We start from the raw sequence: 207,235 nt of genomic DNA, 5'->3' as shown, positions 1-207,235 counted from the left end.
AATGTTTTTTGTTCCGTTTAAACGCCTGTGTAGCACGGCGATTGGGAACCTAAACAGGTTTTAGCGCCGTTAATAAATGGAAAATTGCACAACGAATGTGAAACTGAACACTTATTTAAAATCCAGTGAAAACCAAGATTTAACACCGAAACTGAAACACTTTGAATGTTACTTTAAAACCACAAGGCAAAACACATTCAATTGAAAACAGCCCTTCCAAATACGACCAAACTCACAACAACCCAAAAGCTATTTACGTAAGCCTGATAACGCCCACTTAAGCGGACAAAAATTGTTGGCTATAATGTGGAGCGAAGCGAAACAAAGCCAACTGTTTTTGTTCCGTTTAAAGTGCTTGTTAGTTGTGTTTGGCAGTATTAATTACCTTAAGAAACACGATAACCAAAATAAGAAAAACTATCTAGTAACATATTGAAAAACTTGGATTCAATTCAACTAAACATCACTCTCGTGGTTACACCTTGAAAACTAGAAACCAGAATGACGCCATTATAAAATAAGCGGAGCTAATGGAGCCGAGAGTTATGAATAAACCACGAATTAAACTTTGCACCAGACGACTATTAGCGACTGCATATTTTGGCGGAATGAGCGAGTTACAAACGAAAACTAAAAGGCAACGGCTTTGAAGATTACCAAGCTCAAACCTTAGCCTGAAATACTTCGTAGAAAGAATTACCAACCACGATTTTAAAAACCAACTAACAGCTTATTAGACGGATAAAATCACAATCTACGGAAGAAAGGTGGGATCCATCGCTATAAAATAATTCAAATATTTTACAGGCTGTATCATTTATAACAATAACTTAACTAAATAAATCAACGATAAGTCACTGAGTACACCTAAAAATAGTTGTGTTTCATACTAAAAGGTGGAAAAACAACTATACTGTATATAAATACATGTGTTTTTAATTGGGAGTTGCTAAATGAAGTCGCCTTTTATCAAAGCTGTTGCTGAAAATATGAAGATGCGTCGTTATGCAAAGCGTACCATTGAAAGTTATGTGCACTGGATAAAAGCCTTTATTCTTTTCAATCAAAAGAAACATCCCACACAGTGCCATGATAAAGAGGTCGAGCAGTTTCTTTCTCACTTAGCGAACAATCGGAATGTTGCTCCAAAAACTCAGGCTTTGGCCCTTAATGCGATTGTTTATTTATATAAAGAGTTTTTAGATAATCCGCTTACCTTGGATTTAAAATATAACAGAACCTCAGCACAGCCCAAATTACCGGTTGTTTTAACACCGGAAGAAACCGCTTTATTATTAAAAAATATTCCTGCACCTGTCTCCCTGCCTATTCAATTACTCTATGCCAGTGGTTTGCGTTTAATGGAGGTAGTGAGGTTACGGGTGCAAGATATCGATCTAGATTATTTATCTATTCAAATATGGCATGGTAAAGGTGGCAAACATCGACGTGTTACTTTGGCTAAGGAATTGGTCGAGCCACTTAAAAAGCAGGTAGCCGCAGCGCAGTTGTATTATCAACAAGACATTCATAGCACACAATATGCTGGTGTATATTTACCCTATGCGATGGCACTTAAATTCCCTAATGCTGAGAAGGAATTTAATTGGCACTATCTTTTTCCCTCTGCAAGGTTATCGATGGATCCTAGTGTACAGTTATATCGACGTCATCATGTACATGAATCAAATTTACAAAAAGCGGTACGGGAAACTTCTAAAGCTGTCGCGATTAATAAGCCAGTGACTTGCCACACGTTGCGCCATTCATTTGCAACTCATCTTTTACAGCGTGGGGCTGATATTCGCACGGTACAAGAGCAATTAGGACACTCTGACTTACGCACAACACAAATATACACACATGTTTTACAGGCCGGAGCTAACTGTGTGCGAAGTCCATATTCAGATCTTTAATGACTTAAGATCAACATACTGCCCAAGGTTATGATGCTCCGCTTGAGGCAGATGGGGGATCTCAGCTAACAGTGGCGCGTCTATCTTGGCATTTAATAATGCTAAATTTTGTGCGTAATAAGGCATTTCAGTTTGCGTCTGATTTGCAATCCACCCTGCCACTTTTAATCCAGCACTTTTGATAGTTTGGTAAGTTAGTAGTGCATGATTGAGGCAACCTAGCTTCATACCGACGACGATAATCACTGATAATTGTTGCGCTTCAACCCAATCAGAAAGCAGTTGTTTATTATTTAACGGTAAAGACCAGCCACCAGCTCCCTCTACGAATAAAACATCGGGATGATAGCTTTGTAGTTTTTCAAGCCCTAGGGTAATATTGTCGATACTGATTGACCTGTTTTCCAATTCGGCAGCAATATGTGGTGCAATCGGTTGTTCAAAAGCAATAGGATTAATGAGATCGTAGTCAGCTTCAATATTACTGTATTGTTGCAACGTCAATGCATCATCATTTCGCAAGCCTGCACTCGTTTTCTCGCAACCTGCAGCTATGGGTTTATAAGCAAGGGTTTTCAATCCTTGCTGATTTGCAGCTTGTAATAAAGCCGCGCAACATACGGTTTTACCAACATCGGTGTCAGTACCGGTAATGAAAAAGGTCTGTGTCATTTTAGTACCTCAATGTAACAAACTTGATAAGTTAAATTTAGCTTTCCCTGTGCGTTTTTAAAGGGGGCGTATCCCATATCGAGCTTGATTAAGCGATCTTTTCCTGTGGGCTTTATATTTTGGTTGTCATCTCTGTGGACATGATTGGCGCCGATACCTTTTAGCGCTCGCATCACTTCGATTACGCTATCATATTGCAAAGTTCGTGTTTCAGTTTTTATTTGAACTTTACTGAAGTTAAGCTCAGATAAAATCAAGTTGACTTCCTCTAACGCGAGAAATCGATTGGTATGCACAGCGTCATCAACCTGTTTCCATGCTTCTGTAAGCTCAAATAATGTACCTGATAATAAAGTGGATATGTAAGCCTTACCGTCTTGTGAGAGCGCTTTTTTTATTTGTTGTAAACAGTGCTTTAAATTTTCACTCCACTGCACAACGAGGTTAGAGTAGATGATATCGACACTCTCGTTAGCAAAGGGTAATTGGTCAATATCCCCTTGTTCAAAGGTGACATTTTTTAATGACCGTTGTTGTGTTTGTTTTAACATCGCCTCGGAGAGATCAAAACAGGTTAACTCTGCATCGACAAAGGCTTGATTTAGTTTTTCACTAAAATATCCGGTGCCACAACCAAGGTCGACTATCTTGCTCGCTAATGGCATAGGTGTTGCGGTCGCTGTGTTATCATTTACGACGTTATGCAGTAATTGCTCACCAATATCGCGTTGTAATTGTGCAAATTGATCATAATGAGGTGCTGCTTTTGAAAACGAGCTTTGAACTGCTTTTTTATCGATATTAAGGCGCATTAGTGCTCACTTAATATCGTTGAGATTGTACTGACCAACTCTTTGATATCCTGTTGTTCATGACGCGTAGTAAGGGTTATTCGTAGGCGAGCACTATTGACAGGGACTGTCGGTGGACGAATAGCGGTTACCCAAAAACCAAATTTCTTTAATTGTTCTGCAACAATGAGCGTTTTTTTACTATCGCCAATGATGATAGGTTGAATCGCAGTTTGTGATTCCTGTAAATTGGTCGCAGATAAAACAATCCCGTGCAAGGTTGCTTGTTGGCGAAAGTAGTGAATAAGCGAGTGTAATTTATCACGTCGCCATTGCTCTTGTTCAGCCATTTGGGCGGCTATCATAATGGCATGCGCCATCGCTGGCGGTAGTCCCGTTGTATAGATATAGGGCTTGCTGAAGTTGGTCAGGTAATCAATAAATGATTGGCTACCTGCGACAAAAGCACCACCAACACCGAGTGCTTTACCAAATGTTGCCATATATATTTGTAAGTCTTGATTCTTAAAACCAGCTTCTACGACGCTGCCTCGTCCATTTTCACCTAATACCCCAAGTCCGTGGGCATCGTCTATCATCAACCAGTTGTTATGTTGTTGGCTCGATTGCAGTAATGAAGCGATGGGCGCTTGATCACCATCCATACTGAAAACCCCTTCACTAATGATGAGCGTATTTGGATTTTGTTGTTTTTCTAGCAAACTGCAGAGATGAGCGCTGTCATTATGTTTAAAACGTAACATTTTACAATGAGCTAAACTGCCCGCTTCCATCAATGAGGCATGGTTTAATTTGTCTTGCAGTAATAACGCATTTTTATCAAGTAACAGTTTGATAATGGCTTGATTCGCGGAGTAGCCAGAGCTAAATAGCGCTAAGGCTTCTACACCTAGCCATGCTTTGAGTTGTTCGGTTAATTCGAGGTGTGCTTGGTTATAACCGGTGACAAGATACGAACCGCCACTGCCGACACCATATCGATCAGCCCCTTCCTGCCAGGCAGTGATAACCGCTGGATCAGAGGCAAGCCCAAGATAATCATTACTTGAAAAATTTAAATAACGCTGGCCATTAACCGTGATATAACGGCCCTGTGGCGTTTGCGCTGTCTGCGTTTGACGGTATAAACCGTCATTTTTTCGCGTGTCTAACTGTTGTGATATAAAATCAAAGGCCACTATTATAGCTTCGCTGTTGCATCGTAGAACAATTCATCTTTTTCAGCATGGCGAATGATTGCAGCATCAACAGTTTGTTCTTTTTCAAAGGGGGACAGATTCACCGCTTCTTTATTGATGCCTAATTTCTTAAACAGTTGCATATCTGAATTTTCATCGGGATTGTCAGTTGTGAGTAGTTTACAGCCATAGAAAATTGAGTTTGCCCCTGCCATAAAACACAGTGCTTGTGTTTGTTCGGACATAGCATCGCGTCCTGCAGATAAACGCACGTGTGACTTAGGCATCATGATTCTTGCAATGGCAATAGTTTTGATAAAGGTAAACTCATCAAGATCATCCACATTGTCTAGTGGTGTACCTTGCACTTTTACCAATTTATTAATAGGCACGCTTTCTGGCTGTTGTGGCATATTGGCTAATTGTACTAATAAGCCTGAACGATCTTTTCCCTGCTCGCCTAAACCAACAATACCACCGCTACACACTTTCATTCCCGCACTTCGCACGTTATCAAGCGTATCTAATCGATCTTGATAGCTACGCGTAGTAATAATTTTATCGTAATACTCAGGAGAGGTATCTAGATTATGATTATAATAATCCAGACCGGCATCAGCTAGTTGTGTTGCTTGATCGTTATCGAGCATACCTAATGTCATACAAGACTCTAAACCTAACGATTTAACCTCTTTGATCATTTCAACTAAATATGGCATGTCACGTTGTTTGGGGTTTTTCCAAGCAGCGCCCATGCAAAAACGCGTTGAGCCTGTCGCTTTTGCATCTTTAGCAGCCTTTATTACTTTGTTAACTTCCATTAACGTCTCTTTTTCAAGGCCTGTATCGTAACGCGCACTTTGCGGGCAATATTTACAATCTTCAGGACAAGCACCCGTTTTAATAGACAATAGTGTACTAACCTGTACTTGATTTTTTGGAAAGTTAGCACGATGAATTGTCTGCGCTTCAAAAAGTAAATCCATAAAGGGTAATGCGAACATCGCCTCAACTTCATCGACGGTCCAATTATTACGCACTGTGGTATGACTCATTTGGCTTTCCCTTGAAATAATGACTTTAAAAATATTTTCACATTTTAAAGTTCATCGTTACACTGTCAACTTTTCTTGGTATATTTCTTTACATCTGTATAAATAACGAGCAATTATGAGTTTAGATCATCAGTTTGACAAAAAGCACCTCTGGCATCCTTACACATCAATGAGCGAACCATTGCCCTGTTATGGTGTTGAATCAGCCGAACAATGTTTGCTGACGCTTGAAAGTGGCGAAAAATTAATCGACGGGATGTCATCTTGGTGGGCCTGTTTGTTTGGCTATAATGTGCCTGAACTTAACGCAGCTGCTAAAAATCAAATCGATAAAATGGCACATGTGATGTTTGGCGGTTTAACCCATCAACCTGCTATTGAGTTAGGCAAAAAGTTAGTATCGATGACGCCTAAACATCTTGAAAAGGTTTTCTTATGTGATTCCGGCAGTGTCGCTGTCGAGGTATCACTAAAGATGGCGTTGCAATATTGGCATGCCAAAGGAACGCCTAAAAGTCAGTTTCTCACTATTCGTAATGGTTACCATGGTGATACTTTTGGGGCGATGAGTGTCACTGATCCCGAGGGTGCGATGCATGATCTTTATCATCGTTTTTTACCTGAGCAAATTTTCGCGCCTCAACCTAGTATCTGTTTTCATGAGCAATGGAATAGTGACTCATTACTCGAGATAACAGAACTGGTTATAAATAATAAAAGCAATATCGCGGCCATTATTTTAGAGCCGATTGTACAAGGTGCAGGCGGGATGTATTTCTATCATCCTGAATATTTAAAGGGTGTACGCGCATTATGCGATGAATATGATCTACTGCTTATCGCCGATGAAATAGCAACTGGCTTTGGCCGTACCGGTAAACTATTTGCCTGTGAACATGCCGATATCAACCCCGATATTATCTGTGTGGGTAAATCATTAACGGGGGGCTATATGAGTTTAGCCGCTACACTCACAACAGAGCATATCGCACGAACTATCAGTGATGGCAAAGCGGGCGTATTCATGCACGGCCCCACTTTTATGGGCAATCCATTAGCCTGCGCCGTTGCAAATGCAAGTCTTGATAAATTGATGAACATGAACTGGCAACAATCCGTAAAACAGATTGAACAATGGTTACAACAATATTTATCGCCCTGTCACACATTATCAACGGTGAAGTCTGTGCGTGTATTAGGGGCCATCGGGGTTGTACAGTTAAATGAAGCGGTAGATGTCGCCGTAGTGCAGAAGAAGTTTGTTGAACTTGGCGTGTGGATACGCCCTTTTGGCAAGCTAGTGTATGTTATGCCTCCCTACATTATTACGGAGGCACAACTTAAACAATTATGTGATGCGATTTATCAAGTTGTCACACCTTCATAAATTACTCACCAAATAGATTGGCTAACATTGAAAGTTGGCCATTGAGATAATTGAGGTCGGTTTTCGCATAATAAAAAGCAAATAAAACAGTGGCAGACATGATCACAATTAAAAATTTATCAGGTGTATTGTCTCCAGGCCGGCGTTTCTTGCCCCAGGTGTTTACTATCGCTAGTACAGAAACAATACAACAGGACCATAATAGGTACATAAACAGTTGTATTTCTACAAATTGGTAATTAGAGGCAGAAGTAATCTCGAAGTGATTCATGATAATCGGTTCGAACATTTCACGTTGGTAATGAAACAACAGCATATACGCCAGAAATGCTCCCCATAATATGACAGTAAGCCATAACATAAAAAATCGACGCCACTCATGTGCGTTATGAAAGCGTTGTCGTTCAAATTGTTGTTGCATGGTAAACCCCAATAAAGCTAAACATGGTGAAAAATCACGTATTATCAAATCATAGACTTGTATCTCGCTACCGCCAAGGTAAGATATGCCTCTATTAAATTTTTTACAAAAAAACAGTGAAAACTGTGATTATGGAGCATTAATTCAGATGTCAAAAACAGCAATTGTTGAAATATTCAACGACAAATTCCCAATTGGCGAAACAGTGACAGTTAACGGATGGATACGTACGCGTCGTGATTCTAAAGCGGGGATCTCTTTTTTAGCGATTTACGACGGTTCATGTTTTGATCCGATTCAAGCTGTTGTTCCTTCAGATCTAGAAAATTATACCTCTGATGTTTTAAATCTCACTGCAGGTTGCTCTGTTAGTGTTACGGGTGAATTAGTTGAAAGCCCAGGAAAAGGTCAAAGCTTTGAAATTCAGGCAACGGCTGTAAAAGTACACGGTTTTGTTCAAGACCCTGATACTTACCCAATGTCAGCGAAACGCCACAGCATCGAATATTTACGTGAGCACGCGCATTTACGTCCACGTACTAACATTATTGGTGCGGTTACACGTGTGCGTAACTGTTTATCACATGCTATCCATAACTTCTTCTATGAAAAAGGCTTTAACTGGATCAGTACACCTATCATCACAGGATCTGACTGTGAAGGTGCAGGTGAAATGTTCCGTGTAAGTACACTTGATTTAGAAAACTTGCCAAAAACAGAAGCGGGTAAAGTGGACTATAAACAAGACTTCTTTGGTAAAGAGACGTTCATGACGGTATCAGGTCAGTTAAATGCTGAAACTTATGCCTGTGCATTAAGCAACGTATACACCTTCGGTCCAACGTTCCGTGCTGAAAACTCTCACACAACTCGTCACCTTGCAGAGTTCTGGATGGTTGAGCCTGAAATTGCCTTTGCCGATTTAGCAGATGCAGCACAACTTGCCGAAGATATGCTTAAATATGTATTCAACGCAGTGCTAACTGAGCGTGCTGATGATATGGCCTTCTTTGCACAACGTGTCGATAAAGAAGCCATTACACGTTTAGAAAAAATGGTTAGCTCTGAGTTTGTACGTATGGATTACACGGAAGCGATCGAAATCTTACAAAATTGTGATAAAGCCTTTGAATACCCGGTTGAATGGGGTGTCGATTTACAATCTGAGCATGAGCGTTACCTTGCTGAAGAGCATATCGGTGCACCGATTATTCTGCAAAATTATCCGAAAGACATTAAAGCGTTCTACATGAAACTTAATGAAGATGGTAAGACTGTTGCGGCGATGGATGTTTTAGCTCCAGGAATTGGCGAAATCATCGGTGGTAGTCAACGTGAAGAAGATCTTGAAGCGTTAGATAAACGTCTTGCAGAGATGGATCTTGATATGAGCGATTACAGCTGGTACCGCGATTTACGCAAATACGGAACAGTGCCACACGCAGGTTTCGGTCTTGGTTTCGAGCGTTTAGTTTCTTACGTAACTGGTGTGCAAAACATCCGTGACGTAATTGCTTTCCCACGCTCACCAGGCAGTGCAGATTTTTAATCTCTGATCAAATAAATCATAAATAATAAGCCAACTTTAAGTTGGCTTTTTTATATCTGACAGTCCCACACTTTGACGCTTGGTGAACTGACACGCGATCAGTCAGCGTTTCCTACTTTGTTACAGGCATAAAAAAAACCAGATCGATTGATCTGGTTTTTTACTAAAAGCTTAAAGCAAATAGCTGCCAGCTTAATGTCACTTAGTCTTCGTTATGCATTTCAAGACTTGCAATCTCTTCTTTCTGCTCTTGGATCTGTTTAGCATCTTCGCTGCGTAGGCTTGCTAGGTAATCGAAGTAACCTTTATCTACATCACCAGTAACATATACACCATCAAAGACAGAACATTCAAAACCATCAATTGCAGGGTTTTGTTTATGTACAGCATCTTTAAGATCTTGTAGGTCTTGGAAGATTAATTTATCACTGCCGATACAATCACTGATCTGTTCATCGCTACGGTTATAAGCGATTAACTCTTCAGCCGTTGGCATATCGATTCCGTAAACATTAGGATGACAAACTTGTGGTGCAGCAGATGCAAAGTAAACATTTTTTGCGCCAGCATCACGAACCATCTCAACGATCTGCTCAGAAGTGGTACCACGAACAATAGAATCATCAACCAGTAATACTGATTTACCTTTAAACTCAGCGTTAATGGCATTAAGTTTACGACGAACTGATTTACGACGTTGTGTTTGACCTGGCATGATGAAGGTACGACCGATGTAACGGTTTTTTACAAAACCTTGACGGTAAGGAATACCTAATTCAACAGAGATCTCTAACGCAATATCATTTGAAGTTTCTGGAATTGGAATAACCGCATCAATCTCAATATCAGCCCATTCACGTTTAATTTTCGCACCAAGTTTACGACCCATTTCAAGACGTGCTTCATAAACAGATACACCGCTTAATGTTGAGTCAGGACGTGCAAGGTAAACATATTCGAAGATACATGGGTGCAGCGTTGTTTTCGACGCACACTGTTTACTGAACAGTTGGCGATCTTCGGTGATATAAATTGCTTCACCCGGTTCAACATCACGCATCACTTGGAAACCGATAGTGTCTAAGCCGACACTTTCAGAGGCAACGATATATTCCATATCGCCCTCTTCTGTTTTACGAGAGCCCAGTACTAAAGGACGAATACCATCAGGATCACGGAAGGCAACCATACCGTGTCCAATAATTAATGAAACAACACCGTAAGCACCGCTGACTTGTTCATGAACAGCAGAAACAGCATCGAAGATATCATTTTCTGTTAATCGATCATTTTCAACTTTATTTAATTCAGCAGCAAAAACATTTAGTAACACTTCGGAGTCAGAAGTAGTATTAATATGACGACGAGACTTTGCTACGGCTTTACGTAAATCAGTTGCATTCGTTAAGTTACCGTTATGAGCAAGTGCCATTCCCCAAGGAGAGTTTACGTAGAAAGGCTGTGCTTCAGCAGCACTGGAGCTACCCGCGGTTGGGTAACGTACGTGACCAATACCAATATCACCTTTAAGGCGTTGCATGTGTTTAGATTCAAATACATCTTTCACTAAACCATTTGCTTTACGCTGTTTAAAATTACCATCAGCAATAGTGATGATACCAGCTGCATCTTGTCCTCGATGTTGTAATACTGTTAACGCATCATAGATACTTTGATTAACAGGTGTTGCCCCAACGATGCCAACGATTCCACACATAAATTCACGCCTTTATTTAATAATTAATATGTTTCACTTACCAAAATAAGTGGTTGATGTTGCTTATATAAATTTAACTGGAAAGATTTTGTAAGAAACTAGAGGAGTTCTCCAAGTGACTAAAAAACCATTCAATGATAATGCCAAACTCTGGGATGAGGGATGACTCTTTCCACCAATTTGCTTCGTTAAATGAGGTGAATGAGTCAATAAAAAATAGTAATGCACTGACAATTAGTACACCACGTATAGCGCCAAATAAAACGCCAAGTAATCTATCTGTTCCTGAAAGTCCTGTTACTGCGACAAGACGATTAACAATGTAGTTAATCACTGCACCGAGTAATAAAACAGAGATAAATAGGATCGCGATAGCGACAGAGTTACGGATAAGTTGGTCGTCAAGCTGGGTAAGGAATCCAGCAACTTCTGGATAAAAGTTACTGGCAATAAAAAATGCACAGAACCAAGTAACGAGAGAAATTGCTTCTTTGGTAAAGCCACGAATTAGGCTAATCAGGGCAGAAAAAGCGATAATACCTAATATAGTAAGATCAAACCAGCTCATTGCGGTCCTTATAATTTGAACGTTTTAAACGATGCGGATTCTATCAGAAAAATAGCCACAATGCTGTAATAATTTAAGGATTAACAGCGTCAAAGGGCAGTAATTTACCCTCTAGTTGAGTCAGTCTTTTTAAGCGTGGAAGTTGTTTCTGTAATTTTTCTTTTGATACATCAGGGCCAACGAATAGACGAGTTAGTTCACCGTCGATTACATCTCTAGGGACTGTATGTGCTTGAAAGCCAGCTTTATGTAGGGTTTTGAGTAATGAGTTGATATTGGCAGCATTTTGGAATGCACCAAGTTGAATAGTCCAAGCAGCTTTTAGCATTGGCTTTTGGGTCGGCTTTGCAACCGGCTGCGTATTGCTGGCTGTTTTTATTTCTGTTTTAACTTCTGCAATTATACTCTCTTTTGGAGCTTCGATAGTGACGGGCGTTGTCATTTCTTCAACTTGCCATTCATCATCTGCAATAGTGTCATTTTCCACGTTTGCTGTCTTAGGCTCCTTCTGTTCCGACAATGGACTAGTAGATGAGTTAGTATCAAGTTGCTGTGTGTGCGCTTTAAACTCAGGATTGATTGGTGTTGCCACAAATTCATCTTCATAGGCCATTTTTTTACCATCAATAATGGAAGGTAAAAAAATCACTACACACGCTACTAAAATACTAATACCAACTAATCTATTTTGAAACTGAGAAGCCACGAGTTACCCTTGTGAAAGTGTTAAGAAATCAGAGACGGTATAGAAAGAGCCAAAAACAATGATTGTGTCTGAGTCACTCAAATGTTCTTGTACGCTACTATATGCAGACGCTATATTATCGAAACATTTTACCTTTGCAATAGCGTGTTCACTAGATTGATAGTGACTAAGCAAAGTTTGTGAAGATGCTCCTCGATAACAGTTAAGCGAAATAAAGTGATAGTGGTCTATACATTCATTAATGACTGAAAAGGTACCGGCGATATCTTTATCTTCAAGCATGCCCACTATAGCAAAAATTTTTCCATCAGGTTTACGTAATTTTTTTAGTTGGCTTGCAAGATAATTGGCTGATTGCGGGTTATGTGCTACATCAAGATAAATCTCAATGGATGCATCCATTTCTACTTTTTGTAGGCGCCCTGCTAGTTTAGCCTCTCCAATAGCTTTTCGTAATAAAGTTTCAGGAAGTGTTAAACCTAAGGCTTCAATAACGGCAAGTGCGGTTGATGCATTTTGCAGAGGCATTAAAGTTAATGGTAAATTAGACAGCGTGGTTTTACCTGCCCAAGACCATCCTTTATCGTTTACTGAAGCTGTAAAATCGATGTTTGCATAACGGATATCACATTCAAGTGTTTGGGCATGATTTATTAATGATTGTGGTACATCAATTTCTCCACATACAACCGGTTTTAAAGCACGAAAAACCCCCGCTTTCTCGAAGCCAATCTTTTCTCGATCATCCCCTAACCAGTCAATATGGTCAATTCCTATTGTGGTTACCACGCTAACATCAGACTCAACTACATTAGTTGCATCTAAACGTCCACCGAGACCAACTTCTAACAATATAAAGTCACATTGCTGATCTTTTAATATTGATAAACAACCAAGAGTTACATACTCAAAATAGCTAAGTGATATACCGGCACGAGCTTTTTCAACTTGGCGAAAAGCCTGACAATGAAGATGCTCTGGCATCTCTTGTTTATTAATGCGCAAACGCTCAGTGTAACGTTGAATATGAGGAGAGCTATATACACCAACTTTGTAACCCGCTTGCACTAAAATTTCTTCTAAAAAGGCACACGTTGTCCCTTTACCATTAGTGCCTGCAACGGTGATCACCTTCGCATCAAAATTGATCAGGTTTAACGTGTCTGCAACCTGACCGATTCGTGTTAAGCCAAGTTCTATTTCTGTTGGGTGTAATTGCTCAAGATAAGTTAACCATTCATTTAAATTTTTTTCGTTCATGTGACTCTCAACACCTTTGTAAATTCACTTTCAAAACCGATAGCGATATAGACGCAATTACTCGTCTAAAAATAGCGGACCTATAGCGGGTTTAGGTAACTCGAACTCACTTGGATAGTCTACTTCAACAAGATATAAGCCCCCCGGCTTTGCCGTTGCAGCCGCTTTGGCACGATCTTTTAATGCTAATAGTGTATTTAACCAATCAACGGGCTGATTGCCTCGACCGACTTCAATTAAACTACCAGCTATATTTCGTACCATATGATGTAAAAAGGCATTGGCTTTGATATCGATAATGATGAAATTTACACGTCGAGTAATGGTTAAATATTCTATACATCGAATGGGGCTGTTAGCTTGGCAATGCAATGCACGAAAAGAAGTAAAATCATGCTCTCCGACAATATATTGTCCTGCTTGCTGCATTAAAGCTTCATTAAGTGGGTAATGATAATGACTTAAGCCCGCATTAAGAATACCGGGTCTAAAGGGAGCATTGTAGATAATATAACGGTAGCGTCGTGCCGTTGCGCTAAAACGCGCATGAAATGTATCATCAACACGCTTTACCCAACGTACTGCGATATCTTTAGGGAGATTGGCATTAACACCGAGTGTCCAAGCAACATCTTTGCGATCAGCAGTGGTTTCAAAATGCACGACTTGCCCTGTGCCATGAACACCTGCATCCGTTCTTCCGGCACAGTTAACAATTACGTTATGATTAGCGATGATCGAAAGCGCTTCTTCTAGCTTTTGTTGTACCGAAACAACCTCTTTTTGACGCTGCCAACCATAATAGTTCGCTCCATCATATTCAATCCCTAAAGCAATCCGCATCCATCTTCACCCAAAATTTCAAAAAATGAAGTATACCGTTTTTGAATCTAACCTCCATGCTCAATTTTCAAAAAGTTATCAATCATCTGTTGATTGACTAAAATGACTCCACTTTCAGATATTTCATAAAAGTTTTTATCACTTTCATAATCATGTCCGATGCAAAAGTCATCAGGAATAATACAATCTTCAATAACCAATACATTATATAATTTGCAACGTTTACCTATAGAGACATTAGGTAAAATAACACATTGTTCAACGACACTATGACGTTCTACGGTCACGCGTGTTGATAACAATGATTTCTTCACCAATGCACCAGAGATGATACAACCCGCAGTGATAACACTATCGATCGCTTGTCCTCTACAATCATCTTGATCAAAAATAAACTTTGCACCGGGAAGCTGTTCTTGAAATGAATAGATAGGCCAATGCGAATCATATAAATTTAATTCAGGCTCTATTTGTACCAAATCTAAATTTGCTCGAAAATATTGATCAACCGTACCGACATCTTTCCAATAAGCCTGAACATCTGCACATCCTTCATCATCAAAGATATATGCATAAACAGATTCTGATTCAATCGCTTTTGGAATAATACTGTAGCCAAAATCATGTTTAGAAGCTGAAAGACATGCATCTTCCATCAACAGTTTTTCTAACGTATCGAAGTTAAAGATATAAACACCCATTGATACTAATGATTTACCTGGGTTATCAGGTATCTCTGGTGGATGCTCCGGTTTTTCAACAAATTCATGTACCCGCATGTCACTGTCCACATTAAGTACGCCAAATGCTGAAGCATTAGTCGATTTTACAGGGATAGAAGCAATAGATATTTCTGCCCCCTTTTGGGCATGGCGGCGTAACATCCGGCTATAATCCATTTTATAGATATGATCGCCACCAAGGATTAATACATATTTACAATGTTGTTTACGCAGTTGTTTGAGGTTTTGGAAAACAGCATCTGCGGTACCGCGATACCAGAGATCGCCTATTTGTTGTTGCGCGGGTACGATGTTGACGTATTCACCGAGTTCCCATGGCATTCGACTCCATGCCTTTTGAATATGTGATAACAACTCAGCTGATTTATATTGTGTCAACACATCAATACGGCGAATACCAGAGTTCATGCAATTGGAGAGTGTAAAATCGATAATCTTATACTTACCACCAAAGGGTAATCCGGGCTTCGCACGATCTTCTGTCAATTGCTTTAGTCGACTTCCTTTACCACCGGCTAAAATAAGTGCAATTGTATCACGCGTTAACAAACCAATATGTTCAGACATCAATAACCTCTTAGTTAGTCAATTAAAGCTTTACCGTTTTTAGGATCACTTATTGGCGCTACTTTTAATAATTCAGCACTTTCATTATCGATTATTTGTAACGCTGAATGTATGGAACGATTATTATTGGCAATGATGTTGATATCATAACTGTGACCGTGATATTCAAAGCATACTTTTAGTATTCCATGTTCAAGTTGCCAAACACCAATACAGTGTTCATCATCAAACAAACTTGAAACAGATAATTGATTGTTTTTTTTGAAATCAAAAACTAAGGATATGTTATTAGCAGAGGTTACTAACCAAGCATGGGCTACAACCTCAGCCTCAGTGAGTTTGCGCTTTTCCAACTCCCAAAGTATATATTCTCCTTCGGTGACAATAAATGCTCTAAACTCCTCATTTAAGGCGCCATTAGGAATGGGTTTCTTATCGCGTTGACGTTTTTCATGAGTGAACAAGATGACCTTACGGTCTAATTCACTCAATAGGGAATATATCGGCATCTGCTATCTCAATTTATATAATCACCTTTTAAATTAGGCTAATTAAATATTTGCATTGAATAGCAATTATAAAAGTTTGAGAATGGTCAAATAATAATCGCTAGGAAGGTTCATTCTATGCGATGGCTCACATGCAATTGCCATTAACATGAAACTAGCGTGTTTGTGAGCTGAAATGGGATTTTACCTACAGAGCACACGGGCATCGGGGAAATTAGGAAACAAAAAAGGTAGCCTTAGCTACCTTTCTAATAAACAAAATTTTAGTTCACATACTTCATATAATTTGAATTATGTTGCTTTTACCAATCGAAATCAGGCTTTCTTTTTCTTAACAGCCCTTTTCTTGGTTTGCTCTTCTACCCACTTGCCACCTGTTAACACGTCATCGACCAACTTGGCATCAACATATTTAGCAGTCCAGCCCGTCGCTTTTTTATCTATCTCAGTCATTACATATTGTTCTTTATTTTTACGACTATATCGCACAACAGCTGGATTTCCATTAGGATCCGTTTGCGGAGCTTGCGCTAAATAATGAAACTTAGGTGAAATTCGATCTTTAAATTTAGCTAATTCAGCAACTTTGGGGGCACGGGTTTCACGAGAGCGTGGGAAGGTACTGGCAGCTAAAAACAAACCAGAAGCCCCATCACGCAAAATGAAGTATGCATCGCTTTGCTCACAAGGTAACTCTTGTAAATGAACAGGATCTTCTTTTGGTGGTGCAACTTCACCATTGCGCAGAATTTTACGTGTGTTTTTACACTCTTCGTTAGTACAGCCCATGTACTTACCAAAGCGACCATCTTTAAGCTGCATATCGTTACCACATTTGTCACATTCAACAACAGGTCCATCGTAGCCTTTGATTTTGAATTCACCCTGCTCGACAATATGCCCATCACAGATAGGATTATTACCACAAACATGTAACTTACGTTTTTCATCAATAAGGTAACTGTCCATTGCCATATCACATTTAGGGCAACGCTTCTTGGCCATCAAAGCTGCAGTTTCAAGGTCTTCACTACTTAAAATATCTTCAACTTCTTCGCCATCAACTAAGTTAATCGTTGTTTTGCAACGCTCTTTCGGTGGTAAAGCGTAACCGGAACATCCTAAAAATACGCCAGTTGAAGCAGTACGAATTCCCATTTCACGTTCACAGGTTGGACAACGCACCTCTTTAATAGCAACAGGCTCGTTTAGGCGCATTCCTCCTTCATCTTCAGGCAATTCTGCTTTTTCTAAAAGTGAAGTTAAGTCTTTATAGAAACGGTCTAATTCTTCAATCCAGTCAGCTTTACCTTCAGCAATTGCATCGAGATTAGCTTCCATTTCTGCGGTAAAATCATAGCTCATTAAATCAACGAAATTTTCACTCAAACGATCACTGACTATTTCCCCCATTTTGACCGCATAAAAACGACGTTTATCTACTTTTACATAACCACGATCTTGAATGGTTGAAATAATACTTGCATAGGTAGAAGGTCGACCAATACCCTGCTTTTCCAGTTCTTTTACTAAAGCAGCTTCAGTAAAACGAGCAGGAGGTTTGGTAAAGTGTTGTCTTGGTTCTAGCTCAACAAGCTCAATTTTTTCTCCGATTGCCAGATCCGGTAATTGCACTTCATCAACTTTACTTTTTGCAACAGGTTGCGCTTTTGTCCAACCGGCAAAACGCATTGTGCGACCTTTAGCACGAAGCAAGTAATTATCTGCTTCTACAACTAAAGTAGTAGCGTCATATAGTGCAGGTAACATTTGACAAGCCAAGAACTGACGCCAAATTAGTTCATATAAGCGCATCGCGTCACGATCAACACCAACCAATAAGGCAGCTAATTGAGTTACATCAGAAGGTCGAATTGCTTCATGGGCTTCTTGTGCACCAGATTTACTGCTATAAGTAACCGGATCTTTTGGTAAATAGTTACTTCCGAACTCTGCATTAATATAATCACGTGCCGAAGCCACTGCATCTTTGCTTAGATTGGTAGAATCTGTACGCATATAAGTAATGTAGCCGGCTTCATAAAGGCGTTGCGCTAACATCATTGTTTTCTTAACACCAAAACTTAGTCGTGTACTGGCAGCCTGTTGTAGTGTTGAGGTAATAAAAGGTGCACTGGCTTTACTTTTAGTCGGTTTATCTTCACGAGAAAGTAATTTAAAAGATGCATTTTGTAGCACTGAAACCGCTTTGTTGGTCTCTTTCTCAGTAGTTGGTTTAAAGCTAACACCGTCCTCTTTAAATACTTCAAGGCGAAGTTCATTGTTATCTTTACTTTTTGTCTGAGCGTGTAAATCCCAGTATTCATCTGGATTAAAAGCCTTAATTAAACGTTCACGTTCAACTAGTAGCCTTACTGCTACCGATTGAACACGTCCAGCAGATAAACCTCGTGCAACTTTTTTCCAAAGTAGTGGTGAAACCATGAACCCTACTACACGATCTAAGAAGCGACGTGTTTGCTGGGCCTTAACGCTATTTAAATTAAGTTCGGTGGGATTATTGAATGCTTCTTGTATTGCAGACTCAGTGATCTCATTAAACACAACACGTTGAAACTTACTGTCATCACCACCTAAAATTTCTTTCAGATGCCAAGCAATCGCTTCACCTTCTCTATCCAAATCCGATGCAAGGTAAATTGTAGGTGCATCTATAGCAAGTTTTTGAAGTTCACTAACCACTTTCTCTTTACCGGGAAGAATTTCGTAGTGTGCCTTCCAATTATTATTGGGGTCGATCCCCATTCTTGTCACAAGCGCTTCCTGTGCGCGTTTTGCTTTTTCTTTCTCTTTTTTAGCAGCCGTCATGCCCGCTAATGACTTTTTACTCTTGGCATCTATCTTTTTCTTAGCGCTGCCACTCGTTGGAAGATCGCGAATATGACCGACACTTGATTTGACAATAAAGTCTTTGCCAAGGTATTTGTTGATGGTTTTTGCTTTTGCAGGTGATTCCACAATAACAAGAGATTTGCTCATAATTCTTCTAGCCCTAAAGTAGTCATGATTGAGAGGTGCGACACTAATATTTGATTCATCCGCTGAATTCCCTTTTTATATAAGCCAAAGTAACGGCGAATAGCAACTTATATTTTCAAATACAATGTAAAATGAGATAAAAAAGCCAACTTGATGATAGTTGGCTCACTAATATGCTTATAATTCGCGCAATTTACTTAAACAGACGGCTAAGATTCACTTGCATGAGTGTTAATAGACTATTCTCGACTGCTTTTGATGCACTATGTCCAAATTTTTCTGCTAGTTTTTTACGTTGCGTATACTTAATCTGCACAATATGTCGATTGTCTAGTTGCGACAATAAATAGTCATCACTGGTTGAGATGGCATCGATAAGTTTAAGTTTAATGGCTTGCAAGCCATACCAATGTTCACCCGTTGCAACTTCTTCTATATCAATAACTGGACGATGTTCACTCACAAAATGTTTGAACAAATCATGCGTTTCTTGTAATTCTTGTTTGAATTTGTTGCGACCTTGTTCATCGTTCTCGCCAAACATTGTTAGTGTACGTTTATATTCACCCGCAGTTAACTGTTCAAATTCGATATCATGTTTTTTAAGAACTTTATTAAAGTTCGGGATTTGTGCAATAACACCAATTGAACCTAGTATAGCAAAAGGCGCCGCAATGATTTTATCTGCGATACAAGTCATCATGTAACCACCGCTCGCAGCCACTTTATCAACTGAAATAGTTAGCGGTATTTTTTTATCTTTTATGCGTTGTAACTGTGATGCAGCCAAACCATAGCCATGTACCATACCACCACCACTTTCAAGACGTACAAACACTTCATCTTGCTCAGTCGCAACCGAAAGAATTGCGGTTATCTCTTCACGTAGTGAACTCACTTCCTTTGCATCAATACTGCCTTTAAAGTCGATTACATATAGTTGTGCAAGGGAGCTATTGTCATCTCCTTCTTTAGCTAATTTTTTATCTAGCTTTTGCTTCTCTTTAGCGGCTTTCTTCTCTTTTTTATGACGTTCTTTTAATTGTGGTGCTGACAGTAGTTGCTCTTCGATTGATTTTTTAGTTTCTTTTAATTGCTCAGAAAGATCGGTTAACTCAACCTCGCCTTTTTTATTTTTTTGCTTACTAGTCAATGCAATAACGATGATCAATAACGCAGCCACGGTGACTACAAAAGTAACCGCTTTAGCAAGAAATAGCCCATATTCAAATAAAAATTCCACCGTAATATTCCTTATCAATAGATTAATGTGGCATATCATGACAAAAACTAAGCTCAGGTACAAAAAGTTTGAGTCTTTTAGCTAAAAAAAGTTACTATTTGCATAATTTAAGTTCAACGAGAAATAATATGAAAGAATATCAAGCAAAAGCTGACTGTTTAGCAAACAAAACTATCTTAATCACTGGTGCTGGTGACGGTATTGGTAAGACATTAGCAATTGAGTGTGCAGAAAAAGGAGCATCAGTCATATTGCTTGGCAAAACGGTTAAAAAATTAGAAGCCGTTTACGATGAAATCGAAAAATTAGGGCAACAACAAGCATCAATAGTACCTCTTGATTTAAGTGGAGCAACTGAAGAGCATTACACCGATTTAGCAGATACGATAAAACGGGAATATGGAAAACTAGATGGACTTGTTCATAACGCTTCACAACTTGGTGTATTGGGTCAATTTGCTCAAATTGAAAAAAGTACTTGGGATGAGGTATTGCAAATTAATGTCACAGCACAGTATTTGTTAACTAAAGCTTTAATTCCTGTTTTAGCTTTGGCGCCAAACAGCACAACAGTTTTTACTACATCAGGAGTAGGTAATAAAGGCCGAGCATACTGGGGCATATATAGTATCTCAAAGTTTGCTACGGAAGGTATGATGCAAACGCTAGCTGATGAGTTTGAAAACAGTACCCTACGCTTTAATGCGATTAATCCAGGTGCAACACGTACAGGTATGCGTGCAAACGCTTTCCCCGCAGAAGATGCTTCATTATTAAAAACACCGTTGGAGATTATGCCAACTTATTTATACCTTTTAAGTGATGACAGTAAATCAATAACAGGGCAACGCTTAAACGCTCAGTAAATTAGTTTTCATTAAAGCAAAAAGCCGTTTATTAATCTAAACGGCTTTTATTATTCAGTTAGTTGCAATTAAGTTTAATAGATCCGCTCTGCTTCATCTGGTCTTGTTTTAAGTAATTTTAAGGTCCACATATATTGACTTGGTTCGATATCAATTAGCTTTTCGATGGCTTGATTCATCATTAATGTGTCCTGTACTTCATCACCACTAGGAATATCGTTTAAAGGGGCATGAAAAGTGACATCGTATTGAGCAGATTGCTCGTTGTAGACAGTGTAAAATGGTATCACAACCGCACGACCAAGTTTTGCTAATCGTCCAATGATCGGCAATGTAGCTTTCTGAGTTGCATAAAAATCAGTAAAAACACTCTCATCACGACCATGATCTTCATCAGGAAGGTAATAAAAATGTACCTTATCACGCAAACTTTTGATAGCAGGTTTGAGTCCCTCGCTACGATGATAGAGAGTACCTTTACCAATTTCATGCGTAAATCGAGTACGATAGCTGGTAACAAACCAGTCAAATATAGGATTCCTGTAATCGTTAAACATACTCGATAAAGAATGACCGCGTGCATTAATTCCTGCAACGCCACCAAAATCTAACCCATAACAGTGTGGCCCCAGAAATATGATTGATTTACCCTGCTGCTCAGCCTGTTTAATATATTCCGCACCAATGACATTAGTTCGCTTGAGTACATGCTTTTTACTTCGGAAATATAGCTCCCCCAGAGATAGTGCAATCTGAGCAAGTGCACGTACATTTTTACGCATCAGTATATCTTTTTGTTGCTCACTATATTCAGGGAAACATAAACCAAGATTTGTGAAAGCAATTTTTTTACGCTTGTTGAGAAACTTCTTGTTATAAATAGTTTTGGCGACTAGTCCGGCAAAACGATCACGCAGACGAATAGGGCAATAACTAAATAGAAATAGAATAAAAAGAAGAAACCATGTTCCCCAATACTTAGGTGAGAAATGCGATATTTTTAGGGAGGTGTCGAAATTTGATTTGTAGCCAGACTTGTTCATTGCTAGGCCTTTGAAAGCTTGAAATGATAGTTGTGGGTGGCAGACTCCCCAGCAAACCCTCGGCACTTGAATCACCTACTATGGCTGCTGCCTTCCGGCTCTGACCAGGTTAATAAGTTATCAATGCGAGGAACCAAGAAGCCTACCATTGTCACTGTTATCAAGTTGTTCTTAACGACTTGATGCGATGAATTATACGTATCTAAAAACTGATATCAACAGCTAATTGCGCTTTATAATTTGAATGCTTAATTAAACAACGATTAATTAAAAAAACAGCTTGATAGCGCCGACTAATAAAACAATTGCAAATGCTTTTTTGAGTTTTTCCGCAGGGAGTGTATGTACCAACTTAGCACCCACCTTTGAAAATATTGTACTACTCATTATGATACCTATGGTAGCTGGTAGATATACGTAACCAAAGCTATAAATTGGTAGATCTGCATTATTATACCCCATCAGCATATAACCAACGGTTCCTGATAGTGCAATCGGGAAGCCGGTTACCGCCGCCGTTGTTATCGCTTCGGTAATCTTTACTTTATAAAGAACAAGGATTGGTACCACTAGCGAACCGCCCGCAATACCAAATAAGCCCGATAATATACCAATTCCCCCACCAATCGCTTTTAATGCAATCCCTTTGGGTAAATTAAAGTTTCCTTTGGGTTGCCATCCAAACCACATTTGGGCGGCAACTGTTAAGCTATAAAGTGCAAATATACGTTGCAACAGTTGCCCTGAAAATTGGTCTGCAAAATAGGCTCCAACAAAGCCACCTATCAATAAACCAATCCCAAGTTTATACGCAAGTTGCCAATTAATCTTACTGTGTTGATGATGCGTGTAAATTGCGCTGAGAGAAGTAAAAAGTATGGTAGAAAGTGACGTCCCAACTGCAAGATGGGTCAATATCTCAGTTGGGAAGTTAAGGTAAGTAAAGGTAAATATAAGTGTAGGGACAATGATAATCCCCCCACCTAAGCCAAAAACTCCAGCTATTAGCCCAGCTATCGCTCCTAACAGCAGATAACTTAATATAAGAAGCAATTAAATAATACCTTTAACTATTTTATCTGCTTTAATTCGGCGTAATCGAACTAATATTTTTTTCACTTTTTCGGGGTATTCAGAAACATCTTGAATCTGCTCTGGACTGGTAATTAATTGTGTATTTTCGAAAACCTGTTGTGATTCTTTATCAATTAAGTTCTTGATCTGTTGGTTAGGATCATCAATTAATAAACCATTTTCAACATCTAACCTCCAGGCTCGGGGGTTTAAATTATGTCCAGTGAGTAATATATATCTATTATCAATATATAACCCTTTTAAATGAAAACTGTTGTTATCGTGAAGCCAAAGCTTCAAATTAAGTTGACCGGTGTTAAGGCGAGCTTGATGTTTTTTTGCAAATCGCTTTAAATTTGTTTCATACAGATAAGGCAGTGCGCCAATGGTACGAAATGGCTTATCTTCAGGAATATAAAAATCATTAGCAGTTTTGTCTCCCACCACTAATGTTAATTTCACTCCACGTTTAAGCAAACCACTTATGTCACGTGATATTGCAGTTGGAAGATTAAAATATGGAGTAAATATTAGGACTTCATGTTGTGCGCTTTGTAACAGTTTACGGATTGATTGATTTAACTTATTCTGTCGTGATCCAAAACCACTTAAAGGGGTTACAGCTAAACAATCAGATGTACGCTCACCTTCAAATTCAAAGCGAGCTTGCTTTAAAGTACGTGTTAATTTCTTATGCGCGGTCTTAAGTTCACTCATTGGTGTTATCACTTCACTATTTAATGAAGCAACTGCCCCACTACCGATCAGTTCTTTATTTAAAAATGACACCAGAGAATCTGCAAGCTTAGCATTATGGATAAGCCAATAGCGATCATAACGGTAACGATCATGTTGATGTAGATAAATGTTATTCATGCTCGCACCGCTGTATAAGACCTGCGTATCAAATACAAATCCTTTTAAGTGCTGTACACCAAAGAGCTCTTTTCGTTTTACTGGAATGCCAATAATTTTAACACCAAGTTTCTGTGCTTTTTCAACCTCTTGATACCACGTTGCATTAGTTGCTGTAGATTTTTTTTGGCCAATCAAGCCACGTTGCGCTCGGTGATAATCGATACAAACAACAACATTTATCGCTGGGTTAGCTTTTTTAGCCTCATATAGTGCAAGTAATATTTCAATACCCGCTTCATCATGCTCTAGATATAACGCAGTGAGATAAATGCGATACTTTGCATTTTTTATCTGGCTAAGCAACGCTTCTTTAAAAGATTTTGAAGAATACAAACAATCTATTGATGCAGGATCAAGAGGAATTTTTCGTAGATTATTTAAGTAAGCAAGGCTTTGATTAATTCGATTAGTCATGGCACTCTTTTTATAGAAAAGGGTTACCTCACTCTACAAAAGTAAGATAACCCTAATTTTATTATTAATCTAAATTTAGATCACTTTTGCAATCGCATCACAAAGTGGTTGCATATTTTCTTTGGTCATTCCTGCAACAGAAATTCGACCGGAGCCAACAATATAAACTGCAAATTCATCTTTAAGTTGGTTTACTTGTTCAACACTCAATCCTGAAAATGAAAACATGCCGTTTTGGCGACTGATAAAGCTGTAGTCACCATCAACGCCTTTTTCTTTTAGTGTTGCCACAAATAGATCACGCATCTCTTGAATACGATCTCGCATATCTGCAACTTCTTTATCCCATTGCGCATAAAGTTGTTCATCTTCAAGAATCGTTGTTACAACAGCAGCACCATGAGCAGGCGGGTTTGAATAATTCGAGCGTATGCCGGATTTAATTTGGCTAAATGCTGAGTCTGCGATATCACTGTCTTCAGCAACAAGTGTAATACCACCAACACGCTCATTATATAAACCAAAGTTTTTTGAGAATGAGTTAGCAACTAACAACTCTTTGTTATATTTAGTGAATATGCGAAGCCCTTGTGCATCTTCTTCGATTCCTTTTGCAAAACCTTGGTAAGCGAAATCAAAAAATGGTACTGCACCTAAGTCAGCAATTAATTTTGCTAGCACTTCCCACTGTTCAAGTGTTGGGTCAATACCTGTTGGGTTATGACAACAACCGTGGAATAAAACGAGATCGCCAGCTTCAACATTTTGTAATGATGCGAGCATGGCTTCAAAGTCAAGATCTCGGGTTTCAGCATTGTAATAATCATAAGCTGCTACTTTTAGGCCAGCAGTCGTAAATACATTGCCATGATTTGCCCAAGTTGGGTTGCTTACCCAAATTTTTCTGATACCTAACTTTTTAAGCGCAAAATCTGCCCCTGTTCTTAATGCACCAGTACCACCAGGAACTTGAGCTGTACGAGCACGATTAGCACTAATAATTTCAGAATCCGCACCAAACAACAACTTTTGGACAGCAGTCCCGTAAGCGGCAATACCTTCAATAGTGAGGTAGCTTTTAGTCTGTTCAGTAGCAAGTAGGCGCTTTTCTGCTTCTTTTACAGTTGCTAGAATAGGTGTTTGACCACTTTCATCTTTGTAGATACCAACACCTAGGTTAATTTTGTGGCTGCGTGTATCTTTTTTAAATGCATCCGTTAACCCCAGAATTGGATCAGCAGGCGCCATACTTACTTGTTCAAACATAACTTTTCCTTATTAAGTCGCTATGATTTCACATGACTGATTTGCTTTAATTAGTACTACAACAGCTAATGCAATACATATTGTAAGTAAAGAAGTCACATGAGTATTAGATTCAAATGTTGTTATACCATCCGAACACTTTATCAAGCAATTTATTCTGACATTTTCTTATCTAAATCAGCAATTTTGGCCTTCCAAATAGCAGGGCCCTGTGAATGTACATTATTTCCTTTACTATCAACGGCAACTGTCACAGGCATATCTTCCACTTCAAATTCATAAATAGCTTCCATACCAAGATCTTCAAAAGCGACAACACGTGATTTTTTAATTGCTTTCGAAACAAGATAAGCGGCACCACCCACTGCCATCAGATATACAGATTGATGTTTAGCAATAGAGTCAACTGTCGCCTGGCCACGTTCTGATTTACCAATCATACCGAGTAAGCCTGTCTCTTCGAGCATAAAGTCAGTGAACTTATCCATACGTGTTGCTGTGGTTGGGCCTGCAGGACCCACAACTTCATCGCGGACAGCGTCAACAGGGCCAACGTAGTAGATAAAGCGCCCTTTAAAGTCAACACCATCAGGTAAACCTTTTCCTGAAGTGATCAATTCATGGATACGTTTATGAGCAGCATCTCGGCCTGTTAAAATTTTACCAGATAACAATAGTGTGTCACCACTCTTCCAAGTAGACATATCAGCTTTGCTAAGATCATCAACATTAACACGATGTGTGTTTTCGCCGACTTCACGTGTAATTTCAGGCCAGTCTGATAACTTCGGAGTATGTAGTTGTGCTTCACCACTACCATCAAGTGTAAAATGTGTGTGTCGGGTTGCTGCACAGTTTGGAATCATGACGACTGGTTTAGAAGCTGCATGGGTTGGGCAACTCTTAATTTTAATGTCTAACACTGTTGTTAATCCGCCTAACCCTTGAGCGCCTATTCCTAGACCATTAACACGATCCATAATATTCAAACGCAACTTTTCATCAGTGGTTAGCGATGAAGTTCCCTGTTTTGCTTTTTCATGTAGTTCAAAAATATCAATAGGCTCCATCAAAGACTCTTTTGCCATAACAGCGGCTTTTTCAGCGGTGCCACCAATACCTATTCCTAACATACCGGGAGGGCACCAACCAGCCCCCATGCTAGGAACTGTTTTTTCTACCCAATCTTCAATCGAGTCAGATGGGTTCAACATTGCCATTTTTGCTTTGTTTTCAGAACCGCCCCCTTTTGCCGCAATCATCACTTCAACCGTATTACCTTGCACCATCTCTACATGAACAACCGAAGGTGTATTATCCTTGGTATTTTTTCGAGTACCAGCAGGGTCGCTTACGATAGAAGCGCGTAGCGGATTACTTGGATCTAAATATGCTTGACGCACACCTGCATCAACTAATTCTTGTACGGTCATCTCTGTTTCAAAGCGAACATTCATACCAATTTTAACAAAGGTAGTGACAATACCTGTATCTTGACAAATGGGACGTTTTCCCTCTGCTGACATACGAGAGTTGATAAGGATTTGCGCAATTGCATCTTTAGCTGCCGGGTTTTCTTCTATTTGATAGGCTTTATCTAACGCATCGATAAAATCGATGGGATGATAATATGAGATAAACTGTAATGCGTTGGCAACGCTATTAATAAAATCTTGCTGTTTAATGACGGTCATATAAATCTCCAGAAAGTAGCTGATATCTAATCGATTGAATGGTAATCTGCCTCACAAAAACCACAACCCATTTGTTACAAAACTGTTGCCTAAATTCGAATAAATATGACTAATTGCCCCACAAATATACAAATACGCCCTATTTCTTTAACAATGACACAATTTGAACGTTTAAAGAGTGCTCTCAGTAAACACACATGGAGTGTATTTTTAGAATCAGCAGATAGTTCACATGTTGATAGCAAGTGGAGCATTGTTTCTGCGTTGCCAGTTGCCACATTACAATCCACATCAGGCAGTTTTACCTATCAACAAGGCGAGTTTGTTAAACAAGAAAATGAAGATCCGTTTGCCTTTATACATCAACAACGAATGCAACTCTTTCCAATCGCACAAACGCAACACAATATTCCCTTTATTGGTGGTGTATTAGGCGCAATAGATTACGAACTTGGTTATCAATTTGAAAAAATCGATAATGCTACAACACCCAATTCTTTATCTCTTCCAGAATTAAGTGTGGGCTTTTACGATTGGGCACTTTTATATGATCATAAAAATGATCAGTTTCAATTAGTAAGCCACCATTGCACATTGTCAACTTTTAACTCGAACAATCACTGGCAAGATCGTTATAACTGGTTAATGAAACAAATTACTTTTCAAGAAAATACTAACCCATTTCAATTGACCAGTAACTGGCAATCCAATATGGATATAAAACAATATCGAGATAAGTTTGCTAAAGTTCAGGCGTATATTCTAAGTGGTGATTGCTATCAGGTAAATTTGGCACAACGTTTCAATGCAAATTATCAAGGTGACGAATACCTTGCTTATAAAAAGCTATTATCGCAAAACAAACCGCCGTTTGCAGCTTTCGTGAGACTTCCGGAGCAGGTCATTTTATCTCTTTCTCCTGAGCGGTTTTTAAAATTTAATGATGGAACTGTCGAGAGTAAACCGATTAAAGGGACACGCCCGCGATATAAAGAAAAGGATAAAGACTTAATAAGTCAAAATGCATTACAACATTCTGAAAAAGATCGTAGCGAGAACTTGATGATTGTCGATCTATTACGAAATGATATTGGCCGAGTTTGCATTCCAGGCAGTGTCAAAGTACCGGCACTGTTTGAAATTGAAAGTTTTCCTGCAGTACATCACCTTGTAAGCACAGTTATCGGTAAACTCAATTCAAAATTTAATGTTGAAGATTTACTGCGAGTGAGTTTTCCCGGAGGCTCAATCACCGGAGCACCGAAAATACGTGCAATGGAAATTATTGCAGAACTTGAGCCAGACAGTCGCCATAGTTACTGTGGCAGTATTGGTTATATAAGTGCAGATGGAACTATGGATATGAATATCGCGATCCGAACATTAATATGTGTTGAAGGTAAAATTTATTGCGCTGCTGGCGGTGGCTTAGTCGCGGACTCAAAGGCCGATGATGAGTACCAAGAATGTTTAGACAAGGTCAGTAAGATACTGCCTTGCCTGAATGATGAATTATCTTAAAAATATTAACGAGTTGGTAACTCGATATCTTTGAACAATTTATTTACCTCGTCGGTATATTTTAATTGAATGGCTTTTTCAACCAAAGGACGTGTTAAGTGTGGTGCAAAACGCACCATAAATTCATACATGTAATCACGTAAGAAAGTACCTTTCCTAAACCCGATGCTCGTTGTACTAGATTTAAAAATATGGCTCGCATCAATAACACAAAATTCATCTTCTTCATTGACCGCCATTGTCGCCACAACACCTACACCGAGACCTAACCTTACATAGGTTTTAATCACATCTGCATCAGTAGCTGTAAAAACAACATTTGGGGTGTAACCTGCCGCATTAAAAGCCTCATCAAGCTCTGAACGGCCGGTAAAGCCAAATAAATACGTCACTATTGGATGCTCTGCAATATCTGCAACGCTGATTTTATCTAATTGAGCTAATGGATGGTCTTTAAGCACAATGACGCTTCGATTCCAGTGATAGCATGGGAGCATGATCAAGTCTTGATATAAGTGCATCGCTTCGGTTGCAATCGCAAAGTCGGTTTTTCCTTTGACCACAGACTCACTGATTTGTGTTGGTGTACCTTGATGCATATGTAGCGAAACATGAGGGTAACGTTTGATAAAACCTTGAATGACTTCTGGTAACGCATATCGAGCCTGGGTATGTGTCGTGGCTATATTTAGTGTACCTTGGTCTGGCTGTGTATATTGTCTTGCTACAGATTTAATACTTTCAACTTTACCCAAAATTTCGGATGCATAACGAATGATATCTTTTCCGGCTGGCGTCACTTGGGTAAGGTGTTTACCACTTCGCTCAAATATTTGAATACCAAGCTCATCCTCCAACATACGCACCTGCTTACTGATGCCAGGCTGAGATGTAAATAAACTCTCAGCAGTCGCTGAAACATTTAGGTTATGGTTTAACACTTCAACGATATAACGTAATTGTTGTAATTTCATATATTTGCCAATAGTTATGCTATTTTTATAGGGTGTTTTGAAGTTTATCAGAGTTCTATTCAATGCGCAGTTGTTGTTTACGACTCTGCTAGTTTGATATCGGTGTATACCATTAAGAGTAAGCTTCAGCTGCAACTTTAGAAAGGCAACTTCAAAAATACTTATTAAATGGAGAGCTTCAAAATGAATCAACTAAACAATATTACCCTGTGAGATAGCTATGAATAATGAAGAAACGCTCGATTTTAGTACGATTTTAGCGACGAGTGCTCACGATATGAAAAATTCGCTATTTATGTTGTTACAATCGATAGAAAATTTAGCACAATCGAATAACCTCAATGCGTCCCAACATAAAGCTTTTGCGGATCTCCATTATCAAACCTCGCGCATAAATGGTACATTAATGCAGCTATTAGCTTTATATCGAGACGAAAATAAAAAGTTACCCGTTTACATTGAAGAGCATTATGTGGCTGAAGTTTTGCAAGAAGTCATAGAAAAAAATAGACTCTATCTTAACAGTCATCATTTCAAAATAAATTTAGAGGTAGACGATTCATTATTTGGCTACTTTGATCAAGATTTAATCACCTACTTAATTGGCGATGTTTTTGTGAATGCCTTACGCCATACAACCACAGAGATCACCTTACGTGCTTTCTATCAGGATAAGTTTCTTAATATACAGGTCGAAGATGACGGCGAAGGATACCCTTCACATATGTTAGCAGTTAGTGAGCAGACTCAATCCGAATTCAATGCCAATAAAGGCCGAAGCGGCCTTGGCCTGTTATTTGCTAAGCGAATAGCAGCCGAACACAAAACAAAGCAGTTACAAGGTCACATTTTATTAGAAAATAAACAACATTCGCAAGGCAGTATATTTACCTTGCGTTTGCCTTGATGCACACTAAGTAATTTATACTTTAACGTATTTTTGCCTAATTTTTAGTTAATGAGAGTTTATGTTATTTCCCATCATATTATCGCTAGTTGGACTATTGCTGTTCGTCTTAATCGGATACAACATTGTTCAGCAATATAAACAGAAGATAGAAGCTGAACGACGTGTTGCAGTTAGTAAACAACGCGCAGTTATTTCTGAGGTAGACGAGCTACTACTCAACGCAACACGTATGCCATTTAGTAAATCGCTATTGCTTATCCTACAAAATAGGATCAGAAATGCACTGATTATAATGAAAACGAGTATGCCAAACAACGCGGCAATTCGTGACCACCTCAAAAATACCGATGCGCAAATTCAACAGGTTCGCACTAATTACACCCCACCAGATGAAAGTGTCTTTAGAACCCCTGAAAATGATAAAGAGGCCCTTGCGTTATTACAGGTGACAAAAAAAATTCGTGCAGTATTAAGATCAGAGCATGCAAAGGGTAAAATTACCACGGAAATATTTGTTGCAGAAGATCGCCGTCTTGAAATAATGCAGCTGAAAATTAATATTGAAAATGGCTTAAAAAGAATCTTAGACGCTAAGCTAGCTAAACAGTTTGGAAGTGCGAATCAAATGATTAATAAATTGATCGCGATACTCAATAATATTACCGACAAAGATAGCTACTTAGATAAAAAACAACAACAACTTCTAGCGATTAAAAATGAGATTAAATCTTATCTTGTAAAACATAGTGATAAAGAGTTAGCAGCGATTAAGGCAAAAGAGGAAGAGAAGAAAAACGACCTTGACGTACTTTTCCAAGATAAAAAGAAATGGTAATGCTCTTTCTATCCTGATCCATATCAAATGAGTTGGATAAACTATCCAACTCATAAAAAACATTGACTTAAGTCATGTTGAAAATTAACCACCTCATTAATATATCAACATTATTATTAACGAGCCTGGTAACCATATGCACCACCTGAATGAAACACAACTTGCGCAGCTGAAACTTCAGCTTAATAGCGATCTAATTAAAATACGTGCCTCGATTAATACAATATTCTTAAAATCAGATCATGCGAGTCATCACCTTGCGGTTAAAAATTTAGCGCGTTTATCTGCTGACGAATTAATTGAATTTACTTCAAAAGTAGAAAATAATGAGCTGAAAGACAATGTCGAACAACTTAAGAAGTTAGATGCTTCCTTAGTCAGTATTGAGCAAGGCATGTATGGTCTATGCTCTGACTGTGAAAGTGAGTTACTTGTCGCTTCATTATTTGAAAACCCAACAAGGCAGCGTTGCCCAGACTGCGAACAAAAATATCAAAAGCACAGCTATAATAAATATCGACTCTAGATAAGTTTATGCTCTGTGAGAATATAAAACCTTAAGTTGAGACTAATATTTTGGTCTGTGCCCCCTCATATATTCGTTGCACTGATTAAGCACCTTGAATAAGGTGCTTCTCTATTATAGTAGCAAAGCCCTTATAACCGCCTTAACTCTATTTTTCCCTCACTATACAGTATATAATTGAAGGTCTTTTCACCATTAATCACTTAGAGTCTGCACTTTGGCAAATAATAATTCAGTTTCAATGACGACGGAAATAACCTGTTTAACCGCAACACAATGTACTACTGATTTTAGCGCACTGTTAAATAAGTCTTCTACATCGACCAACAAGTTACATACTTTGTTTCCTATCGCAACTGAAGTCATTAATAACTTTATACAGCTTTCGCCACCCTTACTATTTTTAAACGCCCCCTATTGGCAAGCGGCAACTGCGGTTATTAATGAGACTCTTAATGAGAAAGCCTCAATCCTAACGCTACAAAACTATGATCAAGAAAAGCTCTTTGGTCGTATTAATGTCACTAAACAAGAAGATATTTCACTACAAAAAGGGGCGATAGCTGATCTTAATGGTGGACTTTTAATTCTTCATATCAGTCCTCTTTTGGTTAACCCGCACCTGTGGTTCTTATTAAAAGCATTTTTAATCAGTCATAATATTCCAATGAGCGCTGCAATTAACGGAGAAAAGATTCGTGGAGAGCTTCCAGCCAATCAGGACGAGACAATCTCTACGAAAATCATTTTGATTGCCAACCGTTATCAATTAGATGAGTTAAACCAAATCGATCCCGACTATTCACAAATTAATTCACAATTTGTTGAAATTTCGGGAGAAATTAAATGCACTGATGAAAACATTCATGCATTACATCAATATTGCCAGCACTTGATTAAGCAATTATCTCTAACTTCACTTGATAACACAGCTTTTAGCCTTCTCTTCACTTATTTAACACGACTGTGTGAACATCAAAAAAATATTCGCTTCTCACCGCAAGTCATCACATCTTTATTGCAATATGCGCAACTTATTTATCAACAAGATGCATGTAAGGGACAAGAAATAGAAGCGAAACACTTTCAACAGGCACTCTCTCTTCAACAAAAAGCACAATCTAATGCGCAAAATTTTAGCGACCAAGCGTTAGTTGAAAAACAATTGAAAATCCAACTTCAAGGGAAATCGGTGGGGCAAATAAATGGCCTATCAGTAGTTGAATTAATGGGGTACCCGACTGAATTTGGAGAGGTATTTAGGATTTCGGCCAGTGATATGGTAGGCGACGGTGAAATTATTGATGTTGAAAGAAAAGTCGAATTGGCAGGTAATGTACATGCTAAGAGTACCCTTATCGTTCAAGGATATTTAAACCATTTTTTCACACATATCAATAATTTTCCACTTTCATGTAATGTTGTTTTTGAACAGTCCTATCAAGAGAGTGACGGTGACAGTGCTTCGTTAGCTATTTTATTAGCGGTCACATCTTGTTATTCGACAACCCCTATTTTTCAAAATTTGTTTGTTACTGGTGCATTAGACCAACAGGGTAATGTACTGGCTATTGGTGGTATCAATCAGAAAATTGAATCTATTACACGCTTATTCAAACTTGGTTTACTGGAAGATTCAGTTACCATATTGATGCCACAAGCTAATCAAATAAACTTAGTGCTCAGTCAAGAAACACTAGATCTCATTCAAGATAAAAAAATTAATATCTTCCCTATTCAGCACTGCCTGCAAGCCTTCCCTTTTGCAATGGATAAAAGCTTTGAATCGATAATAGAAGATATTAATAAACGCATCCATTTTTTACACAAAGAGGAAGAAGATGAGCCAATTAGCTTCTTTACTAAATGTGTAAATTTGTTGCGGTAAACTGGATAGTTAGCTAAAGTAACGCACATTATATGTCTGCATAAAATTCGCAAACACTGCATTTCCATTCAAACAAGAAAGTGACTATGACTAAAACTGTATCCCAAAAAGAGTTGGGTAAAAACTCTTACACTAAAGAAGAACTTATCCAATGTGGTAATGGCGAATTATTCGGCGAAGGAAACTGTCAATTACCAGTCGATAAAATGCTCATGCTAGATCGCATTATTACCATCACTGAAGATGGTGGTGAACATGGAAAAGGTGAATTAGTGGCAGAGCTTGATATCGACAAAGCACTTTGGTTCTTTGAGTGTCACTTCCCTGGAGACCCTGTTATGCCAGGTTGTTTAGGGCTTGACGCAATGTGGCAATTAGTTGGCTTCTTTCTTGGATGGAGTGGAGGACCAGGTAAAGGTCGTGCACTAGGTGTGGGCAATGTTAAATTTACAGGACAGGTGCTACCAACAGCTAAAAAAGTAACTTACCGTATCACGATGAAGCGCCTGATCATGCGTCGACTTGTTATGGGTATTGCCGATGGCGTTGTAGAAGTAGATGGTAAAGTTATCTACACAGCAGAAGACCTAAAAGTTGGCTTATTTATTGATACTGCAAGCTTCTAAATACCTGAACTGTTAGCTACTATTTGTATTTAACTCATAAGCACTCTCTACTTTGTGGACAGTGCTTTATTTTTATATTAGCCAGTAAAATATACGTTCAATTACGATTACCTGCTCTCTAAACAAGGAATGAAGATGAAAGCACTCATGACGCTATTTAAATCCTTCGCTAAATTAATCAACGTAACTCGACTTATCGTTATTAATGGCCTTTTTTTAGCAATCCTATTTATTTTTGTTATCGCGATAACCCGTCAAGATGAACCTGTTTATATTGCAGATAACTCTGTTTTACAATTAAACTTTAACGGTAATATTGTTGAGCAAAAACAACAGCTTGATTTCTCATCTGAGATATCAAAACAGTTAATTGATGAAAATGAACAGTTGAGTGAGTATCCTATAGAAGAAATTTTACAGGTAATTAACCATGCAGAGCAAGATCCAAGAATCAATACCATACTTCTCGATTTATCTGGCTTACAAAGTGCAAGCTTAAATCATATTAAAAGTATTGGTAATGCGCTTAATGAATTCAAATTAAATGATAAAAAGGTACTTGCTACCTCTGATAGTTATACACAAATACAATATTTACTTTCTAGTTATGCAGATAAGATCTATCTTGACCCACAGGGTATGGTAACTTTGCAGGGTTTTTCGGTGTATCGCCTTTATTTCAAAGAGCTACTCGATAACTTGCTAATCACTCCTCATATTTTTAAGGTCGGCACTTTTAAATCATTTGTTGAACCTTTTACCGAAACAGAAATGTCTGACGCGAGCAAAACAGCCAACTCTCATTGGTTAAATCAATTATGGCAAGACTATATTGATACAGTGTTACTTCAGCGTAAATCAACTAATATTAGCAGCGATTCTATCTCACCTTCCCTGGAACAGATGCATAGCGCTTTATTAGAGAGCAAAGGCGATACCGCACTTTATGCAAAACAAGTTGGATTAATTGATGAACTGTTACCGCGCTTTAATGTCATCAAAAATTTCGAATCAACCGGTTCAAAATGGATTAGCTATACCCAGTACCAAAGTACCATGCCAAGTTTATATCCCTCTGAAACGAGTGAAGACCTTATCGCACTAATTTATGGCCAAGGCGAAATTGTTACTGGTACACAAAGTGGCAATACGATTGGAGGTGATAGTTTTTCAAAACTACTTGAAAAAGCACTTAACAATCAGCGAGTTAAAGCGGTGGTTTTACGACTTGACACACCAGGTGGGAGCGCCTTCGCGTCAGAGAAAATTAGACAGCACATTTTAGCCTTAAAAGCTGCTGATAAAACAGTGGTCGTTTCGATGGGTAGCATGGCAGCCTCTGGTGGATATTGGATCTCTTCTGGTGCAGATCATATTGTTGCTAGCCCTTCTACTTTAACTGGATCAATTGGGATATTCGGAATGTATGCAAGTGCCGATAAAGCCCTTAATAAAATCGGTATTTATAATGACGGAGTGGGTACGACACCTCTCTCTTCGTTAGATCTGACTCGTCCGCTTGATCCACAAATGGCCGATATTTTACAACTTGGTATAGAACACGGTTATCAGCAATTTTTAAGTGTCGTGAGTGAAGGTCGCGGAATGACGCTTAATGAAGTTGATAGAGTTGCACAAGGTCGTGTTTGGACTGGACGTGATGCCAAAGAATTAGGGCTTGTGGATCAATTAGGCACCTTACAAGATGCAATCAATCAGGCTGCCGAAATCGCACAATTAACTGACTATGATGTGCAACCTTTCCTTAAAACGGTATCGGCAAAACAACAACTAATTAATGAAATTATGTCTAGCAGTGTATCTTTGTTACCTGAAAGTTTACGAGCTAATACTCCGCTTGGTAAAACATTATCAACACTTCAACAACAAAGCTCATTATTAACCACATTAAATGATCCAAAAGGTCATTACGCCTACTGTCCTATGTGTTACGTTAATCAATAGCACTTTCACAAGCTGCCACCTGCTGGCAGCTTAATCCAAATTAATGATTTAACTTTATGTCGAAAAAAATTTACGCGATAAGATTTTATACCCAATCAGGGGATCTTAAGCCACCGACCTATTTCTATTATGGTTTACTGTTTTTAGCACGTACTTGGGCGTTATTAATAATTTCAGTCGCTTCTCGTGAAACTGGTAACAAATTACTGGGAATCTTCTACCCAGATAAAAGCCACTTTTATCTGGGGCTAGCATCAGGTTTAATCGCGATTATTCTTTTTTTACTTTCTGGGAGAGATCATGATAAGCACCCTTTTATCTGTAAATTATGGCAAAAAGGCTACCCATTTTTGCTATTAAGTATTCTCTTTGATTTAGGGTTACAGGTTTATTATCTGTATCTTGATAAGTTTCAATATTCACTAGAAGCGTCAGTTCAGTTGGTGTTGGTTCTGTGGTTATTATTACTCTGTACTCGCAGCAACCATTTAAAAGCGAGTTTCAAAGGGACAAGTGATTAAATGAAGGGCGAAAATTTATGTGGGTAGATAGAACAGCGTAGAGAGCATTTTCTCTACGCTTGATTAACACCTAGTGTAATTTTAGGCGTGGGCGTAAAACGCGGTTAATGCGCTCTACAATTGTCATCAGAGCGGTCTTCACATATCCATGAAGCGCAACTTGATGCATGCGGTATAATGATATGTAAACAATACGTGCCAAACGCCCTTCAATCTTCATTGAGCCTTTCATTAAATTGCCCATCAGGCTCCCCACCGTGCTGTAATTACTTAAGGAAACTAATGAGCCATAATCCGTATATTTATAATCATTGAGTGGCTTTTGTTTGCTGGTTGCAATGATATTTTTTGCAACTAATGACGCCATTTGATGTGCAGATTGTGCACGTGGTGGCACGAAGCCACCGCCAGGTAATGCACAACTTGCACAATCACCAATTGCATATATCGTTTCATCTAAAGTTGTTTGCAACGTCGCTTTAACCACTAATTGATTAATGCGATTAGTTTCTAAACCTGCGATCTCTTTTAAAAAGTTTGGTGCCTTAATACCTGCAGCCCAAACAATCAGATCCGCTTCAATCAATTCACCAGACTTAGTAAGTAGTCCCTTTTCAGTCGCTTCTGTGACCATGGTTTTGGTGCGTACATCAACACCTAACTTAAGTAACTCTTGATGTGCAGATCCAGAAATACGTTCAGGTAACGCTGGCAGAATTTTATCACCGGCTTCAACTAGGCTCACTTTCAAATCAGTACTATTAATATGTTCGAAGCCATAGCTAGAAACCTGTTCAAGTGAGTTGTATAACTCAGCCGAAAGTTCAACACCTGTTGCACCGGCGCCAACAATAGCAACACTTACCTGCTTAGTTTCCTGTACACCTAGTTGTAAATATTTGTTCAGCATTAGGTGATGGAATTTTTTAGCCTGCTGTGGGCTATCTAAGAAAATACAGTGTTCGCTCACGCCTTTTGTATTAAAGTCGTTACTTACACTACCCAATGCCATTACCAGAATATCGTAATTCAATTCACTCGCAGGTAAGATTTCAGTGCCATCGTTATCAATCAACTTATCTAGCTTAATAGATTTATTTTCGCGGTCGATATCAATCAATGCACCGAGTTTAAAATTAAAAGAGTGGTTTTTTGCATGGGCGCGATAACTTAATGAATCAATGCCATGATCTAATGAGCCAGCAGCTACCTCATGTAATAGTGGTTTCCAAAGGTGAGTACGGTTTTTGTCAACTAAAGTGACGTGTGCTTTCCCTTTTCGCCCTAACTTATTACCTAGTTCAGTCGCCAGCTCTAAGCCACCTGCACCACCGCCCACAATAACGATTTTTTTCATGATATTTCCTCTAAGATTTAGTTTCATTATTACTCTCAGAGAAAGTAATCATGAAACGAAACATAGGAACAATAACTGGGATCACAAAATAGTGTAATGCAATTACAAATGCAACTTTTTTGTTTAGTAAAATACGAGGTTATAATGAGGAATGGTAATTAAGTTACAACTTGATAACAAGGCAGTCACATTGCTGCCTTGTATAACATTTACGACTTTTCTTTGAATTGTTTAATCGTTTTGAGGTGATGTGAAATATCTCTAAATTTGTGCCCCTGTTTTTCATCAAAAATAATCGGATAATAATCAGACAACTCATGGTCACTTTTTAAAGAATCAAGCATTTCATCGGTAGTTGAAAGAATGCATAGGCAGTTATCGCTATTTCGCTTGCGGAAATCACTAATACACTTAGTGTCAATATCTAGGTATTCTTCTGGCCACTCTATTTTACCAACCATATTATCTTCTGGGTGAAGATTAGGATTAAACATCACTTGTTTAATCCCGCATAAAAAACCAATACGCTCACTCCAGTAACCACCTAAACCCACACCACAAATAAGTGGCGATTTGTCTTCGCTACTCTGAATGTGTTTATGTACTTCTTTTAAAATATGGCTCATATCATGTTTCGGATGAATGGTGCTGTAATGTACAAAACGTACATCATCGTCAATAAATTTTAATTGCATCACTTTTTCATGGTTTCCTGGACTTGTAGCATCAAAACCGTGTAGATAAATGATCATTAATTATTCCGCCTTTATTATTATAATCGACTTTAAGCGATTTTATTCTTAGCCAAATTAAAGTTATTAGGGTCTATTGTATAATGCAATTTAAGTTTTGATCAGCACGATGGAGTTAAATCGAGTCGAACAACGCACGGTTTATTATAGTAACCCAATTTCGTTAAACAAAATTCAGCTGTACGAAAATACACTTAAAAGGACAACAGATATATGCAGTTTATTGAAATACCGACTAAGTGCAAGTATTGCTATTAACTTATTAGAGCCGCTCAGCAAACTGTTGCAATATATGACTATTTTCTAGCCAAATTTTGTTTTTATCTAGGGCAGAATAGTCTCCCATAGTACGATGTTGCATTTTCAATATTGCACGACTATCTTGAACCTTTTCAATGGGTAACGCATCTAAGATTGAAATAGCCGCATCACTATCATTGCAAGCTAATATCAAATCACAACCCGCGTTTAAAGCACTGTGTGCTCTTGTAACATGGTTTCCAACGAAGCTTGCACCATGCATTGAAAGATCATCACTAATAATAACGCCCTCAAAACCAATTTGCTGCCGTAATACTTTTTGTAACCAATATTCCGAGAAACCAGCCGGCTGATCATCACATTGTTCATAAACCACGTGAGAAGGCATAACAGCGCTTAAACCAACCTTTTCGATAATCATTTGAAAAGGTTTAATATCAAACTCGAAAATTTCATTTTTACTTCGAATATCAACTGGTAATGCGATATGTGAATCAGCTTTCACACTACCATGACCAGGAAAATGTTTACCAGTGGTGGCCATTCCTGCTGCTTGCATTCCATTAATATAAGCCGTTGCTAGCTCAATTACCTCTGCTGGCGTTGAAGAAAATGCCCTTGTACCAATAACATCAGATACCCTATTGATATCTAATACCGGAGCGAAGCTAAAATCAATATCACAGGCAATTAGCTCTGCTGACATTACCCAGCCACTGGCGTAGGCTAATCGTTTTGCTTGATCAATTTTATTGTAGGCAATTAAATCTCCAGCGGCAGGTAATGTAGTAAAGCCTTCTTTAAAGCGCTGAACACGCCCACCTTCATGATCCACCGCGATTACAATTTCCCGATTAGCATATCGACGAATTTGCTGTACGAGATGTTTCAATTGTTCAATATCGTGATAATTACGTGTAAACAAAATTACACCAGCAACTAATGGATGGGCAAGTACTTCTTTTTCCTGTGCCGTAAGTTCGTAACCCAGCACATCTAATATCACAGGTCTCATATTGTTCCTTTTGGGCTTTATTATTATCAAAAAATCTATTAGTTCAAACGACTGAGCAATTTATTGATTTCATCACGCTGTTTACCATTACTTCCCTCTAACACAGATTGAAGGATCTCTTTGGCACCGGCCTTATCATCAATTTCAAGATAAGCACGAGCTAAATCTAATTGCGCACCAATGCCATTTTCATCATCATCAATATCAACACTACTTTGTAGATCAACTACATCAGGAAACTCCTCTAAGCCGAGTTCTAGATTCAGTTCTGAATATGGTTCATCACTATCTGTGCTACCGCTACCCTCAAGTAAAGTTTCAATATCGATAAAGTCATCCTGATCTGCATCACCCACTTTTGGAAGTGGCACATCATTATTAAATGCAACGTCACTAATTTGTTGTGCCAAAAGGTCATTTTCATCAACAACCTCTGTGTTGTCAGCATCATTTTTCTCCTCTTCTGATATCAAAGCTTGTGCATCTGATTCATCAAGGTCTTGTTCTAAATCGGTTAAATCTAAATCTGCTAGCCCGTCGAGATCAGGTAACACATCTTCATTGGCATCGTCTTCACTTAAATCGAATGTCGAATCTTTCTCCAATTCTGTTGATGACAAGCTATTTTCAAGATCGGCTAAATCTAGCTCTGCTAACATTTCTTCATTTTCAGTGTCATCAGCGGGAAGAACATCTTGCAAGTCTGTAACAGCATCATCAGACGCTACATCAGTTTCTTTTGCTTGGTCGCTATCTAGCGCAGTGATATCATCTTCGAGTTCAGCTAATTGGTCTAACGTTTGCTCTGGTACTGTCTCTAACTGACTAATATCTTTTTCTAGCTCAGACAGGTCAAGTTCGGCTAATTCCTCACTTGGTACATCACTAGTTTCTTCTTCAAACACGTCAGGCTGAGAAGCCTCTGCAATGACCTCACTCTCTTTATCAATTTCTTCAGCTTGTGCGATTTCATCATCAATGTCAGATACAATGGCATCAACATCAAGTGAGACACCCTCTTCAAGACTGTCGAGATCTGATAATTCAGTTTCAGAAAGTGCTGAATCAATATCTAGTTCATCTAAAGTAGTTTGTTCCGATGTTGCAGCTAAATCCTCAATAGATTCACTCTCATCTACAACATCATCGCTCTTTAGCAGATCATTGTCTGATTCAGCAGCGACCTGTGACTCCCATTCAGCCGCTAAATCTAAATCGGCTTGTTCAGCTTCAGAAATAGCTGGCTCTTGAGTCTCACTTTCATCTTCTTCACTGAGCGCGCCAATACCAAAGGGATCATCTTCTGGCTCTATTTCGCTTTCATCCAAATCTACAGCACCACTAAATACTTCATCTTCCTCTTCAGTTAAGGCACCAATACCAAAGGGATCATCTTCACTGGTCTGTAACTCTTCATCATCCAAATCAACCGATGAAATTAATTCATCATCTTCTGTAAGTGATCCAATACCAAAGGGATCATCTTCACTGGTCGTAATATCGTCGTCTTCCGTAAGGTCTACAACAGATGCGTCATCATCACTTAAGTCAATCGTTGGCTCCTCTACAGGAAGCGTTAACTCTTCATCATTAGTTTCAACAGGCTCACTCTGTGCTTCTGAATCATCAACGGTAAAATCAACTTCAGGCTCTTCTTGGGCATCAAAATCGTCTGTTAATAAAGCATCAAACTGACCAGACTCTTCCATTAAGGTTGCAGTGGATTCTGCTAACTCTTGTTCTTGTAATGCGATCTCTCGTTTAGTGCGAATACGTGAGATAACCACAAAGGTTAAAAGTAATAATAGCAGTGGGGATATTATTACAATCAGTAAGTTAGTAAGCGAAGAGGTGATCGTACTCAATACTTCATTAAGGAAACCTTCACCACTGAAAGGCGCTGGCTCAATAGCATCAAGTTGCGTCCGGTAATCATCGATAATCGCTTGCAGTTTTTCTTGAACGGCTGTTTCTTGTTCTAATTGTTCATTTAATAATACGATTTCATCATTTAGTGGTTGTAGTTTTAGTTTAAGTGCTTGTGTAGCTTCGGTTGCAACAATAAATTGTTCATTGAGTAATGCTAGTTCGGCCTCTAATTCACTAAGTTTAGCCTGTGCGCTTGCTGCTTTTTCTTTATTTAGTTCATTTTCAGCAATAATAGCAGGATCAACGTTAACAGAGGCAGGTTCAACTGGTTTGGTTTCAACAGTTTTCTCAACCTCATTCACAACAGGAGTGGGGTTAGTTTTCGTTACTGCAGTTTTTTTAGCTGGACTATATTTTTTGATCAATGCCATCGCTTCACGATCGGTTTGTTGGGCAACAAACTCTAATGAAGGTACCTTCAGAATAGACTCAGGAATGATTTTATTGATATTGCCTTCATAAAAGGCATAAGGATTAGATTTATAAAGCGCAACCATGGTTTGTTGCACACTAACAGAATTATCAGGTCTTAATTTTGATGAAATTGCCCAAAGTGTTTCAACAGGGCTGACTGGTCCATATTGCTCAAAGGAAAGAAATGTTTCATCACTCGGGCCTGTGAGATCAACAGCGAAACTAATGCTTTGATTAAATAATAACGGGGTACAGCAGACAAGAGAGAGAAGAAAACGCTTCATATTCATTCCTTGGAAATTAGTATAACGAGAAGTTTTATTGAATCATAAACTAGCTCAATTAGATCTGTAAAAGAAATGAATAAGTAAGGCTAGAATTGAGATCTAGCCCACTATAAATCAAGCTTTTAAAAAACTAAAGATAACTAGCAATTAATTTTTCTGCCACTTTGATAGCAGTAGTTGCCACACCAAAGTGATAATTATCAGCACAAATCCACATGTTGATGCCACTTGCATCACACAGATCTTTACGTAAACGCCCTACTTGGACTTCACAGCTATTGACCACTTCAGTGATCATATTCGGATAATCACATACTGTTTTAGCAAGTAGCACACCTTCACTATGATGCAAATATTGCGCCACTTCATCCAGATCTACAGGGTAATGTGTTTGCAGATGAACTGACTGTGCACAACCATAAAAAAGTGGTACGACAACTTGCGTGCTAGCGATCAATATTGATGGATCATTTAATAATCGACGAATTTCATTCACTAAGCGTAATTCGCTAAAGCTAATCCCGTCGTCATTGAAATCTCCAATTTGTGGGAAAACATTGAACGCAGTTTGCTGAGGAAACAAATCCCCCTTAAGTTCTTTCGCATTTAATAGGCGTGCAGTTTCACCCGCTAAGGTAGTAACTCCAGCTTTTCCCGCAATGGAAACTGACTGATAACTTGAAACATTCACTCTCACTAAGCCAACTTCTTGATGCAGCTGTGAAATAGCTAATGCAAGTTGCGCCGTTTCACTACTAGGTAGTGCAATTTTATTACATTGATTGAAATTAATAAGTTCTTCTTCATTAACATCAATTTGTACAAGTGGTACCTGCGCATCCTGCATAAATGCACCGCTGTTATCAATAACTACACAATGCTCACTGGCGATATTTGCCCACGCATTTGTAGTTTCAATATCGCTAAAGAAGAATGCAATATCAACGCTTTGCCAATCAAAACCATTAATGTCGATAACATCAACAGGCTTTCCAGAAAACATGACACTTCGAATAGCTTCCTCTTCATCGTCGTCTATTTCTGATTCGTTATGAAGTGGAAATAATTTTCCGATTGGGAATTCACGCTTTGCTAACACTTCAAGTGTGGCTTCAACGCAACCACTTAAGTCGCCGATAATGGCGATATTATATTCTGATTTCATGTTATCTCTCTTGTACATCGTTACAATTAAACCCTAACGATTTTAATAATTGGGATTGTGAAGCTGGCGCGTTTACAGTCAATGTCGATAGCTCTCGCCTTTCACTGTAATTTTTGCGCATGATATCAAAACCATCATCTTGATCAATCATTTGTCGAAATAGTGCATCGTCGCGACGCACATCAAAAATAAGGTGCATCAAACATTTCAGAATCGGCTGACTTATAGGTTTTGTGATACTGACATTAGTTATCGCAGGTTGTACCACAAAATGCGACGCTTCATGCTCAATGTTGCAAGATAATAACTTACACAATGCTTGATATAACATTTCTGTACCTCGGGCCTTACCATCTAAGCTATAACCTGCGATGTGGGGCGTTGCAATTTCAACAAAAGGTATCAGTGCTTTCTCTATATTCGGTTCATTTTCCCAAACATCTAACACTAATGTTGGGCATTTTCCCTGTTTCGCAATAGCAAGTAATGCTTGGTTATCGATTACCTCGCCTCTCGAAGCGTTGATGAGTATTTGATTATCACTTAGTTTTTGCAGTGTTTGCTCATCAAACATATGGAAAGTAGGGAAGTCACCATCCATTATTTTGGGTACATGCAAACTAATAATATCGGATTTTAAAACATCATCAAAATCACAAAATTCACGTTTATCGTTACTTAGTTGTAAGGGAGGATCATACAGTTTACAGCGCATGCCTAGCGCCGTTAATCGTTCATAGACTGCACTTCCTGTATTTCCTGCACCTACAATCGCAACGCTTTTTTCAGCCAACTGGCACTGAAATTTTTCAGCTAACACCAATAAACAACTTAGAATATATTCAGCAACAGAAATTTTATTGCAACCTGGTGCACTAGAAAATGCGATATGACGACGCGATAAATAATCTTTATCAATGTGATCAGTGCCAATGGTTGCCGTACCAACAAACTTTAAGTGCTTATTTAGGTGTAACAGATTTTCGTCGACTTTTGTAATCGAGCGAACTAGTAAAATATCAGCATCTCTTAGTTGCTCAGCAGTGACGGTTCTGCCAGAAAATAAATGTAGCTCACCAAATGCGCTAAAGAACTGCTTTGCATAGGGGATATTTTCATCTATGTAGAGTTTCATGTTGCTTTAATTTCTCATTCTTGAAAATAAAAAAGGAGCATGAAGCTCCTTAAAAATGCATTATTATCAGATAAGAGTATCTGAAATAGCGTGCTTTATTTAGTAAAACGCTTAAACACCAAAGTGGCGTTTGTTCCACCAAAACCAAAACTATTAGACATGACAATGTTTAATTTAGTGTCTTGTGCTTGGTTTGCAACAATAGGGAGTTCCGCGGCTAAGTCATCAATTTCTGAGATATTGATGGAAGGAGAAATAAAGTCATTTTCCATCATTAACATGCTGTAAATTGCTTCGTGAACACCTGCAGCACCTAGCGCGTGGCCAGTTTGCGATTTAGTTGCACTAATTTTTGGCGCTTTATCTGCAAACACTTCGTTAATAGCACCAAGTTCTTTAGTATCGCCAACAGGTGTTGATGTACCGTGAGTATTTAGATAATCAACATCACCTTCAACAGTTGCTAGTGCCTGTTTCATACAACGAACCGCACCTTCACCAGATGGCGCTACCATGTCAAAGCCATCAGATGTTGCGCCGTAACCTACGATTTCAGCATAGATTTTTGCGCCACGTGCTAATGCATGTTCAAGCTCTTCAACAACAACAATACCGCCACCACCAGAGATAACAAAACCATCGCGGTTAGCATCATAAGTACGTGAAGCCAACTCAGGCGTTTCGTTGTATTTACTTGATAAAGCACCCATTGCGTCAAATTCACAAGCCATTGTCCAGTCTAGCTCTTCACCGCCACCAGCAAAAACAATATCTTGTTTTCCAAGTTGAATTTGTTCCCATGCATGACCAATACAATGTGCACTAGTTGCACAAGCACTGCTCATTGAATAGTTAATACCTTTAATTTTAAACGGTGTCGCTAAACATGCAGATGTAGTACTCGCCATCGTACGAGGTACCATGTAAGGACCAACACGTCTTACGCCTTTAGTGCGCATTATTTCTGCAGCAGCAACTTGGTTAATTGAAGAACCGCCACCAGAGCCGGCAACGATACCCGTTCGCTCATTAGAGACTTGATCTTCAGGTAAGCCAGCATCTGCAATTGCTTGTTCCATTGCAATGTAAGTATATGCGGCAGCATCACCCATGAAACGCATAATTTTACGATCGATATGATCTTTAGGTTCAATTTTCAGATCACCCCAAACGTGGCTTCGCATTTTCATCTCTTCGAACTGCTCAGAGAAAGTGATGCCTGATTTACCACTTTTAAGTGATGCTAGAACTTCTTCTTGATTGTTACCAATACTAGAAACAATACCAATACCTGTAATTACTGCTCTTTTCATTATTAAGCCTTTATTGCTTGGGGGACTAATCATACAATGGGGATCAAGTGGTTACATTCAACCCCAATTGATTTAAACCAAAATAGTTTCGCATAGAAAGGAGAATATAACTTGTCTGAAAGCAAATACAATCAAATTATGCATGCACAAATACACTGGTCTGATCAGTCAGAGCCATTTTCCCCGCTATTTGATGATCTCTATTTCAATACAGATCAAGGTATTGAAGAGTCACGTTATGTTTTTTTACAAGGTAATCATTTAACACAACGCTGGCTTGATTGGCACAATGAATCATTTTGTATTGCAGAAACGGGATTTGGTACTGGGCTTAATTTCTTATTAACCAGTTTATATTTTGACCAGTTTTTAAAAGACAATCCAGACAGTTCTCTCAAACATCTTTTTTTTACAAGTTTTGAGAAATACCCATTAACATTTTCAGACTTACAAAAAGCATTAACGAGGTGGCCAACGTTAGCTCCATATATAGCGCCATTATTAGCACAATACCCTTTATCCTTAGTAGGTTGTCATCGTATACACCTGCCTAATATTACTTTAGATCTTTGGTTTGGCGACGTACATAAAAATTTGCCGAATGTTTATATTTATGAGCAAGGGTTATTTGATTGTTGGTACTTGGATGGTTTTGCGCCCAGTAAAAATCCTGATATGTGGAATGAACAGCTTTTTAACCTAATGGCCAACAGTAGCAAACTCAATGCCACTCTGGCCACATTCACGGCCGCGGGCTTTGTTAAAAGAGGCTTACAATCCGCGGGTTTTGAGATGACTAAACGTAAAGGTTACGGTAAAAAGCGTGAAATGCTCATTGGTACTTTAACGAAACCAAAACGTAATCAACACTACGCACATCATTTCCGCGATTCAAAGATAACAGAAGATAAAGAGGTTGCAATTATTGGTGGTGGCATTAGTAGTGCTTGCTTGAGTTTAGCGTTAATTGCTCGCGGCTATAAAGTCACCTTATATTGTAAAGATAAGCAACTTGCAATTGGCGCGTCAGGTAATCAGCAGGGAGCATTATACCCATTGCTTAATGAGCAACACGATCCATTAAGCCAGTTATTTGCTAATAGTTTTCTATATGCCAGAAATTACGTTGAGGCTCTCAACAAGACTCATCCCTTTGATTATGATTTTTCAGGCTTATTGCAACTTTATTATGATAATCATGCTTCTAAAAAATTAGACAAAATTATACGTGCGGGGCTACCAAAGCAACTAGTCACAAAAGTAGATAGTCAATGCACCGATGAGTTAGCTAATATCGACATTGGTCAATCTGCTCTTTTTTACCCCTTAGGTGGTTGGCTTAGTCCGGTACAAATGGTTCGCGCACTATTTGAAAAAGCAACGCTTTCAACATCGTTGAGCATAAAGTACGAACATGAGTTGCTTGGATTTGACCAAAAACAGGGAAAATGGGTATGTGATTTTGGTAATCACTTCAAAACTCACTCCATACTGGTACTTACGACCGCAATGCATAGTTTAGATTTTAAACAATGTGAGGCATTACCTCTTTCGGCGGCCCGTGGACAAGTTACCCACATTGATAGTAACCCGTCATTACAACATCTTAAAATGACGCTCTGCCACGAAGGTTACCTGACACCGTTAAATAATAATAAACATTGTATGGGTGCTAGCTTTGTAAGGCACACTATGGAAGATTCATTCTCACCTAAGGAACAGCTGGAGAATAAAAATAAGTTAGCAAAATGTATCAAAGATAAAAGGTGGATAGATGAGATTAAAACTGACCATCAAGATGCTAACATCGGTATCCGATGCACAACAAGAGACCACTTTCCTTATATGGGTGCCCTACCCGATTATGAAAAAACGAAACAGCAATATGCATCGCTTAATCAAAAACCATGCAACTTAGACGCACCGAGTCATCAAAACTTATTTATTTTAACCGGATTGGGTTCAAGGGGGTTAAATACAGGACCATTGTTAGCTGAATCATTAGCAAGTCAAATTAACAAAGAGCCTTTACCACTAAGTATTCCAATACTGAATGCCCTACAATGTAACCGTCAATGGATCAATTACCTAAAAAAAGGCAAACCATTAAAGTTGTAAATAATTGATACCTGACAATTAATGTAAATATTAAAAAATAACAACCCCAAAGTAGACAAACTTTATTAAAGTTAGCGAAAGCCACGATTCTTTCGCCTTAGTCCTTTGTTAAAATAAAGAATTAAGTTAATCTACGCGCTCGATTTATGGGCATGGTTAACTGGGCGTTTATGAGCCATTAATCCCCTTTGCAAAAATAATAATGAGAAACAGTACTGCTTAATGAAATATTCCCGCGTTTTTATCAACAGCTTTGCTTATGAGCTAGCTCCAGAGATTATCTCTAGCCGTGACTTAGAATCACGCCTCGCGCCGCTATATCAAAAATTACGTATCCCAATGGGCCAATTAGCAGCCCTGACAGGGATAGAACAACGCCGTTGGTGGCCCAAAGACCACCGTTTATCAGATGGTGCAATAGAAGCGGCACAAAAAAGTTTAGCGGAAACCGATATCAATGTAGATGATATCGGTGCGGTGGTTTACACCGGTGTTTGCCGTGACCAACACGAGCCTGCAACAGCTTGCCGCATTGCGGCTGAGTTAGGTGTTAATAAAAGTACTGCGATTTACGACATTAGTAACGCATGTTTGGGCGTGTTATCAGGTATGTTAGACGTAGCGAACCGCATTGAACTTGGGCAAATTAAAGCAGGGTTAGTGGTTTCTTGTGAATCAGCACGCCATATTGTCGATATTACCGTTGATAACATGCTTGAAAATCAAACCATCCAAAACTTCTCACAATCGTTAGCAACACTAACCGGTGGATCAGGTGCAGTTGCAGTACTGCTAACGGATGGAAGCTTACCTCTTAAAAATACACGCCAACATAAATTACTCGGAGCAAGCCATTTAAGTGCGCCTGAGCACCATGATTTATGCAAATGGGGCTTGCAAGAAGTCGGTCTTAAACTTCATCGTGAATTTATGCGCACTAACGCCGTGCCGCTTCTAAAGGAAGGTGTCGCGCTCGCCCATGATACTTGGAAACATTTTCTATCTCAGCGAAATTGGCTCGGCGAACAGGTAGACAAAGTCATCTGTCACCAAGTTGGCTCCGCTAATCAAAAACAAGTATTAAGTGCACTTGAAATTCCGGCCCATAAAGAGTTTCCAACCTACCAAACCTTAGGCAATATGGGCACAGTGTCTTTGCCGGTCACAGCAGCAATGGCCCATGATCAAGGTTTCTTAAAAGCAGGTGATAAAGTGAGTTTCTTAGGCATAGGTAGTGGCCTTAATTGTATGATGTTAGGGCTTGAGTGGTAATTAATATGAATTTAGAAACTTTATTTCCTTTTAAACGTAATTATTTAGATCGTAACGGACAGCAATACCACTACCTTAATGAAGGTCAAGGTGAGCCTGTTGTGATGGTGCATGGTAATCCAAGTTGGTCTTTTTATTACCGTAACCTAGTGCTTTCATTAAGTAAAAACCATCAATGTATCGTGCCTGATCATATCGGTTGTGGCCTTTCGGACAAACCAGGTGATGAGCAGTACGAATATACTTTAAAAAGTCGTATTGATGATTTAGAAGCGCTACTTGATAGCCTAAATATCAAAGAAAATATCACCCTTGTTGTTCATGATTGGGGTGGCATGATAGGTATGGGATACGCGACGCGATATCCAGAGCGTATTAAACGTTTAGTGATATTAAATACCGGTGCCTTTCACTTGCCTAAAACTAAACCGCTGCCTTTGGGTCTTTGGATTTGTCGCAATACATTATTGGGCACACTATTAGTTCGTGGTTTAAACGCTTTCTCTTCAGCAGCCTCTTATGTAGGAGTGAAACGTAAACCGATGCCTAAAGAGATACGTAAAGCTTACGTGATGCCGTTTAATTCATGGCAAAACCGTATTTCAACATTACGTTTTGTCCAAGATATCCCGCTTTATGAAACAGATAAAAACTATCAACTAGTTTCTGATATCAGTGATAGCCTTGAACAATTTAAAACAGTGCCTACGCTTATCTGCTGGGGACTTCAAGACTTCGTTTTTGATAAGCATTTCTTAGATGTCTGGAAGGATAAAATGCCTCAAGCACAAGTTCATGAGTTTGCAGACTGTGGTCATTACATCCTAGAAGATGCAAGTGATGACGTTATTCCTTTAGTTGAACAGTTTATGGACGCAAACAAATAATAATGAGCGATACAAAACAAGCTAATCTATGCCGTCATCTTGTAGATGCGGCGTCTCAATTCCCGACCTCTCTTGCCGTAGCCGTACAAAAAAAACAGTTCTCAAAGTTAACCTACCAAGAGATGGATTTTGCACAATTACATCAAAACAGCGATAACATTGCTTATGCATTAAACCAATATGGTTTAAAAGCTGGCGACAAAGCCGTGCTCATGGTGACACCTAGCCTTGATTTTTTTAGTCTTACATTTGCGCTTTTTAAAGCGGGTATCATCCCTATTTTAGTTGACCCTGGTATGGGGACTAAAAACCTTAAACAGTGTTTTATTGAAGCTAAACCCGATGCGTTTATTGGTATACCCAAGGCACACCTTGCAAGACGCCTATTTTCATGGGGTAGTGAAACAATAAAGCATAATATTACCGTGGCGGGATCAGGTCTTTGGGGGGGGGCAAGTTTAAACAGCCTGTTAAAAAAATACCCAACAACTGAAAGCTTTGAAATGATCATGTCGTCAGAAAATCAACTGGCTGCGATACTGTTTACCAGTGGAAGCACCGGCTCGCCTAAAGGGGTCGCCTATAGCCATGCAATGTTTGAAGCGCAAATTTCAGTGCTCAAGAATGACTATCAAATCCAACATGGTGAGCGAGATTTAGCGACCTTTCCTTTATTTTCACTGTTTGGTCCAGCACTTGGTATGGCATCAATTGTCCCTGAGATGGATGCCAGCAAACCGATCACTGCAAATCCTGATTATTTGTTTGCAGCGATAAAGAAATATCAATGTTCTAACCTTTTTGCCAATCCCGCGCTTATTGAAGTGTTAGGCGATGCAGGTAATAAAAAAGGCATCAAGTTAAATACACTTCAACGGGTTATTTCAGCAGGGGCACCGGCTACGTTGCCTTCCCTTAAGAAGTTTTCCAAACTGTTAAATAAAGGCGTCGATATTCTCAACTCCTATGGCGCAACAGAATCATTACCAATCAGTAAAATCGCCAGTTCAGACCTGCTAAAAACAGAGACTATTACCGATACTGGCGGTGGCATCTGTGTCGGGCAAGCCGTTGAAAATACAGATATTGCCATTATTGAGATCAATGAAGAAACAATCAGTAAATGGCATCAAGAGCTTGCTATTCCAGCCTATCAGATAGGTGAAATCGTGGTAAAAGGGCCTCAAGTTAGCCAGCGATATTACGAACGCGATAACGCAACGTTAGCCGCTAAAATTCATCATGGCGATACCGTACATCACCGTATGGGAGATCTTGGCTACCTAGATGAACATAACCGTTTATGGATGTGTGGTCGAAAGGCGCACCGTGTTGAAACCCTATATCAAGGTAAACCAACCACCTATTTTTCGATTTGCAGCGAACGAATTTTTAATACTCATCCAGCGGTTAAACGCAGTGCATTAGTCGGGGTTGATTTAGCACAGGAACGAACTGCTATTATCTGTATTGAATTAAATGAAAAACAGACGGAAAGTAGTTTAAAACTGTTTAATGAATTACGTTTTATAGCTGACAAGCATGAGCATACTCAAGGTATTAAGCATTTCCTTATCCATGAGGGTTTCCCAATGGATATCAGGCATAATGCAAAAATATACCGTGAAAAATTAGCGGATTGGGCGCAAAAAGAGATTCGCAAAGAGTGTAATCAATAATATGACCGTACATACAAATACTTTTTATCAGGCATTATCATCAAAACAACAAAATGCCTTAACCAAGTTCAAAGCAACGACGCAACGGGTTTTTATCACTGGTGCAGGTGGTTTTCTTGGTAAAGCATTATGCCAATGGCTACGTAGTTGTGATGTCGAGGTAGTCGGTTACGCACGCGGACATTATCCTGAATTAACCGCGATGGGCGTCAGCATGATACAGGGAGATCTAGCTGATAAAAAAGCGCTATTTGAAGCAATGACCGGCTGCGATGTGGTCTTTCATGTCGCATCGAAGGCTGGAGTTTGGGGCAGTAAAGAGAGTTACTTTATGCCTAATGTTGAAGGTACTGAACATATTATTAATGCCTGTATCGCACACAATATCAACCGATTAATATACACCAGTACACCAAGTGTGACTTTTTCCGGTAAAGATGAATCTGGCATTGATGAATCCGCTCCCTACGCATCGCAGTTTTTAAACTTTTATGGTTTATCTAAAGCGATTGCTGAGCAACATATTCTGCGCAGTAATAGCGAATCTTTAAAAACCGTTGCACTACGCCCGCATTTAATTTGGGGGCCTGGCGATAGACATCTTATTCCACGTGTATTAGAGCGTGCAAAAGCAGGTAAACTAAAGCTTGTCGGTAAAGAAGATAAACTCGTCGACACGATATATATCGATAACGCCGTTTACGCTCATTTGTTAGCAGCAATCGAGCTTAATCGCGCACAGCCTAAATGTGCAGGAAAAGCATACTTTTTAAGTAACGATGAGCCAATATTGATGGCAGACATGCTCAACAAAATCTTGGCTTGTAAAGAGCTTCCACCGGTAACAAAACGTGTCCCCGCTAAATTAGCTTATGCAGTAGGCACATTACTTGAGTGGCTATATCTGGGCTTAAGAAAACAAGAAGAGCCTATTATGACCCGTTTTGTGGCAAAACAGCTCTCAACCTCGCACTATTTCGATATTAGTGCGGCAAAAAGTGATTTTGATTATTGTGCCCTGATCAGCATCGGTCAAGGTATGCAAGCATTAAAGAAAGCACTCAACTAGGCATCTTATCAAGTTGCTGTACTAAAACGTTGCTCAGCAGCTTGATAGCCTAAGTCAATCATCTCTCTTGCACGATCAAACTCTAATGTTCCACATGCGTTACGTGCAATCTCAATAACAATATCAGCGGGATAAGCGGCTAATTTCTGACGTGCAATGGTACTTTGCATCGCATCAAATGCTTGATTGGCAATATCATAAGCCCCCCAGTCTTTACTAGTTAAATCCACTTTTTCTTCTTTAAAGCTACTGATAAATTGTAATACTTTCATATGAAAGCCTGTTGTTTCTATCTTCTTTTTCTCTTTTTCAATAGGATTAATTGTTTTGGCCACAACACCACCAAGGTTAACCGCGACCGATAGATCATTATTGTCATTAAAGATGGGGGCAATAGGGACTGGATTAAGTACCCCTCCATCTATCAACAGCACCCCATTTCTAAGTACAGGTGTAAAAAATAGTGGTAGTGAAATTGATGCACGAATCGCTTCAAACAATGATCCCCTGTTAATCCAAACCTCTTTTTCTTTTTCAATGTCTGCAGCAACTGCCGTATATCGAATAGGTAAGTCTTGAATTTGTTGATCGCCAAGTAATTTTACTAATGTATTGATAATCTTGTCCCCTTGGACTAATCCATTTGACTTCCAAGCAAGATCTAACAATGACAGTATCTCAAAGCGGTCAATTTCACATATCCATTGTTCAAATTCATCCAATTTACCAGCAGCATACACGCCACCAATTAAGGCACCGATCGAGCAACCAGAGATAGCGTTTATCTGATAGTCGTGTTCAATGAGCCATCTAATAACTCCAATATGGCTAAGGCCTCTAGCACCTCCGCTACCTAACACCAAAGAGATCGTTTTTTTCTTTTTAGCGGTTTTCATATAGGTTTCCAAATATATTTTCGTGTATCAAAAAAAGGCGGGTATCTAATTCGAGTTGGTGGTAATCTGGCAGCATATAACAACACAGCTTATAAAAGGCTTTATTGTGTTCCTTCTCCTTAAGGTGTGCTAATTCATGCACCACTATCATATCTAACATAGCTTGTGGCGCTTGTTTAAAAAGGCTTGCGATACGTATCTCTTGTTTTGCTTTAAGTTTATTTCCCTGAACGCGTGAAACAAAAGAGTGCGTTCCTAAAGCATGTTTTACCAGTTGTATTTTGTCATCAAAATTGACTTTACTAATTGGGTTTGATTGTTTTATATAGCGTTTCTTATAAGCCTGAACATAATTATAAAGTGCCTTCTCTCCATTAATATCATGTACTACCGGATAACGGCCAAGCAAATATTTACCTAAACGATTGTTATTTATTAGCGACTCAACCTGCTCTTGAATATGTGCAGGATAATGCTGAATTGGTTCAAGTGTTTTATTCATATATGTTCAATTAAAAATAAGGTATGTTACCCATTTTTACTGTTAGGAATCAACATGATTGAAAGACAACAAACAAAACAGCGTATGAGCCGCATCGTAAAACATAATGGTACTATTTATCTGTGTGGGCAAGTTTGCGCTGATGCAACAAAAGATATCACCGAACAAACACAAACCATGCTCGACAAAGTCGATGAATTACTGATTGAAGCAGGTAGCTCACGCACCTCAATTTTGTCAGCGACTATCTACGTAAAAAGCATGGCAGAACATTTTGCTGCCATGAATGCAGTTTGGGACGCTTGGATCCCTGAAGGTCATGCACCTGCTCGCGCTTGTGTTGAAGCAAGCATGGCACGTGAAGCGTTACTCGTTGAAATTTCAGTCATTGCTGCCGAGAACTAATCCTCGCATATTAGCAAATACCTGAGTAAAATACTAAGCTATTATCTATTTTACTCAGGTAGGCGTTATGTCATTAAATACTCTCCAATTTACCGATCGATTAACTGCTCAATTACCCGCGGATCCACTCACAGAAAATAGCTGTCGTAGTGTTGAAAATGCGGTTTACTCATGGGTACTTCCAACGTCAACAAGCCAACCATCAATGGTTAATATTAATGAATCCTTTGCGCTTGAATTGGGTCTAGATACCGATACACAGAATGATCCACTATTTACCGATTTGATGAGTGGTAATGCAATACTTGAAGGAATGAAACCCTATGCATTATGTTATGGAGGGCATCAGTTTGGTCAATGGGCTGGTCAACTTGGTGATGGGCGAGCCATTAATTTAGGCGAAATAAACACACAAAAACTTGGCTTTCAGACACTACAGCTCAAAGGTGCCGGTAAAACGCCCTACTCACGTCGCGGTGATGGTTTAGCTGTATTACGCTCTTCAATTAGAGAATACCTGTGTTCAGAAGCAATGTATAACCTTGGTATTCCAACCACACGTGCATTAAGTTTAGCCCTAACGGGTGATCAAGTCATACGTGATAAAATGTATGATGGTAATGCTGATTTTGAGCCCTGTGCTGTTGTCTGCCGCGTTTCCCCCTCTTTTTTACGCTTTGGTTCAATCCAATTACCAGCTTCTCGAGGCGATGAGGCACTGGTTAAACAACTTGTAGAGTTCAGTATTAATAACGATTACCCACACCTTGCACCTGTTGATGGTCAATTTACTATTGAAACTTATCTTAACTGGTTCAAAAACGTTTGTGATAATACATCAACAATGATTGTCCATTGGATGCGTGTTGGATTTGTTCACGGCGTAATGAATACCGATAACATGTCGCTCTTAGGTGAAACTATCGATTATGGCCCCTACGGTTGGATTGATAATTTTGACCTTGGATGGACTCCAAATACAACAGATGAAAGCCAAAAGCGTTATCGTTTTGGTGGACAGTTTCAGGTGAGTCAATGGAATCTATTTCAACTTGCAAATGCTATCTTTCCACTTATCGGTGAGGTTGAACCACTGCAGAGTATCATGAGTGATTACGCAATTATTTATGAGCAAAAATGGCAAAAAATGATGGCCTCTAAACTGGGTTTTGTAGATTATCAAGGCACAACTGATTCAGCGATATTCAGTGATCTTGAAAACTTACTAGCGCGCGTTGAAACTGACATGACTCTATTTTATCGCTTACTAAGCAGTTATTCTTCAAGCAAGGATGCTTTACAACATTTTAAAGACTGTTATTACAACCCAGAGCAACTCAGTAGTGATTATCTTCAGCAACTAACACAATGGTTAACACGCTATCAAGCACGCCTTAATTTTGATCGCTTAGAAAGCACTACTCGACAAAAAAATATGAACAGTGTTAACCCCAAATATGTATTACGAAATTATTTAGCTCAACAGGCGATAGAATTAGCAGAAAAAGGTGATTTTAGTGAGATTGAAACGCTAAAATCACTATTAGCATTCCCCTATGACGAACAACCTGAATATCAACGTTATGCACAAAAAAGACCCGATTGGGCACGTGATAAGGTCGGCTGTTCAATGCTTTCGTGCAGTTCATAACAAAAATCAAATCAGCAGACTGTTAATTCACTAAATAGTCTGCAAATTATTGTTTTAATAACTACTATTTATAGATAACATTTATCTTATATGTGGTATTTATGGAAAACAAACAACCGCTCACCAGCAATTTATTACGCCTATCGGCAGATAAAAGTGAATTATTACTGTTAGTCACTGCTGTACAGGATGAGGTGACGGTACAGAGTTTAACAACTCTATTTCAACATTCCGATTACACTAACCTTAAATTAAATGTAGCGGGATTACATGAAGCGGTTCAAAGCTTCACGCGTTTAGAAACCCAGACTGAACGCCATGCCGAATTAGAATCTGTTGCCATTGCAGAACGATTAGATGCCGAGCTATCAATTACCTTTGATTCGTTGAAAATGGTTGCAAAAGCGTTGATTAAAACCGCTTATGGTGGCCACCCTATCACATTGCAACAATTCCAAGAGACATTACAAGAAAATGAAATCGTATTTGGAATTATCGATAAAAATATACAGCTTCTACTGGAAAAATCTCAACAAGCAAAGCCCGGAAGTAGTTTTCAGGCAACGGTTGCTAAAGGAACAAAGCCAGTACATGGTATTGATGCAACATTCAAACGTTTAGTTGAAACACCGAAAGAGCGCTTGTTAAAACCACAAAAGAATAAAGATGGCACCGTTGATATGCGCAATCTTGGGCAGTTAATCACCGTAAAACCGGGTACCAAACTACTGCAAAAAATACCATATCAAGCAGGTGTTGATGGTATTAACATCATGGGTGAAACCATTGAACACAAACAAGGAAAGGACTTTATCCTTGAAGCTGGTGAAAACAGTGAAATATCTCCTGACGATGAAAATTTGTTAGTTGCTACACTATCAGGCATACCAAAAGTCATCAGCCATAATGCTATGAAAGTAGATGATGTCTTAGTGATCAATAATGTCGATGTTGGTTATGGCCACGTCAGCTATGAAGGAAGTATTATTATTGAAGGTGACGTATGTGAAGGCATGAAGGTTAATGCAACAGGAGATATTACTATTTCCGGTTTCGTAGAATCTGCAAAAATTGAATGTAAAGGCGATCTTATTGTTGGAAAAGGAGTTATTGGCCATAAGGTTGAAGAGGGAAGTAATGATTATTCATGCATGGTTAAGGTCGATGGGAGTGTGACGGCACACTTTAGCCAATACTCAAAAATAGAAGCCGGTGAAGCAGTAAATATTAAAAAACAATTACTTCATTGTGACGTCACCTGTCAAGGTGATATAAATGTGTTAGATGAAGCGGGCAGTAAAGGTACAATATTAGGTGGCACACTTTGTACAAAAGGGACAATAAATACTGTTACATTAGGCGCAAGCGCTGGCGCCAAAACACAGATAGATCTTGTTGGTAACTACCCTAACCTCATTCAAGATAAAAAGCAGATTAATCGAACCATTCAAGATGAACAACAAAAGTTAGAAAATTTAATTGAAGCGCAACGAAAGGTCGATGTATTACCAAACTCCGAAAAGAAACAGTCACTTGATGCACGTTTAATGCTCACTAAAGAGGAAGTTAAGCACCATCTCGCTGATTTAAAAAACGAACTAGCGCAGAATCAAGGTGACTTGCAACATTACTTTGAAACTGCAATTGTTGTCACACAAAAAGAGATGTTTAATGATGTGTTTGTTAAAATAGGCCCTGAAAAATTTCGTTCAACCAGAAACTACGGTCCAACCAAGATTAGTGTTAAAGAGTATAAGCTTGTCGCAGAGCCCTATAAAAAGTAACCGCGTTATCTTTGCTAACCTCCCCTAGTTTTTCGTAGTAGTTGATAGATTGTTTTTAACTGCTTAATATTCTTCCTATACGATATTTTATCTGCTTGTGGCGCATATTTAATATTGTTATAGCAACTCGCAAACTTGTTAAATAAAGTCGAATTCAACGCTTCATTTTGGCTTAATTGCTTGCAATAATCACTGATACTCTGCCCCGTTTTCCTAATCCCTCGTTCACCATATCTATTTTTGTAATGCTGTTGTAATCTATTATAAATAACATCTTCTGGTGCAAACTTAATCTTTTGCCAAGGTTTAAAGATACTAAGCAACAGAGCAATAAAAATAATCCCCATTACAGCAAGAACACTATAAGCAATATTTAACCATGGGATTAGGTTAAGCCAACGTTGCAACAGTTTTTGCTGTTTCTGATTATCAAAATTAACCACATAACGAGCCCACAAATAATCTAGTTGTGCTAACCGCGCTCGTAATGTATCGAGTAAGGGAACAGACTGCCATCGTTGCAATGAAAAATATTCGTCAGCAAGAAACTCATTGCTATCAGTTAAACTCTGTTCAAGTCCTGATTCAACTCGCTCAGGGGCAACATAAGCGGTTGGGTCTACTCGCTGCCATGCATCATTTTTCCATATTTCTACCCAAGCATGAGCATCATATTGACGAACAGTAAAAAAGCCTTCGGATGCTTGCCATTGACCACCTAGATATCCGGTTACCATACGTGCAGGAAAACCTAGCTTACGTGCGACATAAAGATAACTACTGGCATAGTGAACACAAAAACCAGCCTGTCTATTAAACAGAAAATCATCAACTTGCTGTTCAGCCAATAAAGGGGGTTGTAAAGTATAAGTAAATCGTTGTGTAAACCCAGTCAATAACTGAGTTAACAAATTCTCTCTACTTACCCCATTATTCAAGTTTTCCGAAATCCAATTGTCGGTTTTTGGATTAGTAGACTCAGGTAATTGGGTGTACTGTTGCAGTTCAAATGTTGTTAAAGGCGAAGGTTGTACTGACGATAATGAAGAGATAGTAAAGCCTTTTCGGGTAATAATAGGTTTATCACTTCGCAGTGAATAATCGCTTAAACTAACTAATTGTTGTGGCGTTTTTGCATAGTCTAATACCGGAATCCAATAATTATAATGTGGTTCAATAATCAGTTCATAATCATTATTAACATTATCACTCGCATTGTTTGCACTAAAACGTTGCCCAACACCTCGCTTAGCTTCCATTTCCTGTGCTTTTAGCGTTCCACTTTGCGACCATGTTCTGCCATCAAAACTATCCAATGTAAGTGCACGCCAATATCGCTCACTTTCGATAGGAGGCATTGCTGTAAACGTGGCTCGAAATGCAAGAGCACTAGAGCGACTTAAATTAGCGATTTCACCCGGTGTGACACTATCACTTAATCCAGTAGTTGCTTGTTTTTGGATTGGCATTTTCCACAGTGTCGGTAAACGTGGCATCACAAGAAAAAGTAAAATCGCAAGTGGCAGGCTAATAACACAGCTTTTAAGTAGTAATTTAACAAACTCACTTTTGAGTAAGGCTTGCGCATGCAAGCTTAATAATACCGAAAGTAACAATAAAATTAATAGCGTTGCTATAAACGCACTGTAAATTGAGGTATTAAAAATAAAGAATAATGCGATTAATACTAAGCCGGTATTAACAAAAAAATACACATCTCTTACTGAACGTAATTCCAAAAATTTTAAACTAAACCCAAGAAAAACAAGGTGTATGAGAATGTTAAATAACCCTTGTTTGTACAGTAAAAGCACTGTAAATACAGCACATATAATGGAAACAATAGCCAGCATGATGATATTCAATAGCGGTACTTTGCCAAAGTAATGGCCTAGTCGCCATGATGCAGCACCTAAGCCAATCAGCAAAATAATAGCATGAAGCTGGTCATATAAAGTAAAGACCAATGCGAGGTAACTGCAGATGATAAGGGTTAAATTAAAGCGACTTAAGAAATCTTTCATATTAACTTCGCTTATATAGCGCTAAGGCAGTTAAACATTGTTGTTTGTGACGACTACCAATTCCAACCTCAATCATTTTATTGGGTAATGCAAGCGCATATCGTTGTTGTTTTTTATCAAGCTCAATAATCTGAAACGTAATATAACTTAATGCCATTTCTAAGGGATACTGTGACATTGTGCTTACATCCAGCTGTATGTCGCCACCAGCTGTTTGTTCGAATTGTTTACTTAACCAGCCCCTTCCCTGTGCTAATTGCTTCCATGCGACTGATTTCAAGGACTCCCCTACCTGATAAGTTTTTAAGGTTGAAAACTCATCAACACCAAGTTTGCTGCTATTACCGTATTGAGCACGATTATCTGCTTCTAGCAATGCTAACGGTAGTGCGTTATGTAATACCTTAGGATAAACCAACACGTTGAAATCGAAATCTACATGTGTCCATACTTTATATAGGCCAAAGGGAAAACCTGACTGAATGGTAACGCGACCGGGTCGAAAGTAACCTCGCTTCTGAGCAAAGGCATAAAGGGTTACGCCGTTATCATCGATGATAGATTTTAGATCTGATGTCTGATGTTGAAATGAAAAATTAATATCTTGTACTGGTTGCTTTGCATCTTTCATCCGCAAATGAAAAGCACAATCTTGACCTGCAAATTGTGGATCAGTATCGATTGCAGTTACCGTTAAATGCGACATATTTCGAAAACTCAACAGCAAGCAACTAACCATAAAACTGCACAGAAAAAAGACCATAAATAAAATTAAGTTGTTTTGGTAATTAGTTCCTATCAAAAACAGGATAAAACAACTAAATAAAAAATGCAGGCCATTCTTGGAAGGTAAAATAAATAGATTTCCACTGTTCAACTGTATCGTATTGGTCGCCGGCATTCGCCGAGTTAACCACTTATCAAAACGCTTATTGATTAATTTTTTTAGCATTAACGAGCAACTGATGGGGTTAATGGGTCGATACGCTCAAGTAACGTTTTACTTAGCGCACCACTGCTCTGACTTTCATGATTAACGCCTAGCAAACGGTGCTCCGTAACAGCCACAAATACTGCTTGTACATCTTCAGGGATAACGTAATTTCGTTGATGAATAAAAGCCATCGCTTTGGAAGCTTGCAACAATATTTTGCTACAACGTGGAGAAAGAGGATTCACTGCTAGACCACCATAACGACTTTCATCGACTAGACGTAATAGGTAATCTAATAACGCATCATTCGCCTCCACCTTATCAACAGCGCGTTGCATTTCTTGTAATTCCGGGACCGATATGACCGCTTTTTCGACGGTTGCATGTTTGCTATTTTTTAACATTGCCATTTCAGCTGCATGGTTTGGAAACCCAAGTTCAATGCGCATCATGAAACGATCAAGTTGAGACTCAGGTAGGGGGAAAGTGCCCGCTTGATCCAATGGATTTTGTGTTGCGATGACAAAAAATGGTTTCGCTAATGGGTAAGTTTTGCCATCGACTGAAATCTGTTTTTCTTCCATCGCTTCTAATAAAGCACTTTGTGTTTTGGGACTTGCTCGATTAATCTCATCCGCTAGTAATACCTGACTAAATATAGGCCCTTGATGAAAATGGAACTGTTGAGCTTGGGGATCAAAAATAGAAACACCCAGAATATCTGCAGGCAACATATCACTAGTAAACTGAACACGTTTATATTCTAACCCAAGTGTTCTTGATAGAGTTGAAGCAAGCGTGGTTTTGCCCATACCAGGCAAGTCTTCGATTAATAGATGTCCATCAGCAAGTAAACAAACGAGTGCTAACTGTGTTTGTGTTTTTTTTCCCAGAAGGACCGAATTTAGTTGGTTTAAAATCTGTTCTACTTTATTGTGCATTTTTTATCCTTTTGAACAATAAAGGTTCCGAAAAGTGGTAATACCTTTATCTAGCTCAATATTTATCGTTACTACACTAGCGTACAAGTGCCCTAAGGGGTAGAATTTGCTTCGAAATTTTTAACCAACTTACAAAAAAGAGTTTGAACCGATGGGAAGAGCATATCAAAACCGTAAAGAGTCTATGGCTAAAACTGCGGGCGCAAAAACAAAAGTTTATTCTAAATATTCAAAAGAGATCTATGTCTGTGCAAAAAATGGTGGCATTGATCCAGATGGTAATTTAGCACTTCGTCGATTAATTGATGGGGCTAAAAAAGATCAAGTACCTAGCCATGTAATTGATCGTGCTTTAGACAAAGCAAAAAGTGGTGCTGGTGAAGATTACGAGCGTGCAACTTATGAAGGGTTTGGTCCAGGCGGATGTAGCGTTATTGTTGATTGTCTAACAGATAATAATAAGCGTACATGGACTGAAGTACGTAACTGTTTCGTAAAAACAGATGCTAAAATTGGCTCTACTGGAACTGTTGCTCATATGTTTGAGCATCAAGCTGTATTCGTTTTTTCTGGTGAAGATGATGAGGCAGTGCTTGAAGATTTGATGATGGCAGATGTTGATGTGACTGATGTTGAAGCTGAAGATGGAAAAATCACCGTCTTTTGTCCGCACACTGAATTTAACAAAGCTAAAACGGCAATCCACGAATGTTATCCGGATTTAGAGTTAGATGTTGAGGAGATTACTTTCGTGCCTCAAACAGATACAGATATTAGCGAAGAACACTTGCCAAAATTTGAAAAATTTATGGCAATGCTTGATGATTGTGATGATGTACAAAATGTCTACCACAACGCGGTTGTACCAGATTAGTCTTTAAATTATCGTTACAAATTGCAAAACTAAAAAGCCACGTTAATTTACGTGGCTTTTTAGTTTTTATTGGCTGTTAGTGCGATAATAAATATCATAGAGTTCACTATAACTATATGAAGTTGTATATTTATCACCATCGGAGAGAGTAATATTCAATGTCACTGCACTAACATCCATTGTTAATAACATTTGTGTATCTTGATCAGCTTTAATTAAAACCTGACCGCTAACATATTCATGTTTTATATAGCGATCCGCTAAAATGATGGGGGCATCCTTTACTGTATTAATTGTTAAACTACCACCACGCCCGTTAAACTCACTGTATAATTTTACATTACCATAGTGTAATGCAAACTGATCTCCTGATATCATCATGTTGGTATTAATTTCATCAAAGCGTACTTCATTACGCTCACCATAATTAATAAACAGATGTGGATACTGCTCAGGAACATCCACGGGTGAAGGCGCTGTTGAAGGATGTGCGGTCTTAACCACGCCGTTGAAATTAACCAACTCGCCACTCATTCCTTTTACCCATTGCGCGGTGAACCAAATAGCGCCTGTAATTTTGGCTAAGTTTTGATTTCCTGTTTCACCTGTAATTCGGTCACAATGGTTTGCGATAAACCAGTAAGATAAGATAGCCTGTTGAGAGTTATCAGCAATTCCATCAACAATGTTATGACTCTCTTTACTCACAGCATAGCTAGGCTGGTTATTATACTGTTCACCATTAGCACACAATTGCAATGCATTATCATTGCCATCGAAAACAAATTCACCTTTATATTTTGTATTTACTGCAAGCTCTTCCGTACGCGCCATATTAGGTAAGGTTATCTTAGGGGCAATGTAGGGGTCATTAAGCATATCTAAGGGTGCACGGGCAAAGTCTTCTAAATCAAAGATCACCGATGCAACAACAGCCGCATTATCAACGTTGATAGCAAGTTGCTTTTTCTCAAGCACATGCACTGCCTCGCTAGGAAGCAATCCATTAGTCAATCCACTATCGCCAGATCCACCACCACAGGCAGTTAATAACGCTGTGGCGATGAACGTTATTGCAAAGTTACATTTCATTGTTAATCCTTTAACAAACTTAAATTAGCTTATTATCCCTAATAATAATCTATAAACCAAGTAGTTAAGCTCATAAATCAATGATTTAATTGCTATATATAATGAGCCTAACGCAATAAATTGAAATTTTTACTATTAAGATAGATTTAATGCCAACGAAATAAATAGCTAAGACATTTTTCCTGCGCAAAATTTAAATCACATATCCAATTTGGTGGGTATAATTTGCTTGCGATTCTTTCCCGTGTAACTCGTACATACCACCATGCTATTAAGCAAGCCTCCTGATCATGGCTAGAGTGTTAAGTAACCAATCCCATATTTGTTGCGAGAATATATTATCAAAAACAACAGTTGCTAATAATGACATTTTCAAGACTTCTTTATCGATATTGCTTAATCTATAATTGAGCATTACTCATTTAAATTAGGGGATTCTTGTGATTATCTTCAAAAAACTTTTCAGTAAATATTACTATCGCTCCCCAATTTTTTGGTTGCTCAGCCTTCTTTCACTCTATAGTGCCTTCGGTTTTTTAATACTTCCTAAACTGATACACAATGGCATTAATGAACAAATACAAATTCAACTTGGCTGGAAGACAGAGATTGCAGAGGTTAAAATCAACCCTTTCTTATTGACGATGACCATCAATGAGTTACAGATAATAGAAAATGCTACTCCAGTATTTAATTTTTCACGTTTTCATGCAGATATAGAGCTACGTTCACTGGTTGAAGGGGCTTATACCTTTAAAAATATAGAGCTTATTAAACCCAATATTAACCTTAGCATCGCACCAAATGGGATGAGTAATATCCAACAAGCTTATCTCAACCAACAGCTATCGGAACCACCTCTCGTTGTATCAGAAGAGCAATCAGCGCCGTCAATACCAAAATTATTGTTTGATCAAATTAATGTCGAAGCAGGCTCAATCCGAATCAATGATTTTAGCCAAGGTGAAAAAATTGTACACCAATTAAACCCGATAAGTTTCAATATACGTACATTTTCAACGTATATAGAACAGGGTGGCGATTACCAATTAAACATATTACTTGATAATGATCAGTCCCTTTATTGGAAAGGTAATTTATCACTTGCCCCTATTTCGTCTACCGGTTCTTTTCAAATAAAAGGTATCCGCGCTCATCGCTTGTGGGCTTACCTTGCAAAAGTTTCTCCCTATGACGTGCGCAACAGTGAAGTCGATTTTAGTTCAAATTACTCCGTTAGTTATACAGATAGTCAATTACAATTAATACTAAACGAAGCTTATGTTAGCCTTAAAAACACTAATATTGCCGATCCACAAAAAACGGACGAGTTTGTAAACATCAAACAGATTAATATAGGTCCGAGTTATTTTGATTTAGCCAAACAGTCCGTTGCGATTAAACAAGTTGAGTTAGACACTGTAGATTTAGACTTAACCATCCTTGAAAATGGGGAGCTGCAACTCCTGCAGCCACTCAATACATTAACTAAGCAGGATGAGCAGATAAAAAAAACTAATACAGAAAACTCTAATTTTCTGTGGTCAATCGATAACATTAAGTTAAATAACAGTATTATTCACATAAATGATCGGTCAGTGGCGAATAATGCAAATATTCGTGTACGTAACATCAATGCCGAACTCAGCCAACTAAACCAAAGCCTTGCTAACTCACAGCCTTTTTCACTCTCTTTTACTTTAGATGAATCACTCACAAACGAGATTTCTGGTGACATCACCTTGCAACCTTTAGCATTGCAAAGCGACATAAAATTGTCACAAATTCCGGTTAAGATTGCGCAACCTTATCTTGAGCCATTCGCTAATATTGCTATCAATAAAGGGCTATTTTCACTTTTGGGTAAAACACAATTAACTAACAGTGAAACACACGGAATGAATGGAAGTTTTCAGGGTGATATCACTGTAGATGATTTTGATAGTCAAGATACGATTAAGGGACGTCGTTTACTAGGCTGGGAACAAATTGATATTTCCCCGCTGCAAGTCAGTTTTTCACCACTGCGGGTTGATATCGATAAAATTTTACTAAAAAAACCCTACTCACGTTTTATCATCAATGAAGACAGAAGCATTAATTTTTCACAGTTGACAAAAAACAATAGTAAAAACAAATCTATCACCTCCCCCACGCCTAAAAGTGCAGAGTCAACCGTTATTAACATTAATGAAATACGCATTAATGAAGGTAGCACCTATTTTGCTGATCTTTCATTAACGCCAGAATTTGCAACGAGTATTCAACACTTAGATGGGACAATTAAAGGACTGTCATCTCATAATGATGCGCCTGCTGAGATCGACATAAAAGGGAGTGTCGATGAATATGGTATGGCCTCTATCAACGGCGAAATTAAACCATTAGTTGACCCCTTATATACCAACATTAATGTTAATTTCGATAAAGTAGAATTAACGACCTTAACGCCATACTCAGGTCGATATGCGGGTTATGTTATTGATAAAGGGAAATTGAGTCTTGCGCTTAACTATAAAATTGCTGATGGTTTCCTCGATGGTTCAAACCGGCTTATTTTGGACCAATTTGAATTAGGTGAAACGGTACAAAGTGAAGAATCATTAGATCTTCCTATTAAACTTGCACTGGCACTTTTTAAAGACAGCGATGGTATTATCGATATTAGCCTGCCAACTAAAGGAGATATGAACTCACCTGATTTTGAAATCGGTGGATTAGTGATGAAAGCATTATTAAATGTCATGACCAAAGCCGTCAGCTCCCCTTTCACCCTGTTGGCAAATTTAGCCGATGGTGATGAAACATCATTAAACTCAGTTTCCTTCGCGTTAGGAAGTAGCGAGCTAAGTGCAGAGCAAAAACAAAACCTTGCTACCTTAGCTTCGCTACTTATTAAACGTCCTCAACTGATTTTAGAAATGCGCATTAACGTTGACAGCGAAAAAGAAGCTGTAAAGCTAAAACAGATGGCATTGCAGAGCCAATTACAATTAATAAACAAAGATATTTGGCAACAGCAAGAAGCATTGGAGAAATTTTTTATTGAGCAACAAGGTGAACAAGAGTTCAATGATTTCAAGCTTGCACAATTAACAGTAAAAGAGTCAGAGCCAGAGGTTGATCAGGATGAGCTAATGCAGCAATATCAACAGGCACTTTTTAATCATCTTGTTTCTATACAACCATTTTCTAACTTGCAATTAACAGAACTAGCACAGCAAAGAATTAGTAGTATTAAAAATGAACTCATTAAGGTAAATAAAGTACAAAACAAACAAGTTTTTGCTCTGCATCCAACATTAGATGCTCTTGCAGAAAAACAAACGATCGATTCAATTTTCACTCTCACAAGTAAATAAACCAGGAAATATTATGAAAAAAATAACAGCCATTTTGGCCTTAGTACTCGTACAAAACAGCTACGCATTACAACTCGAAGGCATTAACGGTGTTGATATTTTAGCGGTGAACGGAAAAAAAGTTAACAGCAGTTTATTTTCAACAAGTCAAAGTGAACTAGATCCAGGTAAACATCAAATTGTTGTACGTTATTCAACCCAAACAAATGATGACCAATTACTTGAAAGTCGCCCCGCAATTTTTACCATCGACCTGCAACAAGATACTAAAATTTCAGTGTCAGGTATGAACAATAAACAACAAATTAAACGTGCTATGAAAAAGGGAATCACTTGGCAAGTCATTAGCGATGATAATCAATACCCGATTGAAGATAGTGATACTTTGGTCGGTAAAGGTTTTATGCCTTATAGCGATATTGAAGGTTTAGTTGCACAATATAATCAAAGTAACAACATCACGTTGAAAACGGTTGAAGCAACGACAGTCGCTACAATAGCCGAAGAAAGTAAAAGTAACGCTAACATAGCCGGTGAAGCTCTTATTCAGCTTTATGAAAAAGCATCTATTGAAGATAAAAAAGCGTTTCGTTTATGGTTAGTTGAACAAGATATGAAATAATGTCCTAAAAGAGCGCTAACTGTGATTAAACAGTTAGCGTTTTTATCAATCTTGATAAAGTTTATTAAACTTAGCGATTGAGAAGCCGTTGAGATAGTTCTCACCGACTCTGATTATTGGTACTGCTCTAAATCCCGTTTTAGCAAACTCTTTCTGCCCTGCTGGGCTTTTAATGTTTACCAAACGAAACTTAATATTTTTTGACTCAAAGTATTGCTTTGCACTGTCACAATGTGGGCATTGACTCATCGAAAATAGGGTCACTTTTTTCATCGCAACAAACCTTAATGATCGTGACCACAGCCACCAGCAGCATGAACATGCCCATGTGAGATCTCTTCAGCGGTTCCTTCACGTACATTCACTACTTGAATGGTAAAGGTCAATGTTTTACCTGCAAATGGATGGTTTAAATCGCAATCGGCATTAAATTTACCAAGCTTAACAATCGTCACTTCTTGACGACCTTGATTAGACTCAACTAATGCGGTTGCACCAACTTGTAATTTTCCTGCAACTTGTAAATGTTTGATAGGAATACGTTGAATGCTACCTTCTCGTGGGTAACCGTAACTTTGCTCAGGTGTTAATGTAACTTCCAATTTTTCACCCGCACCTTTGCCTTCGAGCGCTTCTTCTAATGCCGGAAAAATACCACCATGCCCATGCAAATAAACCAAGGGTTTATCATCAAAACTTGACTCAATCTCTTTTCCTGCTTCACTTAAAATGTAATGAAATTGAACCGCACTGTCTTTAGTAATTAACATATTCTTCTCTTGTATTGTTCGTTATTAGCTATTAACTGTATCATATTTAGTATGTAATTCCGCGATCGTTTTAAAAACTTCAATGCTAGTTTTATAACCCATTCCATGCGCAGGTAAGTAATCTTGCTCATCTTTTGCTTCTTGATCATAAGCCCAAAAACTCGCCCCATCGTTAACACGTCCATATTGACAAATATAATGATAAATCGTCTTAAGCCTAGTCAAAGTATGAGAGTAACGAGGGAATGCCTCTTGTCCGATGTGAGAGCCATGCATAATAACAAAGCCCTCTTGCCCACTTAGTTGTGTAAGCTCCTGAGACAATGCGCGGTGGCTTTCGTAGCAAAGTATTCGACCTAATAAATTTGCACTGCCCATGTTGTAAGCTTGATAAATAACGATATCAACCATATTACCAATATAGTCATAATCAGGATTGCTACTTAGTTTTAAAAACACCTCGACCATTTTTCCTGATGACGGAAAGTTAAAGATACTTAACGCACTACTCAAGGCATCAGCGGGATCATCATTAATATCGCCAACATATAAAGCCTGTTGTTGCTCATCAATATCGATCAATGCTTGTAAACGTTCATCGATTTTCGAGATGAACGCGGTATCTTGCTGTGCCTCGGTTAGTACACCAACACCGGTTGGCGCACAGCTTAGTAAATAATGAATGCCCATTTGTTTTCCAAGCAAATCGAGTGCTTCACGTGCATCAGTAATAATATCTTGATAGGTTTCGATTTGTGCTTGAGTTTCTGTCATTCCACCTGCAGGTTCATAATCAAGATCTAAGCCATCTAATCCCAGATCAGTCATTAGTAATGCTAAAGATTTAAAGTCTGCATCGATAAACTCACCGCCAATTTCACCACCCGCCGATAACAAAACTTTGCGTCCATCAAGATTTTTTTTACAGTGTTCGATTGCTTGCTTTAAGTGTTGCAGTGAGGCAACCTCTTGCAGGGCTTTACCCTCCCCTTCAAAAAAATAGTCACAGATAGGCGCCGTTAAGTCACCATTATACTGTTTACTAGGGTCAACAAAGGAGAGAATGACCACATTCACAGATCTATCAACATTGGCTAAACGAGACATTTCAGGTTGTAACCATTGCTGATTTTCATGCCACATGGGGAAATAAGCGGTAACGGGACGGTGTTTGAAATTAACAGACATTATTTACTCACAGAAAAGTTTAAAGAGGCACTTTAAAACAAAAATTCAATATATTAAATAGATGTAAATCATAGATATAGTGGGATTTAAGCAAATAGCGGATAAATTTTCAATTTGAGATAGTGCGCAACCATGTGCTCTTGTTTTAAGGTTTTCTGGCTCTGTTTCATCGCGTCAAACAACCTATTTAATGGCGGACTCATTAATAGATTGTTATTAAGATAACTGATCGCGTTTTGCTGTTTAAACCACTGTTGTTCTTCACCTTGCAAGCTGACTTTAAGCTCGCACTCATCGCCAATACTGAGGAACTGTGAAGCACCTGATGTCATTGCAATTTGTAAACCGCTTGGATCTAAATCGCTAAAACAGATCAGTTGATGGGTTTCTTTAAAGGCTTTAAAAAACTGATAGGCGCGACTGGTTTGCTGTTGTGCTTTGATATCACCACGATATAACCACAACGCATTTTTTAAACAATCAGGAATCGCTAATCTGGATAGATTAGCCATGACGATGAGATTCTCAACTAGTATAATTTGTGGGTGTTGAATGGTTTTTATCTCATCAGCACACACATATTGACCCAATGTAGTGAGCGAATTGAGTGCTATCTCCTGGTTATTAATGCGCAGTGAATTAAGGCTATTAACCAGTACAAAAGCTTCCGTCACATTTAAAGCATGTTGTTTCTCATTGCGTTGCCAAGTCGCTGCAACGATACGTGACTGAGCTTGAGGATAATGATCGCGAAACAGATGTATGCCATTGTGCTCTAGCGCAACCATCTCAATCAGGTGTTGCTTGTCTTTTGCAGTAAAATAGAAACGGCCATTATCGATATAACCCACGTTATAATCATCAGCTAGCTTTTTTAGGGAAGGCGTCGATTTTAATTGCCCAAAGGGCAAATCACGCAGGTGTTTTTGACAATACTCAAACAGCTTTTTATTCATCTTTGCCCCCTAATACTCTTCCCTATCGCAATAACACCACAACATCACTATAGGTATAGTTGTCGGTCGTCCCAGAGACTAACGCGCCCTTTGGTTTTATATCAATCGCATCCTGTTGATCATTGGTCAATTTACAATAACTACTAAACACCAGTTCCACCCAATCGGTAGGCTCAATTAATTGTTCTTCATTTATCCAACTTTTAAGAGCATTCTCCCAAAACTGCAGCGCAGAGATAGGCATGCCATGCTTAATAACCTGCTCAAACAGGTGCTCAGTTTGCTCCTCAAAATAATCATGGTCGATAACAAATTCTTGTAACGCTGTGACGTCTAAATCACTTACTTCACGCTCAACAATGCGTGAGCTCTGTGCAGGTTTGCGCAAGGCTTGAACCAGCGCCACAAGTGGTGTTTCAATTTCACTATTACGCGTATCGACATAACTTTTTAGTGGCATGGGCGGTGCAAACTTTAAAGCTTGCGGTAACTGTTCATCTTCGAACAATGAATCACTGATCTCAAATTCAGGATGCTGGTGCAGATAACGCGCCATATTACGTAATAAGCTGGCCTGCTTTTCATCTCTTCGCAGTCTAAATAAGCTTAAGCGCATATTATCGATGATAAAGCGCAACCTTGGCAGGGTTTGATTAAACCAATAAACAAAACCACTTATTTTACGTGCAAAGTCACTGGGACAAGCCCAATCTGCCCACTCATAACAGGTCTCAGGATCGACCTGTTGTAATTCGGTTAATAATTTTTGCGCATAGGCCAAGGCACGTTCATTTTCGCGTACCTTAGCGCTCAGTGTGCTGACAAAACCAAACTGACTTGAGATAGCATGATGCATATTCTCAAGGCTAACATTCAAGTTATCCTTGGCTTCATAAAGCAGATCATCAAGCTGATCTAAATAATACTCTGCATCGTCCTGCTGATTACTCTGCACCGATAAACGGTAATCTTTAACCATATCATCAAGGGTATCGATCACCTTTCCCATATCACTGAGTTGCCGATAACTGCTTTGTTTACGCATTAAGCGATTGAGCATCCGTTTTAGCTCTGCGGTAATGCGATAATCTCCCAACTCATCATCGGGTCGTAACAAACCACTTTTATGCAAACTGGCAATTTTACGCGACTCACTTTGTAACTCGGTCACCGTGCCATAGACGTAAGCATCGGCAAGCAGTTGATCATGAGCACCAATTTGACGCAGTAAATCGGCCACATCAGAAGCGTTATAGGCAGCCATTAAAAGAGTAACTCCTCTTGGGTTTGCACAATAGTTTCCGGTAACTCTACCCGTTCAGAATCATTTAAAAACTCAATTAATAGATAGATTAAATCAAAACGCGCGGTTGCATAATAACGGCTACTACCACTATTTTTACGCACGAAATAGCCCATCTCTTCTAACTTTTGAAAAATAGTCACTAACTGTTCGCGTGAGGCTAATTTATTAGTTTTAAAAGGTTTAATGGTGGTTAAGCGATGCAGTTGCTCACGTAAGGTTTGATCATGTTCAAAGGGGTCAAACAGGCTGTTAATATTGACCATCGATTTAGCACGTAATGGCAGATCCGTTTGCGTTGCCGTTAATAGTAGCTCTAAAAACTCCACTAACGGACGAAATGATGATCGGACTTCTAAAAACAGTTGTGTTAACTCGTGGCTGTTTTCCTGCTCCACCTGTTGAAAGGTTGCATAATATGCGTCAGCACTGTCAAGGTAGGTTAAATTTCTGTCTAAGTTAGCTAAAAAGTCTTCCACCCGTTCGCGGTTTTCAGTTCCGTTTAGGTATTCAAACTGCTCAGCAAAGGCGGTTTCACAGATGATTTCACCAGTTAATAACTTTTGTACGGTTTGCTTAAACATGGCTAGCCTCCGCTTGTTGATTCTGCTGCTGTTTTAAACGAAGCGCAAGGAGTTCATCGATACGTGACTGGGGTATCTGCGCATGGAAAATTTTATTGTCTTTAATTTTATAATGGCGCTTATAAAGCGAAAGAATATGGCGATCCGTTGATGGTGATGCACTCAACATGCTGATGTGGTTATCGGAAAACATCTTCAATAACAGATCAACATTTTCAGCTGCTAACTCACCCAATTCATCAACCGGTAAAATGATATTTGAAGGCGATTCAGTTTGCCCGCGTAACATGCCCAAAATGCCGGCAAAAAGCGATAGCATCGCAAGGTATGAAAGCCCCGTAGAGCTAATCTTTTTCAGCTGTCGAGCATTACGCGCATATTTAAGCTGCCCTTTTTCACTAATTGAAAATTCAATATCAAATAAGTTATGGTGCGCTAATACAAAACCATCACTCGGCAAATAGCTAGAAAGCTTCTGCATTGCATAAACAAGATCATCGGGTATATCCCCCATCCCTTCTCGTAAATCATCACGATATTGCTCAAACAATTTAGCAAACTGTTGTAATGGTCCCCAATATTCTAGCTCTTCTTGCTTCATCACTGTGTAAACATTGATATCGGCAAGCGCTTCAAAGTGCGCCAAAGAGGTCACGTTTTTAGAGAGCTGTTTACCGATACTTTTAATACGACGACCAAAGTTCTCAATATGTTGATAAAACTCGTTGATCATATTGGCATTGACGGTCACCAGTTGATAAGTATTCTTCTGTTTTTGCTCTGCGCTACTGAGTAGATCGCTAATAGGATCGCGATATTTAAACAGACTGCGCGCACCTTGATAAGTATCATTATCTGCCACCAATTTTTGCCAGTTTTCAAACAGTTCACTGCTAGCATGGTTCTTTTTAAAGGTTTCATTAAAGCGTTGTAACTGACCCGTTAAACGTTTTTCTACTACTTCAAACTGCTTCAACCAATCAAAACAGAAACTCACCGTTAAATCAGCTTCATTATTAGGCTCTGTCACACATTCAACCGCACTAATACCCGCCTTTTCACACAGTTGTTTACTATCGTTAAGCTGCGTTAGTAGCTCACTATTAGCACGAAGTTGTGTGTTTAATCTTTTCAGCGTTTTTTGATTTTCACGGATCGCATTGCCCTTTTCAGACTGTAAATCCTCTAAGCTATTTTCAAAACCACGCTTTTCAATTTCACGGTTTTGATTCACTTCAACCAACTTGTCACGATGAATGTATCGTTCATTCATAAACTGTGAATATTCACGCGCTTTGCGTGCCCAAACCGCACATTCATCTAAACCTTTTTCCAGTTCGATACGTTGTTTAGTACGTTTATCAACCTCACCATCAGGGTCAAGTTCACTGAGTGCACTGCTATGTTGCTTTTTATAATCACGAAGACGTTCTGCTGCGCTACTTTCGATTTTTTGTAATTGGCTATCTAATTCATCAAGTTGACTATCACGATCAGATTCAACCACCATACGTTGCTCAAGCATTACGTTATGAAGTGCTAAACGTTCATCCTGTTGTTGCTCTTGAAAAGCCTCGATTTTTAGACGATTTTCTTTTTGCTCTGCCTGCAGCTGTTTAAGTTGCACTTCACAGCTTTGTTGATGTGCTTTAATGGCCCGTGTTTTTTTATCACCAAGATGTTGTTGCTGTGTTTTTAATTGCTCAAGTTTTAACTCGTTTTGTTGGCCACTTTGCTTTGCCTCAGCAATTGTAACCTGCAACGATTGGATCTGTTTATTACACTCTTTAAGTTGTAGCTCGAATGCGCTGATACTGTCACTAATCTGTACCGCTTTATCATCTAATAATGATGCTTTTTCTCGCAGTTGATCTTCACTTAACTGCAGATCGCTCTCTTGTAGCTGTAACAGATCAAGCTGCAAGCCATATATTGTGTCCGATGCACCACACCATTTAGGTGAAAGATCAGCACGACTTAGTTGCTCTGTCGATAACAAACGGCCGATGTTGTCTTTCCATGCACTAGCCTCAGGTTCATTCGCTAAAAAATGCTGCAGCGAGCCCTCTTTGGGAATGAGTTGACATTCGATTTCATGGCGCTGTGCTTTTATGGTCTCTAAATGACGCCCTTGTTGTTTGTGTTTCTCAAGTAATTGCAACCGTTGTGTTTCAAGTACGCTTAGTTGATGATTAAACTGATTTTGCTGCGCGAGGACTAAAGACTGTGACTCATGGGTTTGCCCAAGTTGTAATTGATTCTCTTCAATCGCCGTGAGTAGATCGCTATCAAGCGTCGGATTATTTTGTTGCTGTTGACACTGTTTGACCTCGTTCTCAAGTGCTTGCTTGCGCATATTGAGCTTCAAATTGGTTGCATTAAGTTGCTCGTTCAGTGTAGCGAGTTGTGCTTGCTGCGTTTCTGATATTACTGCTAACTGCACAGAAGCAGCTTCTTTGGCAGTAAACCGTTGCTCTTTATTAGCGGTCATATCGACCATTTTTTGTTGCTTAACTTGATTGATTAGCTTTTCAAATTTATTTTGAATTTTACTTAGGTTACCTTCGAAGGCTGCGATGATCTCATTAACTTCGTTGAGCTCATGCTGAATACGTGGTGCTTGGTCAGCTTGAAGTTGAAAACTAGCAGCATCATTATCTTCATAATTCAATTTGTCTTCATCAAGCAGGTCAATTCGGCTTTGATCCGCTTCAATTTTCGCCGTTAGCTCACTAATATCTTTTCTAAAAGCGTAGGAAGACAGTTTTAACTCTGCTTCTAATATATCCAACTCAGTAATGGTTTTGTCTTTCTCGGCCTGTTGATTTTGCTGTTTTAACTGTAGTTGTTCTTGATGTTTCAGCATCTCAAAATGTAGGTGTTGCAACTTGTTTAACAGGCTATCTAAGCTACTAAAATCAGTTTGCCAAAGGGCAATTTTATCGGCTACTTTTTGAATCGCACGGCTGGCTTGAATATCAGCAAGCCAATGACTGATATCCTCTTTGTTTAAGCTAATTTTCTCTTTTTCTTCAATATCATGTCGGGCAAGATGATCACTGGCGATTTCCACCAGCATCCGTTTTACCGCTTCAAAATCGAGGTTTTTTTCAATCGTGCCATTAACTACTTTATCAATATGCGGTGACGCACTATCTGTAAAAGAGAAACGATTTTGTAATTCACGCACATCTTTTATTTTACGTCCACTACGTAACTTTTGAATCACTTGGCGATATTTATCAACGCCGAGAAAACTAGAACAAAAAGCTCCAGCACTACGGTAATTTCGTTCAATTTCATTAATGGTTAAGCGTTGCTTGTCACGGATAAACAGGCTGCTATCGTAAGCGGCATCAACCAATTTATAATGGACTGCACGGCCATCACTACTAGCGAGTACCATACAAGTTTGTCCATAGGGACGTTGGTACTCATAAACCAGTAAACTGGTATCGCGAGGTAAATAATAATCAGCAAAGTTTTTCGCTTGATCAACCTTACTGACGATATCACTTGGGCGCATACCATAAAACAGAGGCAACAAGCGCATTAAAGACGTTTTACCCGCACCATTGGTGCCTTCAAGTTGAGTATGGCCTGTTAAATCAAGTTCATTAACCTGCTTTTTCCAAAAGCTATCGATAAGAATAATACGCAGTAATTGATAGGCTTGCTGAGCCATAGGAAGATCCTTTATGAACAATTTATAAACAAAAGCGAGAAAAAACAGTTAGCGGGCTAATTTATAAGGATTGTATGGCTTTGTCGACCTATTTAAGAGAATTAAGCACGCTATTTTGTAGGATGTTATTACGATCAAAAAAGGCGATAAACATTACCTGTCCATCGCCTTTTGAATTGAATTATTTTAGTCTTTATTTTTTATAGTTAAGCAGTGCTGCACCACGTACGCCGCCTTCGCCACCAAATTTAGCAGTAACGACAATTGGTAATTTTACATCATTTAACAGGTGTGCCGGTAAACGTTTTGTAAATTCATCAACTAGGATTTCAAACTTAGATAAACCACCACCAAATACAATAGCATCAGCATCAAGTACCATCATTGCTGTCGCGACACCAGCGGAAAGGATATCAAAATATACATCAACTACTTTTTGAGCCGTTTTGTCGCCAGCACGGAATTTCTCTAAAATTTGAGGTCCTTTCAATGGTTTTTTAGCATAGTGCTTGTATAGGTTACCAAGTCCAGTGCCAGATACATAGGTCTCTAAGCACATTTGACGACCACAACCACAAGTTAAATCCGGAAGCTCAGGATGTTTCTTTAACACAGTCGCAGGTAATGGGTAATGTCCAATTTCGCCGGCAAATGAGTTTTGACCCGTTAATATTTCACCATTAACAAAAATAGCACCACCAACACCCGTACCTAGCGTAACGCCTAATACTGTTGTACAACCATCTGCACTGCCACCAAAACACTCTGATAATAAGAAACAGTTTGCATCATTTTCGAGCTTAATATCACGATCTAATGAAACTGAAAGATCATGAATTAAAGGACGCCCTTTGATAGCCGGTACATTTGCACAATTTAGGGTCATATCTTCTGGATTAATCGCACCAGGAAAACCTAAACCTACTTGCCCTTTTACCCCAAACTTAGTATCTGCTTGGCGAACCATATCACTGATAGTGGTAATAAAAGAGGCGTAATCTAGCGGGGTTGGTGTCTGATCTTCAAACAAGCAATTTAATTCTTGGTCATAAACAGCAAACGCAATTTTGGTACCACCCACATCAAATCCATACAACATAACTATTCCTTTTTATTACAGAGACTTATTTAAAATTTTTGCAATTTTACACTGACTAGCCCCTGACATGTAGGATCTAAATCAAATGCGCGATGATAAAATGATTGATTTGTTACAATCATTTTCTGCTAATTAATAAATTTGAGCAGGAATATATCACAAAGTTTATGCTTCAGCGTTTTATCGCCACGATTTATTGTTTGTTTGTATAATTAATCAACAACAAGCGTGAACATGGAAGATACTGTATCTAATTTAGGTTTAATAAATAAATTTATTGAAATAAAGATAGGGTCAGGATTAAGACCCTATCTTTTAATAGTCAATTGGACTGATGGTTTTCTATTTATGTACTATTTCTATTTATGTACTATCTCTCTTTAGCACCTTTTTCTAATTCAGCGGATAACATCGCCTCAACATAACCCGGAGAGTGGGTATGTCCGGAAATAAGACGGTACATTGCCGGAATTACAAATAAAGTAACAAAGCTCGCAAACGCCATACCAAAAAAGATAACCGTTCCCACTGCAATTCGACTTTCAGCACCTGCACCCGATGACAACAATAACGGAATTGCGCCAGCTAGTGTCGTAAATGCCGTCATTAATATGGGACGTAATCGGCGCGCAGAGGCATTAATGATTGCCTGTTCAAGTTCAAGCCCTTGATCTCGCAGCTGATTAGCAAACTCAACGATTAAGATACCATTTTTGGTCACCATGCCAATTAACATGATCATGCCTATCTGGCTGTAGATATTTAACCCTTGTTGCATGAAGTATAAACCTATAAAACCACCAAAAACGCCCATCGGCACGGTAAACATGACTACCAGCGGATTAATGAAACTCTCAAATTGAGCGGCTAATACTAAATATGCGACTAATAGCGCAAGGCCAAAGACTATCAACACACTGCTACTGTTCTCTTTATACTCCTTTGATTCACCCGAATAGGAGATTGAGATATCATCTGGCAATGTTTCAATTGCCAGTTTATCTAAATAATCTAAGACTTCTCCTAAGGTGTAACCTTCGCCAATGTTGCCAGCAAGTGTGATCGACTTTTGCTTATTATAGTGAGATAGCTTACTTGCCGAAGCAACCTCTTCAACCTCAGTGATTGTATCTAAAGTGATCAGGGCTCCTTTGTTACTACGCATGTAAATTTGGCTTAAATCGGCTGCGTTATTGAAGCTATTTTCGTCTCCACGCAGATAAACATCGTACTCTTCGCCACGATCTATATAACTGGTTTCTGTTCGTCCGCCAAGCATGACCTCCAGTGTGGTTGAAATATCATCCACGCTTATTCCTAAATCAGCAGCCAGTTGTTTATTCATGGTCACCACCAGCTCAGGTGTTTTCTCTGAGTAATCAATATCGCCAGCAGTCAATACCCCCGCTTCTTCGGCTTTAGCTTTAAGCACTTCAGCCCATTGGTTGAGCTCGGGATACTCTGATCCCCCCAATACAAATTGTACAGGATCACTTGATCCTCCCCTAAAGCCCGGCAACATACCGCGAACGCGCACATCAGGAATGTCTTTTAACGCTGCATTAATCATCGCTAATGCTTGGTTGGCATTGACCGTTCTTGTTTCCCAATCTTCTAAGATCATGATAACAAAGCCAGTCTGATCGCCTGCATTACCGCCAAATGCAGGGGCTTGCGTGCTGAATGATTTGATAACTCCTTGACCTACTAAAGGCAATATTCGCGCTTCGACAATGTCCATATTCACATTCATACGATTATAACTTGTCCCTTCAGCCCCTTTAACAAATGCGAATATCACCCCTCTATCTTCCTGCGGTGCAAGTTGTGATGGAACCTGTTGCATTAAGAAAAAACTACCAACGATACAACCAAGTATTATAAAGGGGGCAATGAAGCGTTTTTTTACCGCTTGGCAAACCAGTTTTTTATAGCCTGATTCTAAACGAGAAAATAATGCTTCTACTTTTTTATTAAGCCGACTTTGTTGGGTCTTATTTTTTAAAAGCTTACTACCTAATACTGGCGTTAACGTCAGTGCAATCAACGATGAAAATATCACCGACATTGCTAATAACACAGAAAACTCGGTAAACAATAAACCGACCATACCTTCCATGAATGAGATCGGTAAAAATACCATAACCAACACCAACGTGGTGGCAACAACTGCAAAGCCAACCTCACGCGCGCCTTTGTAGGCAGCCATTAACGGAGGCTCTCCCCGCTCTAAATGGTGGAATATATTCTCCACCACCACTATCGCATCATCGACAACCAGCCCAATCGATAAAATCAGGGCCATTAAGGTGATTAAGTTTATAGAGAAACCAAAATATTGAGCTGCAATAAAGGAGGAGATAAGCGACACTGGTACGGTGATGGCAGGAATAATCGTTGCTCGAGCTTGTCCAATAAAGATATACAACACCAAAATCACAAGTGCCCCAGTAATAAAGAGAGTGTTGTAAACTTCTTTAATCGACTTTTCTATAAATACAGTAGAGTCATAATCAACATATAAAGAAGTCCCTTCAGGTAAAAAAGCTTGAATCTTTTCAACCTCTTCACGTACCTTTGATGCGACATCAAGCGGGTTAGCATCGGATTGTGGAATAATGCCTAAACTTAAATTAACCTCACCATTACTTTTAAACGAAGAGTTTTCATTCTCAGCGCCGATAGTGACCTGCGCAACATCCTTAAGATAGATAGGAGAACCATCATTACTTCGACGCACGACAAGGTAATCAAAATCATCAGGGGCATTATACAAACGCGCGGTTCTCACAGACATCACGGTCGTATCGTTACGCACTTCTCCCCCCGGACTTTCAACATTTTCTGCTTTTAATGCATTGGTAATATCAGTACTGGTGACTCCTCTTCCTGCCATAAGATCAGGAAACAATTTGACGTACATCACCTTATATAGGCCACCACTGATACTCACCGAGCTGACGCCGGTGATCAAGCTAAAGCGATCTTCTAATACGCGCTGCGCATAATCGGTAAGTTGCACCCTGTCCATCGAATTAGAGTTCAAATTAATATATAACGAGGGTTCACCAGTACCATTGTTCTTGGAAACAGTAGAATCATCGGCTTGATCAGGTAAGTTTCGTTTCGCTTTTTCAACCGCATCACGAATATCGCTGACACCTTCCGTCAGGTTCCAACCTAAATCAAAGGTTACTGTAATACGTGACATGCCATTTCGCGTCACCGATTTAATTTCATCAATTCCGCTAATACCGGTGATTTGATCTTCAATCACCGAGGTAACTTGGCTTTCCATAATGGCAGCTGCCGCACCATCGTAACGTGTCATTACTGTAACAACAGGGCTTTCGATGTCAGGCATTTCACGCACAGATAATTTTTCAAAGGAAACTAAACCAAATACACACAGTAACAAGCTCAGAACGATAGCAACAACCGGCCGTTTTACCGCCGTATCAGAAAGCCACATTATTTAGCCTCCTTTGTATCTAGCACACTCAGATCTTTAATCGTTAATCCGTCTGACATATTGACAAGCCCCTGCACCACAATACGCTCGCCAACCTCAATGCCTGACTCAATTAACACATTGTCTTTAATTCGTCCGCCAAGTATCACCTCTGTGCGTTGTACTTTATTGTCTGAGGTAACGCGATAAACAAACCGTTTAGTGCCTGCATATTCAATAGCTTGAACGGGGATGATAGGTTCGTTAATTGCAGCAAAGGCGATATTCGCTGACATCATCATGCCCGGTTTTAGGCGCCCCTCTTTATTGTCAAACTGAACACGAATTCGAAGATTTAAAGTATCCTCATTAATACGTGAATCAATCGCGACTATTTCGCCATTAAAAAGGCTATTTGGCCATGCTCGATTTGTTGCTGCCACTTGCATCCCTATTGAGAGTTGTGACAAATATTGCTCTGGTACTTGTAGGTCAAGCTGCATTATGGACAGATCATCAAGGGTCATCAATTCACTGCCAAGTGATACCATTTGACCTCGACTAAAGTCTATAAGACCAATGGTGCCAGCAAAAGGTGCTTTTACATAATGATCGTTCAATTCAGTTTGGCGTGCAGATAAACGCGCTTTGCCAATATCGACCTGTACCATTTGAGCATCAAGTGCTGATTGCGTTACTGTATTGCTCTTAACTAAGCGTTCGTGTTCGCTCAATTTCCGCTGCTCATCGACTAAAAAAGCCTTTGCTTCTAACAAGGTAGCTTGCGCTTTTTTATCATCAAGCTTAAACAACACTTGTCCCTCTTTTACCTGCTGGTTGGCATTTACGTTGATACTACTTACTTTACCCGTTACTTCAGTTGCGATACTCACATGCTGTACGGACTGAAGCTTGCCGATCAATGAAAGCTGTTGCGATACTTCATGATAATCTACTAACTCACTATAAATTGGTACCACAGTCGCCCCTTTACTCTGTGTATTCGGCCTGGCGACAGAGTTTAAGCTGATTAAAGTAGTGAAAATAATAATGGTTACAGTCAATATTGCAGGTCTATTCATTGTCATTGCGTGTTTCTTCTAATTGAATGATTTATAGGTTCGCAGAACGATTATGTGATGCTATAAGATATTAAATCAAAATGTTATGTCTAGAGTTTGTCGACAATGAATTGCTTTGTGACAATTTGTGTCAAGGTTCATTATTGACACACTTTGACATATGCGTGCTTAAATAAAAGGCAATAATATTCAGGCATTAAAAAGCCAGTATAAATACTGGCTTAAATCATTACTGATAGACATTAATGTAGCTTAAGAGCGACTAGTCAGTGGTCAATGCAAGGGTGTCATTAGCGATAACCCACTCTTCGTTCGTTGCAATAACCATAGCAGGGGTACTTTCAGGTGTAGTAATAATCCCCTCTTTACCAAAACGATTGGTTAAGTTTGCTTCAGTATCGATAGTCAAACCCAGTAAGCTTAAGCGATTTAACGTTAATTCACGTATTGGCGCAGAGTTTTCACCAATACCACCTGTAAACACAACAGCATCTAAACGCCCATCTAGTGCAGCAGTGTAACCAGCAATCGATTTTGCAAGACGGTAGCAGTAAAGCTCCATTGCACGTTTAGCAGCGTCATCTGTTAGGTAATTATCTTCAACATAGCGACAATCACTGGTCACTTCTGTCAGGCCTAATAAGCCAGATTCTTTTGTCAGCATGTTATCAATTTCAGCCATCGTGTAACCTAACTGATCATGAAGATGGAAGATAATAGCAGGATCGATATCACCACAACGCGTGCCCATTACCAGGCCTTCTAGCGGTGTCATACCCATCGATGTATCTACTGATTTACCATTTTTGATTGCACAAACACTACCACCATTGCCTAAGTGACAATTGATAATGTTTAATTCATCAATAGGTTTGTTAAGTCTTTTTGCAGCTTCAAGACTAATAAAGTAATGACTTGTTCCGTGCATACCATAGCGACGTACACCATGTTCTTTGTAAAGCTTGTAAGGTAGTGCGTAGAGGTAGGCTTCTTCTGTCATCGTTTGGTGGAAGGCAGTATCAAACACAGCAACATTTTGCAATGTTGGGAAAGCAAGCTGTGCAGCTTCGATACCTTCAATATGTGCTGGTGTATGCAAAGGTGCCAACGTGATCGTTTTTAAATCTCGCATAAATTCATCATCAATCACTGCCGATGAAGTAAATTTCTCTCCGCCATGAACAACACGATGTCCGATAGCGTGAATGTTATCTTTTAGTTCCGATTTACCCGCTAGAATTTCTTCTACAATATACGCAAGGGCTTCTTTATGTGCAGCTTTGCCTAGCTCAGCTTTTCCTTTTACACCTTCTAAATTCCATTTAATTGAAGCATTTTCTAAATGTAGACATTCAGCAAGGCCGGTTAATTTTTCATCGCCAGTAACAGTATCAATGATGGCAAATTTAAGTGAAGAACTACCGCAGTTAAGTACAAGGATTAGCTTATTGCTCATATCCAGATATCCTCTATATGAAAAAATAGTTTAAAAAAGCAAGATCATGAAAATCATCATCCAATTATGGAAACAGACTACACAGGAAGGAGATTGATCACAACATTTGAATTAAAAAATCATACAATTTATATATTTTTAAGTTAGATCACGTTTTTATATCGATATTTAAGTACTCGTATTTGATGTAAAACAAAAATACAACTACTTTTTTAGAAAACAACGAGCAAGTAGATCGGCAAAAAATGGATTGCCTTTCTTATTAGCAAAAGCGATATTTCGATCAGGTATCGCATCAACATCAGGGTGATTGTTGATTGCTAACTCCATACTTTCTTCACGAATAATATGCAATGTAGGATACGGTGAGCGATTTGTATAGTTTGAAGGCTCACTTTGCACTTCTCCAGCAAAACAGTAATCTGGATGAAAATTGGCTAATTGATAAACACCTTCATAATTTTCCATCTCTAATAGATCATTGGCAAGCTCCACTAAATCGAGAAAATCATAGAAGCCTTCCAATCCGACAGGCATAATCAATAAGGTAGTCTCTATTTCAGGATGCTTATCTAATTTTTGGCATTGCACCATCAAGTCACTCAGCAACAATGCCTTATCGGTGTGCTTGCTAACCGCATAATGAATCGTACCACTTTCAACTTCTTTACGTGCAAAGGGACAAATATTATATTTTACAATCACATCTTTTACCCAACATTGGGTGTGTAATATTATTTCATCGTTGTTCATTTTTATTCCGATTATCTTTTTAAAGCAATTCCATACTTAACTTTTTTAGAAAGGTTAGGAGCAATTTCAACTGATTTAAATGCAAACCATCAAGCTTTGCTTTCCATTTAACGGCTTCTAATCTGCTGTTGAGAATGAATAGCCATTTTTACCTTTATTTTTAACGTCATACATCGCCTTATCAGCTAACTTAACGAGGTTTTCAGGCGTTGTTGCATGATCAGGATATAGTGTAATTCCCACACTAGCACTGATTTCTATCTCAACATCATCAATAAAATATGGCTCATTTAAAGCAAACAACACCTTGTTAGCTACTTTTTCAACACATCGTTTTGTCTTGAAATTAGTTAAAATGATCCAAAATTCATCGCCACCAACCCGCGCAACGGTGTCAACCTCACGTACCGTATCACAAAGACGTTTGGCCGTTTCTTGTAATACCGTATCACCAGCTTCATGGCCTAATGAATCATTAACGGCCTTAAAGCCATCCAAATCAACAAACATCATTGCAGTTTTAGATTTATCACGTTTTGCAATAGCTAGAGCTTTGGTTAATCTATCCGTCGCTAAACGCCTTGTTGGCAATCCAGTTAATGCATCATGGTTTGCTAAATAAGTTATTCGTGCCTTAGCATCTTTGAGTTCAGTAATATCTTCTTTTACCGCCACATAGTGACTAATGGTGCCATTTCGTTGCTTAACCGGTGCAATGGACGCTATCTCCCAAAACAGATCTCCATTCTTTTTACGATTATGAAATTCACCCCGCCAGGTTTTTCCTTCTGAAAGTTGTTGCCACAACTCTTCATACTGTTCCTGTTCGGTTTCTTTAGATCTTAAAATACGAGGGTTTTTACCGATGACTTCATTTTCTTGATAACCGGTTTTTTCGCTAAAAGCAGGGTTTACATATTCAATATTGCCAGCAGTATTAGTAATAACAACCGAAGAAGCGGATTGATTAACTGCAAGTGAGATATTACGAAGCTCAGACTCTAGGGCCGCATAGGTTAAAAGGATCAAGGTAATGGATGTCCCCCCAATAACAAATATACTGCTTAAGAAGACCAAGGTAGAGGCTAAACTAGGATCCATAAAGGGTTGCTGATTTGCATAAAACAAAGCGTTTCCACCGCGAATGGCATGCGCTAAGCCAAACACTACAAAGACCAATCCGGTAGCAAAACCAGCGTTACGCCATGGCGCTGTTTTATCTCTTAATAAGGCATAGATAACATTAGTGCTGACAATTACAAAGGCAAATGAAATGATCACCACACGCGCATTTAAATCTTGTTCGATGTAGTTGTAATAATAAAAACCTACCATGGAAGCAAGGGGTAAGAATATATCTAAACGTATTAATGGTTTATGACCACAAAATATTCGTACTCCCCTTGCTATCAATATAAAACCCAAAACATATAATGTATTCGCAAGTACTAACGTTATAATATCTGACAGAGTACCACGCGCAGAAATGAATAAACTTGCGATGGCAACAAAAGACATACCGATTGCCCAGAAGCCGGCACCATTTTGTCGAGTTTGTGCTCGCCAGACTGCTACTAAGGCGATTGCTGAACCAATGGAAATTAGTGAGGTAACGAGCAGCAATGTACGTGTATCTAAGATTAACATCTATAATCCATTTATTATTTTTAGAATATTGATTTGCATTATTGGCCAAAGAGCCATCAACTCATGCTGTAAGAAATAAAAAATCACACTTACATCATAAATAAGTAGTGGTCATCTCGGTTAGTATAGTGCACTAGATTATTTCTTTTTCAATCTGTAATTAGATTTAACTTGATATGGATTACGATGAAGCTTTAAATGCGTTGAAGTGAGTGTTTTTAACTGTTCATTTTACTAATAGGTGGTAAATATGCCGGTGAAGTGCGCTTCAATGACTAGCTTTCAAGTTTATTTTACAACAAACGTTGGCCTTTAAATTCAACACAACATGCTCTTACTCTATTTGACTACGTCAAACAGTACGCAATACAAAACGAAACTTGCTTAGAATGACTAAGCGACATTCCGCCTGCCTTGCTCAAAACACCTCGTGTTGAACAAAATTAAAACGGCAAAGAGCAACACCCCCTAAGCAACACGCCGCCCACTTCGATTAAAACCCCTTGTGCTTAACAAAGTTTAAATTGCAAGAAGCATTAGGACTCATACTCCATCGATGCCAGAAATACCTGCGAGGCATCGACTAATAGTCTATCGCCAATCGCTTCTCGTCCGAATAACATCAGATAATTCATATCAGCACGATCCGTTAAGGTTATCTCGATGGGCCAAGTTTCGTCGCCAAGCACCATCGGAGTTTTAATAACATAGCGTTGTTCGGCAGCACCATTTGATGATTTAATATTTCTAATATCACTAATAACCGCTTTGCATGAAATCAAACGCGATACATTATGAATATCTGGATGAATATCAAACTTAACGCTTGGTTTACCTTTATGTAAATATTTAACAATATTATCTACATGTAACGATGAAGTTTTAGCACCTGTATCCACCCTGACTTCTAATTCACTGATGCCTAATTCAGGTAATGCAATCGACTCTAATCTGCCAATAATTTTTTTATCGTTAGGTTTCATATTATAAATCTCTCAACATATTTGGATCTGAATATTGATCTTCGGGTATTAATGACTCTTGTACATTTTCAATATGCTCAGCAATGCTTTCATCATCTTCTTTAAAGTAAGCGATATGAAACATCGCTTCGCCCTCTTGCACTAAAGGAATATTTTGCTTACCAATTAAAATACCAGAACGACTCGCGGTAACAATACCTAAAACTTCCCCATAGGGACTACCAATTTCCGCTAAGGTATCCCCCTTCGTGACTTGGTCACCCAATTTGACTAGGTGATTAACCACCCCACTCGCATTCGCACGCAACCAGCCACTACTATTCGCAATATAGGGCTCTTTCAATTTTTTCTTGGAACGTTTTTGTGGCATCATTTTCAAATGTCGCAATACATTTTCAATGCCTTTAATACCCGCATTAATAGAAAAATCATCAAAACGTAATGCTTCACCGGCTTCATACAGCAATACCTTGGTCTTATTTTTAACCGCGGACTCACGTAATGAACCATCTAATAAATTAGAGTGCAAAATAACTGGCACAGCAAATACCTGCGCCAACAATTTAGTTTCTTCATCGTTCATATCTCCTCTAATTTGAGGCAAATTAGAGCGATGAATAGCACCAGTATGTAAATCAATGCCATAGTCACAGTGCTGTACAATTTGCGTTAAAAAAATATGTGCAACACGCGCAGCTAATGAACCTTTGGGCGATCCAGGAAAACATCTATTGAGGTCGCGTCTATCAGGCATGTATCGGCTCTGATTAACAACACCATAAACATTTACCATAGGCACAGCAATTACTGTTCCTCTAATCACTTTAAAGTTAGGTTTATTAATTAACCGACGAATTATTTCAATTCCATTAAGTTCATCCCCATGGACGGCTGCACTTATAAAAATGGTAGGGCCGTCCTTTTTTGCACGAATGATATGTACAGGTAAAGAAACATTTGCATCGGTATATAGTTTCGCTACAGGCAACTCAATTTTTCTTTGAGTGCCCGGTAAAATATCAAAATCACCTATACGTAATGCTTTCATCGTTTATCCTTTACCTCGAGTTTTGTTATGGTGGTCTTTAGCATTTTTTTCAATAAAATCGAACACTAAGGCAGCCACATCTTTACCTGTTGCCTTTTCAATACCTTCTAGACCAGGAGATGAGTTTACTTCCATGACCATTGGCCCATTTTGAGAGCGCAGTAAATCAACACCACAGATATTCAAGCCCATCACTTTAGCTGCATTAACAGCAGTTTGGCGTTCTTCTTTGCTTAACTTAACAACTTCAGCTGAGCCACCGCGGTGAAGATTAGAACGAAACTCACCTTCAGCACCTTGGCGTTTCATCGCGGCCACTACTTTACCACCAATGACTAAACAACGAATATCTGCACCACCCGCTTCTTTAATAAACTCTTGCACTAATATATTAGCTTTAAGGCCCATGAACGCTTCGATAATGCTTTCTGCAGCTTTAGCTGTATCTGCGAGTACTACCCCTATCCCTTGCGTCCCCTCAAGCAACTTGATCACAACCGGTGCACCACCCACATTTTTGATCAAATCTTTAATATTATCAGGCTTACAAGCAAATCCAGTACGTGGCATACCAATCCCTTTGCGCGAAAGTAGTTGCATCGAACGTAATTTGTCACGAGAGCGACTAATTGCAACTGATTCATTAACATTAAATGTCCCCATCATTTCGAATTGTCGCGCAACCGCTGTTCCATAAAATGTAACAGAAGCACCAATACGGGGAATAATCGCATCGTATTTTGGTAACTCTTCACCATGATAGCGCACCGTAGGACGGCTACTCGTAATGTCCATGTAACAGTGTAATGTATCGATAATATCTACTTCATGGCCCATTGCTTCGCCCGCTTCTTTTAGGCGTCGCGTCGAGTACAGATTTTTGTTTCTTGATAAAATAGCTACTTTCATTTGATTTACCTTTTCTTTAATGAGTACTTATGTTTTGTATTTATCAATAGAGTGTATAAACAAAAACCAATATAATAAAATTAATTATTTAGTGTTTTGTAATCAATTTTTTTGATTAAAGGACGATAGAAGAATATGAAAATAGATCTATTAAAAACGTTTCTAGAAGTAAGTCGTACCCTGCACTTTCGCATTGCCTCGGAAAATCTGTTTATTACTCAGTCAGCTGTAAGCGCACGTATAAAGTTATTAGAAGATGAGCTTGGAGTATTACTTTTTGATCGCACCAAAAAACATTTAAAATTGACACCTGAAGGGCACCGCTTAATCAAACATGCTAATGAGCTTATTTTCATGTGGCAGAAAACTAAGCAAGATGTTGGCATTACATCACAACACTCAACACAGCTAGTTATTGGTTCAATGAGTACTATATGGGATATTGTGTTACAAAATTGGTTACAAAAGATTCATCGAAATTATGAAGATATTAGCTTATTAACAAACACTTACAGCCCAACTGAATTGCGAAAAAAACTGTTAAATCGAGTCATTGATATTGCTTTTATGTTTGAGCCAATTTTTTCAGAGCAACTATTAACTGAAAAAGTAACCAGCGTCCCCTTACACTTAGTAACAACTGATCCTGAACAAGCAACCAACCTTGACGATATTAGCGATTTTGTATTCGTAGATTATGGAGATTCGGTAAATGCGCAGTATCTGAGAGAGTTTGATGATGCTCCTGAAGCGAGGCATTATATGAGCCAGCCAATGCTAGCACTTAACTTTATTCTTAACGTAGGAGGCGCGGCTTATCTACCACGACAGATCTGTTTCAGCCACATACAAAATAATAACCTTTATTTAGTACAAGATGCGCCAATATTTAGTCGTGAAATTTTCGTAAATTATTTAGCGAAGAGTCAAAAAGTAGATGTTATCGAACAAACGATTAACCTGTTTCCACAGATTGAGGTTTAAATTCGAATGACTGACTTGAAAAAAGAAACAAAGCACCTGATAAAGATGCTTTGATTGAAGGGAGCTGATTTATAGTAGTAGCACACTGCCTAAACCTAAAAATACAATAAAGCCAAAAATATCAGTTACTGTAGTTAATACCACGGAGCCTGATAATGCAGGGTCTATTTTAAACTTGGTTAAAATCCATGGCACCCAAACACCAGATAGTGATGCAATGACAATGTTACCCAATATCGCAATAAAAATGGTCACCGATAATAAGAAGGTATCAAACCATAGATAGGTGATTAACCCTATAACAACAGCCCATAGCACACCATTGATAGCACCTACTTTTAACTCTTTAATAACAATATCTTTTTTATTTGCGTCGGTTATTTGCCCAAGTGCTAAACCGCGAATAATTAAAGTTATCGTCTGGCTACCCGATATCCCTCCCATCGATGCTACTACCGGCATTAATACTGCAAGTGCAACAACCTGTTGAATGGTTGCTTCAAACAAACCGATAAACCAAGATGCTAAAAATGCAGTCACTAAATTAATGCCTAACCAGACAGCACGGTTTTTAGAACTTAACCAAACATTACTAAATAGATCTTCCTCTTCAACTAAACCTGCCGATTGAATTAATTGGCTTTCTACTACCTGCTCTTTGTATTTGTAAGCTGTTGGTAAGTCCAAACGTCCTGTTAAACAGTTATTTTCATCAATAACTGGTAATGCAGACTTTGCAGATGCAATCACTTTTTCACAAGCCACATTAATATTATCGGTACTATTAATAACCTCAGCTGACGGGGTGATTAATGCTCTGTACTCCTCATCAGAGGTTAATTTTAATAGGCTATTTAGCGCAATTTCGCCTACTAAAGCACCGACATCATTAACAACATAAACCACATCGGTAAATGCAGGTAAACTTTTCGCACAGACTTTTTTTACCGCTGAGAGCTTTAAACGCTGAGGAATTTGGATTTCAGTAAAATTTTGCCAGTGACCAACTTCAATAAGCGCATAGTCGCATGACTTTTTATATAAACTGCGTTGTTTTGCGGTCATATTACTAACAGCAAAATCAATAAAGCGATCATTTAGATTTTCAGATAATTCTAAAAGATTAAATGCGTCTAATTTAGTAAATAGCGGAAAACAATCAACATCATCTAATGCATAAAGTAATAACTGGCGTGACTCATTTTTCATCGCAATAAACACATTTTGTTGTGTTTCTTCGCCAATTAGCTTCCATACCAAGATTCTTAATTTAATCGGGAATGATTCTAACAAGTTTGAAATTTGTTCCGCAGAGAACCCTTGTTCAATTTCCTTCATTAACTCTGTTAGATCTTGTTCTTTCTCAAAGTGAATGTTTATTTTGTCAATGTAATCGAGAATTTCTAACGACATTGGCGTTCCTTTTTCCATGAAATGATAAATAAAGCAGAGAGTTATTCCCTTGTTAGCGCAACAAACTGATGCTTAAAAATATACAACCTTTATACTCTGGCTAGCGTGTAAACTGAATTTACGCCAATCTCATTATGTATGTGATCTCTTTTTTTTGCACAGGAAAACTTACTTAATAAAGTGCAATGTAAAAAATATTATTCTTACGAAATTATCAACAAAGAAGTTAATGGCTTTACCTGTGAAATAGAGTAGTAGTTTATATCGTTTACAATTACTACCCAATACTGTGAACAAACATCGTTCCAAACTGGAGGGAGCGTTGAAAAAAATAAGTAAGTTAGCGTCGCAATGCAAACTATCACTTTCATTTAACAAAAGCTATGTTCAACACCTTAAAAACAATTCGTTTTACGGTTAATTGTTTCAATATGCCAATCAAATTAAGTCTGCGATCTAAATTCCCCATAAAAATGGCTTAGCTAAAGGCAAAAATTTACGTAACTGATTGCTTCTATGTCAAAAACTCAACGAAGTGATCAGTCATTGTAACCAGTAAAATAGATCTGCTATTCGCTTCCTTCGATATTACTGTTGAATGTACATCACAAGTGGCCGACTTTAACTAATATCAGTGTTTCTTGTTCAACATAGGGAGTATGCTCACTAAGGTGTGGGCTTCTGATCCAACTGCCTTCAGGGTATCGACCATGTTCATCAATAAACTCCCCACTGATTACAAAGATCTCTTCACCACCAAAATGACGATGCCCCTGAAAACGTTCACCAGCCGGCCATTTTACTAATGCTGTCGACTCCCCTTCAAATTGATGTAATGGCATCACTTGCAAGCCACCAATACCTGGTTGCCATGCCCTGCTTTGAGTTTCAATCGTCACATGCGCGTTATCGCCAGTTTGAAACTGATGTAACTTCACTAAGATCGTACAACCTTCACGACTAAATGGAGCATGAATAAAGCCCTTTGGGTTTCTAAAATAGGTCCCTGCGTGATAATCCCCAGTATGGTCAGAGAAAACACCGGATAACACCAGAATCTCTTCGCCAAGTGGATGATCATGCTCACTAAACTCTGCTCCAGGTTCAAATTTAACAATACTTGTAGCATGTCCCTGCTCAGCCTCTTGTCGCGCCAAAGGTTTGCGCCATACGCCTTTTTTAGGACTAGCAATCCATTTTTGTTTAGCGGTATCGATAACCACCCTTTCTGCAAAATTCATGTTTAACATGCTCGGTTTGCCTCCAATTTGTCGTAAATGTGCCCTTTAAAGCAGATAATACCCTCTATTGAAGTAAATAGATCACCGATAATCAAATCTAAAGGCTATCAATTTAAATGTATCTATGACTTCGCATCAGTTAAAATAGCCGAAACCAACAAAAACAACTCATTGAAGCTCATATTTAAGTACCCCCATGAGCCAGTGATAGAAATATAAAAGGCAGTAAATAAAATGGCTAGCACAAGTATTCAGTGGTTTCCCGGGCATATGCACAAGGCTCATAAAGAGATTAAAGAGGTATTACCGCAGGTTGATATTATCATCGAAGTGGTTGATGCGCGTATTCCTTATAGTAGTGAAAATCCATTGATAGCTTCTATTCGTGAAAAAACCCCCTGTATCAAGGTACTAAATAAATCTGATTTAGCGGATCCTGAAATAACAGCCCTTTGGATTGACTACCTCGAGCAGGAAGAAGGTATCAAAGCACTGGCTATTACCACGACAAAAACAGAGCAAGTACATCAGATAACCAAGTTATGCCAACAGATGTTGCCTAGTAGACTCAGTCAAGACAAGCAGATCCGCGCGATGATCATGGGCATTCCAAATGTTGGTAAATCAACCATTATCAATATTCTAGCCGATCGCATTATCGCTAAAACAGGTAATGAGCCAGCGGTGACTAAAAACCAGCAGCGAATTCGTTTACCTAGTGGCATCATGCTCAGTGATACACCGGGATTTTTGTGGCCTAAAATAGAAAATCAAAATTCAGGTTATCGCTTAGCAGTGACAGGTGCCATTAAAGACACGGCCATTGAATATGAAGATATCGCCTACTATGCAGCGGAATACCTAATTAAACATTATCCTGAACGTTTAAAGGCACGTTACGAACTTGAAGAAGTACCTCAAACGGATCACGAATTAATGGAAGCGATTGCACAACGACGTGGTTGTTTACGTGCAGGAGGCCATTTTGATATTTATAAAGTATCAACGATTTTATTAAATGAGCTACGCTCTGGTGCATTAGGTCCGCTGAGTGTTGAAACGCCTGAAATGGCTGAAATCGAAAAAGTAGAAGTGGTGAAGTTAATGGCACAACAGGCTGAAGAAAAAATAGCGAAAAAAGAAGCTCGCCGTCGCCGTAGCCGTCGAAATCGTAAATAATTTTCCAAAATAACTTTCAGCTCACTTTATTGTTCAAAGAAGTGAGCTGTTATTGACACTTTACGCTTAACTAACCTCAATTCTGGTTAATGGAAGCGTTAAAGTTTTTAAAATCATGATGTTGCTAGTTTAATAATACAGTGCCGTTAGTTTTGCGTAATTCAAAGCAAATTATCGTCGCAATAACCGCTTATTGGTAGATGATTTAACGCCGAAATTCGCGCAAATTGCGGTATTGTATCGCTTTGCTTGTCTAGAACTAAGGTTAACTAGGTAAACGGTGCTTACTGTTTTGTAACAGGCTAACATTCGCCTCCCTCGCTTTTTCTGCGTTTCCAGACATAATCGCCGTATAGATTGCACGATGCTCTTTCAGACAAGTCCCGCCTTCTTCAGAAGAGTGAGCAATAAAGCGTTTAAACATGGTTGCTAATATATTGGCGAAAGGCAGGTAAAAACCGTTCCCAGTTGAAAGAAAAACTAAACGATGAAACTGTGTATCAACCTCAGTCCAACGAACTGCATCAAACTCCTCGGCGAGTTTTTCCATCTCTTGAAAGGTTTCCGACAATAAAATTCGTTGCTCTGCAGTCGCATTCACAGCAGCTAATGCAGCGGCGGCCGGCTCAATGGCACGACGTAATGCTAAGAACTCATGATATACGGCTTCATTATCTCCCATGTCTGCAATCCAATCTAACAATTGCGGATCTAAAAAGTTCCATCTATCGCGATTAGTAATACGCGTACCAACTTTCGGCTTTGATTCTAACAACCCTTTTGAGGTTAACAATTTAATCGCTTCACGTAGTGCTGTCCGGCTAACATTAAATTGCTGACAAAGTATAACTTCTGAAGCGATCAATTCACCTTGCTGAATCTCAGCAGATAAGATTTTACGCGCAATATCACGTGCAATCTGTACGTGTAAGCTTCTTGAGCCACTTGTGATTTGCGAAAATGGGTTATTCATAAAAGTCCTTTAAAAAAACACGCTAAACTCGCTGAATAGTAATATAAATCATCGTATTTGCCTATAATTGCTTAATAATACCGGAAAATTAGTCGCCCCCCGCAACGTTACTCCAATAGCCAACATCTAGATAAAGGGTCAGTTTGTTAAAATAAGCAACTACCATTAAATTTTAAGCAAAACAGGTGCTCAACGAATATCGTCCTAAATATTAAGGTTTTTTATACATATGCCTTATTTAGCCAAACATTATCGTTAGTTCCAGCAGCCTTTTAGTCGTCAGCAGCTAAATAAAATAGGATTGATACTGTTTTGGCGTTACCGCTAAACGTTTTTTAAAGTTTCGTTGTAAGTGACTTTGATCTGCAAAGCCTAACTGATGGCTAGTATCAATTAATGAATGCCCATTTTTAAGCAATGTTTTGGCTGCTTTGATTCGCTCATCAAGCTGAAAAGCATGGGGAGATAAACCATAACGTTGTTTAAAACTACGAATTAAATGATATCGACTTAACCCTGCGGTTTTTGCTAGCTCCGTTAAGGAATGGTTTATATCAAGTTGATCTGCAATTTGTGCTTTTACCTGAGATAGCTGCGATAAATCTGTCTTTTTATCGACGTCACTAAAAAAGCACCTCTGAAGGTAGTTAATCAATTCAGTTTCAACGTTTAACGGGTTTTGTTCATATTGTAAGGCGTTAAATAAACGTTGGAATTGTTGATAAGCATCGGGAGAGCGATGAAAAACAGCCGCAAAGGACAAGTAATCACAACTTAATTTCTCGTCTATTTCAGACTGTAAACGACCTACCCAATCTGCTTTAATAAACAACATTCGATATGACCAGTCACCTTCATGTGGATTACAAGCGTGCACATCAGCAGGGTTAATTGTTACGGTATCACCCGCACCAATTCGCAAGCGTTGATTGAGGTTTTGATAATCGGCTACCCCTGAGTCAATAACTCCAAATGAGAACTCATCGTGTGAATGAGCGTGATAACAAGCCGTCGAAGCGGATGCCTGACGCATTTCGACAAATGGTAGCTGTTCACTTTGCCTGAAAAAAACAGTTTTATCTTGTTTCATAGAACACTCCAACGGATTTAATCCCTTATACCAATGGAATTTAGAAAGTGATTTAGTCTTATTGCAACAGTATTGTAAATACCAACATCGATAACATCAATGCCATTAAAATATTGAAGCTAATTTGTCTTTTGTGAGTGGATAAGAAGCCTCGAATCGAATGCCCCATAACAGCCCATGTAGAAATCCCCAATAGACACAAAGTAAAAGAGACGACACAAAAAATGAATAAATAAAAGAATGGTTGAGAATGTGTGGTAACAAATATACTCACACCAGAGCTAGAGACTAACCACGCTTTCGGATTTAAGCCTTGTGATAAAGCGCCCTGCCATGCAGAAGGAGGTTGACTGATAACGTTAATTTTAGGTGTGTTCACTGCGACAGCTGTCGCTATTTTAAAAGCCATATACAATAAAAAAGCACTTCCTATATAGCGTAACCATTCAGTGATCACCGGGAGAGCCACCGTGGTTGCGCTTAGCCCAAGCCCCACCACAAATACAATTAATGTATAAGCGATTGTCGCACCTAATACATGTGGTAATGTTCGCTTAAAGCCAAATGAAGCACCAGAGCTTGTTGCGATTATATTCACAGGTCCTGGTGATATCGCGCCAATAAACGCAAAGACAAACATCGACATTAATACAGATATCATAAAACCTCTTTAATTCCCTTAAATTTCTAGGTTTACTATATCGCCAATTTACATCACATGATTGAACGAAATTGCGCAGTGACAATATTTATTAATGGGAAAAAAACAGGATGTGTAAGGAGTTATGTTTTCACAGGGGTAATTCGTTATCGTGCAAAGTTGAGAAAATAAGCGATAACACATTGATGTGTTATCGCGTTACAGCAACTATTAACCTAAGGTTAAAACACGTTGATAAGCATCGCGTTGCTGCACTTTTTTAAGATAAGTGAGCGTGTATGGACGTCCCTGTAAAATACCGAGTTTATTTGCAATTTCGAGCATAAAAGTCATCATAATATCGGCAGCAGTAAACATCTCTCCGGCGAAATATGCACGTTGGCTTAATACTGACTCAATGTAATCGAAATCCAGAGCAATCTCTTTAGCCACGTACCCATCCATCGGTAGCTCTCCCTCTCGCCTTTCCATACCCATGAATAATAATGTGATCAATGGCAAGCTTAGCGAACCTTCGGCAAAGTGCATCCACTCAAGGTAAGCATAATAATTTGCATCGTTAATAGCAGGTCGTAAACGCCCCTGTGCATACTTATTCAAAATGTATTCTACTACTGCACCCGACTCACACAATGTTAATGCACCATCAACAATAACTGGTGCTTTAGCGAGCGGATGTATCGCTTTTAGGCTTTCTGGCGCTAATTGCGTTTTCGGGTCACGCTGATGGTTAACTAACTCATAGGCAATATCTAACTCTGCGAGTAACCATAATACACGTTGAGAACGAGATGCATTCAAATGATGAACGGTTATCATAACTTATCCTTGCGTTAAACTGTCGGGCCCAACACGCACCACTAATTTACCAAAGTTTTTACCCTCAAGTAGCCCAATAAAAGCAGGTATCGATTCTTCAAAGCCTTCAACTAAATGTTCACGATACTTTATTTTACCTTCCATTAACCACTGCGTCATTGCACTAGCAAACTCAGAATAACGGTGCCCATAATCATCAAAAACGATAAAACCTTGCATACGGACGCGTTTTACTAATAATGCGCCCATTAATGCAGACATTCTGTCTGGCCCACTCGGTAACTCAGTTGCATTGTATTGTGAAATAAGCCCACACAATGGAATGCGTGAAGCAGGGTTTAATAAAGGCAATACTGCATCAAATACTTTCCCACCGACATTCTCAAAATAGACATCAATCCCTTCACGACAAGCCTGCGAGAGTTGTGTCACTAAATCATCAGAGTAATGATCTAAACAAGCATCAAAGCCTAGCGTTTCAACAGCATAGTTACATTTTTTTTCGCCACCAGCGATACCAACGACTTTACAGCCCTTAATTTTCGCGATTTGTCCGACTAAACTGCCAACAGCGCCAGTAGCTGCAGCAACCACAACGGTTTCACCCGCTTTAGGGGCTCCAATATCTAACAGCCCCATATAGGCGGTCAAACCAGGCATCCCTAAAACACCTAATGCATAGGAAGGATTACCCATATTTGGATCTAATTTAAGTAAGTTAACACCATCAGATATACAGTAATCTTGCCATCCACCAAAGGCAACGACCCAATCTCCAACGTTAAAATCAGCGTTATTTGTTTGCTCTACACGGCAAACACTGCCCCCGACCATGACGCCATCAATAGCGACTGGCTCAGCATAGGATGCAGCATCACTCATACGGCCACGCATATAAGGGTCAAGCGATAAGTAAACGGTACGTAATAAAACTTCACCCTTTTTTGGCGTTGGAATATCAGATTGAACTGTTTTAAAGTTTTCTTGAGTTGGCGCGCCAAAAGGGCGAGATGCCAAACGTATTTGTCGATTAGTTTGTTGATTTTGGCTCATGCTTTACTCTCTCTTTATCTTATAAATAGCGTAAAAAAACGATCTCAATAAAGAGTTCGCTTTAATAACGGATAAACTACAACGCAAGTCTTAATATTTCACGGCTTACATCAAGTGAAATATCACCATGCTCACCTAATGCAACCATGCCATGTTGCTCTAATTTTTCAATCAGACCATCGATATCTTCAGCATTAAGATCGACATCAGAAAGACGTGTTGGCACCCCCATCTCTTGGAAAAACGTTTCAGTTAATACAATTGCCTGATCAACTTTATGATCGTCACTACCTTCGTTGATATGCCATACACGTTCAGCAAATTGTACGAGTTTTTCATGCTTCTCTTTACGCTTTACCTTCATCACAGCAGGTAATACAATCGATAAAGTACGCGCATGATCAATCCCAAAACTGCCCGTTAACTCATGACCAATCATATGGGTCGACCAATCTTGTGGTACGCCTGCACCAATCAATCCATTTAATGCCATCGTAGCCGACCACATAATATTCGCACGTACCACTAAATCTTCTTTTGTGTCAGTAGCGAGTGCTTTCGGGCCCTCTTCAATCAACGTTTGCAATAACCCTTCTGCAAAGCGATCTTGTACTTTTCCGTTTACACTATAAGTCAGGTATTGTTCCATCACATGGATGAAAGCATCAATGACACCATTACTGATTTGACGATCCGATAGGGATAAAGTCACTTTAGGATCTAGTACCGCAAACTGTGGGCGTACTAATGCACTTGAAAACGGTAATTTATTTCCATCGCGCGTCACTACCGAATTACCGTTACTTTCAGAGCCCGTCGCTGGCAACGTTAATACTGCACCAATGGGTAATGCTTGTTGAACAGGCTCTTGTTTAGCCAAAATGTTCCACGCATCTTCACCTTCATATAAAGCAGCCGCCGCAATAAATTTAGCGCCATCAACGACAGAGCCACCGCCTACTGCAAGAATGTAATCAATGTTATGCGCTTTAATTAACGCCTGTGATTTCATCAAGGTATCGTAGCGAGGGTTTGGCTCAATGCCAGAAAACTCAAACCAAGTATGTTTTGACAGTGCAGCTTTAACTTGATCGTAGACACCATTACTTTTGATTGAACCACCGCCATAAACCATTAATACTTTTGCATCCGCCGGGATCTCACTTTCAATCAGATGAATTTGATCTTCACCAAAGTGAATTTTTGTTGGGTTCTGAAAACTAAAATTTAACAAAATAAATACCTCACAATAAAAAATAATTAAGCGTTAAGTTGGTTTAATAATTTTTGTGCAACCAATATTGAGCTTGCTGGGTTTTGCCCGGTAATAATCAAAGCATCTTGTACTGCAAAGGGATGCCAATCATCGATTTTTTGATAATCTGCTCCTCGTTTAATTAATGCATCTTCTAATAAAAACGGCACGATATCAGTTAACTGAACCGCCGCTTCTTCACTATTTGTAAAGCCAGAGATGGCTTTACCTTTTACAGCAAACTCACCATCACGGTCTTTGACATTTAACAAAGCAGCGGTGGCATGACAAACCGTTGCAACCGGCTTATCGTTGTTTAAAAAAGATTCGATTAAAGTGATCGAATCACTATTTTCTGTTAAATCCCATAATGGACCATGTCCACCAGGATAAAAAACTGCATCGAAGTCATCAGCATTGAGCTTAGATAAAACATCTGTTTGCGCAAGAAGTTGCTGTGTTTCATCATCTTTATAGAATTTTTCAGTAGCCGGTGTTTGAAAGTCATTCAATTCACTTTTCGGGTCAATCGGCGGGTGTCCACCCAATGGTGATGCGAGTGTTATCTCAACACCCGCTTCCTTGAAAGCATAATAAGGGGCAGCAAATTCTTCTACCCAAAAGCCAGTTTTTTCACCGCTATTACCTAACTCATCATGTGAAGTTAACACCATTAATATTTTCTTAGTACTCATCGCTATCCTCGCTTATTTAAGTTAATAACCAACGTTTTTAAGATGCAATCAGTCTACACAGCCAATTTCATTGTAACAATGCAGATGAAATGAATGTCTTTGTATCAATAAATGATACAATAAACTAAAACAGATCAGGAGACTAACAGTGGATATTTCATTTGATCAATTAAAAAGTATGGTGGTTTTTGCTCAGGTCATTGAACAGGGAACACTCACCGGTGCAGCCAAACGTATCGGCTTGTCACGTGCGGTGGTGAGTTATCACATAAAAAAATTGGAAGCACACCTCGGTATTAAGCTGATTAATCGTTCCACACGTACACTCTCGCTCACCGAAGCGGGCAGTGAATATTATCAGCACTGTCGAAGCATTGCAGAGTCAGCCTCAGCGGCCAACCAGCAAATTGAAAATTTGAAACATGATCCCGTCGGTACACTGAAAATAACTTGTCCTGTGAATGTAGGTCTACAAACTATCGTCCCTGCATTAAATGAGTTTCGAAAAATCTATCCAAAAATAGAGTTAGATTTACTGCTTACCGATGAAGTGATTAACATCATGAAAGAAGGAATTGATTTAGCAATTCGTGGCGCCCCACTACCAGATAGTGGATTGCAAGCCACCAAGCTTTCTACCCTTTCAACTTGCCTGTGTGCAGCCCCCAGCTATTTTGAAAGAAATCTGATACCAAAACACCCGACTGACTTAATCAATCATCAATGGGTTATTTATAAACTCACCTCCACGACCCTTGAGTTATTTAAAGGCAGTCGTTCATTTAGCATCGAGATGAAAGGCACCATTAAAACTAACAACGCAGCAGCTAGAACAGCCTTTGTAGAAGGAGGACATGGTTTAGCACGTATTCCAAGTTACGATGCAATCCCTAAGATTCAGCAAGGGACGTTGGTATCGGTATTAGATGATTACAGCATGAACGATATCAATGTTTATGGTGTTTTTCCGCCGGGGAGTACCGACTCTAAAAAGCTACGATTATTACTCGATTATTTAAAAGGGTATTTTGTAAAGTCGGCATTAGTAATTACTTAACTTACTGCCAAATTCAATAATGGTTAATAAACAGCCCCACTTGCCTTTAATAATTAAATACGCACCATCTACAGCAAAAAAACAACAATTAATTGATTAATATTTTTCTAAAGGGTTGTTTTTTAATTGGTTATTCAATCGGTTAAAATCATCGCAATAAGAAGCACAACATAGAATAGATAGCGAATAGACAATTAAATATACTTAAAAATAAGCTTTATTTATTAGTCTAATCATGACCCTTTTATAAACTTTTTTTATACCCACTCAGCCCTTTGATAAATATCAATAATCCCCCCTTCATGCTAGGTAAAGTCTATCAACGGAAGTCAAAGGATGACGACAATAGCTCAGTTCGTGCTTTGATATGGATTGTATTTATTAAAAGGAATTAATATGAAAAACCGTTGGCTCATTGCAGCTTCAGCTGTTGGTATTCACGGCTCAATCGGATCAGTATACGCTTGGAGTGTGTTTAACCTTCCACTAGAACAAACCTTCGGCTGGGATAAATCTTCTGTCGCAAGTACGTTCAGTTTAGCTATCTTCTTTCTTGGTTTATCTGCTGCTATTATGGGGCACTTCGTTGAACGTCACGGCCCACGAAAAGCAGGATTAATCGCAGCCACTTTTTGGGGTGTCGGCTTGTTAGTCGCAGGTGTCGGAACATCCATTGGTAATATATATCTACTTTGGTTAGGTTATGGCGTGTTAGGTGGTATTGGTCTTGGCGTAGGTTACATTACCCCCGTTTCAACATTAGTGAAATGGTTCCCGGATCGTCGAGGGTTTGCAACCGGACTTGCTATCATGGGCTTTGGTTTTGGTGCAATGATCGCAGGACCAGTCTTTGGCTATATGATGGAGCAGTACTCTATCCCGACCACCTTTTTCACGGCTGGCGTGGTTTATATGATTGTCATGTATTTATCAGCACTGTATCTAGAACGCCCACCAGAGGGTTGGATGCCTGAAGGCATGAAAGCGGCGGTTGAATCAGGTACAACAAAAGTAACGCAAGATTTAACACAACAAACGGCTAATGAAGCAATTAAAACCGCACCTTTTTATTGGTTATGGATCATGATGTTTATCAACATCTCCTGTGGTATCGGCGTTATTTACTCCGCGTCACCTTTAGCACAAGAAACGATCGGAATTAGTCCAACAGAGGCAGCAGCTGTCGTTGGCCTTATGGCAGTATTTAATGGCATTGGCCGCTTAGGCTGGGCAACATTCTCAGATACATTAGGACGTCCAAACACCTATATTGCTTTCTTCATTTTACAAATTGCACTGTTCTTGATTCTGCCAAATATTGCCAGTGTTCTTTTATTCCAAGTCGTATTGTTTACCATCATGACCTGTTACGGTGGCGGTTTTGCAACATTACCTGCTTTTATAGGCGATCTGTTTGGTACGAAGCAATTAGGTGCGATCCACGGTTATATTCTCACTGCATGGGCGCTAGCAGGTTTGGTTGGCCCTCAAATAGCTGCATACCTTCGCTCTGCAACAGGAAGCTATGAGCTGACGCTCTATATTTTCAGTGGCGCGTTCATTGTGGCACTTGCGGTATCAATATTAATGAAAAACTATATTAGTAAAGCAAGAGCGAAATTAGAGTCAGTAAGCGCATAAAAACGATGTAATACTGACTATTGGCAATAAATAGAATGCGGCTCTCGTTAAAAGAGCCGTATTTTTTATGGGGTTAAAAACTAATATCTCACTACTACCAACCCCACTAAATAACTGATCAATCTTACTGGTTAAAAGAAGCTATTCCAGCGTTAAAAATTTCGTAAAGGGAATAACCATTTTCATCAATTTTCGCCTTGAACTAACTGCTTTTTCCTGCGTAATATTTGATCACTATATTAGCGGAATTGGTATAATTTTTTCATCATCTGAGTTTATTACTCACTCTTCAGTGATAAATTGTCAAGGATGTACAGTTGACTGCTATCGATAACCTGTCGCGCTTTATCTAAATACTTTTGTGTTAATTTTCCCTTTTTAGACCAAGTTGCAAAGTCATCATCATTGACCACCGCCAAAGAGTGAGGGCCTCTTAACCACATCCCTTCGAGCTTATCATGCGGATAATTAACCGCTTTCACCAAATCCACGACTAATGTCTTCGACACAGGTTTAATATCATGCGCTTCCAATATTTTCCAACCGTGCTCAAAAACAGCTTGCTCGAGCGTTTGTCCATTAATTAACAGCCCTAATTTATCATCCTGTTTCAGTGCACTGTTATTTGCAATCGATTCTAAATCGGTTGCTTCACTGATATCAATGCGATAAATGTGCTTCATCGCACCTTGTGTATCACGTAAAAAACGCCCATCACGTTCAATCACCAAAAAAGTGCTATCTGAGAGCGTGGCAATACCCGAATTGGCATTTTGATTTTTCTCTTGCTGATAAATAAATTGCTGGATTTTTTGCGTTTTTAAATTGACCGTAACAAGTCTCACCAAATTAAGTTTCTTAACTTTTTTATTGGGATTAAACATGGTCGATTGCATCGTCCCGATTAACGTCGCTTGATCTTGTGTAACCGCAAGCCCTTCCATACCGCGATTAGGACGACGATTAGCAAACTCAGCCGGTAAATTCAATTTAGCTCTGCTATCAGTTACGAATGGGTTAATACGACCAATTTCAATACCTTGGCTATCAAAATGAACAAGGTGTGGACCATATTCATCACTTACCCAAAAACTACCATCTTTTAATGCAACCAGTCCTTCGCCATCCAAGCCAAAATCATCAAGCTTAATCGGATTTTTCTCAGCATCAAAGGGTAACGCCATATCTTCAACAATCGGCTTACCTGTCGCTGTGTAAGGTGTTTCGCCTGTACCTCCAAATGCACTACTGTTTGGTAAACCAGTGATTGGTGTGCCATCAGGGCGTTTAAGCAAAATGGTTTTCAACTGTTTAATACTGCCATTACCCTGTAACTCAAAAAGGCCAATACGTGGCGTATAATCAGCAACGGGGAATATCTTACCTTTACCCAATGCCCCTTTTTTGTAGGTTGCATTTGGGCCTCGGTCAGTTAACGCATAAAACTGATTTTTAATATGCGGATGTGCGGTCATATCTGAGCCATAACCACCATTACGAATCTCAAGCCTACTATCTTCAATACCTTTAGCGTGATTTTTAAGATCATCGCGCAATACCGTGTAGGGCAACATAGCCCCAGAGGTGGCCTGTGTATTGTGTTCATTAGCAACATTATTAGCCATTGCACACGCTGAACAAGCAAGCGCTAAATAAAGTGCAGAAAAAATTTTAGTTACATTCATCAATTTAACCTATCAAAATTTATATAAAACAAAAGCATATACAAACTTAATTAAGATTTTATGACTGTAGATGATTGAGACTAATACTTTGAGGCTTACCTATTTATAGCGAGAACGCTTAATGCTAGGTTGTAACTTTTGTTAATGTACGATGTAGAGGTCTCCCTCAATTAATCAACAGCCCCTAAAAATGTAGAAGGCCAAAAAATGAATAAAAAAGCAAAGGAGGCTAAGCAGGTGGAAAGATAAATTAAGCACCTTCTATGAAATTTTCAGGCTGTATGGCAAGTTTTTTTATAATTGCCTGTAAACAGGTTTCGTTGTCTATCACCCATAAACCGTAACTAATTGGCAGAACTTCAACACCCGCCCTTTTAAACAATTTATAAGTATTTAATTCAAAAAAATCAGACCAAGGGCCAGGATAACCGATGAGATCAAGTGCTAAATATTTGCCTTGATAACAACACAGCATATCCACCTCGGTACCAGCCATGGAGTAGCCCGGCCAACAGCTTATTTTAAGGTTTTTTAGCGCCGCGATAACACTATTTTGAAATTCATCGCGTTGCGAGGTCACTGAATGTTGCGCTTCAAACTGATACACCGAGTGTAAATAACGCCTTAGTAAATTGTCCGTTGGAAGTTGTGTTTCATCGATTGAAATAAACAACAACTGTCGCAGACGCGCTCTGGTAATAGTAACGTTGAATACATCCGCCTTATTAAGATAAATAGCCGCCCTTTTACTGTTATTGTCCACAGAAAATGAAATAAGCATAATATCTCTTTCCTCCCCTTGAAAACCAAATGGTGTAGCGACACGAATATTATGCAAAGTAATTTCTGATTCACTGAAATGGGCGTGAATCTCTTTATTGATATGCTCTGCTTGGTGCCTAAAGGGCGAAATAATGCCAATGCTGTGCGTAATACCACAAGTAGCATCTTCGTCGATCGTTTCTCGTAATGACTTTATCACTTTTGCAGTTTCGAGTTTATTAACGCCTGATTTATCACGTAAACCATCCACTCGATGGACATGCAGATGACCAGAGGTTGTGCAGGGGCGATGTTGCATTACTTTTAATTTATTTTGATAAAAATGCACATTACTAAAATGAATCAGCTCCGGTTTGCATCTAAAGTGTTCATCTAAAAAAGCCAATTGCTGATGACTACTCAGTGCATGTAAAGTTAAATCGAGTATTGAGTTATCACGGTAACTGAGCACGCCTTGTGTTTCCGCGTTGAGATTGTGTCGAGACAATAATTCACGCTCTTTGCTTTTCGCCAAAAATGAGTAATGCCTTAACTGCTTAGTATCGCCTACTACCATGGCACGCTTTGCACGATAAAAAGCAGGTAAACAACTGCTTATATTACATTGTGTTGCTTCATCAATTATCACTAAATCAAACATTTCTGCTTTTAACGGTAATACACGATGTAATGTATTTAAACTCACTAACCAAACAGGAAAGGCGCTCAACAGCGCAGCATATTCAATATCATCAAATAATTCAAACTGACGTTGGGAGGTGCGACTTCGTATTGCTTTATTAAAGGCCTGCAGTGATTTCCGTTTTGTTTCAACTAAGGTTTTAAGGTTTTTACTTTTGAGCGCACTCAAGTAATCACTCGCTAATTTTTCTCGCTTCATATGAAGCGAATTAATGTCGTTTAACGCCTGCCACTGTTGGCTTAATTGCAAAATACCTCTACGAGCAATGCTCAAGTAAAGTCCTTTTATCCACTTTGACTCCTTTTCTTCTACCCACTTTAGCCTTTGCCCCCTGACTATTGCTTTACGACAGAATTTAATAAAACGCGCCTCTAAATGATGCAGTGAACCATTAATATTGTTTAATTCTGATTCGCATAACAGCGGGTCTCTTTCAAGTTCATCATTGAAAAAACCCGACAATAAGTCAGCAATATAACTTTTTAACTGCTTTAAAAACGCTTTTTGTCCAGCACGAATGGAGATATCGCTGAGACCAAAATTAACATCGAGTTTATTGGCAATCACCTCTAACGCAGTCTCGTTATTAGCAACAATCAGTACAGACTCTCCTCTTGCCATGTGTTCCGCGGCAATGGCTGCAATCGTGTAACTTTTTCCGGTTCCGGGTGGCCCATAAGCGCAACCGAGCTTGGCATTAGCGGCAATAGAAATAATCTTTTTTTGAGGCGTGGATAATAAGCCAGGTAAATAATCATATTTGACTACTTTATTATGCTCTTGAGGTTCACAGGGGTTGAATAAGTTAGTCAGGGGAGCAGATAACTGTTTTGCGGCAATCACCTCTTCGAGCTCGTGTAAAACACCACGACTACTCGTTGAGCGTTCAACAAAGACCAACATAGAAGCTGGCAATAATACCGGTTTAGTTGCCTTTAACGCTTTTTTAATCTCAGCACCGGTTGCCAAAGTCGGGAAGTTGAGTAACCCGAATAAATCTATCTCACAGGGGCTATCTTTAAGCCATGCCGTCCATAATGCAGGTGATTGAATATTGCCAGTACCCTTTAAATTTGGACGGCCACTGCTCTCCGGCATCAATAACTGCGTTAATGACTCATTAATTTCAGGTGACGGCTCATTAACGGAAAAGAAATAATTGGACTGATCATGTTCGATCACCGCTTCGTTGTACAACAGTGGCGAGACGATTTGTTTCATCTCCCCTTTTACATTCACTTTTCCGACCAAAATGAAACTTACATAAAGTAAAACACGTTCGCGTTGATATGCCTTAACGCGTTTACTCATTGGCACAGCAAATTCAGCAGGGATAGGCAAACGAGAAAGGAAACCAGAGCCTAAATCATCTTGGCCTTCTAAAATGAGACAGTCTTCTTTTTTAAACTTATTTAGATTCCATAGATTAAGATCGGCACTATCTTCTTTGTAACAATCTCTATAGTAGGAGAGAATCTCTTGGCTGCTCAATGTCGAAACCCATTTAATGATGCTGTTCGTCTGGCGAGAATATCACCCAGATAGCTCAACTTAAAGCGTTCTACTATTAATCTTTGAATAACGTTATGAAATTAATGACTTAATAATTTTCGTAGCGCATGTGTATATTTCTTAATACCCCCTGTTCAGTAAGCTCATCAATCGCGATGTTCATTTTTTTCAAAAAGTGCTTATCAATCGTTTTTTTACTTAGCATCAGATGCGTTATATTCACTTGTAAATCAGGTAAGTTTAACGAGACTAAATTTTCTTGGTTAAAAGCCATGTCCGCAACATGATCATTAAAAATGATCACATCAATACGCCGACGAAGTAATAATTTATCCAACTGACCTTTATTAAAATACATCACCTCTTGGTCTTCTAATTGCGCCATTAATGTTTCACCATATTCCACTTTATGACGTAAACCAATGCGTAACTTTTGCGCTAAAAGAGCATCCAGAGTGTTAATATGAGTCAAACGGGGATCATCTTTTCGACCAAAAAACTGAAGCGATTCAGAATCGGTGACATGTGAAAACCATGCAAATTTAGCGCGTTCATCAGAAAAAGTCACCCCTGCGATAATATCAATATTACCAACTTCCAACTCACGCATTAAACGTACCCATGGCGTTTCAATAAACGTGTATTGACAGCCCATTTTACCAAGCACTGTTTTTATTATATCGGTGCTTTTACCACGCAATTCCCCCTCCTCCATGTAATGAAGAGGCGCCCACTCTGTCCAGCCAATACGAAGTTTAGTTGGACAAGCGAATGCAGAAGCACTCAACCAAAAAAGAATCAGAACCAAACTTGCTTTCAATATAATTTTGCTCCTAAATGGCGATAAAAGGTGCTCTTAATGATAGCTCACATCTCATCGCATGAGCAGTTTCACGCTCACCGAATTTACACCACCATTCGTGCAAAAAGAACTGCCAAGTGACTGGCATTATTAAATATGAATGGTGGCCACAATGTACATTTTTGTTTACGATTTCTCTAAAAGCCATATTCCGTCCGCCTTACTCAAAACGCGTAGTGTTGAACAAAATTAGACAGCAAAGATCAACAGTCCCTTATTTGAGCAATACCAAATAATAGGAATATATATAAATCATCGTTTTAGTTTGTAACCATTGCTTAGTGAATGCGTATCACTCCCTTTACTTTTGCATAAATATGTTAATATAATCGCATAACTATTCAGAGTTCTTTAGAGGACTCAACATTATTAAAGAGATCTTGTTATGCCTGTGAATTTACCTGTTATTGATCCTGCTAGTCTTCATCCAGTTACTGGTGTTCGTTTAGGCTGGGCAAAAGGTGAAATAAAATACGTCGACAGAAAAGATACCCTCATCGTAGAAATTGCAGAAAATAGCGCAGTTTCAGGTGTTTTTACATTGAACCGATATTGCGCAGCCCCCGTCACCCTATGCAGAAGCCACTTAAAATCAGCTAAAGGGATTCGCGCTTTGGTAGTGAATACCGGTAATGCAAATGCAGGCACAGGTGAACAAGGCATGAATGACGCGATAAAAACCTGTAATACCGTGGCGGAAATTATGGAGATAACTCCGGAGCAAGTATTACCCTTTTCAACAGGCGTTATTTTAGAAACACTGCCCATGGATAAGTTATTGCCAGCCTTACCCCTTGCAAAAGATAACTTAACTGCTGATAACTGGGCCGATGCAGCCGAAGCGATTATGACCACGGATGTTGCACCTAAAGCCACCTCTACAAAAATAATGGTGAATGGGGAAGAAATTACCATCACAGGGATGAGTAAAGGCGCGGGTATGATCCACCCGAATATGGCTACCATGCTAAGTTACATGGCAACCGATGCAAATATCAGCCAAGGTTTACTCGATGAAATAACCCAAGAGATTGCCGACAAATCTTTCAACTGTATTTCAGTAGATGGTGATACGTCGACCAACGATTCGTTTATTATTATTGCCACAGGTAAAGGCCAACAACAGCAAATAAGTACGCGTGAAGACAGTGGTTTTACTGCTATTTATGAAACGTTACTTGAAACCGCACAATTCTTAGCGAAAGCAATCGTACGTGATGGTGAAGGGGCAACTAAATTTATTAGCGTTGATGTACAAGGTGCCAAATCACTCGAAGAGGCGAAGGCGCTTGGTTATGCAATTGCCAAAAGCCCACTGGTTAAAACCGCATTTTTTGCCTCAGATCCTAATTTAGGTCGCTTATTAGCTGCCATTGGTTATGCCAACCGAGAATGCAGCAGCTTAGACGATTTAGATACTGAAACCATTAGCTTGTATTTAGGTGATGTAAAGGTTGCTGAAAATGGCGGGTTTGCGAAAGGTTATACGGAAGAAAAAGGCCAAGCGGTGATGAACCAAGCTGAAATAACGGTAACGTTGAAATTAGATCGCGGTGAAGCGAGCACCACCATTTGGACCTGCGACTTTAGTTACGACTACGTGAAAATTAATGCGGAATACCGTACTTAACATATTGATTGTTCGTGGATGAAATTCGTTATTGAATTTCATCCACGGCTAGAAAATTAATTAGATTAAGGGGTCAAGACTTGAGTTAAATTAGATTAAGGGGTCAAGACTTGAGTTAATAGCTTTAATTTTTCTTTTAGGTCGTTATCTGAATCTAAACGAGCCTTCAACTTTTTTATTACTTGATTAATACCGCTAACATGACCCATATTAAAGGCGCTTGCTATTGCATTTAGTGGATGATCACCGATTTCCCGAGCAAGATAAATGGCACACCATCGAGGAAGATTTTCTGTCCCTCGCCCTCTCCGTGCAAAGGCGATTGATTTAGTTCCTACCAAAAATAATTTTGCTGTTTGCGCTATTACAGTTTCAATTTCCGGTAAACTATTTTGTAATTTATTAATACGATTGACTGTGACAGAATTTTTCTGCTCTGCTTTTATCTGCTCAACAAAGCATTGAGAACCTAAAATGGCAGGCCATCTTGTTTTATCTAAAATATCTTTTACTTCATGATCGGTGTCATTATGTACAAAATGGTTATACCGTTGCTGATTATCGTCAAACTGAGCTAACGTAAAATCCCGTTGCAACCATTCAACAAAAATATCCTTGTCTACATAAGCTGGAAAGCTTGACCATTTAAATGTATCTAATTGGTCAACTAAAGGGATCGCGCAATCGATGGGGTTGCGATGTATATAACGGGACACTTGAAGAAAGTAGTTATCGACATCCACAATCAGAGCTTTATAACGTCCACGAAACAAAGGGCCATCTGTTTTACGTAATCGATTAAACCTTTGAGTATAAACACCGTTAATGTGTCGCATGCAACGACTTAAATTCGCTCTGGGAGTTTGAACTAAAAGATGATAGTGATTGGGCATAAGACAATAAGCGTGTATCACCAAACCGAATCTCTCATGTGCTTCTTTTAATGACTCTATAAATGCCAGATAACAACTATCATCATAAAAAATTCTCTGTCTACCACGACCACGATTCATAACATGATAACAGGCATTTTCATATTCCAATCGTAATGGCCGAGGCATCGCGGTTTCCTTTTAACTTAACCTTTAAAGCTAAAGATAGTAGAAAAAGCTATTGGATCAAATCTTGACCCCTTCTTCCTTCTTCCGAGACTTAGGTTAAAGCACACTATGACTGGCTAAATTGCGCAACTAACCGCTGTAAGCTTTCCAAGCTATCCACCAAATTTTCAGTTCTTTCTAGTGAATTACCTGAAAGTTTTCGATTAGATTGATTTGCTTCTTTCATACGCAAGACATGTTCAGCCATTGCTTTAGTGACTTGCTCCTGCTCTGTTACAACTGCTAAAGTTTCTGCGCTTTGCGATCCAATGTTCGCTAAATCATTTACGATAGTCTTAAAAGCTTCTTTGCCTTCTTGGGATTTTTCTATGCTCGATTTAGAGGACTCAATGCCTTTTTCCACCAGCGCGCCGGTTTTATTGACGGCTAATTGTAGCGCTTCAATGTTTAAACGAATCTCTTCAACTGATGAGCTAGTTTTTCCTGATAATGACCGAACTTCATCGGCCACCACGGCAAATCCTCTCCCTTGTTCCCCAGCTCTAGCGGCTTCGATTGCCGCATTTAGCGCTAATAAATTAGTCTGATCTGCAATCCCCTGTATTAGAGTAAGAATAGATTTTATACCATCAACGTCAGAATAAAGCTGACTAAGGGCAACTTTAGACTCTTCCAATTGCTGACTAACGGCCTGTACGGTGTCTACGGCATCTTCAATTGTCGATACCGCCTCCGTGGCGGTATTTTTGGTATTACCCGCAAAATTAGAACTATGCTCAGCCTGCTGAACCACTTCGTTAATAGAGATGAGCATCTGATCCGCAGACTCCGCCATCGCATCGATTGCAACTTCCTGCTCATGTAATTCAACATCAATCGCTTGGCTGTTAACAAACTCTTCGCTTGCTGAAGCAATTAACTCACCCGATGTTTCACTTGCCCTAGCTGTTACTGCCCTTAACTCAGCGCGCTTCATCATCATCGCTAACTCTATTTTTGAAATGTCATCACAATGTCCCGTATAAGGCTTTTCCATCAATGGGTTATCATAATGCTTTTCAGCCATTTTATTGATCGAAGAAAGCCTACTTTTAATTTTAAATATTCCTATCATTTGTAAGCCACCCAACGCCATTATGAATACACTCGACAGTAATGCGGGCGCGACACCCGATATTGACAAAGCCACGATGATTAATTGAATAGCACCGATAATAACCATTGAATTTAGCCACTGCATTCTACGAACAGAAACGTTACCTTTTTTCAAACTTTCGTAAAGTGAACCTGCGCGAGAGATTTGTTCATCACTCGGCTGTGTTCTGACAGATTGATATTCATGAATTTTGCCATCTTTTCCTTTAATAGGCGTAACAAAGGCAGAAACCCAGTAATGGCCAGATCCCTTGCATCTGTTTTTTACAATCCCCATCCAGCTTTTGCCCGATTGGATATAATCCCATAACTGCCCAAATGCAGCTTTAGGCATATCATCATGTCGAATAACGTTATGAGGTTTGCCAAGTAGTTCTTTTTCTTCATAACCCGCAATTCGACAAAAATCTTCATTGCACGATGTAATATGGCTATCAGCAGTAGTTGTGGATATCAGGCTATCCTTATCTGAATATTTCACTCTTTGATCTGTCATTGATATTTACCTTTTATCGAATAAAACTACGCATTAATTCGCCGATTAATTGCAAGTTTCACGTTTTGTTGAATAATCTATTAATCCTAGTTAGGGTTTTAGATCATAACCAGTCCAAAAGTTTGCTATTACGTGAGGTTCAACTTGATGTTTTAAATAGTGTGATGCAGGGTATTGTTTACTTATCGTACTTATCCAAGAATACTGTCAACTAAGGGCAATATAACGAAGTCGCACCATTAATTTGATGTTTTAAACTTATCTTTGTGATTGTACTTTCTGAGACTCACATCTATTGATCTGCAATAGCGGAGATTAAGGGGTCAAGACTTGAGTTAGGTCTTAAGGGGTCAGGTCTTAAGGGGTCAAGATTTGAGTTAATAACTTTAATTTTTCTTTTAATTCGTTATTTGAATCTAAACGAGCCTTCAACTTATTTATTAACTGATTGATACCGCTTACATGACCCATATTAAAGGCGATTGCTATTACAGTTTCAATATCCGGTAAACTATTTTGTAATTTATTAATATGATTGACTGTGACAGAATTTTTCTGCTCAACACAACATTGAGAACCTAAAATGGCAGGCCATCTTGTTTTATCTAAAATATCTTTTACTTCATGACTGGTGTCATTATGCACAAAATGGTTATACCGTTGCCACTTATCGTCAAACTGCGCTAACGTAAAATCCCGTTGCAACCATTCAACAAAAATATCCTTGACTACATAAGCTGGAAAGCTTGACCATTTAAATGTATCTAATTGGTCAACTAAAGGGATAGCGCAATCGATGGGATTACGATGTATATAACGGAACACTTGAAGAAAGTAGTTATCGACATCCATAATCAGAGCTTTATAACGTCCACGAAACAAAGGGCCATCGGTTTTACCTAATCGATTAAACCTTTGAGTATAAACGCCGTTGATGTGTCGCATGCAACGACTTAAATTCGCTCTGGGGCTTTGAACTAAAAGATGATAGTGATTGGGCATAAGACAAACAGCGTGGCTCACCAAACCAAATCTCTCATGTGCTTCTTTTAATGACTCTATAAATGCCAGATAACAACTACCATCATAAAAAACCTCTTTCTATCACGGCCACGATTCATAACATGAAAACAGGGATTTTCATATTCCAATCGTAATGGCCGAGGCATCGCGGTTTCCTTTTAACTTAGCCTTTAAAAGCTAAAGATAGTAGAAAAAGCTATTGGATCAAATCATGACCCCTTGCTACTCCAGAGCAAAATTACCTACAAAGCAGATATAAGCGACATAACAGCCGGAAACAACTCACCGCGCCAGAGCCAGTTGATTCACGACTCTTAAATAAAAACAAAGCCAAACTGCTTATTACCCGGAATCAAGAACTATATAACGACTTTTGGCAAAGCTGTTTACAGCTTGGGCGTGTGCCAGCGAATGAAGAGTTTATACAAGCAGAAAAGGTTAAAGCATTAACGGGTTCGTTCAAAAAGACCTTCTCACTGCTTGAAGAGTTATATGATACGGCTGAATTTGAACAGGCGCAGAGGAAACGCCAAGAGGATCTTTTAGCCTACTTTGCCATGAGCCTATTTGAAAAACGTAAACCCTACACCCAACAACCAGAAAACTTAAAACGCGATATCAAAGCGCTGTTTGGCGAATACAAAACAGCGCTAAACCTAGCAACCGATTTACTGTTTGCTATCTCTGATGTTGAGTTGATTGAACAGCAATGTATCAAAGCACACCAAAGCCTACCAGCAAGCGTTTTAAACAAAGGCCACTCGCTATTACTGCACAAGCATTTCTCAGGCGAATTACCACTGCTATTACGGATTTATGTCGATGCGGCATTACAAATGTACGGTGAAATAGACGACGATATCGATTTAGTTAAAATCCACATCACCTCAGGCAAAGTAACCCTCACAGGTTATGACGACTTTGAAAACAAAGCATTACCCTTCCTAAAAGAACGTATCAAAATAAAAATGGCCGATAAAGATATCGACTTCTTTGATTACATCAATGAAAACAGAAGACCACCACTGCTTAACAAAGGTGCTTATATAGATGAAAGATTTACTAACTACAAAAAACAGGTGAGCTTTGATAAACGTTTAGGTAAGTTATTAGGATTTAATTTGAATGAGGATGTAATAATGGCAAGAAATGAATTTGAGGCACAACTAGTACAATTAAATAAAAAAGTATGTGGGTTACATATCCGAACGATGTAACCGATAGTATTAAACCAAATCAATCTCAAAATCATAGATTGGAATATTTTTAACCGAAACGCCAATCCCTCTATCAATCATGATCTCAGCTAGCGTTTCACCATCAATTAAAACAATTGGCACACAGCCACGTTTAAACGCATTATCTTTTGCTTCTTTGGTGAAAGAGCTTGTTGTTATGAATATGCCCTGCTGAAATTCACCTTGTATCGCCCCTCTAAATTGGTCAATATCAGGCCGAGATACTTTATTACTTTTCTTGTAACGCTTACATTGTGCAGCAACATGAAGCTGGGATATACCCACTTCTAAAGTACCAAATACATCGATACCACCATCACGACCACGTTTGGTAACTTCCATATCATCAAAGCCATAGCGATCTAGAAAACGACGACAGAATGATTCAAACTCATCAGGATCAAGTGCATACAAATGATCAACGATTCTTAAAATAGTATCTTGCTTTAGTTTGTTTGCTAACTCATTCACCATAGATAAATTGTCAGTTGGCTTATCCTCTTTTTTTGCTTTCTTTTTAGTCATATCTAGAGGGCTAAATTTCCCATCATCGTCTTTAGTTAATACTTTAACTTTAGCCTGAGAGCACCATGCAGAAGCATCACTGTGGCGCTCCATTTGTATACGTAAGACGGCAATAGGATCTTTCGCACCAAATTTATAGAGTTGTCTTTCCATTATCTTGGCATAAGTCTGGTTAACAGAAGCAGGCACACCAATTAAGTGCAACGCTTCAACAGCGGCTTCAACAATAGTTAGCTTTTTACTCATAGCAATTGCTCAATTTTTTCAGATAGTTGAATGAATGGTATCGCTTCTGTTTGATGGCTCCAAGACATTCGTATTGCACCATTGATGCGGTTCTCATTTAACCCCATAGAAACTAAAACATGACTTGGTGTATAGCTATTAGAAGTACAGGCAGAGCCATTTGAAACAGCAACAACATCTTTAAACATCACAATAGCGGCTTCAGAATTAACTTCAGGTATAGAGAAGTTAACAACATAATCTGAAGTGTTTTGACCGTTAATTTCTGCATCATATTTTGCTAAGAAATCCAACACTTCAACTTTTAGATTTTTAGCATTTTCCAAGCGGTTCGGACTGTTTTTTACCGCTAGTTCACAGGCTAAACCAAAACCAGCAATTAACGGAACCGCAAGTGTTCCAGGTCGTAAACTACGCTCTTGCCCACCACCAAATAGAATGGGCTTAAGTGGTACTTTAATAAAACCACGTTTACGCTGAATTAATGCCCCAATGCCTTTTGGCGCATATAATTTATGACCACTCGCACTAATTAAATCGATTCGTTCGTTTTTTAACACTTCACTGTACTTACCAAAGCTCTGCGCTGCATCAACATGAAAATAGGCATCGTGACCTTCTAAAGCAGAGCAGAATTCACCGATAGGTTGAATAGAGCCAGTTTCATTATTGATATGCATAATGGAAACTAAAAACGTGTCATCTCTTAACGCATTTTTTAAAGTAACAGCATCAATTAATCCATCTGCATTAGCAGGAAGATAAGTCACTTCAAAGCCACGTTTTTGTAACTCTTGGATCGGCTCTAATACAGACTTATGCTCAATTTCAGTGGTAATAATGTGTTTTTTGTTTTGCTTTTTGGCGTAGTTTTCTAAGCCTAACAAAGCAATGTTATTGCTTTCAGTTGCACCGCTGGTAAATATCACAGTAGATTTATCATCATCTGTCACAGCTGCAACTTGAGTTCTTGCCTGTTCGACGTACTTCTTAGCACTTGCCCCAAATGCATGAGTTCTGCTACCCGCATTGCCATATTCTTCACGCATTAATTTGAACACTAAATCAGCAACCTCTTGGTCAACTTGAGTTGTTGCGTTGCAATCTAAATAAACAGGCATGAATTGCTCCAAAATGAGAAATAAATAAAGACATTTAACGTCATGTCACGTACATTACGCACTCTTGTTCTTACGAACAAGCATATATTTCGTAAGAACATGGATGATAAGTATTTTGAGGTTTTAAGTATGCAAACAATAGTATCGGGTACTTCGTTTCCTGCAATTAAAGGTACTCAGGCTGGTAATGAATATTACACGGTTATGTGCCCTCTAAAAAGGTTAATGAAAGTTTTTACTTTAGATGAAAGCATATTGCCTGTAGAGAAACGAGCGCAACGTGTTATTAATGAAGATCGAATTCCTGAAATTACTAACTACATCTTAGATAACCGCTATGGTTATGTGTTTTCTGCATTAACTGCTTGTATCGATGGTAAAAGTGAATTCATTGGCATAGGCGAATCTAAACACGAACAAAAAATTGGTACTCTTTTAATTGATGAAGATGCAGAAATCTATATCACTGATGGTCAACATCGAAATGCTGCAATATTAGAAGCATTAAAAGAGGATCCTTCATTAGCAAATGAAACTATATCTATTGTTTTTTTTGCAAATAAAACCCTTGCAGAGAGGCAGCGAATATTTAAAGATCTAAATCTATACCCTGTTAAAACAGATACTTCATTAAGCATTACTTACGACGATAAGCCTCATGCTATTTTGTCAAAAACAATCATATATCAAAGTAAAAACCTATCGAAACTTGTGCATATGGAAAAAAGCAACTTAGGCTCTCGATCCAAAAAATTAATCAGCCATAGTGCTGTAAATAAAGCAACAAAGCAGTTAGTTGGCAAAATCGATAAAGATAATTATCAGAGCCTAATTCCAATTGCATCTGAATACTGGGAAGAAGTAATTAAGAACATGCCAGCTTGGTTATTAGTATGCCGAGATGAAGTTTCGAGCAAAGAACTAAGAGAAGAGGGCATTCATGCTCATTCAGTTACTTTTCAAGCCCTCGGTATCGTCGGTTCATATTTATTGAAAAATGATAAAAATTGGAAGCAAACATTAATAAGGTTAAAACAAATTAATTGGGATAAATCTAACCAGGCAGACTGGGAGAGTCGATGTGTAGTGAATGGTGGTATGAATAATAATTCCCAATCAGCAAAGCTAACAGCCAATAAAATAAAGCATTATCTCGAAATACCGCTTAATGAAAAAGAACAAGCCGACGAAGAAAAATTACAAAGGGCAAGAAATGTCTAGCACAAAAAACCAATCTGCATTTACGAAAGTAGGCTTGAAAGAAACGATCAGAGATTCTATTGATCACGTAAAAACACTTTATAAAAGTGATCAGATACCATGGGTAATTGGTTACAGTGGCGGTAAAGATTCAACTGCAATTTTGCAACTTATCTGGTATGCCTTACAAGAGTTAAAAGAAGAAGGCGCGTGTAAGAAAAAAGTACATGTTATCAGTACCGATACTCTGGTTGAAAACCCCATCGTTGCAATGTGGGTAGGTAAATCTTTAAGTAAAATGAAAGAACAAGCTGATGAGCAAGGTTTACCGATTACCCCACACAGATTAACCCCTGCAGTCAAAGACCGATTTTGGGTTAATCTAATTGGTAAAGGTTACCCTGCCCCACGTTACAAATTTCGTTGGTGTACAGATCGCCTGAAAATATCACCTTCGAATACCTTCATCCAAAATATGGCCAACAAAAGTGGCGAAGCTATTTTAGTGTTAGGTACACGTAAAGCAGAAAGCACTGCACGTGCAGCGAGTATGGAGCGTTTTGAGAGTTCTGAAACTAATACTCGTAAAGCACAAGGTTTAACTGAAAATGACTCTCTCGAACGTGTTTGGGTTTATACGCCTATTGCAAGTTGGACTAATGATGATGTGTGGGTCTATCTCAACAGTATTAAAAATCCTTGGGGTTTTCCAAACCATGATTTAATGGGCATGTATCAAGGCGCAACTGAAGGTGGTGAATGCCCTTTAGTAGTTGATAAAAGCACGCAAAGTTGTGGCGATAGCCGCTTTGGTTGTTACGTTTGTACTATGGTATCTGAAGATAAATCCATGAATGCCATGATAGCCAATGATGAAGAAAAAGAGTGGATGTATCCATTGGTTGCACTGCGAAATGAAATTGAAGTCAATGATGCCAACCGCCATAAAAAAATAGAAAAGCTAAAGCGGGATAAAGCCAATCGAGACTTTAGACGAATGAAAGGCAATTTAACCGTGCATGTTTCAAAGCATGGTGCAGATTTAGTACCAGGACCTTACATTCAATCGTTTCGTGAACACCTGTTAGCTAAGGTTTTAGAAGCGCAAGTTGCAGTGCAACAATTAGGGCCAGAAGAAGTCAAAGACATAGAGCTATTAACGATAGAAGATTTAGAAGAGATCCGCCGTATTTGGCTAGAAGATAAACATGAAGCGGAAGACAGCGTACCTCGCATTTATGAGCAAGCAATTAAACAAAGCTACCCGGGTAAACAACGCGCGCATCACCCTATTTTAAATTTGGACGTGCTTGATAAGTTAAAGCAACACTGTAAAGAGCAAGGTGATGAAGATGGCCTGCTTTACCAACAAATGCGCTCTGTGATGTCGATTGCCAATAAGCACCGTAATCAACTGCGTCGTGCAAATTTATCAGAAGAATTAAACAAAAGCTTAGATAAAGGTGCATTTAATAGCTTGTTTGAAGCAAAGCAATTTGCCTTAGAGCGCGAGCGCCATCGTTTACAAATACATTTAAATAACTCTCCTAATCTCGATGAAGAAGATAAGAGAGCAATTGAAGAAAAAATTATAATGGTAACAAGATCTATTAAAGAACAAGGCTATAGCTCCTTAATTATTGAGACTGAGGAGTCAACCGATGATTATTAAACAGCTCACCATTGAAAATTTTGGTATCTATAAAGGTTTTCATGAAATCGATTTAAGCGTCACTAAAACTAAACCTGTTATATTGTTTGGTGGCTTAAACGGTGGAGGTAAGACGACCTTCTTAGATGCACTGCAACTCGTTTTATATGGTAAACATGCTAAATGCTCAAACCGTGGCGTAGAGGCCTTTAGCACCTATTTAGCTAATACTAAAAATCGTTATGCCGAGGCTAATGAAAAAGTAGAATTATCAATTACTTTTACTCACTCATCAGATACTGAGACAAAAGAGTTTAAAGTCGTGCGTTACTGGAAAGTTGCTGTGGAAACCCGCGATAAAGTTAAAGTGTTCTGTGATGGTGAAGAAGATCGCCATTTAAGCCAATACTGGGATGAATTCGTGAATGAGTTTATTCCCCTTTCATTATCAGATCTGTTTTTCTTTGATGGTGAAAAAATTGAAAACTTAGCACACCCAGACAGAAGCTCTGAACTTATCCGTACAGGCATTGAAAATCTATTAGGCTTAGATCTACTTAGCCAATTGCAAATAGATTTAGGCAATGTAGAGCGAAAACGTAAAAGCGCAAACCTTGATGACAGTGTCATGCAAAAAGTGAGTCTCTGTGAAGCCGAAATTGGCGAGCAAGGCATCGTGGTGCATGATCTACGTACCGATCTTGCCAATCTTGAACAACAAGCAAGTCAATATAATCTCAGCATTAATAAATCTCGTCAAAAAGTACGTAATGCAGGTGCACATTTAATCGAAGAGCGCGATAGCATTAAATTTGAACTTGGGGCCATTGAGCAAAAATTAAAAACCAATCAACACAATCGCGTAAAATTAGATGCTGGTTGTGGACCACTTTCGTTAGTCTCAAAGTTAATCAAGCAAACTAAAAAACAGATTAACCTTGAACAAAAAGCCACGCAGGCAAAAGTGATCGAGAGTGCTATTTATGAGTATGAGCAAACTATAAAAACGTCACTCACAGAAGCTGGTGTTGATCAAAAAGCCTTTGCCAAAGTAGCAGAAACCATGCAAGCACTGGCGAATGAACGCCAAAAAGTGGTTGGTACAGAGTGTTACCTTCATTCAGATATTGCGATATTTAATGGGCTAGATGACAAATTAGCAAACGATGCCATTGAGCGACAACAGTTTGCAGAAGAGCGAGCAGAGTTATTAGAAGCACAGGCCTTATTTGATAAAAAGCTAGAAAGTGTGCCTGATTATGAAACCGTACAACATCTGTTAAATGAGCTTGCTGAACATGAAGCGATGTTCAAAAATACACAAACTATTAAGAAGCAAAAAGAAGTCTTATTAGATCAGGCAATAGCCAAGTTAGATGTGTTGAATCAACGTTACTCAAATCTACTGACACAACAAAGTAAAGATACCTTTGAGCAGAAACGTGCAGGACAAGTTGCAGAGCATATTGGCAAGCTTAAAAACACAATGCAAAGCTTTGCTGAAAAGTTAGTGGCTGAAAACGTTGAGTACCTTCAATCTCATATCAGTGAAAAGTTTCATGCGTTATCGCGTAAAGAAAAACTCATAAATGGTATAACAGTTTGTCCTACTAGCTTTGAACTAACCCTGCTTGATAATAAAAACCAAGCGATGTCACCAAGCCGTTTATCAGCAGGTGAGCGACAATTATTGGCGATTGCTGTTTTATGGGGATTAGCAGAAGCATCAGGTAAAGAGATCCCAACAGTGATTGATACACCATTAGGTCGTTTAGATGGTAAACACCGTAATAAGTTGATTAACAACTACTTCCCAAATGCGAGTCAGCAAGTGATCTTGTTATCAACGGATGAAGAGATAAACGGACAGTATTATAAGCAACTCAGTCCAGCTATTTGCCGTGAATACCACATTCAATATAACGAACAACAACAAAGCTCAGCGTTCACAAAGGGGTACTTTTAATGGAACATACAATTGATACTATTCGCCTTTCTGAAAAGCAAAAGCAACAACTAACCACCTTAAAACGTAAAACAGGAATCGAAAACTGGAATGTACTTTGTCGGTGGGCACTTTGTATGTCGCTCGCTGAAGATTCAATCCCCCCTGTTGAAGATATTCCATCAGACAGCAACGTGGAAATGAGCTGGAAAGTGTTTGCCGGTGAATATGCCGATGTTTATTTAGCCGTGCTGCGTGAAGCGTATCAAAAACAAACTGCACACCTAGGAGGTGTGCAGTTTGGAGATTTTGTTAAGTTGCATTTGAATCGTGGGATTAGTTTTTATAATAAAAGAGATTAAACCCGCGTTCTTTACTTATAACTGACAGCCTATGGGAACTGTCAGTTTATATTTAAGCAAGTAACCCAACTTTGTTAAATTTAAAAAGTACTTTAGTCACACCCTTAATAGCCCTTTTTCAATGAGTTTGTGTAACTGTGTAACATTCGCTTCATTTGAGCCAAAGTGTTCCGATGTCAGGCTAATATTCTCCTCACTTAGAACAGTTTTGAAATTAGCGAACACTTCACGGAAGTAACTTTCAGAAAGATCTCCTTTTGATTTACCTTTCTTAAAGATAGCTGGAAATGCTCTTATAATAGCCCCAAAACCTATACCTTTCGAAAGGATTGATTCACTCGGGTTGCCCCATTCATCTCTAAACTCATGCCTTACAGCTGAAAATAAATTCAAGACCACTTTGAAAATTACGTCATCCTTATTTTCTCGGAAATACTCATTGAAAGGTAGATCTTCTATCGGAAGTTCTTCATCATTTTTTATTTTTATCAGATAATCATCTGGTTTCTTAGTGATTAGAGTAACAAGCCTTTTCACAAATGTTCCTTGTGACAATGAGGCATTTTCCCCTCCACCTTTTCCCAACATTTTCAAACGCCCGAAAAATGGTGATGATTCCATTTTATTCAAGCTGCGAGCAATTTCATGACATGTTTTTTGAGGGCTTCTCTTTTTCATGACCGCGAATAAATCATAAATTAGAGAGGGTGATACTCTAGTTTGCTTACTATTAATAATAGAAAATATATAAGCTTTTTGTTCTTCTGTTGCATCTTTTACAAATACTACCGGTAATTCAAATGCATCAATATTATTTGATGCTCTAAGACCTTTCAGCCTGTGTTGCCCATCTAAAACATCAGCTATTCCTGCTTCATCAGCTATTGTAACTGTATTATCTTTGTTAAATGTCAAATTTTCTGAATCAATTGCCATTATTACGGGGGTTGGGAATGTAGCATCAGGATCATTACAATAACTCTTTATTTCATCAATCCTTGGTTTAGAGTCCCCTCTTTGCATCCCACTCCCGTCTTCATCTCGTTCGTTTACGACCATTATTTTAGTAACGAATTTAGCAGGTAAGCTCAGCATATAAAATACCCCCGCTGGCTGAGTAAACTGAATGTAGTTATAGTTACTCATAGCTTTACTCCTGTCCCATCATGACTCAAAACATTTGCCGATTTACTTAAATTGCCAATTTCATAATTTTCTTTATACAAATAATCATCATTAACATAGTTTCTGTCTACTATAGTTCTAACTCTCAATTTACTCGCATAATTACCTGTATTTTCAAGAACAAGTCTCCATTGTTTCTCTAATGCTCTTTTCGGTGTTGCTACTAAAGCAATTTTTCCGTCAGCCTGTAGATCTGTAATAACTCCTAAACCAAACTCAATATCACCTTGTTTTTCGTCACATAGTATTATTGTTACTACGGCATCTTTTTGAATTGATATATCTTTATTTGGGTGAAGAATGATTTTCGCATTTTCGTCGTCATTAATCCCTGCAATACTCAATACAGGTGGTAATTCACCAATATTGAACTTTGAATTTACAAAGACGTTTAGATCCTTGAGTGCTAAATCTAGCGCAATTATGACAAGTATTATTAATGCGACGAAAAGCCACACCATAGCCCAGAAATTTGAAGCATTGAAAGTCCCCTCCATAGATACGCCGAATGTAGACATAGTTGTAAGTGCTAAACCTACAATGCCTATAGGTATTGAATAGCGTTTAATAAATGCTTCACTAAGATACTTTCTTTTATTATACATTTTAACCTCGTTTTAGTTTTGCTGGACTCTTGCACACTGTATTCTAACCAACTTACCTTCTGATTTAAGATAAGCATCCCCTTTACCATTAAGTACTTCCGCGCCTTGTTCATCAAGAATAACACGACTTTCAGTACCATTTTTAACTCGTAGTGCAAGTTGTGCTGGCAGGTTAGAACGTAAATTTGTGCTTATTACATCGCCACTTGGTTTTTGCGTGGCAATAATTAAATGGATACCGGCAGCACGGGCTTTTTGCGCTAAGCGCTTTAGCTCAGATTCAATATCCTTTTTCATGTCTTTATCTGATGTTAAATCGGCGTATTCATCAAGCACCAATACCCACCAAGGTATACGCTCTTCAGGTGTTACTTTGGCGTTGTAGTCTGGCAGTGAGCGTACACCCTGTGCTTTAAATTGTGCATAGCGCGATTGCATTTCAGCTACTGCTTGAGTTAACAGTTCTAGTGCGTCTTCATCATCAAACCCAATGCGCCCTATTAAGTGCGGATAGCGTTCAAAATCGTTAAGCTCGGTCCCTTTAGGGTCAATTAACATCAACTTTAATTCACTTGGTGTGTAATGCTCAACCATGCCATATAAAATAGTATTTAGCGCTTCTGACTTACCGCTACCGGTTGTACCACCAATAAGCAAATGTGGGCAATTTGAGGATGAAAAATTAAGTTTAATTACTTCGCCGAAGCGGTCTTCACCTAGTGGTACTTCAAGAGCGTTTTGTGGACGTTGCCAATTTGGCCAAATGTCGTTTTGGTCTACAAAGTAACGTTGCTCTTGGCTTTTAGGCACATCAATAGTGATACAGCCTTTATCGATACCAAAACCAATCTCTTGTTCTTGTTCTAGCTTTAACGCTAATTTAAGTGATTGGGACTTCGCAAATACATTCTCTGGTTTATCACCGAGACTGAGCCCGACTCTAAATAGAATAGAGGCTGGTCCCTCAATATAAGGTTCAACATTATCAGCTTTGAGCAAGTTAACTTTATGGCTGTAATAACAATCAATGATTGTTTGGTACATTGCTTGTAAATCTTCAACAGGCATTTTTTTACGTATTGAATCAGTGGCTACAACGTCTGCTTCATCAGTAGTCTTAGACGCGCTTTCTGAGTTATCTGTAGAATCTGATTGTTCGCTAATAGTGGTTTGTGTTGTGCTACCTAAGCTAACTAACGTAGTTAAATCTTCACTGTTTGTTGTAGAAGGCTCAGAATCCGTTACAACAAGATTTACCACAGGCTCCCTTTTTAAAATATATTGCTCATCGATATGATGTAACTTAGCAGGCGTTAAATCACCAAGTAACTTTTGCATTGGTGTTTTAATCCAATAACCCAAGTTATCTGCTGGTAGCTCTATCTTCAGAATATTTTGTATTTTCAAGAAAGAAGCTTTGGTAAAGTCAGTGTCTTCAACATTTACAAACAAAATACCTTCAGGATAATCTGTCAGTTCAACAAGTTGGTAATCACCTTGTAACCACTGCGCGCTATTATTCTCGATTCTATTAAAATATCCATCAGCATACACTTTATAGAGCTTGTACTTATCTATTTGCATCAGCACTTGGCGCATAAACAAACCACGGTACAAATGTCCCGCTAAATTTTGTTGCCCTAACAGCGCTTCAAAATAGCGTTTAAGCTCTTTAGTTTGCTCCACCCCTTTGTTATGCGTCTGGCGTTTACCCGTTTTTACCTCAACGGGTAAAAATATAATTTGCTGTTCTTTAAAACCAACAAAAAGAATATCGTCTGAAATAGCCCCTTTTTTGAAACCTTGTGAATGACGTGATAAATCACTGTCTTTCATATTTAAACCAAGGTTACCCGCCACTCTGACTATTTCGGCAATTGATAACGGCACCCAAGTAATGTTGGAATCTGCAACAAGGCAGTTAACATATTTATACGCACCAATAATACCGCGCTTTTCTTTTCGTTCATTGGCCTCTGCAGTTACTAAATTAAGCAACCATTCGCCATTGAATGCATTAAATTCTTCTATGATGCCACCTTGATCACTTTCAAGTACTTTATGATAAAGATCTGTCTGCTTGGTCACCGTTATTGCATCGTAGTTAACTGAGTTGGTGTAGTTATCTGAATAGTGGATCAGCACCATATTTTTTTGGTTTTCAAAAAACTCTAGCGTCACCTTTGGGTCGATAATGGTGGTCCAAATTGAGTTTTCGTAAGAGCGCTCAAGTAAGGTTTTGAAACTATCCTTGACTACTAATGCTTGCGATTTAGAGGCACTATATTCTTCATGCCTAAGCTTAGCGGGTTTTATCAACCCACTGTATTTAGCAATCAGTTTTAAATGTGGTGCACTTTCGATATCGACGCCTTGCAAACCAAAAGAGGTATAGTAACGACCATTTTTATTAGATGCTGATTCGCCCGGCATTAAACCATGACATACCACGCCACTTTCCTGTTTTAAGACATCTACGTCCGTCGCTTGAACACGTTCATTATTTTTGAAAAAAGACATGTGCGCATACGCTTGTTCTTTGTCGCCCTTACCATGCTCATACTTACTGTAGGTTAAACGTGTTCGTAGCAAGTCAACAATGCTATCGGCTTGCTCTCGAATAGCCCCTTTATTTAATTCACAGAGTACTTTAATTTCATCGTAGCTGGCCATATCTGCAAACTTATCAAACCAGCTATAGCACTCTGACTCATCATATAGATTGACATGAATATTGGTAACTTTGTCTTTTTTAAGCTTGATGTAATCTATTAAACCTAGGAACAACTCTTCATTTTTCTGATTATTAACCGAGTTAATGATCAGGGTTGTTTTACTGCCCGCTAAAAATAACTGTTTGAAGGCGGTTGTAAATTTCCCCACTTTGTCTTTAACAAGCGAGCGGACAAAGTCATAACTACTTTCTTGTTGCGGGATAAGCTTCGACCAAAAGACATTTTCTTTTTCAGCATGGTTGTATGAGAAGTCATGCTGAGGGTGATAAACAAACGGTAATAAGCCTTGGGCCGTTAAACGCTGGATAGTAACTGGTGGCAATTTTTTATAGCTGCCTGTTTCCAATTTATCGTTGGCGAGACTATTCGCTAAGTTGGCATTGTAAGCTAATACCATTGGATGGTAAGGGCTTATGTACTCCTGCTCTTCAAATTCAGCGAAACCAATATTAACCAGTAAGCTATGTTGATCTAGTAGCGGTGCATGATAGGGAATGTCTTCGATAGCGATTTGATAAACAGTAACTATTTGTTCAATCAAACCTCTTAGCTTGGGCCCCCATCCCGATAGACTTAAGAGTGTTTTATGAAATGCGAGATAATCGTATAAATCACGGTAAGCATTAAAAAGGTCTGGGTAATAAACTTCTATATCATGGAGTTTTATATCATTTTCAAGTGAATGTTTTGCAAGCAATTGGCTGTCGAGTAGCTCGGCTTCATTTTGCAATAATGTGAGTCGCTTGCCTTTCGGTGCAACTTCTTTACCGTCTAATAATACTTTGCTTTTACGGCGGTTATATTGACCAAAATATTCATCGTTAAATAGATGATTAAAGCGCCCTTGGTCTAACATAAGCGGAAAAGCCAGCGAGTCGGTTGCAACCTCACCTTCCACATTAAATGTTAATTGGCTTGTAGTGCCCTTTACCGTGAAGCAAACTTCGTCGGATTCACTGGCTAATTTTTTAAAATCAACAAAGCCCACGTCACTCGCATCAAACACTTGCTGGTTGGTGTTTAATACGCTGGTATTGGTTAAATCACTCACTTGTAAAGACTGATCATCCGTTTGCAGTGTTAACCACTGTTTAGAGGGTTCAACCAAGTAGGTATGCTTGAAACCTTCTATATAAAAATCAGTTTTACCAATCACCAATACTTTAAACTTATGCGTTTCTTTTGGCTTGTCCGTTTTAACCTGAAATGTAAAGTAACGTGCATTACCATCAAAGCTACTGGTTAACACTGCACGACTTCTTATACCGCCGGGATTCTTTATTTCTATATTGACATCTTGCTGGTTTTTATTGTGTTGTATCTTACAGTAACTGTCTTTTAATTTTTGATTCAAAAAGCACAACTCTAACTCGAAGGTATGCTGTTCAGGCTCAAGTAGAAGTATTAAATGACGTTCTCTTGCACCCGCCCCTTTTTCTGACTTCGCTTTACTTAATAAATCAATATAAGGCGCTTTTTCACTTTCAAGTTCAAGTAGATTTGTTCTGTTTTTTTGTTGTTCTGCAAAACACAGACCAAGATCAAGCTTACCTTTATACTGCTCTACATCTTCACTTGGAAAGTTTTCTTTTATAAATTTTTCACTGAAATCAAGCGAGGCTAATTTATCTTCTAATTCATTGGGGAAATGATGTGTTATAAAATCAAGTTTTTCACTTAGTTCTTTATTGTCTTTTAAACGATCATTAATTTGCTCTCCATCCCAGCCCCCTTCTGTAAGTTGATCATCGTTTAAAAGACCTAATTCATGAAACTGTAAATCACCATCCGCAATTGCATAATACAGTTTTTCAAAACCAAACATGGTTGCGCCGTCATCAACAATATCGTCGAAATAAAAATCGAGTAAACATTCAGAGATTTTTGCATTTTGATCTTCCTGCTTAATCTCAGCAAAAAGCAACTGCTTGATATTTTTAGGGTGCCAAACAAATTTAGGCTGCGCGACATCCTCTGTAGAATTTATTAACGTATCAAGCATTGAATTATGAATAATTAATAACGCAGTGCCTTTAAATTCCCCCTGTTGAGAAGATATTTCATCGCGTAGATGCGATATAAAGTTTTCAGTAAAGCCATTTTCAGAGTCGCCATGATAGACAGGTAAAAGCTTCGTACTACCATATTGAAGTATCTTTAACTCAACACCTTTAATTGAAATGCTGCTAGTAGAAGAATCAACAAAAGCATTATAAAGCGCTTGCCCTTTATCACTATCCGATGTTTTAAATTGGTAACGATAACCTGCTTTTAAATTTGTCTCAGCCCAAGTATTAAAGTGTGTTACTAAAAACTCTTCAAACTGTTTTTCTAACATATACTGCATCCCCACTATCACTCATTCTTTCAACATTGCCCATACGCTCATAAAAATCGATCAAACATTGCTGACTTTGTTTATCGAAAAAGATACCTCTTGCTTCAAACTCATCAAGCAGCTCATGAAGGCGTAATTTTTCCTTTTCACCAATTGCTAAATTGGTTAGTAATACAATGTAATCTTGATTGAAGGTGAGCACTTGCCCTGCACGACCACGACGTTGAATAAAAGGGTCGCAAATATTGCCTAAAAGACCTTTTCTCACCGTATCGTTGAATGTGGTTAAACCACCTTTACCTTTCTCAAATTGTGCATGTGCTATATCGAGTAATTGTGCTAACAGTTCATTATTATCGTTGGTGTTAGTCCAGTTGAGCGGTTTTTTATACCATTTACGTTGATGGCGATCTTCTACGAAATCTTTACCGAAATCATTTAACTTACTAATATGATCGTCTGTTAAACCTTCAAATAGTTGCCAAATAGGCTTAATATCACCTTTTTCTTGTAACGTTTCATTCATCACTAGGTATGGAAACAGGTACTCAAGGTACTCGTTTAGTTGACCATAACCATAATTTTTAACTTGTGAACGCTCATCACTGGCTTTTTCATTATCGATGATGAAATAGCAGGGTTTACTTGTTGGCGCTCCATTGCTCCAATTTTTTATATTAAGGGCCATTTGAGAAACATATAAAAAACCATATAAGCGAATAAAGGCATTAAAATTATTTAATAGGTATTGTGGCCTCTTGCTAAGGAAGAGTAAGTCTTGCTGAAAGAGTTCCGTCAGGAAAGGTAGATAAGGTGTTTCTTCATTCTCCCTCGCTTTACCTTTTCCTGTCTCATAAAAATTATCAAATTCGGATTTAATTTCTTTTTCTAAAAAATTAAGGTTATTTTCGGCTGAGCTAGGTACATTAAAACCATTTAGCAAACCGAGGTACATATCACCTAACTTTTTACTGTTTGTATCTATCTCACCTTTTACTGCTTTAAAAATTAATAACTCAGGAGAAATTTTGAAAATTTGTTCATGTTCAAAGTACATTTTTTCTAGTACAAGCCAAAAATCAGGTTCTTCTTCTATTTTTGGAGATAACCTCTTTTTACATAGCTCTTTAAAATCATCAACAGTAATTTTTTTTACTTCTTTTCCATAAAATACGCGTACAAAGTAACCCAGTACCGTATCCCAACAAAACTTGTAATGAAGGCTTTTAGTTCTTAAAGGTAGGTATGTACTCAGTTTATTATTTGCTGGTATATCTAGTTGCTCTTTTATCATTTTACATCCCACTTACTTTAAGTTCGTCTTCATCTACTTTTTTCACTGTAATATGTTGATTGGATTTGAAAATATGAAGCGTGTTTAACTTATTAGCCACTTTCACTATTCCAGCGATTAACTCATCCAATAGTACGACTGTATTTTTGTCATGCTTATTGGGTCTATAACCATCAACTATTTTTTGCATCAGATTTAATAAATTGATATTGACAGGAATTGATAACAATTCATTTTCTACTTTTATACATGCAGTAAAACTGGCTGGAGATTGGGTCGAAAATTGAGTAATTCTTTTAATATCCGCAGTGATGTCTAACTCAGCAGCTAGTTGATAACCATTTAATTCAGAGATTAAATAATGGCTCTTACCCAAGTTAGGGGCATTACGGTTATTATACTTTCTAATAGCTGTACTCAAGCTGTTCTTATAAAAGTCTTTTAATGCCTTCCTTTGAATAGAACTACCATCATAACTTCTATGTAACTGATAAATATTGATATATTTCTCTATCAGTGATTCATTAAAGTCCTGAATAAATTTACTAGGGTAAGTATTTTTAAAGTCACCATTTTTTAGCACATAAAACAATCTTAAGTAAGAGTGGCTACCTGTTAAGTTTTCAATGCCAATAGATTCGATATGTGCCTTGAATTCATCAAATTCGTTATCTGGTAAAGCGAGGTCATTTGCTAAGATAAAACGATCAATTTTCTGTGTTCTTAAATGGGCAGGATCAAAATCAGTAATTTTGCTTAAAAGTTCATTGTCCCCACCCGCAAATAAATTATCAAACAAGTAACCAGGTCCCGCTAAAAGCGTAAAAATAAAATCTAATAAAGAACGAGCAGTCAAAAACTGATCGTGCATTAAACGCGCTTTAAACAATAATTCAACAATTGTTTTTTGAACTGCAGGTTGACTCAACAACTCATAATTGGCATGTAACCGCTTGCTACTTTTATCTTTATTTACAGACCTATTTCTCTCATAAATTTCTCGAATTAAGTTACCTTCGGCTTGTGTAATTTTATTAAGCAATTTATGTGTAAAATCTGCTTCATAGCCATCATCAGTTATTTTAAACTTAGGGTAGCTTTCAAAATCTAGGAATATGTGATTGTCAGGTGTTGACTCCTTATCTAAAAAAGCCAATGCAGACTTTTTAATTTCAGATACAGCCCCCTCTTTCGCATAGTTACCTAACATACCGGTATTGATACCCACAACCAATGGTTTTGAGTTTTCCGAGAATTCCAAAAATAATTTATCCAGCGTCTGTATTGCTGAATCATTTGGATGGAAACTATGTGTTGCATCGAGGTGGAAATTTACCTTAGATAGGAAATTTTTCTTTGCTCTAGTTAAAATTTCAGACTTTCCATCTCCACTACTACCACAAAGGAAAATTATCTTTTTATCGTTAAATGACAGACTATTTAGTACCTTTTTAAAATCAGTCTCAATATCAGAGTCTTCAATATAAAGGTATTTTTTTACAGCATCCAAGTCAGTTGATAATACAGTGCTTCGTTCTGTAGAAACAGCGTATGGTGATGATTTTGACATCACACTAAGGGCGGTTCGAAAGTCAATCAAATGATTAATTCCTGTAGGCTTAATTGTGTAGTGATTATATATTTAGATGATTTTATTGATGGTAACAGATTGAAATATTGAATAGTAATGTCGAGTTCAAATAAATGAACACATCATATTTTAAATGTGCATTATACCAATTCCAGTAAATAGCTGATCTATTTAACTGGTTAAAATAACTTATTTCCACGTTGTAAGTTTCGTAAAGGGAACAACCATTTACATCAACTTACGCCTTGAATTAAGCCATTTTCCCTGCGTTAAATTTAGATCACATACTTAATGGAATTGGTATTACTACTTCAGTTATGTTTCCCCTCTATTCCTCAGCACCGAATTAATAATTAATATACCTAAACAGGCCACTGTAACGCTTCTTTGTTAATGCCATTTTTGCAGCTTAAAGGTTCATTGCCTTTGAAGTTTCGACATCCCCAGAATTCGCCCTTAGGGCCTTTTCTTAGCACCATTTCTGCGCCACATTTATCACATAGAGGCACGATTTCTAAACAGCTAGGGTTTAAACAAGTTTTAAAACCTTGGTGTTTTTGTTTGCTCATGGCGCTTTCACATTGCTTGCATCCTCGCTCTTTGTGATCGCAACGCGGAAAATGGGTACAACCATAAAACTGGCCAAAGCGACTGTTTCGTGGCGTTAATGTGCCCGTTTCACAGACTAAACAGTTAAGCTGTTTCACAAAGGCTTGGTTCATGGTGATAGCAAATTCGTTCAGTTCGATATCATAGTTTTCAATTAATTCGCTAACAAATTCACTGTTATTGCTCATATCGGCAATCAAGTAAGCGCGATGTTTAGCGCGGGTTAATGCGACATAGAATAATCGTCGCTCTTCGGCATGTACAAACGATTCCTGTTTTGCCAATAAGGCATCAATAATTGCAGGGGTTGCTTTGTTGGAAGGGAAACCCTGTTTGCCTTTTTTAAGGCCAACAATCACCACAAAATCTGCCTCTTTACCTTTAGATGAATGAAAAGATTGGTTTTCAATGTTAAGCAAGGGGTATTGTTGATTCAACTGTGCAAGCGCTTTTTTATTGGGCAGTTGAAACCAGTTTCTCGCTAATAGGTAGACACTCGCCGTTTGCGTTACCTGTTGACTGATAGCCTTTAATACTTGATCGAGTGCGCCATTCACCATTTCATCAATTGCGTCATCGTCATGACTTTTAGCCTGTGTTACTGCGCCTTTACGTAGCAGTGACACGGCGGGTTTACTCACTTTACTATGTGAGTTGATGATTTTTTTAATTTGCGTTGGATTTTGACAGACAAACTGTGTCGCAACTTGTCCAATTCGATCATTAAAACGAAAGGTGGTATCAAGCTGCGTTTGTGTTGTCGCACCAAAGTAGTCGCTAAATTGTGTCGTTAGTGAAACATCTGCACCACTAAATCGATAGATTGCTTGCCAATCGTCACCGACAGCAAATAGCGAGCTACCTCGATGGTTATCACGTAAGGCTTTAACGAGTCTGGCACGGGGCTCGGAGATATCTTGAAATTCATCTACCATAATGTAACGCCATGGCGATGTGAATTGCCCCTTTTGCACATATTCAATCGCCTTGCTTATCATGTCTTCGAAATCTATTTCATGACGACTACTCAGTAAGGTTTGATATGCGCTTAATATTGGCTTGAGTAACTCAAAGGCTTTTTCTGTTTGTTTGCTATCTAACGCTTGCTCGATAATGTTTTGCGCTAGGGCCTCTGTTAAACAGGCACCTTTATACAAACCCAATAGGGTTGAAAATATCTGTGCTAACTCTGTAATTCGCCCCGTTTCTTTTAGGTTTGCTAGCATCACCTCATCGGGCAATTTGTTGTATTTTATGCCTTTTTTATTCAGCAATTTCTCAAGTGTTGCTAATAACTTTCCCTGCTTAAGCTCTGCATAACTTAGCTCGATGCATTCACTACCATGTTGTTGGTGTGTTTCTCGTTTCCAGTTTATCGCATCATGGTATTGCTGTTTGTCGATATAAGGCGCGCTATCGCCATTTTCATCGATGCCATAATATTCAATATAAATATTGAACTCAGGTATAAAGAAGTCTGGCTGATACTGTTTTCGCTCAAGTGTATTTAAGGCAACGTGATACTTGGCCTCATACTGATATGCGATGCCATGGTTAAACAGCCAATTGGCAATATGTAGTTCACCAAAGCTTTTTACCTTTTCTCCTTTGAGGGTACGAATATCATTATCACTAAGGTATTGGTAATAATCACCAAGTGTGGGAAATGCAAAAGGACTTTTTTCAACGTAATAGTATTGGCTGAAATAGGTTAATACTGATTGGCGATAAGCTTTATCGCTGGAAATTAACTGTTCAAAGCATTGTTGCACCCATTTGGCTTTGGCCTTTTCATCTTCAACAAAGGGGCTAAGGCTGGGCATTGCGCCTTCGACCTGGGCAATAATTCGTAAACCAAGACTATGAAAGGTACTCGCTTTTATTTTATCGGTGGCAAGCTTTTCTTTAATGCGTTGATCCATCTCTTTGGCCGCTTTTTTGCCATAGGCAAGCAGCAATATATTGCTGTGCGTTGCTTGCTCGCTATTAAGCAGATAAGCGGTGCGCCCGACCATCACACTGGTTTTACCGGTGCCCGCTCCCGCTAATAACAGGTTGTTATCGTCATCTATAATGCAGGCTCTTCGCTGTGCTTGTGTTAAGGGGTTGGACTCAACATTATCGAAAAATGCTTGATGTAATTTAAGCTGGGATTGAATATAAGTTTCTCGACAATGCGTTATATCATCTGCGTTCCAGTGCTGATAAATTGTAAGTTGCATCAATAACTGTTGCGTTTTATCGCTTAATGCAGGAGCCGATTCTGACCAAGGAAACCACTGCTGATAAAGTCGATTGATGTTGCCTTTAATCGCATTGAGGGTCGATTCTCTCAGATAACGTTTGCTAATCAGTGGCTTTATTTTACCAAGCAATAATTGCAATTTATGTTGATGGACCGCTATCCAATAGGTTTGACATTGTTGTTTGAACTCTTTTATTCCACGCGCACTCAGTTTACTCAGCTGCACGGTATTATCGTCTGTATCAAAACTAATGTGATGACCAAGCAAGGTAGATAAGAACACAGGTGGTGTGCTGAGCGATTGCCATGGGATGGTTTGTTGCTCTTTCCCAATGGTCACCTTGATCGCCTGAGAATCAATATTAATGCGGGTTGGATTGCCAAATAGCTGACCCAAAATATTTGATTTAACTGAAAACATATTTTACTTGCGACCTAAATTAAGCGGGAGCGTTAATGACTCGATTTGCATTACGTGAAAGGAAGAGGTGCAAATGATGCCATAAAAACCGTTGCAGGTGTGTTTTTATGAGGTTATTTAGGATATAAAAAAGCTCGGACAATACCGAGCTTTTTTGGGGGAGTTTCTAAAAACGAATTAGCTTTTTTAACCTTTCTTTAACCTTTCTTTAGGTCTGAAAGCTCATCGCTGTGCCAAATTTTACGTTGAAAACGTGGGTTTTTAGATGACATATCAATTTTGTACGGGTTAGTTTCCGCTTGGTGTGGTAAATCAAGAATATTCGATAGCTCCTGTGCAAGCCATTTCTCTACTTTTAATACCACCAGCTTTTTACGTAAACGTCCCTGTTCATCTCGGTTTAGAATCGTTGGCAGTGTATTAAGTGTTAAAATTTCACCGATTGCAGGGTGGATCATACGCTCACGACCTTCGTCACTTGCATAGAAGTGAGATACTGCAAATACCATGCGCTCAGGGTTGATTTTTTGTAGGAACTGACAAGACATTACCACGGTAGAGCCAGTGCGTACCATATCGTCGAATAATACAATACTGCTTCCATCTAGTCCTTCAAAGGTATGCTCGCTCTCTTTGTGTAATGTGATTTCAACTTTACGCTCACTGGTACGCTCTTTATCTAACATGATAAATTTCGCTTTCGATAAACCAAGTGCGTTGTACATCTCTTTTACAAAATCACGTGCGCCTTTGTCGGGTGCACATAATACAAGCCCTTCGCCTTCTGGCCCGTAATTTAGGATGTTGCTGTTTAATAAGTAGTGCGCGTAAATCTCATAAGGAATCAGGTTATGAAAATCACCTTCAAAGATGTCTGCAAAGACACGTTGAACAGAATAAGAGTGATTATGGATTGTTAATACTGTATCAACACCCGAGAACTTTAATAGCTGTGCGTATAATTTCGCTGTAAATGCCTGTCCATCAAACTTTTTAATATCGTTAATATCACGTTCAAAATTAGTTTCGCCAAGGTCGGCATGTGCACCACGATCCTGAGCGCTGTAAAACAGATCTGGTTCAACTAATACGACACGTGTAGCCCCATTTTCTTTTGCGGTACGAGCGATCACTAAGTTAGCCATTGCTAATTCTTGACGTGATTTAGTATGGCTACTGGTACTAACAATCACGACTGTCTTGCCTTCTAAGCTTTGACCAATGGCATCCATATCGAGTTCGTCGGAGATAAAACGAGGGCAGAACTCAGAGTTCATAAAGGTTTTCATGCTGATTAAATCAGCAATATCTTCATGTTGTCCCATCGCATACGCGATATCAATGGCAAAAGGATTGTCAGAAGTATTACTTACAACGACAAGGTTACTAGACTGATTAGCAGAAAAACGCATGAACGGTTCCTTTTCAAAATCGTTTGGATAGAGGGCAAATTTAAGGTGCCCATTCTAATGATATCGTGGTGCATTCGATACTGTTTATCCATACAATTTTTCATTTTATTAACAATTTTTCGTGTCAAGGCGATGAACATGCACTCAGTTTCAGCGATTAAAATTAGTTATCTTTATCAACTTAAATCAATCGGCAATCAACTGAGCTTAGACAAAATGTATTACCGCTAACAGTTCTCGCTTCTTTCGCTCACCTAACTTCATTACTATTCTATACTTAATTGACTTTTAACTGAGAAGGCATACAACATGCGCATGACCATAACGCTAATAATATTAATCGTGGTGGTGCTAACCATTAGGGCTTTTAGTGGTGCCAACGATGTCAACTCTCCGCAAATTCAATCAGCAATTACTATCGCTGTTTCTACAACACCGCTTTCAGCCCCTTTTTACATCGCAGAATCAGAGGGATATTTCCAAGAGTATTGTGGCGAAGTCATTATTAAGGATGTCATTGGCGGCAAAAAAAGCTTCCAACAGGTTGTTAACGGTAAGGCCGATATGGGCACAAGCTCAGGCTCTGTTATTGTATTTCAAGGTATGAAGCGCCGTGATTTTGTTAGCTTGGCGACCTTCACTCAATCTGATAATGATGTAAAAATTATTGGGCGTAAATTGAATAATATGCGTCAAACTATTAATATTTCCGGTAAAAAAGTAGGCGTTACAAAAGGCGCTTCAGGGGAATACTTATTAAGCACCTATCTTGCATTATCAGGTTTAACGACAGAGGATGTTATTGTTCGCTATTTTTCACCAGATAAATTACCACAAGCACTGATTGATAATGAAGTAGACTATATTGTTGCTTGGGAACCCTACGCTTTTGAAACTAATCATCGCTTAAATGATCAGGTAACAACCCTCAATACCAAGAATTTAAATACCCTCATGTTTAATTTAATTACAGCCCCATTAAATAACTCACATAAATTAGCGCGTGCAACCTGCGTCTTAAAATCGTTAAATGCAGCCATCGAGTTTATCGCAACACATCCTGATGATGCCAAAGCGACCATCATAAAAAGAATTGACGCAAATGATCATTTTATCGACTGGGTATGGCCCGATTACATTTTTAAATTAACCCTAAATAAATCTTTATTAATGCATTTAAAATCTCAGGCAAAATGGATGGTCAAATCAGAATTAGTGGAAGATGGAGAAGTACCTGATTATAAATTATTGTTAGATCATAGGCCTTTAGCACTTGTAGATAATAACGCAGTACAGCTTTGAACAAATCAGTGTATAACTATGTTCAGTGAATTCATTACACTGTGCGAAAAATAATTACTTAACAACAGTGACAGGAAGTATAAATGGGGTTTACGCAACGCTTATATCTATTTAGTTTCGCAGGTTTTGGTCTGATGGTGATTATTTTATCTATCTTGGCAGGCTCTTGGAACTCTTTAAATATTGCAATGGAAAAAGTTGATTATACACAACGTGTAAGTGGTGCAGTGAACGACCTTCAGCTCAATATTTTTACTGATCAAGCTAACCGAACACCACAAAAAGCAGCCGATTGGTTCGCCGGACAGCGACATTTTACTAACATTATCTCATCCGTTCCCACATTAACTCCCCGTCAACAAACCTTACAAAATGCAATCATAAATCAACACAGTAGCATCATCATTTTATTCAGACAGGTTGAGTATTTAGTAACCGATGCCAACAAGGCTGAGATATCAGATCATCTTTATGCTCGATTACTGACACAAATAGAATTGATCCGTGAAGATTGCGCCCAATTAGCCGAAAATGCTGAAGCAGAATTACGCTACACGGTACTCAAGTTATTTTATATATTAGCCGTGGTATTGATAACTACGGTTGTTGGCCTTGCATGGGGCGCGCTAAATATTAGCCAAGTGTTTAAATCATCTATCAAGGAGATTGAATATGGTATTAATAATTTATCACATGGTGAATATAAAGAGATCACTCTTTCGCAACGCAGTACTGAGTTTAATGAATTCGTAGAACAGTTTAATAAAATGAGTAAACAACTTGCAGAAACAACCATTTCACGCGATTCATTACAAGCTTTAGTAGATGAACGAACGGCAGCTTTAGAAGCACTTTCTAATACCGATCCGCTAACCAATGTTGCCAACCGCCGTGCATTATACAAGCGCGGTGAGACTGAATTTTTACGCAGTAAACGTTATCCTTCTCCATTGGCATTATTAATGATTGATTGTGATTTTTTTAAAAAAATTAATGATACTCACGGGCATTTAGTAGGAGATCATGTTTTAAAGCAACTTTGTCGTACTTTTGAAAAAGAGATTCGCGATGTTGACTTTTTAGCGCGATATGGCGGTGAAGAATTCGTCATTTTATTACCACATTGCGAAACGCAGGGGGCAATTGAATTAGCAAAACGCTTACAACAGGCACTCAATAGCACCACAATAGAAACCGATAACATATCATTAACTGTCACTGTCAGCATAGGTATCGCCCTCAGTGATGATGACGATAAAACCTTTGAGGGCCTTTTAAATAGAGCCGATGAAAGCATGTTTTTAGCAAAAGAAAATGGCCGTAATCGCTATGAAATAAATTCAAAAGTGGCTTGATATTGCGGCGAACACTAACCGAATAATATATGATATTTAAATTTTTCCAGAAAACGTGACTTAACTAAAGGCGAAAACACAGTAAATTGTGTCAACAAACGTTGCCCTAAGGTTCAACACAATGCCCACTCGTTTTTTAACCCAATAACCTGCTATTGCTCAATCAAACACCTTATTCATATTGATTTTTCCTACAAAATGTTAGACCACTTATTTATCCTGATTAGTATAAGGTATTTCAATGAGTTGAATCTCCATAATGGATAGGTATAGTTACTATTATTCCTCCAAATTGAGAACCTTTATGCAATATTTATCCTGTGTTGAAGTTGAGCCAACTCATGAAGCAAGCGCTTCGGTAATTTGGCTACATGGTCTAGGCGCTGATGGGCATGATTTTGAGCCCATAGTCAAAGAGTTACAGCTCCCAGAACAATTCGCAATTCGTTTTATTTTTCCGCACTCCCCTTCTATTCCCGTCACGGTCAATGGGGGCATGACCATGCCTGCTTGGTACGATATTTTAGATATGAGTATTGACCGTAAAGTCGATGTGGCACAACTAACGCAATCTGCTAACGCGGTACAAGCACTAATTGAGCGTGAAATACAGCGCGGTATTCCTGCTAACCGGATTATTCTGGCTGGTTTTTCACAAGGAGGCGCGGTGGCTTATCAAGCGGCTTTATCCTTTGGTCAATCTTTAGCTGGACTGTTAGCAATGTCGACCTACTTTGCGACTAAAGACAGCATCGAAATAGATGCTAATAATAAGCAACTTGATATCAATATTATGCATGGCAGTTACGATAATGTGGTATTACCGCAACTTGGCGAAAAGGCATTGCAGACTTTGCAGTCACTTGGTTTTACACCGAGTTATTCACAATATCCGATGGAACATAGTGTGTGTGCAGCACAAATAGCAGATATTTCTAGTTGGTTGCAACAACGTTTACGCTAAAACTATATATTCAATGCGATGTGGCCGAATGAATCAAAGGCCACTATTGCTGTATTCACCAGCAATAACATTCTCATGCACCGATTAGTATTAAGACACTGTCACGTGCCGATATACTTTTCAACTAGAGGAGATTAAACAATGAAAATGAGCTACACGGTACTAGGAACAAACAACATGCAAGCGGCCGTTGAGTTTTACAATGCATTGTTTGACCATACTACTCCCTATCAAACTTCCCAAACAGAGAGAATGACTTTCTGGTTATTTGAAGACTTCGCATTTGCAATCGCTATCCCCTTTGATAAAGAGCCAGCAAGCAACGGAAATGGAACAATGATTGGTTTTAACGTTGAATCACGTGAAGAGGTTATACGCCTTCACCAAAAGGCGATTGATTTGGGGGGAACATGTGAGGGTGAACCACATGAAAAAGGGATTCATTATTCTGCTTATGTCAGAGATTTAGATAACAACAAACTGTGCTTCTTTGAATCATAACAAATACTAAAAAGTAAAAAACACGTAGTTTGAAATTCACGTGGTTAATATTTTTGGCTTACATGCCTTTAAACAAACTCTGACCACTACGACTCACCGGTAATTTATGAGTTTGAATATGCACTTTCATGTGACCCAGTAGATCCTTTTTCACTTTGTCAATTTTGCTAACATTAACAATACATGAACGATGAATCTGCCAAAACTGTTCGCTATCGAGTTTTTGTTGAAGCTCTTTTAAAGAGCTACGAATAATGTATTCATTTAACGTGCCCTGCGATTGAGCAAATACGGAGATATATTTGTCTTCTGCTTTAAAGAATAATACGTCGTTAATCGCGATCAAGTGCAGATCTTCCCCTTTAAACGCTTTTACCCAAACTAAGTAGTCTGGCTGTGCATTGCTCGATAACTGCTGAATTTGTTGTAAAAGATCGGTTAATACTGCCCCGCTATTATCATTCGTTGGTGTTTGCTTCTTTTGTAATTTAAGTTTGTCGCAGGTTTTGATTAATCGATTTTCAGAAATCGGTTTAAGTAAATAATCAACCGCATTATTTTCAAAGGCTTTAACAGCAAACTCATCATAGGCGGTGATAAATGCGATTAGCGGTGCTTGCTTCATGCTCGCTAACTTTTTAGCGACCTCCATTCCATCTAACTCTGGCATTTTAATATCTAAAAATAAAAAATCAGGATTAAGTTCATCAATCGCCTGTAGTGCTTGCTGACCATTTTCACAATGTGCAACAATCTCAATATCATGGCAAATGTCGGTCAGCATTTTTTGTAGATGAAAGCGTAATAAAGGTTCATCATCTGCAATGATTGCGGTGTATTTAGCCATTATTTATGTTCCTGATGAAGTTGTTGTAGCTGCGCCAAAGGAATGCTTACGATAGAGCTGACTCCACTTACTTTATTTTGTTGAATGGAGAGAAAAGCTGTTGATTCAAAGAGGCTTGCCAAACGATCTTGGATGTTTTGTAAGCTTATCCCGTTGCCTTTGCTTGTGGGATTTTCTTGTAAGCCTAAGCCGTTGTCTGAAATAGTGATCAACAACTTATCTTGCTGTATTTCAAAGCAAATAACAACTTCACCTCCCTCTGCTTTTGGTTCAATACCATGTTGAAGTGCATTTTCGACTAATGGCTGAATAAGGAACGGTGGGATGCTTAGCGTTTCTTCAATTTTATCGATAATACGGTAACTTAAACGGTCACCCAAGCGAATTTTTTGAATGTCTAAATAAGCGCTCAGTAATTGTGTTTCTTGCTTTAAATTGGTTAAGGCAGCGCGATTGCTCGTTAAGGTACTGCGCATTAAATCAGTGAGTTTATCAAGTACGGTGGTTGCCTTTTTGGGATCTAATTCAATCAGTGCACGTAAATTGGCAAGGGTATTAAATAAAAAATGCGGTTCAATTTGACTCTGTAATTGATTTAGTTGGCTTAATATCAGCGCTTTTTCTTGTTCAGATTCTTTGCGCTTGGCTTTTTCTAATGCTTGAATGGCGAGTGCTTTTTGTTCATGAGTATGAAAAAAGTAATAACAGATAGCGGTAAAAATAAGGCCAAGGAAAATAACAGGTTTTAATGAATCTAAAGACGCATATTTATCATACTGCTGTAACCATAAAAAAGCATTGATACTACCTATTATGATTGCCATAAACAGTGCCATAAAGTTCAACATTAAATATTTCAAACAGGGAAAGAAACGTTGCAAGATACGTTCACAAAGGATGGTGCTATACCCGTAGCCAAAACTGATCACCAGATGGATATATAAGGGATCTCCCCATAATGTATAAGTTAACCCTGCGACTATTAAGCAAAATAGGCTGGTAAATGTGAAAGTATTAAAAAGCCCTTTTTTGCTATTTTCTGTTGCGGTCATCAGAAACGTCCTTTTAAATTGGCGAGAAAGGTGTGTTGATCAGGTAAATTGGCATAGGCTGCATCATGCTTTCCGGTGAAAAAGCGCGCGGCTAGTTGGATTTCGATTTTACTTCGTCCCGAGTCATGAAGTAAATAACTTATCCATTGCGTGACAATCAAACCATTATCTTGCGGTGAATATAATAAATCCATGCTCGGTACAACGTCTTTCAATATACTGTTATCAAAAGCCCAGTGTAGCATTAGGTTATGCGCAACAATATTGCTATGGGTGTAACCTTGTTGATAATATTGATCCCCATCATTGATAGCTTGTTGCCATTGTTGCTTATTCCAAGCCCGATTGTCATACCAGTATTCAAAAATGATGGTGTGGCCAGTACTATGTGCCCATGTTAACCCAGCTAACGCTTGATAACCGTTATTTTGTTTTTCTAAGTGGACAGCACCATACTGTTTTTGTTGATATCCAAGAAATTTGTTTTGATATAAAGCCGTGCCATGAAATTCCCATGCCTCATCAAATACCGTCACCAAGCTGGTGGCTATTAAGCCATGGCGAACGTCATCATAATATGCAACAAATTGATACTCGGTATCATCAATTAACCCATAGCGCCGAATGCCAATACCTTGTTGTGTAGCTTGTTCATCTAATTGGTTACCAAGTTGTTGATTCCATGAAGAGTCGCTGTAAATGAGCGTCCACTCTCCCAACGCATCGAAATATGAAAGGGATGCGATACCCGCACCTTCTTCAACTTGAATACCAACGGGATTTCTCCGGTATGGCGTAAAAATGTCTAAAGGTCGATATCCGTAACCCACTCCCCAATCCACACGAACCTTCCCTATTTGTAGGTCTATCGCATTACTAATACTACCTTGCCAAAATAGCTCACTGAGAATAAATGTTGTTTTGTACTCATAGTCGTTATTGGAGTGGTAAATATTATCTGCTTTGAGCGCAACCGATGCACTAAACCCTTGATAATCAAGTTGTGCATCAAATAATCCATTCACTGACTGTAACGCGGTAGGCGATGCTATAACTGGATTGAAAACAGTCGATTGTTGTTTACTGGTTTGTGCGCTGAGAGTCCAGTCCCATTGCATTGCCAACTCACTTGCATAGGTTGAATTGGCAATTAATGAAATGCTAAACAGCATAGTTTTAATCGAGATACTCATAGCGCTAAGCTTTTAGTACGCGATAAATATGATGGGTTATAATATTTATCGGCAATTTCAACGGGCTCAACTAATAAATATTCAATCACTGTTTGCTGTTGGTTTTGGATTTGATCATCAAGTTGCATTGAGATAACTTTTTCTTCTCCGTCTCTCATCCCTTTGGTAAACCAAGCTTGTTTAGCCATTTTTCCTGATTGTAAAAAGAGATCTGCCTTGACCGGAAAACCTGTTTCTTTCTCTAACCAAAGCGTGATAGCGGTATAACTCGCGCCCTTTGTTTTAGCCTCTAGCCTTAGTTTATGTGTATCAGTGCGTTGCTTACTCCCATCGAGATCAACAAAACTCAATTGTGCTTCGCTTAACCAGTGGCCTTGGTAGTCTTCACTCCAAGTAAGCGTTGATATATCACCAATTGAAGCTTCGCCTAATAACTTTTGCATCGGTGTTATGCGAATAGGACGGCGACTTTTAGGCATTAATAACCAATAGTTATCACCTAACATCAGCATTTTTTGCCCTGCTTCTACTTGTGCATTAAATATCACCAGCGACTCTCTATTCGCTCGCGTATAGACGGTGTATTGACGAGTTTTATCTTGTTTCCCTTGTTTATAAAGTGTCGCTTTTGATACTACTTTGGCTGATTCCTCGCCAAGTCGATAGCTATCGGCTTGTGTAATTAATTGCTGCACTTGCTGATTGCTCAGTGGTTGATTGGCAATACAAAACACGGGAGTAACTAACATGATGAACATTGGAATAAATTTAAACATAGATAAGCGCCTCTGTAATAGGTTTATTCACACCCTTGTATGCGGAAAGGAATGCTGCAAATAGACAGATAAAGGTGATACCAATGGCGGCAAACACCACTAGTTCATAGGAAAAGTAGATATTTAGAGGATACCCTTCGGTTCTCCCTGGTGGCGGAGGCATTTGTACATCCACAACTAACAGCGTCAAACTGGTGATTGCCGTGGCAATACTGCCAATAATTACACCAATAACAGCTAATAGGGTCGCTTCTCGTAAAAATATAGCGATAATTTCATTAGGATAATTACCTAATGCTGATAGCGTGCCAATTTCTCGAGTTCGTTCAGTCACAGACATTGTCATGGTATTAAACAATGCGACAAAGACAACCAATGCCATAATCGCCCCCATTACTCCAAAAATCAGATCGTATAAATCTTTTACTTTGTCATAAAAAAACGCGCGCTCTTGCCATGGCGTTATTTCAAGTGGCTCATCTAAGTTCATTACATTCAATGCATCTTCTAGTAACAGTTGCACTTTTTTTGTACTCGCCGTATCAAAAAGAAAAACCGATAATGTACTGATTTTATTGCTGGCCAATAGCGATTGTGCGGAATCGATATGAATGTATAACTGGCGTTTATCTAAATCAGGTACACCCGTTGAGTAGATCCCTTTTACTTTAAAATCAAAAGCATTTAATGCCCCTTCACTTGTCGTTGCTAATAGCGTGATCCAATCCCCCACTGTTACATTTAGGTTTTTTGCCAGCTCAGTGGCTAGCATAATTTCAGGTTGTTCGTGGTTATAACGGTGTGAATGAATATTAGAAAGTGTTTTACCTTGGCGCATATCTAAAAATGGCCCTTTCATATCAAACTCTTTATCATTTACACCAGTGCCCATAAATATGGTGGATTTATTGCCATTAGAGATTAAACCAGTAAAACTAATGCGGGGCTGTACACTTCTTACTTGTTCATATTTCATTATCGTGGTTATTAACTTTTCAGATTTAATAAGGCCATTCGCGAGTGGTGTTTCCTCCTCTTTTTCAAAATAGTCTGGTGTACTTAAGGTTAAGTGCCCAGTATCACGCGCCGTTGATTCTTCAAGTGATTCATAGGTGTATAGCCCAAATCCCCCCGCGCCTGTTAATGCAAACACAGTGATACTAATAATTAGGACCGATAACATGCTACGACGGCTATTACGCAATAAATTAAGGAATGCAATACGATAAGTATCGGGAATTAAAAAATTTAGCTTGCCCATTGCATCTGCTCCTTATTTATCATGCCATCCAATAGATTAATGCTGTTATCACAATGGCGAGCCATACGGTGGTCGTGCGTGGCAACAATAAAGGTACTGCCGATCTCTTTACCTAACTCTTTCATTAGGTCAATCACTAAAGTTGCAGTTTCGCTGTCTAAACTGGCTGTGGGCTCATCGGCAATCACTAATTGTGGCTGGTGAACCAAGGCTCGTGCAATTGCAACCCGTTGTTGCTGTCCACCTGATAGGTTATCTGGACGATGATGAATAAAATCTTCCAATCCGACGCGCGATAATATTTGTGTCGCACGTTTTTTCTGCTCTTCACGATCATAACCAGTCAGGTGTAACGGATAAGCAACATTTTCTAAAGCAGTCATGACTGGCACGAGATTAAAACGTTGAAATACAAAACCAAATTGATTGCGGCGCAATTTAGCTGCTTTTATAGGGTCGCAAGGATATGTTTGTCCATTAAGCGAGACTTGCCCTTGATAGTGCATATCTAATAAGCCTAATATGCTTAACAATGTACTTTTACCTGAGCCAGACGGACCACAAAGTGCGATCATCTTGCCCTGTTGAATCTGCCCGTTAATCCCTCTTAATGCTTGCACCTGCTGTGAGCCTAATTGATATGATTTACTGATATTATCAAAGGTGATCATGATTGCTCCCCTTTTACAGCTTCTTGAGCGGAAAGCGTTTCTGGATGTGTTTTATCTTGCTGTCGCATCGTGTTTAACCATTGTTGTGCTTGTTGGATATCGTTTGCACGAAGTGCGGCTTGTACTGCGTAGTTGTAAATCCAAGCGGTCGCTGGGAATGGTTGTTGCTCAAATTGTGGCTCAGCAAGTAGTTCAACAAACAGATCATACCCGCGCTCAAAGTGGTTAAACATATCCGGCAAACTTGAATAGGTTGTCGCCGCTAATGCCCGCGCTAAATAACTTTCATTAAGTCCCATATAGCGTGACTGTTGTTCAATATTCGGCTCTGATGCTAACAATGTTAATCCTTTGTCGATAGTAGAAAGGCCTTTTTCAACATGTTTCATTGCCGTCCAAGGCATCCAAGCATCACGGCCTTTTAGTGTTTCTATGCTCCCTAAATAGACCAAGGTTAGTGCTGTCGCTCCCTCATTTTTTATAAGCTGTTTAAAAACGTAGTATGCAGGCTCAACCTGATCTTCATCTCCGGCAGCCGCTTGATTATAAATAGCGATATCGTTTTCAGTTAATGTGGCATGCGCTGATAACACCGTTAATAAACTAATTGAAATCGCACCGACAGTATTTCTTAATAACGTATTCATGACTCTCTCCTTGGTTGTTTTGATGGTTAAACAATAAATCAAGCGTTGGAACAGATCTTATCGATGCGACAAATGGTGAATAACAGGAATTAACGGTCAATTTTAGAGATAAAGCTGATTGGGTTTTACGAAAATTGTATAAACATATATACAACATGACTTTTGCGTGACAAAACAAACAGTCATCATTTTATTATGATATTGTTGCCGATATTATTTAGGGGCGATTTAAAATTATTCTCTACTTTACGCCATAAAGTGTCCCCTCTTTAGCACTAAGAGTACATATTTACTCTATTAACCAATCAACACAAAGAAGATGTTTTTATGTTAACCATTTATGATCTCAAACCTAAGTTTCAGGATCTCCTCAGACCAATCGTCAAAAAACTTGCTCACGAAAATATTACTCCTAACCAAGTGACTGTCGCGGCGATGCTATTGTCGTTATGTTGCGGTGTGTTTATCTATTTTAGTCATACGCTTGTTTGGACTTTATTAGCCTTACCCATCATTTTATTTCTTCGAATGGCGTTGAATGCGATCGATGGCATGCTAGCACGTGAGCATGATCAGCAAACTAAAAAAGGCGCAATGCTCAATGAGATGACAGATGTTATGGCTGATGTCGTGATGTATCTTCCTCTCGCCTACGTTGCAGGTGTTTCCCCAAGTTTATTGGTCGCCTTTGTGACAGTTGGTATTTTTACAGAAATGGCCGGTGTGGTTGCACAAACGTTAACGGCAAAGCGCCGATATGATGGCCCAATGGGCAAAAGCGATAGAGCCTTTGTGATCAGTTTATTGGCGATATTATTAAGCTTTGAACTTATTAATATAACCTGGACTTCACTTTACTTAAGCACCGCGACACTATTGGGTTTATTGACCTTATATCGCCGAATGAACCGAGGCCACCAACTGGAAAAACAGTAATTTAGGGGCTGAAACATATATTGCTATTTAACTTCCCTTTGACGGCTTTATATTTGCGCTATTTTACTAGCTCAAACACTACGTAATATATAAATCTAAACGGCAAAATCAACATACCTTAGAAACAATTGCTTTTATTATCAATTTAAAGGAAACGAAAAAATGAGTGTTAACGATATCGATTTACAACAGGACAATACAAAACCTCAAGCCCTGCAAATGCAAACGGGCACCTTTTCAAGTTTCGATAATAATACTCTGTTCTACCGCCGTTGGCAGAATAAGGAAATGAACAATGGCAAAATTTTATTACTTTTACACCGAGGCCATGAACACTCACTTCGCCTTGAGCAAATTGCTAATAACCAAGCATTTTTAGGTTACACCATCTATTCTTTTGACAACCGTGGCCATGGAATGACCGATTTATCTGCCACATTTGAGTTCATGGATATGGTTCGCGATTTAGATGCCTTTGTGCAGTTCGTTTGTCGTAAAGAAGACAAACAACAAGATGAGATATTTGTGGTCGCAAATTCAGTTGCTGGGGTAGTCGCCTCTACATGGGTACATGACTATGCACCACAAATTAATGGAATGGCCTTAGTCGCGCCGGCATTCAAAATTAAACTTTATGTTCCCTTCGCGAAACCGGTTTTAACACAGGCAGTGAAAGCTTTTCCGACGCTTAACATCACCTCCTATGTTAAATCTAAATATTTAACCCACGATAAAAATGAACAGCAAAAATATGACAGTGATGAACTTATTACGCCTCATATTCCTGCCAGACAACTCACTACGTTGCTTGAGACAGGTGAACGAATTGTTGATGATGCAGCAATGATCACTGTCCCTACATTAGTGCTTTCTGCAGGTAAAGATTATGTCGTCGATTCGAAGGTCCAAGGCGATTTTTATGCTCGACTCTCTTCTGAGAATAAACGTTTCGTGTTACTCGATAATTTTTTTCATGGGGTCTTATATGAAAAAAATGCACAAATTGCGATTGATGAGATTGCAAAGTTTGCAGCGCAATCTTTTGCTTCAAAACAGTCTTGTCTGCGCAAAAAACTCGTTAACATTGCGCAGCAAGAATGTGATCAAATCAGCTATGGCACTCTCCCTCTTTTCACTAATATGAATTTTTTACTGCAGCGTACCTCAATGAAATATTTAGGTTTTTTAAGTAAAGGGATGCAAGTTGGTTTGCAGTATGGTTTTGATTCAGGCGTGACACTTGATCATGTTTATAAAAACAAACCACAAGGCGTGGGAGCTATCGGGCGGTTCATTGATAAAGGCTACCTCAGCAGCATTGGCTGGAAAGGAATTCGCCAACGTAAAATACATACCATCAAACTATTAGAAGAAAAAATACATGCATTACAAGCAGAGGGTAAAGAAGTTAATATTCTTGATATTGCAGGGGGGCCAGCACGTTATTTAATTGAAATTGCGAATAAATATCGTAATGTGAATATTCAAGTACGCGATTACCAAATACAAAATGTAGATCAAGGGTGGCTACTTGCCAAAGAGCGAGGATTGAACAATATCAGTTATAGTCAGTGCGATGCATTTGATCTGAATAATTATAAACAATCCGATTTTAAACCTAATATTGTGGTGATTTCTGGCGTATTTGAACTATTTCCTGACAATTCCCTTATTAGTAAAGCGATTGAAGGCATTTGTTCAATGATTGATAACAATACACAGCTTATCTATACCGGACAACCTTGGCACCCCCAGCTACATCAAATAGCACACGTATTAGGAAACCACCAGCAAAGTAAATGGATCATGCGTCGCCGTAGCCAATATGAATTAGATAATATTTTTGCTCAATTTGGTTTCAAAAAAGATAATATGCTAATCGATAATTGGGGAATTTTTACCGTTTCAACAGCTACATTTTCTCCTAATAGCACTCAGTCGGTAAATGTTTCGCTCACCGACCTAAGTGAAAGCGAGTCGGTTGCATAATGGGAATTACATCACCACAACCCAAGCCAAAGAATGGCATGGAAGCTTCATTCAATGCTTCTATGCAGGCCCCCGCTACACTCAAGGAACGATTTGTGTGGCTTGCCTATCTTGGTATTTTGTTCTTTCTGCTATATGGCTCTGCCAATGAATTTGCTAGCTTGACTGCGCCACACCCATCATGGCTGTTTGCATGGGAAAGCCAAATTCCCTTTATTGAGATATTTATCATCCCCTACATGTCATCTGACATTATTTTTGTGATTGCTTTTTTATTGGCTCAAAATAGGCTTGAGTTACGGACCCTTGCCGTACGAGTTGCTTTTATTGTCTTACTCTCTGTCGCTATGTTTGTGGTTATGCCCCTGCAATTTTCATTTGTAAAACCCGAAATTATTCAATTCCCATTTTTATTTACTTTGTTAGAAGCAGATAAACCCTTTAATCAGTTACCTTCTTTGCATGTTAGCTTTGCCATTGTTTTTTGGTTTAGTATGCAACAGCATATGAAAGCATTATGGCTAAAAGCATTATTAGGGTGTTGGTTATTATTAATCATCATTTCAACGCTATTTGTATTTCAACATCACTTTGTTGATTTACCAACAGGGTTACTGGTTGGCTTTACTGCAATCACAATGTTCACCCCCAAACGAAGTCCTTCACTATTAACATCTTTTATGACACCCCGACATTTAAAAATGGCGCTGTATTTCCTGCTTTCAAGCATTTTAATGATGGTGCTTAGCTTTAAAGTAAGCGTCTATTTTATATACCCATTTTTATCACTATTAAGTGTCAGTCTTGTTTATGCATTTGGTTTAAATGATCTATTAGTCAAACCAGGCCACAAGGCCAACCTTTGGCAATGGCTCATATTTGCCCCCTACTTTTTAGGCAGTAAACTTTCTTGGCGTTACTATAAACGCTCATTACCCTTGTTCGCTAAGGTGAATGACAAACTCTATTTTGGTCGTTTCCCTACAACTGAAGAATATCAGCAGTTAGCCGATTTAGGAGTGAATACAGTGATAAATTTAGCCAGCGAGTTACAAGGTAATGAAACGCGACTTGCACAGCATCGTTTAAATTTTCTCGATCAAACTATTCAATCACCGCAAGCAATTCATCAGGCGGTGATGCTTATAGAACAATCCATAAAACAGGGCGTTTATGTACATTGTGCACTAGGGCTCTCAAGATCCGTGTTAGTGATTTGGGCTTGGATGTTATTCAACGGTAAAAGTAACGCAGAAATAGAAAACGAATTAAAAAGCATTAGACCACGTTATGTGCAATCCAAGTATATGGCTATTAATATCGATTTATACCAGCAATTTTTAAGCACTAAGCTAGGGGATGTTAATCTTTGACGTTTAAATGTTGTTCAACACAACGCGTTTTAAGCAAGGCAGACGGAATGTGGCTTAGTTATTCTAAGCGAGTTTCCTCTAACAGATAGCAAAACGTCTTTTGATTTTGTATTCCGTACTGTTTGACGTAGTCAAATAAATCAAGGGAAAAGCGTGTTGTGTTGACCCCGAACAGCAACATTTGTTGCAAAAACAAACTCGAAAGATCAACGGACACTAGGTAATTCAGAGCAAGGAAAACAACATGTTTGAACACATTCCATTACATTCGAAGTATGCCATGATGAGTGTCTTAGCAATGTTGATCATTGCAACCTCAAGCCGTTTAATACTTGGCTTTCGATCGCCACAGACCGATTATACTGAATTAAGACAACGTATTCAGTCATGGTGGTGGATGATTGGCATCATGTTCTTCGTTTTCATTTTTAGTCATACTGCCACCATCGTATTCTTTGCTTTTTTAAGCTTTTTAGCATTAAAAGAGTTTTTATCGATAGTACCCATGCGCATGGCAGACAGGCGTGCTGTTTTTTGGTTATACCTTTCAATTCCAGTTCAGTATTATTGGGTTAGCCAAGCCTATTTCGGTATGTTTATTATCTTCATCCCTATTTATGTATTTCTCTTTATACCGATCCGTATGGTTTTAGTTGGTGAAACAAAGGGGTTTATAAAATCAGCAGGGATCTTGCATTGGGCGGTCATGCTCACCGTTTTCTCAGTTAGTCATATCGCATTTTTACTGGTTTTACCTGAAAAAAATACGTTAGGAGGTGGTGTCGGACTTATTTTATACTTGATATTCATGACTCAGTTTAACGATGTGTGCCAATATATTTGGGGAAAAATGATCGGTAAACATAAAATAATTCCTAAAGTTAGCCCAAATAAAACATGGGAAGGTTTTATCGGAGGACTGCTAACACTTACCATTACTTCTGGGTTTATTACACCTTATTTAACCCCGCTTACATGGGTGCAAGGACTGGGTGCAGGTCTAATTATTTGTATTGGTGGTTTTTTTGGTGATGTCGTTCTTTCATCGGTTAAACGAGATTTAAAAATTAAAGACAGTAGTCAACTCATTCCAGGCCATGGTGGTATTCTAGATCGCATTGATAGCCTTATTTATACCGCTCCTTTATTCTTTCACTACCTCTACTTTTTACATTATTAATGATGATTTCACGTATCCTAAAAATACTATTTTTTGCACTATTGATTAAGCCAATCGTCTTTATTGTCTTGGGTTTAAACATCTCCTTTAGAGAAAAATTACCGCAAAAAGGCCCAGCTTTATTAGCCCCAAACCATAACAGTCACCTTGATACGATGGTGTTAATTAGTCTTTATCCGTTATCTAAAATACATAAAGTACGTCCAGTGGCTGCTGCGGATTATTTTCTATCCAATAGGCTCTTAGCCTGGTTTTCGTTAAATGTGATTGGCATTATCCCGCTTGATAGAAAAGGCGGTACAGCTCGTGATGAGATATTCAGTGAGTGTTTAAAAGCACTCGACAACGGTGATATTTTGGTGGTTTTTCCTGAGGGGTCTCGTGGCGAGCCAGAGCAATTGTCCAACCTTAAAAGAGGAATATTTTATCTTTCTAAGGAATACGGTCATGTGCCAATAACCCCGATTGTCATGCATGGGTTAGGTCGTTCATTACCACGCGGAGAAGGGTTATTTGTTCCTTTTAACTGTGACATTGTGATTGGTGATAGTTTATTAATTCAGGAGTCTGCTGGGCAAATTCAAAGCACCTTACTACCGGCCTACCATCACCTTTATCAGTTTTGTTTAACCCGGCAAGATGAAAACTAGTGGCTAGAGCAAAAGGTAATTATCAAGAATGGCAATTTTTCATAGGCGACTTATAATTTTTATACGTCATTACCTGTTAGGAATTTAATGTGTCATTCAAACTAGCAACATTATCTATTCGAACCAAAGTCTTTCTCGCTACTGCAACAACTCTTTTTCTAATTCTTTTAATATACGTGTTTGCCTTTAACATGCTGTTTAAAAAAGTAAAAAACGACGCTTTTACCGACCATAAATTGCTCTCACAATTAGATCATCAGGTCGCTATTGCATCTTCTCGTTTTGTTAGCATTAAGGAGTTAAATAAAGTATCGCAATTAGCAAAAGAAAACCTTCAAAATGTATTAAATAATGACGATATAGATGAAATAGAAGAGCGACGACTTGCAGAAAAAATGATGCAGTATAGCGCGTTACTAATACTAAAACAGATGGAGATCAATAATTTAAGCTCTACTTCTCCGCAGCATAAACAATTATTAATCGATGAGAAAGAGCTATTGCAGCGCCAACTAAGAGATTATATCCATCATTCTTTTTCTATTGTTCAATCTGAGGCAGATGAAAATATTGAAACCCTTTTTTATTATGAGGTAAGTAGCTCTATTGTTTTATTCATTCTCTTGCTAATACTGGTCATGTACGCAATTGGCTTGATCATTAATCCACTGATCAAACTACGTGAGAGTATCGAAGACTTTCAAGGCGGAAAACATACAATTGAAAATGAAGGGGATGAAGTGCAGCTTCTGATTAGTTCCTTCTTTTCCATGAAAAATGAGTTAGAGCATAAACAGAAACTATTAGAAACAGCGGTGACTGAAGCACAAAATGCGAATCAAGCTAAATCAGAATTTTTAGCGAATATTTCTCATGAGTTACGTACCCCAATGTTGGGTATTTTAGGTTTTGCAGAACTTGGACTTAACAAAATTGAAAAAGTAGAAAAACAAAAATTAATAAAATATTTTAATCGAATTCATACTAGTGGCTCTCGGTTATTATTGTTGCTCAATAACTTACTGGACCTTTCAAAACTTGAAGCCGGAGAGATGCAATTTAATTTTGAAAGTGCACTGGTAAACGAGGTGATGAATAATGTACTAATAGAGCTAGATTCACTCATTAATATGAAACAAATTACTATTGTCACAGATAGCCCCAACAGTGACATCATGGTGGAGATGGACGTTAATCGTATCCACCAGGTATTTTACAATATCATTAATAATGCCATTAAATTCTCACCAGATGAAGGTATTATCTTTATTGAGATATCTAAAAAAACGATTAAAAAAGAACAACAGATCGTTAATATTGCTGAAATTATAATTGAAGACCAGGGTGTGGGAATTCCCGAACAAGAAATTAGCCATATATTTGAAAAGTTTTCCCAGTCTTCAAATACAAATACAGGAGCGGGTGGAACCGGGTTAGGGCTGTCAATCTGTAAAGATATTTGTAATTACCATAATGCAGATATTTTAGTAAACAATTTAGTCCCCCCTAAAGAGGGGGCCAAATTTACTATTCAGATTCCACTACAACATGCAAAATCACTTTAACGCTGACAGCATCTTTGCAAAATAGTCATCAACGACATCATTTTTGTGAAAAATATCGGCTATTTTCTGAGTATTCGTTTCAATTAAATTAATCAGATATTTTTCTTGATCTTCATCTAAGCCTAATGATAAAAAGTCGCGCTCTAACTGGTGAATAAGTTGTTGTGCAACGCTTACTGCTTGTTTACTTTGCTCTTGTAAACCTTGTTGTGCAGCCATCATGCTATCTTTTGTATCTTCTAGTAATTGTTTATTTTTTTGTGCATTTTCATCGACTATTTTACTTTGAGAAATCGCAATAAAGCGCGCATTTAGACCCTCCATCAACATACAAGTATGATCTAAAAAGCGCCCTTTCATCTCTTCGTCTTCAGGCATATTTTTAATTAATAGCGAACAATTTTTAAAATTTAAAATACATCGCTGATTAAAGTTAAATATACGCCCTTTTGAACGCGCCAATTGCAGTAACTCCGCTTCAACGGGTTTAAAACTTCCACTAGAATCATAAGTATCAAATGTATTATTGTCGTCGTAAAACTGCACTGTACTGTGTAAATCAAGTTGTTCTAAAGCCTCAAAAGCAGCTTTTGAAAGCGATTCGAGATCATTACATTCAAACGTTTGTCTTATGAAATTGACAATAACCCCCATTTCACCCGTATTTGTTATGACCATCATGCTCATATCACGAGCACTCTGTAATTGTGAATCGAGTTCTTTCTGTTGATTCACAAAAGTAACCAAACTCTGTACTTTGGCTAACAACTCATCACAATTAAAGGGTTTAACGAGATAATCATCCCCACCTGCCTCATACCCTAATAAACGATCTTCTATTGCGCCACGAGCAGACACAAAAATGATAGGAAGCGTAAGGTCTTCATCTGCTTTGATTGCTTTGCAGACCTCATATCCATTCATATTAGGCATCGCAACATCAAGCAATAATAAATCAGGCTTATTTGCTTGTAAAAACGTTAAACACTCTTGCCCAGAACTGACCATATCGACTTTATAATCATCCTCTAAGATCTCTTCCATTAGTTCAAGATTAAGAGGCTCATCATCAGCTATTAGTACATGAATTTTATTCGCCATAAAAACTCCAAAAGCAGAAATAGTAGCTTTATTGTAGAACAATAAAAAATTTGTGGATTTAACTCGTTCTTGCAACGAAGGCGCTTCGTTTAAAAGAATACAATATGTATGGTTTTTAATGGTCACTACAGACTATATACTGGGCCCTCAAGTGGAAATAGTTTTCATTAATATTAGGAACCAACAACATGTACATGATAATTAAACATACCCATCTGGCGATAATTGCGCTCACTTTTATCTTTTTTATGATTAACTTTGTATTAACAATGAAAGAATCTGACATGGTTAATAATAAATTACTTAAAATTGGGCCACATATTTTATATGCACTCTTTATCTGTACCTTTATTTATTTACTCATCGTAAACCCGCTTAATTTATATCCATTTGTTAATGGCTGGGGCTCTTCTAAACTCGCGGGATTTGTATTTTACGTATTGTCGATTACGCTTGCACTGAAGTGGGCAAAAAAAACACTGTGGCGAATAGTAGGCCTAATGAGTGCGCTCTTTTGGTTATTCATGACTGCGCGACTTGGTTTCGCCGATCACATCAAAATAAAAAGCATGGGTGAAGATCCCCTTGCCTTTATTGAATTAACTCAGATTTCATTGGGAGCTATTTGCTAACACCTTCCATATTGCATTTATTGAAACTGAAAAGAAATATCAAGCTATGAGTAAAGATAAACCATGTAAATATTCACAAAAAATTGTAGATGATGTAGCACAAGCTCCTAGTCGTTCTATGTTAAGAGCAGTTGGTTTTGAAGATGAAGACTTTAACAAGTCGCAGGTTGGTATTCCTCAGTTTGGTCAATGGTAACGCCCTGCAACATGCATATCAACGGGCTTGCCGAAGAAGTAGGTAAAGGGGTCGATAGTTCCGGAGCTAATAGTGTTATTTATAACACTATTACAATGTCCGACGGTATCTCAATGGGCACCGAAGGCATAAAATATTCTTTGGTCTCGCGTGAAGTGATTTTCGATTAAATCGAAGCGGTCTCCGCAGGCATGGGACACGACGGTATTATCGCGCTTGGCGGTTGTGATAAAAATATGCCAGATTACTTAATGGCACTTGCTCGTCTTAATCGACCTTCTTTTTTTATCTATGGTGGCGCCATTTGCCAGGTGAAAATCATACTGATATTGTTTCAGTATTTGAAGCAGTAGGCAGTTATGCCAGAGGCGACGCTCCTATTACCCAGTTATAAGTTTCCTAAAGAGAGCAACCATTTATCTCACCTTATGCCTTGAATTAAGCTATTTCTCCTCAATTCTAGTTATTGGAGGCGTTTAAAATCATGATGTTGCTACTTTTATAAAAAAGTGCCTTTAGTTTTGCGTAGCTCAAAGCAAAATTATCTTCGCAATAACTGGTTATTGGTAGATGGTTTAACGCCGAAATTCGCGAAAATAGCGGTATTGTATCGCTTTGCTTATTCAGAAATGAGGTTATTTATTGTAGTTAGAGTAACTAGATAGATTTCTTAAGTTTTTTAGCTAACAAATAGATGTTAATTGGATGAGTTGTTTTGTGATAATATTTATTATAGGTAAAGAAATGGTGCTCGCTACTGGACTCGAACCAGTGACCTACGCCATGTCATGGCGGCACTCTACCAACTGAGTTAAGCGAGCGATATTTCCTTTGCTTGGGAAAGCAGAGCTAGTTTGCTTTATCGTGTTTAAACTGTCAATAATTGTTTTAACTATCTATTCTGTTTGCTGTTTTTTTATGCATATAATTAGATTCGTGAACCAGCTTTAATACGAGAAGGTTAATAAGTAACCTTACCACCAATAATTTTAAATGCAGGAGTACCACGAATTAAAGTGTCTCGCGCAAATTGTCTACCACATTTAGGGCAGTTTCCCCCTCCTTGCGTATAATCGATGCTAATGCGTTCTTTAAAGCACTTAACCAACGCACCTTTGCCTGCTTTTCGGTATTTATATAATGACGCTTGGCATTTACTACAAGCAATATCGATGGTTTTAGTGGGCCCTTTTTTATTTGGCTTTGCCATTTAGTCGTTCCTTAAATGCTTGTTCATTTTCATTAAATAATCTAATGCAATGCCAACAAATACAACTTTTGTTCTTAGAATCAACGGGTAATAACTCAAAAAGCGCTTCTGGAATTGATTCGTTATGGCACCAACAGTCCCTACTTTGTACATTGCAACTGTTTACTTTCAAGCAAAATGGGCAGTGTATTTCATTCATGGTTATTCTCGCTAACAAATGATTACTATAACGCTATAGTTAATGAGTCACCATCGTTACATACATTCAAATTATCATTTTTTCACAAACTAATTTCTTAAGTTAATTTAAAAAGCGCGTTATTTGATCTATTATAATAACAATACACATTAGTATTATAATAACATTTATTTGACAGGAAAGATTTATGCTTTGGTTACAGCTTGCAACAGTTTTAGTGTTTATTTTTATCGGTGCTCGCTTAGGTGGCATAGGTATTGGATATGCTGGAGGGGCAGGTGTTATCGTCCTCGCTTTGTCAGGCATGGAAACCAGTATGGCTTTTATTCCGGTTGAAGTAATTTTAATCATTATGTCGGTCATTGCCACGATTGCAGCGATGCAACGTGCTGGAGGGCTTGATTACTTAGTTCATCTATCAGAAAGAATGCTTCGAAAACATCCGCAATACATTACTTTTGCAGCCCCTATAGTAACTTATTTCATGACGTTATTAGCAGGCACAGGACACACTGCTTTTTCAACCTTACCGGTTATAGCTGAAGTCGCGAAAGAGCAAGGCATACGACCTTCTAAACCACTCAGTATCGCTGTGGTTGCATCACAGGTAGCAATTACGGCTTCTCCAATATCGGCCGCTGTGGTTGCATTTGCAGCCATGCTACAACCAATGGGGGTTAGTTATCTACAACTGTTATTAATTGCGATTCCATCTACTTTTGTCGCTGTGATGATCGGTGCAATTATCGCTAATTTACTTGGAAAGCCATTACTTGAAGACTCAGTTTATCAGGAGCGATTAAAGGAAGGACTGATCAAGCAACGCGAACGATACGAATATAAGCCGACTTCCAATGCTAAATTTTCAGTTTATGCTTTTGTTATTTCAATTATATTAGTGGTCACTTATGCCATTTTACTTTCCGGGACTATTGAAAACCCAACCATCGGTCGCAGTGAAGCTATTATGTCTATCATGCTTGCCACGGCAGGCGTAATTGCCACGAAATGTAAACTTAACGTTAATGAAATTACGCAAATGCCAACCTTTAGAGCAGGCATGTGCGCCTGTATTTGTGTACTTGGTGTTGCATGGTTAGGATCAACCTTTGTTAATGGGCATATTGATGATATTAAAAATTTATCGGGTGCTTTGTTAGCAAGCTACCCTTGGATGTTAGCGTTGGTATTATTCTTCGCTTCAATGTTGCTTTATTCGCAAGGTGCAACAACAGCGGCATTAATGCCAGCTGCGTTGGCAATGGGGGTTGCCCCTGTTGCAGCTATCGCTTCTTTTGCTGCGGTTAGTGCACTATTTGTGTTACCAACTTACCCGACTTTACTGGCGGCTATTGAGATGGACGATACCGGCTCTACTCGTATTGGAAGATATGTGTTTGATCACCCATTTTTATTGCCTGGCATTGTGACGATTAGCGCATCAGTGATGATCGCTTTTGTTATTGGTAATATTGTCATTAGCTAAGATAATACAAACATAAAAAAAGGGCTTCAATCATGGAGCCCCTTTGGTTTTATCATCTCACAATCGTAAAATTATGACGATTGCTGTTCTAAATATCCAAAAGCAGTTAGCATCGCTTGTTCTTGGAACTTCTTAAGGCCAAGCTCAACTGCTGTAGGCTGATTTTGTGCGCCAGATAAACCTTCTTTGATATACGCGGCTGAGATAACATGTACATTGACATCAGTTAACAGCTGAAGTGCACCTTCAATTTTAAAACTCAATGCACTACCTGCAAATTTACCTTTTTGAGCGCGTTGTTTAATAACAACAGTATCAACTTTATAGTCAGTCATTAATTGTTTAAAGTCTGCTTGAAATTTTTTAAGTGGAACAGTATTTATGCCATCAACTAAGTTGAATTTATTGGCACGTACCACAGGTACATCGTACAGCCCTTCTTTTAATTGCATTATTGCAATAATTGCTTCATTACCTATCAGCTCTACGCCACATACTCTCATCTTTTTACCCTTATCTATTTCGTGTGCATTTTTAAATTTATCATGCGAATTGTTGCACCAATACCCGCTAATACTTGGTTTGCATTTACACCACGTGTTGTGATCTGTTCACCATTATCTAACCATGTAACCGTACATTCTGTTAAGGCATTAGTCTTACCACCCGGTGGAATACGTAATTGGTAATCGATAAGTTCAGGGAATACAAACTGCGCTTTATCGAGTACTTTTTTCATTGCGCGGATAAAGGCATCAAAGCCACCATTACCACTGCCACTGGTTTTATAAACCTCATCATTAATGCGCACACGGATACTCACCGTTGATTCTAGCTCTAACCCTGAATTAATCGAGCAGTTTAATAACTCAACATAATTATATTCATTACGCTCTAGTAAATCCGCGATAATAAAAGGTAAATCATCGGCACTGATGGTTGCTTTTTGGTCGCCCAAACGCACAATACGTTGTAACAATTTTTGTTGCTGGCTGTCATCTAGCTCAATATCCATTGCTTCTAGGTTTTTCGCTAAAGAAGCCTTACCACTCATTTTACCCAGTGCATAACTACGTGAACGCGCAAAACGCTCAGGTGTTAACGCAGAAATATATAGTCCGCCCTTTTTATCACCATCGGCATGAATACCACTTGTTTGCGTAAATACATCAGCGCCAACAATCGGTGTGTTATCAGCACATCGCTTACCAGAAAAGTTTTCTACAAGTTGACTGAGTGTATGAATTTCGGTTTCATCAATATTTACATTAACACCCAATTTATCTTGCAGTACAACCGCGACCTCTGCTAATGAAGCATTACCAGCGCGCTCACCCAAGCAGTTCATTGTACAATGAATTGAAGAAACGCCTGCTTTTACCGCATACATTGCATTTGCTGTCGCTAAGCCGTAATCGTTATGTCCGTGAAAATCAAACTTACTTGTCGGAAAGCGTTCGGTCATATCACTCAGACTAATAAAAACTTCATCGGGAGACATCACACCAAGTGTATCTGGTAACATAAAATGTTGGATATCCAAACCTTGAAGCTTTGTTAACATTTCGTACACGTATTCAGGGCTGTCTTTGTAACCATTAGACCAATCCTCAAGGTAAACATTTACTTTTAAACCTTGTTGTTGCGCGTATTTAATGGTTTTTTTTACTTCTAAAAGGTGTTCATCTAAGGTTTTCTTCAATTGCTCACTGCAATGCTTTAAGCTACCTTTTGTTAATAAGTTTAATACTCGCCCACCAGCCTCAACGATCCAATCCACACTGCGCTTGTGGTCAACAAACCCTAATACTTCAATACGATCAACATAACCTTCTTTGGTAGCCCAATCATTAAGTTGTGCAACGGCCTCTTTTTCTCCGTCAGAAACACGAGCAGAAGCCACTTCAATACGATCAACTTTTAATTTTTGTAATAACGCCTTAGCAATACTTACTTTTTCAGCAGGAGAAAAAGAAACCCCTTGTGTTTGTTCACCATCACGTAGCGTGGTGTCCATTAGTTCAACAGTTAATGCCTGCTTTATCATTGCGTTACTCCATTAATCTTTGGCTAAAAATCTATTGCACGCTTCATTTTATTTTTTATAAATCGTGCAATAAATTCTTGTGATAAAAAAGGCGCAACAAATGCGCCTTTTTAATTAGCTTATTGGCTAACGCAATTATGCGCTAGGCCAAAGCCAAGGTAGTTTCTTTTTATTTGCTTCTTCATACGCAGCAATTTTGTCTTCGTGCGTCAGAGTCCAACCGATGTCATCTAAGCCTTCAAGTAAAGACTGCTTACGGAAAGCATCTACGTCAAAGTTGATTTCCAGACCACCTGGAGTAGTTACTTTTTGCTCAGCTAAATCAACAGTAAACTCAACACCTTCGTCAGCAGCAATTTCAGCCATTAATGAAGCTAATTGCTCTTCAGTTACAACAATCGGTAAGATTGAGTTTTTGAAACAGTTACTGAAGAAAATATCAGCAAAACTTGTTGAGATAATAGTGTTAAAACCGTAGTCAGCAATCGCCCAAGGCGCATGCTCACGAGATGAACCACATCCAAAGTTTTCGCCAGTTACTAAAATTTTAGCACCTTGAAAAGCAGGTTTGTTTAGTTCAAAATCTGGGTTTGGTGTAATGTTATCCGCAAGGTAGCGCCAGTTGTGAAATAAATTTACGCCAAAACCTGTACGCTCTACTTTTTTCATAAAGTTTTTAGGGATAATTTGGTCTGTATCAACGTTACTACGATCCATTAAGGCCGCGATACTTGTATGTTTAATATATGGTTGCATTATCTAGTTCCTATTTCCAATCACGAATATCAACGAAGTGGCCTGCAATTGATGCAGCGCCTGCCATAGCAGGTGAAACAAGGTGAGTACGACCACCCTTACCTTGACGACCTTCGAAGTTACGGTTCGAAGTAGATGCACTACGTTGTCCGTCTTTTAGCTCATCACCATTCATTGCTAAACACATTGAACAACCTGGATCACGCCATTCCCAACCTGCTTCGATAAAGATTTTGTCTAGACCTTCTTTCTCAGCTTGAAGTTTTACAGGGAAAGAACCAGGTACAGCAATTGCTTGCACACCTTGCGCTACTTTTTTGCCTTTGATAACTTCTGCTGTTGCGCGGAAATCTTCAATACGACCATTAGTACAAGAACCAACGAAAACGATATCAACGTGGATATCTGTGATCTTCTGGCCTGCTTTAAGGTCCATGTATTTAAGTGCACTTTCACATGCCGTCGCTTTAACTTCGTTATCAAAGTCAGTAGGAGCGGGTACAGAGCCAGTGACTGAAATAACTTGCTCTGGAGATGTACCCCAAGAAACCTGTGGCGCAATATCTTCAGCTTTAAGTGTGATCACTTCATCAAACTGTGCACCATCATCGGTTTTCATTGATTCCCAATGTGCAACAGCTTGCTCCCAGTAATCGCCTTTAGGTGCGAATTCACGCCCTTTTAAGTAATCATACGTTACTTGGTCAGGTGCAACTAAACCTGCACGAGCACCGGCTTCGATTGCCATATTACACAATGTCATACGACCTTCCATCGTAAGATCTGTGATTGTGTTACCAGCAAATTCCATTACGTAACCAGTACCGCCAGCCGTACCTGTAACACCAATGATTGCAAGTGCGATATCTTTTGCCGTTGAGTAAGCAGGTAATTTACCTTCAACTTTAACCAGCATTGTTTTCGCTTTTTTCTGTTGTAACGTTTGAGTTGCCATGATGTGCTCAACCTCAGACGTACCAATACCGAAAGCTAATGCACCAAACGCACCATGTGTTGCTGTATGGCTATCACCACAACAAACAACCATTCCGGGATGAACAAAACCATGCTCAGGCACAACGATATGAATAACACCGTTTTGGTCACTATCCATACCATATAAGTTAATTTCGTTCTCAGCACAGTTAGAAGTCATTGTTTCAACTTGCTTTTTAGCAATAGCATCAACAATGTTATAACGATCTTTGGTAGGAACACAGTGATCGATTGTACCTAGAATGCTGTGTACATTTCGCACACCACGGTTTTGAAGACGCAGACCTTCAAACGCTTGTGGGCTTGTTACTTCGTGCATTAGGTGTCTGTCAACAAACAGAAGTGGCGATCCTGATTCTGGCTCGTGAACTAAGTTCGCATCCCAGATTTTTTCATACATAGTTTTAGTCATTGTTTTCCTTACCATGCTATATGCATTTAACTTATGTGCTAGACAATCTGCTTAATCCAACAACCCGTTGTTGAGAGCCATTATCAAGCAGGCTTATTTAGTATTTTTAAAAAAAGTTATTCTAATTGAAAGGGCTCAATCTCACAAGATAGTGACTCAAAAATCGCTTCTATTGCATAGTTATTTACGCAAATTGCATAAATTCAGCTTAAGTTAATAACAATGTGGTGATTATTTCCGCTAACTCAATGATAAAAGCATAATAAAAATGGATGATTTTTTAATAAGTCCGTAATATTAAGCTTCATTCATCAATTCCCTTGGAGCAACAATGCAATTTGAAATGGTCACAACACAAGCACAACTCGATGCTTTTCTTGCTTCTCTCGATGAAACACCTATCTGTTTAGATACTGAATTTGTACGAACACGTACTTATGTTGCAAGACTAGGGTTACTTCAACTCTCACAAAATGGTCGAATCACATTAATTGATCCTATTGCAGTACCCGATTTAACCGCTTTTTGGCAAGCATTAGACAACAAACAATGCATACTTCATGCAAGTAGTGAAGACTTAGAGATAATACGTCAGCATAAAGGTGATCTAAACTTCACTCTTTTTGATACACAAATCGCCTGTGCATTTTTAAATTTAGGTGCTTCTCTGGGTTACGCAAAAATGGTAGAAATACTCGAAGGTATAGTTGTAGACAAAGGAGAGTCTCGCACTGACTGGTGTAAGCGCCCTTTAAGTGAAAAACAAGTAAACTATGCGGCAGCAGACGTCTTACACTTAACACCTTGTTTAGCCAAACTTAAGGAACAACTCATTGAGAAAAAGATGTATCGTTTCTTCCAAGAAGAGTGCCAAACAACTTTAGATCTTAAAATGAAAAAACAAGATCCTGAAAAAGCTTATAAGTCATTAAATAACCTTTTCAAACTTGATAGGCAAGGCATTGCTACTATTCAAAAGCTCGCAAAATGGCGATTACAAACAGCGCAATCACGTGATCTTGCCCTTAACTTTGTCGTTAAAGCTGACCACTTGTGGCTATTAGCACATTATCGCCCATCGAGTATTGAAGATTTACGCCGTTTAAATTTAGGGCCCAATGAAATCCGCATACATGGTAAAGCAATTTTAGCGATTATCGATTCTGTAAACGACCAAGATCCGAAAACATACCCACCTCTCGTATCGCGATTAGTGGACTTCCCTGCTTATAAAAAGACTTTAAAATCGATGCGTGATGTGATTCAAAAGTCTGCTGACCAACATGCTTTACCGGTTGAGCTAATTGCATCTAAACGCGTTATTAATGAGTATTTAAGTTGGCTGTGGAAACTCAATGATGAACAGAGGCAACATGCAGAAAAACCCAAATTATTAACCGGCTGGCGCTTCGAATTAGTGGGTCATCAGTTTAAACACTAATTTTAATAACCGTTTCGTTTTATGTTATTTCCTCCTGAATAGAATATAGAAACCTATGCAACCAACTCAAACTTGGCTAGAAAGTTGTAAAATTTACCTAGAAAAAAGAGTCGCAGTCCTTTTCTTTCTCGGCTTTTCAGCCGGATTACCCATTTTATTGGTTTTTTCTACCCTGTCATTCTGGTTACGAGAAGCAGGTGTCAGTCGTGCCAGTATCGGATTTTTTAGTTGGATTGCGCTTGCCTATGCATTTAAATGGGCTTGGTCACCTTTTGTTGACCGGTTATCAATTCCCCTTTTAACAAATTGGCTTGGTCGTCGGCGGAGTTGGTTGTTGCTTTCACAATTAGCGATCGTTTTATCATTAATCGGCATGGCAATGAGCGATCCACAAGTGAATCTTTCTCTTTTTGCTATTTTTGCCTTAATTGTTGCTTACAGTTCTGCAACACAAGATATTGTCATCGATGCTTACCGTATTGAGTCTGCGCCAGAAAGATTTCAAGCAGCAATGGCGGCTGCCTATATGACAGGATACCGCTTAGCAATGATCATGGCTGGTGCAGGCTCGTTAGCCATTGCGGCTTGGGCAAGCCCAAATGATGCTTATCAGCTCAGTGCATGGTCCATATCTTATTTTGTAATGGCTGCGTGTATGGGAGTGGGTATCATCACTACTTTTGTGTGTCATGAGCCAGATTATCAAAACAAACAGAATGAAAAGCTCCGACAAGTTGAAAGTACACTTAAACACCAACACCTACCTGCTCCTTTAGCACGATTTCTAGCTTGGTTAGATATTGCCATCATTGCACCATTTCGTGACTTTTTTGGGCGTTACGGTAAACATGCATTATTGATTTTATTATTAATAGGCACATATCGTATCTCTGATATTGTCATGGGTATCATGGCTAACCCATTTTATGTAGATATGGGTTATACCAAAGGTGAAGTGGCGGCTATTTCAAAAGTCTTTGGTGTCGCAATGACTTTGCTTGGGGCTGGTTTAGGAGGCATATTATTAACACGCTATAGTACCTATTCTATTTTATTTTTGGGAGCTTTTTTAGTCGTCGTGACTAACCTAATATTTGCAGTTCTTGCATTTATAGGTAAAGATCTGGTGCTACTTACAGTGATCATTTCCATGGATAATATCAGCGCAGGTATTGCGACCACTGCGTTTATTACCTATATATCAAAGCTCACTAATATAGAGTTCTCAGCGACACAATACGCTCTTTTTAGCTCCATGATGCTTCTCTTTCCTAAATTTATCGCCGGCTTTTCAGGTGTTTACGTAGATAGTTTTGGTTATGTTAATTTTTTTATCGGCTCCGCACTAATAGGAATACCCGTACTGGCATTAATTATGCTCCTTAAAAAAGTGATTAATGATTAAAGATTAAAGATTAAAGAGAGTTAAATGCAAAAATACCAAGGTTTCACGTTAGTAGAGCTTATCGTTGTAATTATAGCAATCGCTATACTCGCAGCGGTCGCTATTCCAAAATTTATCAACCTCGCTGATGATGCCAATTTAGCCACCATGAAGGGGATGCAAGGCGCAATAAGAACTGCACGTGATATCACCTTTTTTGAAGTGAAACTTAACCCCGATGATTTAAACGGAAATGGGAATCGATATACACTCAAAAATGGCCAACAAATTCGCATACGAGGTACCTACCCAGATGGACGTTGGTCAAATACCTTTATCTATTTAGTTGATATATCAGATATTACTTTTTCAAACCAAAACCTTTGTGATGCTGAAACTACTTGGTGCGTAAGACACAAAGGATCTGGTTGGTTCACCAGTCGTGGACTTAGTAATATCAATGGTGGGCGCGGATTTGTAATTTACCCTAATGGCTTTAACCTAAATCAACAAGCATGCTATCTTTATTATTATACCCCTAATGTTGCAAACCCTGTTGAAACATTAAAACCAATTGTCGATATAGATAGCAGTGAATGTTAATGCCTTCTTCACAACATGTATAGTGCCGTCTAGTTTTTTTTATTTAACCTTATAGTAAATCCACTAAATAACTGATCAATCTTATTGGTTAAAAGAAGCTATTTCAGCGTTAAAAATTTCGTAAAGGGAACAACCATTTTCATCAATTTTTTCCTTGAACTAACTCCTTTTTCCTGCGTAATAATTGTTCACTCTATTAGCGGAATTGGTATTATTGTTCTTGATAAACGTGGTGAGATTATAGTAAAGAGAATAACTAGCTGATCGACTTTACTGCTTAAAGTAACTTATATCATTCCGCATAATATTGTGTTCAGCGCTTGTTGAGGAAAAATGATAGAGAGCAAGGAACATGATTGACTAATAGCTAGGGACTGTTGCGATTGAATGCAACGCAGTTATCTATTTCTTTTGACCCACAAGTTAGATCTGATAATTATGCAGATTGGTATTATCTCGTCGCTTAATTTTGACCAATTTATGGCACTTTGAGCAATAACGTCGAAATAAGGTGCTTTGGTCACCCTAAGATAATTTAATGAAACTGAAGCCTCTGTTGTTGAAATCGAAGGGGGATTTACTGCATAAATACCCCCAATTATCGCTGGGCCTAGTCTTTAAATATATTCTGATAAGTATCGAAGCGTCGCTTTATTTCACGTATGTAAGTAACAGGCTCCTGACCACGGACATAGCCATATCGTGCTTTAGCTGCATATTTGGGTTGCGACAACAGTAGCATCGCTTTTTCAACATTATCAAACCAAATATCATCACGTAACCCTTTTTGCCTAGCAAGTCGCATCGCATCACGGACATGACCCGCTCCTGCATTGTAAGAGGCAAGTGTGAACCAAATAAGCTGATCTGGTTGCACATCATCAATCTGCATACGCTCTCTAACCCAATCCATATATAGCACGCCAGCTTTGATCCCCTCTTCCGGGATATGAACATTCTTTATGCCTAATTCTTTTGCAGTGCGAGGCATTACTTGAAATAGCCCTTTAGCACCAGCGATTGAGGTCGCTTTAGGATTAAATCGACTCTCCTGATGCATCTGTGCAACTAATAAACGCCAATCAAAGTCATACTCTTTTGCGTAAGGTTTAATTATTTCATCAAAGGGGGATAAAATTCCCGTTTCTTTCATTTTTGCATAATCGATATAATGCTTTTCTAAACGCTTGGGATTTTTAAAATATTTGTTGTAAATAACATTATAAAAAACCCCTTTATAATGTTTTTTAATAAACTGGTTAGTTTTTGAAAGCAGTACTTTATTACCTGATTTTATTACCCAACTTTGCGCTTTAGGCTCTCCTATAGCCATTAAAGATTGAATATCATCGCGATAGGTCATTTCAAGATCAACAATATGACTATCAGCAATTGTATGTTGATAATTTTTGTTACCTACATTATTAATTATTGATTCAGTTTCTTGATCTTCAGGCACAGCCGTTAACTCAATGTTGGCGTTTTTTAATTGAAGTGCTAAAGCAGTTTGCCAATAGGAACTTGATCGTCTTACATGAATTTTAGATTTACCTAACTCACTAATATCTTCTATCTCAGGAGCACTCTGATGTGCAATTAACAACTCTGAAGCATAGTGATAGGGCCTTGAAAAACTAATGCCTTTTGCTTTTCGTTGCTCCGTAGGCGTTATAAACCCAAGCGCAATATCTGCTTTGTCTTCAATGACATAATCTATCAATGAAACATTATCTGGAGCGACAATTATTTCAAAACGTAATTTATGCTCTTTAGCAAAACGTTTTGCTAATTCATAATGAAAGCCGAGTAGTTCACCACGCCAAATATAATAAGAAGATAAATTATTTCGCAATACAAAGCGTACCGTTTTGCTTTCTTGTATCTGTTGCCACTGGGTTTTAATCGAGCTTTTACCTTTAACCGTTAATGTCTGCTCTTTTAAAAAACGGTTTAACTGTTTGCGTAGTTCTGTATTGTCAGGTGCGATTGCCCAAGCAATATCGTGTTTGGCACTTGCCTGTAAACTTTTCTTTATATCATCACGGTAGCCTAAGGCTGATTGGATTAAGTTGTTATCCTGAATTGTTAAGTCATATTCACCACTGGCTAAGCGGTCATAGATTTGTTCATTGCGAATGTTATTGGCGATATATCGTAGTTTTAGTTTCGGATAAGCTTTTTGTAACCCTTTAGCAGTCACCTCATAACTTTTACCTTTTTGAAGTACTATTTCTCTGCCATTCAAGGATGAAGCATCTTTTAAAGGAGGGCTATTTTTTCCGACTAAAATATATTCGTTGGTTTCAAGAAAAGGATCGCTAAATGCAACTTGTTTTTTCCGCCCACTTGTAACAGTTAAATTGGCGGAGATAATATCGCCTTCACCAGCAAGTAATTTAGGGATCAATTCTGAAAATTTATCCACTTTAATGTTAATAAACTCAAGGTCATGTTTCTCTGCAAACTCTTTAAGGTAAGTTAATTCAAGATCCTGTGGGTGCCCTGAGCGAGGTAAGAAGGTCTGCGCACCTGACCAAGTTAATACAGACAACTTTTTTCGTTTATTTAAAGGATTATTTTTCTGTTCCTGTTGTATTTTTTGCGTGACATCTAATGCTTTAGTTGTCATGTTCTGGGAGGGTTTCAATAAGTGAAACGATAAAAGAATAGCGATAGCAACTAATCCGAACGCATACAGTACATTTTTATTTATCTTCACTTTGCCACTCCCTGTGAGCGATTTAAATTAACGAGGGCCTGTTGAACTTTCGAGTTTATTTTTACAACAGTTTGTTCGCAATTTGCAGGCATTGACTAGGTCAAGGCACTTTTACCTAGGTGTTTAGGACACCTCATATGTTGCAATTCTTTGTTGATTTTCTTCATGTTCATTTCGTGCAGCTTCAATTTCATCAATAATATTATTAACATCAGTGGTTGTTTTTTGCTCAACAAATTTACCACTTAGCTGGCTATCACCGGATAACTCTCCTGCTTCATATAGTGACCATATCTCTTTACCGTATTGGGTTTTAGATAACTCCGGTGCAAATTGTGAGAAATATGTCGTCATGTTATTAACATCTCTAAGTAACATGCTTTTAGCGTTATTATTAGCAGCAGCGTCAACGGCTTGCGGAAGATCAATAATAACGGGGCCCCATTCATCAACTAAAACATTAAACTCAGAAAGATCGCCATGTACAATACCTACAGATAGCATACGAACGATATGTTGCATAATATCTCGATGATCCTCAATAGCCTGCTCTTCAGACATTGAGACATCATTTAAACGTGGCGCGGCAAAGCCTTCTTCATCGGTGATCAATTCCATTAATAGAACACCTTCGAAACATCCAAAGGGTTGAGGAACGCGAACCCCTGCATCTGCAAGTTTATACAATGCATCTACTTCTGCATTTTGCCAGACCTCTTCTTGTTGTTGCCTACCAAATTTAGAGCCTTTTTCCATTGCTCGCGCACGTCGCCCATTACGCACTTTACGTCCTTCGTTATATAAGACAGCTTGTTTAAAGCTTCGCTTACTGGCTTCTTTATAAACTTTTGCACAACGAATTTCATCACCACATTGAACGACAAAAACAGTGGCTTCTTTACCGCTCATCAACTGACGTAATACTTTGTCAACGAGGCCATCATCAACGAGAGGTTGTATTCTTTTAGGTATTTTCATATTCACTTTTGGGTTACGGGGCGTATGCGCGGAAGATTATACTTTTTTGTGACTTACTAAGCCATTAAAAACCTTGAATCGCTTGTTTTACTGTACTTATTTTATCGGCAGAAGTTACGCTAATTTTCATAAATTCAGGAAGATAACCACAATTTAATATATTTTCCATCTGGCTAGCCCGGCTTACTTTTCCTGAAAGGTGTACTTCACTCACGCCAGTATCTTTAATTATACCCGCGACATTGTTTGCATTGATCCCAGCACCTGCCATGATAATTAAACGTCCTTGGCTTTGCGAAACCATGCTTTTAAGGCAGTCAGCACCAAGTTCAGCATTACTTGCAAGTCCTGAGGTCAATACGCGATCACAACCTACAGATAAAAGTGTATCAATCGCTAAATGAGCATCTTCGCAACAGTCTATGGCACGATGAAAAGTGACCGATAAACCTTCAGCTGCGCGCATTAAACTCTTCAATATATCTACATCAATTTTCGCTTGCTTATCCAGAGCACCAAAAACAACACCATGCATTCCATATTTTTTGGCAGTGTGGATCTCATGCAACATCATCTCTACTTCATGACTTGAATATAAAAAATCTCCATCTCTTGGACGTACCATGACGTTAACTGGAACTGAAGCATGTTTCATTACTTGGGTGATTAACCCTGAACTTGGACTTAATCCCCCTAATGCCAATGCACCACATAATTCAATACGATCTGCACCAGCCTGTTGGGCTGTAAAAAGGGATTCAATATTATCAATACATACTTCAAGATTTATCATAAACTTACTCATATTAGAAACAACATCTGTGGCCTTAATTAAGGCTTATTAAAACATTCCTTGTCCTCTATTAATTTTCAGAGACCCCTATCTCTTCACTTTCTGAAGCTTGACCTTGCATGATCATAATTTCAACACGGCGATTTCTTCGCTTTTCGCTGGCATTCGCATTTTCGGTCAGTGGCTTACTATTTGCGTATCCGACAACAACCAATTTTTTGCCACGAATTGCACGTACATTGAGCATTTCATGGGCAACTGATACGGCTCTTTGTGCCGAAAGATCCCAATTTGAACGATAAAGCTCAGATTGAACTTGCTCATTATCTGTGTGCCCTGAAATTGTGATCACACCTGGGACATCTACCAATATTTCAGCTACTTTGCGTATTACTGGTCTAAACCTAGGCTGTAAAAATGCTGATCCAGATGGAAATGCGCCCTTTTCTCGTACTCGAATAATCAACTGTTGCCCTAACGCTTCTATCTCAATGGCACCATCTTCAATTTCTTCACGTAACTCTTTAGCTACTTTTTTTGCTAACCCGTGTTGCGCAGAAACACCCGGTGCAGGGTTAAATTCTTCAAGTTGAGATTCTTTAGATTCACTTTGTTGTTCTTGTGTTGGCGCTTCCTCTTTTTGCCCTTCCGAATCTGTTTCTGATTGCGCCTGACTTTCAGACTGCTCTTCAATTTCTTGTGGAGATGCCACTTTCCTAACTTTAACGTTCTCTTGACCACCCACTCGACTAGATTCCCCCTCTTGAAAATCTAATTTAGCTTTTGTCATCTCAATTGTTTGTTGCATGATCACTTCAATGGGGGTCGGATCCGGTTTTCCCGGCGTAAATTCTTGCGCAATAACAGAGGTTCCTTTGGGAATATCTTTAACTTCAAGCATTGATTGCACACCAAAGGCATATTTCATCGAGCCCGCAATCTGCTTAAATTTTAATACATCCATTTCAGAAAATGATAATAACAATACAAAGAAACACATTAACAGTGACATTAAGTCGGCAAAGGTTCCCATCCAAGCAGGGAGTCCTTCGGGTGGACACTTACACTCTTCTTCAGCCATTATTCTTCACCGCCTTCGCCAGCCTCACCACTACCACGTTTAGACTCAGGTAAGTAATTTCGAAGAACCCCTTCTATCACACGAGGATTTTGTCCATCCTGGATACCTAGAACCGCATCTAAAATCAAACTACGGTTTAGTTTTTCTTCTTCTGCACGCAATTTAAGTTTGTCTGAAACAGGTAATGCCATCATATTGGCGATAATCGCACCGTAAAGCGTTGTTAATAAAGCAACAGCCATTGCAGGACCAATTGACTTTGGGTCATCCATATTAGATAACATGGCAACTAACCCAACAAGCGTACCAATCATTCCCATTGCAGGGGCGACATCACCAATTTGTTTAAAAATATCAGCCCCCCTTTCATGGCGCCCAGCAGTTAAGCGGATATCATTTTCAAGTGTTGCGCGTACAACATCTGCATCATGGCCATCAACGAGCATATCGACGCCTTTTTGCATGAATGCGTTACTAATTTCAGCCTCTTCTAAGGCTAAAAAGCCACCTTTACGGGCGGCATCCGCCATCTCAACAGATTTACTGATCAACTCTTCTGGTGAATCTGTTTTAAACATAAAGGCTTTCATTGCTATTTTAATCGCACCAATAAACTGCCCCATATTGTATTTCATCATAACCACAAATGCGGTACCACCAAATACAATCAATATCGAGACGACATCGATAAACATTTCAATGGTGCCACCAAGTAACATCGCCATAATAACAAAGCCAAATGCACCTACAATTCCGATCAGAGTAGCTAAATCCACAAAATATTCCTTTAATTAAAACGAGTTAAACTGATAATTGAGATTATAGCTTTATATCGACACTTTGCAGTTATTCATTAGCGATAAACAAAAGTTTCCATAACAATGTCACTGTTTATAAATAATTTATCCTTTGCTATTTGACTTATTGCCTGTGCAGGGTACCCTTGAAAAAAATTTTAGAGATTGAAAATATGGCGTTAAAAAAACCTGAAAACATGCAATATGAAGAGGCGATTAATGAATTAGAATCGATCGTTAATCATCTTGAAGCTGGTGATTTACCTTTAGAGGACGCACTCAAACAGTTTGAACGTGGTATTTCGCTAGCAAGAAGTAATAGTCAAAAGTTACAAAAAGCACAACAGCAAGTATCTATTCTGATGCAAAATGATACTCAGTCTTCTCTCCAAGAATTTAGTGAATAAATATTATCATGACACCACTTTTAGAGACAATTACCTATTATCAGCAACGTGTTAATAATAATCTTAGCCAATATATTAAAGTAGAAAACCCAACTTCTTCTAAATTGAATGAAGCGATGGCTTATGGTGCTCTCTTAGGGGGTAAACGTATTCGCCCTTTTCTTGTTTACGCGGTTGGCGAGATGTTAGGCTCAAGTAAATTAACACTCGATCCACTCGCCTGTGCGATTGAATCCGTACATGCTTACTCTTTAATTCACGATGACTTACCTGCAATGGATGATGATGCATTGCGCAGAGGTCAAAAAACTTGCCATATTCAATTTGATGAAGCGGCAGCTATCTTAGCGGGCGATGCCCTGCAAACCCTTGCCTTTGAGATTATATCGCAACCGATTGATGGGCTTAGTGCTAATACACAGTTAAAAATGGTCAATATATTAGCTAAAGCATCCGGTGAAGCTGGAATGTGTGGAGGGCAATCATTAGATTTAGAAGCTGAAAACAAACAAGTTGGTTTGAGCAGTTTAGAGAAAATTCACGCAGCAAAAACGGGCGCATTAATTGAAGCTGCTGTGACACTAGGTGCACTCAGTAATGAGCAATTACCGCCACAACACTTGCTGTTATTACAACAATTTTCTTCTTCAATCGGACTTGCCTTTCAAGTACAAGACGATATTTTAGACATCATCAGCGATACTGAAACACTTGGTAAACCACAAGGTTCTGACATAGCACATCAGAAATCTACCTACCCTGCATTACTTGGTTTAGAGCAAGCGATCGCAAAAGCAACATCGCTTTGTGAAGAAGCGCTTCATGCTTTGACACAATTGCCTTATAATACTCAGTTACTTGAATCGTTTGCATTATATATAATTAAACGAGATCGTTAATCCCATTTCCCAGATAAGCGCGACAAACTATTATGCCTTTAGATCTTAAAAATTATCCGTTACTTACCAATATCAATTATCCTGAAGATCTGCGCTTATTAAAAAAAGAACAATTACCCGAATTTTGTAACGAATTGCGCCAGTTTCTATTAACAAGTGTAAGCCAAACAAGTGGCCACTTAGCATCAGGACTTGGGGTTGTAGAGTTAACTGTTGCCTTGCACTATGTGTACCATACTCCCTTTGACCATTTGATTTTTGACGTCGGCCATCAAGCCTACCCGCATAAAATTCTCACTGGTCGTCGTGATAAAATGGACACCATTCGTACCTTTAAAGGTTTACACCCTTTCCCATGGCGCGAAGAAAGTGAATATGATGTATTGAGTGTTGGTCACTCTTCGACATCTATTGGTGCCGCACTAGGGATGGCTATTGCAGCTGAAAAAGAAGATCAAGGAAGAAAAGTAGTTGCTGTTATTGGTGATGGCGCGATCACCGCCGGTATGGCTTTTGAAGCGATGAACCATGCGGGCGCCATTCATAATGACATGTTAGTTGTATTGAATGACAATGAGATGTCTATTTCTGAAAATGTAGGAGCACTTAATAACCACCTTGCTAAAATTTTATCCGGTGACCTTTATACTCAACTTCGCGAAGGTAGTAAAAAAGTACTCTCAACTATGCCCCCTATTAAAGAGTTTGCTAAACGTACTGAAGAACACCTTAAGGGTATGGTCTCACCTGCCACTATTTTTGAAGAGTTTGGCTTTAACTATATCGGCCCGATGGATGGGCACAATGTCATCGACTTAGTCGATACGTTACGCAATATGCGTAGTCATAGTGGACCACAATTTTTACATGTAATGACTAAAAAAGGTAAAGGTTACAAACAAGCTGAACTTGATCCTATTGGTTACCATGCTGTACCTAAATTTACGCCTGATCAAGACCTTCCTAAAGCAGCGCCGACCTCACCGACATTCTCACAAATTTTTGGTGATTGGTTAAATGATATGGCCGATAGTGATGAGAAGTTAACGGCCATTACACCAGCAATGCGTGAAGGCTCAGGCATGGTTTCATTTTCAAAACGCCATCCAGATAAATACTATGATGTAGCGATTGCAGAGCAGCATGCAGTTACATTAGCAACAGGAATGTCTATCTCAGGTTTAAATCCGGTCGTCGCAATCTATTCCAGTTTTTTACAGAGAGCCTATGACCAACTGATTCATGATGTCGCAATACAAAACCAAGGTGTATTATTTGCTATCGACCGCGCCGGTATTGTAGGGGCCGATGGGCCAACGCACCAAGGCGCCTATGATTTAAGTTTTTTGCGTTGCATCCCTAATATGACCGTAATGACTCCTTCCGATGAGCAAGAGTGCCGTAATATGCTCTATACCGGACACATGCTCAACACCCCTGCTGCAGTCCGATATCCTCGAGGAACAGGTACAGGTGTAGCATTAGATAAACAAATGAAAGCGCTTGAAATTGGCAAAGCCAAAATAGTTAGGGAGGGAGAAAAGCTAGCTATTCTTTGTTTTGGTACACTATTACAACAAGCAATCCCTGTCGCAGAAAAACTAAATGCGACTCTGGTCGATATGCGTTTTGTTAAGCCTTTGGATAAAACATTACTTTTGCAATTAGCACATACTCACCAAGACTTTGTTACTATCGAAGAAAATAGCATTGCTGGTGGAGCTGGCTCTGCGGTTAATGAATTTATTATGTCTCAAAAAATTAATCGCAGTGTATTAAACCTGGGGTTACCGGATAACTTTGTTGAGCAAGGGACCCAACCAGAAATCTATCATCTCCTACAACTTGATAGTGACGGTATTGAGCAACAAGTTAAGGCGTACTTTTCTTATTAACTGTTAATAGATGCCAGTAAGGAATCGCGTTCACTGAAAAAACAGTTTGTAGATCAAACTGTTTATCGTTTGCCCATACCTTATTTCTTGAAAAGAGTGGCATAATATAATCAGACAGCTGGTAACCTTCGAATAGCATAATTTTTTCGTTCATCGTTAAGCTTCGCTTTTGCTTATTAAAATGTGCGTTTATGTACCCTGATAATAAGCTGTTGCTAAAAATATCATGGTAAACATTGCCCTCTTCAACAAGATCAGATTGCCAGACAGAAAGCGTAAAATCATGATTAAATTGGAATAGATTCCACTCTTTTTCTGTTTCTACTTTTATTACTTTTAGTTGGATATCAACTTTTTTAAACATATTTATTAAAGCAAAAGCGACTTCATCGGTATAACTATTCGGATCACTTTTCACTAATAATGACATCTTTTTAGGCGCACCAATTTTGCCTAATAAATACTTTGCTCGTTTTGCATCATATACTGGTGCGACGCCTTGTGAAGTATCTAACCTAAACCTATCATACACTCCTCCCGTACCGTATAGAATATGCTTTAAGATACCACTTTGATTGATAGCCAAATGAATCGCATTACGTGCAGTTTGACGATTAAAAAGATCGTTATTCAACTCATTAACCGTTAAAAATAGGGCATTCGCTCCACGAGCTTGGTAAACATTTTTGTCTTCTAAAAAATTAACTGAATTAATATTTTTACTAGATACACTTTCACTAATATCAATGTCATCGGCTAATAAAGCATATAAACGCGATTCAGGGGATTTTATTTTTACAAAGTTAATAGTTTTATACATTGGCTGGTTTTGCCAATAATGTGTATTGGCTTGCACACGTAAATTAACACCCGAATAATAGGAAGCAACCTGATAAGGACCCGTCCCTGAAAGAGGTAAACTTGTTATTGGCGGTGATAATGCACTTTGCGCAACATTATGTTCTATTTTATTTTTTTGATAATAAGCACTATCTAGTACAAATAGGTGTGTTAAATAATCGAGCAATTGAGGCTGTGTTAAAGAAGTTTCTATATCCAGTTGGTAACGATTAACCGGCGTTATTTTTATTTTATGCTGTAACTTTCTTTGTAAATATTTATTGTTCAACGCTTGTTGAAATGACCACTGTACATCTTTACTTGTTAGCACATTTCCAGAGTGAAAATAGATGTTCTTTTTAAGGTAAAAACGCGTTTTATTTTTATTTATCGTTTTCAACTTAGCAAGTAATCGATATTCTAGTTTTCGCTCTTGCCCCCAGCGTACCAGCGGATCGAAAAATAGGTGACTAAACTGATCTTGTAAGGCATCCGTTGCATAAGGTGATAGTGAAATGGGAATATCAGTCACGGCTATTTGCACTACTTTTTGGTTATGTAATTCTGTGTCTATAATCGCGGCATTCAAGCCTGAAAGACTCAAAGCAAAGCATAAAACGATAGCTTTAGAAAACAATAGAAGCAAAATACGCTTACCCATAAAAATAAATAAGTCCCTGTAAAACAATGGCGGCAAAAACACCTGCGACAATATCGTCGATCATAATACCAAAACCACCTTGCATTTTTTTATCTAGCCAGCTTATTGGCCACGGTTTTAAAATATCAAAGAAACGGAACAATATAAAACCAACAATTGCCCACTGCCAACTAAATGGCACGCAAACCATGGTGATCCAATAACCAACAAATTCATCCCATACTATCGCTTTATGATCATGTACTCCCATATCGCGACTGGCAACATGACAAAACCAAAAGCCTAATAGGCTACTGATGATCAATACCGTGACATATACTTCAAGCGATAAGAATGAAAGAAAATAATACAGTGGCACAGCTGCTAATGTACCAAAAGTACCCGGCGCCTTATTTGGTAAGCCACTACCAAATCCCACGGCAGCTAAATGGATCGGGTTAGTTAGTTTTAAGCCTTTTAAATCTTCACGTTTCATGACAAAAAATACCTGATTGTATTGTTTTATTTTTTAAAGTGATCCCAACCGGAAAGCGCAAGAGAGAGCGGTTTACTGGATTGAGTGATCCTGATTTTTTCATCTTCGTTTGCCAATACATCACCAATGACGGTGATTTTATCAATCAAATCTTGCTTTAATAAGTCTTGATAGGCGTCTGGACTAAGCGTAAATAACAACTCGTAATCATCCCCTCCCGACAGTGCATATTGATAAGCTTGCTCTTGGGTAACCTTGTCCTGCTCTATTTCTTGCTGCATTGCATTCGAAAAAGGTAAGGCATCAGCCTTAATATGTGCACTGCATTTAGAGGCATCGAGGATATGTTGTAAGTCTTGTAGCAAACCATCAGAAATATCGATGCAACTTGACGCCTGATTAACTAATAACATACCGAGTTCATTACGAGGCTCAGTTAACTCTAAAGCATCAACGAAAAATTGACTGTTAATTAACGACCTATTTTCCAGTTTATGCGCGAGCCCTAGTGCACCGTTTCCTAAATCACCCGATACACAAATCAGATCGCCCTGTTTGGCACCGTTGCGTTTAAGTGCTTTATTACGACTGACGATCCCTTTCGCAGACACCGTAATCGATAACGGCCCCTTAGTCGTATCACCGCCAACGAGTTGAACGCCTTGCTTATTAGCAAGGTCAAAAAATCCCCGTGAAAATTCACTTAACCAATGGGTTTCAACATTAGGCAATGTAATCGCTAGCGAAACCCATTTAGGTGTCGCCCCCATGGCAGCTAAATCACTTAAATTTACCGCTAAAGATTTATAACCCAGACGATACGGGCAGACATCTTCAAAAAAGTGAACACCAGCGACTAAGGTATCGGTAGTCACAGCGAGCTGGCAACCATCGGGAATATCAAGAATAGCGCAATCATCGCCAATGCCGATATCAACGCCGCTATCTGTCACACCGCAGTCATGCAGTTTAAAGTAGTGTGTAATGACATCAAACTCGCCTAAACTCATTTACGTTTTAACGTTAAGGTACGTTTTCCATTCTTAGGCTTATCTTGCGTTGATTTATGTTTATTATTGACGAATATTTTTTTAGTCGCAGGTTTAGCTGAGTGTTGTTTCTTAGGTGCTTGTGCTGCTTGGCCATTTTGTTGTTTAGGTTGCGCCGTATCTACCGCTGTTTTTGAAGATCCCGAAACCGCACTATTGATGTCATCCATCTCTTGGACGGTTAAGTTACGCCATTGCCCTGGCTTTAACTTATCAAGCGTAACATTCATAATGCGTGTACGTTTTAACTTAGTCACTTCATAACCTAAGAATTCACACATACGCCTAATTTGACGATTAAGCCCCTGGGTCAAAATTATTGAAAATACAAAACGACTTTGTACTTTCACCACACAGGGTTTCGTTATTGTATCTAAAATAGGCACACCACGTTGCATGCGATCCACAAAGCGTTCACTGAGAGGTTTATCAACGGTGACTAAATATTCTTTATCGTGTGCATTTTCAGCGCGTAATATTTTATTAACGATATCACCATCACTGGTTAAAAATATTAGCCCTTCTGAAGGTTTATCGAGGCGTCCGATAGGGAAAATACGCTTTTTATGGCGGATAGCATCAATGATATTACCATGCACATTTCTTTCTGTTGTACAGGTAATACCAATCGGTTTGTTGTAGGCAATATAGACACGATCAGATTTATTTTGTTCAACCGCATTGATACGTTTTCCATCAACAACAACGCTATCGCCCGGTTGCACTTTTGTTCCTAACTCGGGTACAACACCATTAATTTTAACGCGATTTTGCTCTATTAATTTATCTGCTTCGCGTCGCGAGCAAAAACCAGAGTCACTAATATATTTGTTAAGGCGTTTTTCACTGCTTTTATCCACACTGCTTTCCTATTCATTTTATGCAATGGGTATTATACGCGTCTCACTTCACAGTGCCCTATTTTTATTAGGGAAATTTCACAGTCATACTTTAAACAAGCCACCAATTTATTCATTATTGTGAAGAGAACAATAAATAGGAGGTAAAAATTATAACTATGACTGCTCACTGCGCCATAAAATAACTTTACAGTTTGTACAGGCATGGTAGAACTTATTTTTGTTTGGATTCTCTTTTTCTGAATTTAACGAACGTTCAATTGTCTCAGTATGTCCACAATATTGACAACATAGTTCTCCTTCGGATGTCGTCGTTTTTTCAATTTCTTTATATTCAGGCAAAGTAGGTAAACCTTCCCAATCTGTTTTTGGCGCAGGTTTGTTTCTAATTAATACAAAATAGATAAATACCATAATGATGGCGAGTAAAATATATTCAGTCATATGTTTTCCTTTCATGTTACATCAGTTTACTGTGGCACAGTATATCCAAAAACAATGGGATAAAAATTGATAGGAGATAATTGCAAAGGAAATATTATTCGCAATTGTATTGGTATTATACCAATTCCAATAAGTATGTGATCTAAATTTAACGCAGGGAAAATGGCTTAATTCAAGGCGTAAGTTGATGTAAATGGTTGTTCCCTTTGCGAAACTTACAACGTGGAAATAAGTTATTTTAACCAGTTAAATAGATCAGCTATTTACTGGAATTGGTATTGTTACGTTACACTTTTCAACAGGCATAAAAAAACCAGCTCAAGGCTGGTTTTTTTATTTAAATATGGTGCCCGGAGCGAGACTTGAACTCGCACGCACAGAATGCACAAGATTTTAAATCTTGGGTGTCTACCGATTCCACCATCCGGGCTTAACTTGTTTAAGCATGTTGCTTAGTAAGTGGTGGCTATTCTATACAGATTTGATGCAACTACAAGCGCTTAGACACATTTTTTTTGCTAAAACTAGTTAACTGACGATTAATCAAACAAATAGCATTATTTACGAACAATACACTGCAAAAAACAGATAGTTCATTCATATTACTGTCATAACTTTTCTGTAAAAAGTATGACTCTACAATTAAAACAATCAGATAGGTTAAAAATGAAACGTACTATTTTATCAACAATCATCCTTTCAACAGTATTGAGTGCTTGCTCAAATACAGCAAACGAGTCATCAAGTATTCAGTTAACACCGCAAGGTCGTTACCACAGTAATATTTTTGATCAAAGTGCAGCAGAGATTGTTGCATTTGATGCGAAGAGTAAACGTACCTTTGTTGTAAATGCACAGTCAGGAAAGATTGATGTACTTGATAGTGAAAATATTAATTCCCCATCTCTCATTAGTTCATTGAATATCAAAGCAGATCTTAAAAAACAACTTAACGTTGATGCGGGCGCAGCCAATAGCGTTGATGTTTTCGATGGCCTAATTGCAGTTGCTATTGAAGCTGAAACAAAAACAGATGCTGGCTGGGTCGCTTTTTATAATGGTAACTCATTAAACTTCATTAGTGCTGTGTATGTCGGTGCTTTACCTGATATGTTGACCTTTAGTAAAAATGGCAAACAATTAGTTGTGGCGATTGAAGGTGAGCCGAGCGAAAAAAATTATGCCATTGATCCAGAAGGTGAGATCGCACTTATTGATATCAATTGGGAATCTGAGCAGTTAACTACAGAGGTTACTCGACTTACTTTCAGCGACTTTAATGAGCAAGGCAAGCGTCACTCTCAACTTCCGCAACAACTTGTTTTAAATGGTTATCAAGCAAGTGTTGCACAAGATTTAGAGCCAGAATATGTTGCTATTAATTCAGACTCGTCAAAAGCCTATGTCAGTCTGCAAGAAAATAATGCGATTGCAGTGGTCGATTTAAAGAACAGATCGATTGAGAAAATCATGGCACTTGGTTTTAAGGATCACACCCTAAAAGGTAACGAGTTTGACGGCAATAATAAAGACAAAAAAGTAGCGATAAAAAATGAACCAGCCTTAGGTTTATATCAACCTGATTCCATTGCCACTGTTACTATTAATAACAAAGACTACCTATTAACTGCGAATGAAGGTGATGATCGAAGTGATTGGTTAACGGACTTATCACAAAGTGAATGTGAAATGGCAAACTTTTACTATAACCACGAAGACAAAGCCTGTGCCGATGATATTAAACTTAAAGATGCCTTTGACAGTTCAGTGTATGCACCATTAAACAATGCATTAGACTTGAGCAACTTTAAAGAGGGGGGGCCACTTCAAAGCGCCGTGCAACGTGTTAAATTCTCATATTCTGTCACTAAGCAATTTGGTGATATTGATAACGATGGAAAAATTGATCGTATGATGACCTTTGGTGGTCGTTCATTTTCGATTTGGGATGTTGAAAATGAAACATTAGTGTTCGACTCAGGCAGTGATTTTGAAGGCATTACCGCTGAGAAATATGGAAAGCAATTTAACCAAACGCACAATAAATTAAAAAATGAAGACAGAAGTGATAATAAAGGTCCTGAGCCAGAAGCACTAACCACTGCTCAGATTGATGGCAAAACCTATGCGTTTATTGGCCTTGAGCGAATGGGTGGGATCATGGTGTACGATATTAGCACACCAAGTGAAGCAACCTTTGTACAATACCTTAACAACCGTGATATGACGGTTAACCCAAAAGATAATAAAGACACGAATGGTGATGGTGTTAAAGAATATCAAGTTGATGCAGGGGATCTAGGCCCAGAGGGCTTTAAGTTTGTATCAGCAAAGGATAGTCCAACACAATCGCCTATTTTAATCGTGGGCAATGAAGTCAGCGGTACAACAAGCTTTTACAGTATCGACCTTAAATAACGCCTGCCAACTTTATAGAGAATAAATGAAGGGTAGCCCTCACTGCCCTTCATGCTTTCCTAACCAGATACTCAAATCTACCTATCGTATTTACTCAAACGAACATAGGGTTAAGTTTTAAATCCCCTAAGAAAATAGATATATTGCATCGCTTTTTGTTACACTAGCAGTTTCCTCCTTATTTAGGTATTTGCATGAATCAAGATCCACTTCACGGTGTCAAACTGGAAGATATTTTAGTCAAACTCGAAAAAGAGTTAGGCTGGGAAAAAATGGGAGAAACACTCAATATAAAGTGCTTTATTAATAATCCAAGGTTAAAATCGAGCTTAAGATTTTTACGTCAAACTCCCTGGGCACGCAAGAAGGTTGAAATTTTATATCTAAAAACTTTTTGTAGCGATAACCCTGCGACAAAGGCGTTGATTCGCAACTTTATTGAACAAAAAAATAATTCAGCCGTTAAAACACGTATCAAAGATGATGGTTTTAGCTGGCCAACAATAAAAAACAAATAAACTGATTCCATGTTAAAATTAACCAGTACTGAATTTCAGTAAAAGAAAACCTATTAGGATAAACAAATAATGTCACAAAAAAACAAATTCGACTTTCGTATTAATCAAGTTGGTGAACAGTGGGATGCGGAGATAACACGTCGAGTTTCTGCGCGTAGAACATCGGTTTCTAAGCGTAAAAAAGGCTTTGCTAATGAAGCATTAGCAACTGAATGGGCAAAAGAGGCACTTGAAGAGTTCCTTAAAAACCAACAAGAAAGCAATAAACGTAAATCAGAAAGACGTGCAACCCGCAACGAACTGGCAGCACAAGCATTAGCGGCTAAAACAGCAGCAGCGGCCGCTTTTGATGAAAAACAACAGGCTTACTTTGAATCATTAGATGATGAAGACGAGTACGATGAAGATTACGATAACCAGTAATTTTGTATTCACTCTCAAGTAGCAACGTGCTGCTTGAGAGAATATTCCCCCATTCTATCAAGCAGTGTACGAAAGCCCCCCATCCCAACAATTCAAACTAAGATTTTGAAAACAGATCCTTTGTGCATTGATGTCTCGACACTCAAGACACCAATACCTTCGAGCACTAAGCTTTCAGCCGAACTTATTTAAGCTGTGGATCATTGAGTAATATCCAGTATTGGCCAGAATCTAAACGCACAGGACTGTATATCTCAAGGTGATCCTCTGGTAAGAAGGTCTGTAATGGATCTTTATTGCTATGCACATATTTACGTGCTTGATAGTGTAAATATTCACCTTCATCATTTTGTCGATAAACCAATGAATCTTCAGGATAACTACTACCTGTTTGCCACTGCTGATAACCTGATAGTGGTGCACTATAATATACCTGCTCTTTTTGAGTCTCTACTATTGCTAAAGGGCTCTCTTGCGCAATGACGATATCATCAAAGTAACTATACTGTTCTGAAGTTGGTGCCCATGCAGTGCTACTTCCGCCAAAGAAGGTTTCAAATAAAAATTTGTTGATAGTCACATTTGCATCTGTTCTTAGGGTTAATCCAGTGAGCTCAGATACCTTTTCACCATCAATATAACTTTCAATGTAAGCATCATTATTACCGATACTGTTTAATGAAACGAAGCTTGTGATGGTATACCAGACGCCTTTTTTAAAGAAAGTGTAAGTGCTTTCATAATCACCGCAATATTCTGTTTTTGCAGGGTTATATAAATAGTTAAAAGCATGTCCCTGTTCACGCCACATAAAACGAGCACTAAATCCGTCGATAGCACTGTTAGTGACACAACCTGTTGGTTTGCTTCCTGCATCCCAGCCAGCTAATCCAGGTAGTTTGCCACCTTTTACCCATTCAAATGCTTCATCGAAACGAACTTTGTATTGTAACCATAGTTTGTCAAAGCCACCGCCCTCAATATCATAATTGAATACCGAAGCTGAACTTCCACCCACATTATTGGCTTCATAGGAAACACGTAAAACATGATTTTCAGGCTGATCAGGGTCAGTCACAATTTTAACGCGTCCCGCTTCAACACCCGAAGAGGTGTTTGCTGACTTATTCCAGTCATTTGCAAACTCTTGTTCACTATATAGACCTAACTCATGCTGATTGAAGTTATTAAAATAGATAAAATCAAGCTGGTCTATATCGGATGGCACCGTCGTAGGAGTTGGGGCAATCGTTGGAACTGCAGTCGGTACAATCGTAGGCGCCAGAGTTGGTGTTGGTGCCAATGTAGGAACAGATGTAGGCATATTTGTTGGAGTAACTGTTGGCAATGCAGTAGGTGCGATGGTTGGCAATGCAGTCGGAATTACAGTTGGCGCAACTGTTGGCAAAGCCGTCGGAATTGCAGTTGGCGCAACTGTTGGCAAAGCCGTCGGAATTGCAGTTGGCGCAACTGTTGGCAAAGCAGTCGGAATTGCAGTTGGTGCTGCGGTTGGCAAAGCTGTCGGTACTGCAGTGGGTGCGATAGTGGGCACTGATGTTGGCGTAATACCGCTGTCAATACAGTTGCCTAGCAATGACCATTCTTGCCAAGGGCCCGACGTAAACTCTGGGTCAGCGCCTTTGCTCCACCAATTTGCTTTGTATTTTTTCTGGTTATGGACAATGTGAGTACCGCCAACATAGGTACCATCAACAGTCCAATTATTCACACCAGTACAATCGGTACTGCTAGCTAATGCTGTAACAGGTTGAACGAGTACACTAGCGACTAAAATAGCGAGGGGGGAATATTTCATCGTTTAATCATCCTTAATTATCCATCAATCGTTATACTAAATGCATAACCTTCTTCAACAACATCCTGTTGCCGTAATACCAAAAGAATTAAAAAAGCTATCAGTCTTATACCAATTCCAGTAAATAGCCTATCTATTTAACTGGTTAAAATAACTTATTTCCACGTTGTAAGTTTCGCAAAGGAAACAACCATTTACATCAACTTACGCCTTGAATTAAGCCATTTTTCCTGCGTTAAATTTAGATCACATACTTAATGGAATTGGTATTACTTGTTAAAATTTGCGCTACCTGTGTTGCGAGTTTTATTCAAAACATCCTGCTCTTCACCACCTTGTGGTCAGCTAAAGCTGTTCAAAATCGTTCCATACGATTTTGTGAAGGGAGAATTACTAACTTCGGTATCTCAGGCCTTGGTAGTTTAAATTTTTGTTGCGCAGTACGAGATCACTTTATAAATAACATTGGTATAAAAGTATTTTGCCAATCAAATTCAGCTATCTATTCTGCACTTTTAAATTCTAAATATTGGTTAAAATTAAAGCGAGCATATTGGTGGTTTTGTAGACATATTTGTAAGGAAGTTAACAAAGTGGTTTAAAAAGATAAAAATATGACAGATAAAAAAGGAAATAAAATTAACTAGTTAGTAGTAGCCACGTTTACCTCAGCGTTGCAATGAACAAATGTAAGGTAAACACAGCTTTAAAATATAAAACCTAGAACGGCATTTTGAAACCAGGAGGAAGATCCATGCCACCTGTCAAGCCACTCATTTTAGATTTGTTGACTTCTTCTACGCGGCGAACTGCATCGTTCATAGCGGCTGCAATTAAGTCTTCAAGTAACTCTTTATCATCTTCCATCAACTCAGGATCAATCTCTACTTTACGGACATTGTGATTACCCAACAAGGTGATTTTTACTAAGCCAGCACCTGATTCACCAATGACTTCTGTATTAGCGATATCAGCCTGTGCTTTTTGCATGTTTGCTTGCATCTCTTGGGCTTTTTTCATTAAATCGCCCATTCCACCTTTACCATTAAACATAATTTTTTCTCTCTATTTGCAATTAAATTATTGTCTGTAATTATAACGGGATCACACTATTTTCATAGACTTTTGCACCGCAGTTGGCCACTAAAGCTTTAATATTTTCATCTTCTACAATGGCGCGTTTAGCATTGTCTAGATATTGTTCATAAAGTGCCATCTCAGATTCAAAGGCAGTTAACTGCCCCTCTACATCGCCCACTTCAATATACATACTATATTGGGTCCCATAGTAATTTTTCAACTGCGTTTGTAACTCTTCGCACAAACCACTATTTTTAAGCAGATGCTGTTGCGCCTTTTTGAGTGTTAATACAATCTGATTATTCACCTTTGTCATCACGCTATTTTTAGCAAGTAACTTCACTAAACCAAACAGGTTCATCTGTTGAATTGCTAAAGACCACGGGTCCGTTAGTTTATCTTCAACATACTTTGCTCTGTCAATTTCAGTCGCTTCAAAGGGTTGATTGGTAAAAAATGGGTGTTGTCCTAGCTGTTTTTCAGGAGTGACATCTCCGTTATGGAGAGCCTCAACAATAGGCTCTAAAATCACAGGTTTTTCAGAGACAGGAGGAGCCGTCTGTAACGCTTCTGGCGGAATATAAGGTTCATATTCCTCCTCAGTATACTCATTATTGTAGGCCTGTTGATATTCACTCTCTTGATATTGCTCTATCGGGGCTAAATGTTCGTCGCTCACTGGATCAGAAATGGCTAAGGGTTCATTACCCTGATTTGCTGTTTCGACTACTTCAACAACGGTGTTTTGCAGTTCAACTTTATTTTCAACAGTAGCAGGTGCGACAACAGGCTCATTTATTTGAACATCAGTTGTCGCCTGTGACTTTTTTGCTTCATTTCGCTTTAATCGATGGCTACGCAACATATTTCGAGAGCGAGTAACCTCTGTGATCGGCGCAGTATCTACTACAGGTGGTGGCGTAATAAATGTATCACTGCTTTCCTGAGAAGCTATTATCTCAGCTTCTTGTAGTTGTTCATTTAGTGGCTCATGAGTATCAATGTTTAGCGGCGCTTCTGGTGGCAAATGCGCTACTTCTTCCCTTACAACATCCTCGATTTGTCCATGAAATTCGAGGGAACTATTTTCTTCGAAGTTTTCAGTAATATTATTTGTAGTGTCATTTTGTGTATCTTGTACCGTTTCATTTACAGCTGAAACATTGTTACTCGCCATGTTTTCTGTTTGAATTTCTGTTGAACTGGGCCCAATTTGTGTATGAGTCGGTTCAACAGCCTGTTTTTGCACATTAGTTTCTTGAGCAACAGTGCCAGTAGCCGGAGAGTTTACCGATGAAAATGCTTTTGGCGCTTCACCTTCAAGCAGTGTACTTTCATCAAGTTCAATATAATTAGCAGGCTTAAATGCCAGCAAACGCATTACCGTCATCTCTAGCGCTACTTTGCCATTAGGCGCAAAGGGATAATCTTTAAAGCCTTCTAGTGCAATTTGATAATATAGTTGCACCTCTTCCGGACTTAAACGCTCGCTAAGTAATTGTATCGCTGTTTTGTTTCCATTTGTTGCTAGCGGTTGCAGTTGTTGTAATGCAATTTGATGGCAAAGTCCTGCGAGTTCTTGATGCAACTTTGCAAAATCAGCACCGAGTGCAACAAATTCTTCAATCTTTTGAAAGACCTTAGTGATATTGCCTGATGCCACAAAATGTAAGAGATAATGCAGATGACTATTATCAAGAGTACCTAGCATTTTTAATACCGATTGATACTCAATATTTCCTGCGCCAAAAGCCAGTGCTTGGTCGGTTAAACTCAATGCATCACGCATACTGCCATCAGCCGCTTTTGCAATAACATTAAGCGCGGTATGCTCAAAGGTTGCATTTTCTTGCTGTAAAATAAATGCTAGTTGGGCTTCAATTTGCTCTGGTAGAATCGCTTTTAAATGAAATTGCAAACATCGTGATAAGACGGTAATCGGTAACTTTTGTGGATCAGTCGTTGCTAATAAAAATTTCACATATTCAGGAGGCTCTTCCAATGTTTTAAGCAAAGCGTTAAAACTATGCTTAGATAACATATGCACTTCATCTATTAGATAAACTTTATAGCGTCCGACAGCAGGCTTATATTGAACATTGTCAAGTAACTCTCGGGTATCATCTACTTTGGTGCGAGATGCGGCATCAATCTCAAGTAAATCTACAAAACGTCCCTGATCAATCGCTACGCAATGCTCACATTTACCACAGGGAGTTGCCGTCACCCCCGTTGCACAATTAAGACTCTTCGCTAATATTCGTGCAATGGTGGTTTTACCCACCCCGCGTGTACCACTAAAAAGATAAGCGTGATGTACCTTATTGTTCGCGAGACCATTACTTAAAGCCGTTAATACGTGAGGCTGCCCCACGACTTGAGCAAAATTATGCGGGCGCCACTTACGGGCTAATACTTGATAACTCACCCAGACTACTCGCCTTCAAACGTGATTAAAGAGAACTGTTCAACACCTAACTTTTCAAGTTTAGCTGCACCGCCTAACGCAGGCAGCTCAATAACAAAAGCAGACTCAATGACTACGCCGCCTAAACGTTGAATTAGTTTTACAGAGGCCTCTGCAGTACCACCCGTTGCAAGCAGATCATCCATTAACAAAACAGTTTCACCTTCCACAATAGCATCTGAATGAATCTGAAGCGTATCAGTACCATATTCCAAGGTATACCCTTCTTGAATCGTATCACGTGGTAATTTTCCCGGTTTACGGACAGGGACAAATCCAGCCCCTATGGCAGCAGCCAGTGGTGCGCCAAAGATAAAGCCACGCGCCTCGGTGCCCACTACTTTATCAATCTTTTTATCTTTATAACGAGCAACAAATTGCTCGATAGTTGCAGAGAATGCTTCGCCATTTTCAATAAGGCTAGTCACATCGCGAAACATAATGCCAGGTAACGGATAATCAGGAATCGTTTTAATACTGTTTTTGATTAACTGCTGTACATCTGAATTCATGGGGATCACTCATAGTAAAAAATTATGACTCTAGAATAAATAGTCACTGGCGTAACTGCAAGGCTTTGCATCAACTATTAAGCCTTTAATGCCTTAAACTTCATATCCACATAATAAAACATCATTTTTATTGTATCGCCAGTCACTTTGATAACGGGTATACTGCGGTCTTTTTTATTTTCGAGTCCACTCATATATGAAAATTACACTTGCTCCGATGGAAGGCGTTATGGATCACCACATGCGCCAGTTGCTAACCTCACTGGGTGGGATCGATCTTTGCGTGACAGAGTTTGTTCGTGTTATCGAACTTCGTTTACCCGCCAAAGTATTTAGGCGCGTAAGTCCAGAGCTATTCAACGGTAGTAAAACCGCTTCCGGAACACCGGTACGAGTCCAATTGTTAGGGCAGAATCCAACTTGTTTAGCTGAGAATGCGAGTAAAGCACTGCATGTAGGCTCTGATGGTATTGATCTCAATTTCGGTTGTCCTGCAAAGGCGGTGAATAAGAGCAAAGGGGGAGCAGTATTACTAAAGTCGCCAGAAACTCTTTATAGTATCGTAAAAGCTGTACGAGAAATCATGCCTACCAATCAGACCCTTAGTGCAAAAATTCGACTTGGTTATGATGATAAAAGTTTAGCGATTGAAAATGCCCAAGCGATTACTGAGGCAGGAGCCGATGAATTAGCCGTTCATGCACGCACAAAAGAGGAAGGTTATCGGCCACCAGCACACTGGCATTGGATAGCTAAAATTCGAGAAGCAATCAACATACCCGTTACGGCCAACGGTGATATTTTTACACTTGATGATGCTAAACGTTGCATGGAGATAAGTGGCTGTGACCGTTTAATGATAGGACGTGGCTCATTGGCGATGCCGAATTTAGCGCAAGTGATTAAAGAGAAAGAAGCCCCCTATAGTTGGCCTCAAACTTTAGATTTGATGATCGAGTATCTTTTTATTCAAACCCATGGCGATAAAGAAAAATACCTTCCCAACCGCATCAAGCAGTGGCTTACTTTTATGCGACAGCAGCAACCTCAGGCACTGGCATTTTTACACCAAGTACGTAAAGTAAAAACCACTTCCGATATGCTTGAGGCAATCCGTCACGAGCGAGCAACCGCCTAAATCATATAATATATTAGGCAAACTTAATAAACCTTAGAAGTGATTAGCAATTTCGTACTCAGCGATTGCATCGAGTCGCAGTTAAATTAATTTTAGGGTTAATATAGCTAGTTAGTTCACAGTTACTCTTTTTTATCTTCAATAAAGAGAAATCTATCTAATTGTTCCGACGAAATACAATATCTGTTCTATCCTAATTAATTAACAACATTCCTTTTTTCACTCATAAATTCAGGATATTTATGTCATTACCCGTTTTAATTTGTGACGACTCCGCATTAGCAAGAAAATCGATAGCCCGATCTCTTCCAAAGGACTGGGATATCACGATTAGTTTTGCTGAAAATGGAGAGCAAGGCATTGAAGCGATTCAACAGGGCAAAGGCGACATTGTCTTTTTAGATCTCAACATGCCTGTTATGGATGGTTATCAAGTCCTAGAAGCTATTTGTAAACAAGATCTTCCCGCAATCGTCATTGTGATATCAGGTGATATTCAACCCGAAGCACACAAAAAAGTACGTGAACTCGGCGCCATCGATTTTATTCAAAAACCAATCAATCAAGAAGTGTTGATTAGCTTACTCGCTTCATTTGGTATCTATAAAGCAGGGAGCCATAATTCACTTGAAGTTGAAGAAGCAGATACCAAAATTGGTTTGCGTGATGCAATGCAAGAAGTTTCAAATATAGCGATGGGCCGTGCAGGGGATTTGCTTGCTCGATTGTTAGATGTTTTCGTTTTATTGCCTATTCCCAATGTAAATACACTGGAAACTAGTGAGCTTCATATGGCGTTAACTTCAATAGCCGATAACGATAATATTTCAGCAGTTTCACAAGGCTTTATCAGTTCAGGAATAAGTGGAGAGGCGTTGATCATTTTCCATGATTCTAGTTTTAAAGATATGGCAAAATTACTCAAGTATAACGAAAAAGTAGATGATCATATCGAAATAGAGGTGATGAATGATACCTCTAACATTTTAATTGGGGCATTTTTGAATGGCCTTGCCGATCAACTTGATATTCATTTTAGTCAAGGCCAACCCTGCGTTTTAGGGCAACATTGTCGTGTGGAAGAACTGATAAAAGATCGACAGGAGCATTGGCAAAAAACACTAGCAATTGAAGTTAATTACGCAATTGAAAACTATAATATCAAATGTGATCTTTTATTACTTTTCACAGAAGACTCCATTGATACCCTTACTAACAAAATAGGATATTTATTAAACTGATGAGTACAAGTATAGAGCTTAAAGATATCCATTGGCTGATCGATATGGTTCAAAACATCGATGTAGGTTTAGTGGTGATCGATTTAGAAATGAATGTTCAGGTATGGAATGGTTTTATGGAAAATCATTCTGGTTTATTGACAGCGCATGTTGTTGATCGCAAATTAAATGAACTTTTTAGCGATATCCCAAAGGAATGGCTACAACAAAAACTTGATACAATTAGTATTTTAAAAAACAAAGCTTTTACCACGTGGGAACAACGCCCCTATCTGTTTAAATTCAAAAGTTATCGCCCTATCACCGGCAACGCAGAGTATATGTATCAAAATGTGACCTTTTTACCACTCACTGATATCACCCAAAAAGTAACGCAAGTATGTATGATTATTTATGATGTTACGGACGTGGCCGTTAATAAAAAAATGGCTATTGAAGCAAATAGAAAATTGGAACATTTAAGTCATACAGACACCTTAACTCAACTTCATAATCAAGGTTATTGGCGCGAGTGTTGCCATATTGAGTATAAACGACATACACGCACTCAACAGCCCTGCTCATTGGTTATATTAGACATAGATCATTTCAAAAAAGTAAATGATTCTTACGGGCACCCTTTTGGCGATAAAGTGATTAAGGGCGTTGCAGATTGTATACGTAAGAATATGCGTGAAACAGATATTGCAGGGCGCTATGGCGGCGAAGAATTTACCCTTATGCTCGTTGATACTGATCTCACAGCGGCTAAACTCGTTGCTGAAAGAATTAGAAAAGGAATTGAATCTTTAACTTTTGACTTTCAGGGCAAAGTCGTAAAAATTACCGTAAGCCTTGGGCTAGCAAATATTACCGGGAATATCTCTAGTTATGAAAGTTGGATAAAAGTTGCAGATCTTGGTCTATATATAGCCAAAGATACAGGCAGAAACAAAATTGGGATCAGCCCACATTAGGCCTCATTCAAAGTGCCACAGTATGTAGTGCTTAAGTATATAGTGATACGTTGTGTATCACTACATATCATTCTTTATCAACATTGACTTCAGTTATACTTTAGTAATACCAATTCCACTAATATAGTGTTCAAATTTTACGTAGGAAAAAGGAGGCAGCACAAGGCGAAAATTACAGTAAATAGTTGTTCTATTTACAAAACTTTTAACGCAGAGATAGCGCCTTTTAACCAGTAAAAATGATCAGTTATTTAATGGATTTGGTATAATACCAAAAGCATAAACAGGTACTCCGTTTTACTTGTTAAAATTTACGTTACCTGTGTTGTAAGTTTTCAAGAGAGAATAACTCATACCAAGCTAGATAAATACGCGATAAATTTTGCTAATTAAAATCGATGATCATTGCGCTGTTTTCAGTCCAAATAGAAAACTATTGCTCAACCAAACACCTACCTACAGCAAATTTATCCTTGGCTAAGTCTCCCTTCCTGCACATAATTTAACTTATTTAATTCAATTGCTATAAACCTGATATTGCAAAAGAAAGTCGGTCACATAAAAAAAAGCCAATAACTTTGCAATTATTGGCTTTTAATATTTCAAGTCAGAACCAGTTCAGTGGCTAATCATTAACTCACACTAATTTGGTCAAAGCCCGATGATTTGGCATCACTTAATGCGTTATCAACTTTTGTCATCAATGTCTTCATTGAGTTTTCATCACTCGGGAAGATATTCGATAGGCCTAAGCTCATAGTCAAACTATTTTTTACTGGTGATAATGCGTGCTCCATTGCGAGCTCTTGAATACAAGCTCGTAATGATTCAGCTACTTTCAAGCCTTTAGTTGCATTGCCACCTTTAACTAGTGCAACAAATTTAGCACCTTCTAAACGTGCAATAAAACACCCAAACTCTTCACACTTACTTTTTAGGGTACAAGCAGCAATCAACAATACATCTTCACTGGTTTGTTGGCCATAATGACTCGCATATTCCTCAAAGAAATCCAACTCACAGATAACCATGGATAATAACTCTTGATCACGTGATGATTCTTGCCAAGCATTGACAAAATAACTATTAAAATCACGGCGATCATAAATTTGCATTTCAGACATCAAACGATCAAAGTCGCTTGGCTCTGGCTCATTGATGGTTTCAAGCTCTAATGGATCACTTCCCATTCCTGCATCTTCATTTTTTAAATCAACACTGCAACTAACTTGATTACGACCTGATTTCTTAGCTGTATATAAGGCATTAGCTGATTTTTGCATCAATACTTTCATCGATGAAGGATACAAGCTAGAAAGACCAATACTTAGCGTAACGACATCGCTGACTTCAGAGTATTTATGCTCAGTACGAGATTCTTCAACAGCAATTCGAAGTGCTTCGGCTATTTCTTTGGAAGCTTCAACATCTCCACCTTTGATTAATATTGCAAATTCATCACCACGGTATCGAGCTAAATAGCAACCAAATTTTTCACAGGTATTTTTAAGAGCAAGCCCAATCACTAGCAACATAAATGCCGAGCCTTGGTGGCCATAGTTATCGTTGTAGTCTTTAAAGAAGTCGATTTCACAGATAAGAACTGATAATAATTCACCATTCTCACTGGCTTCTTGCCAGTACTTATCATATTGAATATCAAAGTCATGACGATCGGCAATGTTCATTTGCGACATAACCTGCTCAAAGGCAGAGCTTTGAGAGCTTACTTTATCTTCTGCGCTTTGATATTTACTAATATCAACCACTGCTTCACTAGAAGCAGATTCGTAATCACTATTTGGACTGTCAGTTAAATTAGATTGTGCCATCAGTTATTCCCTTATCTTGGTTTCATAATTAACCTATTAATGACTCACCAAGCTTAGGCTTAATGAATAGCAAATAATAACAACAGGTTATTCTGATAATGACTACATAATATAGGTTTGTAATATTGAGTTCACTTAATACCGCTAATTGGCTAAAGGTTATTTGCTAATCCTCACATTTTTATAAGCATAAGGGTTAAAAGTACAATGGCTTCAACACTGTTTTTCACAATTTAGTTAACTATGAAACTCATTACATGCAAACAAAGTATTTTCAATCAAGGTTGCAACAGTCATTGGACCTACGCCACCAGGTACGGGTGAGATCCAAGCTGCTCGTTCTTTAGCTACATCAAATTCAACATCACCTGCTATTTTTCCATTATCTAAGCGGTTAATGCCCACATCTAAAACAATCGCTCCCTCTTTTACCCATTCACCAGGAATAAAGTTCGCTTTACCGCGAGCGACAACCAGAATATCGGCACGCGCAACATGGCTTTGTAGATCTTCAGTGAAACGATGGCAACAAGTCGTCGTACAGCCAGCAAGAAGTAACTCTAAAGTCATAGGACGTCCAACAATATTAGATGCGCCAACGACAACGGCATGCTTTCCTCTAATATCAACGCCGATAGATTCAATCATACTGATCATCCCCCTTGGCGTACAGGAACGAAGTAATGGAATACGCTGTGCAAGACGTCCAACGTTGTAGGGATGGAAACCATCAACATCTTTATGTGGGCTAATGCGCTCAATGACCGTCGTTTCATCTAATCCATCAGGCAATGGGAACTGCACTAAAATACCATCGATAGTAGTATCTTCATTTAATTCATCAATTAAAGATAAAAGTGCATCCTGCGTTGTTGTTACTGGTAAATCAAATGCTTTTGAGACAAAACCAACTTTCTCACACATTTTACGTTTACTACCCACATATATTTGCGAAGCAGGATCCCCACCAACTAGCACGACAGCAAGCCCTGGTGCACGTAAGCCCTTCGAAACACGTTGCGCAACACCTAGCGCTACTTTATCGGTAATTGCAGCAGCAATCGCTTTTCCATCAATAATTTGTGCAGACATGTTCCATTCTCTCTGGTTGGATAAAAAGTGCAGTTAATTTGGCGCGCATTATCGCAAAACTGAGCTTTGATGTCACATAAATTGCGCTAATAATAAAGGCGTTTAACTAAAATTTAATTATTTTATTATTTAAAAGCTTTAAGATTAAGATCAAGGGTTTATTTTTTACGTTCGCTAAACTGCTTTTTATTTTTCAAGGCTCTATATGAATAATGCAATTTCTCCAATGTTAAGACGTCTCGTGTCAGATTCCAATATTCATGTTGGCGTTCGCGTATTTATAGCAATGATTATTACTTTCTTTATCCCTATTGCTAATATCGCACCTACATTGTTTACCCAGCCTTCACTGAACCTTTCAATCTCTCTCTGTTTGGGGGTTATGGCCTCAGCTATTGTTGAAAACGACGATAATCATATCGGTAGACGCAAATTTTTATTTGCTATTTTAGCCTGTTTTTTTGTTGCCTCATCAAGTGTTGAGCTTCTTATGCCCTACCCGATATTCTTTGCGCTAGGTTTATTAATATCAAGTTTTGCTTTTATCATGATTGCCACACTTGGCGCTCATTACAGCAAAGTGGGTTTTGGGGCAATTTTAATCGCAATCTATACCATGGTTGGGCATCAACCCGAAGCCATGTGGTATGAACAACCACTACTTTTGACATTTGGAGCTCTTTGGTATGGCTTGTTCTCCATGGTATGGAATTTTTATAACCCTCACCGATCTCTTCGCGAACAACTTGCACAACTCTTCTTTACATTAAGTCGTTACCAGCAACAAAAGTCAGCATTGTTCAATGAAGTAGAGGGGTATAATCAACAGGCTTTGTATGCTATCCGCCAGCAACTTGCTATCCATAATATTTCTATCATGGCACGCTTACAGCAGTCACAAAACATTATTCAATCGCGCATGCAAATTCGTCAAAAGCAAGATGAATTAAAATCTTTAAACCAACTTTATATCATTGCAGAACAAATTCATGAACGAATTAGTGCTAGCCAGTATCTTTATAGTCAATTGGAGAACAGCTTTGGTAAAAGCCAAATCTTAGAAGGCTATCATTTGCTGTTATTGGAGCTTAGTGAAAATTGCTACCAGCTAGGTAGTGCAATTAATGATAAAAAAGTTTATCAGCATACGCGTCGCTTAAGTTGGACAATTAAAGCACTTGCCGACCAACTCGCTTTGCTGAAGCAGAAAATGCAACTAGTAGGTGATAATCATGAAGCGATGCTGGCACTGCAAGCTATTTATGACAATATCAAAGGGATTGATACCCTATTAAAAACGGTAAATTCCAACAACGAGTTGGCTGTAATATCCCTTAACCAAGAGCAAGAGTTAACCAAGTTACCGTTTTGGAAGCGTATTCTTAATGCACTATCTCCACACAACAACACTTTCAAGCATGCGGTTCGTATCAGTGTTAGTTTAGCCCTGGCCTTTGTCGTACAACAAAGTTTTCAACTCGAGCATGGGTTTTGGTTATTATTGACGGTGTTATTCGTTTGTCAGCCAAGTTTTAGTGAAACACGTAAACGGCTAATACAAAGGATATTAGGTACGCTACTAGGACTAGTTATTGGTTACCCTATCTTACTGTTAGTCGATAATATTGCCTTACAAGTCTTTTTTATGATTGCCAGCGCTTTCTTTTTCTTCAACTATCTACGTACAAATTATGCATTGGCGGTTATTTTTATTACGCTGTTTGTCATGTTTGTATTTAATCTACTCACTGGTACAGGCATAGAGATTTTACCCGCTCGAATCATAGAAACGTTATTTGGGGGGATCCTCAGCGTACTAGCAATCACTTTTATTTTCCCTGATTGGCAGTTTCAACGTTTCCCTCTGTTAGTAAGGGAACTATTAACACTGAGTAACCGCTATTTTAATTTAGTTAGTAACCAGTATCAGTATGGTAGAAGTGAGAATTTACATTACCGAATAACTCGATTTCAAACATTTCTCGCTGATGCAACATTGGCAAGTGCTTGGCAGAGCATGCTATTTGAACCCACTTCCAAACAACAACTTAATCGTGAAGTCTATGCACTCGTAAATCGTTGTGATGCACTCGTTTCTTATATCGCGGCACTCGCATCACATCGTCACAAAATAGAAGGGTTTGAGCATAACATCGCCCTACAGGGCTTAATGAATGCTACCGCAAGACAGATATCATTAGCCTACGATCCACAAGGCATTGATCAGGCACAACTGATGATCACCATCGAAGAGTTTGAAAATTATAAACCGACATTATCAGGTGAAGCACTCTTAATTGTTGAGCAATTACGTTTAATTGCTTTTACTGCCCTAGATATACAAGTGCTTTTACAAAAGGTAAACTTCCCCAATACGGATCGATAAAAGAGAAAATATTGTGTTATTTAATGGACAAGAGTACCCAACCGACAATCAAGGTTATCTAGTAGACTCAACAAGCTGGAGTGAAGGTTTGGCAATTGAAATCGCTAAACTAGAGTCAGTTGAGTTAAGCGATGCACATTGGCAAGTGGTATTCTTTGTACGTGAGTTTTATCTTGAATTTAATACTTCCCCCGCCATTCGAGCACTCGTAAAAGCGATGCAAAAAAAGTTTGGTGCGGAAATGGTAAATAGTCGTTATCTATATCGATTGTTCCCCGATGGTCCAGCTAAACAAGCAACGAAAATCGCAGGGCTACCAAAGCCCGCTCGTTGCATCTAAGCCAACTCTCCCACAAACAAAAACAGTTAATAGAGGAATATAGTAATGCCAAAAGCAAGTGATGTTAAAAAGAATAGTGCTATCGAGTTTAATAACAGTGTCTATATCATTAAAGATATAGAACGCTCAGTGCCACAAGGCCGTGCGGGTGGTAGTTTATACCGCATGCGTATGTATGACGTAGTAACAGGTGCAAAAACAGATGAAACATTTAAAGACAGCGACATGCTAAATCTTGCTGATCTTATTCGTCGAGATGTCATGTATTCATACCTGGATGGTGAAGAGTTAGTATTCATGGACAATGAAGATTACACGCCTTACAACTTCTCAAAAGAGCAAATTGAAGATGAGTGTTTATTCATTACTGAAGCCACTCAAGGCCTGCAAGTCTTACTAATTGATGATCAAGCTGTTGCACTTGAATTACCACAAACGGTATCACTAACTATCACTGAAACAGACCCTTCTATCAAAGGCGCTTCTGCGAGTGCACGAACTAAACCAGCGACATTAGAAACGGGTCTTATCGTACAAGTACCTGAATATATTGCTAGCGGTGAAACAATTAAAATTAATACCGCTGAGAAGAAATTCATGAGTCGTGCGTAATTGACCTACCAATAAGTTAGCCGGCTCTAATTTATATCTACACACTTATCAACGATTAAAGTAGGTAAGTGTGTATTTTTTTGATACAACAGAAACTTAACGCCGATATTACTTCCTAATCATTGTAAAAAGTGATTTAATGGCATTTAATGTCATTATCATTTTTTTACTTATAAAAGAGGTTTTATATGAGCGAGTTACTTTCAATTGCAACATCCCCGTGGATCTGGTTAGTTGCCGTATTGCTACTTACCATCAAAAAAGCCGTATATTTTGTCCCTCAAAACCGCGGTTATGTTATCTATACCATGGGTAAATACTCCGGTACGTTGAGTGCAGGACTCAATTTCATTATCCCTTTCGTACAAAGTGTTGCAGCCGACAGAAATCTTAAGGAACAATCCTTAGATATTGCATCACAATCCGCCATTACTCGCGACAACATTACTCTACAAATTGATGGTATTTTATTTATGAAGGTAACTGATGCAGGTGCTGCTACCAACAACGTTACTGACTATAAGTTGGCAGTCATTCAATTAGCCATGACCACTATGCGTAACGCGATTGGCTCAATGGAACTTGATGAGTGTTTTCAAAACCGAGATACCATTAATGCACAGATTTTAAATTCGATGACAGAGGCAACCCAACCATGGGGGGTTATGGTTACTCGTTACGAAATCCGCGATATTACGCCACCACAATCCATTAAAGAAGACATGGAAAAACAGATGACTGCTGAGCGTGAAAAACGCAGTGTTATCTTAACTGCCGAAGGTGTGAAAACATCTGCAATTACACAGGCAGAAGGCCTTAAGCAAGCGCGCGTTTTAGATGCAGAAGCAGCCAAGGCGGAACAAGTTTTAGCCGCAGAAGCTGAAAAAGAGAAGCAAGTACTCGAAGCACAAGGTAAAGCACAAGCAATACATTTAGTTGCCGAAGCAGAAGCAAGTGCATTGCAGGTAATTGGTCAGCAAGCCTCTACGATTGAAGGTAAAAAAGCCGTTGAATTAACACTGGCACAGGAAGCGATTAAAGCACATGCGGCAATTGCAAATGAAGGCTCTGTTATACTAACAGACGGTAATACTGGTGATAATATTGCCAATACAGTCGCACAAGCGATCGCAGTTTCAAGCTCGTTAAAGGTTGCTGACTAATATTTAACGATTATTAAGGGGGGAATTTATGGATACTATTATCGACTATCTATTTAATAACCATGACAAACTACTTTACCTTTTAGCAGCCGTTTCGCTCATTGTTGAACTGACTCTCATTGGTTTGAGTGGCCCACTATTATTCTTTGCCATTGGTTGTGCGCTTACGGGGGTGTTAGTTTCGTTAAACGTCATTACCAGTTGGGAGATGGAATTACTTTTTGTAGGTATATTTACACTGCTAAGCAGTATAGTAATGTGGAAGCCATTAAAGCAGTTTCAAGGTAATGGAAAAGTTAAAGACAATAGCAGTGATATGATCGGGCAGAGTGTTGCTGTGAGTGAAATTTTAACCAAACATGGAGGCAGTATTCGCTTTTCAGGCATCAACTGGACTGCTCGTCTCGCAGAAGATAGCCAGCATGAAAGTATAGCAATTGGCCAACATGTAAATATTCACGCCGTTGATGGTAATGTCATGATTATCAAATAAGCCTATTTCAATCTCAGCATACTGGCAACGAGAGTTAACAGTATGCTTATTCTCTTCTCTCTATTCTCTTAACATTCAAACTTGGCATGGCATTAGTGCATAATACCCGTTCAATCTAACCTGCTGTTATTATTAATTACTTTCAATTGATGGCGAGCTTTTACAAATTGCATTAAGCTTATGATCTAAACAGTAGTAACAATGGCACTGTTCTTTAAACTCCCAGCACCATTGATACTTTTAGCATAAAGAGTCCGTTGCAATTTAGATCGGAATATTGAAATTTTAACGCTTAATAATACCAGAGGGCTCATCATGCATATTTATCCTCACCTATTAATCGTGGCGCTTTTTTCCAGCACAGCTTTGGCATCAGACGATACTTTAGATATTACGGCTCGCATTGTTGGAGGCCAAGAATCAATAGAAGGACAATGGCCTTGGATGGTAAGCATTAATTCTGGTGGTTATGAATGCGGTGGAACGTTAATTGATGAACAAACAGTGCTGACCGCGGCACACTGCTTATATGACTTTAGTAGTGAAATAACAGCAACCCGTATCAGCGTTAAAGTCGGAGAATATGATCAATTGTCAACTCCTTCAACACCAAGAACTAGCGTTATAAAAACCTATATACATCCAAATTATGATCCTCAAAATAGTGCAAGTAGCAATGATATTGCTCTCTTACGATTGCAGACTCCGATAACGGAGATTACACCTGTTGAGCGTGCAACAACCTCAACCACGAATGATGCAACGCAAAGACGTGAGAATGTAACAGCACTTGGTTGGGGCTCAACCGTTGGATATGAGTCTCAAGAGGAAGTCACCGCCATTTACCCCGATATATTAAATGAGGTTGTTTTACCACTTCAAACTGACAATCAATGCAAAGCAAATCTTGGCAATAACTTTAATCCGCAGAGCATGGTTTGTGCTGGCTTACAACAGGGAGGAAAAGATGCGTGTCAGGGTGATAGTGGTGGCCCATTAGTTATTAACAATGGTGGTAGCTGGCAACAGTTAGGTATTGTTAGTTGGGGAGTAGGCTGCGCAGCTTCAGGTTACCCTGGCGTTTATACTCGACTTGCAGTTTATGAAGATTGGATCGAGGCTTTTCTTTCAGGGATAACTATCGATAAAAGTATCTCGTTTAATTTAACTCCAATTGATAATAGTGAGCAAAAAAACCTTTTAATCAGTAATAACTCTGATTTTGATGCACAAATAACCACTTCTATTTCTGGCTCTTCAGACTTTGCCTTTGATACTTCTGCTTGTACAGAAATTGAAGCTAAAACGACCTGTGTTATGGTAGTTAGTTATTCACCAACAGGGTTTAATGCCTCTGAGGCAACAATTTTATTAACTAGCGACTTAGATAATACAACGGTAGTATCGACCACTGTTACTGGCACACCATTTTTCTTCACTAAAAGTGGTGGCAGTAGCTCACTATTTTTTCTGTTTGCGTTGCCTATTTTGGTTATACGCTATTACCGCTATGTAAGCTTCAACCGTTAATTTTTATTAACATAACAATTTCCCTCTTTTTTAAGATCACTCTTTGTGAAGCAAGTCACAACCTGCTATGGTAGCGTTTTTCATCGTCCTATAGGAATTCAATTTTGAGTCAGCAATCTTTCACTTCACTTGCTCTGCACAGTGATCTTATTTCTAATCTTGAATCCCTTGGTTACCATGAGATGACTGAGATACAAGCACAAAGTTTACCGCCAATTCTAGCGGGACAAGATATTATTGCACAGGGAAAAACAGGCTCAGGTAAAACAGCGGCCTTTGGTTTAGGACTTTTACAAAAACTGAATGTAAAACGGTTTCGAGTTCAGTCTCTGATCCTCTGTCCGACACGTGAACTTGCCGATCAAGTTGGCAAAGAGATCCGCCGTTTAGCACGTGGTATTCATAATATCAAAGTCTTAACACTGTGTGGTGGTATGCCATTCGGGCCACAAATCGGATCACTAGAGCATGGCGCGCACATCGTTGTTGGCACACCTGGGCGTATCGAAGATCACTTACGTAAACAAACCTTAAGTTTAGAGAATGTTGAAACGCTAATTCTCGATGAAGCGGATCGAATGTTAGACATGGGCTTTCAAGATGCAATCGATAACATTATCGAACAAGCACCTAAAAACCGTCAGACATTACTGTTTAGTGCCACCTACCCAGATCAAATTGATAGCATTGCTAAACGTATTTTGAATTCACCTGTTAGCGTAAAAGTAGAATCAAAACACGATAATAGCAGTATCAACCAATATTTTTATAAAGTCGCTAATCACGAAGATCGCATGTTAGCGTTACGCTTATTATTACTGCAATATCAGCCTGAATCATCGGTGGTTTTTTGTAATACAAAACGTGAAGTGCAAGAAGTTAACGATGAATTGGTAAATCGTGGCTTTAGCGCTATTGCATTACACGGCGATTTGGAACAAAAAGATAGAGACCAAGCCTTAATTCGTTTTGCAAATAAAAGTGCGACTATTCTTGTCGCCACTGATGTTGCAGCTAGAGGACTTGATATCGATAATCTAAGTGCGGTGTTTAACTTCCATATTGCACACGATCAGGAAGTACATGTACACCGAATCGGTCGTACAGGAAGAGCTGGTAATAAAGGGCTCGCTTTCTCATTTTACAGTAGTAAAGATACCAATCGTATTATTGCATTAGAAGATTATTTAGATATCACTATCAACGAAGATAGCCTACCTTCACATGATGTACTTGATATAAAGCCTCCGCAATCAACCATGATCACCATGCGCATAGAAGGCGGTAAAAAGCAAAAAATTCGTCCAGGTGATATAGTTGGCGCATTAACTGCGGATAAGAGCATGACCTTTGAGCAGATAGGTAAAATACAAGTTTCTGCCAATTGGGCATATGTTGCAGTGCAACGTGAAGTGATTAAAGTCGCTTTTAAAAAATTAAGTGAAGGCAAACTTAAAGGCCGTAAATTCCGCGTTATGGTTGTTCGCGGTTAATTAAATTTTTATCATTTACAAATGCCTCAGCATTATACTTAGTTAGGTAGGTGTTGAAGCATTCTTTTTAATAATATCAATTCAGAAAAACGGCTTTAATATGTATAAATTGACAATTAACCTAGTCTATATAGTATCTTAAAGTAACACTCAATTAATAAACTGTAACATAATGTAACAACTAACCCCGCCAGTGTAATTAAACGTAACTTCCTAATTTATGTGATCCTTTTATCATGTTTTTTAAAAATCCAACGCTATACTCCAAACAACTAAAAATACTTTTATTTTAATTTATCACTGGAGAATCGTATGAATATATTTGGAAATTTACAAAAAGTAGGGAAGTCATTAATGCTTCCTGTCTCTGTATTACCTATTGCCGGTATCTTATTAGGAGTTGGTGCGGCCAAATTTAGCCTATTACCCGATGTAGTATCACAATTAATGGAACAAGCAGGTGGAGCCGTTTTTGGTAATATGGCACTACTATTTGCTATTGGTGTTGCATTAGGTTTTACAAAAAATGATGGTGTTGCAGGATTAGCAGCTGCAGTTGGTTTTTACATTATGAAACAAACGGTAGATACATTAGCACCAGGTGCTGATACTGGTGTGCTCGGTGGTATCATTGCAGGTGGTATTGCTGCTGCTATGTTTAACCGTTTTTATAACATCACACTTCCTGATTACTTAGGCTTCTTCGCTGGTAAACGTGCAGTTCCTATTATGACAGGTCTATCAGCGATTGTTGTTGGTGCTATTCTTTCTGTCATTTGGCCACCGGTAGGCTCTCTGATCGCAACATTCTCACACTGGGCTGCAAATCAAAATCCAACATTAGCATTTGGTATATACGGTGTTGTTGAACGTTCATTAATTCCATTTGGTTTACACCATATCTGGAATGTACCGTTCTTTTTTGAAGCGGGAACATGTACTAATATTTCTGGTGAGCAACTAAATGGTGTTTTAACATGTTACTTATCTGCTGATGATGCATCTCGTGCAGCAGGTAATGGCTTTGGTCAACTAGCTGGTGGCTACATGTTCAAAATGTTTGGTCTTCCTGCAGCGGCTATTGCAATTGCACATTCAGCAAAACCTGAAAACCGCGCAAAAGTGATGGGTATCATGGCATCAGCTGCGTTAACTTCATTCTTAACAGGTATTACAGAACCAATTGAGTTTGCATTCCTGTTTGTTGCACCAGTTTTATACGCAATCCATGCCCTACTTGCAGGCTCAGCTTTCGTAGTAACAAACATGCTTGGTATGGTTCACGGTACTTCTTTTTCTCATGGACTAATCGACTTCCTCGTACTATCAGCGAACGCTCAAAAAATGATTTACTTCGTTGTTATCGGTCTAGCTTACGCTGCAATTTACTACACCGTATTCCGAGTTGTAATTAAAGCGCTGAATCTTAAAACGCCTGGTCGTGAAGATGAAGAAGCAGAAGAAAGCGTTGTTTTGAATAACGAAGAGATGTCTGCCGCATTAGTGGCTGCTTTTGGTGGCAAAAACAATATCGAAAACTTGGATGCATGTATCACACGCCTTCGTATCAGCGTTCACAACATCGAAA

At 38.7% G+C, this 207,235-nt stretch carries 167 protein-coding genes, 2 tRNA genes, 1 other RNA gene and 2 pseudogenes (1 of these 172 running past the window's edge); 66 read left to right on the top strand and 106 right to left on the bottom strand.

What is annotated here, in order from left to right; all coding sequences use genetic code 11:
* Positions 1 to 953: 953 nt before the first annotated feature.
* Positions 954 to 1,916, top strand: a complete 963-nt coding sequence (locus tag CW745_RS03185; protein ID WP_101107056.1) for an integron integrase — start codon at positions 954 to 956, stop codon at positions 1,914 to 1,916.
* Here the strand turns inward: CW745_RS03185 and bioD are convergent.
* From bioD to bioB, 4 genes are read right to left on the bottom strand one after another with little or no spacing between them, the layout of a single operon-like run.
* Positions 1,905 to 2,588 (bottom strand): dethiobiotin synthase, encoded by a 684-nt coding sequence (gene bioD / locus CW745_RS03180; RefSeq protein ID WP_101107055.1) that lies wholly within the window; start codon positions 2,586 to 2,588, stop codon positions 1,905 to 1,907. The two genes, CW745_RS03185 and bioD, sit on opposite strands and share 12 nt — an antisense overlap.
* Complete coding sequence (gene bioC, locus CW745_RS03175; protein WP_101107054.1) at positions 2,585 to 3,400, bottom strand: malonyl-ACP O-methyltransferase BioC; 816 nt, start codon at positions 3,398 to 3,400, stop codon at positions 2,585 to 2,587. The genes bioD and bioC overlap by 4 nt, the downstream gene beginning before the upstream one ends.
* Complete coding sequence (gene bioF, locus CW745_RS03170; RefSeq protein ID WP_101107053.1) at positions 3,400 to 4,578, bottom strand: 8-amino-7-oxononanoate synthase; 1,179 nt, start codon at positions 4,576 to 4,578, stop codon at positions 3,400 to 3,402. The genes bioC and bioF overlap by 1 nt, the downstream gene beginning before the upstream one ends.
* A 2-nt stretch (positions 4,579 to 4,580) precedes the next feature.
* Positions 4,581 to 5,633, bottom strand: coding sequence for a biotin synthase BioB (bioB, locus tag CW745_RS03165; RefSeq protein WP_101107052.1), 1,053 nt, complete (start codon positions 5,631 to 5,633; stop codon positions 4,581 to 4,583).
* A gap of 115 nt (positions 5,634 to 5,748) precedes the next feature.
* Here bioB and bioA point away from each other — a divergent pair, with 115 nt between their 5' ends.
* Positions 5,749 to 7,020 (top strand): adenosylmethionine--8-amino-7-oxononanoate transaminase, encoded by a 1,272-nt coding sequence (gene bioA, locus CW745_RS03160; RefSeq protein ID WP_101107051.1) that lies wholly within the window; start codon positions 5,749 to 5,751, stop codon positions 7,018 to 7,020.
* A 1-nt stretch (position 7,021) separates the two neighbouring features.
* On the opposite strand, the gene CW745_RS03155 is transcribed toward bioA, so the two are convergent.
* Entirely contained in the window at positions 7,022 to 7,441 is a 420-nt protein-coding gene (locus CW745_RS03155; RefSeq protein WP_101107050.1) for a hypothetical protein, read from the bottom strand.
* Positions 7,442 to 7,589: 148 nt separating this feature from the next.
* Between CW745_RS03155 and asnS the strand changes: the two genes are divergently transcribed.
* A complete protein-coding gene (asnS, locus tag CW745_RS03150; protein WP_101107089.1) occupies positions 7,590 to 8,990 on the top strand; it encodes an asparagine--tRNA ligase in 1,401 nt (466 codons plus the stop codon).
* A 202-nt stretch (positions 8,991 to 9,192) separates the two neighbouring features.
* Here the strand turns inward: asnS and purF are convergent, their stop codons facing one another.
* The 9 genes from purF to sohB all read right to left on the bottom strand — a co-directional run bounded on the left by purF (position 9,193) and on the right by sohB (position 20,146).
* Complete coding sequence (gene purF / locus CW745_RS03145; protein WP_101107049.1) at positions 9,193 to 10,707, bottom strand: amidophosphoribosyltransferase; 1,515 nt, start codon at positions 10,705 to 10,707, stop codon at positions 9,193 to 9,195.
* 73 nt (positions 10,708 to 10,780) lie between these two features.
* On the bottom strand, positions 10,781 to 11,275 hold the full coding sequence (locus CW745_RS03140; RefSeq protein ID WP_101107048.1) for a CvpA family protein: 495 nt from the start codon (positions 11,273 to 11,275) through the stop codon (positions 10,781 to 10,783).
* Positions 11,276 to 11,348: 73 nt separating this feature from the next.
* The gene (locus tag CW745_RS03135) at positions 11,349 to 11,981 is read right to left on the bottom strand and encodes an SPOR domain-containing protein (RefSeq protein WP_101107047.1); all 633 of its coding nucleotides are present in this window, start codon (positions 11,979 to 11,981) and stop codon (positions 11,349 to 11,351) included.
* Positions 11,982 to 11,984: 3 nt separating this feature from the next.
* On the bottom strand, positions 11,985 to 13,241 hold the full coding sequence (gene folC, locus CW745_RS03130) for a bifunctional tetrahydrofolate synthase/dihydrofolate synthase (RefSeq protein ID WP_101107046.1): 1,257 nt from the start codon (positions 13,239 to 13,241) through the stop codon (positions 11,985 to 11,987).
* Between the two features lie 57 nt (positions 13,242 to 13,298).
* Complete coding sequence (truA, locus tag CW745_RS03125) at positions 13,299 to 14,084, bottom strand: tRNA pseudouridine(38-40) synthase TruA (protein WP_101107045.1); 786 nt, start codon at positions 14,082 to 14,084, stop codon at positions 13,299 to 13,301.
* Positions 14,085 to 14,131: 47 nt separating this feature from the next.
* Positions 14,132 to 15,394 (bottom strand): glucose-1-phosphate adenylyltransferase, encoded by a 1,263-nt coding sequence (gene glgC / locus CW745_RS03120; RefSeq protein ID WP_101107044.1) that lies wholly within the window; start codon positions 15,392 to 15,394, stop codon positions 14,132 to 14,134.
* A gap of 14 nt (positions 15,395 to 15,408) precedes the next feature.
* Complete coding sequence (locus CW745_RS03115) at positions 15,409 to 15,903, bottom strand: hypothetical protein (RefSeq protein ID WP_101107043.1); 495 nt, start codon at positions 15,901 to 15,903, stop codon at positions 15,409 to 15,411.
* Positions 15,904 to 16,218: 315 nt separating this feature from the next.
* Positions 16,219 to 18,903, bottom strand: a complete 2,685-nt coding sequence (topA, locus tag CW745_RS03110) for a type I DNA topoisomerase (RefSeq protein WP_101107042.1) — start codon at positions 18,901 to 18,903, stop codon at positions 16,219 to 16,221.
* 193 nt (positions 18,904 to 19,096) lie between these two features.
* A complete protein-coding gene (gene sohB / locus CW745_RS03105) occupies positions 19,097 to 20,146 on the bottom strand; it encodes a protease SohB (RefSeq protein ID WP_153069734.1) in 1,050 nt (349 codons plus the stop codon).
* Positions 20,147 to 20,274: 128 nt separating this feature from the next.
* On the opposite strand from sohB, the gene CW745_RS03100 reads away from it, so the two are divergent.
* Complete coding sequence (locus CW745_RS03100; protein ID WP_101107041.1) at positions 20,275 to 21,012, top strand: YciK family oxidoreductase; 738 nt, start codon at positions 20,275 to 20,277, stop codon at positions 21,010 to 21,012.
* A 74-nt stretch (positions 21,013 to 21,086) separates the two neighbouring features.
* On the opposite strand, the gene lpxM is transcribed toward CW745_RS03100, so the two are convergent.
* The 6 genes from lpxM to CW745_RS03070 all read right to left on the bottom strand — a co-directional run bounded on the left by lpxM (position 21,087) and on the right by CW745_RS03070 (position 27,421).
* Positions 21,087 to 22,055: a lauroyl-Kdo(2)-lipid IV(A) myristoyltransferase gene (gene lpxM, locus CW745_RS03095; RefSeq protein WP_101107087.1), complete on the bottom strand. Its 969-nt coding sequence runs from the start codon at positions 22,053 to 22,055 to the stop codon at positions 21,087 to 21,089.
* Between the two features lie 42 nt (positions 22,056 to 22,097).
* An RNA gene (gene ffs / locus CW745_RS03090) (signal recognition particle sRNA small type) lies at positions 22,098 to 22,195 on the bottom strand.
* A gap of 127 nt (positions 22,196 to 22,322) precedes the next feature.
* Positions 22,323 to 23,108 carry a sulfite exporter TauE/SafE family protein gene (locus CW745_RS03085; protein ID WP_101107040.1) on the bottom strand — a complete coding sequence of 262 codons (786 nt, stop codon included), beginning with the start codon at positions 23,106 to 23,108 and terminating at the stop codon, positions 22,323 to 22,325.
* Entirely contained in the window at positions 23,109 to 24,461 is a 1,353-nt protein-coding gene (gene pssA / locus CW745_RS03080; RefSeq protein ID WP_101107039.1) for a CDP-diacylglycerol--serine O-phosphatidyltransferase, read from the bottom strand.
* Positions 24,462 to 24,536: 75 nt separating this feature from the next.
* Positions 24,537 to 25,727: an amino acid aminotransferase gene (locus CW745_RS03075; RefSeq protein WP_101107038.1), complete on the bottom strand. Its 1,191-nt coding sequence runs from the start codon at positions 25,725 to 25,727 to the stop codon at positions 24,537 to 24,539.
* A gap of 152 nt (positions 25,728 to 25,879) precedes the next feature.
* The gene (locus CW745_RS03070) at positions 25,880 to 27,421 is read right to left on the bottom strand and encodes a fumarate hydratase (RefSeq protein WP_101107037.1); all 1,542 of its coding nucleotides are present in this window, start codon (positions 27,419 to 27,421) and stop codon (positions 25,880 to 25,882) included.
* Positions 27,422 to 27,526: 105 nt separating this feature from the next.
* Between CW745_RS03070 and pabB the strand changes: the two genes are divergently transcribed.
* Positions 27,527 to 28,942 carry an aminodeoxychorismate synthase component I gene (gene pabB, locus CW745_RS03065; RefSeq protein ID WP_101107036.1) on the top strand — a complete coding sequence of 472 codons (1,416 nt, stop codon included), beginning with the start codon at positions 27,527 to 27,529 and terminating at the stop codon, positions 28,940 to 28,942.
* A gap of 5 nt (positions 28,943 to 28,947) precedes the next feature.
* Here the strand turns inward: pabB and cysB are convergent, their stop codons facing one another.
* Positions 28,948 to 29,916, bottom strand: coding sequence for an HTH-type transcriptional regulator CysB (gene cysB / locus CW745_RS03060; RefSeq protein ID WP_101107035.1), 969 nt, complete (start codon positions 29,914 to 29,916; stop codon positions 28,948 to 28,950).
* Positions 29,917 to 30,136: 220 nt separating this feature from the next.
* On the opposite strand from cysB, the gene CW745_RS03055 reads away from it, so the two are divergent.
* The 7 genes from CW745_RS03055 (at position 30,137) to CW745_RS03025 (ending at position 37,187) form a co-directional block, all read left to right on the top strand.
* A complete protein-coding gene (locus CW745_RS03055; protein ID WP_101107034.1) occupies positions 30,137 to 30,823 on the top strand; it encodes a HAMP domain-containing sensor histidine kinase in 687 nt (228 codons plus the stop codon).
* Between the two features lie 61 nt (positions 30,824 to 30,884).
* Entirely contained in the window at positions 30,885 to 31,661 is a 777-nt protein-coding gene (locus tag CW745_RS03050) for a DNA repair ATPase (RefSeq protein WP_101107033.1), read from the top strand.
* A gap of 136 nt (positions 31,662 to 31,797) precedes the next feature.
* A complete protein-coding gene (locus CW745_RS03045; protein WP_101107032.1) occupies positions 31,798 to 32,187 on the top strand; it encodes a TraR/DksA C4-type zinc finger protein in 390 nt (129 codons plus the stop codon).
* A gap of 217 nt (positions 32,188 to 32,404) precedes the next feature.
* Positions 32,405 to 34,075, top strand: a complete 1,671-nt coding sequence (locus CW745_RS03040) for an AAA family ATPase (RefSeq protein WP_238596671.1) — start codon at positions 32,405 to 32,407, stop codon at positions 34,073 to 34,075.
* An 86-nt stretch (positions 34,076 to 34,161) separates the two neighbouring features.
* A complete protein-coding gene (gene fabA, locus CW745_RS03035; protein ID WP_101107031.1) occupies positions 34,162 to 34,701 on the top strand; it encodes a bifunctional 3-hydroxydecanoyl-ACP dehydratase/trans-2-decenoyl-ACP isomerase in 540 nt (179 codons plus the stop codon).
* Between the two features lie 135 nt (positions 34,702 to 34,836).
* Complete coding sequence (gene sppA, locus CW745_RS03030; RefSeq protein WP_101107030.1) at positions 34,837 to 36,666, top strand: signal peptide peptidase SppA; 1,830 nt, start codon at positions 34,837 to 34,839, stop codon at positions 36,664 to 36,666.
* A gap of 56 nt (positions 36,667 to 36,722) precedes the next feature.
* Positions 36,723 to 37,187, top strand: coding sequence for a DUF2919 domain-containing protein (locus CW745_RS03025; protein ID WP_101107029.1), 465 nt, complete (start codon positions 36,723 to 36,725; stop codon positions 37,185 to 37,187).
* A gap of 70 nt (positions 37,188 to 37,257) precedes the next feature.
* Here the strand turns inward: CW745_RS03025 and CW745_RS03020 are convergent, their stop codons facing one another.
* From CW745_RS03020 to fabB, 7 genes are all read right to left on the bottom strand, one after another.
* Positions 37,258 to 38,544, bottom strand: coding sequence for an NAD(P)/FAD-dependent oxidoreductase (locus CW745_RS03020; RefSeq protein WP_101107028.1), 1,287 nt, complete (start codon positions 38,542 to 38,544; stop codon positions 37,258 to 37,260).
* Positions 38,545 to 38,753: 209 nt separating this feature from the next.
* Positions 38,754 to 39,296 (bottom strand): alpha/beta hydrolase YcfP, encoded by a 543-nt coding sequence (gene ycfP, locus CW745_RS03015; RefSeq protein ID WP_101107027.1) that lies wholly within the window; start codon positions 39,294 to 39,296, stop codon positions 38,754 to 38,756.
* A gap of 262 nt (positions 39,297 to 39,558) precedes the next feature.
* On the bottom strand, positions 39,559 to 40,572 hold the full coding sequence (gene nagZ, locus CW745_RS03010; RefSeq protein ID WP_101107026.1) for a beta-N-acetylhexosaminidase: 1,014 nt from the start codon (positions 40,570 to 40,572) through the stop codon (positions 39,559 to 39,561).
* Positions 40,573 to 40,610: 38 nt separating this feature from the next.
* Positions 40,611 to 43,199: a FimV/HubP family polar landmark protein gene (locus CW745_RS03005; RefSeq protein WP_193755522.1), complete on the bottom strand. Its 2,589-nt coding sequence runs from the start codon at positions 43,197 to 43,199 to the stop codon at positions 40,611 to 40,613.
* Positions 43,200 to 43,332: 133 nt separating this feature from the next.
* Positions 43,333 to 44,367, bottom strand: coding sequence for an aspartate-semialdehyde dehydrogenase (locus CW745_RS03000; protein WP_101107024.1), 1,035 nt, complete (start codon positions 44,365 to 44,367; stop codon positions 43,333 to 43,335).
* Position 44,368: 1 nt separating this feature from the next.
* Positions 44,369 to 45,502 (bottom strand): 4-phosphoerythronate dehydrogenase, encoded by a 1,134-nt coding sequence (locus CW745_RS02995; protein WP_101107023.1) that lies wholly within the window; start codon positions 45,500 to 45,502, stop codon positions 44,369 to 44,371.
* A gap of 95 nt (positions 45,503 to 45,597) precedes the next feature.
* Positions 45,598 to 46,815, bottom strand: a complete 1,218-nt coding sequence (gene fabB / locus CW745_RS02990; protein WP_101107022.1) for a beta-ketoacyl-ACP synthase I — start codon at positions 46,813 to 46,815, stop codon at positions 45,598 to 45,600.
* A gap of 111 nt (positions 46,816 to 46,926) precedes the next feature.
* On the opposite strand from fabB, the gene mnmC reads away from it, so the two are divergent.
* From mnmC to oleD, 5 genes are all read left to right on the top strand, one after another.
* Positions 46,927 to 48,933 (top strand): bifunctional tRNA (5-methylaminomethyl-2-thiouridine)(34)-methyltransferase MnmD/FAD-dependent 5-carboxymethylaminomethyl-2-thiouridine(34) oxidoreductase MnmC, encoded by a 2,007-nt coding sequence (gene mnmC / locus CW745_RS02985; RefSeq protein ID WP_101107021.1) that lies wholly within the window; start codon positions 46,927 to 46,929, stop codon positions 48,931 to 48,933.
* A gap of 222 nt (positions 48,934 to 49,155) precedes the next feature.
* The gene (locus tag CW745_RS02980) at positions 49,156 to 50,205 is read left to right on the top strand and encodes a 3-oxoacyl-ACP synthase III (RefSeq protein WP_101107020.1); all 1,050 of its coding nucleotides are present in this window, start codon (positions 49,156 to 49,158) and stop codon (positions 50,203 to 50,205) included.
* A 5-nt stretch (positions 50,206 to 50,210) separates the two neighbouring features.
* On the top strand, positions 50,211 to 51,092 hold the full coding sequence (locus CW745_RS02975; RefSeq protein WP_101107019.1) for an alpha/beta fold hydrolase: 882 nt from the start codon (positions 50,211 to 50,213) through the stop codon (positions 51,090 to 51,092).
* Positions 51,093 to 51,094: 2 nt separating this feature from the next.
* Complete coding sequence (gene oleC / locus CW745_RS02970; protein ID WP_101107018.1) at positions 51,095 to 52,771, top strand: olefin beta-lactone synthetase; 1,677 nt, start codon at positions 51,095 to 51,097, stop codon at positions 52,769 to 52,771.
* A gap of 1 nt (position 52,772) precedes the next feature.
* Entirely contained in the window at positions 52,773 to 53,840 is a 1,068-nt protein-coding gene (gene oleD / locus CW745_RS02965) for a 2-alkyl-3-oxoalkanoate reductase (RefSeq protein WP_101107017.1), read from the top strand.
* Positions 53,841 to 53,848: 8 nt separating this feature from the next.
* Here the strand turns inward: oleD and CW745_RS02960 are convergent, their stop codons facing one another.
* Both CW745_RS02960 and CW745_RS02955 read right to left on the bottom strand, forming a co-directional pair.
* Positions 53,849 to 54,736 (bottom strand): patatin-like phospholipase family protein, encoded by an 888-nt coding sequence (locus tag CW745_RS02960; RefSeq protein ID WP_101107016.1) that lies wholly within the window; start codon positions 54,734 to 54,736, stop codon positions 53,849 to 53,851.
* The gene (locus CW745_RS02955) at positions 54,723 to 55,238 is read right to left on the bottom strand and encodes a M48 family metallopeptidase (protein ID WP_101107015.1); all 516 of its coding nucleotides are present in this window, start codon (positions 55,236 to 55,238) and stop codon (positions 54,723 to 54,725) included. The genes CW745_RS02960 and CW745_RS02955 overlap by 14 nt, the downstream gene beginning before the upstream one ends.
* A gap of 54 nt (positions 55,239 to 55,292) precedes the next feature.
* Between CW745_RS02955 and CW745_RS02950 the strand changes: the two genes are divergently transcribed.
* From CW745_RS02950 to CW745_RS02940, 3 genes are all read left to right on the top strand, one after another.
* Positions 55,293 to 55,643 (top strand): RidA family protein, encoded by a 351-nt coding sequence (locus tag CW745_RS02950; protein WP_101107014.1) that lies wholly within the window; start codon positions 55,293 to 55,295, stop codon positions 55,641 to 55,643.
* A gap of 67 nt (positions 55,644 to 55,710) precedes the next feature.
* Entirely contained in the window at positions 55,711 to 57,294 is a 1,584-nt protein-coding gene (locus tag CW745_RS02945) for a YdiU family protein (protein WP_101107013.1), read from the top strand.
* Positions 57,295 to 57,395: 101 nt separating this feature from the next.
* Entirely contained in the window at positions 57,396 to 59,078 is a 1,683-nt protein-coding gene (locus CW745_RS02940; protein ID WP_101107012.1) for a FapA family protein, read from the top strand.
* 14 nt (positions 59,079 to 59,092) lie between these two features.
* Here CW745_RS02940 and CW745_RS02935 read toward each other — a convergent pair whose 3' ends face one another.
* The 3 genes from CW745_RS02935 to CW745_RS02925 all read right to left on the bottom strand — a co-directional run bounded on the left by CW745_RS02935 (position 59,093) and on the right by CW745_RS02925 (position 62,977).
* Positions 59,093 to 61,102 carry a DUF3488 and transglutaminase-like domain-containing protein gene (locus CW745_RS02935; protein ID WP_101107011.1) on the bottom strand — a complete coding sequence of 670 codons (2,010 nt, stop codon included), beginning with the start codon at positions 61,100 to 61,102 and terminating at the stop codon, positions 59,093 to 59,095.
* A 1-nt stretch (position 61,103) separates the two neighbouring features.
* The gene (locus CW745_RS02930) at positions 61,104 to 61,808 is read right to left on the bottom strand and encodes a DUF58 domain-containing protein (RefSeq protein WP_238596669.1); all 705 of its coding nucleotides are present in this window, start codon (positions 61,806 to 61,808) and stop codon (positions 61,104 to 61,106) included.
* 245 nt (positions 61,809 to 62,053) lie between these two features.
* Complete coding sequence (locus CW745_RS02925) at positions 62,054 to 62,977, bottom strand: AAA family ATPase (protein WP_101107009.1); 924 nt, start codon at positions 62,975 to 62,977, stop codon at positions 62,054 to 62,056.
* A gap of 151 nt (positions 62,978 to 63,128) precedes the next feature.
* Here CW745_RS02925 and CW745_RS02920 point away from each other — a divergent pair, with 151 nt between their 5' ends.
* Positions 63,129 to 63,851, top strand: coding sequence for a YebC/PmpR family DNA-binding transcriptional regulator (locus tag CW745_RS02920; RefSeq protein WP_101107008.1), 723 nt, complete (start codon positions 63,129 to 63,131; stop codon positions 63,849 to 63,851).
* A gap of 66 nt (positions 63,852 to 63,917) precedes the next feature.
* Here CW745_RS02920 and CW745_RS02915 read toward each other — a convergent pair whose 3' ends face one another.
* Positions 63,918 to 64,943 (bottom strand): hypothetical protein, encoded by a 1,026-nt coding sequence (locus tag CW745_RS02915; RefSeq protein ID WP_101107007.1) that lies wholly within the window; start codon positions 64,941 to 64,943, stop codon positions 63,918 to 63,920.
* A gap of 440 nt (positions 64,944 to 65,383) precedes the next feature.
* Between CW745_RS02915 and CW745_RS02910 the strand changes: the two genes are divergently transcribed.
* Positions 65,384 to 68,305 (top strand): DUF748 domain-containing protein, encoded by a 2,922-nt coding sequence (locus CW745_RS02910; protein ID WP_101107006.1) that lies wholly within the window; start codon positions 65,384 to 65,386, stop codon positions 68,303 to 68,305.
* Between the two features lie 13 nt (positions 68,306 to 68,318).
* Positions 68,319 to 68,927: a DUF2057 domain-containing protein gene (locus tag CW745_RS02905; RefSeq protein WP_193755521.1), complete on the top strand. Its 609-nt coding sequence runs from the start codon at positions 68,319 to 68,321 to the stop codon at positions 68,925 to 68,927.
* A gap of 45 nt (positions 68,928 to 68,972) precedes the next feature.
* On the opposite strand, the gene CW745_RS02900 is transcribed toward CW745_RS02905, so the two are convergent.
* The 16 genes from CW745_RS02900 to rimK form a co-directional block, all read right to left on the bottom strand.
* Positions 68,973 to 69,200, bottom strand: a complete 228-nt coding sequence (locus CW745_RS02900; RefSeq protein WP_101107004.1) for a glutaredoxin family protein — start codon at positions 69,198 to 69,200, stop codon at positions 68,973 to 68,975.
* An 11-nt stretch (positions 69,201 to 69,211) separates the two neighbouring features.
* Positions 69,212 to 69,697: a peptidylprolyl isomerase gene (locus tag CW745_RS02895; protein ID WP_101107003.1), complete on the bottom strand. Its 486-nt coding sequence runs from the start codon at positions 69,695 to 69,697 to the stop codon at positions 69,212 to 69,214.
* A 24-nt stretch (positions 69,698 to 69,721) separates the two neighbouring features.
* Positions 69,722 to 70,885, bottom strand: coding sequence for a glycosyl hydrolase family 18 protein (locus CW745_RS02890; RefSeq protein WP_101107002.1), 1,164 nt, complete (start codon positions 70,883 to 70,885; stop codon positions 69,722 to 69,724).
* Between the two features lie 86 nt (positions 70,886 to 70,971).
* Positions 70,972 to 71,841, bottom strand: coding sequence for a hypothetical protein (locus CW745_RS02885; RefSeq protein WP_101107001.1), 870 nt, complete (start codon positions 71,839 to 71,841; stop codon positions 70,972 to 70,974).
* Between the two features lie 22 nt (positions 71,842 to 71,863).
* Entirely contained in the window at positions 71,864 to 73,105 is a 1,242-nt protein-coding gene (locus tag CW745_RS02880) for a hypothetical protein (protein WP_101107000.1), read from the bottom strand.
* Positions 73,105 to 73,728, bottom strand: a complete 624-nt coding sequence (locus CW745_RS02875; RefSeq protein WP_101106999.1) for a hypothetical protein — start codon at positions 73,726 to 73,728, stop codon at positions 73,105 to 73,107. Before CW745_RS02875 ends, CW745_RS02880 begins: the two co-directional genes overlap by 1 nt.
* Positions 73,721 to 77,413, bottom strand: a complete 3,693-nt coding sequence (locus tag CW745_RS02870; protein ID WP_101106998.1) for an ATP-binding protein — start codon at positions 77,411 to 77,413, stop codon at positions 73,721 to 73,723. The genes CW745_RS02875 and CW745_RS02870 overlap by 8 nt, the downstream gene beginning before the upstream one ends.
* A gap of 193 nt (positions 77,414 to 77,606) precedes the next feature.
* Positions 77,607 to 78,512 (bottom strand): ROK family protein, encoded by a 906-nt coding sequence (locus CW745_RS02865; RefSeq protein ID WP_101106997.1) that lies wholly within the window; start codon positions 78,510 to 78,512, stop codon positions 77,607 to 77,609.
* A 370-nt stretch (positions 78,513 to 78,882) separates the two neighbouring features.
* Positions 78,883 to 81,984, bottom strand: coding sequence for a multidrug efflux RND transporter permease subunit (locus CW745_RS02860; protein ID WP_101106996.1), 3,102 nt, complete (start codon positions 81,982 to 81,984; stop codon positions 78,883 to 78,885).
* The gene (locus tag CW745_RS02855; protein WP_274521221.1) at positions 81,984 to 83,051 is read right to left on the bottom strand and encodes an efflux RND transporter periplasmic adaptor subunit; all 1,068 of its coding nucleotides are present in this window, start codon (positions 83,049 to 83,051) and stop codon (positions 81,984 to 81,986) included. The genes CW745_RS02860 and CW745_RS02855 overlap by 1 nt, the downstream gene beginning before the upstream one ends.
* A 256-nt stretch (positions 83,052 to 83,307) precedes the next feature.
* Positions 83,308 to 84,501 (bottom strand): acetate kinase, encoded by a 1,194-nt coding sequence (locus CW745_RS02850; protein WP_101106995.1) that lies wholly within the window; start codon positions 84,499 to 84,501, stop codon positions 83,308 to 83,310.
* Positions 84,502 to 84,705: 204 nt separating this feature from the next.
* Positions 84,706 to 85,254 carry a DUF1415 domain-containing protein gene (locus tag CW745_RS02845; RefSeq protein ID WP_101106994.1) on the bottom strand — a complete coding sequence of 183 codons (549 nt, stop codon included), beginning with the start codon at positions 85,252 to 85,254 and terminating at the stop codon, positions 84,706 to 84,708.
* Between the two features lie 117 nt (positions 85,255 to 85,371).
* A complete protein-coding gene (locus CW745_RS02840) occupies positions 85,372 to 86,901 on the bottom strand; it encodes a diguanylate cyclase (protein WP_101106993.1) in 1,530 nt (509 codons plus the stop codon).
* Positions 86,902 to 87,437: 536 nt separating this feature from the next.
* Positions 87,438 to 87,884 (bottom strand): RimK/LysX family protein, encoded by a 447-nt coding sequence (locus CW745_RS02835; protein ID WP_101106992.1) that lies wholly within the window; start codon positions 87,882 to 87,884, stop codon positions 87,438 to 87,440.
* 1 nt (position 87,885) lies between these two features.
* Positions 87,886 to 88,932: a succinylglutamate desuccinylase/aspartoacylase family protein gene (locus CW745_RS02830; RefSeq protein ID WP_101106991.1), complete on the bottom strand. Its 1,047-nt coding sequence runs from the start codon at positions 88,930 to 88,932 to the stop codon at positions 87,886 to 87,888.
* A gap of 3 nt (positions 88,933 to 88,935) precedes the next feature.
* Entirely contained in the window at positions 88,936 to 89,841 is a 906-nt protein-coding gene (rimK, locus tag CW745_RS02825; protein ID WP_101106990.1) for a 30S ribosomal protein S6--L-glutamate ligase, read from the bottom strand.
* A gap of 135 nt (positions 89,842 to 89,976) precedes the next feature.
* On the opposite strand from rimK, the gene CW745_RS02820 reads away from it, so the two are divergent.
* Complete coding sequence (locus CW745_RS02820; RefSeq protein WP_101106989.1) at positions 89,977 to 90,825, top strand: LysR family transcriptional regulator; 849 nt, start codon at positions 89,977 to 89,979, stop codon at positions 90,823 to 90,825.
* 69 nt (positions 90,826 to 90,894) lie between these two features.
* On the opposite strand, the gene CW745_RS02815 is transcribed toward CW745_RS02820, so the two are convergent.
* Both CW745_RS02815 and CW745_RS02810 read right to left on the bottom strand, forming a co-directional pair.
* On the bottom strand, positions 90,895 to 92,238 hold the full coding sequence (locus tag CW745_RS02815) for a magnesium transporter (RefSeq protein WP_101106988.1): 1,344 nt from the start codon (positions 92,236 to 92,238) through the stop codon (positions 90,895 to 90,897).
* A gap of 605 nt (positions 92,239 to 92,843) precedes the next feature.
* Positions 92,844 to 93,488, bottom strand: a complete 645-nt coding sequence (locus CW745_RS02810; RefSeq protein WP_101106987.1) for a cupin domain-containing protein — start codon at positions 93,486 to 93,488, stop codon at positions 92,844 to 92,846.
* A 225-nt stretch (positions 93,489 to 93,713) separates the two neighbouring features.
* Between CW745_RS02810 and ylqF the strand changes: the two genes are divergently transcribed.
* Complete coding sequence (gene ylqF / locus CW745_RS02805; RefSeq protein WP_101106986.1) at positions 93,714 to 94,658, top strand: ribosome biogenesis GTPase YlqF; 945 nt, start codon at positions 93,714 to 93,716, stop codon at positions 94,656 to 94,658.
* Between the two features lie 265 nt (positions 94,659 to 94,923).
* Here the strand turns inward: ylqF and CW745_RS02800 are convergent, their stop codons facing one another.
* The 7 genes from CW745_RS02800 to CW745_RS02770 all read right to left on the bottom strand — a co-directional run bounded on the left by CW745_RS02800 (position 94,924) and on the right by CW745_RS02770 (position 101,204).
* The gene (locus CW745_RS02800; RefSeq protein WP_101106985.1) at positions 94,924 to 95,631 is read right to left on the bottom strand and encodes a FadR/GntR family transcriptional regulator; all 708 of its coding nucleotides are present in this window, start codon (positions 95,629 to 95,631) and stop codon (positions 94,924 to 94,926) included.
* Between the two features lie 286 nt (positions 95,632 to 95,917).
* Positions 95,918 to 96,721 (bottom strand): AraC family transcriptional regulator, encoded by an 804-nt coding sequence (locus tag CW745_RS02795; protein WP_101106984.1) that lies wholly within the window; start codon positions 96,719 to 96,721, stop codon positions 95,918 to 95,920.
* 58 nt (positions 96,722 to 96,779) lie between these two features.
* On the bottom strand, positions 96,780 to 97,382 hold the full coding sequence (locus CW745_RS02790; RefSeq protein WP_101106983.1) for a LysE family translocator: 603 nt from the start codon (positions 97,380 to 97,382) through the stop codon (positions 96,780 to 96,782).
* 210 nt (positions 97,383 to 97,592) lie between these two features.
* Positions 97,593 to 98,201 carry a glutathione S-transferase family protein gene (locus tag CW745_RS02785; protein WP_101106982.1) on the bottom strand — a complete coding sequence of 203 codons (609 nt, stop codon included), beginning with the start codon at positions 98,199 to 98,201 and terminating at the stop codon, positions 97,593 to 97,595.
* Positions 98,202 to 98,204: 3 nt separating this feature from the next.
* On the bottom strand, positions 98,205 to 99,254 hold the full coding sequence (locus CW745_RS02780) for an NADP-dependent oxidoreductase (RefSeq protein WP_101106981.1): 1,050 nt from the start codon (positions 99,252 to 99,254) through the stop codon (positions 98,205 to 98,207).
* Positions 99,255 to 99,330: 76 nt separating this feature from the next.
* Positions 99,331 to 100,488, bottom strand: a complete 1,158-nt coding sequence (locus CW745_RS02775; protein WP_101106980.1) for an iron-containing alcohol dehydrogenase — start codon at positions 100,486 to 100,488, stop codon at positions 99,331 to 99,333.
* Positions 100,489 to 100,514: 26 nt separating this feature from the next.
* Positions 100,515 to 101,204, bottom strand: a complete 690-nt coding sequence (locus CW745_RS02770) for a type 1 glutamine amidotransferase domain-containing protein (RefSeq protein ID WP_101106979.1) — start codon at positions 101,202 to 101,204, stop codon at positions 100,515 to 100,517.
* Between the two features lie 148 nt (positions 101,205 to 101,352).
* Here CW745_RS02770 and CW745_RS02765 point away from each other — a divergent pair, with 148 nt between their 5' ends.
* Both CW745_RS02765 and CW745_RS02760 read left to right on the top strand, forming a co-directional pair.
* Entirely contained in the window at positions 101,353 to 102,261 is a 909-nt protein-coding gene (locus CW745_RS02765; protein ID WP_101106978.1) for a LysR family transcriptional regulator, read from the top strand.
* A 396-nt stretch (positions 102,262 to 102,657) separates the two neighbouring features.
* Positions 102,658 to 103,902, top strand: coding sequence for an OFA family MFS transporter (locus tag CW745_RS02760; protein ID WP_101106977.1), 1,245 nt, complete (start codon positions 102,658 to 102,660; stop codon positions 103,900 to 103,902).
* 278 nt (positions 103,903 to 104,180) lie between these two features.
* Here the strand turns inward: CW745_RS02760 and CW745_RS02755 are convergent, their stop codons facing one another.
* The 4 genes from CW745_RS02755 to CW745_RS16650 form a co-directional block, all read right to left on the bottom strand.
* The gene (locus CW745_RS02755) at positions 104,181 to 105,587 is read right to left on the bottom strand and encodes an esterase-like activity of phytase family protein (RefSeq protein WP_101106976.1); all 1,407 of its coding nucleotides are present in this window, start codon (positions 105,585 to 105,587) and stop codon (positions 104,181 to 104,183) included.
* 250 nt (positions 105,588 to 105,837) lie between these two features.
* Entirely contained in the window at positions 105,838 to 108,543 is a 2,706-nt protein-coding gene (locus CW745_RS02750) for an ATP-binding protein (RefSeq protein WP_238596668.1), read from the bottom strand.
* A 109-nt stretch (positions 108,544 to 108,652) separates the two neighbouring features.
* Positions 108,653 to 109,384, bottom strand: coding sequence for a transporter substrate-binding domain-containing protein (locus tag CW745_RS02745; RefSeq protein WP_101106974.1), 732 nt, complete (start codon positions 109,382 to 109,384; stop codon positions 108,653 to 108,655).
* Between the two features lie 13 nt (positions 109,385 to 109,397).
* Positions 109,398 to 109,574: a hypothetical protein gene (locus CW745_RS16650; RefSeq protein WP_193755520.1), complete on the bottom strand. Its 177-nt coding sequence runs from the start codon at positions 109,572 to 109,574 to the stop codon at positions 109,398 to 109,400.
* Positions 109,575 to 109,811: 237 nt separating this feature from the next.
* Between CW745_RS16650 and argJ the strand changes: the two genes are divergently transcribed.
* A complete protein-coding gene (argJ, locus tag CW745_RS02740) occupies positions 109,812 to 111,056 on the top strand; it encodes a bifunctional glutamate N-acetyltransferase/amino-acid acetyltransferase ArgJ (protein WP_101106973.1) in 1,245 nt (414 codons plus the stop codon).
* A gap of 95 nt (positions 111,057 to 111,151) precedes the next feature.
* Here argJ and CW745_RS02735 read toward each other — a convergent pair whose 3' ends face one another.
* The 3 genes from CW745_RS02735 to CW745_RS02725 all read right to left on the bottom strand — a co-directional run bounded on the left by CW745_RS02735 (position 111,152) and on the right by CW745_RS02725 (position 114,839).
* Positions 111,152 to 112,117: a transposase gene (locus tag CW745_RS02735; protein WP_101106972.1), complete on the bottom strand. Its 966-nt coding sequence runs from the start codon at positions 112,115 to 112,117 to the stop codon at positions 111,152 to 111,154.
* Positions 112,118 to 112,223: 106 nt separating this feature from the next.
* Positions 112,224 to 113,768 (bottom strand): PAS domain-containing methyl-accepting chemotaxis protein, encoded by a 1,545-nt coding sequence (locus CW745_RS02730; RefSeq protein ID WP_153069733.1) that lies wholly within the window; start codon positions 113,766 to 113,768, stop codon positions 112,224 to 112,226.
* A 357-nt stretch (positions 113,769 to 114,125) separates the two neighbouring features.
* Positions 114,126 to 114,839 carry a transposase gene (locus CW745_RS02725; RefSeq protein WP_101106970.1) on the bottom strand — a complete coding sequence of 238 codons (714 nt, stop codon included), beginning with the start codon at positions 114,837 to 114,839 and terminating at the stop codon, positions 114,126 to 114,128.
* Between the two features lie 191 nt (positions 114,840 to 115,030).
* Between CW745_RS02725 and CW745_RS02720 the strand changes: the two are divergent.
* Positions 115,031 to 116,008: pseudogene (locus tag CW745_RS02720) on the top strand (DNA phosphorothioation-associated putative methyltransferase); the annotation flags it as partial.
* A gap of 9 nt (positions 116,009 to 116,017) precedes the next feature.
* Here CW745_RS02720 and CW745_RS02715 read toward each other — a convergent pair.
* Together CW745_RS02715 and dndA are read right to left on the bottom strand one after the other, a co-directional pair.
* Complete coding sequence (locus CW745_RS02715) at positions 116,018 to 116,800, bottom strand: restriction endonuclease (protein WP_238596665.1); 783 nt, start codon at positions 116,798 to 116,800, stop codon at positions 116,018 to 116,020.
* Entirely contained in the window at positions 116,797 to 117,921 is a 1,125-nt protein-coding gene (dndA, locus tag CW745_RS02710; protein ID WP_101106969.1) for a cysteine desulfurase DndA, read from the bottom strand. The genes CW745_RS02715 and dndA overlap by 4 nt, the downstream gene beginning before the upstream one ends.
* 42 nt (positions 117,922 to 117,963) lie before the next feature.
* Between dndA and dndB the strand changes: the two genes are divergently transcribed.
* Genes dndB through dndE form a run of 4 tightly spaced genes read left to right on the top strand, consistent with a single transcriptional unit; the run spans position 117,964 to position 123,079 of the window.
* Positions 117,964 to 119,142: a DNA sulfur modification protein DndB gene (gene dndB / locus CW745_RS02705; RefSeq protein WP_238596664.1), complete on the top strand. Its 1,179-nt coding sequence runs from the start codon at positions 117,964 to 117,966 to the stop codon at positions 119,140 to 119,142.
* Positions 119,135 to 120,793 carry a DNA phosphorothioation system sulfurtransferase DndC gene (dndC, locus tag CW745_RS02700; RefSeq protein WP_101106968.1) on the top strand — a complete coding sequence of 553 codons (1,659 nt, stop codon included), beginning with the start codon at positions 119,135 to 119,137 and terminating at the stop codon, positions 120,791 to 120,793. Before dndB ends, dndC begins: the two co-directional genes overlap by 8 nt.
* A complete protein-coding gene (dndD, locus tag CW745_RS02695; protein WP_101106967.1) occupies positions 120,783 to 122,738 on the top strand; it encodes a DNA sulfur modification protein DndD in 1,956 nt (651 codons plus the stop codon). Before dndC ends, dndD begins: the two co-directional genes overlap by 11 nt.
* The gene (gene dndE, locus CW745_RS02690; RefSeq protein ID WP_101106966.1) at positions 122,738 to 123,079 is read left to right on the top strand and encodes a DNA sulfur modification protein DndE; all 342 of its coding nucleotides are present in this window, start codon (positions 122,738 to 122,740) and stop codon (positions 123,077 to 123,079) included. The genes dndD and dndE overlap by 1 nt, the downstream gene beginning before the upstream one ends.
* A gap of 96 nt (positions 123,080 to 123,175) precedes the next feature.
* Here dndE and CW745_RS02685 read toward each other — a convergent pair whose 3' ends face one another.
* From CW745_RS02685 to CW745_RS02655, 7 genes are all read right to left on the bottom strand, one after another.
* A complete protein-coding gene (locus tag CW745_RS02685; RefSeq protein ID WP_101106965.1) occupies positions 123,176 to 124,225 on the bottom strand; it encodes a DGQHR domain-containing protein in 1,050 nt (349 codons plus the stop codon).
* Positions 124,222 to 124,869: a hypothetical protein gene (locus CW745_RS02680; RefSeq protein ID WP_101106964.1), complete on the bottom strand. Its 648-nt coding sequence runs from the start codon at positions 124,867 to 124,869 to the stop codon at positions 124,222 to 124,224. The genes CW745_RS02685 and CW745_RS02680 overlap by 4 nt, the downstream gene beginning before the upstream one ends.
* 12 nt (positions 124,870 to 124,881) lie before the next feature.
* Positions 124,882 to 129,942: a DNA phosphorothioation-dependent restriction protein DptH gene (gene dptH, locus CW745_RS02675; RefSeq protein WP_238596663.1), complete on the bottom strand. Its 5,061-nt coding sequence runs from the start codon at positions 129,940 to 129,942 to the stop codon at positions 124,882 to 124,884.
* Positions 129,923 to 131,236, bottom strand: coding sequence for a DNA phosphorothioation-dependent restriction protein DptG (dptG, locus tag CW745_RS02670; protein ID WP_101106962.1), 1,314 nt, complete (start codon positions 131,234 to 131,236; stop codon positions 129,923 to 129,925). The genes dptH and dptG overlap by 20 nt, the downstream gene beginning before the upstream one ends.
* 1 nt (position 131,237) lies before the next feature.
* On the bottom strand, positions 131,238 to 132,836 hold the full coding sequence (dptF, locus tag CW745_RS02665; RefSeq protein WP_238596662.1) for a DNA phosphorothioation-dependent restriction protein DptF: 1,599 nt from the start codon (positions 132,834 to 132,836) through the stop codon (positions 131,238 to 131,240).
* Between the two features lie 353 nt (positions 132,837 to 133,189).
* Positions 133,190 to 136,102: a UvrD-helicase domain-containing protein gene (locus tag CW745_RS02660; protein WP_101106961.1), complete on the bottom strand. Its 2,913-nt coding sequence runs from the start codon at positions 136,100 to 136,102 to the stop codon at positions 133,190 to 133,192.
* Positions 136,103 to 136,299: 197 nt separating this feature from the next.
* On the bottom strand, positions 136,300 to 137,514 hold the full coding sequence (locus CW745_RS02655) for a phosphoribosyltransferase family protein (RefSeq protein WP_101106960.1): 1,215 nt from the start codon (positions 137,512 to 137,514) through the stop codon (positions 136,300 to 136,302).
* Between the two features lie 309 nt (positions 137,515 to 137,823).
* Between CW745_RS02655 and CW745_RS02650 the strand changes: the two genes are divergently transcribed.
* The 4 genes from CW745_RS02650 (at position 137,824) to CW745_RS02635 (ending at position 141,636) form a co-directional block, all read left to right on the top strand.
* Positions 137,824 to 138,816, top strand: a complete 993-nt coding sequence (locus CW745_RS02650) for an ABC transporter substrate-binding protein (protein WP_101106959.1) — start codon at positions 137,824 to 137,826, stop codon at positions 138,814 to 138,816.
* Between the two features lie 83 nt (positions 138,817 to 138,899).
* On the top strand, positions 138,900 to 140,171 hold the full coding sequence (locus tag CW745_RS02645) for a GGDEF domain-containing protein (RefSeq protein WP_101106958.1): 1,272 nt from the start codon (positions 138,900 to 138,902) through the stop codon (positions 140,169 to 140,171).
* 304 nt (positions 140,172 to 140,475) lie between these two features.
* Positions 140,476 to 141,135, top strand: coding sequence for a carboxylesterase (locus CW745_RS02640; RefSeq protein WP_101106957.1), 660 nt, complete (start codon positions 140,476 to 140,478; stop codon positions 141,133 to 141,135).
* Between the two features lie 141 nt (positions 141,136 to 141,276).
* Positions 141,277 to 141,636, top strand: coding sequence for a VOC family protein (locus CW745_RS02635; protein WP_101106956.1), 360 nt, complete (start codon positions 141,277 to 141,279; stop codon positions 141,634 to 141,636).
* Between the two features lie 58 nt (positions 141,637 to 141,694).
* Here CW745_RS02635 and CW745_RS02630 read toward each other — a convergent pair whose 3' ends face one another.
* The 7 genes from CW745_RS02630 to CW745_RS02600 are packed head-to-tail and all read right to left on the bottom strand — an operon-like array spanning position 141,695 to position 148,083.
* Positions 141,695 to 142,483 (bottom strand): LytTR family DNA-binding domain-containing protein, encoded by a 789-nt coding sequence (locus CW745_RS02630; RefSeq protein WP_101106955.1) that lies wholly within the window; start codon positions 142,481 to 142,483, stop codon positions 141,695 to 141,697.
* Complete coding sequence (locus tag CW745_RS02625; protein ID WP_101106954.1) at positions 142,483 to 143,535, bottom strand: histidine kinase; 1,053 nt, start codon at positions 143,533 to 143,535, stop codon at positions 142,483 to 142,485. Before CW745_RS02625 ends, CW745_RS02630 begins: the two co-directional genes overlap by 1 nt.
* Complete coding sequence (locus tag CW745_RS02620; RefSeq protein ID WP_101106953.1) at positions 143,535 to 144,728, bottom strand: hypothetical protein; 1,194 nt, start codon at positions 144,726 to 144,728, stop codon at positions 143,535 to 143,537. Before CW745_RS02620 ends, CW745_RS02625 begins: the two co-directional genes overlap by 1 nt.
* Entirely contained in the window at positions 144,725 to 145,504 is a 780-nt protein-coding gene (locus tag CW745_RS02615) for an outer membrane lipoprotein-sorting protein (RefSeq protein ID WP_101106952.1), read from the bottom strand. The genes CW745_RS02620 and CW745_RS02615 overlap by 4 nt, the downstream gene beginning before the upstream one ends.
* Positions 145,497 to 146,765 carry an FtsX-like permease family protein gene (locus tag CW745_RS02610; protein WP_101106951.1) on the bottom strand — a complete coding sequence of 423 codons (1,269 nt, stop codon included), beginning with the start codon at positions 146,763 to 146,765 and terminating at the stop codon, positions 145,497 to 145,499. Before CW745_RS02610 ends, CW745_RS02615 begins: the two co-directional genes overlap by 8 nt.
* Positions 146,753 to 147,436, bottom strand: coding sequence for an ABC transporter ATP-binding protein (locus CW745_RS02605; protein ID WP_101106950.1), 684 nt, complete (start codon positions 147,434 to 147,436; stop codon positions 146,753 to 146,755). The genes CW745_RS02610 and CW745_RS02605 overlap by 13 nt, the downstream gene beginning before the upstream one ends.
* Entirely contained in the window at positions 147,433 to 148,083 is a 651-nt protein-coding gene (locus CW745_RS02600; protein WP_101106949.1) for a hypothetical protein, read from the bottom strand. The genes CW745_RS02605 and CW745_RS02600 overlap by 4 nt, the downstream gene beginning before the upstream one ends.
* A 327-nt stretch (positions 148,084 to 148,410) precedes the next feature.
* On the opposite strand from CW745_RS02600, the gene CW745_RS02595 reads away from it, so the two are divergent.
* From CW745_RS02595 to CW745_RS02570, 6 genes are all read left to right on the top strand, one after another.
* Positions 148,411 to 149,019, top strand: a complete 609-nt coding sequence (locus tag CW745_RS02595) for a CDP-alcohol phosphatidyltransferase family protein (RefSeq protein ID WP_101106948.1) — start codon at positions 148,411 to 148,413, stop codon at positions 149,017 to 149,019.
* Positions 149,020 to 149,181: 162 nt separating this feature from the next.
* Positions 149,182 to 151,008, top strand: coding sequence for a bifunctional alpha/beta hydrolase/class I SAM-dependent methyltransferase (locus CW745_RS02590; protein ID WP_202973140.1), 1,827 nt, complete (start codon positions 149,182 to 149,184; stop codon positions 151,006 to 151,008).
* Complete coding sequence (locus CW745_RS02585) at positions 151,008 to 152,381, top strand: dual specificity protein phosphatase family protein (RefSeq protein ID WP_101106947.1); 1,374 nt, start codon at positions 151,008 to 151,010, stop codon at positions 152,379 to 152,381. The genes CW745_RS02590 and CW745_RS02585 overlap by 1 nt, the downstream gene beginning before the upstream one ends.
* A 244-nt stretch (positions 152,382 to 152,625) precedes the next feature.
* Positions 152,626 to 153,561: a phosphatidate cytidylyltransferase gene (locus CW745_RS02580; RefSeq protein WP_101106946.1), complete on the top strand. Its 936-nt coding sequence runs from the start codon at positions 152,626 to 152,628 to the stop codon at positions 153,559 to 153,561.
* On the top strand, positions 153,561 to 154,211 hold the full coding sequence (locus CW745_RS02575; RefSeq protein WP_202973139.1) for a lysophospholipid acyltransferase family protein: 651 nt from the start codon (positions 153,561 to 153,563) through the stop codon (positions 154,209 to 154,211). Before CW745_RS02580 ends, CW745_RS02575 begins: the two co-directional genes overlap by 1 nt.
* A gap of 89 nt (positions 154,212 to 154,300) precedes the next feature.
* On the top strand, positions 154,301 to 155,776 hold the full coding sequence (locus CW745_RS02570) for a HAMP domain-containing sensor histidine kinase (protein WP_101106945.1): 1,476 nt from the start codon (positions 154,301 to 154,303) through the stop codon (positions 155,774 to 155,776).
* Here the strand turns inward: CW745_RS02570 and CW745_RS02565 are convergent.
* Entirely contained in the window at positions 155,768 to 156,877 is a 1,110-nt protein-coding gene (locus CW745_RS02565; protein WP_101106944.1) for a response regulator, read from the bottom strand. The two genes, CW745_RS02570 and CW745_RS02565, sit on opposite strands and share 9 nt — an antisense overlap.
* Positions 156,878 to 157,065: 188 nt before the next feature.
* Here CW745_RS02565 and CW745_RS02560 point away from each other — a divergent pair, with 188 nt between their 5' ends.
* Positions 157,066 to 157,509: a SirB2 family protein gene (locus CW745_RS02560; protein WP_101106943.1), complete on the top strand. Its 444-nt coding sequence runs from the start codon at positions 157,066 to 157,068 to the stop codon at positions 157,507 to 157,509.
* A gap of 46 nt (positions 157,510 to 157,555) precedes the next feature.
* Positions 157,556 to 158,096: pseudogene (locus CW745_RS17040) on the top strand (dihydroxy-acid dehydratase); the annotation flags it as partial.
* A 354-nt stretch (positions 158,097 to 158,450) separates the two neighbouring features.
* On the opposite strand, the gene CW745_RS02550 reads toward CW745_RS17040, so the two are convergent.
* Positions 158,451 to 158,526: transfer RNA gene (locus CW745_RS02550), tRNA-Val, on the bottom strand.
* Between the two features lie 140 nt (positions 158,527 to 158,666).
* Positions 158,667 to 158,915, bottom strand: a complete 249-nt coding sequence (locus CW745_RS02545) for a hypothetical protein (protein ID WP_101106942.1) — start codon at positions 158,913 to 158,915, stop codon at positions 158,667 to 158,669.
* 386 nt (positions 158,916 to 159,301) lie between these two features.
* Between CW745_RS02545 and CW745_RS02535 the strand changes: the two genes are divergently transcribed.
* The gene (locus tag CW745_RS02535; protein WP_101106940.1) at positions 159,302 to 160,600 is read left to right on the top strand and encodes an anaerobic C4-dicarboxylate transporter; all 1,299 of its coding nucleotides are present in this window, start codon (positions 159,302 to 159,304) and stop codon (positions 160,598 to 160,600) included.
* A gap of 71 nt (positions 160,601 to 160,671) precedes the next feature.
* Here the strand turns inward: CW745_RS02535 and CW745_RS02530 are convergent, their stop codons facing one another.
* The 4 genes from CW745_RS02530 to leuC form a co-directional block, all read right to left on the bottom strand.
* Positions 160,672 to 161,103 (bottom strand): DUF3010 family protein, encoded by a 432-nt coding sequence (locus tag CW745_RS02530; RefSeq protein WP_101106939.1) that lies wholly within the window; start codon positions 161,101 to 161,103, stop codon positions 160,672 to 160,674.
* A 14-nt stretch (positions 161,104 to 161,117) separates the two neighbouring features.
* Positions 161,118 to 162,647, bottom strand: a complete 1,530-nt coding sequence (locus CW745_RS02525; protein ID WP_101106938.1) for an alpha-isopropylmalate synthase regulatory domain-containing protein — start codon at positions 162,645 to 162,647, stop codon at positions 161,118 to 161,120.
* A gap of 135 nt (positions 162,648 to 162,782) precedes the next feature.
* Positions 162,783 to 163,403 (bottom strand): 3-isopropylmalate dehydratase small subunit, encoded by a 621-nt coding sequence (leuD, locus tag CW745_RS02520; protein ID WP_101106937.1) that lies wholly within the window; start codon positions 163,401 to 163,403, stop codon positions 162,783 to 162,785.
* A 10-nt stretch (positions 163,404 to 163,413) separates the two neighbouring features.
* Positions 163,414 to 164,811, bottom strand: coding sequence for a 3-isopropylmalate dehydratase large subunit (gene leuC / locus CW745_RS02515; RefSeq protein ID WP_101106936.1), 1,398 nt, complete (start codon positions 164,809 to 164,811; stop codon positions 163,414 to 163,416).
* Between the two features lie 331 nt (positions 164,812 to 165,142).
* On the opposite strand from leuC, the gene rnd reads away from it, so the two are divergent.
* The 3 genes from rnd to CW745_RS02500 are packed head-to-tail and all read left to right on the top strand — an operon-like array spanning position 165,143 to position 168,239.
* Positions 165,143 to 166,252, top strand: coding sequence for a ribonuclease D (gene rnd / locus CW745_RS02510; RefSeq protein ID WP_101106935.1), 1,110 nt, complete (start codon positions 165,143 to 165,145; stop codon positions 166,250 to 166,252).
* 55 nt (positions 166,253 to 166,307) lie between these two features.
* Complete coding sequence (locus CW745_RS02505) at positions 166,308 to 167,657, top strand: MFS transporter (protein WP_101106934.1); 1,350 nt, start codon at positions 166,308 to 166,310, stop codon at positions 167,655 to 167,657.
* 24 nt (positions 167,658 to 167,681) lie between these two features.
* Complete coding sequence (locus CW745_RS02500) at positions 167,682 to 168,239, top strand: prepilin-type N-terminal cleavage/methylation domain-containing protein (protein WP_101106933.1); 558 nt, start codon at positions 167,682 to 167,684, stop codon at positions 168,237 to 168,239.
* A gap of 610 nt (positions 168,240 to 168,849) precedes the next feature.
* Here the strand turns inward: CW745_RS02500 and CW745_RS02495 are convergent.
* The 5 genes from CW745_RS02495 to pomA form a co-directional block, all read right to left on the bottom strand.
* Positions 168,850 to 170,958 carry a transporter substrate-binding domain-containing protein gene (locus tag CW745_RS02495; protein ID WP_238596657.1) on the bottom strand — a complete coding sequence of 703 codons (2,109 nt, stop codon included), beginning with the start codon at positions 170,956 to 170,958 and terminating at the stop codon, positions 168,850 to 168,852.
* A 123-nt stretch (positions 170,959 to 171,081) separates the two neighbouring features.
* Positions 171,082 to 171,936, bottom strand: coding sequence for a PA4780 family RIO1-like protein kinase (locus CW745_RS02490; RefSeq protein ID WP_101106932.1), 855 nt, complete (start codon positions 171,934 to 171,936; stop codon positions 171,082 to 171,084).
* A 64-nt stretch (positions 171,937 to 172,000) separates the two neighbouring features.
* Positions 172,001 to 172,729 (bottom strand): copper homeostasis protein CutC, encoded by a 729-nt coding sequence (locus tag CW745_RS02485; protein ID WP_101106930.1) that lies wholly within the window; start codon positions 172,727 to 172,729, stop codon positions 172,001 to 172,003.
* Between the two features lie 70 nt (positions 172,730 to 172,799).
* Positions 172,800 to 173,810: a flagellar motor protein MotB gene (locus CW745_RS02480; protein ID WP_193755519.1), complete on the bottom strand. Its 1,011-nt coding sequence runs from the start codon at positions 173,808 to 173,810 to the stop codon at positions 172,800 to 172,802.
* Positions 173,810 to 174,586 carry a flagellar motor protein PomA gene (gene pomA, locus CW745_RS02475; protein WP_101106927.1) on the bottom strand — a complete coding sequence of 259 codons (777 nt, stop codon included), beginning with the start codon at positions 174,584 to 174,586 and terminating at the stop codon, positions 173,810 to 173,812. The genes CW745_RS02480 and pomA overlap by 1 nt, the downstream gene beginning before the upstream one ends.
* A gap of 194 nt (positions 174,587 to 174,780) precedes the next feature.
* Between pomA and xseB the strand changes: the two genes are divergently transcribed.
* Genes xseB through dxs form a run of 3 tightly spaced genes read left to right on the top strand, consistent with a single transcriptional unit; the run spans position 174,781 to position 177,808 of the window.
* On the top strand, positions 174,781 to 175,014 hold the full coding sequence (gene xseB / locus CW745_RS02470) for an exodeoxyribonuclease VII small subunit (RefSeq protein WP_101107078.1): 234 nt from the start codon (positions 174,781 to 174,783) through the stop codon (positions 175,012 to 175,014).
* Positions 175,015 to 175,022: 8 nt separating this feature from the next.
* Entirely contained in the window at positions 175,023 to 175,913 is an 891-nt protein-coding gene (ispA, locus tag CW745_RS02465; RefSeq protein WP_101106925.1) for a (2E,6E)-farnesyl diphosphate synthase, read from the top strand.
* A gap of 32 nt (positions 175,914 to 175,945) precedes the next feature.
* A complete protein-coding gene (gene dxs / locus CW745_RS02460; RefSeq protein ID WP_101106923.1) occupies positions 175,946 to 177,808 on the top strand; it encodes a 1-deoxy-D-xylulose-5-phosphate synthase in 1,863 nt (620 codons plus the stop codon).
* Here the strand turns inward: dxs and CW745_RS02455 are convergent.
* The 6 genes from CW745_RS02455 to CW745_RS02430 form a co-directional block, all read right to left on the bottom strand.
* Positions 177,786 to 179,309, bottom strand: coding sequence for an ABC transporter substrate-binding protein (locus CW745_RS02455; protein WP_101106921.1), 1,524 nt, complete (start codon positions 179,307 to 179,309; stop codon positions 177,786 to 177,788). The genes dxs and CW745_RS02455 overlap by 23 nt on opposite strands.
* Complete coding sequence (locus CW745_RS02450; RefSeq protein WP_101106919.1) at positions 179,302 to 179,784, bottom strand: phosphatidylglycerophosphatase A; 483 nt, start codon at positions 179,782 to 179,784, stop codon at positions 179,302 to 179,304. Before CW745_RS02450 ends, CW745_RS02455 begins: the two co-directional genes overlap by 8 nt.
* Positions 179,785 to 179,810: 26 nt before the next feature.
* On the bottom strand, positions 179,811 to 180,794 hold the full coding sequence (thiL, locus tag CW745_RS02445) for a thiamine-phosphate kinase (protein ID WP_101106917.1): 984 nt from the start codon (positions 180,792 to 180,794) through the stop codon (positions 179,811 to 179,813).
* The gene (gene rluF / locus CW745_RS02440; RefSeq protein ID WP_101106915.1) at positions 180,791 to 181,693 is read right to left on the bottom strand and encodes a 23S rRNA pseudouridine(2604) synthase RluF; all 903 of its coding nucleotides are present in this window, start codon (positions 181,691 to 181,693) and stop codon (positions 180,791 to 180,793) included. The genes thiL and rluF overlap by 4 nt, the downstream gene beginning before the upstream one ends.
* A gap of 156 nt (positions 181,694 to 181,849) precedes the next feature.
* Positions 181,850 to 182,137, bottom strand: a complete 288-nt coding sequence (locus tag CW745_RS02435) for a hypothetical protein (protein WP_101106913.1) — start codon at positions 182,135 to 182,137, stop codon at positions 181,850 to 181,852.
* Between the two features lie 344 nt (positions 182,138 to 182,481).
* A tRNA-Leu gene (locus tag CW745_RS02430) sits at positions 182,482 to 182,567 on the bottom strand.
* 236 nt (positions 182,568 to 182,803) lie between these two features.
* On the opposite strand from CW745_RS02430, the gene CW745_RS02425 reads away from it, so the two are divergent.
* The 3 genes from CW745_RS02425 (at position 182,804) to CW745_RS02415 (ending at position 185,496) form a co-directional block, all read left to right on the top strand.
* Entirely contained in the window at positions 182,804 to 184,555 is a 1,752-nt protein-coding gene (locus CW745_RS02425; protein ID WP_101106912.1) for a choice-of-anchor I family protein, read from the top strand.
* A gap of 194 nt (positions 184,556 to 184,749) precedes the next feature.
* Entirely contained in the window at positions 184,750 to 185,073 is a 324-nt protein-coding gene (locus CW745_RS02420) for a VF530 family protein (RefSeq protein WP_101106910.1), read from the top strand.
* Between the two features lie 69 nt (positions 185,074 to 185,142).
* Positions 185,143 to 185,496: a DUF3622 domain-containing protein gene (locus CW745_RS02415; protein WP_101106908.1), complete on the top strand. Its 354-nt coding sequence runs from the start codon at positions 185,143 to 185,145 to the stop codon at positions 185,494 to 185,496.
* A 184-nt stretch (positions 185,497 to 185,680) separates the two neighbouring features.
* Here CW745_RS02415 and CW745_RS02410 read toward each other — a convergent pair whose 3' ends face one another.
* From CW745_RS02410 to apt, 4 genes are all read right to left on the bottom strand, one after another.
* Positions 185,681 to 187,312 (bottom strand): polysaccharide lyase, encoded by a 1,632-nt coding sequence (locus CW745_RS02410; RefSeq protein WP_101106907.1) that lies wholly within the window; start codon positions 187,310 to 187,312, stop codon positions 185,681 to 185,683.
* A gap of 720 nt (positions 187,313 to 188,032) precedes the next feature.
* Positions 188,033 to 188,365, bottom strand: coding sequence for a YbaB/EbfC family nucleoid-associated protein (locus tag CW745_RS02405; RefSeq protein ID WP_101106905.1), 333 nt, complete (start codon positions 188,363 to 188,365; stop codon positions 188,033 to 188,035).
* 40 nt (positions 188,366 to 188,405) lie between these two features.
* Positions 188,406 to 190,820 (bottom strand): DNA polymerase III subunit gamma/tau, encoded by a 2,415-nt coding sequence (dnaX, locus tag CW745_RS02400; RefSeq protein ID WP_101106903.1) that lies wholly within the window; start codon positions 190,818 to 190,820, stop codon positions 188,406 to 188,408.
* Positions 190,821 to 190,825: 5 nt separating this feature from the next.
* Complete coding sequence (gene apt, locus CW745_RS02395; RefSeq protein ID WP_101106901.1) at positions 190,826 to 191,371, bottom strand: adenine phosphoribosyltransferase; 546 nt, start codon at positions 191,369 to 191,371, stop codon at positions 190,826 to 190,828.
* Between the two features lie 196 nt (positions 191,372 to 191,567).
* Between apt and CW745_RS02390 the strand changes: the two genes are divergently transcribed.
* The 3 genes from CW745_RS02390 to CW745_RS02380 all read left to right on the top strand — a co-directional run bounded on the left by CW745_RS02390 (position 191,568) and on the right by CW745_RS02380 (position 194,706).
* Positions 191,568 to 192,509 carry a tRNA-dihydrouridine synthase gene (locus CW745_RS02390; RefSeq protein WP_101106899.1) on the top strand — a complete coding sequence of 314 codons (942 nt, stop codon included), beginning with the start codon at positions 191,568 to 191,570 and terminating at the stop codon, positions 192,507 to 192,509.
* A 242-nt stretch (positions 192,510 to 192,751) separates the two neighbouring features.
* Positions 192,752 to 193,750, top strand: coding sequence for a response regulator (locus CW745_RS02385; protein ID WP_101106897.1), 999 nt, complete (start codon positions 192,752 to 192,754; stop codon positions 193,748 to 193,750).
* On the top strand, positions 193,750 to 194,706 hold the full coding sequence (locus CW745_RS02380) for a diguanylate cyclase (protein WP_101106895.1): 957 nt from the start codon (positions 193,750 to 193,752) through the stop codon (positions 194,704 to 194,706). Before CW745_RS02385 ends, CW745_RS02380 begins: the two co-directional genes overlap by 1 nt.
* 632 nt (positions 194,707 to 195,338) lie before the next feature.
* Here the strand turns inward: CW745_RS02380 and CW745_RS02375 are convergent.
* Together CW745_RS02375 and folD are read right to left on the bottom strand one after the other, a co-directional pair.
* Complete coding sequence (locus CW745_RS02375) at positions 195,339 to 196,538, bottom strand: diguanylate cyclase (RefSeq protein WP_101106894.1); 1,200 nt, start codon at positions 196,536 to 196,538, stop codon at positions 195,339 to 195,341.
* Between the two features lie 237 nt (positions 196,539 to 196,775).
* Positions 196,776 to 197,630 carry a bifunctional methylenetetrahydrofolate dehydrogenase/methenyltetrahydrofolate cyclohydrolase FolD gene (gene folD / locus CW745_RS02370; protein WP_101106892.1) on the bottom strand — a complete coding sequence of 285 codons (855 nt, stop codon included), beginning with the start codon at positions 197,628 to 197,630 and terminating at the stop codon, positions 196,776 to 196,778.
* Positions 197,631 to 197,835: 205 nt separating this feature from the next.
* On the opposite strand from folD, the gene yccS reads away from it, so the two are divergent.
* The 8 genes from yccS to ptsG form a co-directional block, all read left to right on the top strand.
* Complete coding sequence (yccS, locus tag CW745_RS02365) at positions 197,836 to 200,016, top strand: YccS family putative transporter (protein WP_101106890.1); 2,181 nt, start codon at positions 197,836 to 197,838, stop codon at positions 200,014 to 200,016.
* 10 nt (positions 200,017 to 200,026) lie between these two features.
* A complete protein-coding gene (locus tag CW745_RS02360) occupies positions 200,027 to 200,356 on the top strand; it encodes a TusE/DsrC/DsvC family sulfur relay protein (protein ID WP_101106889.1) in 330 nt (109 codons plus the stop codon).
* A 45-nt stretch (positions 200,357 to 200,401) separates the two neighbouring features.
* Positions 200,402 to 200,968: an elongation factor P-like protein YeiP gene (yeiP, locus tag CW745_RS02355; RefSeq protein ID WP_101106887.1), complete on the top strand. Its 567-nt coding sequence runs from the start codon at positions 200,402 to 200,404 to the stop codon at positions 200,966 to 200,968.
* A 188-nt stretch (positions 200,969 to 201,156) separates the two neighbouring features.
* Positions 201,157 to 202,131 (top strand): slipin family protein, encoded by a 975-nt coding sequence (locus CW745_RS02350; protein ID WP_101106885.1) that lies wholly within the window; start codon positions 201,157 to 201,159, stop codon positions 202,129 to 202,131.
* 28 nt (positions 202,132 to 202,159) lie between these two features.
* Entirely contained in the window at positions 202,160 to 202,624 is a 465-nt protein-coding gene (locus CW745_RS02345) for an NfeD family protein (protein WP_101106883.1), read from the top strand.
* A gap of 315 nt (positions 202,625 to 202,939) precedes the next feature.
* Entirely contained in the window at positions 202,940 to 204,154 is a 1,215-nt protein-coding gene (locus CW745_RS02340; protein ID WP_101106882.1) for a trypsin-like serine protease, read from the top strand.
* A gap of 104 nt (positions 204,155 to 204,258) precedes the next feature.
* Positions 204,259 to 205,647 carry an ATP-dependent RNA helicase DbpA gene (gene dbpA, locus CW745_RS02335; RefSeq protein WP_101106880.1) on the top strand — a complete coding sequence of 463 codons (1,389 nt, stop codon included), beginning with the start codon at positions 204,259 to 204,261 and terminating at the stop codon, positions 205,645 to 205,647.
* Positions 205,648 to 205,959: 312 nt separating this feature from the next.
* On the top strand, positions 205,960 to 207,235 hold the 5' portion of the coding sequence (gene ptsG / locus CW745_RS02330; RefSeq protein WP_101106879.1) for a PTS glucose transporter subunit IIBC. It continues 131 nt past the right edge of the window; the window shows 1,276 of its 1,407 coding nt (coding positions 1–1,276); the start codon lies at positions 205,960 to 205,962; its stop codon lies beyond the right edge, outside the window.

The organism is Psychromonas sp. psych-6C06 (assembly GCF_002835465.1).
GTDB lineage: Bacteria > Pseudomonadota > Gammaproteobacteria > Enterobacterales > Psychromonadaceae > Psychromonas.
Note: the sequence above shows the minus strand (reverse complement) of the source record. Positions and strands in the feature narration are given on the sequence as shown.

What these genes read in the sequence shown, in the direction of transcription:
- CW745_RS02835 (WP_101106992.1), bottom strand. Translation starts at nt 87,884, where the DNA reads ATGAAACCTAACGATAAAAAAATTATTGGCAGATTAGAGTCGATTGCA.
- CW745_RS02885 (WP_101107001.1), bottom strand. Translation starts at nt 71,841, where the DNA reads ATGAATAAAAAGCTGTTTGAGTATTGTCAAAAACACCTGCGTGATTTG.
- CW745_RS02865 (WP_101106997.1), bottom strand. Translation starts at nt 78,512, where the DNA reads ATGTTGTATGGATTTGATGTGGGTGGTACCAAAATTGCGTTTGCTGTT.
- CW745_RS02560 (WP_101106943.1), top strand. Translation starts at nt 157,066, where the DNA reads ATGTACATGATAATTAAACATACCCATCTGGCGATAATTGCGCTCACT.
- CW745_RS02880 (WP_101107000.1), bottom strand. Translation starts at nt 73,105, where the DNA reads ATGGCTGCCTATAACGCTTCTGATGTGGCCGATTTACTGCGTCAAATT.
- CW745_RS02620 (WP_101106953.1), bottom strand. Translation starts at nt 144,728, where the DNA reads ATGAGTATCTCGATTAAAACTATGCTGTTTAGCATTTCATTAATTGCC.
- oleC (WP_101107018.1), top strand. Translation starts at nt 51,095, where the DNA reads ATGAGCGATACAAAACAAGCTAATCTATGCCGTCATCTTGTAGATGCG.
- CW745_RS02945 (WP_101107013.1), top strand. Translation starts at nt 55,711, where the DNA reads ATGTCATTAAATACTCTCCAATTTACCGATCGATTAACTGCTCAATTA.
- asnS (WP_101107089.1), top strand. Translation starts at nt 7,590, where the DNA reads ATGTCAAAAACAGCAATTGTTGAAATATTCAACGACAAATTCCCAATT.
- CW745_RS02855 (WP_274521221.1), bottom strand. Translation starts at nt 83,051, where the DNA reads ATGACAATGAATAGACCTGCAATATTGACTGTAACCATTATTATTTTC.
- CW745_RS02685 (WP_101106965.1), bottom strand. Translation starts at nt 124,225, where the DNA reads ATGAGTAACTATAACTACATTCAGTTTACTCAGCCAGCGGGGGTATTT.
- dndD (WP_101106967.1), top strand. Translation starts at nt 120,783, where the DNA reads ATGATTATTAAACAGCTCACCATTGAAAATTTTGGTATCTATAAAGGT.
- CW745_RS02455 (WP_101106921.1), bottom strand. Translation starts at nt 179,309, where the DNA reads ATGGGTAAGCGTATTTTGCTTCTATTGTTTTCTAAAGCTATCGTTTTA.
- CW745_RS16650 (WP_193755520.1), bottom strand. Translation starts at nt 109,574, where the DNA reads ATGGCTTTTAGAGAAATCGTAAACAAAAATGTACATTGTGGCCACCAT.
- dptH (WP_238596663.1), bottom strand. Translation starts at nt 129,942, where the DNA reads ATGTTAGAAAAACAGTTTGAAGAGTTTTTAGTAACACACTTTAATACT.
- CW745_RS02490 (WP_101106932.1), bottom strand. Translation starts at nt 171,936, where the DNA reads ATGAAAATACCTAAAAGAATACAACCTCTCGTTGATGATGGCCTCGTT.
- sppA (WP_101107030.1), top strand. Translation starts at nt 34,837, where the DNA reads ATGAAAGCACTCATGACGCTATTTAAATCCTTCGCTAAATTAATCAAC.
- CW745_RS02890 (WP_101107002.1), bottom strand. Translation starts at nt 70,885, where the DNA reads ATGTCTGTTAATTTCAAACACCGTCCCGTTACCGCTTATTTCCCCATG.
- ispA (WP_101106925.1), top strand. Translation starts at nt 175,023, where the DNA reads ATGACACCACTTTTAGAGACAATTACCTATTATCAGCAACGTGTTAAT.
- CW745_RS02760 (WP_101106977.1), top strand. Translation starts at nt 102,658, where the DNA reads ATGAAAAACCGTTGGCTCATTGCAGCTTCAGCTGTTGGTATTCACGGC.
- CW745_RS02480 (WP_193755519.1), bottom strand. Translation starts at nt 173,810, where the DNA reads ATGGCTGAAGAAGAGTGTAAGTGTCCACCCGAAGGACTCCCTGCTTGG.
- CW745_RS02800 (WP_101106985.1), bottom strand. Translation starts at nt 95,631, where the DNA reads ATGAATAACCCATTTTCGCAAATCACAAGTGGCTCAAGAAGCTTACAC.
- CW745_RS02735 (WP_101106972.1), bottom strand. Translation starts at nt 112,117, where the DNA reads ATGCCTCGGCCATTACGATTGGAATATGAAAATGCCTGTTATCATGTT.
- CW745_RS02630 (WP_101106955.1), bottom strand. Translation starts at nt 142,483, where the DNA reads ATGGCTAAATACACCGCAATCATTGCAGATGATGAACCTTTATTACGC.
- CW745_RS03100 (WP_101107041.1), top strand. Translation starts at nt 20,275, where the DNA reads ATGAAAGAATATCAAGCAAAAGCTGACTGTTTAGCAAACAAAACTATC.
- rimK (WP_101106990.1), bottom strand. Translation starts at nt 89,841, where the DNA reads ATGAAAGTAGCTATTTTATCAAGAAACAAAAATCTGTACTCGACGCGA.
- CW745_RS02925 (WP_101107009.1), bottom strand. Translation starts at nt 62,977, where the DNA reads ATGCACAATAAAGTAGAACAGATTTTAAACCAACTAAATTCGGTCCTT.
- CW745_RS02640 (WP_101106957.1), top strand. Translation starts at nt 140,476, where the DNA reads ATGCAATATTTATCCTGTGTTGAAGTTGAGCCAACTCATGAAGCAAGC.
- argJ (WP_101106973.1), top strand. Translation starts at nt 109,812, where the DNA reads ATGCCTGTGAATTTACCTGTTATTGATCCTGCTAGTCTTCATCCAGTT.
- CW745_RS02780 (WP_101106981.1), bottom strand. Translation starts at nt 99,254, where the DNA reads ATGAGCCAAAATCAACAAACTAATCGACAAATACGTTTGGCATCTCGC.
- CW745_RS02340 (WP_101106882.1), top strand. Translation starts at nt 202,940, where the DNA reads ATGCATATTTATCCTCACCTATTAATCGTGGCGCTTTTTTCCAGCACA.
- CW745_RS02680 (WP_101106964.1), bottom strand. Translation starts at nt 124,869, where the DNA reads ATGTATAATAAAAGAAAGTATCTTAGTGAAGCATTTATTAAACGCTAT.
- bioB (WP_101107052.1), bottom strand. Translation starts at nt 5,633, where the DNA reads ATGAGTCATACCACAGTGCGTAATAATTGGACCGTCGATGAAGTTGAG.
- CW745_RS02545 (WP_101106942.1), bottom strand. Translation starts at nt 158,915, where the DNA reads ATGGCAAAGCCAAATAAAAAAGGGCCCACTAAAACCATCGATATTGCT.
- CW745_RS03055 (WP_101107034.1), top strand. Translation starts at nt 30,137, where the DNA reads ATGAATAATGAAGAAACGCTCGATTTTAGTACGATTTTAGCGACGAGT.
- CW745_RS02645 (WP_101106958.1), top strand. Translation starts at nt 138,900, where the DNA reads ATGGGGTTTACGCAACGCTTATATCTATTTAGTTTCGCAGGTTTTGGT.
- oleD (WP_101107017.1), top strand. Translation starts at nt 52,773, where the DNA reads ATGACCGTACATACAAATACTTTTTATCAGGCATTATCATCAAAACAA.
- CW745_RS02485 (WP_101106930.1), bottom strand. Translation starts at nt 172,729, where the DNA reads ATGATAAATCTTGAAGTATGTATTGATAATATTGAATCCCTTTTTACA.
- CW745_RS02350 (WP_101106885.1), top strand. Translation starts at nt 201,157, where the DNA reads ATGAGCGAGTTACTTTCAATTGCAACATCCCCGTGGATCTGGTTAGTT.
- yccS (WP_101106890.1), top strand. Translation starts at nt 197,836, where the DNA reads ATGAATAATGCAATTTCTCCAATGTTAAGACGTCTCGTGTCAGATTCC.
- CW745_RS02995 (WP_101107023.1), bottom strand. Translation starts at nt 45,502, where the DNA reads ATGAAACTCTACATAGATGAAAATATCCCCTATGCAAAGCAGTTCTTT.
- cysB (WP_101107035.1), bottom strand. Translation starts at nt 29,916, where the DNA reads ATGAAATTACAACAATTACGTTATATCGTTGAAGTGTTAAACCATAAC.
- CW745_RS02830 (WP_101106991.1), bottom strand. Translation starts at nt 88,932, where the DNA reads ATGAAAGCATTACGTATAGGTGATTTTGATATTTTACCGGGCACTCAA.
- xseB (WP_101107078.1), top strand. Translation starts at nt 174,781, where the DNA reads ATGGCGTTAAAAAAACCTGAAAACATGCAATATGAAGAGGCGATTAAT.
- topA (WP_101107042.1), bottom strand. Translation starts at nt 18,903, where the DNA reads ATGAGCAAATCTCTTGTTATTGTGGAATCACCTGCAAAAGCAAAAACC.
- CW745_RS02590 (WP_202973140.1), top strand. Translation starts at nt 149,182, where the DNA reads ATGAGTGTTAACGATATCGATTTACAACAGGACAATACAAAACCTCAA.
- CW745_RS03005 (WP_193755522.1), bottom strand. Translation starts at nt 43,199, where the DNA reads ATGAAGCGTTTTCTTCTCTCTCTTGTCTGCTGTACCCCGTTATTATTT.
- truA (WP_101107045.1), bottom strand. Translation starts at nt 14,084, where the DNA reads ATGCGGATTGCTTTAGGGATTGAATATGATGGAGCGAACTATTATGGT.
- thiL (WP_101106917.1), bottom strand. Translation starts at nt 180,794, where the DNA reads ATGAGTTTAGGCGAGTTTGATGTCATTACACACTACTTTAAACTGCAT.
- CW745_RS02905 (WP_193755521.1), top strand. Translation starts at nt 68,319, where the DNA reads ATGAAAAAAATAACAGCCATTTTGGCCTTAGTACTCGTACAAAACAGC.
- CW745_RS03075 (WP_101107038.1), bottom strand. Translation starts at nt 25,727, where the DNA reads ATGTTTGAACAAGTAAGTATGGCGCCTGCTGATCCAATTCTGGGGTTA.
- CW745_RS02450 (WP_101106919.1), bottom strand. Translation starts at nt 179,784, where the DNA reads ATGAAACGTGAAGATTTAAAAGGCTTAAAACTAACTAACCCGATCCAT.
- bioA (WP_101107051.1), top strand. Translation starts at nt 5,749, where the DNA reads ATGAGTTTAGATCATCAGTTTGACAAAAAGCACCTCTGGCATCCTTAC.
- CW745_RS02810 (WP_101106987.1), bottom strand. Translation starts at nt 93,488, where the DNA reads ATGTTAAACATGAATTTTGCAGAAAGGGTGGTTATCGATACCGCTAAA.
- CW745_RS02955 (WP_101107015.1), bottom strand. Translation starts at nt 55,238, where the DNA reads ATGAATAAAACACTTGAACCAATTCAGCATTATCCTGCACATATTCAA.
- ylqF (WP_101106986.1), top strand. Translation starts at nt 93,714, where the DNA reads ATGGCTAGCACAAGTATTCAGTGGTTTCCCGGGCATATGCACAAGGCT.
- CW745_RS02975 (WP_101107019.1), top strand. Translation starts at nt 50,211, where the DNA reads ATGAATTTAGAAACTTTATTTCCTTTTAAACGTAATTATTTAGATCGT.
- CW745_RS02870 (WP_101106998.1), bottom strand. Translation starts at nt 77,413, where the DNA reads ATGGCTCAGCAAGCCTATCAATTACTGCGTATTATTCTTATCGATAGC.
- CW745_RS02525 (WP_101106938.1), bottom strand. Translation starts at nt 162,647, where the DNA reads ATGATAAAGCAGGCATTAACTGTTGAACTAATGGACACCACGCTACGT.
- CW745_RS03025 (WP_101107029.1), top strand. Translation starts at nt 36,723, where the DNA reads ATGTCGAAAAAAATTTACGCGATAAGATTTTATACCCAATCAGGGGAT.
- CW745_RS02435 (WP_101106913.1), bottom strand. Translation starts at nt 182,137, where the DNA reads ATGACTGAATATATTTTACTCGCCATCATTATGGTATTTATCTATTTT.
- CW745_RS02950 (WP_101107014.1), top strand. Translation starts at nt 55,293, where the DNA reads ATGATTGAAAGACAACAAACAAAACAGCGTATGAGCCGCATCGTAAAA.
- ycfP (WP_101107027.1), bottom strand. Translation starts at nt 39,296, where the DNA reads ATGATCATTTATCTACACGGTTTTGATGCTACAAGTCCAGGAAACCAT.
- CW745_RS02605 (WP_101106950.1), bottom strand. Translation starts at nt 147,436, where the DNA reads ATGATCACCTTTGATAATATCAGTAAATCATATCAATTAGGCTCACAG.
- CW745_RS02860 (WP_101106996.1), bottom strand. Translation starts at nt 81,984, where the DNA reads ATGTGGCTTTCTGATACGGCGGTAAAACGGCCGGTTGTTGCTATCGTT.
- bioC (WP_101107054.1), bottom strand. Translation starts at nt 3,400, where the DNA reads ATGCGCCTTAATATCGATAAAAAAGCAGTTCAAAGCTCGTTTTCAAAA.
- CW745_RS03070 (WP_101107037.1), bottom strand. Translation starts at nt 27,421, where the DNA reads ATGACCGTCATTAAACAGCAAGATTTTATTAATAGCGTTGCCAACGCA.
- folD (WP_101106892.1), bottom strand. Translation starts at nt 197,630, where the DNA reads ATGTCTGCACAAATTATTGATGGAAAAGCGATTGCTGCTGCAATTACC.
- purF (WP_101107049.1), bottom strand. Translation starts at nt 10,707, where the DNA reads ATGTGTGGAATCGTTGGCATCGTTGGGGCAACACCTGTTAATCAAAGT.
- CW745_RS03155 (WP_101107050.1), bottom strand. Translation starts at nt 7,441, where the DNA reads ATGCAACAACAATTTGAACGACAACGCTTTCATAACGCACATGAGTGG.
- rnd (WP_101106935.1), top strand. Translation starts at nt 165,143, where the DNA reads ATGCAATTTGAAATGGTCACAACACAAGCACAACTCGATGCTTTTCTT.
- CW745_RS02345 (WP_101106883.1), top strand. Translation starts at nt 202,160, where the DNA reads ATGGATACTATTATCGACTATCTATTTAATAACCATGACAAACTACTT.
- glgC (WP_101107044.1), bottom strand. Translation starts at nt 15,394, where the DNA reads ATGTCTGAACATATTGGTTTGTTAACGCGTGATACAATTGCACTTATT.
- CW745_RS02785 (WP_101106982.1), bottom strand. Translation starts at nt 98,201, where the DNA reads ATGATAACCGTTCATCATTTGAATGCATCTCGTTCTCAACGTGTATTA.
- CW745_RS02875 (WP_101106999.1), bottom strand. Translation starts at nt 73,728, where the DNA reads ATGTTTAAGCAAACCGTACAAAAGTTATTAACTGGTGAAATCATCTGT.
- CW745_RS02920 (WP_101107008.1), top strand. Translation starts at nt 63,129, where the DNA reads ATGGGAAGAGCATATCAAAACCGTAAAGAGTCTATGGCTAAAACTGCG.
- CW745_RS03020 (WP_101107028.1), bottom strand. Translation starts at nt 38,544, where the DNA reads ATGAAAAAAATCGTTATTGTGGGCGGTGGTGCAGGTGGCTTAGAGCTG.
- dndA (WP_101106969.1), bottom strand. Translation starts at nt 117,921, where the DNA reads ATGCCTGTTTATTTAGATTGCAACGCAACAACTCAAGTTGACCAAGAG.
- CW745_RS03045 (WP_101107032.1), top strand. Translation starts at nt 31,798, where the DNA reads ATGCACCACCTGAATGAAACACAACTTGCGCAGCTGAAACTTCAGCTT.
- CW745_RS02535 (WP_101106940.1), top strand. Translation starts at nt 159,302, where the DNA reads ATGCTTTGGTTACAGCTTGCAACAGTTTTAGTGTTTATTTTTATCGGT.
- folC (WP_101107046.1), bottom strand. Translation starts at nt 13,241, where the DNA reads ATGAACGAAAAAAATTTAAATGAATGGTTAACTTATCTTGAGCAATTA.
- CW745_RS03115 (WP_101107043.1), bottom strand. Translation starts at nt 15,903, where the DNA reads ATGCCGATATATTCCCTATTGAGTGAATTAGACCGTAAGGTCATCTTG.
- CW745_RS02730 (WP_153069733.1), bottom strand. Translation starts at nt 113,768, where the DNA reads ATGACAGATCAAAGAGTGAAATATTCAGATAAGGATAGCCTGATATCC.
- CW745_RS02940 (WP_101107012.1), top strand. Translation starts at nt 57,396, where the DNA reads ATGGAAAACAAACAACCGCTCACCAGCAATTTATTACGCCTATCGGCA.
- dptG (WP_101106962.1), bottom strand. Translation starts at nt 131,236, where the DNA reads ATGATAAAAGAGCAACTAGATATACCAGCAAATAATAAACTGAGTACA.
- dndC (WP_101106968.1), top strand. Translation starts at nt 119,135, where the DNA reads ATGTCTAGCACAAAAAACCAATCTGCATTTACGAAAGTAGGCTTGAAA.
- CW745_RS02850 (WP_101106995.1), bottom strand. Translation starts at nt 84,501, where the DNA reads ATGAGCAATAAGCTAATCCTTGTACTTAACTGCGGTAGTTCTTCACTT.
- CW745_RS02585 (WP_101106947.1), top strand. Translation starts at nt 151,008, where the DNA reads ATGGGAATTACATCACCACAACCCAAGCCAAAGAATGGCATGGAAGCT.
- CW745_RS02660 (WP_101106961.1), bottom strand. Translation starts at nt 136,102, where the DNA reads ATGTTTTCAGTTAAATCAAATATTTTGGGTCAGCTATTTGGCAATCCA.
- CW745_RS02715 (WP_238596665.1), bottom strand. Translation starts at nt 116,800, where the DNA reads ATGAGTAAAAAGCTAACTATTGTTGAAGCCGCTGTTGAAGCGTTGCAC.
- CW745_RS02610 (WP_101106951.1), bottom strand. Translation starts at nt 146,765, where the DNA reads ATGGGCAAGCTAAATTTTTTAATTCCCGATACTTATCGTATTGCATTC.
- CW745_RS02915 (WP_101107007.1), bottom strand. Translation starts at nt 64,943, where the DNA reads ATGAAATGTAACTTTGCAATAACGTTCATCGCCACAGCGTTATTAACT.
- CW745_RS02415 (WP_101106908.1), top strand. Translation starts at nt 185,143, where the DNA reads ATGTCACAAAAAAACAAATTCGACTTTCGTATTAATCAAGTTGGTGAA.
- CW745_RS02795 (WP_101106984.1), bottom strand. Translation starts at nt 96,721, where the DNA reads ATGAAACAAGATAAAACTGTTTTTTTCAGGCAAAGTGAACAGCTACCA.
- CW745_RS02900 (WP_101107004.1), bottom strand. Translation starts at nt 69,200, where the DNA reads ATGAAAAAAGTGACCCTATTTTCGATGAGTCAATGCCCACATTGTGAC.
- CW745_RS02820 (WP_101106989.1), top strand. Translation starts at nt 89,977, where the DNA reads ATGAAAATAGATCTATTAAAAACGTTTCTAGAAGTAAGTCGTACCCTG.
- CW745_RS02530 (WP_101106939.1), bottom strand. Translation starts at nt 161,103, where the DNA reads ATGAGAGTATGTGGCGTAGAGCTGATAGGTAATGAAGCAATTATTGCA.
- CW745_RS02410 (WP_101106907.1), bottom strand. Translation starts at nt 187,312, where the DNA reads ATGAAATATTCCCCCCTCGCTATTTTAGTCGCTAGTGTACTCGTTCAA.
- CW745_RS02650 (WP_101106959.1), top strand. Translation starts at nt 137,824, where the DNA reads ATGCGCATGACCATAACGCTAATAATATTAATCGTGGTGGTGCTAACC.
- CW745_RS02580 (WP_101106946.1), top strand. Translation starts at nt 152,626, where the DNA reads ATGTTTGAACACATTCCATTACATTCGAAGTATGCCATGATGAGTGTC.
- CW745_RS02595 (WP_101106948.1), top strand. Translation starts at nt 148,411, where the DNA reads ATGTTAACCATTTATGATCTCAAACCTAAGTTTCAGGATCTCCTCAGA.
- CW745_RS02505 (WP_101106934.1), top strand. Translation starts at nt 166,308, where the DNA reads ATGCAACCAACTCAAACTTGGCTAGAAAGTTGTAAAATTTACCTAGAA.
- CW745_RS02390 (WP_101106899.1), top strand. Translation starts at nt 191,568, where the DNA reads ATGAAAATTACACTTGCTCCGATGGAAGGCGTTATGGATCACCACATG.
- CW745_RS02935 (WP_101107011.1), bottom strand. Translation starts at nt 61,102, where the DNA reads ATGAAAGATTTCTTAAGTCGCTTTAATTTAACCCTTATCATCTGCAGT.
- CW745_RS02615 (WP_101106952.1), bottom strand. Translation starts at nt 145,504, where the DNA reads ATGTTTAAATTTATTCCAATGTTCATCATGTTAGTTACTCCCGTGTTT.
- CW745_RS02930 (WP_238596669.1), bottom strand. Translation starts at nt 61,808, where the DNA reads ATGTCGCATTTAACGGTAACTGCAATCGATACTGATCCACAATTTGCA.
- leuD (WP_101106937.1), bottom strand. Translation starts at nt 163,403, where the DNA reads ATGCAACCATATATTAAACATACAAGTATCGCGGCCTTAATGGATCGT.
- CW745_RS03050 (WP_101107033.1), top strand. Translation starts at nt 30,885, where the DNA reads ATGTTATTTCCCATCATATTATCGCTAGTTGGACTATTGCTGTTCGTC.
- bioD (WP_101107055.1), bottom strand. Translation starts at nt 2,588, where the DNA reads ATGACACAGACCTTTTTCATTACCGGTACTGACACCGATGTTGGTAAA.
- CW745_RS02420 (WP_101106910.1), top strand. Translation starts at nt 184,750, where the DNA reads ATGAATCAAGATCCACTTCACGGTGTCAAACTGGAAGATATTTTAGTC.
- leuC (WP_101106936.1), bottom strand. Translation starts at nt 164,811, where the DNA reads ATGACTAAAACTATGTATGAAAAAATCTGGGATGCGAACTTAGTTCAC.
- CW745_RS02380 (WP_101106895.1), top strand. Translation starts at nt 193,750, where the DNA reads ATGAGTACAAGTATAGAGCTTAAAGATATCCATTGGCTGATCGATATG.
- CW745_RS02500 (WP_101106933.1), top strand. Translation starts at nt 167,682, where the DNA reads ATGCAAAAATACCAAGGTTTCACGTTAGTAGAGCTTATCGTTGTAATT.
- CW745_RS03000 (WP_101107024.1), bottom strand. Translation starts at nt 44,367, where the DNA reads ATGAAATCAGAATATAATATCGCCATTATCGGCGACTTAAGTGGTTGC.
- CW745_RS02385 (WP_101106897.1), top strand. Translation starts at nt 192,752, where the DNA reads ATGTCATTACCCGTTTTAATTTGTGACGACTCCGCATTAGCAAGAAAA.
- yeiP (WP_101106887.1), top strand. Translation starts at nt 200,402, where the DNA reads ATGCCAAAAGCAAGTGATGTTAAAAAGAATAGTGCTATCGAGTTTAAT.
- CW745_RS02770 (WP_101106979.1), bottom strand. Translation starts at nt 101,204, where the DNA reads ATGAGTACTAAGAAAATATTAATGGTGTTAACTTCACATGATGAGTTA.
- CW745_RS02635 (WP_101106956.1), top strand. Translation starts at nt 141,277, where the DNA reads ATGAAAATGAGCTACACGGTACTAGGAACAAACAACATGCAAGCGGCC.
- CW745_RS02425 (WP_101106912.1), top strand. Translation starts at nt 182,804, where the DNA reads ATGAAACGTACTATTTTATCAACAATCATCCTTTCAACAGTATTGAGT.
- CW745_RS02405 (WP_101106905.1), bottom strand. Translation starts at nt 188,365, where the DNA reads ATGTTTAATGGTAAAGGTGGAATGGGCGATTTAATGAAAAAAGCCCAA.
- apt (WP_101106901.1), bottom strand. Translation starts at nt 191,371, where the DNA reads ATGAATTCAGATGTACAGCAGTTAATCAAAAACAGTATTAAAACGATT.
- CW745_RS02840 (WP_101106993.1), bottom strand. Translation starts at nt 86,901, where the DNA reads ATGTTAATCTTAGATACACGTACATTGCTGCTCGTTACCTCACTAATT.
- CW745_RS02755 (WP_101106976.1), bottom strand. Translation starts at nt 105,587, where the DNA reads ATGAATGTAACTAAAATTTTTTCTGCACTTTATTTAGCGCTTGCTTGT.
- lpxM (WP_101107087.1), bottom strand. Translation starts at nt 22,055, where the DNA reads ATGAACAAGTCTGGCTACAAATCAAATTTCGACACCTCCCTAAAAATA.
- pssA (WP_101107039.1), bottom strand. Translation starts at nt 24,461, where the DNA reads ATGACTAATCGAATTAATCAAAGCCTTGCTTACTTAAATAATCTACGA.
- CW745_RS02790 (WP_101106983.1), bottom strand. Translation starts at nt 97,382, where the DNA reads ATGATATCTGTATTAATGTCGATGTTTGTCTTTGCGTTTATTGGCGCG.
- fabA (WP_101107031.1), top strand. Translation starts at nt 34,162, where the DNA reads ATGACTAAAACTGTATCCCAAAAAGAGTTGGGTAAAAACTCTTACACT.
- pabB (WP_101107036.1), top strand. Translation starts at nt 27,527, where the DNA reads ATGACTAATTGCCCCACAAATATACAAATACGCCCTATTTCTTTAACA.
- CW745_RS02980 (WP_101107020.1), top strand. Translation starts at nt 49,156, where the DNA reads ATGAAATATTCCCGCGTTTTTATCAACAGCTTTGCTTATGAGCTAGCT.
- CW745_RS02815 (WP_101106988.1), bottom strand. Translation starts at nt 92,238, where the DNA reads ATGTCGTTAGAAATTCTCGATTACATTGACAAAATAAACATTCACTTT.
- dxs (WP_101106923.1), top strand. Translation starts at nt 175,946, where the DNA reads ATGCCTTTAGATCTTAAAAATTATCCGTTACTTACCAATATCAATTAT.
- dndB (WP_238596664.1), top strand. Translation starts at nt 117,964, where the DNA reads ATGTCACGTACATTACGCACTCTTGTTCTTACGAACAAGCATATATTT.
- dndE (WP_101106966.1), top strand. Translation starts at nt 122,738, where the DNA reads ATGGAACATACAATTGATACTATTCGCCTTTCTGAAAAGCAAAAGCAA.
- CW745_RS03185 (WP_101107056.1), top strand. Translation starts at nt 954, where the DNA reads ATGAAGTCGCCTTTTATCAAAGCTGTTGCTGAAAATATGAAGATGCGT.
- CW745_RS03140 (WP_101107048.1), bottom strand. Translation starts at nt 11,275, where the DNA reads ATGAGCTGGTTTGATCTTACTATATTAGGTATTATCGCTTTTTCTGCC.
- CW745_RS02845 (WP_101106994.1), bottom strand. Translation starts at nt 85,254, where the DNA reads ATGAACAACGATGAAATAATATTACACACCCAATGTTGGGTAAAAGAT.
- CW745_RS02625 (WP_101106954.1), bottom strand. Translation starts at nt 143,535, where the DNA reads ATGACCGCAACAGAAAATAGCAAAAAAGGGCTTTTTAATACTTTCACA.
- CW745_RS02375 (WP_101106894.1), bottom strand. Translation starts at nt 196,538, where the DNA reads ATGGCACAATCTAATTTAACTGACAGTCCAAATAGTGATTACGAATCT.
- nagZ (WP_101107026.1), bottom strand. Translation starts at nt 40,572, where the DNA reads ATGAGACCTGTGATATTAGATGTGCTGGGTTACGAACTTACGGCACAG.
- CW745_RS02600 (WP_101106949.1), bottom strand. Translation starts at nt 148,083, where the DNA reads ATGAATACGTTATTAAGAAATACTGTCGGTGCGATTTCAATTAGTTTA.
- CW745_RS02575 (WP_202973139.1), top strand. Translation starts at nt 153,561, where the DNA reads ATGATGATTTCACGTATCCTAAAAATACTATTTTTTGCACTATTGATT.
- CW745_RS02655 (WP_101106960.1), bottom strand. Translation starts at nt 137,514, where the DNA reads ATGCGTTTTTCTGCTAATCAGTCTAGTAACCTTGTCGTTGTAAGTAAT.
- CW745_RS02960 (WP_101107016.1), bottom strand. Translation starts at nt 54,736, where the DNA reads ATGAAAACCGCTAAAAAGAAAAAAACGATCTCTTTGGTGTTAGGTAGC.
- fabB (WP_101107022.1), bottom strand. Translation starts at nt 46,815, where the DNA reads ATGAAAAGAGCAGTAATTACAGGTATTGGTATTGTTTCTAGTATTGGT.
- CW745_RS02565 (WP_101106944.1), bottom strand. Translation starts at nt 156,877, where the DNA reads ATGGCGAATAAAATTCATGTACTAATAGCTGATGATGAGCCTCTTAAT.
- CW745_RS02895 (WP_101107003.1), bottom strand. Translation starts at nt 69,697, where the DNA reads ATGTTAATTACTAAAGACAGTGCGGTTCAATTTCATTACATTTTAAGT.